Consider the following 176,939-nt stretch of genomic DNA (forward strand, 5'->3'; position numbering starts at 1 on the left):
GCTCGATGATCTCCCACTCGGCGTCGGTCAGGTCAGAGGGGTACCGCCGCACTCGATCCATACCCGTCTACCGACCGAATCACCCTCATCGATCGGACCGGCTGTGCGACACACCCGCCCAACCCACAAACCAAACGCGCTCTCAGAGTCATCACGCTCAAAGTGAACAGTGTCGTGGCGGTCTGCTGGCCCAGTTGGCGTCGCTGGCTGGGCAAACACGGCGAGAGGATGCCGACAGGCGACATCCCCTCAATAAGTCGGCGTCAGTTGCCGAACGTCTCCCGCTTGACGTTGGCGACGAAGGTCGACCACACGCTCGGGTCGAACGTCAGCACCGGGCCGGTTGGGTCCTTGCTGTCGCGGAGCCCGACGACGCCGGGGATGTTGTCGGCGACCTCGACGCAGTCACCGCCGTTGTTGCTGCGGGTCGACTTGCGCCATACAGCGCCGGTCAGGTCAGGCACGGGAGTACTCCTCTGCGACTTGCTGGATCAGATCCTTCGATTGGGGCTCGTTGAGCGCGCGGCCCGCCATGTCGGCCCAAATGGCATCGTAGGCGGCGATCTCGTGCGGCTTGTCGAGGTAGATCGCCCCGGTCGCAGCCTCCAGGTAGGCCACCGGCGGTTCCACCTCCTTGCCGCTGCTGTCCCGCGGGAACTCCATGATCGAGAAGGCTCCGGCCATTGCCCCGGCGTGCAGTCCGGCAGAAAAAGTCAGCACCTGGACGGTTACGTTGGGTAGTTCGGCGGCCTTCAGGATCTGGTGTAGCTGTTCCGCCATGATCGTGGCGCTGCCGACCGGCCGGCGCAACACCGCCTCGTTGAGGATCACGCTCAGTTGCGGAGCCGAGAACCGGGTGAGCAGCGCCTGTCGTTCGATCCGGAGTTGGACTGCGCGCTGCCGCTCATCGTTGTCTCCGGCGTCGACCGAGCCACCGGGCATGTTGAAGACCTGCTCAGCGTACGCGCGGGTCTGGAACAGGCCGGGGACCAGTTCGGGCTGGTACTTGCGGATTTCGGAGGCGGCGGCTTCGAGCCCTATGTAGAGCTGGAACCAGCGGGGCAGGCCGGAGCCGATGTAGTCGTGCCACCAGTTCTTGTTCTCGCGGGTGGCCGCCGCCATCGCGAGGGCCAACTCAACGTCGTCGTCCGAAGCGCCGTAGAGCTTGAGCATCTCCTTGACGTCCGCCGCACGGAAGCGGACGTTCTCGGCACCGCTCTCGATCCGGTAGAGGGTCGCTCGCGCTCGGTCCAGCTCCTCGGCGGCCTTCTCCATCGTCAGGCCGGCGGCCTTGCGAAGTGCTTCGAGCTTCCTGCCGAGCTGCCGCCGAAGCATGGTCGATCCCGTTACGGCCTGTGACACCCCTGCCTCCATGGTCAGGTCGCGGTTGACACGCGTTTGCCCAATTAGACGCTCTCGATGTATCAGAAACAATAGACACGTCACACTCCGCTGTCCTATCAATATCCGAGCACATAAGACAGCGATTGTTAGACGTTGCATCTGACCCGAGGCGGTGCTTGACCGCCCAGGCGGCCACTGTGGAGATATTGCTGCTCAGCCGCTATGTGTGCCCTGCTGTCGTACTGCTGATTGAAGGCTGCGGTGGCAGGTGCCGGGGTGGGTCCGCCGGTGCGGGGCGGGCCGGTGGGCCCGCCCATCCACAGGTCAATCTCGACGGTGAGAGGCAGGTCCTGTCATGCGCGTCTTCTGCCGGCGTGCCCGGAGTCGCCAACGGTCGGTCAGCGGGCCGACCTGCTACCGCTCGGCGGCCTACCATCCGCTGCGGCCCTGGCAGGTGCGCGAGCGGGGTTTCCGGCCGACCCCGCTCGGCCGTCGCGGGCTCGATCCGCAGGAGGTGCGGGAATTCCTCGACCGGGTCGCCGGTGACCTGGCCGTTGTCTACAACGCGCTGGCGCAGAGCCGTCGGGAGACCGACCGGGTCAAAGACGCGCTGCGCCGCTGGCAATCCCAGCAGGCCCGCGCCCGCAACGAGCGGGGGTACGACCGGTGACCGAGCGTTGGGTCATCCACCTGCCGGTGGTCGTGAACGACCTGGTCTCCGCCCAGCGTCTCGCCCGGGTGGTCGCGCACTGGACGCACGTCCTGCCGCAGACCGACCCGGGCGGCACCACCGTGTCGGCCGAGGACGCGCAAAACGTACGCCACTGGGTCTTCTGCGACCGGCTGCTGCCCGGCGGCCGGCGCTGCCTGCTCCGGCCCGACCACGACGGCGGGTGTTCCCGGCGGTTCCGGCGGCGGTGAGCGCGGCCGAACGGATCTCCTTGATCGTCCGGCCGGCGGCTGGGACCTGCGGCGATGACACCTTAGGATCGGCGGGTTGCCGGTGACACCGGCGTCACGGGGCGCAAGTGCGAGGAGCGGCGATGACCCTGTTACGGGACGTGATCGAGATTCCGACCTCGGTCGGTGACGGCGACTTCGTCGTCCGCGCCGCCGAGGGCGCCGACCTGCGCCGCTACGTGGTCACCGACCAGCTCCGGGACAACTTCGCCGACGCGCTGCGCCGTATCGGCCACGCCGTCACCACCGGGCGTTCCCAGGCGATGTTCCTGCACGGTTCGTTCGGCTCCGGCAAGTCGCACTTCATGGCGGTGCTACGGGAGATCCTTCAGCACAACCCGGCAGCGCGGGAGGTGCGTGGCCTGGCCGAGCCGGTGCTCGCCGCCGACCCCTGGCTGCGCGACCGGAAGCTGCTCACCCTCACCTTTCACATGCTCGACGCGCGCTCGGTCGAGCAGGCGGTCCTGGAGGGCTACCTCAACCAGATCACCGCGCTGCACCCGGAGGCGCCCGTCCCCGCCGTACACCGATCGGACGCGATGCTCGACGACGCCGCACGGCTGCGCGAGCGGATGGGCGACGACGCCTTCTTCGCGGCGCTGCGCGACGGTGGCGGCGCACCCGCGGCCGGCGGCGGCCTCTCACTCGCGGCGCTGCGCGCCCAGGCCGACGGCTGGACCCCGCAGAGCTACGCCACCGCTGCCGCGGCGGCGCCCGGCACCGAGCAGCGGGACCGCCTGGTCAGCGCGCTGACCAGCACGTTCTTCACCGGTGCGGTCCGCAGCGGGGAGTACCTCGACCTGGACACCGGCCTCGCCGTGATCACCCGGCACGCCAAGGCCCTCGGGTACGACGCGCTGGTGCTCTTCCTCGACGAACTGATCCTCTGGCTCTCCACGAAGATCAGCGATCACACCTTCGTCAACACTGAGGGCGCGAAGCTCAACAAGCTCGTCGAGTCAGCCGACGCCACCCGGCCGCTGCCGCTGATCTCGTTCGTCGCCCGGCAGCGCAACCTGGAGGACTTCCTCGGCCCCCAGGTCGGCGGCACCGAGCGGGAAGCCCTCGCGCACGTCATGCGCAGCGTCCAGGGCCGCTTCGGTGAGATCGTCCTCGCCGACACCAACCTGCCCGAGATCACCGAGAAGCGGCTGCTCAAGCCCCTCACCGACGAGGGCCGGGCGGTCATCGACAACGCCTTCGCCGCCGTGAAGGGCAACCGGGAGGTCTGGGACGCCCTGCTGCTCGGCGCCCAGTACGGCGACGCCGGCATCGGCTCCGACGCCGCTGCCTTTCGCAAGCTCTACCCGTTCTCGCCCGCGCTGGTCGCCACCCTGGTCGCCCTCTCCCAGGCGTTGCAGCGGGAACGCACCGCGTTGAAGGTGATGACCGAGCTGCTCGTCGACCGCCGGGACACCCTGCGAGTAAACGACCTGATCGGGGTGGCCGCCCTCTTCGACCCCCTGGTGCTGCACGGCGAGCTGCCCGACCGGCCCAAGCTCAAGCAGCTCTTCCAGGCCGCTCGCACCCTCTACACCCAGAAGCTGCGCCCCATCCTGCTCAACCTCAACGGCATCACCGAGGAGCAGGCGGCCGGGCACCAGCAGTTCCAGCTCGACGACAAGCTGGTCAAGACGGTGCTGCTCGGCGCGCTGGTCCCCGAGGTGCCGGCCCTGCACAACCTCACCGCCGCCAAGCTGCACGCGCTGAACTTCGGCTCGATCACCTCGCCCATCCCCGGTTACGAGCGGCAGATCGTGCTCAACCGGCTCAACCGGGTCGCCGACGGCGCCGGCGAGCTGCACCTCACCAAGACCCCCGACCCGGTGGTCAGCCTCAAGCTGCACACCGTCGACTACGACAAGCTGCTCGACCTGGTTCCCGAGGACGAGGCCACCACCACCGGCGTCCGGCAGCAGCTCATCCGGGAACTGGTCACCGCCGAGATGGGCATCGCCGGCGCCGAGGGGCAGCTCGGTGAGCTGCTGCACTCCCGGGACTGGCGAGGTCGGAAGCACACCGTCCAGGTCAAGTTCGGCAACGTCCGCGACCCCGACACCATGCCGGTCTCCGCGCTTATCGCCACCGGCGAGGCGTGGCGCGTCATCATCGACTATCCGTTCGACCCCCAGGGCTACGAGCGCAGCGCGGACCGCGCCCGGATCGAGCGCCTGGAACGGGGCTCCCGGACGGTCTTCTGGCTGCCCTACTTCCTGACCGACGAGCTGATGGGCAAGGTCGGCCAGCTTGCCAGGATCAACTACCTGTTGGGCAACGGCACCGGCGACCGGCTCAACTCGCTGGCCGCCGACTGGCCCCTCGCCGACCGGCAGCAGGGCCGGGTCTACCTCCAGCAGCGCCAGACCCAGCTGCGCGGCACGCTGATCAGCGCCATGATGCAGGCGTATGGGTCGGCCACGTCGCGCGGCTCCGACGTGCAGGACGACACCATCGGGGTGTTCCACACCCTCGCCGAGGGCCTGCACATTGGCGACCCGCGGGGTGGCACTCTCACCGAGGCCTTCCACAACCTCACCGGAGAACTCCTCGCCTGGTCCTACCCGGGCCGCCCGGCCATGCCGGACGACGAGAAGCCCGTCACCCGTAGCGAAATGACCAAGATCCTGGAGTACGCCCGGCTGGCCGCCGCCGACCCCGCCCGCGGTGTCAGCGTGCCCAATCCGGTCGACCAGCGCATCCTCCGGCGCGTCTGCAACAACCTGCGCCTCGGCGAGCTGATCGAAGGCCGCTACGTGCTCAACACGAGCACCTGCCGGTGGAGCCAACACCTGCTTCAGGCCGCCGCCAACGAGGGCTACACCGACCACTTCCCGGTGCACGTGCTGCGCCGGCTCATCGACGAGCCCGCCGCGTTCGGCTTCGACCGGGAGCTGCAAAACCTGATGATCGTCGTCTTCGGGCTGGAGCAGCAGCTCGCCTGGTACCAGCACGGCGGCAAGGTCGACGTGGGCAACCTCGCCCTCGTGCGCGACGAGCTGGAGCTGCGCCACCCACCGATGCCCGACGAGCATGCCTGGGCAGATGCGGTCCGCCGGGGCTCGGCGATCTTCGGCGGCGTGCTGCCCGTCTGGCGGACGCCGGCCAACCTCGGTGAACTCGCCGGAACGCTGCGCACGGCGGCGAGTACGCGCACGAAAGCGGCGGGCGACCTCGTCCAGGCGCTCGAAGCCCACGCCGACGTGCTGGGCCTGGACACCTCGGCCCCGACGGGCCGGCTCGCCACCGCACGCCGCGCCGCCCGACTCGTCACCGACCTGGCCACCGAGCGCGATGACGTGGTGCTGGTCGAAACGGTTGCCCGTGCCGACCTGGGCGACGTCGACGACCAGGCCGTCGGTGAGCTGATCAGCCAGGCGGGAACCATCCTCGCCGCCATGGCCCGAGGCCACCAGTGGTCCCTGCTCCAGGCGATCTCGGCTCGGGCCGCCCACGACGAGCAGGCGCAGGCAATCATCGGGCAGCTCCGCGAGGTCGCCCGACACCAGCAGCACGGGCAGGATCTGGTGGATGCCCTTCAGACGGCAGTCGACGCGTCGGCGGCGCTGCTCGCCACCAACCCGCCGCAAGACCGCATCGTCACCCCCCACGACACCACGCCGAACGGCGGGGACACGATCCCCACCGTCACGGTGCCGGGGCAGCAGCCGCCCCGCGAGTCCGGCCCTGCCGAGGTGCCCGCGAATGGTGGCGGTGGAGGACCGGACCGTGTGGCTGAGATCGAGGGGACCAGTGGGGCTGGGCCGGTCGCGGTCGCCCAACAGCGTCGCCAGGTCGCCGATGCGGCCACCTGGGAGAAGGTCGCGGCCGAGATCGCGGCCGAGGTCACCGCCGGGCGGCGGGTCGTGGTCACCTGGGAGATCCAGTGACCGGCTCGGCGGTCGGCCGCGTCGCACACCGGCGAGCCGGCGCGGCGGGATCCGCGGCCGGTCGTAATGAGGTGGCATCGTGAGCGTGCCGGTCGGTGTGGCCCCGCCCGACGCGATCCGCCGCAAGGTCGAGGCGTGGCTGGCCGAGGACGATTCGGCGGACGCCATCGCGCTGACGGCCCGCCCCGACGGGCCGGCCGAAACGGTGCTCAGCATCAACGGCTGTCAGGTCCGGGTCGTCCCGTGTCCCACTCCGCTGGCCGCCCGTGCCGCCCTGCACGACCGGGCCGACGGCGAACGGCTGGTCCTGTTGACCGAGCTGACCGACGCCGAACTGGGCGACGGGGTCCTCGCCCACCTCAGCAAGCAGACCGTCCGCAAGATCGATCCGTGGGATCTGGTCCGGCAGATGTTCGGTGGGGTGGCCGCTCTCGACCCGACCCTGGTCCGGGTCGGGCGCTGGGTCGCCAACGCCCTCACCGATCATGCCCCGGCCGACGGTTGGCCCGCCCCGCCCGGCGCGATCCTCACCCGCGACCACGCGCTGCGCAGCCTCACCTCCGAACTGCTCGACCTGCCACCTGCCGAACTCGACGACAGCGGCTTGGTGCAGTGGAGCACCGACGCCCGGCGGCAACTGGGTTTCACCCAGCTGCCGGACGTCGTCGCCGACGGCATCACCGCGTACCTGACCGGGACCGCCGGCCATGCCGCCGTCCCGATGATGGCCGCCGTACGCGCCGGACACGGCGTCGACGTCATCCCGCTGGGGCTGCTGGCCGGGCTGCTCTGGAGCGTCGGCAGCGGTGGCGCCGTCCAGGTGGAGGCCGCCGTCGGTCGTACCCGACTGGAGCCTCGATTCGGTGGGCTCCGGCTCAGCCCGCAGCAGGCCGAATCGCTGCACCAGGCGGCCGAGTCGTGGGTTTACCGGACCGTGGAGTCGGGTGACAACGGCCGGGACGAGGCTATGCGGATGCTGCGCCGGGCCGAGGCGATCGCCGCCGAGGTCGGCATCACGGCCATGCTCGGTGCCTCGACCGTCTTGCCCAGCGGATTCGTTCAGCGGCTGCGGGCCTTCGCCGACGCCGTACGACACGCCGTGCCGGCCGGTGGGTCGGCCCACCCGGCCGCGGTGGCGCGGGCACAGTCGGCCCTCGCCACCGTGGAGGCGCACCGGGCCGCCGAGCCGCGCCGGGTCGAGACCGCCCGGATGGCCGTCCGCCTGCTGCGCTGGCTGCACACCACCGACGGCCCGCCACCGGCCACCCTGCTCGACGCACTGCACCGGCAGGTCCGGCAGGACGGCTGGGTCGATAGAGCCCGGCTTGACGTCTTCGCCGGAGATCCCGACCAACAGGTCGCCGAGGCGTACCGACTGCTGCACCGGGCTGTCGAAGCCCGCCGCTCTCGGCACGACCAGCAGTTCGCCACGCTGCTCGCCGCCGCCACCAGCGCCGAGGCGGAGCCCGGTGCGCTACTGCGCGTCGAAGACGTGCTAGACCGGGTGGTCCAGCCAATCCTCGACACCGGTCGCCGGGTGCTGCTGCTCGTCATGGACGGCATGGGCGTCGCCGCTGCGACCGAGCTAGCCGAGTCCGTCACCCGGAGCGGCGCCTGGGTGGAACTCACCCCCGATGGCGGCCCGCGCACGGGTGCGCTGGCAGCGCTGCCGAGCGTCACCGAGGCCAGTCGATGCAGCCTGCTCAGCGGGCGGATTACGGCCGGGGGCCAGCAGGCCGAGCGCAAGGCATTCAAGGACCGCTTTCCCACCGGGAGGCTGCTGCACAAGTCAGCCTTGCGGGCCGGAGCCGGAGCAGCCCTCGACCCGGACGTGCTCGCCGCCCTCGACGACAAGTCGATCCGCCTGGTCGCCGCCGTCGTCAACACGATCGACGACGCGCTGGACCGCAGCGACCCGGGTACCACCGTCTGGGGCGACGACACCATCACCGCCGTCGGCGACCTGCTGACCTCCGCGGGCGAGCCAGATCGGGTGGTCGTCATCGTCTCCGACCACGGCCACGTCGTCGACCGAGGCCCCGAGTCGGTCACCCTGCCCAGCGCCAGCAGTGAGAACCGGTGGCGACCACCTACCGAACCCCCCGGCGACGCCGAGGTAGCCGTCGCCGGCAGCCGGGTGGCGCTCGGCGGCGGATCCGTCGTCCTGCCCTGGCGGGAAGAGGTGCGGTACGGGCCGCGCAAGGCGGGCTACCACGGCGGTGCGGCGCCGGCGGAAGCCGTCATCCCACTGCTCGTCCTGACCGCTGGTGACGACCTCGCCGTGCCCGGCTGGGCCGGTGCGCCGGTGGCCAGCCCCGACTGGTGGCGCGAACCGCTGACGGAGAGCACGCCCCCGCCGGCCGACCCGGCGCCGGCAACCCGGCGTCGCCCGCGCAAATCCGTTGAGCAGCAGACCGACGGTCTCTTCGACCTGGCGCCGGCCGTCGTCGCGCCGGCCGCCGCACCGCAGCCCGTACCCACCCCGCCCGACCTGGTGACGGCCCTGCTCTCCAGCGAGCGCTATGCCCAACGGCGCGACCCCCGACTCCCTCTGGCCGACGAACGGGTCGCCGCTCTGCTGAACACGCTGATCGCTGGCGGTGACCGGGCAACCCTCGACACCCTCGCCGCCCGGTCCGGCGTACCTGCACACAGGATCAACGGCACCGTCACCGTGTTGCGTCGGCTCCTTCAGGTCGAGGGCTATCCTGTGATCACCGTCGACGCGGACGGTCGCACCGTCCACCTCGACCGGAAATTGCTGATTGAGCAGTTCGGGCTGGAGCAGCGGTGACCGGAGAGATCTCGGCTCGACGGCGCCGGGACATCATCGACGCGCTGCGCCGGGGTGTCGTCCCGAGCAATGGACTCGACGCGCTCGCGGTGGGGCTCGACAGGTTCACCGCCGCTCTTGACGACGACCTCGAACGGGTCGCCGGCGGCGGCAGCGTCTTCAAGGCCGTCCGGGGCGAGTACGGCGCCGGCAAGACCTTCTTTACGCGCTGGCTGGCCGAACGCGCCAAGCGCCGCGGCTTCGCCGCTGCGGAGGTGCAGATCTCCGAGCTGGAAACACCCCTGCATCGGATGGAGACCGTCTACCGGCGGTTGGTGGAGCACCTCAGCACGGAGCAGTTCGCCCCGAGCGCGTTCCGACCCGTACTCGACGGTTGGATCTTCGCGTTGGAGGAGGACGTGCTCGCCGGGGGTACGGTCGCCGAGGACGATGCGCCAGGGCTCGATCGGGCCGTCGATGACTTGCTGGAGCGCCGGCTGGGCGACATCTCCCGGAGCACGCCGGGCTTCGCCGCAGCTCTGCGCGGTTACCGAGCCGCCAGCGCCAGCGGTGACCACCTCACCGCCGACGGACTGGCAGCCTGGCTCGGCGGTCAGCCACACGTCGCGGCATCCGCCCGGCGGACGGCCGGAGTGAAGGGCGACCTCGACCACTACGGCGCGCTGAGCTTCCTCCAGGGGCTGCTCACCGTCCTGCGCGACAGCGGCCACCAGGGGCTGCTACTGGTGCTGGACGAGGTCGAGACGCTGCAACGGGTGCGCTCCGACGCGCGGGACACGGCACTGAACGCTCTCCGGCAGCTCATCGACGAGGTTCACGCGGACCGGTTTCCGGGACTCATGCTCGTGATCACCGGGACGCCCGCGTTCTTCGACGGCCCCCAGGGCGTCCAGCGGCTCGCGCCGCTCGCGCAACGTCTCGCCACCGACCTCGGCCCCGACCCGCGTTGGGACAACCCCCGCGCCACCCAACTGCGGCTATCCGGGTTCACTGTCGACGCCCTGGTGGAACTCGGCAGCCGGGTCCGAGACATCTACGGCAGCGCACAGGTCGACGCTCGGGTGGATGACGACTACCTCGCCACACTGGCCCGTGCCGTCACCGGCGCGCTCGGCGGTCAGGTCGGGGTGGCACCCCGCGTCTACCTCAAGAAGCTCGTGGCGGACGTCTTTGACCGGGTGGACCAGTTCGCCGACTGGGAGCCGCGGCGACACTACGCACTCACCCTGCGGGCCGACGAACTGACCGAGGTCGAACGCAACGCCGCCGCTCGCGCCGACGACATCGAACTGACGCTCTGACGTGTTGCCAGACCTCGACCCGGTCGTGGTGCACCACGTGGTCAACACCCTGGGTTGGCGAGACCTGCGTCCATTGCAGCGCGCTGCGATCGCCCCGGTGCAGGGCGGTCTGGATGCCCTCCTGCTCGCCCCGACGGCGGGCGGCAAGACGGAGGCCGCGCTGTTCCCGCTGCTGTCCCGGATGGCCGCGCACCACTGGACCGGTACGTCAGTGCTTTACCTCGCCCCGCTGAAGGCGCTGCTCAACAACCTGGAGCCTCGGCTGGAGCAGTACGCCGGTTGGCTCGGGCGGCGGGTGGCCCTCTGGCACGGGGACATCGGCGCCTCGCGGCGGCGGGCCGTGCTCTTCGAGCGGCCGGACATCCTGCTGACCACACCTGAGTCACTGGAAGCCATGCTGGTCAGCGCCAACGTCGACCACCGCCAGTTCTTCGCCGGTCTGCAAGCGGTGGTCGTTGATGAGGTGCACGCCTTTGCGGGAGATGACCGAGGTTGGCACCTGCTTGCCGTCTTGGAACGGTTGACCCGGGTGGCTGGTCGGCCGCTGCAGCGGATCGGCCTATCCGCCACCGTCGGGAACCCCGACCATCTGCTCACCTGGCTCCAGGGCTCCGGCGCGGGTAGCCGGCCGGCCCAGGTCGTCGCACCCGAGGCGGTCCATATCGCGGGTGGCGTACCAGCGGGCGAGATCGAGCTGGACTATGTCGGCTCGCTCACCAACGCCGCGGCCGTGATCGCCGCCCTGCATCCGGGCGAAAAGCGGCTGGTCTTCTGCGAATCCCGGCAGACAGTCGAGGAGCTCGGACAACTGCTACGGGAGCAGGGCGTTACCACCTTCCTGTCGCATGCGTCGCTGTCCGTGGACGAGCGGCGCCGCGCGGAACAGGCGTTTGGTGAGTCACGAGACTGCGTCATCGTTTCCACCAGCACACTCGAACTCGGCATCGACGTTGGCGACCTGGACCGCGTGATCCAGATCGACGCGCCAGCCACCGTGGCGTCCTTCCTGCAGCGGCTCGGGCGCACCGGTCGCCGTCCGGGAAGCAGCCGGAACTGCCTGTTCCTGACGCTCGGTGGCCAGCCGCTCGTGGAGGCGGCCGCGCTGCTCCTGCTCTGGTCACGAGGTTGGGTGGAGCCGGTCACCGCACCGCCGGAACCTCGGCACATCGTCGCCCAACAGGTGCTCGCGCTCTGCCTTCAGGAGCATCGGATAGGTGCGGAGACCTGGATCCAGGCATGGAATGAGCTGCCGCCCTTTGAGAAGAACGCCCGACCGATCGTTCGACACCTCGTCGAGCACGGCTATCTGGAGCAGGACGAGGGCATGCTCTTCATCGGTCCCACCGCCGAGGAGCGGTTCGGCCGTCGCCACTTCATGGAGATGACGGCCGTATTCACCGGGCCGCCCGAGTTCACCGTCCTGCTGGGCCGTAGCGAGCTGGGTCGAATCGATCCCAGCCTGCTCACCGAGGAGGTCCGGGGCGAACGCCGCCTGCTGTTGAGCGGCCGGAGTTGGCGCGTTACCTACATCGACTGGCGCCGTCGGCGGTGTTTCGTCGAACCTGCCGACGGCGGCGGACGTGCCCGTTGGACGGGCACCGGGTGGGCGTACCGCAGTCACGAGATCACCTGGGCGATGCGTGAGGTGCTGCTGGGAGCGGAGCCTCCGGTCACCCTCACCCGTCGTGCGGTGACTCGCCTGGCGCGGGAGCGCGAGGAGAAACTGCACCTGGTGCATCCCGGTGGCACTGTCATTGTCCGCGAGAGCGGCGGTGACCTGCGCTGGTGGACCTGGGCGGGTTTCCGGACGAACGCCACGTTGACCGCCACGCTGGGCGAAGTCGTCGATCCGGTGGAGCGGTTCGACGGCAACAGCATCCGACTGCGGGAAGACGTCACACCTGCGAGCTGGCGGGCACTCACCGCGGACGCCGCCACCCGACTGTGCCTGCCAGAGGTCAACGACAAGGCCGTAGACGGTCTCAAGTTCGGCGCGGCCCTGCCGAAGCGGTTGGCCGCGGCCACGCTGGCTGCGCGCCTGGCCGACCTGGACGGGGCTGCCGTGGTGCTGGACGAGCCCGTGCGGTTCGTCATCGTCTAGCAGTGGCTGCACTGGTTCCTCAGTGAGTGTCGGCAATGGGCGGGGTCAGCGGCGGGGGGTCTCGCTGGCGATCGTCGCCTCCCGGGGCAGCGCCGCCGCCCGCACCGCCCAGTCCAGCGCGTAGTCGGCGATCTCCTCCCAGCCGGGCGCCCCGACCGTGAAGTGCGACCGGTCGGGGAACTCCTCGTACGCGGTGAGCGCCCGGGACTTCTGGTAGAGACCCGCGTTGGCGCGGACCACCGACGCCGGCACCACGTGGTCCTGCCCGCCGGCCATCAGCAGCAGCGGCGCGCGGTCGACGCGCCCGGTGTCGACGCGGGCGGGTGAGCGCGGGTCGACGTTGGCGAACGCGCCCTCGAAGAACACCCGTCCCGCGCCGGGTACGGCGTAGCGCTGCCAGGCCCGGTCGGACTCCTCCCGGCTGAGCGTGTTGCCGAAGGTGTAGGCGAAGTCGTCCGGGGTGAACGGGACGGCCTTGCCACGGTTGGCGGGGTTGCGCAGGATCGGGAAGCCGGAGCGCAACTGGCTCAGCGGCACCTTGAGTACTCCCTTGATCGCCGCCGGGTGCACCCCCACCACCGCCGCGCCGAGCCCCCGGTCGGCGAGGACCTGGGCGAACAACCCACCGAATGAGTGACCCATGATGATCGGTGGTCGTGGGAGCGCCCGGATGATCCGGTCGTAGTGGGCGACGATCGTGGCCATGCTCTGCTCGGCGATCGGGCTCGGATCGTCGCGCAACTGCTCCACGGACCGGTCCATGCCGGGCCAGGCTGGCGCGATCACGTGCATCCCGCGCTCGGTGAAGCGGTCGGCCCACCCGTCCCAGCTGCGCGGGGTCATCCAGAGCCCGTGGATCAGCACGACCGTGTCGACCTGGCCCTGCGGTGTGGCACCCATCGCGTCCTCCCGGTGTCGCGGCGTCCGGCGGCGCGCTTACCCGCTGCCGCCCCCGGAATGCCTGCCTCGGGGGCGGATGTGGCGGTGAGCGTGATGACTCAGGGGCATCTTGATGACTCACAGGCATCATGCTCGTCGCGGTCCGCGCTCGCCGGCGCGTCACGCTGCGTGCCCGCCGGGCTCTGAGCCGTGCCGTCCGGCCCCTGACAAATGTCACGGCCGGAACGTGACGGCCGCTCCGGGAGTCCAGGTCCGCGACACCCCAGCATTTATGGCATGACGAGTACGGATCCGGCCGTCGAGCTGAACGGCCTCACCAAGACCTTCGGTACGGTCACCGCGGTCGACGGGCTGAGCCTGCGGGTGCAGCCCGGCGAGGTGGTGGCGTTCCTCGGCCCCAACGGGGCGGGCAAGACCACCACCATCGACATGCTGCTCGGCCTGGCCCGCCCGGACGCGGGCACGGTGCGCGTTCTCGGCGGAACCGCCGACGACGCGGTGGCCCGGGGGAGGGTCGCCGCCGTACTCCAGACCGGCGGCCTGCTCAAGGACCTCACCGTGGGCGAGACGGTACGGATGACCGCGCACTTCTACCGGCACACCCGCCCGGCCGCCGAGGTGCTGGAGCGCGCCGGGATCGCCGACATCGCCGACCGGGTCGTCGGGCGGTGCTCCGGCGGTCAGCAGCAGCGGCTGCGCTTCGCGTTGGCGCTGCTGCCGGACCCGGACCTGATGGTCCTCGACGAGCCGACCACGGGGATGGACGTCGAGGGCCGCCGGGACTTCTGGCAGGCCCTGCGCCGCGACGCCCGCGACGGCAGGACCGTCATCTTCGCCACCCACTACCTCGACGAGGCGGACGCGTACGCCGACCGGATCGTGCTGGTCCGGCAGGGACGGATCGTCGCCGACGGCACCACCGCGGAGATCAAGAACCTGGCCGCCGGTCGTACCGTGCGGGCCACCCTGCCCGGCGCGGACCAGGCCGCGCTCGCCGCGCTACCCGGCGTGGACGCCGTGGAGGTGCGCGGCGACAGCGTGCTGGTGCGTACCGGCGACTCCGACGCGATCGCCCGTCACCTGCTCACCCGGACCGCTGCCCGGGACGTGGAGATCACCTCCCGCAACCTCGAGGACGCCTTCCTCGCCCTGACCACCGAGCGCATCGGAGCCTGAGATGTCCACCCTGCCGGCCACCCCCGCCGCCACCCGCGCCGACCGCCCCGCTCCGCCCGACCGCCGGCTGCCCGCCCTCGGTGGTTTCGCCCCGGCCGTCCTCGGCATCGAGCTGCGCCGGGTGCTGCGCAACCGTCGTACCCTCGCCTTCACGCTGATCATGCCCGGCGTCTTCTTCCTCATCTTCGGCCTGCCACAGCGGGGGCAGACCCTGGACAACGGCCGACCCGTGACGGCGTACGTCATGATCAGCCTCGCCGTGTACGCGGCGATGGTGGCGACGACAAGCGCGGGCGGCGCGGTCGCCACCGAGCGGGCGTTGGGTTGGAGCCGCCAGCTACGGCTCACCCCGCTGCGGCCGACCGCGTACGTGGCGACGAAGGTGGCCACCGCGATGACCCTCGGCCTGATCGCGGTCGTCATCGAGTTCGTGGTGGGCGCGGCGGCCGGCGTCCGCCTTCCGCTGGACGTCTGGCTGCTGGCCGGGCTGGCCGCGTGGATCGGCTCGCTGGTCTTCGCCGCGTTCGGCCTGTTCATCGGCTACCTGGTGCCGGCCGAGAACGTCATGCAGTTCATCGGGCCGATCCTGGCCGTGCTCGCCATGTTCGGCGGGCTGTTCGTACCGGTGGAGGTGCTGCCGCACGTGCTCCAGCAGGTCGCGAAGTTCACCCCGGTGTACGGCATGGGTGAGCTGGCCCGCGCTCCGCTGACCGGCGCCGGCGTGAGCATGGCCGGTGTGGCCAACATGGTCCTGTGGACCGTGGCCTTCGGTGTCGGCGCGACCCGGCTGTTCCGCCGGGACACCGCGCGGGTCTGACCGGTCCGACCGCTAGCGTGAACCCGATGGACCTTCCGACGGGGCAGCCCCGGCCGATGCACCGCCACTGGCGGTACATCGGCTGGCTGCTGGCCGCCGTGTGGCTGTTCTTCCTCAACGTGCCGATCTCCACCGCGTTGCACCAGCCGGAGTTGTGGCGGCGGGTCGTCGGAGTGGCCGCGTTGGTCGTCTTCGGCCTGGGCTACGTGCTGCTGTTCCAGTGGGCCCGTCAGCTGCGCCAGCTGCTGCTGCCGATCCCGGCGGGGCGCGCGCGGGTGGGCCTGCTGCTGCTGCTCGCGGCGGGCCTGGCCAGCATCCCGGGCACTGACGGAGACTGGCTGGCGACCCTGGTCTACGTGGCCGCGGCCGGGGTGTTCCTGCTGCCGGCGTGGGAGGCGGCGGCCACCGTGGCGCTCTGCGCCGTGACGCCGGCGTTGGCGTCGTGGCTGGTGCCGGGCTGGGAGTCGGAGAACGGCATCGTCTTCGCGGTGCTGCTCGCCTCGTTCGCCATGTTCGGTGTGTCGAGGCTGGCCCAGCGCAACAGCGAGCTTCAGGCCGCCCAGCAGGAGATCGGCCGGCTCGCGGTCGCCGAGGAGCGGGCCCGGGCGGCACGCGACCTGCACGACATCCTGGGGCACTCGCTGACCGTGGTGGCGATCAAGGCCGAACTGGCCGGACGGCTCATCGAGGTCGACCCCGGCCGGGCCGCCCACGAGATCGCCGAGGTGGAGCAGTTGGCGCGGGCGGCGTTGGCGGACGTGCGGCAGACCGTCGGGGCGTACCGGGAGGTCACCCTCGCCGGTGAGCTGGCCGGCGCCCGGTCCGCGCTCGCCGCGGCGGGCATCGCGGCGGAGGTGCCGGCCGAGACGCCGGAGCTGCCGCCCGAGTGGGACCGGCTGTTCGGCTGGACGGTGCGTGAAGGGGTGACCAATGTGGTCCGACACAGCGGGGCACGGTGCTGCACCATCCGGGTGCACCCGGACGGGGTCGAGGTCGACGACGACGGTCGGGGGCCGTCCACTCCCGAATCCGCCGGATACGGGCTGGTCGGTCTGCGTGAGCGGGCCCGCCGGTTGGATGCCGTGGTGAGCGTGGGTCGGCGGCGGGGCGGCACCGGTTTCCTGCTGCGGGTGCACGCTCCGGCGGAGGTCCGGTGAGCGGCTCCGCCACGCCGATCCGGTTGCTGCTCGCCGACGACCAGGCGCTGGTGCGTGGCGCGCTGGCCGCGCTGCTGTCGCTGGAGCCGGACCTGACCGTGGTGGCCGAGGTGGGCCGGGGCGACGAGGTGGTGCCCGAGGCCCTGCGGCACACGCCCGACGTGGCCCTGCTGGACGTCGAGATGCCCGGCCTGGACGGGATCGCCGCCACCGCCGCGCTGCGGGCCGCCCTGCCGGCGTGCCGGGTGCTGGTGGTGACCACGTTCGGTCGGCCCGGTTATCTGCGTCGCGCGATGGAGGCCGGTGCGAACGGCTTCGTGGTCAAGGACACCCCGGCCCGGCAGCTCGCCGACGCCGTCCGTCGGGTGCATGCCGGCCTGCGGGTGGTCGACCCGACGCTGGCTGCGGAGACCCTGGCGACCGGGGCGAGCCCGCTGACCGAGCGGGAGACCGAGGTGCTGCGTGCGGCGCGGGGTGGCGGCACGGTCGCCGAGCTGGCGAGGGCGCTGCACCTGTCCGAGGGGACCGTGCGTAACCACCTGTCCGCGGCGATCGGCAAGACCGGCGCCCGCAACCGGGCCGCGGCCGTCCGCATCGCCGAGCAGAACGGGTGGCTGCTCGGCGACTGAACCGCCCGATCAGGCGGTCGGCGGTGGCGTGGCGAGCTGGTCGACGACCACCAGGGTGCTGCCGGGCCGGACCTCGGCGAGCAGTTCGCGTTGACCGCTGCGGGTCACCCGGATGCAGCCGTTGGTGGTGTTCTCACCCAGGTCGTCGTCGTTGTACCAGGTGTGCAGACCGATGTGCGCGCCCTTGAGGCCCGTCGGCACCGCCTCCGGGTCGTCCGGCACCGAGCCCAGGGCGTAGATGTCCACCCCGCCGTAGACCTCCTCGGGCGGCGGGGTGCGCCCCAGGATGAAGGTCCGCCCGAGCGGCGTCTCCTGCCCCGACTGGCCGAGGCTCGTCTCCCAGGAACGCACCGCCTTACCGGCCCGGTACCAGGTGAGCCGATGCGTCCTGCGCTCCACCACGATCTGGTCGCGCAGGGCGACGGTGTCGAACCCACCCGGTGGCAGCCAGGCGAGCCGCCGGTTCGCCGACGGCAGCAGGACGGCCGTCCAGCTGGCCTGCCGTTGGGCGATCGGCACGGTCAACTCGACACCGGCGAGCGTCGGCTCGACGAACGCCAACGGCCGGCCGCCCGGGGCGTCGTACGCGGCGATCCGGCGGGTCGGGTGCACGCCCTCGGTCAGCGGGGTGGTGTCCATGGTGGCCGGATCGGCGGGAAAGCCCTTGGGCGCGGGGTCGTAGTCGAGCACCGGCAGCCCGGCCGGGGCGGGCGCGGCCGGGGGGACCGACTCCTCCGGACTCTGCTCGACGCTGCTCGGCGTCGGATCGGCGGCCGCCTGCTGGCCCTCGGGGGCCGTCGAGCGTGGCGTGAGAGCCTGCCCCACCAGCAACGCGACGACCAGCAGCACGGGTACGGCGACCGCGCCAGCGATCCAGCCGGCACGGCGACGGGACGGGGACATTCGGTCAAACGGCACCAAACCACTCTATGGCGGTGGACGCCCCGGGACCCCCGGTTCGGCGATACCCGCCAACCGGAGGTCCCGAGGTCGGTCAGACCCGTGCGCCGATGTGGATGGCCACCGCGTCGTGCGCCGGCACGTTCGCGGCGAACCAGCCGCTACCGTCCACGGTGATCACCGGCCCGCTGCACGAGCCGCCCGCGTACGTGCCGTGGACGACGTCGCAGTACCGGCCGGCGGGCAGCCCGGTGGAGTACGAGCGGCCGTTCACCGCGGAGTCCTCGTCGTTGACTGTGAGGTAGCCCTTGCCGCTGCGACTGAACGCGATGTGGTTGTTGCCGTTGTCGTACCAGTTGGCCACGCCGGCGCCCTCGGTGGCGTTGCGGAAGCCGACCATGTTGGCGATCACCGGCCAGCGGTGCTCGCATTCCCAGCCCGAGTAGCAGGTGGTGTTCAGCGTCCTGTTGCTGCCGTCCGAGGGCGGCCCGGCGTCGCGGTTGCTGAAGGTGTAGCTGGACATGACCGTCGGCGACCCGTACGGCCAGGCCAGCATGAAGGCGTTCGCGAGCGCGTAGATGCCTCGGTCGGCGTAGGTGAGCACGCCGCCTCCGTCGCGCTGGGTGTCGTGGTTGTCGACGAACACCGACGCCGAGCCGCTGGGCAGGTGACCCCAGCCCTCGCCGAAGTTCTTCAGGTAGGCCAGGCGCTCGGAGCGGAACACCCGGGCCAGGTCCTTGCCGTAGCGGAACTCGTGCACGTCACCGTTGCCGGTGTACTCGGTCGGCTGGATCGGTTCCCCGGCGCCGTAGATGACCTCCTGCACGATGTACGCCGGGCGGGAGAGCTTGCCCCTGATGGCGGCGATGTCGGCGGCCGGCATGTGCTTGCTGGCGTCGAGCCGGAAGCCGTCCACACCGAGGGACAGCAGGTCGTTGAGGTACGACGCGATCTTGGTACGGACGTAGTCCGACTCGGTCTTCAGGTCGGACAGGTTGACCAGCTCGCAGTTCTGCACCTCGTACCGGTCGTTGTAGTTGGCGATGTCGTCGCCGCCGTTGCGCCCGCAGTGGTGGAAGTCCTGGGTCTGGTAGATGCCCGGGTAGTCGTAGTGCCCGTACGACGAGCCGGCCCAGCCGGTGCCGCCGTTGGCCTGGCCGGACATGTGGTTGACGACGGCGTCGACGATCACCTTGACCCCGGCCGCGTGGCAGGTGTCGACCATCGACTGGAACTGGGCCCGGGTGCCCTTGCGGGACTCGATCCGGTAGCTGACCGGCTGGTACGCCATGTACCACTGGTTGCCCCGCACGTGCTCCTGCGGAGGCGAGACCTGCACGTAGCCGTAGCCCTTCGGGCCGAGGGTGCTCTGGCACTCGCTGGCCACCGACGGCCAGTTCCACTCGAAGAGCTGGACGATGACCTTCTTCGCGCCGGACGGGCTGGCAGCGGCCGGGGTCGCCGTTGCGGTGAGGGGGACGAGCAGGCTGGCGACCAGGCCGAGGGCGAGGATCGCCGAGCCGCGTCGACGTCGGGGCATCGGGACTCCTGACGGGAGCGGGGGTGGGGGGTGGCGGTGCGGTGGGGGAACGCATCGGCTGCTCGAATCTTGCAACCCATGCTGAAATTTGCCGAAAGATTACAAGCGTGTTGCAAGGACTGTCAATCCATGGACATTCGCCACTGTGCGTCACCTGAAGGGGGTGTGCACAACGCACCGCGGTGCCACTCGGTTCGATCGCGGCCGAGAATTTTTCGCCCACCGATGATCCGCCGGCCCCGCCGTTCCGTACTGGATGGGGGAGCAGGGGTCGGCCGGTGGTGCGCCGCCGCGAGACGATCGAGGAGCAGATGGCCCGGGCAAAGCAGAACCAGAAGGCCACCGAGGTCCGGACCAGCACCAGCAGTCGGGGGGTGCGGACCCGGTCCCGCTCAGCGACCATGTTGCTGATCGCGTCGATGCTCGCCGCGTTCTGGGCGGCGACCATGCTGACCGGCGCCGGGCAGATGGCGTACGCGTACGGCTTCTTCTTCACCGAGTTCTTCGCCGGGGTGATCGCCCTGGTGTCGCTGAGTCTCACCGTGATGCTGGGTCTCGTCGCCACCGACCGGCTGGTGCTGAACATCTCGCACCGCGTGCTGATGCAGTCCGCGCACCGCGCCACCGGCGTCCTGGGCGTGGCCGGGCTGTTCTTCCACGTCCTCACGAAGATCGCCACGGGTCGGGCGGCGGCGACCGACTCGCTCGTGCCGTTCATCGGTGGCCGGGGGCTCTACGTCGGCCTCGGCACGGTGGCCGCCCTGCTGATGGTCAGCGTGATCTGGACCGGCATCATCCGGGCCCGCTTCGCCGGCGTCGGTCCCAAGTGGCTCTGGCGGGCCCTGCACTCCGCCGCGTACCTCGCCTGGCCCTTCGCGATCATGCACGGCCTCAACGCCGGTCGGGCCGCCGCGTCCTGGGTGGTCCTCAGCTATTTCGCGTGCGTCGTGTTGGTCGTGCTGGCGCTGCTGGTCCGACTCTCGGTCACCATCGGTCGGCGCAGCCGTGAGCAGCACCAGGCCGCCGTGCGCAATGCGGCGCTGGCCGGGCGGGGCACCGAGGAGGGCCGCGGGCGTTCGCTGCTGGCCGGCCTGGGCCGCCGTCGCGAGACCAGCGAGGACAAGCGCCCGGCCTGGGCGGAGGCCACCACCGCCACCTGGACGGCCCCGGCCGGCCCACGGCGGCGCGACCCCGAGCGGTTCACCGTTCCGGTGGTGCCCGAGCCCGGCTCGCTGGTCGAGCCGACCCGGCCCAGCCGGCGTCGCCGGGACGAGGAAGCCGCCCGGCAGGACCGTCGCGAAGAGATGGAGACGACGGCGACCCGCCGCTCCGCGCGCCGCACGGCCGAGGAAGAGATGGAGACGACGGCGACCCGCCGGCGCGCCTCGCGCAGCCGCGACCGGGACGAGGAGACCGCCCCGACCCGTCGCCGTCGCGCCGAGGAGCCGGCGGCCGAGCGGAGCAGCCGTCGGTCCCGTTCCGAGGACGAGGACGCCCGGTACTCGGCACCGCCCCAACGGACCCTCGCCGAGCCCGAGGAGCCGTGGGACAGCCCGCGCCGCTGGCAGGCCGCCGAGCCGATCTCGGCCGGTCCGGTCTCCGCCGAGCCGATCTCCGCCGGCCCGGTCTCCGCCGGCCCGATCTCCGGTGGTCCCATCTCGGCGGCGCCGCGCAGCGGCAGCGGCCGGCACAGCGCCGAGGACGACCTCCCGGAGGAGCCCGACTACTGGCGCCCGCCGGCCCGGTACGTCCCCGAGGAGGTGCCGCCGCCCGTCGACGACACCCCGACCCTCGTCGACCTGGCGTCGCGGCGGGCCCGGCGGGCCGCCGGCGAGGGCCGTTCCGCCAAGCGCCGCAAGGCCAGCGCGGACGCCGTGGACGGGGCGTACTGGGCCGGGCTGCGGGGTGAGGCGAAGTGATGCGGACGACCGTGCCTCCGGTGGCCTGCGTCGGTGAGCCTCGGCTGACCGCCGGCTTCGCCGAGTTCGGTCGACTCGACCTGGCCGCACACGAGGAGGTGCACGGCCCGATCGGCCCGATGGAGCCGGCGCAGCTCCTCCAGCTCGCCGAGGGTATGCAGCTCAAGGGCAAGGGTGGCGCGGGCTTCCCGTTCGCCCGCAAGCTGCGCGCGGTGCTCGAGTCCTGCGAGCGACAGGACCTCGCCGCGGTGGTGGTGGTCAACGCCACCGAGGGAGAACCGGCGAGTTGGAAGGACAAGGTGCTGCTGACCCGCGCTCCGCACCTGATCCTCGACGGCGCGGCGCTGGCCGCGTACGCGCTGGACGCCGACGAGATCGTCATCGGCGTGGCGGATGACGGGGTCGGCCGGGACTCGCTGATGGAGGCGCTCGACGAGCGCCGGATGCCGGTGCCGACCACCATCGTCACCGTGCCGCACCGGTTCATCTCCGGCGAGGGCGGTGCCCTGGTCAACGGGATCAACGGGTTGCCGCACATCCCGCCCGGCACCAAGAAGCGTTCCAGCGACTCCGGGGTCAGCGGGCTGCCGACCCTGCTGTCCAACGCCGAGACGTTCGCCCAGCTCGCCGTCGGTGCGCGGCTCGGCCCGTACGAGTACGCGGCGCTCGGCACCGACGACGAACCGGGCACCGTGCTGCTCACCGTGACCGGCGCGGCGGCCCGTCCGGCCGTGGTGGAGTGCACCGCCGGCATGCCGCTGCGTGACGTCCTCGACCTGTGCGAGGTGCCGGACGTCCAGGGCATCCTGATGGGCGGCTACCACGGCAAGTGGATCACCGCCGAGGCGGCGGAGAAGGCCGAGGTCTCCCGCAAGGGCCTGGCAGCGGTAGGCGGCACCCTCGGCGCGGGCATCATCATCCCGGTCGGGGTCGACACCTGCCCGCTCGGTGAGGCCGCGCAGGTGGTGCGTTACCTGGCCGGGGAATCCGCCGGCCAGTGCGGCCCGTGCAAGATGGGCCTGCCGGACCTGGCCCGCGCGGTCGACCTGGCCGTCGCCGGCAGCCAACCGGCCGACGTCGTCCGGGCCGCCGCTGGCGAGGTCAAGGGCCGGGGCGCGTGCAGCCACCCGGACGGTACGGCCCGGTTCGCACTCTCCGCGATCGAGGTCTTCGCCGACGAGTTGCGGCTGCACAGCACCGGCGACGGCTGCGGCCGGCGGGTCAAGGGCGTCATGGGGCTGCCCGGCGCACCCGACCCCGACCCGCAGAGGCTCACCCTGGACTGGTCCCGTTGCGACGGGCACGGGCTCTGCGCGCACGTGGTGCCGGACTTCATCCGGCTCGACGGCAACGGCTATCCGGCGTTCCCGGCCACGCCCGTGCCGACCTGGCTGCGCGAGGGCGCCCTCAAGGCCGTCAAGGTCTGCCCGGAACTCGCCCTGCGCCTCGCGAAGGCCGAGTAGCGAAAGGCACCGACCACCACACCCGTCGAACGGAGCAGCGGATGCGCAAGCGGATCGGGCGGACAGCCATCGTGGGGGCGCTCGTGGCCACCCTGCTCGCCACGGCATCCTGCACCGGCACGGTGCCGCCCGACGCCGCCGCCGCGGGGACCACGCCGACTCCGACCAGCTCCCCGACCCTCTCGACCACCCCCTCGGCCGGGGCGTCGTCGGCCGCGCCGGCCCCGGTTCCGGACGCTCTGCGCTTCACCGGCACGACCCTCGCCGGCAGCGCGTTCGACGCGACGCGACTGGCCGGCCGGCCGGTGGTGCTCTGGTTCTGGGCGCCTTGGTGCGCCACCTGCGCCAGCCAGGCCTGGACGGTGGCCGAGATCGCGCCGAAGTACCGGGACACCGTGCCGATCGTCGGTGTCGCCGGACTCGGCGAGCAGCGCGACATGAAGAACTTCGTCACCGAGTTCGAGCTCGGCGACATGCCCCAGATCGACGATCGCAAGGGCGCGCTCTGGAAGCGGTTCAAGGTGACCGAACAGAGCGTCTTCGTGATCCTCGACCGGGACGGCACGGTCGTCCACCAGGGCTTCCTGGACGGTGAGTCGCTCACCGCCCGCGTCGCCGCCCTGGCCGGGGCGTGACCGGCCCGCTGCTGCTCGCGCTGACCGCCGGCATGCTCGGGGCGGTCAACCCGTGCGGCTTCGCGTTGCTGCCCGCGTACCTCTCGCTGCTTGTCGCCGGGGCGACGGACGCCCGCGGCGCGGTCGGTCGCGCGCTCACGGCGGCGGCCGGGCTGACCCTGGGGTACGTGGTGGTCTTCGGCGCCTTCGGTCTGGCGCTCGCGCCGCTGGCCGGCTGGCTGCGGCCCCGGCTGCCGTGGCTGACCGTGGTGCTCGGGCTGCTGCTGGTGACGGCCGGTTGCTGGCTGCTCGCCGGCCGGCGACTGCCCGCACCGGGCTGGACGGCGCGCGCGCCCCGGTTGACCAGGTCGTGGCCGTCGATGGCGCTGTTCGGTGCGGCGTACGCGCTGGCCTCGCTCGGCTGCGCCATCGCACCGTTCCTGGCCATCGTGGTGACCAGCCTCCAGGCCGGCTCGACCGGGCGTGGGCTGGCCCTGTTCGGCGCGTACGCCCTCGGGATGGGCCTGGTGGTCGCGGTCGCCGCGCTCGGCGTGGCGCTGCTGCGCGACTCGCTGGTGGCCCGGTTGCGCGTCGCCGGTGCGCTGGTGCCCCGGCTCAGCGGCCTGGTGCTGCTGCTGGCCGGCGGCTACGTCGCCTGGTACGGCCGGTACGAGCTCCGGCTGGCCGCCGGCCGGCGCGAAGCCCTCGAAGACCCGGTCATCCAGGCAGCTTCGCAGGTGCAGCATGCCCTGGCCGACACCGTCGACAAGTTGGGTCCAACAGTGCTCCTGGCCACCCTGGCGGCGCTGCTGCTCCTGGCAGCCCGCACCGCACGCTCCCGCCGTCCCGCCCGCGATCTTGCACTTTCTGTCGCCGCAAAAGACGCGGATCGGGGCATCGAGACGACAGAAAGTGCAAGATCGGCGGGGTGAGGTGGGGTGGGGGGTGGGGTGGGGTGGGGTGGGGGTTAGCGGGGGGTTAGGCGGTTGGTGCCTAGGCGGTCTTGCAGGACCTTGGGGATCAGGACGCTGCCGTCGGACTGCTGGTTCTGCTCCAGGATGGCCGGGAAGAGGCGGCTCGTGGCCAGGGCGGAGCCGTTGAGGGTGTGCACGAAGCGGGTCTGCTTGCCGCCCGGCTCGCGGTAGCGGATCGCCGCCCGGCGGGCCTGGTAGTCGCCGGCCCAGGAGACCGACGAGACCTCCTTGTACTTGCCGGTGCTCGGCATCCACACCTCGATGTCGAGGGTCTTCTTCATCGACGCGCTGGCGTCACCTGCCGACAGCAGCGTGCGCTGGTAGTGCAGGCCCAGCCCCTCGACCAGGCTCTCGGCGTGGGCGAGCATCTCCTCCAACGCCGCGTCCGCCTGCTCCGGCAGGGTGAACTGGAAGATCTCCACCTTGTTGAACTGGTGCCCGCGTACGGTGCCGCGCTCGTCCGAGTGCGACCCGGCCGACTCCCGGCGGTAGCACGGCGTGTACGCGAACGCCTTCAACGGCAGCTTCGCGGTCTCCAGGATCTCGTCCTGGTACGCGCCCAGGATCGCCGTCTCGGACGTGGGCAGCAGGAACTGCCCGCGCGGGGCGGAGGCGGCGTCCAGGTGGTAGACGTCGTCGTAGAACTTGGGGAACTGACCGGCGGCGAAACCGGCCGAGTCCAGCAGGAGGTGCGGCGGGAGCAGGAACTCGTACCCGGCCTTGATGTGCTGGTCGACGAAGTAGTTGAGCAGCGCCCACTCCAGCCGCGCGCCGACGCCCGTGTAGATCCAGAAGCCGGAGCCGCCGAGCTTGACGCCGCGCTCGTAGTCGACGAGACCGAGCGCGCGGGACAGCTCCACGTGGTCGCGGACCTTCTCGATCGCCGGGGGCGAACCGAAGGTCTTGACGACCCGGTTGGCCTCCTTGCCGCCGGGGAGGATGTCGTCGGCGGGCAGGTTCGGCAGCTCGCTCATCGCGTCGCGCAGCCGGGCCTGCACCTCGTCCAACTGGGACTCCAGCTCGGCGAGCTGCTTGCGCTCCGCCTCGGGGGCGGTGACCTGCGGCTCGGTGCCCGCGCGCTTCGCCTGCGCGTACGCCCGGGCCTCGGCCTTGCGGCGCTGCCGCTCATTGTCGATCTCCGTGATCAGGGAGCGGCGTTCCTGATCGAATCGCTGGATCTCGTCCAGGGAACGGGTGACCTCGGCGGGATCCAGTCGCTTCGCCAGCGCGGTCGCCACCGCCTCGCGATCCTTCCGGATCAACTCCATGTCGAGCATGCTGCTCCGTACGCCTCCGTCCGGGGTTCACTGGTGAACCATCAGATGTTACCGTCGCGCACGTTTCCACCCGACTACGGGGAGCGCGACCGGTTTCTACAGCCGGATCGGCATCAGCACGGAGTAGGTGTCCGCGTCGTCCGGGCGTCGGACGGCCAGCGGGGCGATCGGCCCGTCCAGCTCCAGGACCAGTTGCGGGCCGCCGGCCGCGTCCAGGGCGTCGAGCAGGTACTCGCCGTTCACCCCGAACCGCAGCCCGGCTTCCGGCCCAGTCACCAGGCCGGTCAGCTCAGCGGGGTGCAGCAGTCGCAGGTCACCCGAGTCGTCGAGGCCCAGCACGGAGATCGCCAGCGGCGTGCCGGCGTACTCGCGGGCCAGCGTGGGGGCGGCCGGGTCGCGCAGCGCGGCGCGCAGGGCCGCCACGTCCACCGGGATGCGGTACGCGGCCGGCCGCGCGCCGACGGCCTCGCGCAGCAGCCGCCGGTAGTCCGGAAAGTCGTACGGCAGGGCGGTGCCCGTGAGCGTCCGGCCGGCCACCGTCACCCGCAGCTCTGTGCCGGCCACGGTCAGCCGTACCGGCCGGTCGTCGGTGTCCAGCAGCCGGCGCAGCCGGTCGACGAGGTCCACCGGCGCCAGTACCCGCGCGGGCGGCCCGTCGACGGCCGCTCCCGCCCGGGCCAGCGCGAGGCGGTGCCGGTCGGTGGCGACCAGCCGCACGCCCTCCGGCTCGATGTCGAGCAGCATCCCGGACAGGGCCGGGATCTCCGGGTCGACGCCGACGGCGAAGCGCACCGCGTCGAGCGCGGCGGCCAGCTCGGCGGGGGAGAGGAGCAGCGTGGTGACCACGCCTCGGACCGGGTCGACCAGGGTCCGCAGCCGCGTGATCTCGCGGCGGGCGTCGGCGAGCCCGTCGGCCAGTCGGCGCAGGTGCGCGTCGAGCAGCCGGTGCACCTCGGCCGGCTCGGCGCGTACGGCGGCGGCGATGTCCGGTACCGGCACCCCGACCCGGCGCAGCCCCGCGACCAGCCGGGCCGGGGCGATCTGCTCGTCGGTGTACCAGCGGTAGCCGGTCACCGGGTCGACCAGGGCCGGCGTCAGCACGCCCGCCGAGTCGTAGAAGCGCAGCGCGCTGACGGTCAGGCCGCTGGCCCGGGCCAACTCGCCGATGCTGTGCAGGTCGCTCACCACGTCGGGCATCCTGCCCCCTCGACCTGGTCGAGGGTCAAGCGGCCGGGTGCGCCGGGGCCGTCCCGTCCCGCTTGAGCACCCGGAAGGTGAGCCCGGCGCGGACCAGCCGGTCGAGCAGGGCGTCCCCCATCGCGCTGACCGGGGTGAGCTGGCCGGCGGTCGGCGGCAGGTCGTCGAGCGCCAGGCACAGGGCCGACTCGGCGAGCATCTTCGCCGTCTCGTCGTAGCCCGGGTCGCCGCCCGCGACCTCGGTGACCACGCGCTGCCCGCCGCCGACGCCGACGAACCGGACCCGGAACCAGGACGACGCCCGTTGCTGCGCGGTGGGCCCCTGCCCGGAGGTGAGCCGCCCGAGCAGCCACCGCCGGGTCGGCGGCACCTTCACCAGGCCGATCAGCGCGCCGAGCCCCACCGCGCCGACGAGCACCGTCGGCAGCCGCTTCAGCGCGGCGAAGTGCCGGTAGCGGAAGTCCGGGCCGTACTCCGGGCGGGCCGCAGCCGACCGGCGGACGACCTGGGGGTCGATGGTCGGCAGCGGCACGGTCCAGATGCCCAGCTCCGCGCTGCGGGCCAGCCGGCCGGGCACCGCGCGCACCCGGCGGTCGGTGGGGCGCGGCTCGACCGCCCGACGGGCTCGGGCGGCCCGGCTGGCCTCCCCGGTCCGGGCGAATGCCGTGAGCGCGGAGTGGTAGGTGCCACCGGAGAAGCGGGCGCCGGCTCGCACGTAACCGTCCACGGTGATCGGTTCGCCGGCCGGCAGGTGCTTGACGGTGAACCAGACGCCCAGGTCGTGCGGGACGGAGTCGAACCCGCAGGCGTGCACCAGCCGAGCACCCGTGCGGGTCGCCTCGGCGTGGTGGCGGACGTACATCAGGTCGACGAACTCCGGCTCGCCGGTGATGTCCAGGTAGTCGGTGCCGGCCCGGGCGCAGGCCCCGACCAGCGGCTCCCCGTGGTGGACGTACGGCCCGACGGTGCTGGCGACCACCCGCGCGCTCTGCGCCACCACGCGCAGCGAGTCGGCGTCGGTCACGTCGGCGTGCAGCAGCGGCAGGTCGACAAGCGTGGGGTCGATCGCGGCGAGCCGGTCGCGCACGCCGGCGAGGCGGCCGGGGTCACGGCCGGCCAGCGCCCAGCGCAGACCGGGCGGCGCGTGCCGGGCCAGGTATTCCGCCGTCAGCCCGCCGGTGAAGCCGGTCGCGCCGAACAGCACCACGTCGTACGTACGCTCGCCCGTCATCGCCCGAGTCTGCCACCCGTCATCGCCCAGCGCCGATCCCGCTGAGGCCGGTCATGGCGTGAACACGGCCCGCACGCATCCGTCGGCGCGGTCGGCGAACAGCGCGTACCCCCGTGGGCCGTCCGCAAGGGGGAGCCGGTGGGTGGCCAGGTGTTCGGTCCGCAGCTCGTCGCGGGCCATCCGGTGCAGCAGCGTCGGTACGTCCCGCAGGTCCGGCCGGCGCGCCCCGCGCACCGTGAGCCGCCGGTCGGTGACCGCGCCCAGGTCGAACGCGTCGACGAACCCGCCGGTCCCACCGAGCACCACCACCACGCCGTCCTTGCGGCAGGCGTGCACCGCCTCGCGCACCGCGTGCGGACGGTCGGCACCGGTGAACCGATCGGCGACCGAGCGGGGCCGTGGCGGGCCGACCGCGACCACGCACACGTCCGGGCCCCGTCCACCGCTGCGTTCGCACAGCTCCGCCGCCACGTCGGTGCGGCGGTAGTCCAGCGGCTCCGCCCCGGCGTGCCGCTCGGCCATCCGCAGCCGTTCCTCGTGCCTGTCGACGACGAGCACCCGGGCCGCGCCGCGCAGCACGGCGGCTTGGGCGGTCAACTGGCCGACCGCCCCGGCGCCCCAGACCGCCACCACGTCGCCGGGCCTTACCTCGCCCAGCTCGGCCGCCAGCCAGCCGGTCGGCGCGGCGTCGGCGGCGAACAGCGCCCGGTCGTCGTCGACCGCGTCCGGCACCCGGAACGCGCCCACGTCGGCGTACGGCACCCGCACGTACTCCGCGTGCCCGCCGGCGAAGCCGCCCGCCGCCCGGGGCCGTCCGAAGCAGCCGGCGTCCGAACGGCCCCAGCCCGGATCGACGCTCGCCACGTCGACGCCGGCGTTGTCGCAGCACGAGTGCCGGCCTCGGCGGCACTGCCAGCAGCCGCCGCACGCGACGCTCGCGCCGACCACCACCCGGTCGCCGACCCGGTGCCCCCGGATCGCCGGCCCGACCTCGACCACCTCGCCCACGAACTCCGCCCCCAGCACGTCACCGGCGCTCAGCAGCGGGTCCCGTCCCGCCAGCAGCGGCAGGTCGCCGCCACAGGTGGCGCTGCGACGGACGCGCACGATGACGTCCCGCTCGTTGCGCAACTCCGGGTCGGGCACCTCGCGTACCGCCAGCTCGTCGGCGGCCACCCAGCACAGCGCCCTCATCCGCGGACCCTCGGGCGGTCCACCGCCGAGCGGTCCGCGCGCAGCACCTCACCGGCCTCCACGCGCTGCTTGACCTGGCGCAGGGTCCGTCGGACCAGCATTCGCGGATCGTCGCCGACCAGGTGGGCGGCGAGCCCGGCCGCCGCGGTGGCACGGGGCAGTGGACGGGCGGCGAGCTCGGTGCCCCGGTCACCCGGGGCCTGCCGCACCCGCACCTCCACCACGCCGTCCAGGTGGCGCAGCGGCTCCGGCCACCGGCCGCCGGGAAGCACCTGCTCCGGAGGCCGATCCACGGTCACCACCTCCCACCCGGCCGTGGTGGGGTCCTGGTCCGCGCCGGTCCGGCCACCCCGTCGGGGTACGCGCAGAAGCCGTGCCGCCCCGGCCCGCGCGCCGCCGCCGAGCGCCGAGCCCGCCCGCATCAGCCGTCTCCTGCGTCCCATCCGTCCTCCCGGTCCACGTCTTCCGATCGTCGCGCGGGTCCGGGTGAAGCGGGCTCGCCCGGAAGGGGTGAACCGGTCCGCTCCGGGTAACCGCTCGCCGACCGGGGGTGGAACGCGGCGGCGGGGGTGGGGCCGGGTGCCGGAACAGCAGGATCACGCGCGGGTCGGCACGGCGGTGGGGCGACGGGGCGAGCAGCCCCTGCTCTCGTCCCGGCTGACGCCGACGGTGCCGCCCGAACCGGTGGTGGCCCGACCCCGCCTGCTGCGCCGCCTCGACGAGGGCGGCGCGGGGCCGGTCACCCTGGTCGCCGCACCCGCCGGGTGGGGCAAGACCACGCTGCTCGCCTCCTGGGTGCGGCTGACCGAACCCGAGTACGCGTCCGCGCCGGCGTGGGTCTCGGTGGAGGCCGGCGACGACGGCGACCGGCTCTGGGCGTACCTGGCGGCGGCGCTGCGCACGGCCACCGGCGCGGCGGACGACGACCTGGTCACGCCGCTGCCCACCGGCCCGCCGCGCCCCGACCAGCTGGAACTGCTGGCGGCCGGGCTCGCCGCAGCGCCGCGGCCCGTGCTGCTGGTCCTGGACGACCTGCACCGGATCACCGACCCGGCCGCACTGAGCGGGCTGGAGTTCCTGCTGCGGCACTCCGAGCAGCGGCTGCGGCTGGTGGTCGGTGCTCGGGCCGGCCTGCCGCTGGCCCTGCACCGGCTTCGCCTCGCCGGTGAACTCACCGAGATCGGCCCGGACGACCTGGCCTTCACCGACGACGAGGTGGCCGACCTGCTCACCGCGCACGGCGCGCCGCTGCCGACCGAGGCGGTACGCCGGCTGCGCGACCGCACCGGAGGCTGGCCGGCCGCGCTGCGGATCGCGGCGCTGGCCTTGCGGGGGCAGCCCGACCCGGAGCGCTGGGTGGGGCAGTTCGGCGGCGACCAACCGGAGATCGCCGGCTATCTGCACGAGGAGGTGCTGGCCGCGATGGACCCGGCCGACCGGGACCTGCTGCGCCGCACCGCCCTCGCCGAGACCGTCTGCGCCGACCTGGCCGAGGCGTTGACCGGCCGCGCCGATGCCGGGCAGGCGCTTGCCGACCTGGCCGGGGCCGGTGGCCTGCTGCGCCGGGAGGACAGCCGCCCGCCCTGGTACCGCTGCGACCCCCTGCTCGCCGACCTGCTCCGCGCCGAGCTGGCCCGATTGCCCGACGACGAGGTGCGGGAGCTGCACGCGCGGGCGTCCGACTGGTACGCCGACGCGGAGCGACCGGCCGACGGGCTGCGGCACGCCCTCGCCGCCGGGCGCTGGGACCTGGCCGCCGACCTGTTCGTCGCGCACTGGCCGGAGCTGACCCGCTACGACCACGATCCGGTCGACGGTCCGCCGCCGCCGTCCCCGCCTCCGGACGCGGTCGCCGCCGATCCGGAGGTGGCGTTGGCCAGTGCCGCCGAGCGGGCCTACGCCGGTGACCTGGGCGCCGCCGCCGCCCACCTGCGCACCGCCGCCGGGTACGCGGACGCGCTGCCGGTGCCGCGACGGGACCGGTTCCTGCGGTTGGCCACCGCGTTGGAGCTGACCCTCGCCCGGCTCGTCGGCGACCTGCCGCAGGCCCGGGCCGCCGCCGCCCGGCTGCTGCGTACCCGCGCAACCGCCGCGCCGCCGTCCGGCTCACCGGTCGGCCCGTCGGTCGACCCGGCGGGCGGGTCGCCGACTGGCGCGTCGACTGGGGCGTCGACGGTCGAGGACGCCGACCTGCGGGCGTTCACCGGGACCGCGCTGGGTCTGGTCGAGATGTCCGGCGGTGGGCTGCCCGACACACGGTTCGTCCGGGTCCGGGCGGCCGCCCGGGAGGCGGGCCGACCGCGTACCGAGCTGGTCGCCGCCAGCCGCGCCGCGCTGCTGCTCGCCGTCCGCGGCGACCTCCGCTCCGCCGAGCAGGCGGCCCGCGACGCGCTGGGCATGCCGCCCTGGCGGGGCTGGTCCTGCCGCCTCGACTGCGGCTACGCGTACCTCGCGCTGGCGGTGGTGGCCCTGCACCGCGACCAGCCCGAGGAGGCCGCCGCGAACCTCGCGCTCGCCGGCCCGGCATTCGGCGTGCCCGACCTGCCGGAGGCGGTCGGCGAGCCGGTGGCCGTGGCCGTCTTCGCGCTCTGCCGTGCCGCTCTCGACCGGGACTCGGGCGACCCGGCGGCCGCCCAGCGGCTGCTCGTCCGCGCCCGGGAGGCCCTACCCCACGAGCCGGCCGCCACCGAACTGTCGAGCCTGCTCCGGGCGGCCGAGGCCGAGACCCGGGCCGAGCGGGGCGACCTGGACGGCGCCCGGGCCCTGCTGGCCGGTGCGACCGGCGACGCCGGCACCCCGGCGCTCGACGTGGCCCTGTCCCGGCTGTCGCTGCGGGCCGGCGACCTCGGCGCCGCCGGGCGGGCCCTGCCGGACTGGCAGGCGTCGCCGGCCACCGCCTGGCCCCTGCCGGTACGCCTGGACGCCGGCCTGCTGGAGGCGGTGCTCGCCGAGCGGGCCGGAGACGTACGCCGGGCCGGCCGCGTCCTGGAGCAGGTGCTGGACCTGGCCGGCCCGCAGGGCTGCCGTCGGGCGTTCACCCGGGCCGAACCGTCGGTGCGGGACCTGCTGGCCGCCCGTCTCGACGCGGGCACCGCGCACTTCCCACTGGTCAGCGACCTGGTCCGGGGCGTCGAGGAGAGCACGCCCCGCCCGGCGGTCGTGCCGGTCGGCCTGCTCGACGAGCCGCTCACCGAGCGCGAGCTGACCATCCTGCGCTACCTGCAGAGCATCCTGTCCAACGTGGAGATCGCCAGTGAGCTGTCGCTGTCGGTCAACACGGTCAAGACGCACGTGCGCAACATCTACCGCAAACTCGGCGCGACCCGCCGGCGTGAGGCGGTCCGGCGGGCGCGCGAGCTGCGGCTGATCTGAACGGCGGGACCGCCGCCCGGACCAGCCGACGCGGATCAGGCGTTCGCCGCCGCGTCCACGGCGGCCAGCAGGTCGGGCAGGTCGTACCCGCCGTCGTGCCGGACGTCGTTGACGAAGAGGGTCGGCGTGCCGTTGACCCCGCTGCGGATTCCGCCGACGAAGTCGCGGCGCACCCGGTCGGCGTACGTCCGGCGCTCCACCTCGCCGTTCACCTCGTCCGTCGGCAGCCCGAGCTGCTCGACGCCGAGCGAGAGGTGCACGGGGTCCAACTGGTCCTGGTGCTCGTACAGCCAGTCGTGCATCTCCCAGAACTTCCCCCGCGCCGCGGCCGCCTCCGCCGTCTCCGCGGCCCGCTCGGCGTACGGGTGGACGTTGGCGATGGGGAAGTAGCGGTAGACCAGGCGTACCGTGTCGGCGCGCTGGCGCAGCAACTCGTGCAGGTTCGGGTAGGCGGCACCGCAGAACCGGCACTGGAAGTCGCCGTACTCGATGATCGTCACCGGCGCGTTGGACGGCCCGCGGACATGGTCCTCGACGGTCACCGGTTCCCGCAGCCGGGCGGTGACCTGAAGTGGGGTGGTCATCGGGCCATCACCTTCCGCTCTCGATCGAGGTTGTCGAGCGCGTCGAAGATCCCGTCCGCGCCCGGGTTGACGTCCATCGGGGAGAGGTAGCTCCACGCCACCGTTCCGGCCTGGTCGAGCACCACAAGCGCGCGGGCCGCCTCGCCCTGCGGGGCGTACGCGCCGTACCGGCGCGCCACCTCGCCCTTGGGCTCGAAGTCGGACAGCAGCGGGAAGGTGATGCCCTGGTTCTCGGCGAACGCCCGGTGCGACCAGATGCTGTCCACCGAGATGCCGAGCACCATCGCCTGGTACTGCTCGAACACCGGTGCCGCCGCCTGGTAGAGCGACATCTGGTCCCCGCAGACGGGGCTCCAGTCGGCGGGGTAGAAGACGAGGACGACCGGGCGACCCCGGAACTGCTCGGGCCCGGTCCGGCGCCCGTCCGGAGTGCTCGCCAGGGTGAAGTCGGGCGCGGGACGCCCGGGTTGGATCAGCCCGTTCGGATCACTCATGCCCCCAGCCTGTCCCCGGGGCGGGTGAGGCCGGCTCACCCGTCCCGGGTGGTACCGCGCTCAGCGCAGGACCGGCGCGACCGCGATGTGGTTCTGGACCTCCCGGATGCCCGGCGCGGACCAGGCCACCTGCTCGACCTCGGCCCGTTCGGGCATGGAGTGCACCAGTCCGGCGAGCACCGCGGTGTCGCCGTGCACCCGGACGGTGACCCGCTCCGCCTCGGTTGCCCCGGCCCGGGCCAGCGCGTCCACGATCTTCTCGGCCAGGTTCACCCCGTCCGGCGTCGCGTTCGGCTGGACGGTGATGCCGTTGCTGACACCACGGACGCCGGTCAGCCGGCAGACCGCCCGTTCGGCGGCCCGCCGCTGGTACTCCCACTCGACCTCACCGTGCAGCGTCACCCACCCGGCAGAGACGGTGACGTCGAGCTTCTCGATGGGCACGAACGCGTCCCACTCCAGGGCGTTGCCGGCCGCGGCGGCCAGGTCCGGGTCGGCACGCTCGTCGCTGCCGGTCAACTGCACGGTCAGGTCGTTGGCGACCGCCCGGACCCCGGTGACGCGGTGCGTGGCGCGTTCCCCGGCCCACTTCTTGGCGTAGCTGTCCACCCGTCCGGTCAGCGTGACGACGCCCTCGGCGACGGTCACGCCGATCTCGTGCGGCTGCACCCGGGGTTCCCAGGTCAACTCGTCGAGGACGGCGGACTGGATGTCCTGGTCGGTACGTGCGATCGTCGCGATGGCCATCTGTCCCTCCCTTGCGCTCGCGTGCCCTTCCTGGCGACCCGGGATGAGGGCCGTGGCCAGTGGGCCCGCCGAGGTCCGATCCTGCCGGTCGTGCGGGTGACCCGCCCTCACCCGGTGCGGGCGACGGGCCCGCGCGGACCTGCCCGAGGCGGGTGTCGGCGGGCAGCGATGGGAGCGCTTCCATAGCGGCGTCGAATCGGTTAGGGTGAGTGCGTTCCTCGATCGCGGGAGCCTCGCGTCGGGTGGTTGGAGCCAGGGCAAGCTCCGATCCGTTCCCTGCGTCGTCGTCCGTCCCCCGGGCCACGACGCGTCACCTTCCGATCGACCCGTCCCCGCGTCGCCGTGCTCGTCCCCCGGGCCGCGACGCCATCCCCGGTCGATCCCGACTCCCGGGTCCCCACCCCCGAGAGGAACGCAGATGCCCAGATCACTGGCCGGTGCGGTCGTGTCGGCGTTGGCCGTCGCCACGGCCGTCGTGGCGGTCCCGATCACCGCCGCGGGCTCGGTGCCGGCTCCGGCAGCCGCCGAGGCGTACACCTGGCGCAACGTCCCGGTCGGCGGCGGTGGCTTCGTGCCCGGCATCGTCTTCAACCCCACCGAGAAGAACCTGATCTACGCCCGCACCGACATCGGCGGGGCCTACCGCTGGGAGCAGTCCAGCCAGTCCTGGACGCCCCTGCTCGACTGGGTCGGCGCGGACCGCTGGGGTTACAACGGCGTGGTCAGCATCGCCACCGACCCGGTGCAGACCAACCGGGTGTACGCGGCGGTCGGCATGTACACCAACGGCTGGGACCCGAACAACGGCGCGATCCTGCGCTCGACCGACAAGGGCGCCACCTGGCAGGTCACCGAGTTGCCGTTCAAGAACGGCGGCAACATGCCGGGCCGGGGCATGGGCGAGCGGTTGGCCGTCGACCCCAATCGGAACAGCACCCTCTACTACGGTGCCGAGGGCGGCAACGGGCTGTGGCGCAGCACCGACTACGGGGCGACCTGGGCCCGGGTCACGGCCTTCCCCAACGCCGGCAACTACCGGGCCGACCCCAGCGACCCGAACGGCTACAACGGGCAGAACCAGGGCCTCACCTGGGTCAGCTTCGACAAGAGCACCGGCACCGCCGGCGCCACCACGCAGACGATCTACGTGGGTGTGGCCGACAAGGACAACCCGGTCTACCGCAGCACCGACGGCGGTGTCACCTGGTCGCGCATACCCGGGCAACCCACCGGCTACCTGGCGCACAAGGGCGTCGTCGACCCGGTCGGCGGCCACCTCTACATCGCCACCAGCGACACCGGCGGCCCGTACGACGGCGGCAAGGGCGACGTCTGGAAGTTCACCCGGTCGACCGGGGCCTGGACGCGGATCAGCCCGATCCCCTCCACCAGCGGCGACGACTACTTCGGCTACAGCGGCCTGACCATCGACCGGCAGCACCCCAACACGCTGATGGTGGCCACCCAGGTCTCCTGGTGGCCGGACGCGATCTTCTTCCGCAGCACCGACGGTGGCGCGAGCTGGACCCGTATCTGGGACTTCACCAGCTACCCGCAGCGGTCCAAGCGCTACACGATGGACATCAGCTCGGTGCCCTGGCTGACCTTCGGCACCAACCCGGCGCCACCGGAGGAGACGCCCAAGCTGGGCTGGATGAACGAGTCGGTGGAGATCGACCCGCACGACTCCAACCGGATGATGTACGGCACCGGCGCCACCATCTACGGCACCACCGACCTCACCAAGTGGGACACCGGTGGTCAGTTCACGATCCGGCCGATGGTCCGCGGCCTGGAGGAGACCGCCGTCCTCGACCTCGTCAGCCCGCCCAGCGGCGCGCCGCTGATCAGCGCGCTCGGCGACGTCGGCGGCTTCCGGCACGTCGATCTGGACACCATCCCGTCGATGCTGTTCACCCAGCCGGTCTTTACCAGCACCACGAGCCTGGACTACGCCGAGAGCAAGCCGGCCACACTGGTCCGCGCCGGTAGCTTCACCGACTCCGACCGGCCCAACGACAGCCACGTCGCGTTCTCCACCGACGGCGGGGCCACCTGGTTCCAGGGCACCGAGCCGTCCGGTGTCAACGCCGGCGGCACGGTCGCCGCGGCCGCCGACGGCGGCCGTTTCGTCTGGTCGCCCGGCGACGTGGGCCAGCGGGTGGTCTACTCGGTCGGCTTCGGCAACTCGTGGGCGGCGTCCAGCGGCATCCCGGCGAACGCGACAATCGAGTCCGATCGCGTCGACCCCAACCGGTTCTACGGCTTCAGCGGCGGGCGGTTCTACCTGAGCACCAACGGCGGTGCGACCTTCACCGCGACGGCGGCGACCGGCCTGCCCACCTCCGACGTGCGGTTCAAGGCGCTGCCCGGTCGCTCGGGCGAGTTGTGGCTGGCCGGCCCGGGTGGACTCTGGCGGTCCACCGACTCCGGTGCCAGCTTCACCAAGCTGGGCGGCGTCAGCGCCTCCGGCAACGTCGGCTTCGGCAAGGCGGCCCCCGGGCGGACGAACCCCGCCGTCTTCCTCTACGGCACCGTGGACGGCCAACCCGGCGTGCACCGCTCCGACGACGGCGGCACGACGTGGGTACGCATCAACGACGACCGCCACCAGTACGGCAACCCGACCGAGGCGCTCACCGGCGACCCCCGGGTCTACGGCCGTGTCTACCTGGGCACCAACGGTCGCGGCATCCTGGTCGCCGACCGCACCGGCGGCACACCGACGACCCCGCCCCCCACCACGCCGCCCCCCACCACGCCGCCCCCCACCACGCCGCCTCCGACCACGCCGCCTCCGACCACGCCGCCCCCCACTACGCCGCCCCCGACGACCACGCCGCCCCCGGTCGGTGGCTGCGCGGCGACCTACCGGGTCACCGGCTCCTGGTCGGGTGGATTCCAGGCCGAAGTGGTGGTCAGCAACCCCGGCACCAGGCCCATCGCCGGCTGGACGCTTGCCTGGACCTTCCCCAACGGCCAGCGCATCAGCCAACTGTGGGGCGGCACCCACACCCAGAACGGGGCGGTCGTCTCGGTCGTGGACAGCGGCTGGAACGGCGCGCTCGGCGCCGGGGCCAGCACCACCATCGGCTTCCTCGCCTCCTGGACCGGCACCAACTCGCCGCCGACGGCGGTGACCTGCACGAGTCGCTGACCCGGTGGCCCGGCGTCGTCCGGGCCACCCGAGAACACCGGTCCGCCGGGGCTGCCTGAGGGGTCCGGCACCCCGGCGGACCGGGCACAAGCCACCGGCCCAGCACCGCCACCCGATGCGAGCGGGCCCCGCCGACGCGATGTCGACGGGGCCCGCTCGCTCACCGTGTGCCAGGGCGTGTGTCAGAGCCCTTGGCCGGTCTCGGCTCGACCGAGGACTTCGACAAACGCCCTAGTCGTCCAGGCCGACGGGGGAGTTGGGGCGGTCGACGTCGACGAACTCGACGTCGTCCACCGCGCGGTCGTCTCGACTGCCGGCTGCGCGGGCGGCGGAGCCGACGGCCCAGCCGACCGCCGCGCCGACCAGCGCGGCGCCGATCAGCAGCGTCCACGGCAGCGCCGGCTGGCGGCCGGCAAGCGCGTCGAAGGCGCGCGAGGCGCGACGCCGTGCCTCCTCCGCCGCCGAGCCCACCAGGTCACCGGCGCCGTCGGCGAGGTCGCCGCTGCTGCGACGGGCCGACCGCGCGGTGTCCAGGACACTGTCTCCCGCGGAGCTGACGGCGGAGAGCAGTTGCTCCCACGCCTGGTCCGCAATCCGCTCCGGCTTGCTGCGCCGGTCCAGCAGGTTCGTTCCGAACATCGTGGTTACCTCCTCAGGTGCCGAAGCCGCCGGCCACTTCGGACCTCGGCGTCCGTCCAGCGCGACACGGTTCGCTGATTGCGCAGTGCCCCAGGCCGGTCCGGCGCAAACCCGGTCCGGCGTACCCTGCGGCCGGGTCAGCGCACCGCCACTGCGGCCACGCCACGTGCAAAATCGTCGTCATCGTCGTCGTCATCGTCGTCTCCGCCGCCGAAACCGCAGGCCAGTACGAGGGCGAGCAGGAGACCGACGCCGGCCAGCCCGGCCAGTCGCTTGATCATCGAAGGTCCTCTCCGTCACGGTGGGTGCCCCGGCCGATGCTAGACAGCGCCGGCAAGCACCTGGCCGGGTCGCACCGCGCTGGGCTGTGCGACACGCCGAGCCCAGGCCGGGACGGGCGTGCGGGGCGGGACGGATGTCGGGCTCGCCGCGCCGCGACCGCTACCCTGGTCCGGCGACGCGTCGGTTCCGACCGATGGTCGACTGATCAGATAACGAAAAGTATTGAATGATCAGATGCCGAAAAGTGGGGATATGGGCGACTTTGTGCGCCCGGATCCGTGAATTGCTCATCCCGAGGGGTGGCGACCGAGGCCGTTGGAGGAATACTCTCGGTCGCGGCCCGCGTACTGATGAGGCGCCCGGGGGACGGGCGGGTGGAGGTGCTCGCGTGAGCCTGTCGATCGTGAAGTCGGTCCTGTCCGGTGGTGTCGTCGAGATCGCCCCACGGGGTGAGATCGACGTCGACACAGCGTACGAGGTTCGTGAGGCGATTGCGGAGGTGCTGGCCAAGAGCCGGCCGCTCCGCATCGAGCTGAACATGAGGCTGGTCACCTTCATCGACTCCGTGGGCATCAGCGCCATGGTCGCCGGCTTCCAGACCGCCGAGGTCAGCGGCGTCAAGCTGGTCGTCACCGAGCCGAGTCGGTTCGTGCACCGTCAGCTCTGGGTGACCGGCCTGCTCGGTCTCTTCGGCGCGCCGGAGCCCTACTTCGCCGGAGCCGCCACCCGCGAGGTGCTTCCCGGCGCCTGAGTGCGGCCACCACCGTCAGGACTGCTCGTCCAGACCGGTGAGGTCCACGTCGGTCACCTCGGTCACCGCCCCGAGCGCCAGGTTGTACACCTCGTCCAGCTCGTGGCGACTCAGGCGCTCATCGGGCACGTCCACGACCTCCTGCCGGGAGTCGTCCCGCCCGTCGTGCACGTACCCGCCGCTGCCGGAATCGCGGACCACGGCGTCCCCATCAGCCGGCCGTGGTGGGAACGCTGCGCGGATACCGGGACAACGCACGGTGTCCGTCCGGCCGATGCCAGCCGGGCGGGGGTACGGGACCATCGTGCGACCAGCGACGTCGGGAGACGGTGTGCTCAGCAGCGATACCTTCAGCTACACCGTCCAGGCCCGCTGCACACGTGCCGAGGCGGCGGCGTTGTTGAGCGACCTGACGCTTCAGGGTGAGCTGCATCCCCTGATCATCCGGGTCCGCGAGGTGGCGCCTCGTCCGGGCGCCCGCGCCAGCTACACGATCAACGACAGGCTGGCGGCCGGCCCGCTGCGCTTTCGCACCACCTACCAGGCGGACGTGCTGGTCAGTGAACTCGACGAGATCGTCACCGTGGCCCGCCAGTGGCCGGCCACCACCGTGCGCAACCACACCCGGCTGCGTGCCGACTCGGACGGGCTGATCCGCATCGACGTCGACATCACCCTGAGGGCGCCGACACCCCTGTTCCGGTACGCCTTCCGCCAGGCCCGGGCCGCCCACCTCGCCCTGGCGGCACGCCTCGCCACGGTCCTGGACACGCACGCGGCATGATCGCGCTCGATCCAGGAAGGAGTGGCGTCGACGCGGCTCGTGGCCACTACTTCCTGGTTGTCGCCTGACCCAACGCCGCGCCCCGTGCGGGCCGCACCTGCGCCGTGCCGCGCCGGGGTAGGCGTCCCCAGGGCTTGTACGTGGAGAGCACCGTCGCGATGATCATGAGGGTGGTCGACACCGCCGGCGCGATCACCAGGTCGGCGCGGCCCCGGGCGGGTAGCGCGGCGCCCAGCGCGCCAGCCTCCCGCAGGTTCGGGGTGAGCAGGAACAGCACCAGCCCGACCATCACCGTCGTGATGACGAGCTTGATGAGCACCCACCGGTAGCGCAGCAGGCCCCAGGGAGTGAGCAGGGCGCTGGCGACGCCGACGAGCCAGACGAGCACGCTCAGCGGCGCGAAGAGCACGGTGCCGACGAGCCTGGCGACCGGGTAGACCACGTTCGGATCGGCGCCGCGTTGTGCCGCGATGCCGAGAGTGAGCAGCACCAGGTCGGTCCCCAGCCAGCCGAGGGACGTGACCAGGTGCAGGGTGAGCAGTGCCTTGCGGGTGGCGGGCGCGATTCTCGGCATACCGGAATGCTCCCGGCCCGGCCCGCGGTCGTCGTCCGACCGCCGACGACGTCCGGGGTACGCCCGCTGACGTACCCCGGACGGTCCCGGTCAGTACACCGACAGGTGTACGTGGTTGGTGTGGTCGCTGGAGGGGTCGCCACCCGCCCCGCTGTACGACTTCCAACCGCTGCTGGGCAGCCAGATCTGGCGGTACCAGATCACGTACAGCACCGCGAGCCGGTCGGCGTTGCGGATGAAGTACGCGGCCAGGTTGTTGCCGTACGTCTTGTCGGCACCGCTGGCGTCCCCGCCGAACCCGCCCTTCGCCGCGGCGAAGTCGCAGGCCCGGCCCTTGGGGTGCTCGCCGGAGCCGCCGGAGCGGTGACAGGAGACGTAGTGGGTGAAGCCGGCGGCCTTGGCCTGGTTGAGCGCGTGCAGGGTGCGGGGGGTGATGCAGCCGCTGGCCGGGGTGGGGTCGTCGATGCTGCACGACTCGGACGGCCAGGAGCCGTTGGAGTTGCGCGGGGCGGGCTGGGCGTTGGCGGTGGAGGTGCCGCGGTTGGAGCTGGTGTCGGCGGCGGTGGTGCGCGCCTTCGTGGTGGCGACGGTCAGGGCCCGCTCGGCCTGCTCCTTGCGCTTGGCCATCACCTCGACCTGCTTGCGCTGTTCACGGATCTCGCCGTCGAGGGCGACGCGGGTGCGGTTCGCCTCGGCCCTGATGGTGTGCAGGTCCCGCAGCACCCGGTCCTCGTTGGCGGCCACCACGTCCAGCGCGGCCGCCCGGTCCATGAAGCCCTCGGGAGTGTTGCTGTTCAGCAGGGCCGAGACGGTGCCGAGGCGGCCGGTCCGGTACGCGACGCCGGCGATCTCGCCGACCTTGCCGGTGCGGACGGTCATCTCGGCCTCGGTGGTCTTCAGCTTGACCGCGAGTTGCTGTTGCCGCTGGACTGAGGTGTCCAGGGCGCGCTTCGCGTCCAGGTAGCCCTTGCTGGCCGCATCGAGCTGGGCCCGCAGCGCGGGTGTGCCGCCCTCCTCGTCGCTGTCGGGCGCTGCGGCGGCCCGCAGGCCGCCGGGGGGAGCGGCGGTGGCGGCGCCCACCGGGAGCGCGATGCCGAGAGTGACCATCATGACGATCAGGGCCGCGAGTCGGGCGGCGGGTGGTCGTGCTGGTGCCACTACGCATGTCCTTCCGTCAGCCGCCGACCGGGTTAGCTGACGGGTTCGGGACGGAAGATCCCTACCGCTGACGCGGATGCACCCCAGGAACATGGTTCCCCGGTTCGCCCTGTCGGGCGATTAGGCGGCGGCCACCACCGGCGCCGGGAGGCGCCGCCGGGTGGAGGCCGGGACCGAGCTTACCGGTATCCCTGGGGCTGGTTGTAGTCAATGTGACGGAAGGTGTCTCCGCCGCCACCATCGGTCGATGGTCTGCCCTGAGGTCCCTCTCGCGGCTCATGGGTGCTGGAGCGTGCGTCCCGTTTCGGGGACCTCCTGTACTGCTCACGCTGCCGGTAGGGTTTTTTTGTTTGGGCCGAGTGGCCAATCGACTTATCAGGATGGATCTAGTAGTGAAGCTTCGCAGATCGTTGGTTGTCTCGACGGTTGCCGTGCTCGTCGCGGCCGCCGTCATTCAGCCCGGTACGGGCGGCGCGGCGGCGTCCGCCACGACCACGGCAACAACCGCAACCGCAACCGCAGCCGACGGGTGGACCGGTACCTGGTCGACGGCGTACGAGAATGCCGGTGGGGTCTTCCCGGCGCAGACCACGACCCGCCAGATCGTGCGCACGAGCATCGGTGGCACACAGGCCCGACTTCGGCTGTCCAACGTGTTCAACACCAAGGCGCTGACGCTGCAGGACTTCCACGTGGCGCGTCGGTCCTCCGGCTCGTCGATCGTTTTGTCCACCGACAAGGCGGTGACCTTCGGTGGGAAGTCGTCGGTGACCATCCCGGCCGGCGGCGAGGCGGTCAGCGACCCGGTGTCCTTCCAGGTGCTCGCCGAGTCCGACGTGGCGATCAGCTTCTACGCGCCCACCAGGGCCGAGAACGTCTCCAGCAAGCAGTTCGCCTTCTCCGACCAGTACATGGCCAACGGCAACGTCGTCGGCGCCCAGTCGCTGTCGGTGATCCAGCAGTTCTCCAGCTACTTCATCGTCTCCGACCTGGAGGTGATCAACAGTGCCGCGACGGGCGCGGTGGTCACCCTGGGCGCGTCGATCACCGAGGGGCACAGCTCGTCCTACAACACCAACCACCGGTACCCGAACCTGCTGGCGGCCCGCCTCAACGCGTCCGGCCGCACGGTGGGGGTGCTCAACGAGGGCATCGCGGGCAACCAGCTCCTGGGTGTCGGGACCGGGCCGAGCGCGCTGGACCGCTTCGACCGGGACGTTCTCGGCCGGTCCGGGGTACGGTCCGTGATCTTCGCGGACAACCCGATCAATGACCTGGCCAGCGGCCGGGAGCCGACCGGCACGCAACTGATCAACGGACTCCGGCAGCTCATCGCCAAGGCCCACGGCGCCGGCATCGCCTTCTACTGCGCCACCCTCACCCCGTTCAACGGGCACTGGGCCTGGTCCGCGTCCCACGAGACCGCACGCAGCGAATACAACACCTTCGTCCGTAGCTCGGGTTCCGGTTGCGACGCGTACGTCGACTTCGACGCCGCCACCCACGACCCGTCCGCACCGACGAAGTTCCGGTCGGACATGGACTCGGGCGACCACCTGCACCCCAACGACCTGGGTATGGAGGCGATGGCGAACGCCATCCCGCTCACCCTGTTCGGTGCCGGCGCACCGGTTCCGACGCCGCTCACCCTGGCCCAGGCGGTCAACAACGTGGCGGTCTCCGCCGACGCCAACACCAATCCGGCGGACTTCGACGGCGGGGGCGCGAGCTTCTCCGCCGAGGCTCTGGCGACTGCCAAGCTGGTCCGCGGTGCGACTGTCACCCTCAACGGTGTCAAGCTCACGTGGCCGTCGAGCGCCGGTACCGGCCAGCTGGACAACGTCATCGCCACCGGCCAGACCGTCACGGTGTCCGGTTCCGGTAACACCCTCGCGTTCCTCTTCTCGGCGGCTCACGGCCAGGGCACCGGCACCGGCACGATCACGTACACCGACGGCACGACGCAGGCGTTCACCCTGACGTCGCCGGACTGGTTCGTGACCGCGACGCCCGCCGCGCCCACCACGTTGGTGGCCGTTGCCGCCTACCAGAACCGGCAGGGCAACACGCGGTACGACAGCCCGAGCGCGGTGTTCGGTGTCACCGTGCCGTTGGCTTCGGGCAAGACCGTCGCCCGGGTGACGTTGCCGGTCGCGGGCGTCGCTCCCGTGCAGGCGGGGACCCCCACCCTGCACATCTTCGCCGCCGCTGTCGGTACGCGTTCCTGACCGTGCCACCGCCTCCTTGGTGGGGCGGCATCGCCGGGGTCACCGTCCCTGCCTCGCGCGGGGCGGTGACCCCGGCGCTGCCCTGTCGTGGCTGACCGTGGACGACCTCACCACTCGACGGAGCCGCAGACGCCCGGGGCGGCCCCGGGCTCGATCTGCAACGTGGCGTGCTCGATGCGGAAGTCGTCCCGCAGGGCGGTACGCGCCGCGGTGAGCACCGCGCCGACCTCCGCGCCGGGTGCCATGGTCAGGTGCGCGGAGGCCACCTCCATGCCGGAGGTGAGCGTCCAGACGTGCAGGTCGTGCACCTCGACCACACCGGGCACCGCGGCCAGTCGGTCGTGCACGGCGGTGACCTGGAGGTGTTCCGGGGCGGCCTGCACCAGGATGCGGACGGCGGCGCGCCCGAGCCGCCAGGTGCGCGGCAGGATGAACACCCCGATGGCGACCGCGACCAGCGGATCGGCCCACCACCAGTCGGTGACCGCGATGAGCAGGGCCGCACCGATCACGCCGATGGAGCCGAGCAGGTCGCCCAGCACCTCCAGATAGGCGCCCTGCAGGTTGATGCTCTCCCGCGCGCCGGTGCGCAGCAGCGCGAACGCGATCACGTTCGCGAGCAGTCCGAGGACGGCCACCACGAGCATCGGGCCGCTCAGCACCTCGTGCGGGTTCCCGAACCGGCCGATCGCCTCGATCACCACGTAGACCGCAACGCCGGAGAGCAGGGCGGCGTTGGCCAGGGCGGCGAGCACTTCGAGGCGGTAGAGCCCGAACGTGCGTTGCGGATCGCCGGTGGCCCGTCGGGTGGCGGTGATGGCGGCGAGCGCCATCCCGATGCCGAGCACGTCGGTGAACATGTGCCCGGCGTCGGAGAGCAGGGCCAGTGAGCCGGTGTGGAAGGCGGCGACCGCCTCGACCACCATCAGGGCGGCGAGCAGTCCGAAGGCGGCCCAGAGCCGTCCCCGATGCTGGTGGGCGGCGTTGGCGACCGACCCGTGGTGGTGGTCATGACCTGCTCCCACGAAACCCACCCTCCGACGCCGCCCGGGACCGGGTCAAATGTATGCTCACATCGCTATGTGTGCAAGTGTAAGGACGGGCCCGCCCACGGACACCGCCAACGCGACACTCAGGCGGTCGGGTCGACGGTGGTGAGCCGCTGGGTGGCACGGGAGAGCGCCACGTAGAGCGTGCGCACGCCGGAGCCCGGATCGGCCCGGATCTCGCTCGGGGCGACCAGCACGACTCCGTCGTACTCCATGCCCTTGGCCTCCAGGCTGGTCACCACCTGGAGGCGCGTCGCGGCGAGCGCGCCGAGCCAACCGGCGACCTCGTCGCGGCGGGTGACCGGCGTGATCACGCCGACCGTGCCGTCGACCTCGGCCAGCAGGCCGGTGGCCGCCTCCACCACCGCGGCCTCGAGCCCGGCGGGCGGCACCACCAGCTCGACCGGGTCGACCCCGGTGGAGCGGACGGCGTTCGGCAGGGACAGGTCCGGATAGAGCCGACGGATCTCCGCCGCGGCCACCGCGAAGATCTCCGCCGAGTTGCGGTAGTTGGTGGTGAGCGTGAACTCGTGGCGCGGGCGCCGGCCCAGCGCCTGGTCGCGGGCCCGGGTCAACTCCTCGGGGTCGCCGGTCCACGCGGTCTGCGCCGGATCGCCCACCACCGTCCACGAGGCCAGGCGTCCCCGCCGGCCGATCATCCGCCACTGCATGGGCGAGACGTCCTGCGCCTCGTCGACCACCACGTGTGCGTACTCGCGGTAGTCCTCCGGCCGCTCCCGGGCCGCCGCCCGCGCCGCCTGCTGGCGGTCGGCGGCGGTGCTCAGCTCACGGACGCCGCCCGCGAGCAGGAACGGGTCGCGCCGGGCCCGCGCCGGCTTCGCCGGCTTACCGAGCAGCGCGTCCAGTTCGTCGAGCAGCGCCACGTCCGCGATGGTCAGGCCCGCGGTCTCCAGACTCTGGTACGCCGTGCCGAGCAGCCGGATCTCCGCGCCGGAGAGGATCCCGCCGGCGTACCGGCGCAGCCGATCCGGTCGGGCCAGCCAGCCGAGAACGTGTCGGGGGTGCAGGCGGGGCCACCACGCCTTGAGGAACTCCCGGAACTCCGGCCGCTCGGCGATCTCGCCCTCGAAGGCCCGCTGCTCGGGTAGCCGGCCGATGTTCAGCCGACGTGCCTGCGCCCACAGCGCGGCGAAGACGCCGTCGAAGCCGGCGCGACGGGCCTCGTTGCGCCGGGCGCCCCGGTGCAGCGCACGGTCCCGGATGGCGTCCAGCTCCCGGCGGTCCAGCCGCAGCAGTCCTCCCCGGTAGAGCAGCCGCAGCTCGGCCGGCGCTCCCGGCGCGGCGTCGCGGGCCGCCCGCTCCAGGACCCGGCGCATCCGCAGCGAGCCCTTCACGGCCGCCACCTCGGGCGGATCGGTGCGGGTGGCCGTCATCTCCGGGAACAGGGTGCCCAGCGAGTGCAGGGTCGCCGTTTCCTCGCCGAGCGACGGCAGCACCGAGGCGATGTACTCGACGAAGACGGTCGACGGCCCGACCACCAGGATGCCGCCGCCGGCGTACCGGCTGCGGTCGGAGTAGAGCAGGAAGGCCGCCCGGTGCAGGGCGACCGCCGTCTTGCCGGTGCCCGGGCCGCCCGCGACGATCGTCACACCGGAGCCGGGCGACCGGATCGCCTCGTCCTGCTCACGCTGGATGGTCGCCACGATGTCACGCATGCCCCGGCCGGTGGCCCGGGAGAGGGTGGCCAGCAGCGCGCCGTCACCCACCACCGTCATCCCCTCTTCGGCGGCGTCCGGGTCCAGCAGGTCGTCCTCGATGCGGGTGACCCGCTCACGCTGGGACCCGATGGTGCGGCGGCGCACCACGCCCAGCGGCTGCGCGGGAGTGGCCTGGTAGAACGCGGAGGCGGCCGGCGCCCGCCAGTCGACGACGAGCGTGGTGGCATCGTCGTCGCGGATGCCGAGCCGCCCGACGTGCAGCACCTGCCGGTCGCGCAGGTCCAGGCGGCCGAAGACCAGCCCCTCGTGCTCGGCGTCCAGGGTGTGCCGCCGCCGCGCCGCGTGGAAGACCATCGCGTCGCGCTCGACCAGCGCGCCGAATGTGCCCACCCGCGCCATCCGGTAGCCGTCCCGCTCGGCGCGCACCGCCGACTGCCGCAGCTCGGCCAGTCGGGCGTACACCCGGTCGAGGTGCCGTTGCTCGACGGCGATCTCCTGCTCCAGGGCGGTCTGGTCGGTCAACGCACGCTCCTTAGATGTCGCCGGCAAGCGGCGAGAACCGCGCGGGCCAACCGCAGAAGGGTACGGCCCCCGGCCCGGCCCGCCGCGCCCGAGGTGCGCAGACGTGCTCAGCGACCCGCAGCGACGGCGCCCGCGTCGAGCCCGCGCGGGGACGGCGTGGCACTCGCGTCGCGCCCGTGGGGCCCCGACCGGGCCACCACCTGACCCAGCACCCCGGTCAGCGCGGCGTTCACCTCGTCCGGACGCTCCAACATCAGCATGTGCCCCGCGCCCGGGCAGACGGTCAGCTCGGTCGCCGGCAGGGCGGCGGCGATCGACTCGGCGCACGGCGGCGGGGTCAGCCGGTCCCGGTCACCCACCAGGGCGGCAGCCGGCAGGTGGCCGAGGGCGGTGAGCGTGTCCAGCCGGTGCTGGGCGCCGATCGAGGCCCGGAAACCGCCGATCGACCGCAGCGAGGCGCGGGCCACCGCCGAGGTGACCAGGCGGATGTCGGACGGGTCGCAACGGTCGCCGAAGAGCATCCACCGGATGCTCGGTTGCAGCGCGTTCAGCAGCGCCCGGGGCGCCCGCCACGAACCGCACCGGGCCAGTACGCCGGCGCCTGTCGTCTCGGCGAGCCGGATCAGCCGGGCGATGCGCGGCGAGAGCCCGTACACGGTGTGCGTGTGCCCCTCGGCGGTGGTGGAGACGAAGACCAGGCCCGCCGTACGGGCGGCGAAGTGCGCCCGGTGGCGGTGCGCGTATTCCATGATCGTCATGCCACCCATCGAGTGCCCCACCAGGACCACCCGGCCGCTCGGCGCGACCGCGTCGAGGACGGCGGCCAGGTCGTCACCGAGCTGGGCCAGGGTGGCCGTGGGCAGCGGCATGCAGCTCGACCGGCCGTGGCCCCGCGCGTCGTAGGTGACCGCCCGCACCGCGTCGCCGAACGACGACGTGAGCGCGTCGAGCTGCCGGTGCCAGCTCCGCCCGTCCAGCGTCCAGCCGTGCAGCAGGACGGCCGTGACCGGGGCGTCCGCCGGCCCGGTGGTCTCGACGTGCAGTCGTACGCCGTCGGACATACCGACCTCGAACCGCTCCGGCATCGCCACCTCCCAGGGCCGCCCAGGCATCAACAGCACCGGGATACCCGGCGGTAACACGGGCTACCCGCCACGACGCCACGCCAATCGCGCCGGAGCGAAATTCCCGACGCCACCCGCGGCCGTCGGCGGCGCGCCAAGCTGAACGGCATGAGGGTGGCGGGGCAGGAGCGGCAGGCCGGCGGCACGCCCCGCGCCGCGCTCGCCGAACTGCTCTCCGGCAACCGGCGGTTCGTCAGCGGCCAACCCGTGCACGGCCACGACGTCACCGCCGCGGCCGCCGCCTCCGGCGACCAACAGCCGTACGCGGTGGTCCTCGGCTGCATCGACTCGCGCGTGCCGCTGGAAGCGATCTTCGACCAGACCTTCGGCGCGATCTGCGTGATCCGCACCGGTGGGCACGTGCTCGACCGCGCGGTGTGCGGCTCCATCGAGTACGTGGTCGGCCAGCTGGGCGTACCGCTGGTGCTGGTGCTCGGCCACGAGCGCTGCGGGGCGGTGGGCGCGGCGGTGGACGCGCTGCGTACGGGGGAGCGGCCCGGCGGCTCGCTGGCCCACCTGGTCGACGAGATCGCCCCGGCGGTCACCGAGGTGGGGCTCGACGATCCGGCGGTGCACCAGCTGTCGATCCGCCGGCACGTCCGCCGTACGGTCCACACGCTGCGCGAGGACGACCTGCTGGCCGGGCCGGTGGCCGCCGGCCGGGTGGCCGTGGTCGGCGGCCTGTACGACCTGAGCACCGGCGAGGTCGCCCTGCTCGACCCGGCCTAGGTGTTCTGCCCTGGGACCCGGACGCTGGGACCCAAACGCGAAACCGCCCGCCGGGAACTCCCGGCGGGCGGTTTGCTGGTGCTGTGGTGGGGGAGGGGCTCAGCCCTCGAAGACGCCGGCCGCGACCAGACGCTTCTCGGTGGCCTCCCAGCCGTCGTTCGGGTGAACGCTGGCCAGGTTGTTGATCTCCGCCCGGATCTTGGCGGCGTGGCCGGCGGCGGCCAGCACCCGGATCTCCTCGACGAAGGCGTCGGAGTCGGTGCGCAGGTGCGCGGTCTTGCCGTTGGTCAGGTTCCGCACGTAGGCGTGCTTGCCGCCGTTGAGCGGGATGAGGTACTTGAACTCGCCCAGCACGCTGAGGGCGCCACCCTGGCCAGCCTGGCCGGCCCGGACGGACGCGCGCGCGGTCTTAGAGGTGTTGCTCGCCACGGAGGTACTCCTTGCAAGACGTACGGGAGGACTGGACGTCCGGGGGCTGTGTGCGGGTGACACGGGGTCGGCCCGCAGAGGTGTAACGCGGCAGAAGCCGCCGATGGAACTGTACAGGACCACGACATCAGGCTGGTCGTCGCGGTGTCCTGAGAGGCAACGGAGACCACCCGTCCGGCTATTCCGGGAGGCGTTTTTTCCGATTCCCTGGCGCACCATCCGTCACAGCAGTCATCATGTGTTGCAGCAGCCACTCGGGTGAACGAGGTCGTAGGGGAAGACGCACCTCGCTCTCCGGGAGGTCACCGTGCCAACGCGTGGCGTCGTATACGTCCACTCGACCCCGCTCGCCGTGTGCTCGCACGTCGAGTGGGCGATCGCGCGCGTCCTAGCCGCGCCGGTCAACCTGCAGTGGACGGCTCAGCCCGTCGACCCCGGCGCCCGCCGGGCCGAGTGCGGGTGGACCGGCCGTCCGGGGACGGGCGCCGAGCTGGCTGCTTCCCTCCGGCAGTGGCCCATGATCCGTTTCGAGGTCACCGAGGAGCCGAGTCCCGGCGCCGACGGTGAGCGCTTCATGTACGTGCCTGCCCGTGGTCTGTTCCGGGCCACCGTCGGCGCGGCCGGTGACATCCAGCTCGGCGAGGACCGGCTGCGGGCCCTGATGGCCTCCGCCCGGGCCCCGGAGGCGTTGTCGCACGCCCTCGACAAGGCGCTCGGCACGGCATGGGACGCTGACCTGGAGCCCTACCGGTACGCCGGGGACGGCGCGCCGGTGACGTTGCTCACCCGGGTCGGCTGAGGTGGGTGCTCCCACGCTGCCCACCTCGGTGTCGCGGCACCCCCACGGCGGCGACCGGTAAGGTCAAGTTGCCCCGATAAGGGGGAACTGGTGGGATGGACGACGTGCCGATTCGCCCGCGACACGCCGCCGTCGCCGTCGCCGCCCTGACCGCCCTGCTCGTGTCCGGCTGTTCGGGCACCCCGGATCCCGACCCGACGCCCGGCCCGACCGGCGTCTCGGCGGCCCCGAGTGCCCCCGCCTCGCCTCCCACCGACGATCCGGCCGCCCGGGCCGCCGCGCTGGTCGCGACGCTCTCCGACGAGGACCTGGCCGGGCAGGTGCTGATGCCGTACGCGTACGGCGACTCGGCCACGAAGGTCTCGACCGGCTCGGCGGCCGGCAACCAGGCGCTCGCCGGTGTCGACACCCCCGCGGAGATGATCGCCAAGTACCGCCTCGGCGGGTTGATCCTGGTCGGCTTCAGCGCCGACGACCCCACCAAGGGCAACCAGGAGACCACGAATGTTGAGAACCCGAAGCAGGTCCACGACCTGACCACCGGGCTGCGCGGTGCCGCCGGGCGGCTGGCCGCCGGCCCGGCGCCCTTCCTGATCGGCACCGACCAGGAGTACGGCGTGGTCACCCGCGTCACCGACGGGGTCACCATCCTGCCCAGCGCCCTCGCCGCTGGCGCGGCCGGTGACCCGAAGCTGACCGAGGCCGCCTGGCGGGCCGCCGGCGCCGAACTCGCCGCGATGGGCATCAACATCGACTTCGCCCCGGTGGCCGACGTGCTGGCCACCCGCAGCACGGTCATCGGCTCTCGATCGTTCGGCGCCGACCCGAAGATCGCCGCCGCGCAGGTGGGCGGCGCGGTCCGGGGTCTACAGGCCAGCGGCGTCGCGGCGACCCTGAAGCACTTTCCCGGGCACGGCCACAGCGCGGACGACTCGCACAAGGACCTGCCGGTGCTCACCCAGCCCGCAGCGGCATTGCAGAGTGGCGCGTGGCCGCCGTTCAGCGCCGGGTTCGAGGCCGGCGCGATGGCCGTGATGTCCGGCCACCTCGACGCGCGGGCCATCGACCCGGGCACCCCGGCGACCTTCTCGCACAAGCTGCTCACCGACGTCCTGCGCGGTCAGCTCGGCTTCAAGGGCGTGGTGATCACCGACGGGATGAACATGCCGCCGGCGAAGCGGTGGGCGCCCGGCGAGGCCGCCGTCCGGGCGTTGAAGGCCGGCAACGACCTGATCCTCATGACCCCGAACGTCGGCCAGGCGTACGACGGGCTGCTCGCTGCCCTGCGTGACGGGTCGCTGCCCCGGGCCCGGCTCGTCGACGCGGTCACCCGGGTGTTGACCATGAAGTTCCGGCTGGCGGCGGCCCCGGCCGAGCCGATGTCCACGCTCAACACCCCGGCCCACCGGGCGGCGGCGGACGCGCTGGCCGCCGGAGCGGTCACCGTGCTGCGTGGGGCCTGCGGCGGCGCGGTACGCGGGCCCGTCACCGTCACCTCCTCCGGAGGGCGGGACGGCACCCGGGCCGCGCTCACCGCCGCGCTGAAGGCGGCCGGCGTGACCGTGAAGCCGAGCGGCGGGACGGTGGTGCACCTGGTCGGCTACGGGGACGGCGAGAAGGACCTGAGCGCCGACGCGGCGGTCACCGTCGCCATGGACACCCCGTACGTGCTGGCCAAAGCCAAGTCGCCGACGTTGCTGGCGACGTACTCCTCCAGTCGGGCGTCGATGACCGCGCTCGCCGCCGTGCTGGCCGGCAAGGCCCGCCCGGGCGGCCGGTCACCGGTGGCCGTGTCCGGCCTGCCCGCCACCACCTGCACGAGCTGACACACCGGCACGCCGGACGTCGGTCAGTCGCTGCCCTCGACGATGCGGAAGTCGCGCTCGACGCCGTCGGAGAGGACGGCCAGCGCCTCCTGGTAGGCCGCACTGTCGTGCGCCGCGACGGCCTGCTCGAAGCTGTCGAACTCGATCAGTACGGTGCGCTCGGCGATCCCGGCGTCGTACGCGGCGACCCGACCGCCACGGACGAGGACCCGCCCGCCACCGGCTGCGACGGCCGCAGCGGCCAGCTCGTTGTAGGCGGCCAGCTTGTCGGGGTCGGAGATGGTGCGGTAGGCGCTGACCCAGTAGCCCTTGGGCATGGAATCTCCAGTGTGGGATGCGTGCATCTGACTCACGGGTTGGTCTCGGACGAGCGTCGGCGCGCGAGAGCGAGGCTGGTCAGCGTCGTGATCGCCATGGCGCCGACGCCGACCAGCGCCGCCGTGGTGTAGGCGCTGTCGGCGGGAAAGAGCCGGCCGGGGTCGGTGCCCGCAGCCAGGATCAGACCGCCGATGGCGCTGCCCAGCGAGTAGCCGACGCTGCGGACGACGTAGTTGAAGCTCATGGCGCTCGACGTCTCGCTCCTGGGAGTGACGGCCAGGATGACGCCGGGCATCGCGGCCGAGAAGCCGCCGACGCCGAAGCCGAGCACGCCCATCGCCGCGAACAGTTCGGCCAGGTCCGACCGGGCCGCCGCGAACAGGGCGAAGCCGCCGCCGACCACCACGGCGCTGCCGGCCAGCAGCAGGGGGTCGGCGACCCGCGTCCGGACCCACGGGGTGAGCTTGCCGGCGACGAACCCCAGCAGTGAGAACGGGATGAGGACCAGCCCGGCGACGAAGGTCGTCAGCCCGAAGCCGTACCCGACACCGCGTGGCGTCTGCGCGTACCGGGTGATGAGCGTGAGCAGGAGGTACATGCCGATCCCGCCGACGAACATGGCGAGGTTCGCCCCTGCGACCGCCGGGTGCCGCACCGCCCGCAGATCCACCAGGGGCGTCGTGCTGCGCAGCTCGATGACGGCCCAGACGCAGAGCAGCACCGCCGCGCCGACGGCGAGGCCCGCCGCCACGGCGAGGTGCCGACTCCACAGATTCCGTTCGCCGGCGAGGAACAGCACCAGGAGCAGCGCAGCGGCCAGGACGACCGCGCCTGCCACGTCGACGTGGGCGGAGCGGCCTTCTGGCGCCTCGGGCACGGAACGCCACGCGGTCAGGAGGGCGGCGGCGGTGACGACCAGGCCGAGGCCGTAGGCGGCCCGTACTCCACCGAGCTCGGCGAGCAGTGCGGCCAGTGGGTAGCCGACCCCGGCTCCGATGATCGAGACCACCGAGATCAACGCGATCACGGCCGCGCCGCGCTCCTCGGGGAGGTGGTCCCGGGCCACCCCCATCATCAGTGCCGTGAGCCCGAGCCCGACGCCCTGGGCCGCCCTGCCGGCCAGGAGCCACGCGAACGGCAGTGGCAGCACGGTGAGCGCGCTGCCGGCGACGACGACAGCCAGCGTGGCGAGGATCGTGGCCCGCCGGTGCGGGCCGGCACCGAGCCGGCCCAGGACCGGCGTGGCGACGGCACCGCTGAGCAGCGCGACGGTCAGCGTCCACTGCGCGCTGCCGAGCGAGACGTGCAACGACGTCGCCACGCTGGTGATGAGTGGCGTCCCGAGGCTGGCGACCGCCGCCACGACCAGAGCGATGAACAGCAGAGCGGGGACCAGCAGCCGCGCCTCGGAACGCGTCTGCGGAAACGCCTCCACCGCGACCCCGTCGGCCGGCTGCCCGGTCACTGCTGCGGCCCCTCGCGGTCCTGGTTGTCGAGCTCGGCCAGATGCGTCAGCGCCGGAAGGGCCGCCACCAGCGCCTCGACCTCGTCGCCGGTCAGCTCGTCGATCAACCGCTCGAACGCGTGGACGCCCGCCTGGCGTCGCGTCCGGACATAGGCGGCGCCGGCCTCGGTCAGACACACCAACGTGACCCGCCTGTCGGACGCGTCGCCCCGCCGCTCGACCAGGCCGGACACCTCCATCACCCGGACCAGGGTCGTCATCGCCGGCTGGGTGATGCCCTCGACCGCGGCCAGATCGGTGATGCGCCGTGGGCCGGTCCGGTCCAGGGTGGCCAGGGTGGCGGCGGACGTCAGGCTCATGTCCCGGGGCAGGCGTCTCGCGGCCCTGGTGGCCAGGGCGTAGAGGGCTGCCCCGATGGCGGCGGACGCGCCAGGAGGAGTGTCTGGACGACTCACACCAGAAGCATAGCCCTTTTATATTCATCGTCTATGCACATGAGCTCGGCACGGGAATCCGGTCGCGCTGGCAGTGCCATCCTGGCAGCGTGTCGGCCATGGGTCAGGCGCAGGGCTTCCGGTACGACCAGCGGGCCGACGGCACGGTGGTGATCACCCATCACGGCCGGGTGGCGGGCACGCTGCGCGGCGCCCGAGCGGCGGAGTTCCTCGCCGAGGTCGACGACGACCCGCAGCTCGTGATGGCCCGCTGGACGGGCAACTACCGCCACGGCAACGAGCGCACCGCCCGGCAGCACCCCCGCAACCGGGGTTGAGCACACGAAAAGGGCCCCCTCGCGTGCGGGGGCCCTTTCGCTGACCTGCGGATCGGCCGTCTCACGGCCGCTGCCTCACGGCCGGGCGAAGACCAGAGCCACGTTGTGGCCGCCGAAACCGAACGCGTTGTTCAGCGCGGCGGGGATCTCCATGTGGCGTGGCTTGTGCGCGGCGACCTCCAGGCTCAGCCCGGGTTCCGGGTCGTCCAGGTTGATCGTCGGAGGCACGACGCCGTCACGGATGGCCAGGATCGTGGCGATCGACTCCAACGCGCCGGCCGCGCCGAGCAGGTGGCCGGTCATCGACTTCGTCGCCGCCAGCACCGGGTGGTCGCCGAGCGCCTTGTGCAGCGCGCCGATCTCCAGCATGTCGCCGACCGGGGTCGACGTGGCGTGCGCGTTGACGTGCACGATGTCCTGCTTCGCGATGTCCGCGTCCGCGATGGCCCTGGCGATGGCCCGGATGGCGCCCTCACCCTCGGCGTGCGGCTGCACGATGTCGTACGCGTCGGAGGTGATGCCGGCGCCCGCGAGGCGTGCGTACACCCGGGCGCCCCGTGCCGCGGCGTGGTCGGCCCGCTCCAGCACCACGATGCCCGCGCCCTCACCGAGGACGAAGCCGTCGCGGCCGGTGTCCCACGGACGGGAGGCGCGTTCCGGGTCGTCGTTACGGGTCGACATGGCCCGCATCGAGCTGAACCCGGCGATCGGCAGCGGGTGGATGACCGCCTCGGTGCCGCCGGCCACCACCACGTCGGCCCGGCCGGCGCGGATGATGTCCAGGCCGAGCGCGATCGCCTCCGCGCCGGTCGCGCAGGCACTGGCCACCGTGTGCACGCCGGCCTTGGCGCCCAGCTCCAACCCGACCCAGGCAGCCGGACCGTTGGGCATCAGCATCGGGATCGTGTGCGGGGAGACCCGCCGCGGCCCGGACGCCTCCAGGATGTCGTCCTGGGCGAGCAGGGTGGTTGCGCCGCCGATACCGGAGCCGACGCTGACCGCCAGGCGTTCGGAGTCCAGACCGGCATCCGCCAGACCGGAGTCCGCCCAGGCCTGCTGCGCCGCGATGAGCGCGATCGCCTCGGAGCGGTCCAGCCGGCGCAGGCGAACCCGGTCCAGCACCTCGGACGGCTCCACGGCCAGTTGGGCGGCGATCCGGACCGGCAGTTGCGCGGCCCACTCCTGGGTGAGAGCACTCACCCCGGAGCGGCCGGCGAGCATGGCGTCCCAGGTCGACGCGACGTCCCCGCCAAGCGGGGTCGTCGCGCCGAGCCCGGTGACGACGACGTCAGGACGACTCATGATCAGGACTGCGCCTCGATGAAGCTGACGGCGTCCCCGACGGTCTTGAGGTTCTGGACCTCGTTGTCCGGGATCTTGACGCCGAACTTCTCCTCGGCGGCCACCACGACCTCCACCATGGAGAGCGAGTCGACATCGAGGTCGTCGGTGAAGGACTTCCCCTCGGCCACGTCGTCCGGGTTCACCCCGGCAACCTCTTCGAGGATCTCGGCGAGGCCGGTGGTGATCTCGTCACGGGTCATTGCGGTTGGTTCCTCTCATAGGGGGTTCTCCGGCGGCCGGCCTCGCCGACCGCCGCTCCTGGAGCGCGTACGCGCCTCAAGGGGGCTTCAGGGGCAGCGGACGACCTGACCGGCGTAGGTCAGACCACCGCCGAAGCCGAACAGCAGGACCGGTGCGCCCGAGGGCACCTCCCGCCGCTCGACGAGCTTGGACAGGGCCAGCGGCACGCTCGCCGCCGAGGTGTTGCCCGACTCGACGATGTCCTTCGCGATGATCGCGTTGGGGATGTTGAGCCGCTTGGCGATGCCGTCGATGATCCGCGAATTGGCCTGGTGCGGCACGAACGCGGCCAGCTCCGACGGGTCGACCCCGGCCCGCTCGCACGCCTGGAGCGCGAGCGGCGCCAGCGCGGTGGTGGCCCAGCGGAAGACCGCCTGCCCCTCCTGCTGGATGTACGGGCGCCAGCCCTCGATGCGTACCGCGTCGCTCTTGTCCGGCACCGAGCCCCAGACCACCGGGCCGATTCCGGCCGGCTCGTCGTCGGCGGTGGCGGAGACCACCGCGGCGCCGGCCCCGTCCGCGAAGATGATGCAGGTGGAGCGGTCGGTCCAGTCGGTGAAGTCGGACAGCTTCTCCGCACCGATGACGATCGCGTTGCGCGACGCACCGGCCCGGATGGCGTGGTCGACGGTGCCCAGCGCGTACGCGAAGCCCGAGCAGGCGGTGTTGACGTCGAACGCGCCCGGGGCGCCGATGCCCAGCTTGGCGGCGACCCGGCAGGCCACGTTGGGGCTCCGGTCGATGGAGGAGCACGTGGCGACCACGACCAGGTCGATGTCGGCGGCGCTGAGCCCGGAGTTGGCCAGGGCCTTGCCGGCGGCAGCGGCGGCCATGTCGGCCACCGTCTCGCTGTCGGCGATCCGCCGGGTCGCGATGCCCACCCGGTCGCGGATCCACTCGTCGTTGGTGTCCACGAGCTGGGCGATGTCGTCGTTGGTCACCACCCGGGATGGCTGGTAGTGCCCCATCGAGACGATGCGACTGCCGGTCATGAGTGTCCTCCGATGGGGGCGAGCGGTTGGCCCGCCGTGCCGTGGCGGGCGATCAGGTCCCGTGCGGCCGGCAGGTCGTCCGGGGTGTTGAGGGTGACGATCTCCGGCGCGCCGTCGCCCCTGAGCTCGCGCTTGACCAGACCGGCGAGGGTGCCGGCCGGCGGCAGCTCGATCACGCCGGTCACTCCGTGCTCGGCCAGGGCCCGCATGCACAGGTCCCAGCGCACCGGGGCGGTGACCTGGCGGACCAGCCGCCGCACCAGCTCGTCGCCGTCGGTGACGGCGGTGCCGTCGAGGTTCGACAGCAGGACCCGGGCCGGGTCGACGGGGGCGATCCCGGCGGCGACGGTGCCCAGCGCGGTCTCGGCCGGAGCCATGTACGGGGTGTGGAAGGCACCGGCCACCTGGAGTCGGATGACGCGGGTCTTCGCCGGTGGCGCGGCGGCGAACGCGTCCAGCCCGTCCAGCGCGCCGGCGGCGACGATCTGGCCCGCGCCGTTGCGGTTGGCCGGGTGCAGTCCGTTGGCGTCGATCGCGGCCAGCACCTCGTCCGGGTCGCCGCCGAGCACGGCTGCCATCCCGGTCGGCTCCAACGCGCACGCGGCGGCCATCTCCCGGCCACGAATCCCGGCGAGGGTGATCGCGGCCTCGGCCGACAGCACACCGGCGACCGCGGCGGCTCCCAGTTCGCCGACGCTGTGCCCGACGGTGAGCGCCACGTCGTCCAGCGGCAGGTGCTCGGCGGCGAGCAGCGCCGCCGCGACCAGCAGCGGCTGGGTACGGGCAGTGTCCTTGATCTCGTCGGCGTCGGCGGCGGTGCCCAGGTGCACCAGATCCACGCCCGCCAGCGCCGACCACCAGCGCAGTCGCGCTTCGGTGCCGGTCAGGTCGAGCCAGGGAGTGAGAAAGCCGGGTTTCTGCGAACCCTGGCCGGGACTAAGTACGGCGAGCACGCCTATGACTCTCCCGGATACGCGTGGGTAGCGCTGTGCCGAGGCCGACCAAACCGCACTAGAACCTTTGGAGGTTTCTTACAAAGATCGGCGGGGATCATCACTGGTTTGGGTGGATTTCCGGGTGGCCGGGGTCAATGTCTGGGTCGGGACCGACGAGGCCACCGGGACCACCGGATCCAGCCGACCCACTGTCAACGCCACCTGAAGGGCGAACGCGTCCCGCGGCGACAGCGGCGAGAAACCGGTCACCTCGGCGATGCGGCGCAACCGGTACCGCACCGTGTTCGGGTGGACGAACAGCGCCCGAGCCGCGCTCTCCAGGGTGCCACCGGCGGCCAGGAAGGCGTCCAGGGTCTCCAACAGCTCGCCACCGGCGCGTACCAGTGTGGCGTACACGTCGTGGCGCAGCCGGCGACGGGCCTCCGCGTCGCCCGCGAGGGCCCGCTCCGGCAACAGGTCGGCCGCCGCCACCGGGCGGGGGGCGGCCGGCCACGCCGGCGCTGCCCGGAAGCCGGACAGCGCGGACCGCGCCGACTCCGTCGCCTCGTCCAGACTGGGTACGGCCGGACCGACCACCACCGGGCCGTCACCGAACGCGTCCAGCAGCTTGCCGGTGGCGCTCAACGGGTCCGCCGCGCCGCCCAGCACGATCACCAACCGGTCGCCGTGCACCCCGCCGATCACCTCGACACCGATCCGCCGCGCCAGCCGGTACACCACGTGCAGCACGGCGGAGACCTCCCCGCCGGGGGAGTGCCCGACCGCCACCGCGACCGGCGGCGCGTCCGCCCAACCCAGCGCAGCGGCCCGGCTCGCCAGGACGTCCGGCGAGTCGCCCCGCAGCAACGCGTCGACCAGCAGGGCCTGCAACCGGGCGTCCCACGCGCCGCGCGACTCGGCGGCCCGCGCGTACACCCGGGCGGCGGCGAACGCGATCTCCCGGGAGAAGCGCAGCACCGCCTCGCGCAGCAACTGCTCCTCGCCCTCGGCGGCGAGCTGCGACACCTGCTCCTCGACGACGTCGATGGTCACCTTGATCAGTGCCACGGTCTGCTGAAGGGTGATCGACCGGGCCAGCGCCTGCGGCGCCGCGTCGAACACGTCGTCGGAGACCTCCTGCGTGCTGTCCGCCGTGCCGCCGCCCTCGCGCAGCCACTGCACCAGCGACCGGGCGCCCGCCTGGGCCACCAGCATCACCCAGGAGCGCTGGTCGGCCGGCAGGGCACGGAACCACGGCAGCGTCTCGTCCATCCGGGCCACGCTGGCGGTGGCCAGCGCTCCCGCCGAACGCTCGATCCGACGCAGCGTGGCCGCCAGCTCCCCACCCTCGGCCGTGCTCACCGCTCTAGCCTGACATGCCGTGAGCAGGCCACGAACGGCGGCACCGGTCGGCGGGCCGCCACAGCTCAGGGCTGCGGCGGCGCGGGCAGGCCCAGCTCCTGGGCCAGGATCGCGGCCTGCACCCGGCTGCGCAGGTCCAGCTTCGCCAGAATCCGGCTCACGTGGGTCTTGGTGGTGCTCTCCGCCAGCACCAGCCGGTCGGCGATCTGCTGGTTGGACAGGCCGAGCCCGAGACAGGCCAGGACGTCGCGTTCGCGTGGGGTCAACGTGTCCAGCGCGGCCCGGGTGGCGGCCGACGCGCCCGGGGCCGTCGCCGCGAACGCGGCGATCAACCGACGGGTCACCGCGGGGGCGATGAACCCCTCGCCGCGCGCCACGGTGTGCACCGCCGCGACCAGCCCCGCCGCGTCGGTGTCCTTGAGCAGGAACCCGGACGCGCCGGCGCGCAGCGCGCCGAAGACGTACTCGTCCCTGTCGAAGGTCGTCAGCACCAGCACGTCGGCGAGCCGGTCGGCGACGATCGCCCTGGTCGCGGCGATGCCGTCGAGGCGTGGCATCCGCACGTCCAGCACCGCCACGTCGGGGCGTACCTCCCGGCACAGCCGGACCGCCACGTCGCCGTCGGCTGCCTCGCCGACCACCTCGATGCCCGGCGAGCCGGCCAGGATCAGGATCAGCCCCGCCCGCACCGCCGGCTGGTCGTCCGCGAGCACCACCCGTACCGGTGTCGTGCCGGCCTCGCCCGACCCGCGAGCCGGCGCGGTCATCCGCCCTCCCCGGTGGGCAGCGCGGCGCTGACCTGCCAGCGACCGTCCCGCGGCCCGGCGGCGAACCGGCCGGCCAGCAGTGCCACCCGCTCCCGCATCCCGACCAGTCCGGCCCCGGCACCCGGCAGTTCCGAACCGTCCGGCCGCACCGGGTTCTCCACCGTCAGCACCACCTCCGCCAGCCGGTACGCGATCGTCAGGTCCGCCTCGCCGGTGCCATGCTTGAGGGCGTTGGTCAGCGACTCCTGCACGATCCGGTACGCGGCGAGATCCACCCCCACCGGCAGCGGGCCGGGCGTGCCGTCGGTGCGGAACCGCACCGCGAGGCCGGCCGCACGGATCTGCTCGACCAACCCGTCGGCCTCGGCCAGTCGCGCCGTGACCGCCTCCGGCACCGTGCCCGCCACGCCGTGTCCGCCACCATCCGGCTCCCGCAGCAGTTCGATCATCTGCCGCATCTCGGCCAGACCCTGCACGCTGCTCTCCCGGATCACCCGCAACGCGGACTCCACCTGGCCACGTTCCAGGCCTCGCACGGAGAGCACGGCGGTGGCGTGGATGGCCACCGCGCTCAGATGATTGGCGACCACGTCGTGCAGTTCCCGGGCCATCCGGGCCCGTTCGGCGCTGACCGCCTGCCGACGGTCCAACTCGACCAGCCGGGCGGTCTGCTCGGCCCGTGTCCGCTCGGCGGCGGCCTGGTCACGGTACTGCCGCACGCTGATCCCGGTCAGCACCGGCAGCAGCCCGGCGAGCACCACCGGCACCCCGACGGCGGCCCCGCGCCACTGCCCGAAGCCGAGCACGCCGGCCACCGCCCCGACCACGCTCAGCGTCACCGTGATCCCCAACAGCCACCGCCACAGCCGGGGCGGGCCGTACACGCAGGCGTCGTAGAGCACCTGGGTGTAGACGACGACCGTGCCCAGCGAATTGCCCAGCGCCGTGTCCACCACGAGCGCCCCGGTCCCCACCGCCAGGCTCGCGCGGGGCGCGACCCGGCGCAGGCCGACGGCCCCGCACACCGCCAGCAGCGGCACCAGGAACAGGGCCGGCGGCACATCCGGGTGCGGGACGATCTGCGGCTGCATGCCCAGGCCGTACAGCACCAGGCCGCCGACCAGCGACGCGCCGGCCAGCGTGAGGTCGCGGCCGGGCGTACCGGAGCCGAGCCACGGTGGCGGTCGCATGCCCCGATCCCATCACAACCGCCGGCCCTCCGACTCCGACCGGAGGAGGAGCCCGGTCGCTCCGACATGCGCCGAAAGGGGTACGTCGAGCGCGGCCCCGGATGGCTGGTCCGTCGAAGGGAGGACCCCGATCTCGTCTCCGGTGTCGAGGTCCGCGCCTCGCCGGTAGACGACGCTGGTGGCGACGACGGGGGAGGCCGCCATGGTGGTAGCGGTGATCATCGCTTGTGAGATCGCGTTCTGGGTGCTGCTCGGTGCCGGGCTGGTCGCCCGTTATCCGCTGCGCCGGCCACGGCTCGGCGGGGTGCTGCTGCTCTGCGTACCGTTTGTCGATCTGGCGCTGCTCGCCGCGTCGGTGATCGACCTGCGGCGCGGCGCCACCGCCGACTTCGGCCACGGCCTCGCCGCCGTCTACCTCGGCTTCTCGGTGGCCTTCGGGCACTCGATGGTGCGGTGGGCGGACCAGCGCTTCGCCCACCGGTTCGCCGGCGGGCCGCCGCCCGTCAGGCCTCCCCGCGACGGCTGGGCCCGTGCTCGTCACGAGTGGCGGGAGTGGGCCAAGGGGCTCCTCGGCTGGGCCGTCGCGTGCGGCCTGCTCGGTGCGGCCATCCTCTGGGTGAACGACGTGGAAAGGACCCGTGAACTGGGCAACTGGATCCGCAGCCTGACCACCGTGATCCTCATCTGGCTGGTCGCCTTCCCGGTCTGGGCGACCCTGTTCCCCGGCCGCCCGAAGCGCTGACCCCGGGGTACGCCGTGCACACCCGTCGGTCCCGGCCAGTACGGTGACAGGGCACGTACGGGGGAAGCACCTGCGCGTGAGTGCGAGCGTGAGGAGACCGGGGATGGCGCACGGGGAGGCCGAGCACGGCTGCGCCCAGGGCGAGCCCTGTCGGCTGGGCCACCACGACCCGCAGGTGGCTGGCAAGCCTCGCCGGGCGGTCGGCCCGGCGGCGGCGCACCCGACCGAGGCGCCCACCGGGCGACCGGACGAGGAGATCCCGCGCCAGCGGGCCGGTGAGCTGGCCGCTCTGGGTGAGCCGGAGTCCGACGTCGTCGCTGGTTGCCTCAGTGAACTGCCGGGCTGGGCCGGTGCCCATCGACACGGCCCGGTGCGGCCCCGCCAACGGGCCACCCGACGGGAGCGCCCGCCGCGCCGCTGGTGCTGACCCTCGGGTCAGCGGGTCCGGCGGCGGATCAGCAGGGCGATCCCGGCGAGGCCGACCGTGATGGTCAACATCACCCCGACGTTGAGCAGCAGCAGCCGCTGCAACTCGCCCAGCGCCTCGTCGATGTCCCGGACCGGGTCCATGGTGTCCTCCGGCAGCACCCGTTCGCCGCCGCCCACACCGCCGCTGACCGTGTCGAACTGCCGCTCCAGCGGCACCCCGGCGGTGCGCAGCGTCTCGGACATGCTGAGCCGACCGAGGAACCAGCCGCTGTTCGTCCTGCGGCCGTCCGGCTGCTTGGCCGGGCGGTAGACACGCGGGCCGCCAGCCGCCTTCGGGTAGAGATCGTAAGCCTGTTTCGGGGTCTCCCCGGCCAGCACCACGACCGTGTACTTCGGACCGAGGTCGGCTGCCTTGGGCCCCGTCGGCATGCCGGTACGACCGAAGAAGTTGACCTGGTCGATGACCGCGAGGACGTGCGCGGGCTGGGTCTCGGCCCGTAACCGCAGCGGCTCGGTGAGCCCTTCGCCGCTGATGTCCACGCCGGCTGGCGCCGGTTTGGGCGCCGCGCTGGCCGGGCCGGTGGCACCCAGCGTCAGCAGTGCCGCCGCCAGCGTGGCCGCCAGCACGGCGACCCGGCGCCTCAATTGTCGGACCATCCCGCCTCCTCGCCCCGTTCGATGGATGGCTTCGCCGTGACGTCCGGGTCGGTCGGCCGTTGACGGCACCGACGTGGTCGGTCCCACTCCTACAGACTCCGCAGAACGTCGATGGATTGCAGCTTGTGGAACAGTATTTGGAACTATCTGCGATCTCTGCTCGACTAATGAGGAGCTGTTTGATCAGCGGGCGGATCGTACCCTTACGGAGGGGTTCATGGGGGGCAGGGTTACACGGATGGCACGCGTCGTGCCAGTGGTGCTCGGCGTGGCGTTCGGTGTGTCGTTACTGGTCCCGGCGACACCGGCCGCCGCGCACAACTCGCTGACCGGCAGCAATCCGCGCGACGGCGCACGGGTGGCCACCGCACCGGCCCGGATCGAACTGCGTTTCCTGGCCAAGCCGTCACCCACTACGACGAAGATCACAATAACCGGACCGGACAATGTGGTCGCCGGAGGGCGGCCCACCTTCGACGGCACCCGCGTGCGTGTGCCGTTCGAGCCCGGTGCGGCGGGGCTCTACATTGTCGGTTACCAGCTCCCGTCGAGCGACGGCCACCCGATCAAGGGCGAGGTGCGGTTCACCCTCACCACCGGCACGGCCGCCGACCCGACAGCCAGTCCCTCGGCCGTCGGCACCGGTTCGTCGGGACCCCCGGCCGGCTCGCCCACGGCGTCCCCCGCCGGGCCCCTGTCGCCGTCAGCCGGCACGCTGTCCGCCGTACCGGTCGCCGGCGAGCAGTCCGACACCAACGGCAACTGGTGGCTCTGGACGCTGGGCGCCCTGGCACTACTGGCCGCCCTGACCGGTGCCCTGCTGCTGCTCCGCCGACGCAGAAGCAACACCCCCTAGGCGAACCCGCCATAACCCGCCATAACCCGCCCGCGCCCCTCGCCCCACCCTCGCTCCGCCGATTGCCCCGCTCTGGCCCCGCCCTGGCCCCCGCCCTCGCTCCGCCGATCTTGCACTTTCGGTGGCGACATAGTGCGCATTCCACTGCATGTCGACAACCGAAACTGCAAGATCGGCGCGGGGGCGCGGGGGCGCGGGGGCGCGGGGGCGCGGGGGCGCGGGGGCGCGGGGCGCGGGGCGCGAGGTTAGACCAGCCCTCGCTCCGTCGATCTTGCACTTTCTGTGGCGACTTAGCGCGCATTCCACTGCATGTCGACAACCGAAACTGCAAGATCGGCGCGGGCGGGGCGCGGGGCGCGGGCGGGGCGCGGGGCGCGGGGCGCGGGGCGGGGTTTAGACCAGGCGGAGGCGGGCTGCGCGCATTCGGGTCAGGGTGCGGTCGCGGCCCAGCACCTCGAGGGACTCGAAGAGCGGCAGGCCCACGGTGCGGCCGGTTACCGCGACGCGGACCGGCGCCTGTGTCTTGCCGAGCTTGAGGCCGCGCTCGGCGCCGACCGCCTCCAGCGTCGACTTCAGCGACTCGGCGTCCCAGGACTCGAGCGCCTCGAAAGCCGCGACGGCGGCGTCGAGCAACTCGCCCGAGCCGTCCTTCATCGTCTTGGTCCAGGCGGCCTCGTCGATCGTGGGCGAGGCCAGGAAGAGGAAGTCGACGTTCGGCACGATCTCGCTGAGCACCGCGATCCTGGTCTGGGCCAGCGGCGCCACGGCGGCGAACGCGTCGGCGTCGAACTCCTCCGGCTGCCACGGCGGCGGCGTGATCGTCCCGGTGCCGGTCAGCCACGGCTGGCAGGCGTCGACGAACTCGGCGACGGGCAGCGCGCGGATGTACTCGCCGTTGAAGGCGCGCAGCTTCTTCTCGTCGAAGAACGCGGGGGAGGGGTTGACCTCCTCCAGCCGGAACTCGTCCTCGACGACCGACCAGGGGACGATCTCCCGGTCGCCCGACGGCGCCCAGCCGAGCAGCATGAGGTAGTTGCGCATCGCGCCCGCGAGGTAGCCCTCGTCGCGGTACGCCTCCAGGGCGACCTTGTCGCGGCGCTTGGAGAGCTTCTGCCGCTTCTCGTTGACCACCACGGGCACGTGCGCCCAGATCGGCGGCTTGACGCCGAGGGCATCCCAGAGCAGCTGCTGCTTGGGCGTGTTGGGCAGGTGCTCCTCGGCGCGGATCACGTGGGTGATGCCCATCGTCATGTCGTCCACGACGTTGGCCAGCAGGAACACCGGCGAGCCGTCGCCGCGGGCGATGACGAAGTCCTCGATGAGCTTGTTCTCGAAGGTGGGCTCGCCGCGGATCAGGTCGACGACCACCGTGGTGCCCTCGTCCGGCGTACGGAAGCGCAGCGCGTGCCCCGGCCCCGGGCCGAGGCCGAGGTCGCGGTGGTAGCCGTCGTAGCCCTGGTACTGCGAGCCGGTGCGGGCCTGCACGTCCTCGCGGGTGCAGTCGCAGTAGTAGGCGCGGCCCGACTCGTAGAGGCGGGTGGCGGCGGCGCGGTGCTCGCCGGCGTTCGCCGACTGGAAGTACGGCCCCTCGTAGCTGCCCCGGGAGATGCCGATCCAGTCCAGCGCGGAGAGGATGCCCTCGGTCCATTCGGGCTTGTTGCGGGCCGCGTCGGTGTCCTCGATGCGCAGCACGAACACCCCGCCCTGCTGCTTGGCGTAGATCCAGTTCTGCAGCGCCGAGCGGGCGCCGCCGACGTGGAACATACCGGTCGGGGATGGGGCGAAGCGCACACGTACCGTCACGTCCTCCAGCCTACGGCGGCACGTGAACGCTTCCGGCCACGGCCCCCCGACTAGGACGTGTGTCAGAGCCTCTGGCCGGCCTGCGGCGGGCCCAGCCGACGGCCGGCCGCGTTGGAGATCGGCCCCGATGCAACACCGGTATCCGAGCCGATCTCCGCCCTGCCGGACCGCCGGCTGGACTCCACCTCGGCTCGACCGAGGGCTCTGACACACGCCCTAAGCGACTGAGCGGATCTTGACCACCAGGGCGCTGCCCACCACGGTGACCACGGCGGTGACCGCGTACAGCGTCGGGTAGCCGCCCAGGTGGACGACGAGCGGCGCGGAGAGGGCCGGCCCGAGCACCTGTGGCGCCGAGTTGGCGATGTTGATCACGCCGAGGTCCTTGGCCCGGTCGGTGGCCCGGGGCAGCACCTGGGTGATCAACGCGGCGTCGACCGAGAGGTAGACGCCGTAGCCCGCCCCGAGCAGCAGCGCGGCGACGATCGCCATCTGCCACACCGGCGCGACGGCGAGCAGCAGCGCCGCCACCGCCATGATCAGGCCGGAGACGATCACGTAGACCTTGCGTCTCCCGGAGCGGTCCGACAACCGGCCGGAGACCACGGCGGTCAGCATCATGCCCAGCGTGTAGAGCAGGATCAGCACCAGCAGGCCGCCCTCGGGGTCGGGATAGTGGACCCCGTCGGTGAGGAAGTACAGCAGGTAGAGGGTGCCCAGCGCGTTGCCGAGCTGGACCAGGAACCGGGTGATCCACGCCCAGGCGAAGTCCGGGTGCCGGCGCGGGCTGATCCACATCGAGGCGAGCAGTGTCCGGAAGCGCAGTGCCGGCCGGTGTGCGCGGGGCAGCGGTTCGTCGGGAGTGAGCAGCGCGAACGGCAGCGACAGCAGCAGGATCGCCACCGCGATCGCCAGGTAGCCGGCGGCGTTCCCGGTGACGACGGCGGTGACCAGGACCGCGCCGAGGACCAGCCCGAGCGCCTGCGGGATGCCCACCCAGCCCGAGACGCTGCCGCGCTGCGTCACCGGCACCCGGTCCGGGATGGCGGCGGTGAGGCTGGCCAGCATCGCGTTGAAGCACACCTGCGCGGCGACCCAGCCGACAGCGACCCCCAGGATGGTGCGCTGCTGGGCCAGCAGCACCAGCGCCGCAGCGCCGAGCACCGCGCCGCCCGCGGTCCAGACGTGCCGTCGACCGAACTCCCGGCCCGCGATCCGCAGGCAGGTCCGGTCGGAGAGCGCGCCCGCCAGAGGGTTCGCCAGCACCGCCGCCAACGCGCCCAGGCCGGTGACCACGGCCAGCATGGTCTCCTTGTCGCCGGGCGCGATCCGCTCGATCTGCTGCGGCAGCAGCACCTGGATCGGGGTGAAGAACGCCATCCACACGCCCAGGTTGGCCGCGAAGACCAGACCGATCCAGCCGCGCCGCACCGGCACTGTCGGCTCGGCGAGCGCCGCCGGCAGCGGGTCGAGGGTGGTCACCGCGCCGACCCCGGCGCGCTGCCCGCGATCACGTCCCGCAGCCAGGTGTACGACGATTTCGGCGTACGCCTCTGGGTGGCGTAGTCGACGTGCACCAGCCCGAAGCGCTTGGTGAACCCCTCGGCCCACTCCCAGTTGTCCAGCAGCGACCAGACGAAGTACCCGCGTACGTCCACCCCGTCGTCGATGGCGGCCCGGACCGCCCGCAGGTGCCCGTCGAGGTACGCGATCCGCTCCGGGTCCGCCACCTGCCCGTGCGCGTCCGGCTCGTCGTCGTACGCGCAGCCGCCCTCGGTGATCTCGATGGGTGGCAGTGCGTCGCCGTACGTGTCGCGTAGCCAGCCGAGCAGCTCGTGCAGCCCGTCGGGGGCGACCGGCCAGTCGAAGGCGGTACGCGGGTAGCCGTCCAGCGGCACCAGGTCGAACGGTAGGGGCGAGCCCTCCTCGGCCGCCCGTACACCGGTGGGGTTGTAGTAGTTGACCCCGAGCACGTCGATGGGCGCGGCGATCGTGGCGAGGTCGCCGGGGCGGACGACGCCCTGGTCGAGGCCGGGCAGGTCCGGGTAGCCGCGCCCGAGCAGCGGGTCGGTGAAGAGGCGGTTGTGCAGCGCCTCGTACGCGGCCCCGGCGGCCCGGTCGGCGTCGCTGTCACCGACCACCCGCACCGGCGAGTAGTTGTTGGCGATCGCGACCGGGCTGGTGGTGTTCGCCCGCAGCGCCTGCACCGCGAGTCCGTGGCCGAGCAGCTGGTGGTGAGCGACGGGAAAGGCGTCGAAGAGCAGCGCCCGGCCGGGGGCGTGTTGGCCCATTCCGTAGCCGAGGCTCATGTGGATGAACGGCTCGTTGAGTGTGATCCACAGCCGGACGCGGTCACCGAGGCGGGCGGCGGTCAGTTCGGCGTACTCGGCGAAGCGGGCGGCGGTGTCGCGGTGCAGCCAGCCGCCGGCGTCCTCCAGGGGTTGCGGCAGGTCCCAGTGGTACAGGGTGGCCACCGGGTCGATGCCGGCGGCCAGCAGGGCGTCGACCAGTCGGTCGTAGAAGTCCAGACCGGCGGCGTTCGTCGCACCGCTGCCGTCGGGTCGCACCCGGGGCCAGGCGATCGAGAACCGGTACGCCCTGACGCCCAGACCGTCCAGCAGCGCCACGTCCTCGGCGTACCGGTGGTAGTGGTCGCAGGCGACCGCGCCGCTGCTGCCGTCGCTGATCCGGCCGGGGGAGAGCGCGAAGGTGTCCCAGATGGACGGGCCGCGTCCGTCGGCCGTGGCGGCGCCCTCGATCTGGTGGGCCGAGGTGGAGACGCCCCAGCGGAAGCCGTCGGGGAACTCGGGCATCGGTGCGGTCGACATGCGCCCTCCCGGTCAACGTGAAACGTGTTCGGGACTCTAGGGCGCTGTCGATGAATGCGCCATAGGCCCGCCTGGCCTAATCCGCAATGGTTGATCGGCGTGTCTTTTTCTGAACCCGTCCAGGTAAGTCCGATTTGACGCATAGAGTGCCGATATCGTGGGATGTCCTCACTGGAGGAAAGACGGAAATGATCCTCGTGGAACGTAGTGCGCACGTGGCGGCGCCGATGGAAGTGGTCTGGGACGTCGTGCAGCGGGCGGAGCAGTTGCCGGCCTGGCTGGCGGGGGTTCGCGCGGCCGAGGTGCTCTCGGGAGAGGGCTTCGGGCGGCGACAACTGGTCCAGGCGGGGCGCGGTTCGGCGCATGAGGCCGAGGTGATCGCCTATCAGGAGCCGACACTGATCGGCTGGCGGGAGCGGGCCAGGGGCGCCGGTGCTCGTGCGGAGGCGCGCACCGAGATCTACGTCCAGCTCACCCCGGATGAGGAGGAGGGCGGGACCGTCGTGCGGCTCATCGTGGTCCGCTGGCCCGCGGGGCCCGTCAAGGCGGCCCTGCTGCGCCTGGGCCTACGCCGGGTCGGCGCCGACCTGGAGGACTCGCTGGCCCGGCTCACCGACCTGGCCGCCGTCGGTTGACCCGCAGCGTCCTCCCGGCGTCACCCGCGACGGCGGTGGTCCGGATCCCCGCCAGGGACCCCGGACCCCCGCCGCCGCCGCGCCCACCCCCCAGTGGGGGGTCGATCATGGACTTATGGTGCCTGGTACGAGGTGATACAGCCGCTTCGTCCCCCAGCACAACTTCATGATCGACGTCGGTGGGGTGGGACGTACCAGAAGGAGGGCCCGGCGCGGGTGCGCCGGGCCCTCCTTCTGTCGTGCGGTTTAGCTGTCGCCGCCGGTCTCGCCCACCGGGGCGGCGTTGACGTCGTCGATCGCGTACTTCTTGGCGGCCTCGGCCGGCACGGTGGCCTCGACCGCGCCACTGCGGGCGAGCTGCCGCAGCGTGGCGACCACGATCGACTCGGCGTCGACGTGGAAGTGCCGGCGCAGCGCGTGCCGGGTGTCCGACATCCCGAAGCCGTCGGTGCCGAGCGACGTGTAGTCGCCGGGGACCCAGCGGGCGATCAGGTCCGGTACGGCACGCATCCAGTCGCTGACCGCGACCTTCGGACCGTCCGCGTCGGCGAGCTTCTGCGCGATGTACGGCACCTTGGCCTCGGCGCCCGGGTTGAGCAGGTTGTACTCCTCGGTCTCCACCGCGTCGCGGCGCAGCTCGGTCCAGGAGGTCACCGACCAGACGTCGGCGGCCACCCCCCAGTCCTGGGCGAGCAACTGCTGGGCCTTGAGCGCCCACTGCATGCCCGTGCCAGAGGCGAGGACGTTGGCCTTCGGACCGTCGACCTGCGGTGCGGGCGAGTAGCGGTAGATGCCCTTGAGCAGGCCATCGACGTCCACGCCCTCCGGCTCCGCCGGCTGCAGGATCGGCTCGTTGTAGACCGTCAGGTAGTAGAAGACGTTCTCCTGCGCATCCCCGTACATGCGGTGCAGGCCGTGCTCCATGATCTGCGCGATCTCGAAGGAGAACGCCGGGTCGTACGCGACCACCGCCGGGTTGGTGGCGGCGATCAGCATGGAGTGGCCGTCCTCGTGCTGGAGACCCTCACCGTTCAGCGTGGTCCGACCGGCGGTCGCGCCGAGCAGGAAGCCCCGCGCCATCTGGTCGGCCGCGGCCCACAGCCCGTCGGCGGTCCGCTGGAACCCGAACATCGAGTAGAAGATGTACATCGGGATCATCGGCTCGTCGTGGGTGGCGTACGCCGAGCCCGCGGCCGTGAACGAGGCGACCGAACCCGCCTCGTTGATGCCCTCGTGCAGGATCTGCCCCGAGGTCGACTCCTTGTACGACAGGAACAGCTCCCGGTCGACCGAGGTGTACCGCTGGCCGTGCGGCGAGTAGATCTTCGCGGTCGGGAAGATCGAGTCGAGACCGAACGTACGCGCCTCGTCCGGGATGATCGGCACCCAGCGCTTGCCGAACTCCTTGTCCTTCATGATGTCCTTGAGCAGGCGGACGAAGGCCATCGTGGTGGCCACCTTCTGCTTGCCCGAGCCGCGCTTGACGTCGGCGAACCGCTCCGGACCGGGGATGGTCAGCCGCTTGGTGCTCGTTCGCCGCGACGGCAGGTATCCGCCGAGCTGCTCGCGACGCTCCTTCAGGTACGCCAGCTCGTCGGACTTCTCACCCGGGTGGTAGTACGGCGGCAGGTAGGGGTTGTCCTCCAGCGCCTTGTCCGGGATGTCCAGGTAGAGGCGGTCGCGGAAGGTCTTCAGGTCCTCCAGCGTCAGCTTCTTCATCTGGTGGGTCGCGTTACGGCCCTCGAAGTGCGAGCCGAGCGTCCAGCCCTTGATCGTCTTCGCCAGGATGACCGTCGGCTGACCCGTGTGCTCGGTGGCCGCCTTGTAGGCCGCGTAGAGCTTGCGGTAGTCGTGCCCACCCCGCTTGAGGTTCCAGATCTCGTCGTCGCTCAGCGGCTCGACCATCTTGCGGGTGCGGGCGTCCCGGCCGAAGAAGTGCTCCCGCACGTACGCGCCGGACTCCGCCTTGTACGTCTGGTAGTCACCGTCGGTCGTGGTGTTCATGAGGTTGACCAGCGCGCCGTCGGTGTCCGCGGCGAGCAGCGGGTCCCACTCACGGCCCCAGACCACCTTGATGACGTTCCAGCCGGCGCCCCGGAAGAACGACTCCAGCTCCTGCATGACCTTGCCGTTGCCCCGGACGGGGCCGTCCAGCCGCTGCAGGTTGCAGTTGATCACGAAGGTGAGGTTGTCCAGTTCCTCGCGGGCGGCCACGCCGATCGCGCCGAGCGTCTCCGGCTCGTCCATCTCGCCGTCGCCGAGGAACGCCCACACGTGCTGCTGCGAGGTGTCCTTGATGCCGCGGTGCTGCAGGTACCGGTTGAACCGGGCCTGGTAGATCGCGTTCAGACCGCCGAGACCCATCGAGACGGTGGGGAACTCCCAGAAGTCCGGCATCAGCCGCGGGTGCGGGTACGACGGGAGGCCGCCACCCGGATGTGACAGCTCCTGGCGGAACCCGTCGAGCTCGTGCTCGTTGAGCCGCCCCTCCAGGAACGCCCGCGCGTACATGCCGGGCGAGGCGTGGCCCTGGTAGAAGATCTGGTCGCCGCCGCCCGGGTGGTTCTTGCCCCGGAAGAAGTGGTTGAAGCCCACCTCGTAGAGCGACGCCGAGCTGGCGAAGGTGGAGATGTGCCCACCGACGCCGATCTCCGGGCGCTGCGCCCGGTGCACCAGCATCGCGGCGTTCCACCGCACGTACGCCCGGATGCGCCGCTCGACGTGCTCGTCGCCCGGGAACCACGGCTCGCGTTCGGGGGTGATGGTGTTGATGTAGTCGGTGGTGGTCAGGGGCGGAACCCCGACCTGGCGCTCACGGGCCCGCTCCAGCAGGCGCAGCATGACGTAGCGGGCGCGTTTTGCTCCCCGCTCGTCAATGACACCGTCAAGCGACTCGACCCATTCGCTGGTCTCTTCAGGGTCGATGTCCGGAAGCTGGCTCGGTAGGCCGTCGCTGATCACCGGGCGCTTGCGTTCCGTAGCCACAGGCGTTCCCTCGGTTGTGTGTGGGATAGGTCTCTAGCGCCATCCTGCCCCCTGGTGGCACCCGTCGTCACGTCTAGGTCCCCCGGACGCGATGCTGAACACAGGTACCCGTCGGTAACTTAGCGCTACGGCGGCCCCGCTGCCCGCTTGCCCGGGCTCGCTACGGTGCCGAATATGAACCGGCTGCGGGTGGTGAGCGGCGGCGTGATCCTCTCGGTTGGCGCACTCGGGGCGCTTCTCTCCTTGCCGGTGCTCCTTGCCGGGGACACCGCCGTGCTGCCGATCACGATTCTCGGCGCCGGAGCGATGGCGCTCGGCGCGATGCAGCTACGCGCTGGACTGCGCGCATCCGCGCCCCGACGGGGGCCTCGTCGTGTGCCCGGTCCGCGCCGACGGCACGCCGACACCAGCGTGCCCCTGATGTACTACGGCGACCCGGGCGGCGGGGACCGCTCCGATGGCGGGAGCGGCTCCGATGGCGGGGACCGCTCCGATGGCGGGAGCGGCGACTCCGGCGGCGGCTTCTTCGGCGGTGACTCCGGGGGCGGCGGCTTCTTCGGCGGCGGCGGCGACTCCGGTGGTGGCTTCTCCGGCGGCGGTGGGGACTCCGGTGGCGGTGGCGGCGGCTCCTGATCGCGCGTTGCGGCAGAATGCGACGTATGCGCAGTGACGTGATCACCGTCCAGACCGGGTCCAGGCCGACCGTCCGGGACATCACCGCCGAGGCCCAGAGCTTCGTCTCCGGCGAGGGCGACGGCCTGCTGCACGTCTTCGTGCCGCACGCCACGGCCGGGCTGGCGATCATCGAAACCGGGTCGGGCTCCGACGACGACCTGCTCACCGCCATCGACGCGCTGCTGCCGACCGACAACCGCTGGCGACACCGGCACGGCTCACCCGGGCACGGCCGGGACCACGTCCTGCCGGCCTTCGTTCCGCCGTACGCCACGCTGCCGGTGCTCTCCGGTCGACTGGCCCTGGGCACCTGGCAGTCCGTCTGCCTGGTCGACACCAACGGCGACAACCCCACCCGCCAGGTCCGCTTCTCGTTCCTGCCCGCCTGACGCCCGCGCCCCGTCCCCGTCCCGTCCCGTCCCGCCCCAAGATCCGCGCAACTAACCCGAAACTGCTGCCTCCGGGCGCGCCGAGGCAGCACTTTCACCGAAGTTGTGCGGATCTTGACCGCCCGGCGGCCGTTGCGGCTGCGCCCGACGCGAGTCCTCATCCGACGCCGCCCGACCGAGCCCGGCGGGCAGGGCCCGGCAGGCTGGGGCGGCCTCATCGCTGAGCTGGGCGGTCCGCGTGACGCGTACGATGTGGCCGTGGCACCGCAGGGGGGCTCCGCGGCGGGCCGACAGGGGGATCGGGCCGGGCTGGCCGCCGACGCGATGGGTCGGATGGCCCAGCTGACGGCCTCCCTGCGGCATCGGCAGGGCAGCGCGTTCGTCGAGTTGGGGCTCACCCCGGCGGCGGCCCGGGCGTTGCACGAGCTGGACCCAGACCGTCCGATGCCGGCACGGGACCTCGCCGACCGGCTGAGCTGTGACCGGTCGAACGTGACGGCGCTCGTCGACAAGCTGGAGCAGGCCGGCCTGGTCGAACGCCGGACCGACCCGGCCGACCGCCGACAGAAGACGCTCGTGGTGACCGGTGACGGGCGCGTCGTGCGGGACCGGGTGTCCGAGGTGATGTCCGACTCCCGACTCCTCGCCGCGTTGAGCGACGAGGAGCTGTCCACCCTGCGTGACCTGGTGTGGAAGGCGTCCGACGGCGGTTTTCCGGAGCCCTGCGACCCGCAGTGAGTCGACCCGCGGCGGCCGTGTCCCACTGGGCGACGGTGGCCTGCGTCGGTAATGCTGTCGGACGTGACCACCCCGCAAGATCTCGACGACCGGTTCCGGGAGACGCTGGCGGCGCTGCCCGCTCCAGCGCAACGGCGTGACCTCGCCGATCCGGTCACCGACGACGCCCCGCTGACCGGTGCCCAACTGCTCGATCTGTTCGACGCGCAGGTGACCAGCCGGCAACTCGACCTGGCCGGGCGCTGGCTGCGCAGCTTCGGGGAGGGTTTCTACACCATCGGCTCGTCCGGGCACGAGGGCAACGCCGCCGTCGCGGCTGCGCTGCGCCCCACCGACCCGGCGCTGCTGCACTACCGCTCCGGTGCCTTCTACTGCGTCCGCGCCGCCCAGGTCGCCGCCGACGCCCCGACACCCCCCGCCGCCGACGCCCCGACACCCCCCGCCGACGCCCCGACGTCCCCGGCCGCCGACGCTCCGGACCCGGACTCCGAACCCGAGCCGGCCGGGTCCGAGGCACCCGTCGGTGGCTTCGTGCCGTACGCGGAGGCGGCCCGGGACGTGTTGCGGGGGATGGTTGCGTCCAGCGAGGAGCCGATCGCCGGCGGCCGGCACAAGGTGTTCGGCCGTGCCGATCTGGCCGTCGTGCCGACCACCTCCACCATCGCCTCGCACCTGCCCCGCGCGGTCGGGATGGGGCTGGCCGTGGAGCGGCTGCGCCGGCTGGACACCGCCGGACGGCGCACCGGGACCGGAGTGCGTGTCGGCAGCGGCGCCGGCGCGGCGCACGTCCCCTGGCCGCCGGACGCCATCGTGGTCTGCTCGTTCGGCGACGCGTCGGTCAACCACGCCAGCGCCACCGCCGCCTTCAACACCGCGGGCTGGTACGACCATGCCGGCCTGCGCATCCCGGTGCTCTTCGTCTGCGAGGACAACGGGCTGGGCATCAGCGTCCGCTCGCCGGAGGGCTGGGTGGAGGCGACGCTGCGCGCCAAGCCGGGCATCCGCTACTTCAGCGCGGACGGCGCCGACCCCGCGGGGACGTACGCGGTAACGCAGGAGGCTGCCGCCTGGGTACGTCGGTACCGGCGGCCCGCCGTGCTGCACCTGCGCACGATCCGGCTCATGGGCCACGCCGGGGCCGACGCGGAGTCGGCGTACCGCAGCCCGGCCGAGCTGGCCGAGGACCTGGACCGGGACCCGGTGGCCGCCACCGCGCGGCTGCTCGTCGACGCCGGTGTGGCGACCGCCGAGGAGCTGCTGGCCCGGTACGACGAGACGGGCTGGCAGGTACGCCGGCTCGCCGAGGAGGTGCTGGGCGAGCCGAAACTGGCCTCCGCCGCCGACGTGGTGTCGGCGCTGGCCCCCCGCCGCCCGGTACGCGTGGCGCGGGCCGTGGCCGACGCGGCGGCCCGGGCCAGCGGGCCGGGCGCGGCGGCCCGCGAGGAGGCGTTCGGGGGCAAGCCGCCGGAGCTGAGTGGGCCGATGACCCTGGCACAGAGCATCAACGCGGCGCTCGCCGACGGGCTGCTCGACCACCCGCAGATGGCCGTCTTCGGCGAGGACGTGGCCGTCAAGGGCGGCGTGTACGGCGTGACGAAGGGCCTGCGCGACCGGTTCGGGGCGGCCCGGGTCTTCGACACACTGCTCGACGAGACGTCGGTGCTGGGGCTGGGCCTGGGCGCCGGGCTGGCCGGGATGCTGCCGGTGCCGGAGATCCAGTACCTGGCGTACCTGCACAACGCCGAGGACCAGCTCCGCGGCGAGGCCGCCACCATGCAGTTCTTCTCGCGGGGCGCCTTCCGCAACCCCATGGTGGTGCGGGTTGCCGGGTTGGCGTACCAGCAGGGGTTCGGCGGGCACTTCCACAACGACAACTCGGTGGCCGTACTCCGGGATGTGCCCGGTCTGGTGATCGCGGTGCCGGCGCGGCCGGACGACGCCGCGCCCATGCTGCGGACCTGTCTGGCGAGCGCGGCGGTGGACGGCAGCGTCTGCGTGTTCCTGGAGCCGATCGCGCTGTACCACACCCGCGACCTGTACGCCGATGGCGACGGAGAGTGGCTGGCCGGCTATCCCGAGCCGGGCTCGTGGGTGGCCGGGCACGTGCCGATCGGCCGGGCCCGGGTCTACCGGATCGGCTCGGCGGACGACCTGACCATCATCACCTTCGGTAACGGGGTGCGGATGTCGCTGCGGGCCGCGGCCGCGCTCGCCGAGGAGGGCGTGGGCACCCGTGTGGTGGACCTGCGCTGGCTGGCGCCCCTGCCGGTGGCCGACATCATCCGCGAGTCCTCGGCGACCGGCCGGGTGCTGGTGGTGGACGAGACACGCCGGTCGGGCGGGGTCGGCGAGGGAGTGATCGCCGCGCTGGTCGACGCCGGATATGTCGGTGCAGCGCGGCGGGTGGCCGGAGTTGACTCGTTTGTACCATTAGGTCCGGCGGCACGTCATGTTCTGGTCTCCCCGGAAGCCATTACCGACGGTGCCCGTACGCTGCTGGCACGGTAAATTCCGTTCCACCCGGTGCGCCACTTGCGCGCAGACGCACAACTGTGTGGACTTTGCCTGACGGCGTCGGTCCGACGCCGCGAGCAGGGACGAGATGAGGAGGCACGCGACAGTGAGCGCGACCGCTGGTCAGGCCGCCGACGGGGTACGCAGCCTGGCGGACCGGTTCGGCATCGAACCGGGGATGGTCGTCATGGAGATGGGGTACGACGACGACGTCGACCAGGATCTCCGGGACGCCCTGACCGACCGCTGTGGAGATCTGGTCGACGAGGACACCGACGAGGTGGTCGACGCGGTGCTCGTGTGGTACCGCGACGGTGACGGTGACCTCTTCGAGCTGCTCGTCGACGCCCTCGGCCCGCTGGCCGACAACGGGGTCGTGTGGCTCCTCACCCCCAAGGCGGGGCGCGAGGGGCACGTCGAGCCGAGCGAGGTCGCGGAGTCCGCGCCCACCGCCGGCCTCCAGCAGACCTCGACCGTCAACGCCGGCCGGGACTGGAGCGGTGCCCGCCTGGTGCTCCGCCGAGGGGCCAAGGCCAAGAAGTAACCCGTTCTCGTCCCCTCGCGTCCCGACGGTCCGCCGTCGGGCGCGCCGGGCTGACCCCGTCCCCCGAGTCGACCCGAGGAGAGCCGCATGCCCATCGAGGTGGGCGCCCAGGCGCCGGACTTCGTGCTCAAGGACCAGAACAACCAGGAGGTCCGGCTCTCGGACTTCCGCGGCAGGCGCGCCGTGCTGCTGGTCTTCTACCCGCTGGCGTTCACCGGCACCTGCCAGGGTGAGCTGGCCGAGGTGCGGGACAACCTCGGGGAGTACGCCAACGACGACGTCCAGGTTCTGACGGTCAGCGTCGACTCGGTCTACAGCCACAAGATCTGGGCCGACCGGGAGGGCTACCAGTTCCCGATGCTTGCCGATTTCTGGCCGCACGGTGGCGTCGCTGCGGCGTACGGGGTCTTCAACGACGTGGCCGGCATCGCCAACCGGGGCACGTTCGTCATCGACAAGGCCGGCGTGGTCCGCTTCGCCGAGATGACCGGCCCCGGCGAGGCCCGCGACCAGCAGGGCTGGCGCAAGGCGATCGCCGACGCGACCATCTGAGGGGTATGCGTGCGGTCGGGGCGGCGGCGAGCAGGTAGGCTTGCCAGCCACCGGCCCGCCGCACACGGGGCGTTCCGGGGCGCGTAGCTCAGCGGGAGAGCACTCGCCTTACAAGCGAGGGGTCGCAGGTTCGAAACCTGCCGCGCCCACCAGTCACCACCGGCTGTAGCCGGCGAAGTGGACGCTCCTGTTTCTGTCAAGCCTGCGGCCGGGGCACCCGGGTCGTAGTCTCGACCCACTGCCGAAACAGGTGTAGCGCCTCGCCGAGGTTGAGTGGCCCACACGCTGCCCTGAACTGGTCTTCGGCGACCCAGGTCATGACCCACTCGTGCTCGCTCCTACGGAGCTCCTGCCGCTCGTAGGCCGTCCCCGACAGTGCCGTATCGCCCAGGTCGATGCGGACCGACCAGCCGGGGTTGTCGAGCGTTTCGATCTGAATGCCGTATTCGTGTTCCCACTCGCCATCGCACTGAGTCGCGTACCAGGCTTGCAGCCAGGACCAGACCCCCGGCGCTAGCTCGTCGTGATCATGCATTCCGTAGTCCTGATCTCGCTGTGGTTCGTCGGCGTCGAGTAAGGGTAGGTCTCGCGGGCGATGTAGCGCTTGAGGCAGAGTCGCCCGGCATGCAGCTGGGTGCCTGACCCGCAAGCCAGGTTGTTCGTCGTCGGTATCACGGAGCTGGATGGAGCCTGGCTCTGGCAGTCACGGGCCTACCCGGGTACGACCCCCAGCTGGAGCTGTCGTTGTCCGATGCCCTCGCGCGGCCGGAGCTTGCCGTCGCCGTCTTCGACGGGGTCGCGGGGTCCTTCGCGGAGCGAGGGATTTCCAGTCCCCGCCACGGCTGAGTGACTATCTGGGTGACGACGGGTACGAGCGGCGGTGGGCGTGCGCGAACGATCGTGGACGGTTGCCGCAGGTGCATGCTCATGACAGCGCAGGTCGGCGAGCCGTGTTGGTTGCCTGGGGGCCAAAGGGGTCGACGGTTCTTGCGTTACGTCGAGCGCTGTCACGCTAAAGGCCGCAGCCGGCTGTCCAGCCCGCCATCCGTCGCTCAGCGCCTTGCGGATAACTGCGGCGACCATCGATGGACGGACAGGGACCGGCGGCCCGCCGATCCAATTGCTCGGATGGTTCTGGGGCATGTCGACTAGCAGTACGCTGCCCTTGCAGTCGGCTTGCTCAACGGCGAGGGTGAGTGGTCGCTCACCGAGCGCTTGGGCGTAGGTTGGCCTTCGGCGCACCCGCCACCTGTAGACCACGCTGTCGACGGTGATGAGCCGAGAGCCCTTCTTGGTCAACGCCACCGTCGATCCTCTCGCCGTCGGATGCTAGGACGACAGCTAATCACTCCGTATCGGCAGGTGGGGCACACAGGGGATCACAAGACATCGTCAAACGCCGTCAACCAGCCACCAACGATGGCAGCCCAAGACGCCGCATGAGCAGGTGTGGGGCGGCATTGCCGCTGGTAACGCGGCAGCGGCACTGAGTCCCTCTTCAACGTCTGAATGCTCCTCCTCTACGCGCCAGGAGCGTGGCTCGGGCTGAGCGGGCCGTTCCTCGCTGGCCTACTCTCGGGTATGACCGACGACAGACGATGGCAGCTACTCGAAGACGTGATCGAGGCGGTCGTCCACGGAGAGGTGGCCGGCAACGCCGACACCTTCTCGATCCGCCGAATGAGCGAAGAGCCCGAGATCGAGGTCACCGTCGGCGATCACGCGACGGTGTATCGGATCACCGTCTCCCGGTCTACCCGTCCTGCTGACGGCTGACTCGACGAGGCGGGCCAGCGGGCAAGGCAGCAGCCCAGAGACCAACAGGTTCGAACGGGGCTAGTTAGGAAGGGCCGGCTGGACGGTTTGCCGTCCGACTCGCCCGTGGTCTCGCCGACGGCCGCGGCGATCAGATGCTGCCCTGCGGGCAGGAGGGCGACCCGTCGTCGGACACGCTTCGCGTGCAAGATCCGGTACTTCAGGCTCTCGATCTCCACCACCGCGCACTCGTCGCCTGGTTCGTCGACGGAGGACAACTCCACTGTCACCGGCCAGCCTTCCTTGCCAGCCTTGTAGAGCCAGACCTCGAAGGCGCGTTGCTTGCCGTCATCCTCGGATACCCGGGCGATGATCTCGATCGGGTCTGTCCGGCTCTCCATCGTCGTCCTTCGCTTTGGACTGAGGTCGGTGGGCAACAGGGGGTGCAAGCCCCGGCCGAGATGCCGCTCACTCGACAACTATCGGCGGCCCGGCCGAGCCTCGGCATTCGCATTGCGAAGCGGGGGTGCAAACCTGGCCCGGACCTTCAGGCGGCACCATCAAGAAGATGATCAGTAGGGCTGTAGTTGATCTTCCAGTCGGCATAGACGCCCATCGTGCCATCCTGAACGCACCGTAGTCCGACGCTGATCCAGCGAACCTCACCCTCCGCGTACAGGGCGAAGCCGACGGCGACCTGGAAAACTTCGCCGCCGCATGGGCACGCGCAGTCGCCCGGCTCGGCGTCCATCCAGTAGTCCGCGCTGTCCGCGACGAAGGCACTTTCGCCACAGGCCACGCAGCTCACCTCGGCGCAGCCCTCCTCGTCGTCGACGAGGACGGCGAAGGTCGTGCCCGCACACCGGGGGCAGATCACCTCCTTGACCCGCGCTACCGGGTAACCGCCGGGCTTGAACTCGCGGAGATAGTCGGCAAGGTCCGTGAAGTCCTCGCCCCGCCAGAACTCGCCTTTTCTGTCGATCGCCACCGGCGCAGCTTGCCGTGTGCGCCCAACGGTGTCGAGAGGAGGCGGCGGTGCGTGTAACGGCCAGGGAGCCGGTTCCGCGATGTCAGGACTGGGTGCGGGTCCACTGCTGGTTGGTACCGCTGCCGCAGGTGTACTGGGTGATGTCGGTGCCGTCTGCCGTGCCGCTGCTCACCACGTCCAGGCATTTGCCGCTGTGTCGGGCGCGCAGTTGGTAGTAGCTGCCGGTGGCGACCCACTGCCACTGCTGGTTGGCGCCCGCGCCACAGGTGTACTGGACGACGTTGGCGTTGTTGGCGGTGGCGGCGTTGGCGACGTCGAGGCATTTGCCGCTGTTCTGGTTGACGATCCGGAAGTAGCCGTCGCCGGTGTCGCGGAATTCCCACTTCTGGTTCGCGCCACCGTTCCAGGACCATTGTCTGACTTCGGCGTTGTCGGTGACGGCATGGTCCAGCACGTCGACCACCTTGCCGCTGTTGCGGTTGGTGATGCGGTAGGAGAGCGGCGCCTCCCCGGTGACGGTGCCCGCGGCGGCGTCGATGGTGATGGTGGGATACCAGGTCAGGCTCATGGTCGTGGCGGAGGGGAAGGCGATCGGCAACCACACGTACTGGGAGTCGTTGACCGGCCCGCCCCAGGCGCCGGCCCAGCGGTCGCCGAGGTAGAGGTAGCTCGTCGTCGACGTGCCCTGGATGGGGAGCACGAAGGCCGACTGGGAGCGGAAGGTGGTCGAGTCCCCGACGTTGGTCATGCCGGTCCACGGACCGGAAATGCTGGACGCTGTGGCGTACCTGGCCTGGTTCGGGCTCCAACCGGTCAGGCCCGAGGTGAGCAGGAAGTAGGTGCTACCGCGCTTGAACAGAGCCGGCGCCTCGCGGTTGCCGTCGTTCCAGAAGTTGCCGACCAGCGTGGCCGCAGTGAGGTAGTCGACGCTGAGGCGGTAGATGAGCAGGTCGCGGTTCTCGTCGCCAGCCGAGATCATGTAGGCGGTGCCGCCGTCGTTGTAGAGCGTGATGTCCCTCGACATGTTGCCCAGCGGCCGGAAGCTGCCGTGGTAGGTGTAGGTGCCGTCGATGGTGGCCGAGGAGGCGACGGCGGCCCTGGCCTCGCCGTAGTCGCTGCCGTTCTCCTTGTGCATCCACATCACGTACCGGTTGGTGCTGGCGTTGTAGATGACCTTCGGCCGCTCGATGTTGGCCGACTGCAGTTCCGCCGCCGACGACTGGGTCAGCACGTTGTTGCGAAACTCCCAGTCGCGCAGGTTGGTCGAGCGGTAGACGGAGACCGCCCGGAACGTGTTGTTGGCGTTGCGGTTCTCGCCGAACCAGTAGTAGTAGTCGCCGACCTTGAGCACCCCACCGCCGTGCGCGTGCAGCAGGTTGCCGGTGGTGTCGGTGAACTGCGTGCCGTTCTGGATCGTGACCGGCGCCGCCTGGGCCGGGGCGGCGGCCATGGTGGTGACCGCCACGATCGCCGTTCCGACCAGGGTGAGCGCTGCCACCAGGGATGAAAGCAGTCTGTTGCGTCTCACGACGTTCGTCCTTCCGTGGGCGGGCGGCGACCGCCGCCGGCAGCGGAGCGACCCCTGGACTCCGGCGCGATCGTCCGGACCAATTCATGCATCAATGTACATCGATTGTTTCGACCGCATCACCCGCCGGCTGGCGCCGTCGTGGCAGACCAGTGGGGGAGGCGGACGGAGCTGGTCGACTGACCTGGGTCGCGGCGTCAGGCGCGTTCGGCGACCAGCACCCGGCTGTGGGCGAGTGACGTGGCACGCCGGATCGGCAGGCCGAGTGCTCGCGCCGTGTCGAGCAGGTCGTGGTCGCCGGTGACGGTGAAGCCGTGTCGGGTGAGCAACGCGGTCATGGCGGCCGGTGTCCAGGTCGAGCGCCACGGCTCGGTCGCCCAGAAGCTGCGCCGCCCGGTGGACGCCATCAGCAACCGTGCGACGAGCCGACCCAGCGTCAGTGACGTCCCGGGAAGCTGGAAGTTGACGACGAGGCGGCTCGTCGGCGCCGAGCAGGCGGCGAGCGCGGCGACCGTCGTGGACACCTCGGCAGCCGTCAGGTACGGCACGACGCCCTCCCAGATCCACGTTGTCGGTTCGTCGGGGCGATGCCCCGCGGCTGCCAACGTTTCGACGAGCCGGTCCTGGCCGAAGTCCACCGCCACGAACGTCGGTGGCGTGCCGGGCAGCCCCTCGGCGCGTTCGCGCTTGTCCCGCTGGCTGTTCGGCTGGTCGACCTCGAAGACCGTCCGGTCCGCGAGTTCGGGCATCCGCCAGGCGCGACCATCCAGCCCGGCCCCCAGGATCACCATCTGCGAGCTGCGGTGGTCACATATGGCGTCGTCGATCGCGACCGTGCGGGGCACCATCATCTCGGCGCAGGCCCTGGCAGACGAGCACCGCCGTGCGGCTCGCAGACGGCGTCTCCGGCATCGCTCGCGCTCCTGTCCGAGCCGCGGCATCGGCGGCTCGGTCCGACGTTACCGTCGGACCGAGCCGCCCGGACTGCTGCCTCGGTCCGCGATCAGCAGTTGACCGCGCCGGATAGCCTTCGCGGCTATGGGAGCGATCAAACCGTGGCACCTTGCGGTCTTGAGTATCTGTTGTCTGCTGCCGCTGGCGGTGGCTGTCGCCGGTGGAGTCTGGGCCGTACGCCGGAATCGCACCCGGCGCTGAGTCGAGGGGACGCACAGCTCAGCAACCCTGTTGACGTCCCCAACCATGGCCACCGTCGACGAGCACGGTCAGGAGTACGCGCGGCACGTCGGGCAGACGACGCGGCGTCTGGGCTCAGACGACCACCGAAGAGCCGAAGGCGAATTCGATCCAGTCTTCGGCGCAGTAGGCGAAGCTGCTCTTGCCGCCCGACTTCCACGGCCCGAGGACCGTCCGCCAATTGCCGTTGTTGTCCTCGCAGTAGACCTTGGCGCGGTACTGCCGGCTGCCGCCACCGGTGCAGCCCGCCCATGCGCCCCAACGGCCGATGCTGGAGTCGTGGAAGTAGCCAGAGTTGCAGTCCATCGCCGCCACGGTCGACGCGCTGGCCATCGCTGGTGCGGCGGCGGTGGCGGTGAGCATGGCCGGTACCGCGGTCAGCAGCGCGACTGCCGTGGCGGCACGACGAAGCCTGGTCCGTTGTCCCATCAGAACCCCCGTGAATCGAAAATAATCGACAAGCCTAAATTCGATATCGGATGTTGTCCAGGATGGGTCACCGGTCACCTCCCGCCGAGGACCGATGCGTCACCCACCGCCAGACTGGGCGCGTGCAGGACACCGTCGCCATCGCGCTGATCACCTCACTGTCCACGTTGGCCGCCGCCGCCCTGACCGGGCTGATTGCCGCCCGCAGCACCCGCCGGCAGCTGGCCCACCAGCTCACCATCGCCCGCGAGGAGAGCGCCGAGGTGTCCGCGGCGCGGCGCGAGGAGCTGCGGCGCGACGCGTACGTCGGGTTCCTGAGCGCCTGCGACGCGGCGTACCGGCGGTTGGACCGGCGGTGGGTCGAGCCGGGCGCGGACGGGGTCACGAGCGGCTACGACGAGACGTACGTGGCGATGCGCGCCGTGGACGAGGCGTACAACCTGGTGTTGCTCCAGGGCCCGGCGGACGTCGCGGCGGCGGGCCGGTCGGTGGTGGCCAGCCTGACGACGGAGTACGCCGAGCAGCGCCGGCTCGCCGACGAGCCGGGCGACGCGGCGGCGTCGCTGCGCGACCGGCAGCGTGAGCGCTGGCTCGCCGCCATCGAGGTACGGACCAACCGCCGCGTCGCGTTCGTCGACGCCGCGCGTCCCGCCGTCGACCGCGAGGGCTGACGGGACGCCCCCTATGCTCGGGCGGGAACAGGGGGTGGTCACGTGGATCTGTCCGGCATCGGCGCGGTGCTCTTCGACATGGACGGCACCCTGGTCGACTCCGACGCCGCCGTCGAGCGGGCCTGGGAGCGCTGGGCGTCCGAGTACGCCGTCGAGCCGGCGGCGGCACTCGCGATCGCCCACGGCAGACCCGCCGACCAGACGATCAGGCGGCTCCTTCCCGCGCTCGACGACGCCGCGGTCGCCGTGGCGGCGGCACGGCAGTTGGCGTTGCAGTACGACGACCTGTCCGACGTGACGGCCACCCCGGGCGCGCTGGAGCTGCTGTCGACGTTGGCCCGGTTGGGGTTGCCCTGGGCGGTGGTGACCAGTGCCGACGTCCGGCTGGCCGAGGCCCGGCTCGGTGCTGCCGGCATCACCGCGCCCGTCCTGGTCACCGTCGAGGACGTGCGCGCGGGCAAGCCGGCCCCCGAGGGCTACCTGCGCGCCGCCGCGCTGCTCGACGTGCCACCGGTGCGCTGCCTGGTCGTCGAGGACGCCGAGGTCGGGTTGCAGGCCGGGCGCGCGGCCGGCGCGATGACCGCTGCCCTGAAGGGGCTCGACGCCGACCTGCGCCTCGACGACCTGGGGCAGTTGGCGCGCCACCTGGAGTCGGCGCCCACCGCACCCTGACCGACCCGGCGTCAGCCGAGGCGGGCAGCCAGCCAGGGGAGCAGGGCGTCGGCCTGGGCCTGCTGGAACGCCCGTATGGCGGGGATGCCGGGCGGCGGCGGACGGCGGGCGCTGTCGGCGAAGAAGGCGGCCAGCCCGGCGTAGAACCCGGTGAGCGCGGCCGGGTCGACGTCGGCGGTGAGCGGCAGCCGTCGCAGCATCGCCTCGGTGTCGTGCCCGCCGTGCAGCCGTACGTTGACCAGCAGCAACGCGGTGTCCAGCCAGGCCGGCCCCCGGCACGCCCACGGCCAGTCGACGACGGTCACCGCGCCGGACGCGTCGAGCAGCAGGTTGTCGGCCCGTACGTCCACGTGGCAGAGCGTGTCCCCGCCCAGCGCGGCGACGCCCTCGTCGGCGGCGGCCCGCAGCTCGTCGAGGTGCGCCCGCGCCCACGGGTCGAGTCGTGGCGGCGGGTCGGCGGCGATCCGGTGCCAACCCGCGAAGTCTCCGGCCAGCAGTTCGGCGGCGGAAGGGACGTGTGCGACGGGGCTCGGGGTGAGCGCGGCGGCCATCGCCTCCAGCGTCGTCAGCACACTGCTCAGCTCGTCGGCCCGCCACGGGACCGTCGGGTGTCGCCCGTCCACGTCGGAGAAGACCAGCGCCACCCACTCGCCGTCGTCGTGGCAGCCCAGCAGGCGGGGCGTCGGCGCGGTCGCCGGAAGCGCGCCGGCGGTGCGGGCCTCGGCGCGGTGCATGACCGGGCTGTCGGGGTTCTGTGCCGGGCTGACCGCCTTCACGAACGCCCGCCGGCCGGTCGCGGTGCGGACCCGGTCGGCGGTGCCCGGCGAGTAGCCGCCCGACTGGGACACCGCCTCGACCACCCGATCACCGATGATGCCCTCCACGGCGGATCTGACCGCCGCCGGTAGATCACCCCAGCCGATCCGCGTCGCTGTCCCCTGCATCCGGCCACGGTGCGCCCGGTCCGGCCCGGCGAACAACCCATTTCCCGGGACTTCCCGGCGGATCGGGCGGGTCGAGGCCCCGCCGCGGGTATCCCGCTGGCGACGTCTCGCGTGGCTCTGCTGCACTACGTGCCGGATCGGAGATCGAAGGGGAGGCCCTGGTGGAGTTGACAGTGACGCCGATGACCGAGCAGGAACTGGCCCGGCTGTGGGAACCGCTGGAGGTGGGGTACGCCGAGGACCTGGTCGCGCACCGGGGCATGACCCCGGAGGCGGCCCGGGAGCGGTCGGCGCAGCAACTGCGGGAAGGACTGCCCGCCGGCGCGGCCAGCGAGGGGGTCCTGCTGCGGATGGCGCGGGTCGACGACACCGAGGTCGGATGGATCTGGGTGACCCTGCCCGGCGCGACGGGCGTGGTCGGCTCGACGCAGGCGTGGATCCACAACATCGAGGTGGATCCGGCGCACCGGGGGCGTGGGTACGCGCGCCGGATGATCCAGCTCATCGAGGCGGAACTGGCCAATCTGGGCGTACCCGAGCTGGGGTTGAACGTCTTCGGCACGAACACCGTCGCGATCGGGCTCTACCGGAGCCTGGGTTTCGAGGTCACGTCGCAGCAGATGGCGAAGCGGATCGACCCACCGAGCTGAACCGGGACTGTTCGCCTGCCCAGCGGGAAACCCGCGCGGACCGCACCTGGGGAGGAGCGACGGATGACGCACGGCGCCGGACTGACCATCGGTGTGCTCGGCTCGTACGGCGGCCGGAACCTCGGCGACGAGGCGATCCTCACCGGCCTGCTCACCGATCTACGCACGCAGGAACCGAACGCCCGGATCATCGTCTTCTCCCGCCACCCGGAACACACCCGGGCCGCCCACCCGGACGTGGAGGCGGTGCCGTGGGAGGGCGTCAGCCGCACCGACTCGGCGTTGGTGCTGGCTCAGCTCGACCTGCTCATCCTGGGCGGCGGCGGCATCCTCTACGACCGGGAGGCCCGCCGCTACCTGCGGGTCGTCCGGGTCGCCCAGGAACGCGGCCTACCCCTCATCACCTACGCGGTGGGGGTCGGGCCGCTCAGCGACGCGGTCGACACGGGCATGGTCCGCGAGACCCTCGCCGGCGCGACCCAGGTGACCGTCCGGGACCAGGAGTCCCGGATGGTCCTGGAGGAAGCCGGACTGCTCAACCCGATCACGGTCACCGCCGACCCGGCGTTCCTCCTGGAGCCGGCCGACTTCCCGGCGCACCTGCTCAGCGAGGAGGGGGTGCCGGCCGGCAAGAGGCTGGTCGGGATCAGCGTGCGGGAGCCGGGACGGGCCGCGGAACGCCTCGACGTCGACGGCTACCACCGGCTGCTCGCCCAGATCGGTGACTTCCTGGTGCACCGCATCGACGCGTACGTCCTGTTCGTGCCGATGGAACGCGACGACATCCGGCACGCGCACGGGGTGCTGTCGCACATGGTCGCCGCCGAGCGGGGGCGAATCCTGCACGGCACCTACTCGCCGGAGCAGGTGCTCGGGCTGATGCGCCACTTCGACCTCGCCGTCGGCATGCGCCTGCACTTCCTGATCTTCGCGGCGATGGTGGGTACGCCGTTCCTGCCGCTGCCGTACGCCGGAAAGGTCTTCGACCTGGCCCAACGGCTCGGCGTACCGGCGCTGCGCGGTGTGGAACGGGAGGTGGAGGGGCCGCTGCTGGCCGAGGTCGACCGCCTCTGGGACGAACGTGCGGAGCGCGCCGAGGCCACGGCCCGCCGGGTCGCCGAGGTCTGCGAGCAGGCCCGCGGCACCTCCGAGGTCACCCGCGGCGTGTTGGACCGGCTGCGCAACCGGACCCTCACCCGCGCCTGACCCGCGGTCACACCGCCGGGCCGGTCCACCGGTAGAGCCACTCGCGGGCCTCCTCGCGGGCGGACTCCAACTCGTAGATCTGCGCCTCGGCCAGTCCACCGGGTCCGAGGTGGTGGTGGGTGAGCGGCGGGCGGCCGTTGGTGTCCAGTTCGACGGTGACGGTCTGCCCGTCCGCCGTGCCGCCGACGAGGGGAATCTGCACGGAGGAAGCCATGCGCCCATCCTGCCCGCCGTGCAGCCGGCTCGCAGCGGGATGGGGGCAGCGCGAGGGTTCGCCGCGGCTAGGGTCGGCGACGTGACCGAGCAGACCATCGATCCGACGCTCGGACCCGTGCTCGCCCGCGTCGGCGACGAGCGCGCCATCCTGGAGTCGTTTCGTGGTGTCGTGCTGCGCAAGCTGCGCGGCCTGTCCGACGCCGAGGCGGCCCGCCGGCTGGTGCCCTCCGCGACGACACTCGCCGGGCGCGCTCTGAGCCTGGCGGTAACCCTCGACTCGTCGATCTTGCACTTTCTGTCCCGACGTAACGGGCATTACCACGCAGGTCGACGACAGAAACCGCAAGATCGGCGCGGGCTTGTCGCGCGGGGCCGCCTATCCTGGGCCGGGGCGGCGACGAGGGGGAGTACGTGCTGGTCATCCACGGGCTGTGGCTGCCCGGCTCCGGGCTCGCCGTGTGGGGCGAGGACAGCACCGCGCCGGTGCCCGTCGCGCGCTCCGGCCGGCCGCCCCGGGAGCGCCCGCACCCCTTCGCCGCCGGGCACGCCAACCTGGTCGCGGCCCTCGCCGACGCCGCCGAGCCAGCTCGCCCGGCCACCGCGCTGCTCACCCTGCCCACCCGGGCGGGCGCGCCGACCGACTCGCCCGAGCTGATCCGGACCACCGTCGCACCGCCGGCCCGCGGCCGGCTCACCCTCGCCGCGTGGCGGGTGCCCACCCTGGTGTACGCCCCAGACGACGCCCTGCCCCTGCTCCGCTCCCTGGACGAACTCCCGGTGGTGCCCGGGGCGACCCTGCGGCACCTCGCCGAACTGGCCGACTTCGCCGCCGACCTGGTGGCCCGGGGCCGCGTCCTGCCGGGCGTCCACGCGCCGACCGACACGAACGCCCTGACCGCCGCCGACCCAGCTGGTGCCGCCCCGGCCGGTGTCGATCGGGCCGACCCGGCCGCTGCCGACCCGGCCGCCGCCGCCTTGGTCGCTGCCGCCCCGGCCGCTGCCGTCCCGGCCGGTGTCGATCGGGCTGGTGCCGGCGTGGCCCGCTCCGTCGACGAGCGGGGCCAGATAGTGGCGCGGGCGGTGTGGCGTCCGCTGCTCACCGGCACCGACGCCGCCTGGGCGCGCTCGCTGGCGTTGGCCCTGCCGCCGGCCGCCCGCGCCGCTGCGGTCGCTCCTGCGCCCCCTGCCGCCACACCGCAGGCCTCCGCCGCCGCGGTCGCTCCTGCGCCTGCGCCGCTGGCCCCTGCCGCCAAGCCGCCGGCGGTCGCCGCTGCCGCCAAGCCGCCGGCGGTCGCCGCTGCCGCCACGCCGCCGGCGGTCGCCGCTGCCGAGGCCGCCGCCGGAGCGGTGGTTGCCCGAGCGGTTGACGATGCCGCCGACGGTGAGCTGACCGTCGCCGCGCTCGTGGCGGACGCGCTCGACGCGCTCACCGACGCCGCCGCGCGGGCCGCCCTCTCGAGCACCACCCTGGCCCGGGGACTGCGTCCGGGTGGACCCGCGCCGGCCTGGCTGGCCGCGCTGGCCGGGCCCCGCCGCGACTTCACCCTCGACCGGGCGGCGCTGGATCTCCTGCGTAGCGAGCTGGACGACTGGCAGCGTGACGCGGCCGGTGGGGCCGTGCGGGCCAGTTTCCGGCTGGTCGAGCCGGCCCCCGACGAGGTCACCGAACCGATCCTGGCCACTCGTCCAATGCCGGGCGACGTGTCGCCTCCGTTCGTCCGCAGGGACGGCCCTGAACTGGCCGAGGGTGGCGCGCGGTGGCGGTTGGAGTTCGGGTTGCAGGCCGCCGACGAGCCGGGCCTGCACGTCGACGCCGCCGAGGTCTGGCGGGCGCTAACGCTCGATGGTCCCGCCGGCCGTACCGGTAGCCCGCAGGAGACCCTGCTCGCCGAGCTGGGTCGGGCCAGCCGACTCTGGCCCGACCTGGACACCGCGCTGCGCACCGCCGCGCCCGAGGCGATGGAGTTGGACGTCGAGGGCGCGCACCGGTTCCTCAGCGAGGGCGCCCCGGTGCTGCACGCGGCCGGCTTCGGAGTGCTGCTGCCCTCCTGGTGGCAGCGCCCGTCGGCGCGGCTCGGCGCTCGGCTGCGCGCCCGCAGCCGTACCGCGCCCGGCACGGTGGCCGGCACCGAGGCCGGTGTCGGGTTGGACGCGCTCGTCGACTACCGCTGGGAGATCGCGCTCGGCGACCAGCCACTGTCGGCCGAGGAGTTGGCGGCGTTGGCCGAGCTGAAGACCCCACTGGTACGGCTGCGTGGCCGGTGGGTGGAGCTGGACCCGGGGCGGCTCGCCGCCGGTCTGCGCCTGCTCCGCTCGGCCGGCGAGCTGACCGTCGCCGACCTGCTGCGCCTGGGGCTCACCGACGGCGACGACACCAATGCGCTCCCGGTGCTGGAGGTGAGCGCCGACGGGGCGTTGGGCGACCTGCTCGCCGGGGCGGTCGAGCACCGGCTCACCCCGCTCGACCCGCCGCCGGGCTTCGCCGGGACGCTGCGGCCGTACCAGCGGCGGGGGTTGGCCTGGCTGGCCTTCCTGCGGTCGCTGGGGCTCGGCGGCGTACTGGCCGACGACATGGGGCTGGGCAAGACCGTGCAGCTGCTCGCGCTGCTCGCCGGAGATCCGCCGGACACCGGGCCGACGCTGCTCGTCTGTCCGATGTCGCTGGTGGGCAACTGGCAACGGGAGGCGGCGAAGTTCACGCCGGGGCTGCGGGTGCACGTACACCATGGGGCGGAGCGGGCGCGGGGGGCGGAGTTCACGACGGCCGCGCACGGCGCGGACGTGGTCCTCACCACCTACTCGGTGGCTGCCCGGGACGCCGTCGACCTGGCCGGCATCGACTGGCACCGGGTGGTGGTGGACGAGGCGCAGGCGATCAAGAACGCCTCCACCCGGCAGGCCGAGGCGGTCCGCGCGTTGCCGGCCCGGCAGCGGGTGGCGGTGACGGGTACGCCGGTGGAGAACCGCCTCGCCGACCTCTGGTCGATCATGCAGTTCGCCAATCCGGGGCTGCTCGGCCCGGCCGCGACGTTCCGCAAGCGGTTCGCCGAGCCGATCGAGCGGCACGGCGACGCGGAGGCCGCCGAGCGGCTGCGCCGGATCACCGGCCCGTTCGTGCTGCGCCGGCTCAAGACCGACTCGTCGATCATCTCGGACCTGCCGGAGAAGTTGGAGATGGAGGTGGTCTGCAACCTCACGGCCGAGCAGGCGGCCCTCTACCGGGTGGTGGTCGACGACATGCTCGCCCGGATCGAGACCAGCGACGGCATCGAGCGCCGCGGACTGGTGCTGGCCACCATGACCCGGCTCAAACAGGTCTGCAACCACCCGGCCCAACTGCTGCGCGACGGCTCCCCGCTGGACGGACGCTCGGGCAAGCTGGCCCGGCTCACCGAGATCCTGGAGGAGGTCCTGGCGGCGGGGGAGCGGGCGCTGCTGTTCACCCAGTACGCGGAGTTCGGCGCGATGTTGCGCGGGCACCTGTCCGCGCGCTTCGGCCGGGAGGTGCTGTTCCTGCACGGTGGGCTCGGCAAGGCCGAGCGGGACGCCATGGTGCAGCGCTTCCAGTCCGCCGAGGGGCCGCCGCTGTTCGTGCTGTCCCTCAAGGCCGGCGGCACCGGCCTCACCCTGACCGCCGCCAACCATGTGGTGCACGTCGACAGGTGGTGGAACCCGGCGGTGGAGGACCAGGCCACCGACCGGGCGTTCCGGATCGGGCAGCGGCGACGGGTGCAGGTCCGCAAGTTCGTCTGCGCGGGCACGGTCGAGGAGAAGGTGGCCGCGCTGATCGCCGACAAGCGCAGCCTCGCCGAGCGGGTCGTCGGCACCGGCGAACAGTGGATCACCGAGCTGTCCACCGGTCAGCTCCGGGACCTGTTCGCCCTGGAGGCCGGGGCGGTGGTGGAGTGAGCGACCGGTTCGCCGACTACGGTCGCCCCCGCAAGGTCGACGGAGGGCTGAAGGCACGCAGCACCCGGGGTGCCATCGGGCGGTCCTGGTGGTCCCGGCGGTTCCTGGAGGTGCTGGAGTCGTTCGCCCTCGGTACCCGGCTGACCCGCGGCCGGTCGTACGCGCGGGCCGGTCAGGTCCTCCGGCTCGACGTCGCACCCGGTCGGGTCACCGCCCAGGTGCAGGGCTCCCGACCGCGGCCGTACGAGGTCTCCATCGCGCTGGAGGTGTTCCCGGAGGCGCTCTGGTCCCGCATCGAGGACGAGCTGGCCGGGCAGGCGTTCTTCAGCGCCCGCCTGCTCGCCGGGGACCTTCCCGACGAGCTGGAGGAGCTGTTCGCGGCGGCGGGCGCTCCGCTGTTCCCAGCCGGCGTCGACGAGCTGACCCAGCGCTGCAACTGCCCCGACTTCGCCGTGCCGTGCAAACACCTCGCGGCCACGTTCTACCTGCTCGCCGAGGCGTTCGACGCGGACCCGTTCGAGCTGCTGCACTGGCGTGGCCGATCCCGCGCCGACCTGCTCGGCCGGCTACGCGCCCGCCGAGCCGAGGCGGCCGGCACGCCTACATCGCCCACGCAGATCTCCATCGTGGACATACGCCCCTCGGCGGTCGACGTCCTGCCAGCGGCCGGCGCGTCCCGGGCGCTCGCCGGGCTGGCCGCCACCGGTGTCGCGGAGGCGGTGGACCGCTTCTGGGCGTCACCCGTGCCGTTGCCCGACCGGCCACCCCGACTGGCGACCGGGCCGGATCTCCTGCTGCGCCAGCTCGGTCCGCCGGCACCGGCCATCGGCGGGCCCGGCCTACTGGAACGGCTGCGTCGCGCGTACCGTGCCTTCGGACCGGGGTGAACCGTCACGTCCAGCGGCGGCGGAACCGCCACATGATCGCCGCGTTGGCCACCAGCACCACCGCGCAGATCGCGCCGGCCAGCCGCCCGGCGAACACGGCCATCGCCGGCAGCGACGCCCACAGCACGATGGTCAACAACATCAGATATCGGCCCCGACGGGCCCGGACCCGATGGTCGAGTCGGGCGAAGAATGCCGGGTCGCTCTCCCGGAGCTGACGGGTGATCTGGTCGAACCTGCGCTGATCCTCTTTGCTGAGCATGGCGCTGCCTTCCCCTCACGCGTTCAGCGGTTCGGCGGCATACCCGCTGCGGCGGCGGCTCACGCTCGCTCGCTCCTCCTACTTTTCCTAGGTGAGGCAACCTCACGTCCGGCTTATCCGAACCTTAAGTTTGCCTGTGGTGGTGAACAGCGAAGATCGTGACGCGTACGGCGGCGCGGTCCGATCCGTACCCGGCTGCCGCGCGTCCGCCCTGCTGGGAAGGTCGGAGCCCGGACCGAACGGGCCGCCGGCCACGAATGCCGTGGTGAGGGCTGTCTTAAGTGCCGTCACGGGCGTGTTCGGCCCGCCTTGAAGGCACCTGAGCGCTTGGTTACCTTGCCGTAGCAACCCCCTCAGGCAACAGTCGCCGCACCTGCCGCACCCGCTCGGTCGCAGCTTCCGGCGCTCATCAGAAATCGGGATTGGTACATGGCCGACCAGAATGTGCCACCACGTCGACCGCGGGACGACCGCGGCTGGGACGGACGCCAGCACCACACCTCGGACACGTACGGCGACCCCACCGCGTCCGGGTCGTACGGATACGACTCGCCCCACCCCTACCAGGGCGGCTACCCGGCGCAGGGCGACCCGCGCGAGCAGTACGCCGACGGGTACGCGTACGACGCCCAGCCCGCTCCCGCCCCGCGTGGGCCGCAGTGGGTCGGCCCGGAGGGCCTCGGCCGTCCCGTCCCGTCCGGCCCGGCCGGCGCCGGTCTGCCCACTCTGGACGACGACGACCAGCCGGGTCGCAAGGTCGGCCGGCGCAAGGCCATGGCGGCCCTCGGTGGCACCGCCGCCGTCGTGGCCGGTGGCGCGGCGCTCGCCATGACCCCGCAGTTCCGCGACCTCTTCGGTGACGAGGCGTCGGCGGACGCGACCGGCAGCACGGTGACCGACGGGACCGCGGCGCGACCCAGCGGCCAGCAGCCCAGCACGGTGCGTACCTACACCGAGCAGAACGAGAGCTACATGGGCTCGCGCGCCGGTGAGGCGCTGAAGAAGAACGCGCCCGCCGGTGGTCGTACCTTCTCCGGCCCGGCGGCGGCCGCCGCGGCGACCACGGTGACCGTCAAGACCGTGCTCGCCAAGGACCCGATCCTGCACCTCGCCCGGCGGGCCACCTTCGGGGCGACGCCCGCCGTGGTCGCCGACATCAAGCAGCAGGGCATCGACGCGTGGCTCCGGGGGCAGCTCGCCCCGGACAAGATCGAGCCGAGCAAGGCCGAGCTGAAGCTCGCCGAGCTGCCCACCCAGACGCTCTCCGTGCAGCAGTTGCGCGACCAGCGGGACAAGCTCAACGACCAGGGCGCCCAGCCGGAGCGGGAGGTCGTCGACGCGACCCTGGCCCGGCAGATCTGGTCGAAGCGTCAGCTCTTCGAGGTGATGGTCGACTTCTGGAACGACTACCTGCACGTCGCCGCCGACTTCGACGGCGGGGAGGTCTACCGGACCTCGTTCGACAAGGACGTCGTGCGCAAGCACGCGCTCGGCAGCTACCCGGAGATGCTGGTCGCGGCGAACAAGCACCCCGCGCTGCTGATCTACCTGAACCAGAAGGACTCCCGCAAGGACGCCATCAACGAGAACCTCGCCCGCGAGAACCTCGAGCTGTACTCGGTCGGCGTCGACGGCGGCTACAAGGAGGGTGACGTCCGGCAGGCCGCCATGCTCCAGACCGGCCGTGGCGTCGACGACAAGGGCCAGTACGTCCTGCGCGTCAACCAGCACTACATGGGCAAGGTGAAGATCCTCGGCTTCACCCACCCCAACACGTTCAGCATCAAGGACATCAACAACCCGACGGCCAAGGAGATCGCCGCCGTCGACGCGGCGATCGACAAGTACATCACCTACATCGCGCTGCACCCCTCGACCGCGAAGTACGTGGCGCAGAGCCTGGCGACCCGGTTCGTCTCGGACACCCCGCCGAAGTCCCTCGTGGACCGGCTGGCCAAGACGTACAGCAGCAACAACGGCATGATCAAGCCGGTGCTGATGACGCTGTTCAGCTCGTCCGAGTTCTGGGCCGCGGTGGGCCAGAAGGTGCGCCGCCCGATGGAGTACCTGGTCGCCACGTACCGCACCCTGGGCGTCTCGCCCGAGGCGTCGGCCAAGAACGACAACGGCGACAACAAGCGCACCCCGTTCGCCCGGGGCCTGCGGCAGATCCACGACAAGCTGCGCGAGCTGGGCCAGTACCCGATGGGTCAGCCCACCCCGGATGGCTACCCCGACGTCTACATCGCGTGGACCTCGGCCGGCACGATGGTCAACGGCTGGAACGAGGCCGGCGAGATCGTGGCGGGCTACCGCACCGTCTTCACGTACACCGCGCCGGAGAAGCTGGTCAAGCCGCCGGCGACCGCCGGGGCGTACGTGGACGCGCTGTCCCTGCGGCTCGTGGGCCAGAAGCTGAGCACCCGGGAGAAGAACCTCATCCTCGGCGTGGCCGGTGTGTCGGCGACCGCCAAGGTCGACGCCACGTTCAACGGGGCCATCACCGCCGTCGCGCGGGCGATCCTCGCTTCCCCCCAGCACCACCTCCGGTGAGGCACCCGATGGAGAAGACTGTGTACAACTCTTTCCCCCTGCACCCCGAATGCCCCGACGTGCGACGGCTGGCCGACAACCCGGCCGAGGCGCTGCTGCGCGCGGAGGCCGACCTCGTGGCCGCCGAGAACGCGGCCGAGGCCGACCGCTACCGCCGGCTGGAGGACCTGGAGGAGGCCCAGCAGGACGGGCGCGGCGTCACCCGACGGACCTTCGTCGCCGGTGCCGCGGCCACCGCCACCGCCCTGGCCACCGCCCAGTTCGTCACCACCTCGGCGTCGTTCGCGGCGACCAAGACCGGCACGCTGATCCACGTCTTCCTGTACGGCGGCCTCGACGGGCTGAGCCTCGTCGCGCCGGACGGCGACGCGGTGCTCGCCAAGGCCCGGCCCGACCTGCTGCTCGGCAACGACTCGCTGGCCCTGAGCCGCGGCTTCAAGCTGACCAGCGCGTTCAAGCCGCTGGAGAGCTTCCTGAAGGCCGGTCAGTTGGGCTTCATCCCCGCGGTCTCCGACGAGCGGCTGTCCCGCAGCCACTTCCAGGCCGCCGACGCCTGCAACCTGGGTGGGCTGCCCAACGAGACGGGCGGCCGGGGCTGGCTCGACGGCCTGGTCGACAACCTGGGCAAGGGCACCGCGTTCCGCAGCGTCGGCATCGGCAGCACCCTGCCGCGCTCGCTGGTCGGCAACAACGGCGCGCTCTCGCTGAACAGCGTCGGCTCGCTGCGCCTCAACGGCGACGACAAGTTCCGCGCCGCCACCGAGAAGGCGATCAAGGGACTCTTCACCGGGATCAACCACCCGGTCGAGGAGGCCGTGCAGGAGGGCATGGGCGCGCTCGCCACCGCGCAGAAGCTCGCCGCCAAGCCGTACCAGCCCGCCACGGGCGTCAAGTACGAGGGCATCGGCAACGCGTTCCAGCAGCTCGCGCAGCTCATCAAGGGTGGTGCGAACGTCCGGGTCGCCACCGTCGGCATGGGCGGCTACGACACCCACGAGAACCAGGGCACCCAGAGCGGTGGTCAGCTGCACCGCCGGCTGAACGAGCTGGCCAGCGCGATGGCGGCGTTCTTCACCGACCTCGGTCCGCAGGCCGCCGACGTCACCGTCATGGTGTCCAGCGAGTTCGGCCGCCGGGTCGGCTCGAACACCGGCGGCACCGACCACGGCCACGGCGGCGTGGTCACCGTCCTGTCCGGCAAGAAGCTGGCCGGGTCGCTGCTCGGCACGTGGAACGGCCTCAGCAAGTTGGACTCCGGCGACGTGCCGGAATACAACAACATGTTCAATGTCTACGGTTCCCTGGCGCAGGGTCGCTTCGGGCTCACCAACGCCGAGGTGCAGAAGGTGTTCCCGCGCATGAAGTTCGCCCCGATGAAGCTGTACGCGTGACGCATTCGCACACCCACGCCGCCGGCCGCCGCACCGGGACCTCGTCCCGGCACGGCGGCCGGTCGGCTGCTCCCGTACCCCCGCAGATCCCGGAGCGGCGCGGACCCGGCGGCCGACGGCTGCTCGCCGCGCTGCTGGTGATCGGGCTGCTGGCCAGCGTGCTGCCGTGGTGGCTGGGCACCCCGGCCGGATCGCTGCGCAGCAGCGCGGCGACCCTCACCGCGGCCGGCCGGATCACCGGCCTGATCGCCGGCTACCTGCTGCTCGTGCAGGTGCTGATGATGAGTCGCCTGCCGGTGCTGGAGCGGTGGATCGGCGGCGAGCAGATCGGCCGCTGGCACCGCGACATCGGCGCGACGCTGCTGGTCGCCGTGCTGGCGCACCTGTCGCTGATCGTCGTCGGGTACGCCGACCTGCGCAACCACTCGGTGCTCGCCGAGGTGGGCACGCTGCTCGGCGACTACGAGGACATGCTCTCGGCGTTCGTCGCCGCGGGCATCATGATCGTTATCGGGTTCAGCAGCATCCGGGCCATCCGTCGGGCGCTGCCCTACGAACTGTGGCACCTGCTGCACCGGTCGAGCTACCTGGTGCTGCTGCTCGGCTACGGGCACCAGTTCACCCACGGCGCGCAGCTCTACAAGCCGGGCCCGGTACGCACCGGCTGGATCGCGCTCTACCTGCTGGTTGTCGCCGCGGTGCTCTGGGGTCGGGTGATCACGCCGCTGGCGTTCAACCTGCGCTACCGGCTGCGCGTCGCCGACGTGGTCGCGGAGAGCCCGGACACCATCTCCATCTACCTCACGGGTGAGCGGCTGGGCCGGCTCGCCATGCTCGGCGGGCAGTACTTCCGCTGGCGCTTCCTCACCCCCGGCTCCTGGTGGCAGTCGCATCCGTTCTCCGTCTCGGCCGCCGCGAACGGCCGTTGGCTGCGGCTCACCGTCAAGGTCGTCGGTCGCCACACCGCCGACCTGCGCGACCTCGAACCGGGGACCCGGGTGTTCGCCCAGGGCCCGTCGGGGACCTTCACCGCCGCACACCGGCTGCGCGAACGCGCGCTGCTGATCGCCGGCGGCAGCGGCATCACGCCCATCCGGGCCATGCTGGAGGAACTGCCACCGGGCGCCGCCCTGATCTACCGGGCCCGCACCCCGGCCGACGTGCTGCTCAGCCGGGAGCTGGACTGGCTGGCCCAGGAACGCGACGCGTCGATCTGGTACGTCATCGGCTCCCGCGACGACCCCGGCCCCCGCCAGCTCATGAGCCCCGACGGGCTGCGTCAACTGGTGCCCGACGTCGCCCGGCGCGACGTCTACCTCTGCGGGCCGTCCGGGCTCGTCGAGCTGTCGGTGCGCGCGCTGCGCGGCGCCGGTGTGCCCCGCCGGCAGATCCACCTGGCAACCTTCGAACTGTAGGAAGGCATCGCATGCGTCGCGCGTTGCTCGCGATCACCGGTCTGGCCGCCACCACCACCGCCCTGGTGGTGTTCAAGGGCTCGCCGGGCACCACCCAGGTCGCCCAGAACCTGCCGTCGGCGCAGCCGGTCAACCCCAGCGGACCGGCCGCCGACCCGAGCGTCGCCCCGGACGCCCCCGGTGGCGACCCGGCGGACGGGCCGCCGACGCCGTCGGCGACCGCCGACGCGCCCGCGTCGCCGAAGCCCGGCCGGACGACCGCCCGGCCGTCCGGCACGAAGACCACCGCGAAGACACCGACCGCGCCGAAGACCACCAAGGCCCCGCAGCAGCCCACCACCCGCCGGATCACCGGGCCGACCGTGGACACCGCCGCCGACTACGGGTACGTGCAGGTGCAGATCGTGGTCTCCGGCAACAAGATCGTCGACGCGGTGACGCTGTCGCTGCCCAGCGGCGGCGAGTCCGACATCCACAGCGGTGACGTCAGCAGCGCCTACAACGGCAGCGGTGGTGAGGTGGTCAAGAAGCAGAGCGCCAACCTCAACACCGTCTCCGGTGCCACCGCGACCAGCAACGCGTACAAGACGTCGCTGCGAGCCGCCATCGAGCAGGCGTTCTGAGGTGTCGGCGGCGACGACGCGTCCCGGACTGTGCCGGGTCGAACAGATCATGGGTACGACGATCACCGTGGACCTCGCCGACGACCTGCCCTCCGCGCGCCTGCGTGAGCTGGCCGACGACGTCGTCGCCTGGATGCACGAGGTAGACGACCGGTTCACCACGTACCGGGCGGAGAGCGAGGTGTGCCGGTTCGACCGGGGCGAGGTGCTGCTCTCCGAGGCGTCGGCCGACCTGCGCTTCGTCCTGGAGGCCTGCGCCGACCTGTGGGGCGTCACCGACGGGTTCTTCGACGCGTACGCCACCGGCGGGCTCGACCCGTCCGGGTTCGTGAAGGGCTGGGCGGCCCAGGTCGCCTCGGACCGGCTCCTCGCCGCCGGCGCGGCGAACCACTACGTCAACGCCGGCGGGGACGTCCGCGCACGGGGCTTCTCGCCGACGGGGGAGCCGTGGCGCATCGGCATCCGGCACCCCTTCGACGAGATGGCGACCTGCCTGGTGCTCGCCGGCACCGACCTGGCGGTGGCCACCTCCGGCGTCTACGAGCGGGGACGGCACGTGCTGGACCCTCGTCGGGGCGCGCCGGCCAGCGGGCTGCGCTCGGTGACGGTGGTCGGCAGCGACCTGGGCGTCGCCGACGCCTACGCCACCGCCGCCCTGGCCATGGGGACGGCGGGGATCGGCTGGCTGGACCGGCTGACCGACCACACCTACGCGGTCATCACCGACGACGCCCGCCAGTTCCACTCCGCCGCCCTCCCACTAACGCCCTAACCACCCCACCCCACCCCATCCCGCACCCCGCACCCCGCACCCCGCACCTCTCTCCGCGATCTTGCACTTTCGGTTGCCGATCTGCCCCTTTTGACAGGGAATGCCGCGACACAAAGTGCAAGATCGACGAGGCGGGGGCGGGAGGCGCAGGGGCGGGGTGGGGGTGGGGGTGGGGCGGGGGTGGGGGTGGGGGTTAGCGGAGGGGGCGGTGGGTGGTGGCGGGACGGGTGCCGGTGGGGCGGGGCCGCCCGGGGCGCGAGCCGGTCGGTCGGGTGCCGGCCCAGCGGTGCCGTGGTTGGCCGCGACGGGGCGGCTCGGTGCCGCCGGGATACGGCGACCGGTCGTACGTGGACATCGTTCCCCCGTTCGTGACGCGCGTTCGCGCGGTCACCTGCTCAACGAGGACCGGCCGCCTGGCGACGCTGTCGGTCACCGGATCGAATCGTCGACCGGCTCCCGGCTCACCTTCCCCGGCGGGGCAGCGGCAGGTGACCGGGGAGCAGGTCGTGGGTGAGCGTCACCCCGCTGGCGCGCAGCGCCTCGATCAGGGTGTTCTGCACCAGGTACGAGTCGGGGAGCTGCCAACGGGCCTGCTCCGGGGCGACCGCCCAGCGGACGGTGCCCTCCGGCAGTCGGGTCGGCGGCGCGGGAATCCACGACCCCGGCCCGTGCCGGACCACGTGGAAGCAGTGCTCCAACTCCGGCCGCAGGGGGTCGCCGGGCCGTACCAGGAACATCCACCGACCGGTGGGGGTGACGAGCACGGGCCCGCGTACGCCGGTGCCGGCCGGGTGGGTCTGCACGGCGTCGAGCACGTGCCGGCCGAGGTGTGCCGGTACCTCCAGAACGTCGAAGGTCCGCCCGGTGGGCAGCAGGACACCGTGCGGGCGCGTCCGCCACCAGGTGGCTACCCGGGCCGGATCGGTGGTGGCGGCCAGCTCCCAGTTCTCCAGCGCGGGGTGGCAGCCCACCGTGGGACAGCCGGCCCGACCGCACACGAACCGGCTGCGGGCGAGGCAGGCGCCGGGCGTCACCTCCCAACCGTGTACGGCGTACCGGATGGCGACCCGGCGCAGCCGGACGCGTTCCAGCGGCGACAGTTCGGCGACGCGCGGTCCGACGTTCCCCCACATGTGTGCCATCTCCTCTCGGTCGGGCCCGGCGGACGCCAGGTCGCAGTTCGAACGCCGTCACTGCCGTAACCCACGATCGTTGAGGTTGACGAACGGCTCGTGCAACTTGCACGAAAAGTACGAGGACTGGCTTTCCGGCTGACGTACACGCTGTGCGACCAGCGAAAACTGCAAGACGAACGACTGATCGCCGCACCCGCGGACATCGCCCCGCCCCGGGCGGCGGTGGCAGGGGAGGGATGGGGAGATGGACGAGCTACCCATTGGACGGCGAGTGGCCTACTGGCGGGGGCGGCGCAAGATGTCGCAGCAGGTCTTCGCGGACCGCCTGGGCAAGTCGAAGAGCTGGGTGGACAAGGTCGAGCGGGGCGTCCGCCGGCTGGACAAGTTCTCGGTCCTCTACGAGATCGCCGACATCCTGCAGATGGACGTACAGCTGCTGCTGGGCCGCGATCCGGAGCGACGCACGGACGCGCTGAACTGCATCGACCAGATCGAGGTGCAGGAGATCCGGGCCGCCCTGGAACGGTACGACTCGATGAGCGCCTACTTCGACGCTGTGCCGTACCCGCCTCCGCTGGACGACATGCGCAAGGCCGTCAACCACGCCTGGCTCACCTACCAGTACGGCCGCTACGGGATGCTCACCCGCGCGCTGCCCAAGCTGCTGCGCGACGCCCAGGCGGCCGACGCCGCCTACAGCGGGGCGCAGGCGCCGGAGGCGGCCCACCTGCTCGGGCAGGTCTACCAGATCGCGTCCTCGGTGCTGCGCAAGCTCGGTGAGTTCGAACTGGCCTGGCTGGCGGCCGACCGGTCGATGGCGGTGGCCCAGCGCGCCGACGACCCGCTGCTGGCCGGCATCGCCACCACCCGGGTGTGCAACGCCCTGGTCGCCATGGGCCGGGCCCGGCCGGCGCTGGAGCTGAACGTCCAGATCGCCAACCGGCTCGCGCCCGGCGGCAGCAACGAGGTCTCGCCGGCCCGGCTGTCCGTCTACGGGATGCTGCTGTTGCAGGGCGCGATGGCCGCGTCCCGGATCGGCGACTCGGCAAGCGTCGACGACCTGATCAACTGTGCGCAGGAGGCCGCCACCCTGCTCGGCGGCGACCACAACCACTACTGGACCTCGTTCGGCCCGACGAACGTGGAGCTGCACCGGGCCGCAGCCGCCGTGGAGCTGGGCGACGGGGGCCGCGCGGTGGAGGTCCACCAGTTGCGCATCGCGGAGCCCGACTTCAACGCCTTGCTGCCCGAGCGCCGGGCCCACCACCTGCTCGACATCGCCCGCGGGTACGCCCAGATCGGCGACGTGGCGAACGCCGGCGAGATGCTGCTGCTCGGTGACCGGCTCGCGCCGTCGGAGATCCGCTGCCGGCCGATCGCCCACGAGGTGATGTCGGATGTCCTTCGTCGCACACGGGGTGCGCCGCCTTCTCCGGTAGCGGAGTTGGCTGAGCAGATGGGAGTAGGGGTATGAGCGCGGAGCCGGTGTGACGACCGGCGCACCACACACCAGCGAGCACCGTCCGGTGCTCTATGTCATCGCCTGCGGTTCGCCGCTGGCCCGTCACGTCGGTCGTCTGGTCGAGCTGGCCCAGGCCGACGATTGGGACGTCTGCGTGATCACCACGCCGGACGGCGCGAAGTTCGTCGACCAGGCGGCCCTTCACCGGCAGACCGGCCACCCGGTGCGGACGCACTACAAGAATCCCGGTGATCCCGACGTGCTGCCGCCGGCCGACGCCATGGTTGTCTGCCCGGCAACCGTGAACACGGTCAACAAGTGGGCGGCGGGTATCGCCGACACGCTCGCCCTCGGGCTGCTGGTCGAGGCGCAGGGCAAGGGCATCCCGATCGTCGCGGTGCCGTACACCAACGTCGCGATGGCCGCCCACCCGGCGTTCCGGGCCGGCGTGGCCCGGCTGGCCGAGTGGGGGATAACGGTGCTCTTCGGTGACCACGTGGTCGCCCTGCACCCACCCGGGACGGGCGAACAGCACATGCACGCCTTCCCCTGGCAGATGCCGCTGGCCGCGCTGCGGACCGTCGCGTACCGCGCCGCCTGAGCCCGCCCGTCGTACGCGGCTGGGCCGGGTGTCACCGTCCGGCGGCCTCCGCGCCGGTAAGCTGGCCCGCCGTGAGCACAAGCCGATCCGCGCCCTCGGTGAGCGACGTGGTGGTCGAGTTGGAGCGCCGCTATCCGCCGGTCTGGGCCGAGGACTGGGACCGCGTCGGCCTGGTGCTGGGCGAGCCGACCGCCCCGGTACGCCGGGTGCTCTGCGTGGTCGACGTGGTGCCCGAGACGGTCGCCGAGGCGCTGGCCGCCGAGGCCGACATGATCGTCGCGCATCATCCGCTGCTGCTGCGGGGGGTCTCCTCGGTCGCGGCGACGACCGTCAAGGGCCGGATCGTCCACCAGTTGATCCGGGCCGGCGTGGCGCTGTACGTGGCGCACACCAACGCCGACGTGGCGTCCCCGGGCGTCTCCGACGCTCTCGCCGCCCGGTTCGGCCTGACCAACCTGCGCCCGCTGCAACGGCCCGCGTCCGGCTCCCCGGCACACGGCGACGACCGGGGCATCGGCCGGATCGGCGAGCTGCCCCGCCCCATGACCCTCGCCGAGCTGACCCGGCACGCCGCCGCCGTGCTCCCCGTCACGTCCTGGGGAGTTCGCGCCGCGGGGGATCCCGGGCGTATGGTTCGTACCCTCGCCGTGAGCGGTGGGTCGGGGGACAGCTTCCTCGGCACCGCGACCGCCGCCGGGGTGGACGCGTTTCTCACCTCCGACCTGCGGCACCACCCGGCCAGCGAGCATGTCGCCGCCGATGGTCCCGCCCTGATCGACGCCGCCCACTGGGCGACCGAACGACCGTGGCTGGACGACCTGGCCGCCCTCCTCAGGGAGGCGCCGGGCGTCGAGACGCTGGTGTCCGACCTGGACACCGATCCGTGGACCGTGCACGCCGCCGCACCCGTTGTGGACGACAAGGAGCCCGACCGTGAAGGCTGACCCCCAGGTCCAGCGCCGCCTGCTCGACCTTCAGGCGATCGACACCAACCTCGCCCAGCTCGCGCACCGCCGCCGGTCGTTGCCGGAGCGGGCCGAACTGGAGGCGCTGGCCCGGGAGCTGTCGTCGCTGGAGGACGAGCGGGTACGCGCCCAGGTGGCGGTCGACGACCTGGACCGGGACATCGCCCGCCTGGAGAAGGACGTCGAGCAGGTCCGCGCCCGCAAGGAGAAGGACCAGAACCGGCTCGCCGCCGGCACCGGTCCGGCCCGGGAGCTGGAGGCCCTCCAACACGAGCTGACCTCGCTCAACCGGCGTCAGGGTGACCTGGAGGACGCCGAGCTGGAGTTGATGGAGCAGCGGGAGACCGCCCAGAGCGTCCTCGACGGCGTGGAGCAGCGGCTGGCCGACACCCGGGAGAAGCGGGCCGCCACCGAGCAGCGCCGCGACGACGCGCTGGCCGAGATCGCCAAGGACGAAGAGTTCAAGCGGGGTGCCCGGCAGCCGCTCGCGGCCGACCTCCCCGCCGAGCTGGTCACCCTCTACGACAAGATCCGCGAGGACACCGGGCTGGGCGCCGCGCTGCTGACCGCCGGCCGCTGCGGCGGCTGCCGGCTGGACATCTCCGGCGCCGACCTGGCCCGCATCCGCAAGGCGGCCCCGGACGACGTGGTCCGCTGCGAGGACTGCCGCCGGATCATGGTCCGTACCAACGAGTCGGGCCTGTAGGTCGTGGCACCGCGCGTGGTCGTCGTCGAGGCCGACGGCGGGTCCCGGGGCAACCCGGGGCCGGCCGGCTACGGCGCGGTGGTGCGCGACCCGGAGACCGGCGAGGTGCTCGCCGAGCGCTCCGAGTCGTTGGGTACGGCGACCAACAACGTCGCCGAGTACCAGGGGCTGATCGCCGGGCTGCGCGCTGCCGCCGAACTGGACGCCGCCGAGGTGGACGTCCGGATGGACTCCAAGCTGGTCGTCGAGCAGATGAGCGGCCGGTGGCAGATCAAGCACCCCGGCCTGCGTCCGCTCGCCGCCCAGGCGGCCGCGCTGGTGGGCCGCTTCGGCGCGGTCCGCTTCACCTGGATCCCGCGCGAGGAGAACCGGCACGCCGACGCGCTCGCCAACGCCGCGATGGACGCCGCCGCCGGCCGACCCACGCCGCTGGCGGCCAGCGCGCCGGCCTCGGCCAGCGCCCCGACGGGCGGCGCCTCGACCGGCAGCGACCCGGCCACCGCCCCGGCCTCCTGGGAGCCGCGTCCGAGCTTCACGGCCACCCGGCTGATCCTCGTGCGGCACGGCGAGACCGCGTACACCGAACAGGGTCGCTACTCCGGTCGCGGCGACGTGCCGCTCTCCGAGCGCGGCCGCGCCCAGGCCGCCGCCACCGGCGCGCGCGTGGCCGCGCTGGCCCCGTCCGTCGCGGCCGTGCTCAGCTCACCCCTGTCCCGGTGTACGGCCACCGCGGCGGCGATCGCCGAGGCGATAGGTGACGTACCGGTCCGCACCGAGGCCGACCTGATCGAGTGCGACTTCGGGCAGTGGGAGGGGCGCACCTTCGCCGAGGTACGCCAGCAGTGGCCGGGCGAGATGGACGCCTGGCTCGCGTCGGCGCGGATCGCCCCGCCGGGCGGTGAGTCGTTCACCCAGGTCGCCGAACGCGTCCACCGGGTCGTCGACGCGCTGCCGAAGGCGTACCCCGGGGAGACCGTGGTGGTCGTCTCGCACGTCTCGCCGATCAAGCTGGCGCTGCGCGACGCCCTCGCCGCCAGCGACGCCTTCCTGCACCGGCTCTTCCTGGACGCGGCGGGCATCTCGGTGCTCGACCTGTGGCCCGACGGCGGCATCGCGGTCCGCACGGTCAACGACACCGCGCACCTCCCCACTACCTGAGCAGCGCGTCCGCGCCGTTCGGCGCAGCCGATGCGCCGTTCGGCGCAGAGCCGTCCGCGCGCTGATCGTGACGGCGGTCACAGAGTCGTAGCCTCCGGCCGTTACATCGCGTGCCACGACTCCCCGGAGGTGTGTCAGATGCCTGCACCGGAACCGGAGGCGCCCACCACGGCGCCGTCCCGGGCGAAGGACCACAGTCCCTGGAACTGGTTGCTCTTTCTCCCCATCGTGGTGCCGCTGATCCCGGCGTTCTTCAACAGTGACGCGCCCCGGATCTTCGGGTTCCCGCGCTACTACTGGCTGCAACTGGCCTGGATCCTGCTCGGCGTCTCCACCACGACGTTCGTCTACCAGCTGACGAAGAAGCGGGGTGTGCGGTGAGCGCGAGGAGTGAGCCGGTTTTGCGAGCCCCGCAGTCGCGAACGAAGGGGTGCGCGGTGAGCGCGAGGAGTGAGCCGGTTTTGCGAGCCCCGCAGTCGCGAACGAAGGGGGTCTGCTGATGTGGCGCAACCATCTCACCGAGATCATCGTCTTCTCGCTGCTGTTCCTGCTGGTCAGCGCGATGGGCTTCGTGGCCGCGCGGTGGCGTGCGCCGAAGGACATGGCGCACCTCGACGAGTGGGGCTTGGGCGGGCGCAGCTTCGGCGGCTGGATCACCTGGTTCCTCGTCGGCGGTGACCTCTACACCGCGTACACGTTCGTGGCGGTGCCGGCGCTGATGTTCGGGGCCGGGGCGGCCGGGTTCTTCGCGGTGCCGTACACGATCGTCGTCTACCCGCTGGTCTTCCTGGTGCTGATCCGGCTCTGGTCGGTCTCGCACCGGCACGGCTTCGTCACCCCGGCCGACTTCGTCCGTACGCGGTTCGACTCGCCCGTGCTGGCGCTGCTGATCGCGATCACCGGGATCGTCGCCACCATGCCGTACATCGCGCTGCAACTGGTCGGCATCGAGGCGGTCCTCAAGACGATGGGCGTGACCGGGGACAGCACCGTTGCCCGGCACCTGCCGATCATCATCGCGTTCGCCATCCTCGCCGCGTACACCTACCAGTCGGGGCTGCGCGCGCCGGCGCTTATCGCGTTCGTCAAGGACAGCCTGATCTACATCGTGATCCTCGTGGCGGTGATCTACCTGCCCTACAAGCTGGGCGGTTGGGGCGAGATCTTCGACGCGGCGGACGCGAAGTTCCAGGCGTCACCGAACCCGAACGACGGCATCCTGCTCAACGGCAACAACCAGCTCCAGTACGTCACGCTGGCGTTCGGCTCGGCGTTGGCCCTGTTCCTCTACCCGCACAGCATCACCGGCGTCCTGGCCAGCCGGAACCGGGACGTGATCAAGCGGAACATGTCGGCGCTGCCCGCGTACAGCCTGCTGCTCGGCTTGATCGCGCTGCTCGGCTACATGGCCATCGCGGCCGGCGTGAAGCCGCTGCCCGGGGCTTCGGCCGGCAGCGTGGACAACAACACGATCGTGCCGCTGCTGTTCGACCAGCAGTTCCCGGACTGGTTCGCCGGAGTCGCGTACGCGGCGATCGGCATCGGCGCGCTGGTTCCGGCGGCGATCATGTCGATCGCGGCGGCGAACCTGTTCACCCGCAACATCTACAAGGAGTACCTGAAGAAGGACGCCAGCGCCGCGCAGGAGGCGAACGTCTCGAAGATCACCTCACTGGTGGTCAAGGTCGGCGCGGTGGCCTGCATCGTCTTCCTCGACCCGCAGTTCTCCATCGACCTCCAGCTCATCGGCGGCGTGATCATCCTCCAGACGCTGCCGGCGGTGGCGCTGGGCCTCTACACCCGCTGGTTCCACCGCACCGCCCTGATCGCCGGCTGGGTCGCCGGCATGGGCCTCGGCATGTGGATGCTCTACCAGGTGGCGAGCCCGACGAAGAAGCACTTCGGGGGCTCGGCCTTCCCGCTGGAGAAGTTCGGCTTCGACACGCCCAAGACGATCTACGTGGGCATCGTGGCGGTACTGGTCAACCTGGCGGTCGCCGCCCTGTTGACGCTGATCCTGCGGGCCGCGAAGGCGCCCGAGGGAGTCGACGGCACCACGCCGGAGGACTACTTCGCCGACGAGGGTGACCCCCGCGTCACCCCCGGCGTCGAACGCGACGCCGACCCGGCCCGCGAACCGGTCGCCTGACACCCATCCCCTGTTGCTGTACCCGTTGCCCGGGCGCCCGCCGCGAGGCTGGCGCCCGGGCTGCTTGGCGGTCCCGTCGCGCGCCTGTCGCCTGTCGCCTGTCGCCCCTTGCGCGTTGTAGTGGTGTCGGGCGGCGGGGATGCCACTACATCCAGGATGTTGCGCGATCTTGGCGGCGGTCGGGCCGAAGGCCAGGTGGGGTGTGCGCAACTTCAGGGATGTTGCTGCTTCGGCTGCGGTGGAGGCAGCAACATCGGTGAAGTTGCGCGGATCTTGGGGGTCGGCGGAGGTCGGCGGGGGTCAGTGGGGGTCGGTGGGGGTCAGCGGGGGCGGTTGCGGTTTACCAGGGCCTGGTTGAGGCGGCCCAGGAGCCGCGCCAGGATTTCCCGGTCTTCGGGGGTCCAGTCGGACAGCATGTCGCCGTAGAGCCGGGTGCGGGCGGCCTGCACGGCGGCCATCCGCTGGAGGCCGGCCGTGGTGGGGGAGATGACCGTGCCGCGTCCGTCGGTGGGGTCGGGGGCGCGGACGATGAGGCCGTCGCGTTGCAGGGCGGAGACCTGCCGGGTCACCGTCGAGCCGTCCAGGTTGAGGCGCGCGGCGAGCGCGGAGACGTTCTGCGGGCCGGCCGCGTCGAGGTGCCGCAGGATCACGTACGCCGCGCGGTCGAGCACCCGGTGCTCGGCGGACCCGCTGGCCCGCCGGGTGGCCTCGCCGAAGCGCATCAGCAGGGCGACCTCGGTCTCGATCAGTCCGAGGGTGCTCTCGTCGTCGTCGCTCATAGCTGTAGGATACAGGGTAAGTACCTGTACGATACAGCTAATTGGGGAGTCGGAGTGGATCGGTCATCCGAACCAAACCGCAGTGCCATCTACGCCACCACGCTGGTGGCCTTCCTCGCCATCGCGGGCATCGCGGTCGTCGACCCGATCCTGCCCGCCATCGGGGAGGCGATCGGCGTCACCGCCTGGCAGGTCGAGTTGCTGTTCACCGCGTACATCGCGGTCATGGCCCTGGGCATGATCCCGGCGACGCTCGCCAGCGGCCGGTTCGGTTTCAAGCCGGTGCTGGTCGCCGGCGTCTCGGTGGTCGGCCTGGCCGCCATCCTCGCCTCGTTCAGCGGCAACATCGTGCAGCTCTCGGTGCTGCGCGGCGTCTGGGGTCTGGGCAACGCCATGTTCTTCGCCACCGCCATGGTGGTGCTGGTCAACCTGGCCATCGACCGGGAGTGGGTGGTCGGCCTGTTCGAGACCGCCCTCGGCCTCGGCTTCGCCGTCGGTCCGCTGATCGGCGGCCTGCTCGGCCAGGTCTCCTGGCGGCTGCCGTTCTTCGTCTGCGGCGTGTTCATGGTCCTCGCCCTCGGTGTGGCCGCCGGCAAGCTGCGTGAGCCCACCAACCGCCAGGCCCCGGTACGCGTCGGCCAGATCTTCGCCACCTACCGCCGGCCGGCCTTCATCGCCCTCTGCGTGGTGACCGCCGCGTACAACTTCGTGTTCTTCGTCGTACTCGGCTACACGCCGCTGTTCCTCGGCCTGGACGTCGTCCCGCTGGGGCTCGCGTTCACCGGCTGGGGGCTCGGCCTGGCCACCGGCATCCTGGTGATCGGCCACCGGCTCGCGCACCGGATCGGCGCGGTGCAGACCGTGGGCGTGGCCATCGGCGGGCTGCTGATCTGCATGGTTCTCTTCGCCACGTCCACCAGCACCGCCGAGGCGCTCGTCGTGCTCGTGCTCGCCGGCCTCTGCATGGGCATGGCCAACGCCAACCTCACCGACCTGGCGCTCGGCCTCGGCTCCAGCGACCGCAGGCTCGCCACCGGCGCGTTCAACCTGGTCCGCTGGGGTGCCGCCGCGCCCGCGCCGATCATCTCCGGCAAGCTCGCCGAGCAGTCCCTGGCGCTGCCGTTCTGGGTCGGGTTCGGGGTGCTCACCGTCGGAGTGCTGGTCTACCTGGCGTTCGCGCACATGATGGCCGCCGGCTACGGCGAGCGCGTCCTGTGGTCCCGTTGGAACCGCGCTGCCGCGAACACCGAGCACGCGTCCGAGGAGCCGGTGGGCGAGGCGTACTGAGGGACCTGCTCCAACATCCGCGCACTTTCACGGATACTGCTGCCTCGACGCGCGCTGAGGCAGCAGTATCCCGGAAGTTGCGCGGATCTTGGGCGTCCGGCTCGTCAGCGCAGGGCGCGGTAGAGCAGGTAGAGGCCGATCGCCGTACCGAACACCACGATCAGCCCCTTGAGCAGCACCGGCGGCAGCCGGCGGACCAGCCGCGCGCCCGCGTACCCCCCGATGAGGGTGGCGGGCGCGACCACCGCGACCGCCGCCCAGTTCACCGGGCCGAACAGGGCGAACACCACGAGCGTGGTCAGCCCCACCACGGCGGAGAGCAGATTCTTGATAGCGCTCACCCGCGCCAGGGTCGCGTCGAGCACCAGCGCCAGGCCGGCGACCAGCATCACCCCGAGCGCCGCGCCGAAGTACCCGCCGTACACCGCACCGAGCGCGACCATCGTCTGAACCGCGACCGTCCGCCGGCGTGGCGACAGATCCCGGGGGTGACCGACCAGTCGGCGCAGCGGGTCCTGGAAGGCCAGGACCGCGGTCGCGCCGAGAACCAGAAAGGGTACGACCAGCTCGAACGCGCGAGCCGGGGTCGCCAGCAACAACAGCGCCCCGACGATCGTGCCCACGATCGTGGTGGGCACCAGCGTGGCGAGCGCGCGGGGGCGCGGCAGGTCCTGGCGGCTGCCCGCCACACTGGCGACGTACCCGGGGAACACGGCGACGGAGTTGCTGACGTTCGCCGGCACCGGCGGCAACCCGACCGCGATCATCGCCGGGAACGTGATCAGCGAACCACCACCGGCCACCGCGTTGACAGTGCCCGCAGCGAGACCGGCGGCGAGCAGCAGCGCGGCGTGGGAGAGATCCATAGCCCCACGAGGCTAGCCCGGCCCACTGAAGCCCCGCACAATCGGCCGGCTAATCGCCCGGGTGGCCGGGGTGACTCGGTCAGCTCGGGGACGTCTATTCGGTGTCCACCGCCACCGGCGTCGACCTTCGGGCGGAACTGCTCACCGGGTACCGCTGATGGTCTCCTCCTGATCCGCGATCTGACCCGTGCCGCTGCTGTGGCACGCTTCAGCGATGATCGAGCTCGCGGACATCGAGGCGGCCGCCGGCCGGATCGCCAGCCATGTGGTCCACACACCCACCGTGCCCAGCCCTGGCCTGTCCGAGCTGCTCGGCGTGCCCGTCACCGCCAAGCTGGAGCTGCTGCAACGTACCGGGTCGTTCAAGGCGCGTGGCGCGGCGGCGAAGCTGCTCGTCCTGGACGACGCCGAGCGGGCGGCGGGCGTGGTGGCGGTCAGTGGCGGCAACCACGGCATCGCGGTCGCGGTGATGGCCGGCGCCCTGGGCGTGGCGGCGACCGTGGTGATGCCCCGGACGGCGCCGGCGCGTGCCGTCGAGGTGGCCCTTGCGGCGGGTGCCGACGTCCAGTTGACCGACGGCATGCCCGCCGCGTTCGCGCTCGTGTCCCGGTTACGGGAGGACGGCCTGACCCTGGTGCACCCGTTCGACGATCCGGTGGTGCTCGCCGGGCAGGGCACGGTTGGACTGGAGTTCGCCGACGACGCCGGTGAGTTGACCGACGTGTTGGTCAGCGTCGGCGGCGGGGCACTGATCTCCGGGGTGGCCGCGGCGCTGCGGGCACGCCGGCCGGGGGTACGGGTCTGGGGCGTGGAGACCGAGGGCGCGCAGGCGATGTCGCAGGCCCTGGCCAAGGGCGGGCCGGTCGAGGTACCGCTGTCGTCGATCGTCACCACGCTCAGCGCGCCGACCGTCTCGCCGCTCACCTACGACCACGTGACCGCCCTGGTGAGCGACGTGCTCGTGGTCTCCGACGCCGAGGCGGTACGGGGGACGGTGGAGTTGGCCGAGCATGCGAAGGTCTGGGCCGAACCGGCCGCCGGATGCCTGCTGCCGGCCGCCCGCCAGGTACGGGAGCGGGTGGGTGATGACGCCCGGTTGGGTCTCGTGCTCTGCGGCGGCAACTCCACGGTCGCCGACGTGGCGTCGTGGACGGCGCGTCTGGGGGCCTGAGCGCCCTCGGGCGTGTGTCGGCCGCGCCGGTCCGTCATCGTCATCGGCCGAGCCGAGGTGGGCGGAAAGGGGCGTCCCCGCGGCGTCGTTAGGATGGAGGCGCGACGGACGAGTCGACCGGGCGGTCGCGTCGGCGGGCTTCGGCCCGCCGCCGAGGAACGTCCGGACTCCACAGGGCAGGGTGGTTGTTAACGGCAACCCGGGGCGACCCGCGGGACAGTGCCACAGAAAACAGACCGCCGACCCCCAACGGGGACGGTAAGGGTGAAACGGTGGGGTAAGAGCCCACCAGCACCCCGGGTGACCGGGGTGGCTCGGTAAACCCCACCCGGAGCAAGGCCAAGCAAGGGCCGTCACCGCAAGATGACGACCCGGCGCAGACGCTCGAGGGCTGCCCGCCCGATGTCTGCGGGTAGGCCGCTAGAGCCTGTCGGCAACGGCAGGCCGAGATGGATGGCCGCCGCCGGCGCGGAACCCCTCGGGGTACGCGCCGCGCACAGAATCCGGCGTACAGGTCGACTCGTCCGTCGTCCACCAGCTCGGAGACCGGGATTCGATGGCTCGACTAGTGGGCCAGGCGGTCCAACAGCTCGCCGAGCAGCGCGTGTTCTCCAGGGGTGAGGTCGCCCTGGTCATCGCCGACCAGCGCACGCAGTGTCAGTGCGGCGCTCGCGCGAGTCGCGCGGTCGTCGGTGGGAGGCATGCGCAGGACTCCGGCCAGCGCTGCCTCGCGGACGCGTCCGGACAGCCCGAAATCCGGCTCCGGCTGGCTGATCAAGGTCAGCGTGATGCCGACGTTGGCGGCCAACACCTGTTCGGCGGCATCGGCCGCCGGCACCTTGAGCAGGCCCCGGGCGGCGGTTAACCGTTCGCGCAACGCGGCGTGCGCGGGAGCGGTGACGGCGCACGGCTTTCCCGGTTGGGCGCGGCCGTAGAGCAGCCCGTAGAACGACGGGTGCTCCAGCCCGAACTGCACGTGCCTGTCCCAGCCCTCGCGCAGGTCGTCCAGCGGGTCGCCAGAGCTCTCGATCGCCGTGTACTGGGTGAAGCCGTGGCTCGCCACGGCGTCGATCAGGCCCTGCTTGCTGCCGAAGTGGTGGTACAGCGTCGGGGCCTGCACCCCGGCGCGATCGCACACCGCCCTCGTGGACACCGTGCCGCCGCTCTCCAGCAACTCCGCTGCGGCGAGCAGGAGCCGATCCCGTGCGTTCTGCATGCTTGCTACATTACCTCATGTAGCGCTACATTGCTTTCTATAGCGATAGGAGAAGTCATGAAGACTTGGTTCATCACGGGTGGGACTCCCGGCGGGTTCGGCCTGGTCTATGCCGAGGCTGCCCTGGCGCAGGGCGATCAGGTGGTGGTGACCGCGCGTCGGCCCTCTGAACTCCAGGAGTGGGCTGAACCGCACGGCGACCGTGTGCTGGTTCTCCAGCTCGACGTCACCGACGCCGACCAGGTGCGTGCGGCGGTCAAGGCGGCCGAGGAGCGATTCGGCGGGATCGACGTGCTCGTGAACAGCGCGGGCCGTGGCTGGTACGGCTCGATCGAGGGTGCCCCTCACGAGACGATTCGCCGCACGTTCGACCTCAACCTGTTCGCCGTGGTCGAGGTGGTGCGCGCGGTCCTGCCCGGTATGCGGGCACGCGGCGACGGCTGGATCGTGAACATGTCGTCGGTGGCAGGCCTCGTCGGCGCACAGGGGTTCGGCTACTACGCGGCGGCGAAGTTCGCGGTCGAAGGACTGTCGGAGACACTGCGCCAGGAAGTTGAGCCGTTCGGTGTGCGCGTGCTCGTCGTGGAGCCGGGAGCGTTCCGCACCAAGGCCTTCACCTACTTCCAGGACGAGGACGTCAACGAAATCGTCGACGCCTACGTGCCGATGGTCGAGGGCATCAAGGCGGCGTTCGTGGACCACAACGGCAAGCAGGCAGGAGACCCTGTTCGTGGAGTGCAGGCCGTGATCACCGCGATGAACGCACCCGTTCCACCGAAACGAATCGTGCTCGGCAACTCCGGCTACGACGTCGTTGTCGCGATGCACGAGGACGCACTCGCGGAGCTGCGCGCGAACGAGAAGCTCTCCCGCGGAGCGGACTTCTGAGCCTGTTTCCAGACGATGTGTCTGCCAGCGCGCGCCCGCGTCCTGGCACCTAAGAAGAATCGGAGAGCAGAAATGAGCGACATCACTCTGCCCAAGGCCGTCGACACCTTCATCGCGGCCACTAACGCGCACGACGCGAACGTGCTGGCTGCGGTCTTCGGCGACGGGGCCACCGTGCGGGATGACGGGAAGGCCTGGGTCGGCGAGGCCGAGATCCGCGAGTGGATCCAGGGGCACCTGATCAACCCGAAGGTAGTGCTCACCCCGACCTCGTTCGCGGACGACCGGCTGGTTGCTTCCGGGGACGGTGACTTTCCCGGCGGGCCTCTGTCGTTCGCATTTGTGTTCGACATCAAGGACGACCTGATCACCGACCTCGCGATCGAGCCCGTCTGAGGGCTGCTCCGGCCAGATGCTGCGTCGGGCGGATGCGGTACGTGCCCGTATACCTCAGAGGTATGAATATGACTCTGAGGTATACCGTTCAACAGCACATCGGCATGCCGGGCCAGCCGACGCACACATCGAGGTCAGGGTCTCCAGCGAAACGAACCGGCCGGGCGGGGTTGCCCCCACCCGGCCGTTCGGATTCCTGGAACGTCAGTGCTTCTTGAACACCGGCATGGTGTCCAGCGTGGTGGTGATGTTCTGCGTGGTGCCGCCCCGGTACGTCTTCCCGGTGAAGATGTCCGTCCAGTTGTCGCCCGGCGGGAACCACACCGACGTGGTGGCGGTGTCGCCGGGCGTCGTCACCGGTGCCACCAGGTAGTCCGGGCCGTAGAGGTACTCCGAGCCGGCGGTGGCGTACGCGGCCTGCTCGTTCGGGTACGCCAGGTACATCGAGCGGACGATGGGCGTACCCGTGCGGGTCGCCTCCTTGGCGGCGGCGTAGGTGTACGGCTGTAGTTCCTTACGCAGGTTGAGGAACTTCTTGGCCGACGCGTTGGCTGCCGGGCCGTACTGCCAGGGCAGCCGGTCGCTGTGGTTGGAGTGCAGCCGGTCGATGGGCTGGAACGTGCCGAACTGCACCCACCGGGCGTACAGGTCGTCGGGGAGCTTGGTGCTGCCCGGTTCGCTGCCCGGCTCCCGCAGGCCGCCGGTGTGCCCGCCGATGTCGTGGCTGACGGCGGCGAGCCCGGTCGCGGCCGACTCGCCCGGCGTGTAGCCGACCTCCATCTGCAGCGTCGCCCAGTCACTGGTGGTGTCGCCGGTGAAGTGCAGGGTGGTGCGCTTGTCGGCCCACGGGCCGGTCGACACCGGGGTCGGGCTGCTGTAGCCGCCGGCCTGCAACGACCCGTAGGCCCGGGAGAAGGCGAAGCCGGTCTTGTCGGCGTACTGCTGGTTGATCCACGCGTCGGCGGTCACCCCGGCGAGCGAGGACTTCGTGTTGTCGCAGCACCAGTCCAGCCACCACAGGTCCGGGCCCTTGCTGCCCTTCGGGATCATCGCGTCGTGGAGCTGTAGGTACGCCTTGAGCTGGTCCGGGTCGCCGAAGTCGAAGGCGTAGCAGTCGGGACCGCCGTTGCAGCCGACGCGCTGGAGCTTGCCCTTCGCGGTGGCCTGCGCCTGGGCGAACTTCGGGTCCGAGCCGAGGATGCTCGGGTGGATGTTGATGCCGGTGTGCAGGCCCTGCTTCTTCGCCCAGTCGAAGAACGCCTTCGGGTCGGGAATGCGGGTGGGGTCGATGCTCCAGCCGTTCCACTTGTCCGGCGCCTTGATGTCGGTGTCAAGGACAAGAACATCCAGGGGTACGCCTTCGGCCTTCGCCCGGGCCACCAGGTTCTGGAACTCGGTGGCGGTTCGGTCGTAGTACTCGGAGTACCACACCCCGTACGCCCACTTGGGCAGCAGCTTCGTGGGGCCGGTCAGGGTCGACAGGTCCGCCAGGCCGCGGGTGAAATCCTGCCCGTAGGGGCTGCGGCGGGGAGGTGGCCGGCGCGGACGGCACATCGCCCCTGACCGGTTTGCCGCAGCCGGCGCGCGGGGATGGTCTGACGCATGTCTTTCTGGAGTCGGTTGAAGCAGAGGCGTCACGAGCAGATCGAGCAGCGGCGTCAGGAGGCCATGGCCAAGGCGATGGCCCGTGGCGCCACCCCGGAAGAGGTGGTGGCCGCCGGAGAACGCGCCGCTCGCGGAAACAACGCCGCCGTGCTGGGGGCGATCAGCACCTGATTCGCCGCCGGCCCACGCCCAGGCCGCCTGGCGCGGGTCAGCAGCGTGCGACCAGCGCTGGCGCGGGTCAGCAGCGTGCGACCAGCGGGGCCGCGCCGGCCAGGGCCTCGACAGTCGCCGTCGGAGCGGCTGCCTCGGCCGGCGTCGGCGAGAGCGAAGGCGAGGGCGACGGCGGGAGCGACGGCGGGAGCGACGGCGACGGCGTGGCGGCCGCGCTGGGCTCAGGGGCGACGAGGGAGGCCGTGGTGCGCTGGACCTGCTTCGGCGTCATGCGGATGCCCGTGGCGGTGCTCCGGTGGCCGTACACGTCGGTGACCCTGATGGTGTACGGGCCGGGGCCGATCCCGTCCTCGACGGTCCAGTAGTTGTCGACCTGGCGGGCAGTCGTGCGGAAACCGCCGGTCGGTCCCTTCGCCTCGACCGAGCGCAGCGGGTTGCCGTGGTTGCCGACCTGCACCGCGAACCAGTATTGCGACGCACCGCCCTTGATCCGGAAGGTGAGGCCGCCGTCGAGTGACGGGTCGACCACCGCCCGGTACGTCACGCGGGCGATGCCCTGCGACCGGTCGGCGATCCGGGTGAACGCCTCGTCGGAGAGGTCGATCTTGCTGCTGCCGCACCCGCCGCACTGGTCCATGACCATCACCCGGACCGTGCCCTTCGAGCCGGTGACGTCCAGGTAGCTGCCGCAGGCGGCAGCGTTGCCGTACTGGGAGGAGCCGAGGGCCACGTAGAGCCGGTCCGCGGGCGGACCCGGGAATGAGCAGGTGCCACCCGAGCGGCCCGCGTCGTAGAAGCTCGCCATTGCCCTGTGGACCGTGTTGCCGCTCGGTGGCGCGGCGCAGGCCGGTGCGGCACCGCCACGGACGGCGAGGGTGACGCCGAGGACGGCGGCCAGGGCGGCAACCCCGACACCGGCGAACCAGTGCTGGCCGCGCCGAGTCAGCCGAAATCTTCTGTTCGTCCCGTCGGGGGCGTTCTGTTCGATTCCGGTGCCGCTTACCCTCACGGCGGCTGATGCTGCCGTACCCGGATGCCGCAGCGCAAAGCGGTGCGGGCGGTAGTTGACGGACGCTTTACGTACTTGCGCTGGTCACCAGCGAAAGTCGTCAGAGCGTCAAGAGGTCGGCCCTACAGTCGGTGTCGTGACTGACCTTGTGCCGGACCCGGCTGTTCTGGTGGTAGGGGCGGGGCCGACAGGCCTCACTCTGGCGTGCGAGCTGGCTCGGCGCGACATACCGGTTCGGATCATCGAGGCGGCTGCCGAGCCCCGCGCTGGTTCTCGGGGCAAAGGTATGCAACCACGAACCCTGGAGGTACTCGACGATCTCGGCCTTGCTGCTGCGGCTGTCGCCAATGGGCGTTTTCGAATGCTGTTGCGCAAGTACCTGCCGAACGGCGAGACGATCACCCACGAGGTGCTCGCCAACGCCGCCGAGCCCAGCGCGGCGACGCCGTACACGAGGCCCTTGATGATCGCGCAGTACCGCACCGAGGCGCTGTTGCGAACCCGGCTGGCCGAGTTCGGGGTGCAGGTGGAGCAGAACACCCGACTGCTGCGGTTCAGTCAGGACGAGGCGGGCGTGTCCGCCTGGCTCGACGCGGACGGTGCAGAAGCCGAGGTCCGCGTCGCCTACCTGGTCGGCTGCGACGGTGGCTCCAGCCTCGTCCGCAAGCAGAGTGGCATCGCCTTCGTCGGTGAGACGGACGAGGACTCCCGGTGGCTGGTGGCCGACGTCGAGCTCGCCGGGTTGGACCGTGACTTCTGGTACCAGTGGATACACGCGTCGGGCGCCGGTCTCGCCCTGTGCCCGCTGCCCGGCATCAATGCGTTCCAGCTGCAGACCGGTGTGCCGGCGGACAGTGCCACCACGCTGTCCACCGACGCGATGCAGGCGTTGATCAGCGACATCAGCGGCCGCGCCGACATCCTGATCCAGCACGTACGGTGGCAGTCGATCTGGCGGGCCAACGCGCGGTTGGCCGAGCGTTACCGGGTGGGGCGGATCTTCCTGGCCGGCGATGCCGCCCACGTGCACACTCCGGCCGGTGCACAGGGGATGAACACCGGCATCCAGGACGCGTACAACCTTGGCTGGAAACTGGCCCACGCCGTGTCCGGCGCACCCGACGCGCTGCTCGACACGTATCAGGAGGAACGCCAGCCGGTCGCCCTCGACGTGCTGGGTCTCTCCGCGAAGATGTTCGGCGGTGGGCTCGCCACCGTGCTACCGAAGGACGGTCAGCAGCAGTCGGTCACTCAGCTCGGCGTCCGGTACCCGGCGAGCTCGCTCAGCGAACTCCACGGCCAGGTGGCGGCCGGCGTGCTCACCGCCGGGGATCGGGCACCCGGCGGCATGCTCGTGGCGGCGAACGGTGACGCGGTGCGGTTGTTCGACCTCTTCCGCGGCACGCACGTCACCGCCCTGGCCTTCGGGGCCGGGAGCGCCGAGGTCGCCAGCAGGTTGGCCGAGCGCTTCCCGGAGCACGTGCGCGCGTACCGCGTTCTTGGCGCAGGGCAGGCCGCCGACGGTCGGTACACCGATCCCACCGGTGACGTCTTCGCCAACTACGACGCCACCGACGGCACCCTCGTTCTCGTCCGACCCGACGGTTACGTCGGCCTCCGCGCCACCGACCCGGACGAGGACCGGATCGTCAGCTACCTGCGCCGGCTCGTTCCCGCACACCGCTGAGATGGCTCCGGAGCAGGAGGGCACCGCCCCGACCGTCGACACCGTCATCTTCGACCTCGACGGTGTACTGCTGCGCGGGGACGCGTTCGGGCTCTTTATGCGGCGCGTCGCCTTCGCGGGCGCCCGACTGCCGCTGGCCGTCCTCCTCCTCGTCCTCCTCGCGCCCATGATGATCATCCCCGCCTCCCGCGTGCGGGCGGCGCGGTGGATGAGTCGGATCGGCCTGTGGGGTCGTGGCGCGGAGCAGTTGCGGGCCGAGCTCGGGCGGTTCGGCACCGACCTCGGTGCAGAGCCAGGGCGCGTCATCGCGCCCGCCCTGGCGATGATCCGTACCCACCTCGCGGCGGGGGACCGCGTCGTCGTGGCGACCGCCTGCGAGCACACCCTCGCGCGTGCGGTGCTCGACGTGATCGGTCTCGCCGAGGTCGAACTCGTGGCCTCGCACATCAACGGCCCGAGGTTGATCGTGCACAACCACGGGGCGACGAAGATGGTGCAACTGGCCGCCCACCAGGTGACGCCGCCCTGGCGGGTGGCCTACAGCGACTCGCTGTCCGATCTGCCCATTCTCGCCGCAGCGGAGCAGGCGGTGCTGGTCAACGCGAACGCGCGTCAGGTGGCCCGGGCGCGGCGGGTGCTCGGCGCCCGACTGACCGCCGTGACCTGGACGGCTGGCTAGGAACCGACCCATGGCCCGCGCCGGTTGGGGACACGTTGATCGCGGCGGCGACGACCGCACGCGACTGCTCGTATCGCCACGGACCCGGTCGACGGCGCTCTAGGCTCCGAGATATGGCGGCGGCGTGCCCTTTTCCACGGTGGCGCGCAGGTCCGGGCAGTGCCCGCACCGCATGATTCCCCTCGCGAGGCGCGAACTCAGACAGGGAGGAAGCACGTATGGCGGTCAAGACGAAGACACGGCCGGGCACCACGGAGATCCGTCCGTTCACGGTGGAAATTCCCCAGGCGGACCTCGACGACCTGAAGCGGCGGATCGCGGCCACCCGGTGGCCGGACAAGGAGATCGTGGACGACCAGTCGCAGGGTGTGCCGCTCGCGACCATCCAGGCCGTCGCGCGTTACTGGGAGAACGAGTACGACTGGCGCAAGGTCGAAGCGCGGCTGAACGGCGTACCGCAGTTCATGACCACCATCGACGGGGTGGACATCCACTTCATCCACGTGCGTTCCCAGCACGAGGACGCGATGCCGCTGATCGTCACGCACGGGTGGCCCGGTTCGGTGATCGAACAGATGAAGATCATCGAGCCGCTCACCGACCCGACCGCGCACGGCGCGAGCGCGTCGGACGCCTTCCACCTGGTGATCCCGTCGCTGCCCGGGCACGGCTTCTCCGGCAAGCCCACCTCGACGGGCTGGAACCCGCAGAAGATCGCCACTGCCTGGACCGAGCTGATGACGCGTCTCGGCTACGACCGGTTCGTCGCCCAGGGCGGTGACTGGGGAGCGGTGGTCGTGGACCAGATGGGCGTGCAGGCCCCGCCGCAGTTGCTCGGCATCCACACCAACATGCCCGGCGCGGTCCCGCCCGAGATCGACCTGCTGTTCCAGGGCGACACCACCGGCGCGAACAACGCCATGGGATCGCTGCCCTCGGGCCTGTCCGACGACGGGATGCGCGCGGCCACCGAGCTGGACTACGTCTGGAAGCACGTCGCGTACGCCCTGATGATGGCGACGCGTCCGCAGACGCTCACCGCGTTGGCGGACTCTCCGGTCGGCCTGGCGTCGTTCCTGCTCGACCACGACGCGAAGAGCCTCGCCCTGATCGCGCAGGTCTTCGAGGGTGCCCAGGCGGGCCTGACCCGCGACGACATCCTGGACAACATCTCGCTCTACTGGCTGACGAACACCGCGGTCTCCGCGTCCCGCCTCTACGCGGAGAACAAGCTCTCGTTCTTCGCCACCAAGGGCGTCAACGTTCCGGTCGCCGTGAGCGTCTTCCCCGACGAGCTGTACGAGGCGCCGCAGAGTTGGGCGGAGCAGGCGTACCCGAACCTCATCTACTACAACAAGCTCGACGTCGGCGGGCACTTCGCGGCCTGGGAGCAGCCGAAGCTGTTCTCCGAGGAACTGCGGACCGCCTTCCGGTCGCTGCGCTAGATGGCCGTGCATGTGCCGCCGCTCGGCGGGGCGGTCGAGTGGCTCAACTCCGAGCCGCTCGGCCCCGCCGAGCTGCGCGGTCGCGTCGTACTCGTAAACTTCTGGACGCTGACCTGCATCAACTGGCTGCGCCAGGAGCCGTACGTCCGGGCCTGGTCGCGGGCCTACCGCGACGACGGCCTGGTCGTCGTCGGGGTGCACACCCCGGAGTTCGGTTTCGAGCACCGGATCGACTGGGTACGCGCCGCCGTCGCGGCGCGCGACATCGACTACCCGGTCGCCGTCGACAGCGACTACGTCATCTGGCGGGCCTTCGCCAACCAGTACTGGCCGGCGCTCTACGTCGTCGACGCCGACGGCGTGATCCGCGACGAGCATTTCGGTGAGGGCCGCTACGAGGAGTCCGAGCGGACCATCCAGCGTCTGCTCGGCATCGAGCGGGACCTAGTACCCGTGCGCGGGGTCGGTGTGGAGGCGGAGGCCGACTGGGACAACCTGCGGACGCCCGAGACGTACCTCGGCTTCGACCGTGGCGAACACTTCGCGTCGCCGAACGGCCCCGCGCTCGACGAACGCCGCGCCTACCAGGTGCCGCAGAGCCTCGGCCTCAACCAGTGGGCCCTCGCGGGGGAGTGGACGATCGGGTCGGAGAACGTCGTGCTGGACCGGGCCGGCGGCGGCATCGCCTTCCGGTTCCACGCCCGCGACGCGCACCTCGTGCTGGCCCCCGGGGCGGGACAGCCGATCCCGTTCCGGGTCCTGCTCGACGGTGACGCTCCCGGCCCGTCGCACGGTGTCGACGTCGACGAGGGCGGCGTCGGCGTCCTGGCCGACGGGCGCCTGTACCAGCTCGTCCGCCAGGACGGCGCGGTGCGTGAGCGGACCCTGGAGATCGTGTTCGACGAGCCGGGCGCCGAGGCGTACGCCTTCACCTTCGGGTAGGCCGGGGATGCCCCACCGGCGATAGTCTCGACCGCTGTGACCGACGTGCTGGCCCGGGTCCAGGGCTACGACGACGCCGTACACGCGGCCCTGCCGACGTACCCCTTCTGGTATCTCGGCGTCCTGGGCACCCACCCGGACAGCGCCGGACGCGGCTGGGGTCGCGCGGTCATGCGGGCCGGGTTGGCGCGTGCGGCGGCCGACGGCCTGCCGGCCATCCTGGAGACCAGCAAGCCGGCGAACGTCGAGCTGTACCGCCGCGTCGGCTGGGAGGTGGTCGGCTCGCTGGCGGAGCCGGTACCCACCTGGATCATGCAGCGACCGCGCCGCTGACGTACCCGACCGATGCGGGCACCGGATGTCGGGTGGGCCTCCTGCCCTGCCGCCTAGCGTTGCTGCTCGTAAGGGAAGGAGGTCCGGGTGCTGGAGCGGCTCAACGAGGCCATGGCGCACATCGAGCGGCACCTCGATCAGCAGATCGAGGTGACCGACCTGGCACGGATCGCGCTCACGTCGGAGTACCACTTCCGGCGGCTGTTCTCCGCGCTGGCCGGTATGCCGCTGTCGGAGTACATCCGCCGACGTCGGCTCACCGTCGCGGGCGCGGACGTACTGGCGGGGGAGCGGACGCTGCTCGACGTCGCGGTGCGCTACGGCTACGGATCGGCCGAGGCGTTCGCCCGGGCGTTCCACGCCGTACACGGCGTGGGGCCCGGAGAGGCCCGGCGTACGGGGGCGGCGCTGCGCGCCCAGCCCCGGATGTCCTTCCGACTCACCGTGCAAGGGAGCGGCAGCATGGAGTACCGGATCGTCAGCAAGGACGCGTTCGCGCTGGTGGGGCGCAAGGCTCGTGTCCCGCTGGTGCACGAGGGGATGAACCCGGCGATCGTCGCGTTCATCCGGAGCATCGACAAGGAGACGACAGCTCGGATCGAGGCGCTCTCCGACCAGGAGCCGGCCGGGATCGTCAACGTCAGCGACAACCTCGCCGACAGCCGCGCCGAGGGCAGCGAACTGGACTACTGGCACGGGGTGGTCACCGGTACGACGCCACCGGACGACCTGGACGCGCTGCCCGTGCAGGCCGGAACGTGGGCGGTGTTCACCACCTCGGGCGCGTTCCCGCAGGCGGTGCAGTTCCTCTGGCGGGACGTGTTCACCCAGTGGTTTCCGTCGAACCCGTACCGCAGCCGGCCCGGACCGGAGATCTCCCGGGTGCGGGTGTCCGCGGACGGGACCACGGCGGACGCCGAGTTGTGGATCCCCGTCGAGCGGGTCGCGGCCTGAAAGTCAGTCGGGTACGTCGTCCCAGCCGGTGCCCGGTGGCAGGTGACCGGCCGACGGGTTGTCGCGCAGCGCGTAGGCGATGACCAGCAGCGCGTGCCGGTCCAACGCGGGCAGCCGGTCCAGCGGGAACCACCGCACGTCCAGCGACTCGTCGTCGTTGACCCGCGCGGTGCCGGACACCACCCGGCAGACGAAGCCCAGGTTCAGGTACTCGCAACGGTCACCGTTGGGATAGGTGTGCGGGTGGGAGACGGCACTGGTCAGGCGCAGCGGCGTCACGTCCAGGCCGGTCTCCTCCCGCACCTCCCGGACCAGCGCGGTGGCCGGCTGCTCGCCCGGCTCGACGAAGCCGCTGATCACCGACCAGCGTCCGTCGTCCGAGCGTTGGCCGAGCAGCAGCTCGCCGTCGTCGTTGCGGATGACCGCGCTGACGCTGGGCAGCCACAGCAGGTCGTGGCCGACGTGCCTGCGCATCCGCACGATGTAGTCCGGTACCGCCATCGGGCGATCATAGGCCGCGCGTCCCGCCTCGCCCGACCCCGGGCTTCCGCGCGTCCAGTGCCCCCACCTGCACTTCTTTCGGCGTTTTCGCCCGCGCCGCGGCAAGCGTCTCTACTGTGGAGAGGGTTCGGCGACTTGCGTGATCCGGTGGCGGTCGGCCGGTTCGCGGTGCACAGTGTTTCCCATGAGCGACAGCGGACGTAGTGGGCAGTTCTACTGGTGCACCCGACACCACCGGGTCGAGACGGACGCCGACGTGTGCCCGGCGAAGCACGTCCTCGGCCCGTACGACTCGGCGGCCGACGCGGAGAACGCCCTGCAGCGAGTGCAGGAGCGGAACGAGGCGTGGGAGGCCGAGGACGCGCGTTGGACCGGGGAGGACAGGTAGACGGCGCGGGACGGCCCGCGTCGCGGTAGTTCGTGCTCCGCGAGGACGCACGCGAGAGCACGTCCCCAAGGAGGGAACGACGATGGCCGTTACCCAGCAGGCCACCACACGCCCGGCTGCCCGTAAGACCACCGCGAAGAAGACCGCCGCGGCGGAGCGCGGCACGTCGGCGAGCCGGACCACCCCCGTGCGCAAGTCCACCGCCGCCGCCACGGCCCCGGCCCGCAAGGCGGCCGGCGGCGCGGGGCGTGCCCCGGCGAAGAAGACCACCACGACGGCCAAGAAGGCCCCGGCGAAGAAGACCACGACCACGACCAGCGCGGCGGCGAAGAAGGCCCCGGCCAGGACCTCGACCGCCGCCCGCAGCACGACCGCCGCCACGAAGCGGACCCCGGCCGCCGCGACGCGCAAGAGCGCCACCGCCGCGACCAGGACGACGGGTACGGCCAAGAAGACGACAGGCGCTGCCAGGAAGACCACCAGCGCGGCGAAGAAGACCACGGCGTCGGCCGCGAAGAGGGCCACCGCCGCCGCGAAGGCGCCCGCCCGCAAGGTGGCGACCAAGGCGTCCACCGTGAAGAAGACGGCCGCCAAGAAGGCCCCGGCGAAGAAGACGACGGCCAAGAAGGCCCCCGCCAAGAAGGCCCCGGCGAAGAAGGCCACGTCCACCCGTCCGAGCGGCGGCGTCCGCACGGCGGCGGCGAAGAAGGCACCGGCCGCGAAGGTGACCGCCACCTCGTCGACCACCGCGCGCAAGGCCGCGGCGAAGAAGACGACTGCCAAGAAGACCACCGCGGCCAAGGCGCCGGCCCGCAAGGTGACCGCGCGGGCCACCACCACACGGGGTACGGGCACCGCCCGCAAGGCGACCGGCTGAACGGGCCGACCCACCGGCCGGTCACGGGAAGCGGATCACCGGCGGCGCTGTCAGGATTGATCCGTGGTCATCCGACGCGTACTCGCTCCCCGCATCGACTTCGGCGCGCTGCGCCGCGAGCTCGGCCTGCCCGAGGGTTTTCCGGCCGCCGCCCAGCTGGAGGCCGACGCGGCGGCGGCCGCGCCGCCGCGGCCGTCCGTCGACCGCACCGACATACCGTTCGTCACTGTCGACCCGGCCACCTCCCGTGACCTGGATCAGGCGATGCACCTGGCCCGCCGGCCGGGCGGGGGTTACCGCGTGCGGTACGCCATCGCGGACGTCGCCGCCCACGTCCCGCCGGGCGGCGCGCTCGAGGAGGAGACCTGGCGGCGCGGGCAGACGGTCTACCTGCCCGACGGCAACGTGCCTCTGCACCCGGTGACGCTCAGCGAGGGCGCGGCCAGCCTGCTGCCCGACGACGACCGCGCCGCCGTGGTGTGGACCATCGACCTGGACGCCGACGGCGGCACGGTGGCCGTCGAGCTGGAGCGCGCTCTGGTACGCAGTCGGGCCAAGCTCGACTACGTCGGGGTGCAGGCGGCCGCCGACGCCGGTCGGCTGCCCGAGCCGATCGCGCTGCTGCCCGAGATCGGCGACCGGCTGACCGCCCGCGGACTGCGCCGGGGGGCGATCAACCTGCCACTGCCCGAGCAGGACGTGGAGCCCGACGGCGACGGGTGGCGGCTGGTGCTGCGCGGGCCGGCTCCGATGGAGGAGCACAACGCCCAGATCTCGCTGCTGACCGGAATGGCGGCCGCCGACCTCATGCTGGCTGGCGGGATCGGCCTGCTGCGGACGATGCCTCCGCCGAAGCCGGACGCGGTGCAACGCCTGCGGGCCGCCGCCGCGCCGCTGGGCGTGCGCTGGCCGGACGGCATGAGCCCCGGCGAGGTGATCGCCGCCCTGGACGCCGCGCAGCCGCGTTCCGCCGCGTTCATCGACCAGGCGGCCGAGCTGATGCGCGGCGCCGCGTACACCGCCTTCGACGGCAGTCGACCGGAGCAGCCGGAGCACGGCGGGGTGGCGGCCGCGTACGCCCACGTCACGGCCCCGCTGCGACGCCTCGCCGACCGGTACGCCACCGAGGTCTGCCTGGCCCTGCACACGGGCCGGGAGGTGCCCGACTGGGCGCGCTCGGCGCTGCCCCGGCTGCCCGAGGTGATGGCCAGCACCGACCGCGTCGCCTCGGCGGCCAGCCGGGGTGCTGTCGAGCTGACCGAGGCGGTACTCCTGGAACACCGTGTGGGGGAGACCTTCGACGCGGCGGTGCTCGACGTCGACGCCCCTCCCAACGGCAAGTCCCGGCCGCGCCCGCCAGGTGGAACGGTGGCGCTGGACGCCCCGCCGGTCCGCAGTCGCTGCCTCGGAGAACTGCCCCTCGGCGAACGGGTCCGGGTCCGTCTGGTCACCGCCGACCCGGCCGCACGGACGGTGCTGTTCGAGCTGGCCTGAGTCGCCGCCGAGCGGTTTGCGAGGATGAGCCCATGGCATACGACGCGAGCACGCTGCCCGACGTGTCCGGGCTGACGATCGGCATCATCGGAGGCACCGGCGACCAGGGACGCGGCCTCGCCTACCGCCTCGCCCGGGAGGGGCAGACGGTGCTGATCGGCTCCCGGTCCGCGGAGCGGGCCGCCGAGTCCGCCGCCGAGATCGCCGCGCTGCCCCGGATGCCGGCCGACGTCCGCATCACCGGCGCCGCCAACGACGAGGTGGCCCGCCGGAGCGACGTGGTAATCATCGCGGTGCCGTGGGACGGTCACGCCGCCACCGTCGCCGCTCTCGCCGAGCCGCTGGCCGGGACGATCGTCGTCGACTGCGTCAACCCACTGGGCTTCGACAAGCAGGGCCCGTACGCGCTCACCGTCGCCGAGGGCAGCGCCGTCCAGCAGGCCGCCGCGCTGCTGCCCGAGTCGCGTGTGTGTGCCGCGTTCAACCACGTCAGCGCCCCACTGCTGGCCGACCCCGAGGTCGACCGGATCGACCTCGACGTGCTGATCTGCACCGAGGACCGGGAACTCGTCGACATCGTCGGAGCGCTCGCCGCGCGAATCCCCGGGATGCGCGGCATCTACGCCGGGCGGCTGCGCAACGCCCACCAGATCGAGGCGTTCACCGCGAACCTGATCGCCATCAACAAGCGCTACAAGGCCCACGCCGGCATCCGCGTCACCGACCTCTGACAGTGCCCTGAGGGATCATGAGGCATGACCGATGCTGACGCGGTGTTGAGGATCGCGGATCTGCGCCGAGCGTGCTCCATGTTGTTGGATGCGGCGGAGAGCCGATTCGGTCCGGAGATCCAGCTGTCACAGCTCGACGTCGACCACTACTGGAACATGGACCTGGGCGCGGCATTTCGGATGGTCAAGCAGCCCGAGCTGGACATCGACTGCGGGCAGAGCAGCGACGATGTCGCCGAGCTGACGAGCCTCCTGCGGCGGGGTGGTCCAGAGGGCATCGTGTCGCTGTGGCACGACCTTTCGCACGTGAGCGGGCTGTTGCGGCTGCTGGCGTACCTCGATCTGCCCGACACCCGCGAGGTGCGCGAAAACTAGCCGTCGTCATGACTGCCTCCATCGCCGGCAGTCTGACCACACTCATTGATCATGGTGATCGAATCTGTCGTACTCCTGTTCTAATCTTGGACTGTGATTGACGAGTTGGCGCAGGCGCGGGGTGCAGTGGCGGCATCCGCCGCCGCGCCCGTCTGGGCCCTCGCGGAGCATGACCTGGTGGCTGCGCTCGACGCCGCGCACCGGCTCGAGCAGCAGCTCGCGGCGGTCAAGCTGGCCCTGGTTCGCGAGCTGGATGGCCGGGGCACGGCACAGGCGCAGGGCGCGTCGTCGACGGCGGTCTGGTTACGCGACCGGCTCCGGCTGAGCGTCCCCGCCGCCCGCCGACTGGTCGAGTTCGCCAGCACCCTCGACACGGGCGCTCCCGAGGTCCGCCAGGCGCTGGCCGACGGGGACGTCACCCTGGAGCAGGCCCGGGTCATCGCCGACACCGTCGACAACGTTCGGGCCACCGCCGGCACCGAGGTCGCCGGCAGGGCCGTCGGCGTCCTCGTCGACTGGGCCGGCCAGTTCGATCCCACCCTGCTGCGCAAGCTCGCGACCCGCATCCTCGACCACGTCGCCCCCGAGATCGCCGACGCCGCCGCCAAGGCCGCCCTCGACGCCGAAGCCCGTCGAGCCACCCGGGACCGTCATCTCACCCTGTCCGAGCTGACCGACGGCCGGCTTCGATTGAGCGGCACCCTCGACGCGGAGACCGCCGGCCTGCTCCGCACCGCCATCGACCCGCTGACCGCGCCCTCCGGGCAGGACGACCAGCGGTCACCCGGGCAACGACGTCACGATGCGCTCGCCGACCTCTGCCGACTGGCCCTGCGTACGGGTGAACTGCCCGAACACGGGGGCGACCCCGCGCAGCTCGTCGTCACCACCAGCTTCGACGGCCTGGTCCGGCAGCTCGGCGCGGGCACCCTCGACACCGGTCTCGCGCTCACCGCCGAGACCGTGCGGCGGCTGGCCTGCGACGCCGCCATCCTGCCCACCGTCCTCGGCGGCACCAGCCAGACCCTCGACGTCGGCCGGCAACGCCGACTCGTCACCGGCCCTCTGCGCCGAGCCCTCGTGCTCCGCGACCGAGGCTGCGCGTTTCCCGGCTGCGACCGCCCGCCGCGCTGGTGCGATGCCCACCACATCCGCCACTGGGCCGACGGCGGCGACACCAGCCTCCACAACGCAGTGCTCCTCTGCGGCCACCACCACCGGCACATCCATCAAGGCGAGTGGGCCATCCGTCTCAGTGCCGACAGTCACCCCGAATTCGTCCCTCCGGCCTGGCTCGACCCGGAACAGGTCCCCCGCCGCAACCACTACCACCGGCGAACGTGACCGCGGCCGGACATGCCAGCGGGGACAGCCCTGGCTCGATGCCCATCTTCGCTGGAAAGTCGGCTCGTCCACCGCGGCCTCTGCAACGGGGAGTGCCCGCCGACCTTGGCTTCCGCCGGTGGAGGCGGCGCCCTGTGACTGCCGGCGGGGCAGTGCCGCCGGCAGTCGCCTGCTCCCAGCGTGCCCCCTAGCCGGCAGTCCCAGTCGGCGCAGCCTGGCCGTGCCGGACGGTCAGCCGTGTTCGGCCCTAGAAGGTGTGCTCGGCGGCCGGGAAATCGCCGCCGCGGACCTCGTCTGCGAAGCGGCGGGTGGCGTCGGTGAGGACGTCCGCGAGGTCGGCGTACCGCTTCACGAAGCGCGGCGCCTTGCCGGTGCGCAGGCCGGCCATGTCCTGCCAGACCAGCACCTGGGCGTCGGTGTCCGGGCCGGCGCCGATGCCGACCGTGGGGATCGGCAGCTCGTGGGTGATCTGCTTGGCCACCACGCCCGGCACCATCTCCAGCACCACCGCGAACGCGCCGGCCTCGGTCACCGCCCGCGCGTCGGCCAGCACCTCGTCGGCCGTGTCGCCCCGCCCCTGCACCCGGTAGCCGCCCAGCGTGTGCTCGCTCTGCGGAGTGAAACCGATGTGCGCCATCACCGGGATGCCGGCGCCGACGATCGCGGCGATCTGCGCGGCGCACCGTCGGCCGCCCTCCAGCTTCACCGCGTGGCAGCCGCCCTCCTTCATGAACCGTACGGCGGTGCGCAGCGCCTGGGCCGGGCCCTCCTCGTACGAGCCGAACGGCAGGTCACCGACGACGAGGGCCTGCCGGGTCGAGCGCACCACGGCCCGTACCAGCGGCAACAGGTCGTCGGCGGTGACCGGCAGGGTCGTCTCGTAGCCGAACACGTTGTTCGCCGCCGAATCGCCGACCAGCAGCACCGGTACGCCGGCCCGGTCGAAGATGCCCGCCGTGTACTGGTCGTACGAGGTGAGCATCGGCCACCGTTCGCCGCGCTCCTTGGCGGCGATCAGGTCGCGGGTGCGGACCCGTCGGGTGACCGGGCCGCCGTACAGCGCGGTCACCTCGTGCGGAGTGGACTCGATCATGACTGTCTCCCTTCCTCGAGGCCGCCTGCGCGGTCCCCGGGCTCCGCCGATCGTCGCACCGCGCGACAGCCTGGCGGCAGGGCCCAGTGGAAGATGTCACTCGGGAGCCGTGCGACGTCAGCCGTGCTCGCGCCACCGGTTCGTGATCGGCAGTCGACGGTCTCGGCCGAACGCCTTCATGGAGATCTTCGTGCCCGGCGCGGACTGGCGTCGCTTGTACTCGGCGGTATCCACCAGTCGCAGCACCTTGTCGACGACGGCCGGGTCGTGGCCCGACTCGACCAGCCCGTCGCGGCCCAGGTCGCCGTCGACGTACCCGATGAGGATCGGGTCGAGTACGTCGTAGTCGGGCAGGGAGTCGCTGTCGAGCTGGCCGGGGCTCAGCTCGGCGCTCGGCGGCTTGCCGATCGAGTTCTCCGGGATCGGGGCGGTCTCGCCGCGGCGGGCCGCGTCCGCGTTGCGCCACTTCGCCAGACGCCACACGAGCGTCTTCCAGACGTCCTTGATCGGGTTGAAGCCGCCCACCGAGTCGCCGTACAGGGTGGAGTAGCCGACCGCCAGCTCGCTCTTGTTGCCGGTGGTCAGGACCAGGTGGCCCTCCTGGTTCGACAGCGCCATCAGGATGACACCGCGTACCCGGGCCTGGAGGTTCTCCACGGCGATCCCGGACAGCGACAGGTTGGCCAGGAAGGCGTCCACCATCGGCTGGATCGGCTCGACGCGGTAGTCGAGCCCGGTGCGCTTGGCCAGGTCGGCGGCGTCCTCACGGGAGTGCTCGGAGGAGTGCTGACTGGGCAGCGACACACCGACCACCCGGTCCGGGCCGAGCGCGTCGACGGCGAGGGCGGCCACCACCGCCGAGTCGATGCCACCGGAGAGGCCGAGCACCACCGAGGCGAACCGGTTCTTGTTGACGTAGTCGCGCAGGCCCAGCACCAACGCGTGCCAGACCTCGGCCTCGTCGGCGACCGGCTCGATCAGCCCGCCGGTGACGGCCGGGCCGGACGGCGCGGGCGGGATCGCCTCCACCGTGTGGTGACTGATCCGCATGCCGTCCGCGACGCTGTCGCTGCCGGGGGTCGTGGTCGCGGCCGGCAGCTCGACGTCGTGCACGAGCAGGTGTTCGACGAACTGCGGGGCACGGGTGAGCAGTTGGCCGTCGGGGGTGACGATCATCGAGTCGCCCTCGAAGACCAGCTCGTCCTGGCCGCCGATCATGTTGACGTACGCGATGGTGGCGTTCGCCTCGGCGGCCCGGCGGCGGACCAGCGGCAGGCGGATGTCGTCCTTGTTCAACTCGTACGGCGAGCCGTTGATGTTGACCACGAGGCCGACGCCGGCCTGCCGGGCGGCGGTGAACGGCCCACCGGCCTGCCACAGGTCCTCGCAGATGGTCAGCGCGACGTCCACCCCGCCGATCCGCACGACGGTCAGCTCCTCGCCGGAGACGAAGTAGCGGTCCTCGTCGAAGACGCCGTAGTTGGGCAGGTGGTGCTTGAAGTAGCGGGCGACCACCTCGCCCCGGTGCAGCAGCGCGGCGGCGTTGCGGGCGCCCCGCCCCGGCTCGGCGTCCCCGCTGACCTGCGGCGGGCCGTCGGCGTCCAGGTAGCCGACGACGACCGGCAGGTCACCGAGGCCGTCGTCGGCGAGGTCGGCCGCGAGCTGCCGCACGGCGGCCTGGGACGCGGCGACGAAGGAGCGTCGGAAGACCAGGTCCTCGACCGGGTAGCCGGTCAGCATCATCTCCGGGAAGAGCACCAGCTGGGCGCCGGCGTCGGCGGCCTGGCGGGTCCAGCTGCGGACCAGGTCGGCGTTGCCGACGAGATCGCCGACGCTCGGGTTGACCTGGGACAGGGCGAGACGCAGGGTGGGCATGTCCTCATCTTGCCTCAGCTTCGCCGGAGCAATCCGTACCCTCGGACGAGACGGCGGCCACGCGCGGACACCGCGCGGCCGTCGTGCCGCATCGGTACCGCTCGGCGGGCGGGACACGAGGGGACGGGCGGCGGCGGTTCGCGTAACGTCTGCGTAACCAGGCCCGGGAACACTGGGCGGTCAGGTCGGGCGCAGCCCGGCCAAGGCGGACAAAGAGTGTCGCGAGGGGTTGGGGAAGTGGACCGTCAGCAGGAGTTCGTCCTCCGTACGCTGGAAGAGCGGGACATCCGGTTCGTCCGGCTGTGGTTCACGGACGTGCTGGGCACGCTCAAGAGCGTCTCGGTGGCGCCCGCGGAGTTGGAAGCGGCCTTTGAGGAGGGCATCGGCTTCGACGGCTCGGCGATCGAGGGCTTCGCACGCGTCTTCGAATCGGACATGGTGGCGATGCCCGACCCCACCACCTTCCAGGTCTTCCCGTTCGAGGGCGGGGTCAGCGGCGAGAGCGCCCGGATGTTCTGCGACATCCTGCTGCCCGACGGCGGCCCCTCCTGGGCCGACCCGCGGCACGTGCTGCGCCGCGCGCTGTCCAAGGCGGCCGAGAAGGGCTTCACCTTCTACACCCACCCCGAGATCGAGTTCTTCCTGCTGGAGAACGGTCCGCAGGACGGCTCGGTGCCCACGCCCGTCGACACCGGCGGCTACTTCGAGCACACCACCCACGCCGTGGCCCGCGACTTCCGCCGCCAGGGCGTGCTGGCGCTGGAGCGGATCGGCATCTCGGTGGAGTTCAGCCACCACGAGGTCGCGCCCGGCCAGCAGGAAATCGACCTGCGGTACGCCGACGCGCTGACCACCGCCGACAACATCATGACCTTCCGCCACGTGGTCAAGGAGGTCGCCCTCTCCACCGGCGTGCAGGCCAGCTTCATGCCGAAGCCGTTCACCGACCAGCCCGGCAGCGGCATGCACACCCACCTGTCGCTGTTCGAGGGCGAGCGCAACGCCTTCCACGACGGTGGCGACCCGATGAAGCTCTCCAAGGTGGCGAAGTCCTTCATCGCCGGCCTGCTGGTGCACGCCCGGGAGTACACGGCGGTCACCAACCAGTGGGTCAACTCGTACAAGCGGCTCTTTCCGCAGCACCTGCCCGACCGGATCACCGAGAGCCCGGCGTACGTCTGCTGGGGTCACCTGAACCGGTCCGCGCTGGTGCGGGTCCCGGCGTACGGCAAGCCGAACTCGGCCCGGGTCGAGGTCCGCTCGCTGGACTCGGCGACCAACCCGTACCTCGCCTTCGCGGTCCTGCTCGGCGCGGGCCTCAAGGGCATCGAGGAGGGCTACGAGCTGCCGCCGGGGGCCGAGGACGACGTCTGGTCGCTCAGCAGCGCCGAGCGCCGCGCCATGGGGTACGAGGCGCTGCCGGAGAACCTCGCCGAGGCGATCGACGTGATGGCCGAATCCGAACTGGTCGCCGAGGTGTTGGGCGAGCACGTCTTCGACTTCTTCCTGCGCAACAAGCGGGCCGAGTGGGAGCAGTACCGCCGCGAGGTCACCCCGTACGAGCGGCAGCGTTACCTGGCGCTGTAGGCGCGGGGCTGACGCGGTTGCCCGCTGCCGCTATCGTCTCGATCACCGCGCCGGTACCCCTTCCGGGCGGAGATTCGGGAGGCAGTCGGTGCTGGAGGACCTGCTCAGCGGTGCCTGGCAGAGCGTCGTGTTCGGGGTCGTGGGCGTCGGGCTCATGGCGGCCGGGTTCGGGCTCGTCGACCTGCTGACACCGGGGCGGTTGCGGGAGCTGATCTGGGTCGAGCGCAACGCCAACGCGGGGCTGCTGCTCGCCGCCAACCAGCTCGGCATCGCTGGCATCGTCTTCACGGCGATCCTGACCAGCTACAGCGACTTCGCCAGGGGGCTCGCCTCCACCGTGGTGTTCGGGCTGCTCGGGCTGGCCATCATGGCGCTGGCGTTCTTCGTCCTGGACCTGCTCACCCCGGGCAAGCTCGGTGAGGTCATCTGCTCGTCCGAGCCGCACCCGGCGGCCCGGGTCAGCGCCGCCACGCACTTCGGCGCCGCGCTGATCGTCTGCGCCTGCATCGCCTGAGCCTGCTTCGCCTGAGCCTGCGTTGCCTGAGCGCAGTCGTACCCCGGTCGTAGCGTGCCGGGCATGAACCGTACGGACCGGCTCTACGCCCTGGTCGAGGAGCTGCGGGCCGTGTCGCCACGGCCGCGCAGCGCCCGCTGGCTCGCCGTGCGCTTCGAGGTGAGCAGCCGGACCATCGAACGGGACATCGGCGCGCTCCAGCAGGCCGGCGTACCGATCTGGGCCGAGCCCGGCCGTACCGGCGGCTACGTCCTGGACCGCGCCCACACGCTGCCGCCGGTCAACCTGACCGCCGCCGAGGCGGTCGCGATGGCCGTGGCGCTGCACCGGCTCGCCGGCTCGCCGTTCGCCGCACCGGGCGCCACCGCGCTGCGCAAACTGCTGGCGGTGCTGCCGGCCGCCGACGCCGCCGAGGCGCACCGGCTCGCCGGCCGGGTGCACCTGGTCGGTGACGGGCCGGCCACGCCCGTCCCGGCCACCGTCGCCCACGCGGTCGCCGCGCGGCGGGTGCTGCGCATCCGGTACGCCGACCGCGCCGGCACCGACTCGCTCCGCGACGTCGAACCGCTGGGCTACCTCGGCAACACCCACCACTGGTACCTGGTGGCCTGGTGCCGCCTCCGGGCCGAGCTGCGATGCTTCCGCACCGACCGCATCCGGTCGGTCGAGGCCCGGCCAGAGGTGGTGGTCCGGGACCTCCGCCTGGAGGACCTGGACATCCCGCACGGGCGTGTCCGTGCGCTGAGCCTGGTCTGAGCGCGCGGTGTGAGCGCGCGTCCGGCGGTCACCCGGCCAGGTGATCGGGAAACACCGACAGGACGGTGTCGCGAGCGGCTTCGAGACTGCACCGGAAGCCGGCCGAACGGCCGGCAACGCGAAGACCTGGAGGCAGCATGTCCGCGACGCCCATCACGTGGTTCGAGATCGGCACCGACCGGCCGGAGGAGGCGGAGCGCTTTTACGGCGACCTGTTCGGCTGGGCCTTCACGGAGGAGGGCGGGGCCGCCGGCTCCTACCGGACGACCGGGGCTGGTGGCGACACCGGGATCGGTGGAGCGATCCGGGCGACCGACGGCTCGGCGCCGAACTACACGATCTTCTATGCCGAGGTCACCGACGTGGCGGAAACCTGCCGGCGGGCCGAGGCGGCCGGTGGTCAGGTGCTCATGCCGCCCCGGACCACGCCGACCGGGCTCACGCTGGCCCGGCTGACCGACCCGACCGGCAACCACCTGGGCGTGTTCGCGTCCCCACCCGCGCAGGGCTGACGCCGGTGGGCGGGTGCCCGGCGGCCCGCCAGGCGCAAGGTCGACTCCAGGTAGCCGATGTGGCGGTGTCCGAGTGCGATGGACACCGCCACATCGGCGAACCGGAGTCGCTGATCACCTCAACATCGTGGAAGTCGGGGTATCCGGGAGCGCCGGACACCCCGAATTCACGGAAGTCGAGTGGATCAGGCCGGGCCGCCCTGTCCGGCCGGGCCGCCCTGTCCGGCCGGGCCGCCCTGTCCGGCCGGGCCGCCCTGTCCGGCCGGGCCGCCCTGTCCGGCCGGGCCGCCGTGGCCGAACGGGCCGGGGCGGCCGGCCGGGCCGGGGAAGACGCCGGCCTCGACGGCCTTGGTGATGGCGTCGGCCTGCTCCTGGGTGAGCTTGCCGTCCTTGACGGCCTGGTCCAGCCGCTCCTTGAGCGCGGCCTTGCGCTCCTCGGGGGAGTGGCGCTGCGGCCGGTCGGCCGGCCGGTGCTGCTCGCGGATCTTCTCCAGCGCGGCGGTCACCTTGTCGGTGGGCACGCCCAGCTCCTTGGCCAACTCCTCGGCGAACTGGCCCTGCCGGTCGGCCTTGGCCCCGGGCGCCGGGGCGGTGCTGGCGCTCGGCGTCGGGGTGTCGGCGGCGAAGGCGATCGTCGGGGCCGCGATCCCGACGCCGAGGACGCCGGCGGCGGCCAGACCGGCCAGCATGTGCTTCCTACTGATGGTGCGGGACATGCTCTCCTCCAGAAGGCTAGGTGATACGCGATGTCGTCACCGACAGTGACGGGTAAGCCTGGGTGCGAGCCGTGGCGAACCTGTCAGCGGGCTGACAATCGAAGGCGGAAATCGGTTGTGTTGTCGCTTGTCGGGCGGTCAGGGTCAGTCCACCGCCAACGAAGGGACGTACGCCCAGATGAGAGTCGAGATCCGGGAGATCGCACTCGTCGAGCCGGACGCCGGCCCGTACGGCATCACGGTCGGGCCCGACGGCGCGCTGTGGCTGACGTTGGTCCACGGCGGCGGCATCGCCCGCCTGGACCCCGACGGCTCGGTCCGAACCCACCCGCTGGAGCCGGCCGGCGGCCGCCCGTTGATCATCACGACGGGTCCGGACGGTGCGCTCTGGTTCACCCGCTCCGGTGATGACCGGATCGGTCGGATCACCGTCGACGGCGCGCAGCGCACGGTCGCCCTGCCGCCCGGTACCGGGCCGGGTGGCATCGCGGTCGGACCCGACGGGGCACTCTGGTACGCGGGGATGACCTCCGACACGATCGGCCGGGTAACCACCGACGGCACGGTGACAGCCTTTCCGCTGCCGGTCACCGGCGGTCTCCCCTCGATGATCACTGCCGGCGCGGACCACGCCCTCTGGTTCACCCTCAACCGCGCGAACGCGATCGGCCGGATCGCCCTCGACGGCACGGTGACGCTGTACCCGTTGCCCACCGCGGACGCCGGGCCGGTCGGCATCGCCCTCGGCCCCGACGGCGTCATCTGGTTCGTCGAGATCACCGCCGGCCAGGCCGGCCGGATCGACGTTGATGGCGTGATCGTCGAGTTCCCGCTGCCGGACCGGGCCGCGCGCCCGCACGCGATCGTGGCCGACCCGGCCGGGGGAGCCTGGTTCACCGAGTGGGGCGCCAACCGGATCGGTCACTTCGATGCGACCGGACGATTCGAGAGCTACGCCCTACCCAGCCCGCAGTCGGAACCACACGGCATCGTCCACACCCCCGACGGAGTATGGGCAGCCCTAGAAACCGGCGCACTAGCCCACCTGACCCGCACCAGCCCACCTGACCCGCACGAGCCCACCTGACCCGCACGAGCCCACCTGACCCGCACGAGCCCACCTGACCCGCACGAGCCCACCTGACCCGCACGAGCCCACCTGACCCGCGCTGATCATGAAGTTATTGCCGCGACACGCCGTAGCGAGTGACAACAACTTCATGATCGCTGGGGCTGGGGCTGGGGCTGGGGCTGGGGCTGGGGCTGGGGCTGGGGCTGGGGCTGGGGCTGGGGCTGGGGCTGGGGCTGGGGCTGGGGCTGGGGGTGGGGCTGGGGCTGGGGCTGGGGGTGGGGGTGGGGGTTACTGGACTGCGGGGGTGACTTTCAGGGTTTGGGTTTCGGTGTCCAGTTGTGCTTCGGTGCCTACCGGGACGGTCAGTTGGTCGGGGCCGTGGCCGATGGGGAGGCCGCCGAGGACCGGTACGCCCAGGTCGCCGAGGCGTTCGGTGAGCACGTCGACGATCGTGGTGTCCCAGCCGTCGCCGCAGCCGGTGAACTGCCCGACCGCAACGCCGGCCAGGCCGTCCAGCGCGCCGGCCCGGCGCAGGTGGGTGAGCATCCGGTCGACCTTGTACGGGGGCTCCTGCACGTCCTCGATCAACAGCACCGCGCCGGTCAGGTCGGGCAGGTCCGGTGTGCCGATCGACGCGGCGATCAGGCAGAGGTTGCCGCCGAGCAGGGTGCCGGTGGCGCGGCCCGGGACGCGTACGCCGAAGGTCTCCTCGGTGGGCACGGCCTCGACGGTCACCGGCTCGGTGGTCATCAGCGCCGCGTGCAGGGACTCGGCGGAGCGCAACGGCGTCCGCTCGTCCCGCCAGGCCGCCCCGGGGCCGTGCACCCCGGCCAGTCGGGCGCCCCGCCACAGGGCGAGCTGCAACGCGGTGATGTCCGAGAAGCCGGCCACCACCTTCGGGTCACGGCGGACGGCGGCCATGTCGATGGCGTCGACGATCCGCTGGGCGCCGTAGCCGCCCCGGGTGCAGATGACCCCACGGATCTCCGGGTCGGCGAACGCCGCGTTCAGGTCGGCGGCCCGCAGGTCGTCGGTGCCGGCGAGGTAGCCGTGGCGGGCGTACACGTTCGGGGCCGGTATGGGGCGCAGACCCCAGCCGGTGAGCAGCTCGACGCCCCGGGCCACCCGCTCCGGCGAGGTCGGCCCGGACGGCGAGACGAGCAGCACCGCGTCACCCGGGCGCAGCACGGGAGGGCGGACGGCGGCGGTGTCCTCGTTGATCACAACCGCAGAGCCTAACCACCGTCGCGGCACGGAGGCCGCCAGCCGGTGGCACGGACCGTGCCGGGACGTGGCGGAGCGCTCGGCACCCGCTAGCCTCGACGGGTGGCAACCGCGCTGGTGATCGAGAACGACCCGACGGACGACGCACGCCGGTTGGGTGAGTGGCTGACCGAGGCAGGGCTGGAGCTGCGGGTGCTCCGCCCGCACGCCGGTGACGAACTCCCCGCGGACCTTGAGGGGTACGTGGCGCTGGTGGTGCTGGGTGGCGACCAGCAGGCGTACCCGCTGTCGGACGGCGCGCCCGGCGCGCCCTGGTTTCCGGCCGTGGAGGGCCTGCTGCGCAAGGCGGTCCGGTACCGCGTGCCCACCCTGGCCGTCTGTCTGGGCGCGCAGTTGCTCGCCACCGCGCACGCCGGGCTGGTCGAGCGGAGTCCGTCCGGGCCGGAGATCGGCCCCGGCGTGGTCGGCCGGCGGGACGCCGCCGAGCAGGACCCCCTGTTCCGGTACGTGCCGCTGATCCCGGACGTGCTCCAGTGGCACTCCGACGAGATCACCGAGCTGCCCCGGGGCGCGACCCTGCTGGCGGCCTCCACCCGCTATCCGCACCAGGCGTTCCGGCTCGGTGACCGGGCGTGGGGTGTGCAGTTCCACATCGAGTGCGACACCGCGATGATCGCCGACTGGGCCACCGACTCGACCCTGCTCGCCGAGCTGGGCTACGACCCGGAGCTGGTGGTCGCGGCCTGCGACTCGGTGATGGTGGACGTCGAGGAGGTCTGGCAGCCGTTCGCCGCCCGATTCGCCGCGCTGGCCCTGGGCGAGTTGGACGACAGCACGATCCGGCGCGGCCTGCCTCTGCTCGGGCACTGATGAGCCGGCCGACGAGGGCGCCGGGCCGGCTCGCCCGCTACGGCTTCGGCACCGCCGAGGACGACGGTGGCGCCCGCGCCGCCGACCTGCTCGGCCCGGACGGGCTGGGCCTCTGGCAGCTCCAGGAGCAGGAGCCGGTCGACGACACGGCCGGGGAGTTGCTCGCCTCGCTGTCCCGCGCCGCCGACCCGGACCTCGCGCTGCGCCAACTGCACCGCATCGTCGAGGCCGAGAGCCGTATCAGCGCCGCCGGCACCAGCGCCGCCGGCACCAGCGCCGCCGGCACCAGCGCCGCCGGCACCAGCGCCGCCGGCAGCGGCACCGGCTCGCCACTGCTCGCGGAACTGCACGCCGATCCCGGGCTGCGGCGTCGACTGATCGCCGTCCTCGGCGCGTCGTCGGCGCTCGGCGACCATCTGGTGGCGAACCCCGAGCACTGCCTGGCGCTGCGCACCGCGTCGGACGGGCTCGCGCCGATCGCCGAGGGTCGACTGGAACTGGTCGGTGACGGCAATCCGGTGGCGGTGCTGCGCAGCGCGTACCGGCTGGCCCTGCTGCGGATCGCGGCGGCCGACCTCACCGGCGGCCGTGCCCTGGAGCAGACCATGGCGGCGCTGTCCGCGCTGGCCGACGCGACCCTGGCCGCCGCGTACGAGATCGCCGTCGACGAGTTGGCGGCCGGCACCGAGCGGCCCCGGCTGGCCGTGGTGGCCATGGGTAAGTGCGGCGGCGGCGAGCTGAACTACGTCTCCGACGTGGACGTGATCTTCGTGGCCGCCGAGGACGCGGACCTGCCCGCCGCGACCCAGGTGGCGACCCGACTGATCTCCGTCTGCGGAATGGTCGCCTGGCCGGTGGACGCCGCCCTGCGACCCGAGGGCAGCCGTGGCCCGCTGGTGCGTACCCTCGCCAGCCACCTCGCCTACTACCGCCGGTGGGCGCGTACCTGGGAGTTCCAGGCGCTGCTCAAGGCCCGCCCGGCCGCCGGTGACCTGCCACTGGCGAAGGAGTGGGTCGACCAGCTCGCGCCGCTGGTGTGGCGGGCCGCCGAACGACCCGAGGCGGTCGAGGACGTCCGCGCGATGCGCCGGCGGATCATCGACAACGTCCCGCCGAAGGAGCTGGAACGCGAGATCAAGCGTGGTCCCGGCGGGCTGCGCGACATCGAGTTCGCCGTCCAGCTCCTGCAACTCGTACACGGCCGTGGCGACGAGACGCTGCGCGCGCCCGGCACCATCCCGGCGCTGCGCGCGCTCGTCGCCGGCGGCTACGTCGGCCGCGCCGACGGCGAGTCGCTGCTGCGCGGCTATCGCTTCCTGCGCGCCGTCGAGCACCGGCTCCAACTCCAGGCCCTGCGCCGCACGCACACCGTGCCCACCGAGCCGGGCGCGCTGCGCTGGTTGGCCGCCGCGCTGGGCTTCACGGCCGTGCCGGGCCGCAGCGCCGTCGAAAGCTTCCGGGCCGACTGGGTCACCCACGCCACCGAGGTACGCCGACTGCACGCCAAACTGCTCTACCGGCCGCTGCTGGAGTCGGTGGCCCGGGTGCCCGCCGACGGGCTCCGGCTCACCCCGGAGGCGGCCCGGCACCGGCTGGAGATCCTCGGTTTCGCCGACCCGGCCGGGGCGCTGCGTCACCTCCAGGCGCTGACCGGCGGGGTGAGTCGCACGGCAGCCATCCAGCGGACCCTGCTGCCGGTGCTGCTGAGCGAGTTCGCCGACGCGCCGGAGCCGGACCGGGGGCTGCTCAACTACCGCAAGGTGTCCGACAAGCTGGGCAGCACCCCCTGGTACCTGCGGCTGCTGCGGGACGGCGGTCCCGTCGCCCGTCGGCTGGCCCGGGTCCTGGCCCTGTCGCGGTACGTCGCCGACCTGCTCGCCCGCGATCCGGAGGCGCTGCGTCTGCTGGCCGAGGAGAACGAGTTGGCACCGCGTCCGCGTCCGGTGCTGCGGGAGGGCTTCCTGGCGGCGGCGGCCCGGCACACCGATCCGGTCGAGGCGACCCGCGCCGTGCGCGCGTCGCGCCGCCGGGAGCTGGTCCGGGTGGCCTGTGCCGACGTGCTCTGCCGGGCCGGCGCACTGGCACCCACCCCGACGCGGGCGGACGGCGGCACGCGGCCGTCGTCGGGGCTGGCCGACATCACCGAGGTCGGTACGGCCCTCGCCGACGTCACCGACGCCACCCTCGCCGCCGCGCTGCGCGCCGCCCGGGCCAGCCAACCGGCCCCGGAAGGACTGCGGTTCGCGGTGATCGGGATGGGCCGGCTCGGCGGGTACGAGTCGAACTACCTCTCCGACGCCGACGTGCTCTTCGTCTACGACCCGCCCGCCGGCAGCAGCGAGAGCGCGGCCAGCGCCGCCGCGCACGCCGTCGCGGAGGAACTGCGTCGACTGCTCGGCATGCCCGCCCCCGACCCGCCCCTCGGTGTCGACGCCGACCTGCGCCCCGAGGGCCGCCAGGGTCCGCTGGTCCGCAGCCTCGCCGCGTACGCCCAGTACTACGCCCGCTGGTCGCGGGTGTGGGAGGCCCAGGCGCTGCTGCGCGCCCGGTTCGTCTGCGGCGACGCCGACCTGGGCACCGAGTTCGAGGCGATGATCGAGCCGGTGCGGTACCCGGCCGACGGGCTGACCCGCGAGCAGGTCGTCGAGATCCGCCGGATCAAGGCCCGGGTGGAGACCGAACGGCTGCCGCGCGGCGCCGACCCGGCCACCCACACGAAGCTGGGCCGGGGCGGGCTGGCCGACGTGGAGTGGGCGGTCCAGCTCGTCCAGCTCCGGCACGCGGGCGCGGTCCCGGAACTGCGTGGCACGCGTACCCTCGATGCCCTCGCGGCGGCCGAGCGGGCCGGCCTGGTCGACCCGGCGGACGCCGCGGAGATGGCCGCCGGCTGGTCCCTGGCCGCGCACGTCCGCAACGCGTTGATGCTGGTCCGGGGCCGGGCCGGCGACCAGTTGCCCCGGCACGGGGTGGAGTTGGCCGGGGTGGTGCGGCTGCTCGGCCGCGACGACCCGGGGGAGTTCCTCGACGAGTACCTGCGCACCGGCCGTCGCTCCCGCGCCGCCGCCCAGCGTGTGCTGGAGGCGTAGCGCGCTCAGCCGCCGAGGGTGTATTCGCCGGCGCGGGGGACGGTGACGGTGGTCCAGTCGCCGTCGGCGGCGACGGTGGCACCGCCGGAGGCGGCCAGCCAGCGGCTGTGCCGGACGCGGACGGCCACCGGGCCGGCGGTCGGGGCCCGGAAGGTCACCGCCGCGCCGTCGGCGCGGACCAGCTCGGCGGGCGCGGCGACCAGCGGCGTCGGGTCGGTCACCGCCCAGACCCGCCAGTGCGGGCCGGACCACGCCGGCGTCAGATACGGCAGGCCGCCCTCGACCAGTTCCGCCTCGGCGCGACCCACCCAGGACAGCGGGGCGTCCGGCACCGCCACGTACTGCACGGCGTTCTCGGTCAGCCAGGCCCGGTAGCTGGCCGGCGTCAGCGGAACGCCGGTGCCGGTCGCGCCGGGCACCGTGGTGAAGAACAGCGGGTTGCGGTCGATGTCGGCCTGCCGCAGCCAGCCCCGGGCCAGCGGCACCTCGCCGAGGCGGGCCGCCTCCCAGTAGTTGCGCGTCGGCGGCACCTCCACCCGGCCGGTGAGCCGTTGCCCGGCCAGGAACGCGCGCAGCGGCGCGTGGTAGCCGGGCGCGCTTGTCGGGTCGCCGATGCCCCGCAGGTCAGCGGGGACCACCGGCGGCTGCCAGAAGCAGACGGCCGCCAACAGGACGGCCAGGCCGATCCCACCCAGCAGCCGGGGCGTCGCGCTGCCAGCCGGGGCGTCAGCGGGCCGATCGGTGTGCCGGCGGGCCAGCCGGGCCGACAGCCAGGCCGGCGGACGGGCGGCGGCGGCCAGCACCGGCAGCGCGAACATCGTCGCCAGCCGGGTCGCGTTCAACCCCACCGGCGTGTGCACCGCAGCGGCGGCCAGCACCCCGGCGGCGGCCAGCAGCGCGCCGAACCGCACCGGCCGGTAGGCCACCAGCGCCGCCACCACCAGGCTCGTCACCACCGCGCGCAGGGTGTCGGTCCGGCTGATGTTCATCCAGCCGCCGTCGCCGAAGAGGAGAGCGGTCGCGGCCAGCGGCACGGCCGCCGCGACGCCGAGCGCCAGACCGTCGGCGTACCGGCGGGCGAGCAGCAGCGCCACGCCCGCCAGGCCGACGAACAGACCGGCAACCGGGCTCGTCGCCGAGGCCAGCAGCGCGCCGGCCGCAGGCAGCGCGAGACGCCGACCCGGGGGTACGCGCCGAGTCAGCGCTACCAGTGCCGCCAGCCCGAACGCGACACCCAGGGCGTACGTCACCCGTCCCGACACCAGGTTGCCGGCCAGCGTGACCACGCCGATCAGGCTGCCCAGCAGCGGTCGGGGCACCGGGCTGCGGACCAGCAGCGCGGCCAGCGCCGTGGCCGACGCCACCAGCGCCAGCGCACCGGTCACCCGTACGCCGAGCACCGCCATCACCGGCTGCGACACGAGGCTGTAGCCAAACTGCTGCACCCCGGCGTACCAGCGCAGATCCACCGGAGTGAGACCGTGGGCGGCGAAGAAGTCAGCGCGGGCGACCTGCGCGGACAGGTCCGAGCCCATCAGCGGCAGCGCCAACCAGAGCGCGGCGAGCACGACGGAGCAACCGGCGGCCACCGCCACCACCCGACTGTGCCGCATGCCCACCTCCGTACCGCGACAACCGTACTGGCAGCATGTCCGGCGTGCCCCACCACCTCGCGCGCTGGACCGGACTGGCGGGATCGGCCTTGCTCGCCGTCGCCGCGTTCCTCGGCGGCGCCCTGCCCGACTCACCCCTGCGCAGCAACCCGGTCAGCATCTGGCAGGCGCCGAACGGGCCGCTGGTGCTCGCCGCCTGGCTGGTCGGCACCGCGCTTCTCGCGTACGCCTGGTGGTCGCTGCGCGACAGTGTGCCGTCGACCCGCTGGGCGTTGGTCACCATCGGGCTCTGGCTGCTGCCGCTGCTGATCGCGCCGCCGCTGGCCAGCCGGGACGTCTACGCGTACGCCTGCCAGGGGGCCAGCTACGCCGCCGGGATCAACCCCTACGAGCAGGGTGTCTCCGCGCTGCCCTGCCCCTGGCTGGACACCATCTCGTACATCTGGCGGGACACCCCCGCGCCGTACGGGCCGCTGTTCGTCGTGCTGTCCGGCGCGGTGGTCAAGGCCACCGGCTCGCTGACCGGCGCGATCGTGGTGTTCCGGCTGATCGCCGTGGCGGGGGTCGCGCTGATGGCGGTCAGCCTGCCGGTGCTGGCCCGACGGGTGGGCGTACCGGCCTCCCGGGCGGTCTGGCTGACCCTCGCCTGCCCGCTGGTCGCCGTGCACCTGGTCTCCGGCGCGCACAACGACGCCCTGATGGTCGGTCTGCTGGTCGCCGGGCTGGCCGTCGTCGCCTCCCGGCCCGGTCGCCCCGGTCCGCTGCTCGCCGGTGGCGCGCTGCTCGGTCTCGCCGCCGGCATCAAGGTGACGGCGCTGGTCGTGGTGCCGTTCGCCGCGCTGGCAGCGATCGTCGGCGGGTACTCGATCCGCGCGTTGATCCGCCACGGCGGTTGGGTGGTCGGCGGCGCGGTCGCCGTCGTGGTCGGGGTGACCTTCGCAGCCGGACTGGACTTCGGCTGGGTCGGCGGGCTGGCCCGGGGCGGTGACGTGATCGCCTGGACGTCACCGTCCACGGCGTTCGGGCAGACCATCGGCTACCTGGCGGTGCCCTTCGGCGGGCACGTCGACGCGCTCGCAGTCACCCGGGGGATCGGCGTCGCGGTGCTGGCGGTGCTGCTGGTGTGGCTGTGGTGGCGGGCCCGAACGCGGGAGCCGCTGTGGTACGCCGCCGTGGCGTTGACCGCCACGGTCGCCCTCGCGCCACTCTTTCACCCCTGGTACTGGGTCTGGCCCCTCGCCGTTCTGGCGGCCACCGCCCGGCGTACCGGATGGTTCGTCGTCGTCGCGCTGGTCGCGTCGTTCCTGGTGCTGCCGGACGGCACCGGACTGCCCCGGTACACCAAGACGGTCGGGGCGCCGCTGATGACGCTGTTGGTGATCGTGCTGGTCATCCGGTTGGTACGGTCGGCTCGGGCGGCCCGCCAACCGGTCGCCGCCGACTGAGGGACGGTGTGCCGGTGACCACTCCCGGCGCACCGCCGCCGATCCCCGGCCCGTCGACCGCCCGGTCTGCCCGGTACGCCGGCCTGGTCGGCGCGATCCTGCTCGCCGTCGCCGGGTATTTCGGCGGGGCGCTGCCCGACGCCCCGCTCGGCGCGACGCCGCAGTCGATTTGGCAGGCACCGGGCGGGCCGGCGACGCTGACCTGCTGGTTCGTCGGCAGCGCGCTGCTCGTCGGCGCCTGGTGGTCGTTGCGTGCCGGTGCGCCGACGGGCCGCTGGGCGTACGTCACCGCCGTGCTCTGGGTCCTGCCGCTGCTGATCGCGCCGCCCCTGGGCAGCCGGGACGTCTACTCGTACGCCTGCCAGGGCTGGACGTACGCGCACGGTGCCGACCCGTACGCCGTGGGGGTGGCCGCAGCAGGTTGCCCGTGGGTGGAGACGGTGGCGCCGATCTGGCGGGACACACCCGCACCGTACGGGCCGGTGTTCGTCCTGCTCGCCGCGCTCGCGGTGGGCGTCGGCGGCGGGCTCACGGGCACGGTCGTGGCGCTGCGGGTGATCGCGGTGGCCGGGCTGGTGCTGGCGGCGTCCTGCCTGCCTTCCCTGGCGCGGGCGGCCGGCGTGGCGACCCGACGGGCGGCCTGGTTGGCGCTGGCCGCGCCGCTGGTCGGCGTGCACCTGGTGGCCGGGGCGCACAACGACGCCGTGATGCTCGGGCTGCTGCTGTGCGGGCTGCTGGTGGTGGTCCGTCGGCCGGGCCGGGCCGTCGCCCTGCTGCTGGCCGGGGTGCTACTCGGGCTGGCGGTGACCGTGAAGGCCAGCGCCGTCGTGGTGGTGCCGTTCGCCGTGCTGGCGGGAGCGTCGGGCCGCACGGTGTTTCGGAGCGGCGTGTGGCTGGGCGGCGGCCTCGTCGCCGCGCTGCTGGTCACCTCGGCGCTGTCCGGACTCGGGTTCGGGTGGGTGGGCGGACTGACCCGCAGCGGGGACTCCGAGCAGTGGACGTCGCCGCCCACCGCCGTCGGCATGGTGGTGGACTACGCCGGTGCGCTGGCCGGGCGCGACCCGCAGGCGGTTCCGGTGGCCCGGACGGTGGCGTTGCTGCTGCTCGCGGTCCTGCTGGTGGCGCTCTGGTGGCGGACCTGGAGGGGGCTGCGAGCCTCGGGTGGACCGGTCTCGGACCGCTGCCGGGTGGCGCTGCGCGGTGCGGGCCTGGCACTTGTCGCCACGGTCGTCCTGTCCCCGGTCTTCCACCCCTGGTACGCGACCTGGCCACTGGCGCTGCTCGCGTTGACCGCAGCCCGGACGGCGTGGTTCGCGCTGCCGGCGGCGCTGGCGGCCTTCCTGGCGCTGCCCGACGGCACCAACCTGGCCCGCTTCACCAAGGCCCCCGGCGCGGTGGTCATGACCGTGTTGGTCCTGGCCCTGTTGGTCCTAGCCCTGCCGCGGGCCCTGCTGCTGCGCCGCAGCGACGTCGACACCCCTGGAAGATGGGTGCCGAGGCTGCGGCGTTAGGGCGGGCCGGGCGGGCCGGGCGGGCCGGGCGTGTCGATGCCCGGGTGCTGTCCCCGCACCCGTTGGGGTGGAGGAGGCACCTGTCGAGGCACATCCTTTGCTCTGCTTCAGCGGAGGCAACACCAGGTGCCCGATTATCGGACGTCCAGGTGTTTCCTCAGCTGAAGCAGAGCAAAGGACGACTGGGACACAGGCCGACCCTCCTCGGAGGAGGCAGCCCGGGGCACTCCGCTCGCTGGTCGCGCCGAGCGCGACCCGACCCAACCTGGCGAAGCGGGAGCGTGCCAATGCGTCTGGGCCGGCCCCGCGAATCGCGGAGCCGGCCCAGACGGTGGTGCGGTGTGACTGCTCAGCAGTCGTAGTACATGGCGAACTCGTGCGGGGTCGGGCGCAGACGCACCGGGTCGACCTCGTTGGCGCGCTTCCAGTCGACCCAGGTGGAGATCAGGTCGGGGGTGAAGACGCCGCCCTCGAGCAGGTAGTCGTGGTCGGCCTCGAGCGAGTCGAGCACGGCCGGCAGCGAGCCCGGGACCTGCTTGACGTCGCCCCACTCCTCCGGCGGGAGGTCGTAGAGGTCCTTGTCGATCGGCGTCGGCGGCTCGATCTTGCTCTTGATGCCGTCCAGGCCGGCCATCATCATGGCCGAGAAGGCCAGGTAGACGTTCGCCGACGGGTCCGGCACGCGGAACTCGACGCGCTTGGCCTTCGGGTTGCTGCCGGTCACCGGGATGCGGGTGCAGGCGGAGCGGTTGCGCTGCGAGTAGACCAGGTTGACCGGGGCCTCGTAGCCGGGGACCAGGCGACGGTACGAGTTGACCGTCGGGTTGGTGAACGCCAGCAGCGACGGCGCGTGGTGCAGCAGACCGCCGATGTACCAGCGAGCCATGTCGGACAGGCCGGCGTAGCCGGTCTCGTCGTAGAACAGCGGCTCACCGTTGAGCCAGAGGCTCTGGTGGGTGTGCATGCCGGAGCCGTTGTCACCGAAGAGCGGCTTGGGCATGAACGTGGCGGTCTTGCCGTTGGCCCAGGCCTCGTTCTTCACGATGTACTTGAAGAGCTGGAGCTGGTCACCGGCGTGCAGCAGCGTCGAGAACTTGTAGTTGATCTCGGACTGGCCGGCGGTGCCCACCTCGTGGTGCGAGCGCTCCACGGTGAAGCCGGTGTCGACCAGGCGACGCACGATCGAGTCACGCAGGTCGGCGTAGTGGTCGACCGGCGGCACCGGGAAGTAGCCGCCCTTGTAGGCGGTCTTGTAGCCGAGGTTGCCGCCCGACTCTTCGCGGCCGGTGTTCCAGGCGCCCTCGATCGAGTCGATGTAGTAGAACGACTGGTGCGCCGAGGTCTCGTGGCGGATCGAGTCGAAGATGTAGAACTCCGCCTCGGCGCCGAAGTAGGCGGTGTCGGCGATGCCGCTCGCCGCCAGGTACGCCTCGGCCTTCTTCGCGACGTTGCGCGGGTCGCGGCTGTAGGCCTCGCGGGTGAACGGGTCGTGGATGAAGAAGTTCAGCGCGAGCGTCTTCTGCGCGCGGAACGGGTCGATGAACGCGGTCGCGACGTCCGGGAGCAGGAGCATGTCCGACTCGTGGATCGCCTGGAAACCGCGGATCGACGAGCCGTCGAACGCGAGGCCGTCGGTGAAGAGGTCGTCGTTGACGGACTCGACCGGCAGGTTGAAGTGCTGCATCACACCGGGCAGGTCACAGAAACGAACGTCGACGAACTTCACGTCCTCGTTCTTGAGGTATCGCAGGAGTTCCTCGGGATTGGCGAACACACATCCTCCTGGCACGTCCACGGGGTGGCTAGGCTTCTGGCGACGCTAGGGCCGGGGAGTTGCCCGGCCATGTCTTCAGTGTTTCTGCCGTGTTACGTCCCTCGCGGAGCGTCAGGATGCTCCTGTCCGGGCGCTCAACCTGCGGGAACGGCGTACCGGCTGGGTCAGTGTAGTGACACTTGAGGTCATTGGCCCGAATCGGCACGCAGTGGTGACGGCACTCCGAGGGGCCGATCGGGTCGCGGATACCCTTGATCGCTGTGACCAACCCGCACGTCCCGGCAGCGCCGGCCAGCGACCCCACCTTCACCCCGCCGAGCCTGGGGCAGCGCTTCGGAGCGCTGATCATCGACTGGGTGCTCTGCCTGCTGGTGGCCAACATCTTCGCCGACCCGGTACGCGACGGCTGGGCGCCGGTGCTCGTGCTGATCCTGGAGTACGGCATCTTCCTCGGCCTGTTCGCGCAGACCCCGGGCATGTACATCACCAAGGTCCGCTGCGTGAACTGGCACGACGGGGGCCGGATCGGCCTGCTCCGCGCGCTGGCCCGGGGCGTGCTGCTGGCGCTCGTCGTACCTGCGCTGATCATGGACGAGCACCGCCGTGGGGTGCACGACCGCCTCGTCGACTCGGTCGTCGTCGACGCCCCCCGCGCCTGAAGCCAGGCTGCACCGAAAAGAACCGGACCCGCGGGGGTCCGGCTCCTCTGCGGTGTACGCGTCAGCGTCGCGGCTGACGGGCGCCGCCCGGCGGCCGCATGTTCTTCGGGATCGCGCCCTTGGGCATCTGCGGACGGGCGGTGAGCGCCTTGAGGCGCTTGTCCAGCGAGTTGACGTCCTTGCCGCTGAGCGCGCGGGGCAGCCGCAGCAGCGTCGTGCGCAGCTTGCGGATCGGCAGCTCGCCCTCCTGCTGGCCGATCACGTAGTCGTGCAGCGGGGCGGAGCCGATGACCTTGGCGAGTCGGCGCTTCTCCTGCCCGAGCAGACCGCGTACGCGCTGGGGGTTGCCCTCGGCCAGCAGGATCACGCCCGGCCGGCCGATCACCAGGTGGACCATGTCCATCTGGGTGGTGGAGCTGACGGCCGGGGTGACCCGCCAGTCGCCGCGCATGTTGTCCATGATCTGCGCCGCCGCCCCGGGCTGCCCCTCGGCGGCGTTCATCATCGCCGCATTGGACCGCAGGTTGAGCACGATCAGGACCGCGAGCAGGGCGAACAGGATGCCCAGCGGCAGCCAGATCCAGCTCCAGAGGATCACCGCGACCACGGTGAGCGCGAGCGGGATGAGCACCGCCGCGGCGACCAGCGGCGCGAACCACCGGTCCTGCTTGGCGGTGAACTGGAACACCATCCCGATCTGCTTCAGCCGTTGGCCGAACGAGACCTTCTCCTGGGGCTTTGCCATGCCGGAGAGTCTAGTGGTCGCCGTCGCCCGGGTTGATCCGCGTCCGGGTGCCGCCGAGCTGAGTACCTTACGTCGGCCCGGGTGCCCCGACCGGGCGGGTAAGGAGGGTGCGGCTGGGGAAGATGAGGCGTCGTGCCCATGCCGGGGCGGGGCCTTCGCGCGAAGAGTTGTCGGCAGAGGACGACGACGCGACGAAGGAGCCTGACATGTTCGGCAACGACGTGGACTTTCTGCTCTCCCTGCACCGTACGCATGCCGCTGAGCTGCGGGCCGACGCCGCGGCCGAGCGCCTGGCCCGGTCGGTGCCACGCTGCGGCGGCCGTACCTGGATGGGCCGCCGCCAGCCGGCCCGCCGCGGCGGACGACCGCCGGTGACCGCGACGGTCCCACCCGCCACTGCCGACCGGCCCGTCCCGTCGCCCATTCACGGCGGCGGGACGGGGCCGCACCCGTCGGCCGGCCCGCCGTGGCACGGGTCGGTCGGTGGGGACGGCGTGTCGTCCGGTCATGGCATGCTCGGTGCCGTGACCGTACGTGCCGCCAGTTCCGTGCTCGTCGGCCGTCAACGCGAGCTCGCGGCGCTGCACGACGCGCTGAGTCGGGCCGGCAGGGGCGAGCCGGCCACCGTGCTGGTCGGTGGCGAGGCCGGGGTGGGCAAGACCCGGCTGCTGGAGGATTTCGCGGCCGGGGCCACCGCCGCCGGCGCCCGGGTACTGGTCGGCCAGTGCCTGGAGCTGGGCGAGGCGGGTCTGCCGTTCGCCCCGTTCGCCGCGGCCCTGCGCGCGGTGCTGCGTGCCGACGGCCCGGAGGTCTTCGCCGGGTACGAGGCGGAGTTCGCCCGTCTGCTGCCGGAGCTGGGCCGGGTGCCGGCGGCGTCGATCGCGTCGAGCGCGGGACCCTTGACGGACGCCCCGCGTGGCTACCTGTTCGACCTGGTCGCGGAGCTGTTCCAGCGGCTCGCCGACGCCCGGCCGCTGCTGCTGGTGATCGAGGATCTGCACTGGGCGGACCGGTCCACCAGGGATCTGATCGGCTTCCTGGTCCGGGCCGCGCGGCCCGGCCGGCTGCTGCTGGTCTGCACCTACCGCACCGACGAGTTGCAGCGCGGGCACCCGCTGCGCCCGTTCCTCGCCGAGCTGGACCGGGCCCGTGGGGTCGAGCGGGTCGAGCTGGGCCGGCTGGACCGCGACGGCACCGGCGCGGTCCTCGCCGACCTGCTCGGCGGCGAGCCGTCGCCGCGCGCTGTCGACGACATCCACAACCGTACGCAGGGCAACCCCTTCTTCATCGAGGAGTTGGCTGTCGCCGGCGACCCGCTCGGCTGCGCGGCGCTGCCCGAGACGCTGCGCGACCTGCTGCTGGCGCGGGTGGACCGGTTGCCCGAGCCGGCCCAGCGGGTGTTGCGGATCGCCGCCGCCGGTGGCACCCGCTTCGCCCACGACCTGCTCGCCGAGGTCGCCGGGCTGCCCGAGGCCGAGTTGGAGGACGCGTTGCGCGCCGCCGTCGCGGCCCAACTGGTGGTGGCCGACCCGGACGGCGACTACGAGTTCCGGCACGCCCTGGTACGCGAGGCCGTGCACGACGAGTTGCTGCCCGGTGAGCACGCCCGGCTGCACGCGCGGTTCGCCGCCGCGATCGAGGCCCAACCCCACCTGGTCGTCGCCGGCCGCGCTCCGGCCGAGATCGCCCACCACTGGTACGCCGCGCACGACCACCCCCGCGCCCTGGTCGCCGCGCGGGTCGCGGCCTGCGCCGCCGCCGACCGGTACGCCTACGCCGAGCAGCGTCGACTGCTGGAGCGGGCGTTGGAGCTGTGGGAGCTGGTGCCGGACGCGGCCGACCTGCTCGGCATGGACCATCTGGCGTTGCTGGAGCAGACCCTGGACGCGGCGGTGACGGCCGGCGACTTCAGCCGTGCCATCACGTTGACCCGTGCCGGACTGGCCGAGGTGGACGCCGACGCCGCGCCGCTGCGCGCCGCCCGCCTGCTGGACCAGCGCGGCCGACTGATGGCCCTTCTGGGCAAGAGCGACGGCCGTCGGGAGTTGGACGAGGCGTACCGCCTGGCGGCCGGCGGCCCGTCCGGCGTCGAGCGGGTCCGGCTGCTCGCCGACATCGCCACCCACCTGGTCAAGATCGATGCGGCGCAGGCCGCCCGGGTGGCCGCCGAGGCTGCCACGGACGCCAAGGCGCTGGGCGCGGAACCGGCCCTGCTCGCGACCCGGATCGCGCTGCTCTGTCAGGGCGAACGGGACGGGGAACGAGGGCTCGCGGAACTGGATCACGCGGAGGCGGTGGCCCGGGCGTCCGGTGACGTGCCGGCCCTGGTGCTCGCCAAGGTGTTCCAGTCGGACATGCTCTGCGAGGCGGGTCGCTACGCCGAGTCGGCCGAGGCGGCCGAGGCCGGCGTGGCCGAGGCGCGACGGGTGGGGATCAGCCGCTCGACCGGGGCGTACCTGCTGTCCAACCGAGCCGAGGCGCTGATCGCGCTGGGCCGTTGGGACGAGGCGGAGACGGTCTGCGCCGAGGCGGCCCGGATCGACCTGTCCGGCGTGACCGGTCTGCACTGGCTTCAGGTGGGCGCGGGTCTGCGGCTGGCGCGGGCGCACCCGTCGGCCGATGAGATGGTCGCCCGCGCGTTGGCCTTCCTCGGCCGGCCCTACCTGTGGCCGAACCACCGACTGCCCCTGCACGAGCTGGGGATAGAGGCGGCGCTGGCCGCCGACGACACGACCGAGGCGGTACGCGCCGCACGCGTCGCGGTGGCCGATGAGAGCCTGCCGCAGCTTGCCCGCGAGGGCTGGCCGGTGTTGAGCGCTGCCGCGCGTACCGCCGCCCGGACGGGTGATCGGGAGCTGGCCGCCGCCGTGGCCGCGCTCGCGGCCGACCTGCCGGCACGGCACCCGGCCCCACGGGCGCACTGCGCCCAGGTCAGCGCCCTGCTGGCGACCGATGACGAGGCGTTGCCGGCGTGGCGGGCGGCGGTGCGGGCGTGGCGCGCCGACGGGCAGCCGTACCCGCTCGGCCGGGCGTTGTTGGCCCTTGCCGAGGCCGCGGCCGTGGCCGGCGAGCGCGACGAGGTGTCATCGGCGATCACCGAGGCCACCGAGATCGCGCGGCGGCTCGGCGCGACGCCGCTGGCCGAGACCGCCTCCACCCTCGCACGGCGGGTCGGTCTACGCGGCGCCGGCCCGGGTACCACCGGCCCCGATCTGTTGACGTCCCGGGAACGGGAGGTGCTACGGCTGGTCGCCGAGGGGCACAGCAACAGCCGCATCGCCGAGCGGCTGTTCATCTCCCCGAAGACGGCCAGCGTGCATGTCTCGCGCATCATCGCCAAGCTGGACGTGACCAACCGCGGGGAGGCCGCCGCGCTGGCCCACCGCCTCGGCCTGCTCGCCGAGCCCGCCGTCCAGGCGTGACGGTGGGCCGTGCTCAGGCGCGCGGCAGGTAGATCCGCCAGCCGTCGACGGCGACCAGGTCGAGGGCGTCCGGTCCCGCGCCGAGTCGCCCGTCGAGCCGAGCAGCCAGCGGCGAGCCGGCCGGCGCGACCCAGGCCGGCGCAGCGGCGGCCGCCACCTCGCGGCGGTACGCGGGGTAGCGGTCGAAGCCGGGGCGCAGGTCGTCGTCCACGACCGCGCAGACCACCTCCTCCGCGGTGGCGAAGGTGAGGCGGTTGCAGGTCCAGTAGCCGGCGCGCACCTGTCGTACCCCGAGGTGACGCAGCGCGGCCACCAGCTCGGCGTGCCGGGCCTCGTCGGACCGGTTCGCCGACGTCGTCCGCGCCGCCTGTGCCGTCGCGTAGGCGGCGGTGAGCAACGCGGCGGCCAGGACGACCAGCGCGATCGGCCGGGCCGCGGTTGCCCCCGGCCGGGACCGGGCCAGCGCCCAGACCGGCCAGAGCAGCGCCGGCACGGCGATGAGCAGCGTCGACAGGTACCGCGAACTCTCCGCCGGGGTCAGGCCGGAGGAACTGCTCACGGTGTACGCGACGAGGGTCGCCACCGCGGCCAGCACGAGGGCCAGCCGCACCGCACCCGTGACCCGGGGTGACACCTCGTCCGAGCCGGCCGGGGCGGGTGGGCGGCGCAGGGTCCGCCAGGCGGTGCCGGCCGCGACGACCAGCAACACCGGCAGCGCGTACGCCCACCACAGTTGCCAGGTGGCGCAGGAACCGGGGCCGCAGAACCCCATGCCCAGCGGCGGCCCGACCAGCAGCCCGCCGTGCAGCCGGTCCGTCCAGCCGGCGGAGTCGTCGGCACCGCCGGCGGCGAGCACCGCGCTCACCGGGTTGCGGCCGGTCAACAGGCTGTGCGCCAGCAGCGGGGCGGCGCCCAGCAGGACTGCCGCCCCGACGAACGCGCCGGTCCGCCCGCGCAGCTCCCGGTGGCGGAACCCGACAAGCACCGCCCCGGTCGCCACGACGTACGGCAGCACCAGCGGGTCCACCCAGAGCAGCAGGCCGGCCAGGAACCCCCAGGCGGCCCAGCGTGCGAGTCGCCATCCGGGTCGGCCGGCGGCCAGGTCGACGGCGAGCAGGGCGAGCGCTACCCCGACGGCGTTCATCTCGGGGTAGCCCCCGCCGGCGATGAGCTGGTTCTTGACGACCCGGTCGGCGCCGAGGGCGAGCAGGACGACCACCAGCAGGCCGAACCAGCGGTCCCCGGTCAGCCGCAGCGTCAGCCGCCAGGCCAGCAGCAGGAACAGCGCGTACAGCGCCAGCGTCGGCAGTCGCAGTCCGACCAGGGACGGGCCGGCGACCGCGAACACCGGCGCGGCCAGGTACGCCTCCAGGGTGCCCATGTACTGCTGGCCGTAGAACCAGACCGGGAACCCCTCGCCCCGGGCGATGTGCAGCGCGGCCAGGCCCATGGTGGCCTCGTCGCTGTTCGTCGGGGGAGTCGCGTGTGCCACCAGCCAGAGCCGGTAGCCGATGCCGGCGAGCAGGGCCAGGGCGGTCAGCCAGCCGACCAGCCCGAGGTGGGCGCCGGGCCGCGGACGCGGTCGATCCGCGCCGCGCGGCTGGTCGCGTACCCCGGCGGTCATCGCACGATCATGACACCCGGGCGCCGCACGGTCCGTGCGGCGCTGTCGGCGGGTCAGCCGGCGGTGGTCACCGTGGTGGCGGCGCGGGCGTCGAGCGCCTGCTGGTAGAGCCGGCCGGCACGGTACGACGAGCGCACCAACGGACCGCTCATCACCCCGGCGAAGCCGATCTCCTCGGCCTCCTCGCGCAGCTCCACGAACTCCTCCGGCTTGACCCAGCGGGTCACCGGGTGGTGCCGGGGGGAGGGGCGCAGGTACTGCGTGATGGTGATCAGCTCGCAGCCCGCCTCGTGCAGGTCGCGCAGCGCCTGCGAGATCTCGGCCCGCTCCTCGCCCATGCCCAGGATGAGGTTGCTCTTGGTGACCAGGCTGTCGGCGCGGGCCTGGCGGATCACGTCCAGCGAGCGGTCGTAGCGGAACGCTGGCCGGATGCGCTTGAAGATGCGCGGCACGGTCTCCACGTTGTGCGCCAGCACCTCGGGACGGGAGCCGAAGACCTCGGCCAACTGCTCGGGGACCGCGTTGAAGTCGGGAATCAGCAGCTCGACGCCGCAGCCGGGCTGCAGGGCGTGGATCTGCCGGACCGTCTCGGCGTACAGCCAGGCCCCACCGTCGGGCAGGTCGTCGCGGGCGACGCCGGTGATGGTGGCGTACCGCAGACCCATCGAGACCACCGACTCGGCGACGCGACGCGGCTCGTCGGCGTCGAATTCGGCCGGCTTGCCGGTGTCGATCTGGCAGAAGTCGCAACGCCGGGTGCACTGGTCGCCGCCGATGAGGAAGGTGGCCTCCCGGTCCTCCCAACACTCGTAGATGTTGGGGCAGCCGGCCTCCTGGCAGACGGTGTGCAGCCCCTCGCGCGACACGAGCCCGCGCAGCTGGGTGTACTCCGGGCCCATCTTGGCCTTGACCTTGATCCACGGGGGTTTGCGCTCGATCGGCGTCTCGGCGTTGCGCGCCTCGATACGCAGCAGGCGACGCCCCTCGGGGGCGGCCGTCGCGGTGCGCGCTGCCTGGCCGGTCGTCGGCGCGGAGTGCTCGATCGTCACGAAAACGAGCCTACGCCGGATGGTGGCCGTCTATGTACGTCAGGCGACCGGCGTCACGCCGCTGATGTTGTGACGCCGAACACCGGTGAGCCGAAAAATGGCGTCACACGCCGGCGGTGGGGGTGTTAGCGTCGCCGGCAACAGCGACGACGGAGCCGAGTAGCACCCCGACCCCGCCAGTGCAGAGAGCCGCCGGTGCTGAGAGGCGGTCTGGCGCCGGGGCGTGAAGACCCTCCCGAGCTGCGGGCAGAACGGCGGCGACGCCTAGTAGAGCCCGCCCGGCTGGCCCCGGTCACCAGGTGACGAACGAGGCCCCCGCTCCGGCGGGGGTGAAGGTGTGGTGGCACCGCGAGGTTCCCGCTCGCCCACACCTCCCTGGGGCTGACGCGACGCTTCGCCACCCAGGGCGGTGAAGCGTGGCGATTGACCGAGGAGCAGCACGCCATGCGACGAACCCTGTCCCACCACCTGGCCGCCCAGATCGGCTCGACCGTGCGTATCGCCGGCTGGGTGCACCGACGCCGACTGCTCAAGTCGGTGGCCTTCCTGATCGTGCGCGACGCGGCCGGCCTGGCCCAGGTGGTCGTCACCGACCCGGCCGTCCGCGCCGAGTTGGAGAGACTGACCGAGGAGACGGTCGTCGAGGTCGTCGGCACGGCCACGTCGAACACCACGGCACCCGCCGGGGTCGAGCTGACCGACCCGACGGTACGTCCACTCGGGCCGCCCGCCGTGCCGCCACCGTTCGACCTGTACCGGCCGGCGCTCACCGCGAGCCTGCCCACCCAGCTGGACAACGCACCGACCGCGCTGCGGCACCCCACCCGGTCGGCCGCGTTGCGGATCTCGGCGGCGGCGGTGGCCGGGTTCCGGGCCGCGCTCGACGCGCGCGACTTCGTGGAGATCCACACTCCGAAGGTGGTCAGCGCCAGCACGGAGAGCGGGGCGAACGTGTTCGCGCTGGACTGGTTCGGCCGGCCCGCGTACCTGGCCCAGTCGCCGCAGTTCTACAAGCAACTGATGGTCGGCGTCTTCGAACGTGTCTACGAGGTGGGGCCGGTCTTCCGGGCCGAACCGCACGACACCGTCCGGCACCTCGCGCAGTACACGTCGCTCGACGCGGAGCTGGGCTTCGTGACCGACCACCGGGACGTGATGCGCGTACTGCGTGACACCGTGGCGCAGATGCTGGGCACGACGGGCGAGCGGGCCGGCGGCGCGCTGGCCGCGCTCGGCGTCACGCCGCCGCAGGTGCCGGCGGAGATTCCGGCCGTGCACTTCACCGAGGCGTTGACGATCGCCGGCGCGCCCGCCGACGAGCCGGATCTCGCGCCCGCCCACGAACGGGCACTCGGCGAGTGGGCGCTGCGCGAACACGGGTCCGACTTCCTCTTCGTCACCGGCTACCCGATGGCGAAACGGCCCTTCTACACCCACCCGGACCCGGCGCAGCCCGCGTACTCGAACGGTTTCGACCTGCTCTTTCGCGGCGTGGAGCTGGTCACCGGGGGACAGCGGCTGCACCGGCACGCCGACTACCTGGCGGCGCTGGCAGCCCGGGGTGAGCCGGTCGAGCCCTACGCCGGCTACCTGGACGCGTTCCGGCACGGCATGCCGCCGCACGGCGGGTTCGCCATCGGTCTGGAACGGTTCGTGGCCCGGCTGGTCGGCGCGGCCAACGTCCGGGAGGTCACCGCGTTCCCACGGGACCTGCACCGCCTGACGCCGTGAGCGGGGGCACGGGTCGGCGTCCGGTGACGCCGGCCCGTGCGGGCTCAGACCTCGACGAGGGTGGCGAGGCGGCGCTCGACCACGGGGAGCACGTCGGCGACGGTGATCGGGCGGCCCAGTTCGGCGGTGAGCGACGTGACGCCGGCGTCGCGGATGCCGCAGGGCACGATCCGGTCGAAGTACGCCAGGTCGCAGTCGCAGTTGATCGAGAAGCCGTGCAGGGTGACGCCCCGGGCGACGCGGATGCCGATGGCGGCGACCTTGCGGGCCGGCCCCCGGTCGTCCTCGGGCACCCAGACGCCGCTGCGCCCCTCGACCCGGCCGGCGGTCAGCCCGAACTCGTCGCACACGCCGATGAGCAGGTCTTCCGTCCGGCGGACGTAGGCGACGACGTCCACCGGGTCGGGCAGCCGCAGGATCGGATAGCCGACGAGCTGACCCGGGCCGTGCCAAGTGATCTTGCCGCCACGGTCGACGTCGACGACGGGGGTGCCGTCCATGGGACGGTCCCACGGCTCGGTGCGCTTTCCGGCGGTGTAGACGCTCGGGTGCTCCAGGAGCAGCACGGTGTCGCCGCGCTCGCCGGCCACCACCGACTCGTGCAGGCGCCGCTGCTCGTCCCAGGCAGCCTGGTAGTCGAGCAGGCCGGCGCGGACGGCCGTCAGGCCGGGGGTCGTCGTCGTCACGGCATCCAGCCTAGTCCCGCGCACGGTTCGAATCCCTGGTGAGACGTCTCACCAGGGCCCACGCTGGACCACTCGGGAGGTCGTTGTCACGCCGAAGCGGGACCGCTCGCAGTGCGGCGACGACGCATGCGCCGCATGACGAGGACGAACGCCAACAGCGTCGGCGCGGCCAGTGTCAGGTACACCCAGAGCGAGGCGGCGAACGGTGACGGCCGTGGCTCCGGCCCGCCGAACGCGGCTCTTATCAGCAGGTCGCCCGGCACCATCAGGTCGGTCGACCCGACCGGCGTGGTCACCAGCACCTCGCGACGACCGTCGAGCGACAGCGCGGCGAGGGTGGCACGCCGCTCGGTGTCCTGCTCCGTGTCGCTGTCGTAGCGCACGACGGGGTCGGCACCACGCCAGCCGAGGATGCCGCTCAGCGAGGTGCCCGCCGGCAGGGCCGTTCCGACAGCTTGGCCGGTGGCCGCGTCCAGAAACTCGACTCGCCAGGTGCGCGCGGCGATCTGCTCGGACGTGCACCTGGGCCCGGCGCAGCCGTCGAAGGCGAGCAGCGCGAGCCGCCGGCCGTCGGGATGCCAGGCGGCCGGCCCGGCAAGTATCCGCCTGTCGCCCAGGTCGACCTGCCAACGAGGGGCGCCGCCGGTCGGCTCGACGACCACCAGTCGTTGGCGTTCGGCGAATCGGGCTGGCACGTCCGGCCAGCCGGTGGCCGCGATCAGATCGCCACCGGGTGACCAGGCCGCCGCGGTGTGCTGGGCGAAGGTGCCGATGTCGACCACCCGCTCGGTGCCCTGGAACGGGTCGACGACGAGCAGGTCGTCGGGCTTTTCCGGATCGTTGAGCTGCTGGTTCTCCGGCCCGTAGGTGATCACGCCGTCGTCATTGTCGCGGGTGCCCAACACCTGCCGCCCGTCCGGCGACCAGGCCAGCGGGTCCAGCCCGGCCGTCATGGGGCGGCTCTGCCGGCCGGTGGTGAGGTCGAGCAACTCGCCGGACTGTGGCCGCAGATAGTGTCGTCCGTCCGGGGAGAGCAGCCCGTGCCCTTCGCCGATGCCGATCGGGATCAGCCGGTACGCGCCGTCCCGGGCCACCACCACCCCGGTCGATTCGAAGTAGCGGGTGCGGTCGGTGAAGAACACCAGCGCCGCCGGACCGGCGGGCCGTTGCCCCACGGTGGCCTGCCACAGCCAGGGGTTGTGCACCCGGGTCGGCACCACGTTGGCTGTGGGGTCGGCGGCGGCGCTGGCCGTGGGCGTAACGCCTGGCGCGCTGAGAGCCACGAGGGCCAGCGCGCCAGCCGCCGCGACCCCGCGCCCCAGTTGGCGGCCCATCATTCCCATGGGGCCATTAGACGCGATGAAGGTCTGTGTGGCTGTCCCGTCCGCTTGCGCCGTTCCTACCGATCGGCCGGGGGAATGCGCCAGAGCCAGACGTCGTCGACCCGTTGCGGCTCGCCGAACAGGGCGGTGGCGGTACGGCGGACCGCCGCCTCGTCGACCTCGAACTTCGCGCCGTGCACCGCGTCGGCGAGGACGACCGTCTCGATCCGCCAGTGCCGCAGGTCGGAGCGGACCTCCGTCCGGGTGCCGTCGGTGATGATCGGCACCAGCCCGGTGCGGCCTGCCTGGTCCATCAGCGCGCTCAGGGTGCGGGGCACCGGACCGATCCGGCCCCGACCGTCGGGGCCGCCCGGGCCGAGGAAGAAGCCGCCGGGGATGGCGAACTCGCCCTGCCGGTGCGACAGGGCGTACGCCTGCCAGCGCTGACCGTCGGGGTAGATGTCGACGGTCAGCGGCGCCGGGGTCAACGTGTTGCCGTCGGAGACGTAGTCGCGCCAGGTGCCGGAGGTGATGAAGCGGGGGATCGGCTCCCGCTCGTCGGTCAGCAGCGGGGTGGGCAGCAGCGGCAGCAGGGCCACCGCGAACCCGATCGCCCAGGCCAGCTCCGTCGAGCGGTGCCGGGGTGGGGAGGTGCGCAACTGCTCGACGGTGTACGCCAGCAGCACCCCGATCACCGGCGCCACCACCAGGGCCAGCCGGGCGGGCAGCGCGGCGTTCACCACCGGCAACTGGCCGAGGACGTCGAACGGCATGAGCAGGTCGGTGCGCCGTCCGTCGACCTTCGCCACCGGCCCGAAGGACAGCACCGTGAAGATCACCGCGACGATGCCCAGCGCCCAGAGCGCGGCCCGGCGGCCGGGGTCGGCGCGTCGCCAGAGCGCGACGAAGCATACGACGGTGAGCACGAGCAGGGGGACGCCGAAGAACGAGTTCTCCTCGGTGGGGTTCGGCGCCAGCGCGGTGCCGAGCCCGGCCTCCCCGGCCAGCGAGCGGCGCGGGAACGCGGCGAAGGCGGCGATGTCCTCGGAGTGGATGACCGGGTCGAAGCCGGTGCCGTGGAACCGTTGCGGTCCCGCGAAGTGCAACCACAGCGGGTACGACAGCAGCACGCCGGCCACCACGGCGGTCACGCCGAGCCCGCGCAGGAAGGTGGGCAGCGCGGCGCGTGCCTCGGCACGGTGGGCGGGGTGCAGCGCCCAGACGGCGACGAACACGCCGAGCGCGAGGGCGGCGAAGAACAGCCCCTCGGCGGCGATCGAGAAGGCCACCGCGACGAGCACGCCGAGGATCACCCCGTCGCGCAGCCAGTGCCCGGGGCGGCGCAGCGCGAACAGCCGCCAGATCAGCAGCGGCACCAACCACCCTGCGGTCCAGTTCAGGTGGGCGTTGGCGTGCGAGACCATGCCGGGGGAGTAGGCGATGAAGAGGCCACCCACGCCGGCGGCAAGGCGGCTGCGCACCAGGTGCCGCGAGAGCAGCCAGTACCAGGCCAGCGCGGTGGCGAACAGGTTCAGGGTGAGGATCACGAGAAACGTCGCCGGCGGTCCGACGAGGTACGTGAGCGGGGCGAAGACCACCGCGTACACGGTGATCGAGGTGTTGACCGCGAGGTTCACGCCGTCCGGGACGTTGATCAGATAGGTGAAGAAGGGGTTCTCGCCGTGGGTGACCGCGTGCCCGCCGAAGGCCAGCAGCCACTCGAAGAGCGCCTGGTCGCTGGAGTTGACGGTGATCGTGCGGACGTTCGGGTCCCGCCACAGCCCACTGGTCACCCAGACGGCGAGCGCGAGCGCCACCAGCGCGACGATCAGGTCGGCCCGGCGGCCCCGGAGGGTACGCGGCGACGACGCTGGTGCGGGCCCGGTGGCCAGCGACGGGGAGGACGGCACGCAGCGGACGTTACCAATCGGACCTGGACGAGCCGGTCAGACCGGCGGTAGTCGTCGGTTCCCGTGCCGCGATGGCGGGGGTAGTTCGGCGTACACAACGGCTGTCGTGAATGTGTTGGTGTGCCCTATGTCGAGGCGGTGACACATCGTCGTAACGTCTCGGCAACTTGACCGTGACCCAGTTCACAGTCTGCCCCGTCAGGAGGCCACCGTGCGCCGCTCCTCGTCCACCCTCAACCGGCTGATCGGCGCGGTCGCCGGGCTCGTCCTCGCCGTGGCGGGCGCGATCACCCTCGCCACGCCCGCCCAGGCCGCCAGCCTCACCCAGGTCACCGGGTTCGGTTCCAACCCGGGCAACCTCGCCATGTACGCCTATCGGCCGGACAACCTGCCGGCCAACTCCCCGGCCGTGGTGCTGCTGCACGGGTGCGTCCAGAACGCCTCCGGCTACTTCACCAACTCGGGTTGGCAAAAGTACGCCGACCTGTGGAAGTTCACCCTGATCGTCGCCCAGCAGCCCTCCGGCAACAACGCCAACTCCTGCTTCAACTTCTTCGAGGCCGGCGACACCGCCCGAGGTCAGGGCGAGGCGCTGTCGATCAAGCAGATGGTCGACCACGCCAAGGCGAACTACGCGGTCGACGGCTCCCGGGTCTACGTCAGCGGCCTGTCGGCGGGCGGGGCGATGAGCGCGGTCATGCTGGCCACCTACCCGGACGTCTTCGCCGCCGGATCGATCATCGCGGGCATCCCGTACCGCTGCGCCACCAGCATGGTCAACGCGTTCAGCTGCATGAACCCGGGTACGGACAAGACGCCGGCGGCCTGGGGAGACCTGGTCCGTGGGGCCTACTCCGGCTACACCGGCCCGCGCCCCCGCGTCGCCATCTGGCACGGCACGTCGGACACCACTGTGACGCCGCTCAACGGCACCGAGTCCCGCGACCAGTGGACCAACGTGCGGGGGATCTCGCAGACGCCGACCAGCACGTCGTCGCTGCCGGGCAACACCAGCCTCGAGGTGTACGGCAACGACGAGGTACGCCTGTACCGGGTCTCCGGGATGGGCCACGGGACGCCTGTCGACCCGGGTTCCGGTGCGGACCAGTGCGGCACCGCCGCCGCGTACTTCCTGGACACCATCTGCTCGACGTACCGTGACGCGCTCTTCTTCGGCCTGAACAACGGCGGCACCACGCCGACCCCCACCCCGACCGCGACCCCGCCGGCGAGCCCGACCCCCACCCCCGCCCCCACCGCGACGCCGACGGCGAGCCCGACCCCGAGCACGCCGGCGACCTGCGTGACGGCGACCAACTACGCCCACGTGACGGCCGGCCGGGCGTACCAGTCCGGCGGCTACGCCTACGCGAACGGCTCGAACCAGCGCATGGGCCTCTACAACACCTTCTACACGAGCACCCTCAAGCAGACCGCCCCCAACCACTGGGTAATCGGCTGCTAACCCCCTACCGCTAACCCCCTACCGCTGACCCCCTACCGCTGACCCCCTGCCGCCGACCCCCTAGCGCTGACCCCCTACCGCTGACCCCCGTTGATCATGAAGTTATTGCCGCGACACGCCGACGAGGCGGGCAATGGCTTCATGATCAGCGCGGCGTGGTCGCGCTGGCCGGCACGGCCTCCGCGCCGTTTCAGTCCTGGAGGGCTGCCTTCAGGGCCTCGGGGAGGGTGGGGTGGTGGTAGGGGTAGCCGGCGTTCGACAGCACGCCGGGGAGCACTCGGGTACTGGTCAGGGCCTCGTGGGAGAAGCCGCCGAGCGCTACTTTGAGGGCCAGGGCGGGGATCGGGATGATCGCCGGTCGGTGCAACTGCCGGGCCAACTCGCGGGTGAAGTCGGCGTTCGTCACCGGGTTCGGGCTCACCACGTTGACCGGGCCGGCGATCTCGTCGTGGGTCAGCAGGAAGTCGACGGCGTCCAGCCAGTCCCGCATCGAGATCCACGGCAGCCACTGCCGGCCACTGCCCAGGCGCCCGGCGATGCCCAGCTTGAACGGCAGCAGCTGCGGCTTGAGCAGTCCACCGTCGCGGTGCAGGGGCAGGCCGGTGCGCAGCCGCACCACGCGTACCCCGGCGTCCTCCGCCGGCCGGGTCGCGGCCTCCCACACCCGGCAGACGTCGGCCAGGAAGCCCTCGCCGGCGGGCGCGTCCTCCTCGACCACCCGGTCGCCCGTGTTGCCGTACCAGCCGACGGCCGACGAGTTGAGCAGCGCCCGGGGTCGGTCGTCGGCCGGGAGACCGGCGATCGTCGTCGCGAGCGTGGTCGTGCTGTCCACCCGGCTGGTGCGGATCAACCGTCGGTAGTCGTCGTTCCAGCGCTTGTCGCCGACGCCCGCGCCGGCCAGGTTGATCACCGTGTCCGCCTCGGCGACCACGGTCGGGTCGAGCTGGCTGGCCGTCGGGTCCCACTGCCGCTCCCGGGGGTCGCGCGGCGCGCGGCGTACGAGCCGGGTGACCTGGTGCCCGTCGGCGGTGAGCCGGTCGCCCAGCCGGGTGCCGAGGAAGCCGGACGCGCCGGCCATGAGGATCCGCATGCCCTCATCTTCGCCGAAAACCCCACCCGTGGACGCGCCCCGGCTCCACTCCTCGCCGATCTTGCACTTTGTGTCGCCGTTATGCCGGGCATGGCCCGTTTCGCCGCGACAGTAAGTGCAAGATCGGCGAGGTCAGGGGCGTAGGTCCGGCGCGGTCAGGGGCGTAGGTCCTTGAGGAAGCGCTCCACCTCGGCGTACGCGTCGGCGGGGAGGGGGCCTTGCTCCAGGGTGGTTAGGTTCTCCTCGGCCTGGGCCACGGTGCGTAGGCCGGGGATCGGCACCGTACGCGGACTGCGGGCGAGCAGCCAGCCCAGCGCGCCCTGCGCCAGGGTTCGGCCGTCGGAGGTCAGCGCCGCCCGGACCTGCTCGACCCGCGCCGCCCACTCCGGCGTCGGACGGCCGTCGGTGTACCACCGCAACCACTCGGGTGCCCGGCCGCGGACGTCGTCCGCGCCGAGGGAGCGTGTCGAACCGGTGAGCAGCCCCATCGCCAGCGGCCCCCGGTTGAGGCTCGCCAGGTCGTGCCGGTCGCAGACGTCGAGGACCGCCGCGTTGTCGTTCAGCACCGACTCGTCGTGCTGGATGGCGGCACAGCTCCGGCCGGCCGCCGCGAACGCGTCCGCCGAGGCAGGGTCGTCGGTGCTCCAGCCGTACGCCCGGATCTTGCCCTGGTCGACGAGGCCCTCCAGGGTGTCGATCAGGTCGAGCGCGGCGGGCGCCGGCAGTTCGTTGATGTGCAGTTGGTAGAGGTCGACGTGGTCGGTGTCGAGCCGGCGCAGCGAGTCCTCCAGGCTGCGGACGGCGGCGGCCGGGCTGGCGTCGGTGCCGAGCCACCGCCGGGTGGCCTCGTCGCTGACGTTGCCGAACTTGGTGGCGATCACCGCCGCGGACCGTCGGCCCGCGAGGGCCCGGCCGAGGACGCGCTCGCTGTGCCCGGCGCCATAGTTGCTGGCCGTGTCGAACAGGGTCACCCCGAGATCGAGAGCCCGGTGGATCGTCCGGATCGACTCGTCGTCGTCGACCTCGCCCCAACCGAACGGCTGTCCGCCGTCACCCCAGAGCGGACCGCCGATCGCCCAGCATCCCATCCCGATCGCGCTCACCTCGATGCCGCTGCGTCCCAGCGTGCGTGTCGTCGTCATGCGGACCAGCCTCCAATCTGGAGTGCGCTCCAGGTCAAGGGCTGGCTAGCATCCGGGGCATGACCGGTTACGCCCCCGCCGAGGCCGCCCGGCGCAGCGGCTTCAGTCTGGACACGCTGCGGTACTACGAGAAGATCGGCCTGCTGGCCGACGTGGGTCGCACGTCGGGCGGCCGGCGGGTCTTCACCGACGACGACCTGAGCTGGCTGTTGCTGTTCCGCTGCCTGCGGGACACCGGCATGCCGATCGCCCAGATGTGCCGGTACGCGTCGCTGGCCCGCGCCGGTGAGCACACCGTCGACGAGCGGCGCGAGTTGCTGCAACTGCACGCGGCGCAGGTCGAGGAGCAGATGCGCCTGCTCCAGCGCCAGTACGACCATCTGCGGGAGAAGATCCGCTTCTACGAGCGGTTGCCGGGCGCGCCCGCTCCCGACGAGGGCCGGTGATCGCGAGCCGACCCGGCGCGGGATCCGCTCCGTTGCGCCGATGTGGGGGTCTCCCCGGCGGGCGACGCCGCCACATCGGCGACCGGGAGGCATCCCGGCTCAGTCGGCCGGCGCGGTCAGGCCGAGCAGCTGCTCGGCTGTCCCGGGCCGGCCGGCGAGCGCGTTCAACGCGCTGACCAGCCGCTTCTCCTCGTAGCGGAAGTGTGTTTCCAGCAGGGCGGCCAACCCGTCCAGCTCGGCGCGTACCTGAGCGGTCGGCAGCGGCCGGTCGTCGCCGAGCAACTCCTCGACCCGCGCGAGGATCCCCGCCACCACCTCGTGGTCGACGATCAGGTTGGCCAGGACCGGGCGTAGCTCGGGCACCTCGTCGGCGAGGACCCGGAACGCGCCCGCGTCCTCACCGGTGTGGTGGCGGCCGAGCGCGGCGCAGAAGCTCAGGCAGTGGGCCCGTAGGTCCCGCGAGGGGGTGTCGAGGTCGGCCCGGAGGCGGGTCAGTTCCGCGCGGAGCCAGAGGTGGATCTCGATCATCTGATTGCCGACGGCGGCGAGCCGGTCGGCAGGTGAATTCGTCGGGTGCACGTACATCCCATGCTGTCCCGCGCCTCCATGCCCTCGGCGGCCATCGTGCCGGGTACACCGCGACGCTGTCCGCAGTCTAGATCGACGTCGTCAGGGCGTGGTCGGCTCGTCGGGCTCCCGGACGTCGTGCCAGCGGGCACGCCACGCCGCCTCGTGCGCCTCGTGCGTCGTCCGTTCGTGGAAGACCGCGGCCCGCAACGCGTGCCGGGAGCCCGACATCGTCAGCACCTCGACGGCCACCAGCCCGACGCAGATCACGGTGGCCAGGGTGAGAACTCCCAGCGCCGGCAGGTGCAGGCCGATCGGCAGGGCCGCCGTGAGCGTCAGGATGACGCCCACGCGGGTCCAGGTGACGGTGTGCAGGGTCCGCAACTGGAACAGCATGTTGACGGCGAAGTAGGTGATCAGACCCCCGAAGAGCATCGGCACCGCCGGCCCTTCGATCTTCTCCGCGATACCGCCGGCCGGGTCGGTGATCTTGTGCAGGATCTCCTCGTTGCCGATGGAGAAGAGGATCACCCCGGCGATCATCGGCAGGTAGAGGTACGCGTACGCGTCGCGGGCCATCGCCACCCGGGGAGCGCCCTCCGCCGCGTGCAGGGCGATCCGGGCGGCCGGCCCGACGAAGTCGAAGTGCGCCCACCAGAGAGCGGCGGTGATCACGATGCCGAGCGCGGCGGCGGCCACCGCCGGCCAGGTGACAGGCTTGCCGAGCAGGTTGCCGCCCACTCCGGTGGAGATGATCGACTCGCCGAGCGCGATGATCAGGATGAGGTCGTAGCGCTCGGTCCAGTGCTCCGCGCTGGTCACCCCCCAGCCCCAGGTGCCGACGATGAAGCCGGTGGCGTACTGCACCACCACCACGGCGATCCACAGCCCGTCGCGGACCAGGGCGGCTCGGTCGGGATCGGTGATCTGCGGCGGGATCAGCGCGGCGGCCAGCAGCAGCACGATGCTCACCGCCAGCTCCGGGGCGAACCGTCGGAGCTGGCGTCGCTCCTGCGGGCTGTCCCGCACCACGTGCTGGTACAGGAACATGTGCACGGCCCGGACCACGACGTAGCTGATGGCCACCAGCATCGGGCCGGCGGCGCTGCCCTTCGGGTCGCTGAACGCCTGCGGCAGCCCCAGCGCGAACGCGAACAGCGCGACCATCGAGACGACCATCAGCGCCGGTACGTAGCCCTCGCCGAGCCGTACCCGGGTGGCGACCAGGCTGTGCACCACCCAGATCCACCAGAGCACGGCGAGCACCAGGGCGGCGTGCAGCAGTTGGCGGCCGGAGATGTTCGCGGCGGTCGCGCGGGTGATGATGAAGAAGGAGAAGACGAAGACCAGGTCGAAGAAGACCTCGAACTTGTCCACCCGGGCACCGGGCGCGATGGGGACGGCCGGTCCCAGTTGTCCACGCCCCCGGTAGCCGCCCACGGTCCCACTCTGGCAGCGTGTGGCCTGGTGGGAGGACGGAACGGGTCAGCCCGCGTCCGGTGGCCGCAGGCCGTCCATCAGCAGGTCGAGCAGCCGGTCGGCCTGGGCGCGCTCTCCGGCGGCCAGGGAGATCCCGCTGAGGCCGGCCAGGACGTCACCGGCGGCGACGTCGCCCCGGACGCTGCCCGCCGCCGCGCCCGCGCCCAGCAACCGGCCGAGCGCGGCCAGTAGCAGGTCCCGGCTCTGGGCGTACGGGTTGGCGCCGGTTGCGATGACGAGGCGCAGCGCGTCCGCCATGCCCCGCTTGGTGGCGAGGTAGTCCGTGAAACGCGACATCCACTCCCGTAGCGCCCGCTCGGGCGGCAACCGGTCCAGCAGTTGCGGCGCGGCGTCGCAGAGCCGAGCCAACTCGTTGCGGTACGCCGCCTCGACCAGCGCCTCGCGGGTGGGGAAGTGCCGGTAGAGGGTGCCGATACCCACCCCTGCCGCGCGGGCGATGGCGTCGAGCGTTACCTCCGGCCCGGGGCGGGAAAACGCCTGCACCGCGGTCTGCAGCAGCCGTTCGCGGTTGCGCAGCGCGTCCGCCCGCAGCGGGCGGGGGTTGGTCTCCGGCAACGTCTCCTCCTCGCCGGGCAGGTGCCACGGACAGGACATGGCAAGCGGAGGGAACTCCGGTTAGTCTCGACCGCAGCGGAGGATCCTCCGCTTCCATCGTACCGGCGGGCCGACCGGCCCGCCCCAGCCTGGACAAGGATGGATCATGACGACGAGCAACCCGATCACCACGTCGTTCGCCCACGACTCCACCGCGATGGACGTGATCCGGGGCGTGGACCTGGTCGGCCGGCGGGCGATCGTCACCGGCGGGTCGTCCGGCATCGGCGTGGAGACCGCCCGTGCCCTGGCCAGCGCCGGCGCGGAGGTCACCCTGGCCGTCCGCAACCCGGACGCCGGCCAGAAGGCCGCCGACGACATCACCGGCACCACCGGCAACGACCACGTCCTGGTCGCCCCGCTCGACCTCGCCGACCAGGGTTCGGTCGCCGACTTCGTCGCCAACTGGGACGGCCCACTGCACATCCTGGTCAACAACGCCGGCATCATGGCCGCGCCCCTGAGCCGCACCCCGCAGGGCTGGGAGATGCAGTTCGCCACCAACCACCTCGGGCACTTCGCGCTCGCCACCGGGCTGCGCCCGGCGCTCGCCGCCGCCGACGGGGCCCGGATCGTCTCGGTCAGCTCCGCCGCCCACCTGCGCTCGCCGGTGGTCTTCGAGGACATCCAGTACGACCGCCGCGAGTACGAGCCGTGGCAGGCGTACGGGCAGTCGAAGACGGCCAACGTGCTCTTCGCCGTGGAGGCGAGCCGCCGCTGGGCCGACGACGGCATCTTCACCAACTCGCTGATGCCCGGCGCGATCCGTACCAACCTCCAGCGCTACGTCAGCGAGGAGGAGCTGAACCGCCTGCGTTCCGGCAATGCGGCGGCGTGGAAGACCGTCGAGCAGGGCGCCGCCACGTCGGTGCTGGTGGCCGCGTCCCCGTTGCTCGACGGTGTCGGCGGACGTTACTTCGAGGACTGCCAGCAGGCCGCGCCCGCCCGGCCCGGCACGCGGACTGGCGTCGCGGACTACGCGCTGGACCCGGAGGCGGCCGAGCGGCTCTGGAAGGTCTCGACCGACCTGGTCAAGGGCTGACCCGTCACAAACGCGAAGGGCGCCCCGGTCATCTCGACCGGGGCGCCCTTTCGTGTTGCGAGGTGGATCAGGCCAGGCCCAGCTCCGACTCGAAGTTGCCGGCCTCCAGCCGCTCCTTGACCGCGCTCAGGAAGCGGGCCGCGTCGGCGCCGTCGATCAGCCGGTGGTCGTACGACATGGCCAGGTAGACCATCGACCGGACCGCGACGACCTCGCCCAGGTCCGGGTCGTTGACCACGACCGGCCGCTTGACCACGGCACCCGTGCCGAGCATCGCCGACTGCGGCTTTGGCACGATCGGGGTGTCGAAGAGCGCGCCCCGGCTGCCCGTGTTGGTGAGCGTGAAGGTCGCCCCGGCCAGCTCGTCCGGGCTGACCTTGTTGGTCCGGGTCCGCTCGGCCAGGTCGGCCACCCGCTTCGCGATGCCACCGAGGTTGAGGTCACCGGCGTTGTGGATGACCGGCACCAGCAGACCCCGCTCGGTGTCCACGGCGATGCCGAGGTGCTCCGCCGCCGGGTAGGTGATCGTGCCGCCGTCCAGATCCAACTGGGCGTTGACGATCGGGTACGTCTGCAACGCCTCGATGGCGGCGAGGGCGAAGAACGGCAGGAAGGACAGCTTGACGCCGTGCCGCTGCACGAACGAGTCCTTCGCCTGCGCCCGCAACTTCGCGACCCGGGTGACGTCCACCTCGACCACCGTGGTGAGCTGCGCCATCTCGTGCAGCGACTCCTGCATCCGGTTGGCGATCGCCTTGCGGATACGGGGGAGCTTCTCGGTGGTGCCCCGCTTGCCGCTCGGCTGCGGCTTCGCGGCCGGCTTGGCCGGGGTCGCCGCGCTGGCGGCCGGCTGTGCCGCCGGAGCCGGCGCAGTCTTGGCGGCCTTGGCCTTCTCGGCCGCGTCGAGGACGTCCTGCTTGCGGATCCGGCCACCCACACCGGTGCCGTTGAGCGCGGCCAGGTCCACGCCGTGCTCGCTGGCCAGCTTGCGCACCAGCGGCGTGACGTACCCGGCTGCCTCCTCGCCGCCGCCCTGCGCGGGGGCGGACGGGCGCTGCGGCGCGGCCGTCGGCGCGGACGGCTGGGCCGCCTGCTCGGCCTTCGCCGGTTGCGCCGAGGTCTCCGCCTCGGCGGACGGCTCGTTGTACGACATGCCCGGGGTCGGCTCCTCGACCTTGGGCGCCGGCTTCGGCTCGGCCTTGGGCGCCGGCGCGGCCTCCGCCTTGGGCTCGGGCTTCGGCTCGGGCTTGGCCTGGGCGGGGGCACCGCCGGCCACGCCGATGACCACGAGGTCGGCGCCGACCGCGGCGGTCTCGTCCTCGGCGACCTTGATCTCCAGCACGGTACCGGCGACCGGCGACGGGATCTCGGTGTCGACCTTGTCGGTGGAGACCTCCAGCAGCGCCTCGTCCACCTCGACGGTGTCGCCGACCTGCTTGAGCCAGCGGGTGACCGTACCCTCGGTGACGCTCTCGCCCAGGGCCGGCATCTTGACCGCGGTGCCCTCGCCCGACGGCGCGGCGGCCGGAGCCGGCGTCTCGGCCGGGGCCTCGTCCTGCGCCACCTCGTCGGCGGTGCCCTCGGCGGCGGCGGTCGGCTCGGCGGCCGGCTCGACCGACTCGGCCGGGGCCTGCTGCTCCTGCGGCGCGGCCTCGCCGCCGCCGGTCGACTCGCCCTCACCGGCGATGACGGCCAACTCGCTGCCGACCTCGGCGGTCTCGTCCTCGCCGACCACGATGCGGCTCAGCACGCCCGCCGCAGGCGACGGGATCTCGGTGTCGACCTTGTCGGTCGAGACCTCGAGCAGGGGCTCGTCGACCTCGACCGTGTCGCCCTCCTGCTTGAGCCAGCGCGTGACGGTGCCCTCGGTGACGCTCTCACCGAGCCGGGGCATGGTGACCGATACCGGCATGTTCTCCAGACTCCTTCATTCCCCTGGGGGATCTTCGCCCGTCGCCGGACGCCGCGATGTGGGTGATCAGGCGTGTACGTGCAGCGGCTTACCGGCGAGGGCCAGGTGCGCCTCGCCCAATGCCTCGTTCTGGGTCGGGTGGGCGTGCACGAGCTGGGCGACCTCGGCCGGGTAGGCCTCCCAGTTGTAGATGAGCTGCGCCTCACCGATCAGCTCACCCACCCGGGCGCCGATCATGTGGACACCGACGACCGGGCCGTCCTCCACCCGGACCAGCTTCACGAAGCCGGTCGTCTTGAGGATCTGGCTCTTGCCGTTGCCGCCCAGGTTGAAGTTGAAGGTCTTGACCTTGTCGGCGCCGTACTGCTCCTTGGCCTTCGCCTCGGTCAGGCCCACCGACGCCAACTCCGGGTCGCAGTAGGTGACGCGCGGGATGCCGACCTCGTCGATCACGGCCGGGGTCTGCCCGGCGATCTCCTCGGCGACGAAGATGCCCTGCTGGAAGCCGCGGTGCGCGAGCTGGAGGCCGGGCACGATGTCGCCGACCGCGTAGATGTTCGGCACGCTGGTGCGCAGCCGCTCGTCGGTCACCACGTAGCCGCGGTCCAACGTGACGCCCTGCTCCTCGTACCCGAGGTTGGCGGTGCTCGGGCCGCGACCGACGGCGACCAGCAGCAGCTCGGCCTCGACGGTCTCGCCGCCCTGAATGGTCAGCTTGACGCCGTTGTCGGTCTTCTCGACCTTCTCGAACGGCTTGCCGACCTTGAAGTTGATCTTCCGCTTACGGAACGCCCGCTCCAGCGCCTTCGACGACTCCTCGTCCTCGGCGGCGACCAGCCGGGGCAGCGCCTCGACGATCGTCACGTCCGCGCCGAAGGACTTCCACACGCTGGCGAACTCGACGCCGATCACGCCGCCACCGAGCACGATCACCGACGACGGAACCCGGTCCAGGGTCAGCGCGTGGTCGCTCGTGATGATCCGCTCACCGTCGACCTCCAGGCCGGGCAGGCTCTTCGCATACGAGCCGGAGGCCAGGACGATGTTGCGGCCGGTGTAGCGCTTACCGTCCACCTCGACGACGTTCTTGTCGACCAGCTTGCCGGTGCCCGCGACGAAGGTGATGTTCTTCGAGCCGCCCACCAGGCCCTGGAGGCCCTTGTACAGGCGGGAGATGACCCCGTCCTTGTACGAGTTGACCCCGGCCATGTCGACGCCGACCAGCTCGGCCTTCACGCCGAACTGCTCCGACTCGCGGGTCTGGTCGGCGACCTCGGCCGCGTGCAGCAGCGCCTTCGTCGGGATGCAGCCGTTGTGCAGGCAGGTGCCGCCGAGCTTGCCCTTTTCGATCAGCGCGACGGAGAGGTCGAGCTGGGCGGCGCGCAGCGCCGCCGCGTAGCCGCCGCTGCCACCTCCGAGGATGACAATGTCGAAGGTTGCGTCGTTCGGCTCGCTCACGCTCAACTCCCAGGTCGCGTCACTGCATCGGGGGTCACGGAGGGGTCAGACGGGCACACCCCACCTCGGTCATCTTGTCACCACCGGGCACGGGGTGCGTAGTGAGGTGCCCAACGACACGTCATCGACACGTACCCTTGGCACCGTTGTCGATGACGTCAGGTGGGGGAGAGGTTCGGTGGGGTTGTTCCGGCGCCGGAAGCAGGCGCGTGTGCTGAGCCACGACCGAGCGGCGGATCGTGGCGATCTGACCCATCTGGAGAACTTCATCCGGAGCCGGCGAGGCGTCGAGGCGTTCATCGAGCCCCGGACGACGGTCACCGAGACCACCGTCATCCTGATCGCCGACGACGGGGAGTGGACCCGCCGCCGGATCGACGGCCCGGACGGCGCGCGCCGCTTCGCGTACCGGATGGGCATCCCGGTGTACGACGTCCGGCTGATGGGATACCCGCAGCGGATGCGCGACTTCAACGAGCGTCGCAAGCGCCGCCCCGACCAGTACTGAAAGGAGGGGCTCCCGGTAGCCGGGAGCCCCTCTCTTCGCACGCTGTCAGCCGTTGGCCGCGACGTCCTCGACCAGCTGCACGAGGGTACGGACCGGCACGCCGGTGCCCCCCTTGGTCCAGTAGCCGGTCGGCTCGCCCGAGTGGTAGCCCGGGCCGGCGATGTCGATGTGCGCCCACGACACGTCGTCCGCCACGAACTCACGCAGGAACACGCCGCCCTGGAGCATGTGCCCGGCCCGGTCCATGCCGGCGTTGACCTGCGAGATGTCCGCCACGTCGGAGTCCATGCCCTTGCGCACGTCGTCCGGCAGCGGCATCGGCCAGGCCGGCTCGCCGACCGTGTCACCGGCCACCTTGACCCGGTCGCACAGCTCGGGCGTACCCATCACACCGGCGACCCGCTTGCCCAGCGCGATCACCTGACCGCCGGTCAGGGTGGACGTCTCGAACAGGTAGTCCGTGCCGTCGGCGCAGGCCCGGGCAATCGCGTCGGCCAGGACCATCCGGCCCTCGGCGTCGGTGTTGAGCACCTCCACCTTCTTGCCGCTGAACATGCTGATCACGTCGCCCGGCCGGTAGCTGGTGCCCGACGGCATGTTCTCGGCCATCGGCAGGTACGCGCTGACCGCCACGGCCGGCTTCAGCGCGGCGATCGCCAGCATCGCCGCGCCCACCGCCGCGGCGCCCGCCATGTCGGACTTCATCTCCCACATGCCCTGCGCCGGCTTGATCGAGATGCCGCCGGTGTCGAAGGTGATGCCCTTGCCGACCAGCGCGACCCGCTTGCCGTTGCCGGCGTCCTGCGGGGTGTAGGTGAGCTTCACCAACCGCGGCGGGGCCTCCGAACCCTGCCCGACCGCGATGATGCCGCCGTACCCGTCGGCGGCCAGCTCCGCCTCGTCCAGCACCTCGACGCCGAGGCCGGCGTTCCGGGCGGCGGCGGCCACGGCGTCGGCGAACGACGGCGGACGCAGCTCGTTCGGGGCGGTGTTCACCCAGTCCCGGCTGAGCCGGACCGCGCCGGCGACGGCCTGCGCGCGGGTGATCTCCGCCTGGGCACCCGCGTCGGCGGCGTCCGGCACGGCGATCAGCACCTCGGCCACCGGCTCCCGGCGAGTCGGCTGCGGCCGGGTCTTGTAGCCGGCGAAGCGGTAGCCGCCGAGCAGCGCGCCCTCGGCGACCGCCCGCAGCGCGGCCGGCGCGTCGGCGTCGTCGGGCAGTGGCAGGTTGAGCGCCACCTTCGGCGCGCCCGCCAGGGCTCGCACGGCCGCGCCAGCCGCGCGACGCAGCGTCTCCGGCGCCGGAGCGGCACCCGTCGGCTCCGGGCCGAGCCCGACCGCGACGACCAGCGGAGCCGTGACGGTACCCAGCGTGGCCAGCTTGATCACCTCGCCGGGGCCACCGGTCGCGCCGAGCAGCGCCAGCGTCTCGGTCAGCTTGCCGTCGAACGCCACGGCGATGCTCTCCGCACCGCTGCCGAGCAGCAGGGTGCCGGCGAGGCCGCTGGTGGCGTCCTGCTCTCCGGTCTGGCTGTGCACGCCGATCACGATCGCGTCGACGGCGAGCTCCGCCGGGTCGGTGTCGACCAGGCTCAGGGTGGTTGTGCGGGGGGATGTCACTGAAGCTACTCCGGGCGGGCCGGGCCGGTCGCGTCGTCGCGTACCAGCGGTGAAGGTCTCCGGCGGAACCTACCCGCCGGACGTCAGGGCTGTCCCGTCGATCACACCAACGGGGTCCCGCCGATGCTAACCAGCGGCGTAACCCCCGGTAAGTTGCCACCCATGACCGACGTGACCTCCGCCGCCGCCGCGACCCGGCTGCGCCGTTCCCCGCTGCACGAGCGGCACACCGCCGCCGGCGCCAAGTTCGCCCCCTTCGGGGGCTGGGAAATGCCGCTGGAGTACGCCGGCGGCGGGGTGCTCAAGGAGCACACGGCGGTGCGTACGGCGGTGGGCGTCTTCGACGTGTCGCACCTGGGCAAGGTCCGGGTGACCGGCCCCGGCGCGGCCGACTTCGTCAACTCCTGCCTCAGCAACGACCTGGGCCGGATCGGGCCCGGCCGCGCGCAGTACACGCTGTGCTGCGACGACGCCACCGGCGGTGTGGTGGACGACATCATCGCCTACCTGTACGCCGAGGACCACGTCTTCCTCATCCCGAACGCGGCGAACACCGCCGAGGTCGTACGCCGGTTGCGCGCCGCCGCACCGGAGCGGATCACGGTCACCGACGAGCACGAGGCGTACGCGGTCCTGGCCGTGCAGGGCCCCCGCTCGGGCGACCTGCTCGCCGCCCTCGCCCTGCCCACCGAGCACGGCTACATGAGCTTCGATGCCGCCGGCCTCACCGACGGCCTCGCCGAGGTGGAGTTGACGGTCTGCCGTACCGGCTACACCGGCGAGCTGGGCTACGAGCTGGTGGTGCCGGCGGAGCACGCGGTGACCGTGTGGGACGCGCTCTTCGCCGCCGGTGCGGCGTTCGAGCTGCGCGCCTGCGGCCTGGCCGCCCGGGACACGCTGCGCACCGAGATGGGCTACCCGCTGCACGGGCAGGATCTCTCGCTGGACATCACCCCGGTGCAGGCCCGTTCCGGCTGGGCGGTCGGCTGGGACAAGTCGGCGTTCTGGGGCCGCGACGCGCTGCTCGCGGAGAAGGCCGCCGGCCCCCGTCGTACGCTGCGCGGCCTGGTGGCCGTCGACCGCGCCATCCCGCGCCCCGGCATGACCGTGCACGTGGGTGACGAGCAGGTAGGCGTGGTGACGAGCGGCACCTTCAGCCCCACGAGGAAGCAGGGCATCGCCCTGGCCCTGGTGGACACGGACGCCAACCTGACCGACGGCACCGAGGTCGAGCTCGACATCCGAGGCCGCCGAGCCCCGGTAACCCTGACAAAACCCCCCTTCGTAACCCCCTCAACCCACTAACCCCCCGCCCCCCGGCCCGGCCCCCCGCCCCCCCGCCCCCCCGCCCCCCCCCCCCCCCCCCCGCGGGGAAGGAGTAAATT

General features: G+C 72.2%; 159 protein-coding genes, 1 tRNA gene, 1 other RNA gene, 1 pseudogene and 1 riboswitch. Of the genes and pseudogenes, 89 read left to right on the forward strand and 73 right to left on the reverse strand.

Annotation, left to right across the window (positions count from 1 at the left end):
- Positions 1 to 263: 263 nt before the first annotated feature.
- Positions 264 to 464: a DUF397 domain-containing protein gene (locus ABZU91_RS17725; RefSeq protein WP_355241121.1), complete on the reverse strand. Its 201-nt coding sequence runs from the start codon at positions 462 to 464 to the stop codon at positions 264 to 266.
- A complete protein-coding gene (locus ABZU91_RS17730; protein ID WP_355241539.1) occupies positions 457 to 1,335 on the reverse strand; it encodes a helix-turn-helix transcriptional regulator in 879 nt (292 codons plus the stop codon). The genes ABZU91_RS17725 and ABZU91_RS17730 overlap by 8 nt, the downstream gene beginning before the upstream one ends.
- Positions 1,336 to 1,699: 364 nt before the next feature.
- Between ABZU91_RS17730 and ABZU91_RS17735 the strand changes: the two genes are divergently transcribed.
- From ABZU91_RS17735 to ABZU91_RS17760, 6 genes are all read left to right on the forward strand, one after another.
- Positions 1,700 to 2,014 carry a DivIVA domain-containing protein gene (locus ABZU91_RS17735; RefSeq protein WP_355241124.1) on the forward strand — a complete coding sequence of 105 codons (315 nt, stop codon included), beginning with the start codon at positions 1,700 to 1,702 and terminating at the stop codon, positions 2,012 to 2,014.
- The gene (locus tag ABZU91_RS17740; protein ID WP_355008779.1) at positions 2,011 to 2,265 is read left to right on the forward strand and encodes a hypothetical protein; all 255 of its coding nucleotides are present in this window, start codon (positions 2,011 to 2,013) and stop codon (positions 2,263 to 2,265) included. The genes ABZU91_RS17735 and ABZU91_RS17740 overlap by 4 nt, the downstream gene beginning before the upstream one ends.
- A 122-nt stretch (positions 2,266 to 2,387) precedes the next feature.
- Entirely contained in the window at positions 2,388 to 6,191 is a 3,804-nt protein-coding gene (locus tag ABZU91_RS17745) for a phage resistance protein (protein ID WP_355241127.1), read from the forward strand.
- A gap of 79 nt (positions 6,192 to 6,270) precedes the next feature.
- Positions 6,271 to 8,985 (forward strand): BREX-2 system phosphatase PglZ, encoded by a 2,715-nt coding sequence (pglZ, locus tag ABZU91_RS17750; RefSeq protein ID WP_355241129.1) that lies wholly within the window; start codon positions 6,271 to 6,273, stop codon positions 8,983 to 8,985.
- Complete coding sequence (gene brxD, locus ABZU91_RS17755) at positions 8,982 to 10,286, forward strand: BREX system ATP-binding protein BrxD (RefSeq protein ID WP_355241132.1); 1,305 nt, start codon at positions 8,982 to 8,984, stop codon at positions 10,284 to 10,286. Before pglZ ends, brxD begins: the two co-directional genes overlap by 4 nt.
- Position 10,287: 1 nt before the next feature.
- A complete protein-coding gene (locus ABZU91_RS17760) occupies positions 10,288 to 12,387 on the forward strand; it encodes a DEAD/DEAH box helicase (protein WP_355241135.1) in 2,100 nt (699 codons plus the stop codon).
- Between the two features lie 45 nt (positions 12,388 to 12,432).
- On the opposite strand, the gene ABZU91_RS17765 is transcribed toward ABZU91_RS17760, so the two are convergent.
- On the reverse strand, positions 12,433 to 13,287 hold the full coding sequence (locus ABZU91_RS17765; RefSeq protein ID WP_355241137.1) for an alpha/beta fold hydrolase: 855 nt from the start codon (positions 13,285 to 13,287) through the stop codon (positions 12,433 to 12,435).
- A gap of 276 nt (positions 13,288 to 13,563) precedes the next feature.
- On the opposite strand from ABZU91_RS17765, the gene ABZU91_RS17770 reads away from it, so the two are divergent.
- From ABZU91_RS17770 to ABZU91_RS17785, 4 genes are read left to right on the forward strand one after another with little or no spacing between them, the layout of a single operon-like run.
- The gene (locus ABZU91_RS17770) at positions 13,564 to 14,463 is read left to right on the forward strand and encodes an ABC transporter ATP-binding protein (RefSeq protein WP_355241140.1); all 900 of its coding nucleotides are present in this window, start codon (positions 13,564 to 13,566) and stop codon (positions 14,461 to 14,463) included.
- 1 nt (position 14,464) lies between these two features.
- A complete protein-coding gene (locus ABZU91_RS17775) occupies positions 14,465 to 15,280 on the forward strand; it encodes an ABC transporter permease (protein WP_355241142.1) in 816 nt (271 codons plus the stop codon).
- Between the two features lie 26 nt (positions 15,281 to 15,306).
- Complete coding sequence (locus ABZU91_RS17780) at positions 15,307 to 16,437, forward strand: histidine kinase (protein WP_355241145.1); 1,131 nt, start codon at positions 15,307 to 15,309, stop codon at positions 16,435 to 16,437.
- On the forward strand, positions 16,434 to 17,066 hold the full coding sequence (locus ABZU91_RS17785) for a response regulator transcription factor (protein ID WP_355241148.1): 633 nt from the start codon (positions 16,434 to 16,436) through the stop codon (positions 17,064 to 17,066). Before ABZU91_RS17780 ends, ABZU91_RS17785 begins: the two co-directional genes overlap by 4 nt.
- A gap of 9 nt (positions 17,067 to 17,075) precedes the next feature.
- Here ABZU91_RS17785 and ABZU91_RS17790 read toward each other — a convergent pair whose 3' ends face one another.
- Positions 17,076 to 17,984, reverse strand: a complete 909-nt coding sequence (locus tag ABZU91_RS17790) for a L,D-transpeptidase (RefSeq protein WP_355241151.1) — start codon at positions 17,982 to 17,984, stop codon at positions 17,076 to 17,078.
- A gap of 76 nt (positions 17,985 to 18,060) precedes the next feature.
- The gene (locus tag ABZU91_RS17795) at positions 18,061 to 19,506 is read right to left on the reverse strand and encodes an alpha-amylase family protein (protein WP_355241154.1); all 1,446 of its coding nucleotides are present in this window, start codon (positions 19,504 to 19,506) and stop codon (positions 18,061 to 18,063) included.
- Positions 19,507 to 19,784: 278 nt separating this feature from the next.
- Here ABZU91_RS17795 and ABZU91_RS17800 point away from each other — a divergent pair, with 278 nt between their 5' ends.
- Genes ABZU91_RS17800 through ABZU91_RS17815 form a run of 4 tightly spaced genes read left to right on the forward strand, consistent with a single transcriptional unit; the run spans position 19,785 to position 24,434 of the window.
- On the forward strand, positions 19,785 to 21,425 hold the full coding sequence (locus ABZU91_RS17800) for a hypothetical protein (RefSeq protein ID WP_355241157.1): 1,641 nt from the start codon (positions 19,785 to 19,787) through the stop codon (positions 21,423 to 21,425).
- The gene (locus ABZU91_RS17805; protein ID WP_355241160.1) at positions 21,425 to 22,888 is read left to right on the forward strand and encodes an NADH-ubiquinone oxidoreductase-F iron-sulfur binding region domain-containing protein; all 1,464 of its coding nucleotides are present in this window, start codon (positions 21,425 to 21,427) and stop codon (positions 22,886 to 22,888) included. The genes ABZU91_RS17800 and ABZU91_RS17805 overlap by 1 nt, the downstream gene beginning before the upstream one ends.
- Positions 22,889 to 22,929: 41 nt before the next feature.
- Positions 22,930 to 23,523 carry a thioredoxin-like domain-containing protein gene (locus tag ABZU91_RS17810; protein WP_355241162.1) on the forward strand — a complete coding sequence of 198 codons (594 nt, stop codon included), beginning with the start codon at positions 22,930 to 22,932 and terminating at the stop codon, positions 23,521 to 23,523.
- On the forward strand, positions 23,520 to 24,434 hold the full coding sequence (locus tag ABZU91_RS17815; protein WP_355241165.1) for a cytochrome c biogenesis protein CcdA: 915 nt from the start codon (positions 23,520 to 23,522) through the stop codon (positions 24,432 to 24,434). Before ABZU91_RS17810 ends, ABZU91_RS17815 begins: the two co-directional genes overlap by 4 nt.
- A 35-nt stretch (positions 24,435 to 24,469) precedes the next feature.
- On the opposite strand, the gene serS is transcribed toward ABZU91_RS17815, so the two are convergent.
- The 5 genes from serS to ABZU91_RS17840 all read right to left on the reverse strand — a co-directional run bounded on the left by serS (position 24,470) and on the right by ABZU91_RS17840 (position 29,818).
- A complete protein-coding gene (gene serS, locus ABZU91_RS17820) occupies positions 24,470 to 25,753 on the reverse strand; it encodes a serine--tRNA ligase (RefSeq protein ID WP_355241168.1) in 1,284 nt (427 codons plus the stop codon).
- A 96-nt stretch (positions 25,754 to 25,849) separates the two neighbouring features.
- On the reverse strand, positions 25,850 to 26,950 hold the full coding sequence (locus ABZU91_RS17825) for a MerR family transcriptional regulator (RefSeq protein WP_355241171.1): 1,101 nt from the start codon (positions 26,948 to 26,950) through the stop codon (positions 25,850 to 25,852).
- Positions 26,951 to 26,975: 25 nt separating this feature from the next.
- Positions 26,976 to 28,181 (reverse strand): saccharopine dehydrogenase NADP-binding domain-containing protein, encoded by a 1,206-nt coding sequence (locus ABZU91_RS17830; protein ID WP_355241174.1) that lies wholly within the window; start codon positions 28,179 to 28,181, stop codon positions 26,976 to 26,978.
- 51 nt (positions 28,182 to 28,232) lie between these two features.
- Complete coding sequence (locus ABZU91_RS17835; protein WP_355241176.1) at positions 28,233 to 29,375, reverse strand: alcohol dehydrogenase catalytic domain-containing protein; 1,143 nt, start codon at positions 29,373 to 29,375, stop codon at positions 28,233 to 28,235.
- On the reverse strand, positions 29,372 to 29,818 hold the full coding sequence (locus ABZU91_RS17840) for a hypothetical protein (RefSeq protein ID WP_355241178.1): 447 nt from the start codon (positions 29,816 to 29,818) through the stop codon (positions 29,372 to 29,374). Before ABZU91_RS17840 ends, ABZU91_RS17835 begins: the two co-directional genes overlap by 4 nt.
- A 136-nt stretch (positions 29,819 to 29,954) precedes the next feature.
- On the opposite strand from ABZU91_RS17840, the gene ABZU91_RS17845 reads away from it, so the two are divergent.
- Positions 29,955 to 32,747: a LuxR C-terminal-related transcriptional regulator gene (locus ABZU91_RS17845; RefSeq protein ID WP_355241181.1), complete on the forward strand. Its 2,793-nt coding sequence runs from the start codon at positions 29,955 to 29,957 to the stop codon at positions 32,745 to 32,747.
- A 35-nt stretch (positions 32,748 to 32,782) separates the two neighbouring features.
- Here ABZU91_RS17845 and ABZU91_RS17850 read toward each other — a convergent pair whose 3' ends face one another.
- The 3 genes from ABZU91_RS17850 to ABZU91_RS17860 are packed head-to-tail and all read right to left on the reverse strand — an operon-like array spanning position 32,783 to position 34,572.
- Entirely contained in the window at positions 32,783 to 33,331 is a 549-nt protein-coding gene (locus ABZU91_RS17850) for a thioredoxin domain-containing protein (protein WP_355241184.1), read from the reverse strand.
- Positions 33,328 to 33,825: a redoxin domain-containing protein gene (locus tag ABZU91_RS17855; protein ID WP_355241187.1), complete on the reverse strand. Its 498-nt coding sequence runs from the start codon at positions 33,823 to 33,825 to the stop codon at positions 33,328 to 33,330. Before ABZU91_RS17855 ends, ABZU91_RS17850 begins: the two co-directional genes overlap by 4 nt.
- Before the next feature lie 60 nt (positions 33,826 to 33,885).
- Complete coding sequence (locus tag ABZU91_RS17860; protein ID WP_355241190.1) at positions 33,886 to 34,572, reverse strand: BON domain-containing protein; 687 nt, start codon at positions 34,570 to 34,572, stop codon at positions 33,886 to 33,888.
- Between the two features lie 418 nt (positions 34,573 to 34,990).
- Between ABZU91_RS17860 and ABZU91_RS17865 the strand changes: the two genes are divergently transcribed.
- Positions 34,991 to 37,729 carry a cellulose binding domain-containing protein gene (locus ABZU91_RS17865; protein ID WP_355241193.1) on the forward strand — a complete coding sequence of 913 codons (2,739 nt, stop codon included), beginning with the start codon at positions 34,991 to 34,993 and terminating at the stop codon, positions 37,727 to 37,729.
- 231 nt (positions 37,730 to 37,960) lie between these two features.
- Here ABZU91_RS17865 and ABZU91_RS17870 read toward each other — a convergent pair whose 3' ends face one another.
- Both ABZU91_RS17870 and ABZU91_RS17875 read right to left on the reverse strand, forming a co-directional pair.
- Positions 37,961 to 38,368 carry a hypothetical protein gene (locus ABZU91_RS17870; RefSeq protein ID WP_355241196.1) on the reverse strand — a complete coding sequence of 136 codons (408 nt, stop codon included), beginning with the start codon at positions 38,366 to 38,368 and terminating at the stop codon, positions 37,961 to 37,963.
- 137 nt (positions 38,369 to 38,505) lie between these two features.
- Positions 38,506 to 38,649, reverse strand: a complete 144-nt coding sequence (locus ABZU91_RS17875; RefSeq protein ID WP_355241199.1) for a hypothetical protein — start codon at positions 38,647 to 38,649, stop codon at positions 38,506 to 38,508.
- Positions 38,650 to 39,038: 389 nt separating this feature from the next.
- Here ABZU91_RS17875 and ABZU91_RS17880 point away from each other — a divergent pair, with 389 nt between their 5' ends.
- A complete protein-coding gene (locus tag ABZU91_RS17880) occupies positions 39,039 to 39,401 on the forward strand; it encodes an STAS domain-containing protein (RefSeq protein WP_355241202.1) in 363 nt (120 codons plus the stop codon).
- Between the two features lie 15 nt (positions 39,402 to 39,416).
- On the opposite strand, the gene ABZU91_RS17885 is transcribed toward ABZU91_RS17880, so the two are convergent.
- A complete protein-coding gene (locus tag ABZU91_RS17885) occupies positions 39,417 to 39,602 on the reverse strand; it encodes a hypothetical protein (protein WP_355241205.1) in 186 nt (61 codons plus the stop codon).
- A 130-nt stretch (positions 39,603 to 39,732) separates the two neighbouring features.
- Between ABZU91_RS17885 and ABZU91_RS17890 the strand changes: the two genes are divergently transcribed.
- Positions 39,733 to 40,185, forward strand: coding sequence for an SRPBCC family protein (locus ABZU91_RS17890; protein WP_355241208.1), 453 nt, complete (start codon positions 39,733 to 39,735; stop codon positions 40,183 to 40,185).
- A gap of 46 nt (positions 40,186 to 40,231) precedes the next feature.
- On the opposite strand, the gene ABZU91_RS17895 is transcribed toward ABZU91_RS17890, so the two are convergent.
- Positions 40,232 to 40,759, reverse strand: coding sequence for a hypothetical protein (locus ABZU91_RS17895; protein ID WP_355241211.1), 528 nt, complete (start codon positions 40,757 to 40,759; stop codon positions 40,232 to 40,234).
- Between the two features lie 90 nt (positions 40,760 to 40,849).
- Positions 40,850 to 41,869 (reverse strand): hypothetical protein, encoded by a 1,020-nt coding sequence (locus ABZU91_RS17900; protein ID WP_355241542.1) that lies wholly within the window; start codon positions 41,867 to 41,869, stop codon positions 40,850 to 40,852.
- Positions 41,870 to 41,922: 53 nt separating this feature from the next.
- A riboswitch (cyclic di-AMP (ydaO/yuaA leader) is annotated at positions 41,923 to 42,054 on the reverse strand.
- 255 nt (positions 42,055 to 42,309) lie between these two features.
- On the opposite strand from ABZU91_RS17900, the gene ABZU91_RS17905 reads away from it, so the two are divergent.
- Positions 42,310 to 44,145, forward strand: a complete 1,836-nt coding sequence (locus ABZU91_RS17905; protein ID WP_355241214.1) for an SGNH/GDSL hydrolase family protein — start codon at positions 42,310 to 42,312, stop codon at positions 44,143 to 44,145.
- A 107-nt stretch (positions 44,146 to 44,252) separates the two neighbouring features.
- Here the strand turns inward: ABZU91_RS17905 and ABZU91_RS17910 are convergent, their stop codons facing one another.
- From ABZU91_RS17910 to ABZU91_RS17920, 3 genes are all read right to left on the reverse strand, one after another.
- Entirely contained in the window at positions 44,253 to 45,170 is a 918-nt protein-coding gene (locus tag ABZU91_RS17910; protein ID WP_355241217.1) for a cation diffusion facilitator family transporter, read from the reverse strand.
- Between the two features lie 107 nt (positions 45,171 to 45,277).
- Entirely contained in the window at positions 45,278 to 47,395 is a 2,118-nt protein-coding gene (locus tag ABZU91_RS17915; protein WP_355241220.1) for an AAA family ATPase, read from the reverse strand.
- Positions 47,396 to 47,502: 107 nt separating this feature from the next.
- Entirely contained in the window at positions 47,503 to 48,480 is a 978-nt protein-coding gene (locus ABZU91_RS17920) for an alpha/beta hydrolase (protein WP_355241544.1), read from the reverse strand.
- Between the two features lie 147 nt (positions 48,481 to 48,627).
- Between ABZU91_RS17920 and ABZU91_RS17925 the strand changes: the two genes are divergently transcribed.
- Complete coding sequence (locus ABZU91_RS17925; RefSeq protein ID WP_355241223.1) at positions 48,628 to 49,248, forward strand: carbonic anhydrase; 621 nt, start codon at positions 48,628 to 48,630, stop codon at positions 49,246 to 49,248.
- Between the two features lie 99 nt (positions 49,249 to 49,347).
- Here ABZU91_RS17925 and ABZU91_RS17930 read toward each other — a convergent pair whose 3' ends face one another.
- The gene (locus ABZU91_RS17930; protein ID WP_355241226.1) at positions 49,348 to 49,677 is read right to left on the reverse strand and encodes a hypothetical protein; all 330 of its coding nucleotides are present in this window, start codon (positions 49,675 to 49,677) and stop codon (positions 49,348 to 49,350) included.
- A 307-nt stretch (positions 49,678 to 49,984) separates the two neighbouring features.
- Between ABZU91_RS17930 and ABZU91_RS17935 the strand changes: the two genes are divergently transcribed.
- Both ABZU91_RS17935 and ABZU91_RS17940 read left to right on the forward strand, forming a co-directional pair.
- Entirely contained in the window at positions 49,985 to 50,476 is a 492-nt protein-coding gene (locus ABZU91_RS17935) for a DUF3145 domain-containing protein (protein WP_355241229.1), read from the forward strand.
- A 95-nt stretch (positions 50,477 to 50,571) separates the two neighbouring features.
- On the forward strand, positions 50,572 to 52,302 hold the full coding sequence (locus ABZU91_RS17940; protein ID WP_355241232.1) for a glycoside hydrolase family 3 N-terminal domain-containing protein: 1,731 nt from the start codon (positions 50,572 to 50,574) through the stop codon (positions 52,300 to 52,302).
- A gap of 23 nt (positions 52,303 to 52,325) precedes the next feature.
- On the opposite strand, the gene ABZU91_RS17945 is transcribed toward ABZU91_RS17940, so the two are convergent.
- Genes ABZU91_RS17945 through ABZU91_RS17955 form a run of 3 tightly spaced genes read right to left on the reverse strand, consistent with a single transcriptional unit; the run spans position 52,326 to position 54,540 of the window.
- Positions 52,326 to 52,619: a DUF1330 domain-containing protein gene (locus ABZU91_RS17945; RefSeq protein WP_355241234.1), complete on the reverse strand. Its 294-nt coding sequence runs from the start codon at positions 52,617 to 52,619 to the stop codon at positions 52,326 to 52,328.
- 32 nt (positions 52,620 to 52,651) lie between these two features.
- Entirely contained in the window at positions 52,652 to 54,085 is a 1,434-nt protein-coding gene (locus tag ABZU91_RS17950; protein ID WP_355241237.1) for an MFS transporter, read from the reverse strand.
- Positions 54,082 to 54,540 (reverse strand): MarR family transcriptional regulator, encoded by a 459-nt coding sequence (locus ABZU91_RS17955; protein WP_355241239.1) that lies wholly within the window; start codon positions 54,538 to 54,540, stop codon positions 54,082 to 54,084. Before ABZU91_RS17955 ends, ABZU91_RS17950 begins: the two co-directional genes overlap by 4 nt.
- A gap of 98 nt (positions 54,541 to 54,638) precedes the next feature.
- On the opposite strand from ABZU91_RS17955, the gene ABZU91_RS17960 reads away from it, so the two are divergent.
- Positions 54,639 to 54,857 (forward strand): hypothetical protein, encoded by a 219-nt coding sequence (locus ABZU91_RS17960; RefSeq protein WP_355241242.1) that lies wholly within the window; start codon positions 54,639 to 54,641, stop codon positions 54,855 to 54,857.
- A 75-nt stretch (positions 54,858 to 54,932) separates the two neighbouring features.
- Here the strand turns inward: ABZU91_RS17960 and fabF are convergent, their stop codons facing one another.
- The 7 genes from fabF to ABZU91_RS17995 all read right to left on the reverse strand — a co-directional run bounded on the left by fabF (position 54,933) and on the right by ABZU91_RS17995 (position 61,687).
- Positions 54,933 to 56,159: a beta-ketoacyl-ACP synthase II gene (gene fabF / locus ABZU91_RS17965; protein WP_355241245.1), complete on the reverse strand. Its 1,227-nt coding sequence runs from the start codon at positions 56,157 to 56,159 to the stop codon at positions 54,933 to 54,935.
- 2 nt (positions 56,160 to 56,161) lie between these two features.
- Positions 56,162 to 56,401 (reverse strand): acyl carrier protein, encoded by a 240-nt coding sequence (locus ABZU91_RS17970; protein ID WP_007463517.1) that lies wholly within the window; start codon positions 56,399 to 56,401, stop codon positions 56,162 to 56,164.
- Positions 56,402 to 56,488: 87 nt separating this feature from the next.
- The gene (locus ABZU91_RS17975; protein WP_355241248.1) at positions 56,489 to 57,433 is read right to left on the reverse strand and encodes a beta-ketoacyl-ACP synthase III; all 945 of its coding nucleotides are present in this window, start codon (positions 57,431 to 57,433) and stop codon (positions 56,489 to 56,491) included.
- A complete protein-coding gene (locus ABZU91_RS17980; protein WP_355241251.1) occupies positions 57,430 to 58,386 on the reverse strand; it encodes an ACP S-malonyltransferase in 957 nt (318 codons plus the stop codon). The genes ABZU91_RS17975 and ABZU91_RS17980 overlap by 4 nt, the downstream gene beginning before the upstream one ends.
- A 78-nt stretch (positions 58,387 to 58,464) precedes the next feature.
- Positions 58,465 to 59,799, reverse strand: coding sequence for a helix-turn-helix domain-containing protein (locus ABZU91_RS17985; protein ID WP_355241547.1), 1,335 nt, complete (start codon positions 59,797 to 59,799; stop codon positions 58,465 to 58,467).
- Positions 59,796 to 60,497, reverse strand: a complete 702-nt coding sequence (locus ABZU91_RS17990; RefSeq protein WP_355241254.1) for a response regulator transcription factor — start codon at positions 60,495 to 60,497, stop codon at positions 59,796 to 59,798. The genes ABZU91_RS17985 and ABZU91_RS17990 overlap by 4 nt, the downstream gene beginning before the upstream one ends.
- A complete protein-coding gene (locus ABZU91_RS17995) occupies positions 60,494 to 61,687 on the reverse strand; it encodes a histidine kinase (RefSeq protein ID WP_355241257.1) in 1,194 nt (397 codons plus the stop codon). Before ABZU91_RS17995 ends, ABZU91_RS17990 begins: the two co-directional genes overlap by 4 nt.
- A gap of 202 nt (positions 61,688 to 61,889) precedes the next feature.
- On the opposite strand from ABZU91_RS17995, the gene ABZU91_RS18000 reads away from it, so the two are divergent.
- Both ABZU91_RS18000 and ABZU91_RS18005 read left to right on the forward strand, forming a co-directional pair.
- Positions 61,890 to 62,429 (forward strand): hypothetical protein, encoded by a 540-nt coding sequence (locus ABZU91_RS18000; RefSeq protein WP_355241260.1) that lies wholly within the window; start codon positions 61,890 to 61,892, stop codon positions 62,427 to 62,429.
- Between the two features lie 103 nt (positions 62,430 to 62,532).
- Entirely contained in the window at positions 62,533 to 62,856 is a 324-nt protein-coding gene (locus ABZU91_RS18005) for a hypothetical protein (protein ID WP_355241262.1), read from the forward strand.
- Between the two features lie 8 nt (positions 62,857 to 62,864).
- Here ABZU91_RS18005 and ABZU91_RS18010 read toward each other — a convergent pair whose 3' ends face one another.
- Complete coding sequence (locus tag ABZU91_RS18010) at positions 62,865 to 63,515, reverse strand: hypothetical protein (RefSeq protein ID WP_355241265.1); 651 nt, start codon at positions 63,513 to 63,515, stop codon at positions 62,865 to 62,867.
- A gap of 238 nt (positions 63,516 to 63,753) precedes the next feature.
- On the opposite strand from ABZU91_RS18010, the gene ABZU91_RS18015 reads away from it, so the two are divergent.
- Positions 63,754 to 64,371: a copper resistance CopC family protein gene (locus ABZU91_RS18015; RefSeq protein WP_355241268.1), complete on the forward strand. Its 618-nt coding sequence runs from the start codon at positions 63,754 to 63,756 to the stop codon at positions 64,369 to 64,371.
- 393 nt (positions 64,372 to 64,764) lie between these two features.
- Here ABZU91_RS18015 and gltX read toward each other — a convergent pair whose 3' ends face one another.
- The 3 genes from gltX to ABZU91_RS18030 form a co-directional block, all read right to left on the reverse strand.
- Positions 64,765 to 66,174, reverse strand: a complete 1,410-nt coding sequence (gltX, locus tag ABZU91_RS18020) for a glutamate--tRNA ligase (protein WP_355241271.1) — start codon at positions 66,172 to 66,174, stop codon at positions 64,765 to 64,767.
- Between the two features lie 216 nt (positions 66,175 to 66,390).
- A complete protein-coding gene (locus ABZU91_RS18025) occupies positions 66,391 to 67,656 on the reverse strand; it encodes an MFS transporter (protein ID WP_355241273.1) in 1,266 nt (421 codons plus the stop codon).
- Positions 67,653 to 69,002: a GH1 family beta-glucosidase gene (locus tag ABZU91_RS18030; RefSeq protein ID WP_355241276.1), complete on the reverse strand. Its 1,350-nt coding sequence runs from the start codon at positions 69,000 to 69,002 to the stop codon at positions 67,653 to 67,655. Before ABZU91_RS18030 ends, ABZU91_RS18025 begins: the two co-directional genes overlap by 4 nt.
- Positions 69,003 to 69,190: 188 nt before the next feature.
- Between ABZU91_RS18030 and ABZU91_RS18035 the strand changes: the two genes are divergently transcribed.
- Entirely contained in the window at positions 69,191 to 69,637 is a 447-nt protein-coding gene (locus tag ABZU91_RS18035) for an SRPBCC family protein (RefSeq protein WP_355241279.1), read from the forward strand.
- Positions 69,638 to 69,883: 246 nt separating this feature from the next.
- Here ABZU91_RS18035 and aceE read toward each other — a convergent pair whose 3' ends face one another.
- Positions 69,884 to 72,622: a pyruvate dehydrogenase (acetyl-transferring), homodimeric type gene (gene aceE / locus ABZU91_RS18040; RefSeq protein WP_355241282.1), complete on the reverse strand. Its 2,739-nt coding sequence runs from the start codon at positions 72,620 to 72,622 to the stop codon at positions 69,884 to 69,886.
- Positions 72,623 to 72,796: 174 nt separating this feature from the next.
- On the opposite strand from aceE, the gene ABZU91_RS18045 reads away from it, so the two are divergent.
- From ABZU91_RS18045 to ABZU91_RS18075, 7 genes are all read left to right on the forward strand, one after another.
- Positions 72,797 to 73,255: a hypothetical protein gene (locus ABZU91_RS18045; RefSeq protein ID WP_355241285.1), complete on the forward strand. Its 459-nt coding sequence runs from the start codon at positions 72,797 to 72,799 to the stop codon at positions 73,253 to 73,255.
- A 26-nt stretch (positions 73,256 to 73,281) separates the two neighbouring features.
- Positions 73,282 to 73,686, forward strand: coding sequence for a YjbQ family protein (locus ABZU91_RS18050; RefSeq protein ID WP_355241288.1), 405 nt, complete (start codon positions 73,282 to 73,284; stop codon positions 73,684 to 73,686).
- Between the two features lie 324 nt (positions 73,687 to 74,010).
- Entirely contained in the window at positions 74,011 to 74,424 is a 414-nt protein-coding gene (locus ABZU91_RS18055) for a MarR family transcriptional regulator (protein WP_355241550.1), read from the forward strand.
- Between the two features lie 51 nt (positions 74,425 to 74,475).
- Positions 74,476 to 76,932 (forward strand): thiamine pyrophosphate-dependent enzyme, encoded by a 2,457-nt coding sequence (locus tag ABZU91_RS18060; RefSeq protein WP_355241290.1) that lies wholly within the window; start codon positions 74,476 to 74,478, stop codon positions 76,930 to 76,932.
- 112 nt (positions 76,933 to 77,044) lie between these two features.
- The gene (locus tag ABZU91_RS18065; protein WP_030330240.1) at positions 77,045 to 77,482 is read left to right on the forward strand and encodes a DUF3052 domain-containing protein; all 438 of its coding nucleotides are present in this window, start codon (positions 77,045 to 77,047) and stop codon (positions 77,480 to 77,482) included.
- An 87-nt stretch (positions 77,483 to 77,569) separates the two neighbouring features.
- The gene (locus ABZU91_RS18070; RefSeq protein ID WP_355241293.1) at positions 77,570 to 78,034 is read left to right on the forward strand and encodes a peroxiredoxin; all 465 of its coding nucleotides are present in this window, start codon (positions 77,570 to 77,572) and stop codon (positions 78,032 to 78,034) included.
- A gap of 77 nt (positions 78,035 to 78,111) precedes the next feature.
- Positions 78,112 to 78,186: transfer RNA gene (locus ABZU91_RS18075), tRNA-Val, on the forward strand.
- 44 nt (positions 78,187 to 78,230) lie between these two features.
- Here ABZU91_RS18075 and ABZU91_RS18080 read toward each other — a convergent pair.
- On the reverse strand, positions 78,231 to 78,569 hold the full coding sequence (locus tag ABZU91_RS18080; protein ID WP_355241296.1) for an immunity 53 family protein: 339 nt from the start codon (positions 78,567 to 78,569) through the stop codon (positions 78,231 to 78,233).
- 974 nt (positions 78,570 to 79,543) lie between these two features.
- Here ABZU91_RS18080 and ABZU91_RS18085 point away from each other — a divergent pair.
- Entirely contained in the window at positions 79,544 to 79,810 is a 267-nt protein-coding gene (locus ABZU91_RS18085) for a hypothetical protein (RefSeq protein WP_355241298.1), read from the forward strand.
- Here ABZU91_RS18085 and ABZU91_RS18090 read toward each other — a convergent pair.
- From ABZU91_RS18090 to ABZU91_RS18110, 5 genes are all read right to left on the reverse strand, one after another.
- The gene (locus ABZU91_RS18090; RefSeq protein ID WP_355241301.1) at positions 79,753 to 80,190 is read right to left on the reverse strand and encodes a hypothetical protein; all 438 of its coding nucleotides are present in this window, start codon (positions 80,188 to 80,190) and stop codon (positions 79,753 to 79,755) included. The genes ABZU91_RS18085 and ABZU91_RS18090 overlap by 58 nt on opposite strands.
- 146 nt (positions 80,191 to 80,336) lie before the next feature.
- Positions 80,337 to 80,777 (reverse strand): hypothetical protein, encoded by a 441-nt coding sequence (locus ABZU91_RS18095; protein ID WP_355241304.1) that lies wholly within the window; start codon positions 80,775 to 80,777, stop codon positions 80,337 to 80,339.
- 82 nt (positions 80,778 to 80,859) lie between these two features.
- The gene (locus tag ABZU91_RS18100) at positions 80,860 to 82,305 is read right to left on the reverse strand and encodes an RICIN domain-containing protein (RefSeq protein WP_355241307.1); all 1,446 of its coding nucleotides are present in this window, start codon (positions 82,303 to 82,305) and stop codon (positions 80,860 to 80,862) included.
- A gap of 197 nt (positions 82,306 to 82,502) precedes the next feature.
- On the reverse strand, positions 82,503 to 83,246 hold the full coding sequence (locus ABZU91_RS18105) for a class I SAM-dependent methyltransferase (RefSeq protein WP_355241310.1): 744 nt from the start codon (positions 83,244 to 83,246) through the stop codon (positions 82,503 to 82,505).
- A gap of 328 nt (positions 83,247 to 83,574) precedes the next feature.
- Positions 83,575 to 83,928 (reverse strand): hypothetical protein, encoded by a 354-nt coding sequence (locus ABZU91_RS18110; RefSeq protein ID WP_355241313.1) that lies wholly within the window; start codon positions 83,926 to 83,928, stop codon positions 83,575 to 83,577.
- 122 nt (positions 83,929 to 84,050) lie between these two features.
- On the opposite strand from ABZU91_RS18110, the gene ABZU91_RS18115 reads away from it, so the two are divergent.
- Together ABZU91_RS18115 and ABZU91_RS18120 are read left to right on the forward strand one after the other, a co-directional pair.
- On the forward strand, positions 84,051 to 84,599 hold the full coding sequence (locus ABZU91_RS18115) for a hypothetical protein (RefSeq protein WP_355241316.1): 549 nt from the start codon (positions 84,051 to 84,053) through the stop codon (positions 84,597 to 84,599).
- A gap of 42 nt (positions 84,600 to 84,641) precedes the next feature.
- Positions 84,642 to 85,271, forward strand: coding sequence for an HAD-IA family hydrolase (locus ABZU91_RS18120; RefSeq protein WP_355241318.1), 630 nt, complete (start codon positions 84,642 to 84,644; stop codon positions 85,269 to 85,271).
- A gap of 11 nt (positions 85,272 to 85,282) precedes the next feature.
- Here ABZU91_RS18120 and ABZU91_RS18125 read toward each other — a convergent pair whose 3' ends face one another.
- Positions 85,283 to 86,215 carry a phosphotransferase gene (locus ABZU91_RS18125; RefSeq protein ID WP_355241320.1) on the reverse strand — a complete coding sequence of 311 codons (933 nt, stop codon included), beginning with the start codon at positions 86,213 to 86,215 and terminating at the stop codon, positions 85,283 to 85,285.
- 161 nt (positions 86,216 to 86,376) lie between these two features.
- On the opposite strand from ABZU91_RS18125, the gene ABZU91_RS18130 reads away from it, so the two are divergent.
- Positions 86,377 to 86,865: a GNAT family N-acetyltransferase gene (locus ABZU91_RS18130; protein WP_355241323.1), complete on the forward strand. Its 489-nt coding sequence runs from the start codon at positions 86,377 to 86,379 to the stop codon at positions 86,863 to 86,865.
- A gap of 63 nt (positions 86,866 to 86,928) precedes the next feature.
- Positions 86,929 to 88,071, forward strand: coding sequence for a polysaccharide pyruvyl transferase family protein (locus ABZU91_RS18135; RefSeq protein WP_355241326.1), 1,143 nt, complete (start codon positions 86,929 to 86,931; stop codon positions 88,069 to 88,071).
- Positions 88,072 to 88,078: 7 nt separating this feature from the next.
- Here the strand turns inward: ABZU91_RS18135 and ABZU91_RS18140 are convergent, their stop codons facing one another.
- Positions 88,079 to 88,285, reverse strand: coding sequence for a hypothetical protein (locus tag ABZU91_RS18140; protein WP_355241329.1), 207 nt, complete (start codon positions 88,283 to 88,285; stop codon positions 88,079 to 88,081).
- 117 nt (positions 88,286 to 88,402) lie between these two features.
- Between ABZU91_RS18140 and ABZU91_RS18145 the strand changes: the two are divergent.
- From ABZU91_RS18145 to ABZU91_RS18155, 3 genes and pseudogenes are all read left to right on the forward strand, one after another.
- A pseudogene (locus tag ABZU91_RS18145) lies at positions 88,403 to 88,534 on the forward strand (DUF664 domain-containing protein); the annotation flags it as partial.
- Between the two features lie 164 nt (positions 88,535 to 88,698).
- On the forward strand, positions 88,699 to 92,196 hold the full coding sequence (locus tag ABZU91_RS18150; protein WP_355241332.1) for a DEAD/DEAH box helicase: 3,498 nt from the start codon (positions 88,699 to 88,701) through the stop codon (positions 92,194 to 92,196).
- Positions 92,193 to 93,083: an SWIM zinc finger family protein gene (locus tag ABZU91_RS18155; protein WP_355241335.1), complete on the forward strand. Its 891-nt coding sequence runs from the start codon at positions 92,193 to 92,195 to the stop codon at positions 93,081 to 93,083. The genes ABZU91_RS18150 and ABZU91_RS18155 overlap by 4 nt, the downstream gene beginning before the upstream one ends.
- A 4-nt stretch (positions 93,084 to 93,087) precedes the next feature.
- On the opposite strand, the gene ABZU91_RS18160 is transcribed toward ABZU91_RS18155, so the two are convergent.
- The gene (locus tag ABZU91_RS18160) at positions 93,088 to 93,345 is read right to left on the reverse strand and encodes a DUF3040 domain-containing protein (protein WP_234586377.1); all 258 of its coding nucleotides are present in this window, start codon (positions 93,343 to 93,345) and stop codon (positions 93,088 to 93,090) included.
- Positions 93,346 to 93,774: 429 nt separating this feature from the next.
- Here ABZU91_RS18160 and ABZU91_RS18165 point away from each other — a divergent pair, with 429 nt between their 5' ends.
- From ABZU91_RS18165 to ABZU91_RS18185, 5 genes are read left to right on the forward strand one after another with little or no spacing between them, the layout of a single operon-like run.
- Positions 93,775 to 95,898, forward strand: coding sequence for a DUF1800 family protein (locus tag ABZU91_RS18165; protein ID WP_355241338.1), 2,124 nt, complete (start codon positions 93,775 to 93,777; stop codon positions 95,896 to 95,898).
- Positions 95,899 to 95,906: 8 nt separating this feature from the next.
- Positions 95,907 to 97,289 carry a DUF1501 domain-containing protein gene (locus tag ABZU91_RS18170; protein WP_355241341.1) on the forward strand — a complete coding sequence of 461 codons (1,383 nt, stop codon included), beginning with the start codon at positions 95,907 to 95,909 and terminating at the stop codon, positions 97,287 to 97,289.
- A complete protein-coding gene (locus ABZU91_RS18175) occupies positions 97,286 to 98,704 on the forward strand; it encodes a ferric reductase-like transmembrane domain-containing protein (protein ID WP_355241344.1) in 1,419 nt (472 codons plus the stop codon). The genes ABZU91_RS18170 and ABZU91_RS18175 overlap by 4 nt, the downstream gene beginning before the upstream one ends.
- Positions 98,705 to 98,715: 11 nt before the next feature.
- On the forward strand, positions 98,716 to 99,327 hold the full coding sequence (locus ABZU91_RS18180; protein WP_355241347.1) for an FMN-binding protein: 612 nt from the start codon (positions 98,716 to 98,718) through the stop codon (positions 99,325 to 99,327).
- Between the two features lie 49 nt (positions 99,328 to 99,376).
- On the forward strand, positions 99,377 to 100,099 hold the full coding sequence (locus tag ABZU91_RS18185; RefSeq protein ID WP_355241350.1) for an FAD:protein FMN transferase: 723 nt from the start codon (positions 99,377 to 99,379) through the stop codon (positions 100,097 to 100,099).
- 461 nt (positions 100,100 to 100,560) lie between these two features.
- On the opposite strand, the gene ABZU91_RS18190 is transcribed toward ABZU91_RS18185, so the two are convergent.
- Positions 100,561 to 101,232, reverse strand: coding sequence for a bifunctional DNA primase/polymerase (locus tag ABZU91_RS18190; RefSeq protein WP_355051440.1), 672 nt, complete (start codon positions 101,230 to 101,232; stop codon positions 100,561 to 100,563).
- A 247-nt stretch (positions 101,233 to 101,479) separates the two neighbouring features.
- Between ABZU91_RS18190 and ABZU91_RS18195 the strand changes: the two genes are divergently transcribed.
- The 7 genes from ABZU91_RS18195 (at position 101,480) to mctP (ending at position 108,276) form a co-directional block, all read left to right on the forward strand.
- Positions 101,480 to 102,709 (forward strand): helix-turn-helix domain-containing protein, encoded by a 1,230-nt coding sequence (locus tag ABZU91_RS18195; RefSeq protein ID WP_355241353.1) that lies wholly within the window; start codon positions 101,480 to 101,482, stop codon positions 102,707 to 102,709.
- A 13-nt stretch (positions 102,710 to 102,722) separates the two neighbouring features.
- A complete protein-coding gene (locus tag ABZU91_RS18200; RefSeq protein WP_355241356.1) occupies positions 102,723 to 103,298 on the forward strand; it encodes a flavoprotein in 576 nt (191 codons plus the stop codon).
- Between the two features lie 71 nt (positions 103,299 to 103,369).
- On the forward strand, positions 103,370 to 104,242 hold the full coding sequence (locus ABZU91_RS18205; RefSeq protein WP_355241359.1) for a Nif3-like dinuclear metal center hexameric protein: 873 nt from the start codon (positions 103,370 to 103,372) through the stop codon (positions 104,240 to 104,242).
- Entirely contained in the window at positions 104,232 to 104,969 is a 738-nt protein-coding gene (locus ABZU91_RS18210; protein WP_355241362.1) for a C4-type zinc ribbon domain-containing protein, read from the forward strand. The genes ABZU91_RS18205 and ABZU91_RS18210 overlap by 11 nt, the downstream gene beginning before the upstream one ends.
- Before the next feature lie 3 nt (positions 104,970 to 104,972).
- Positions 104,973 to 106,127 carry a bifunctional RNase H/acid phosphatase gene (locus ABZU91_RS18215; RefSeq protein WP_355241365.1) on the forward strand — a complete coding sequence of 385 codons (1,155 nt, stop codon included), beginning with the start codon at positions 104,973 to 104,975 and terminating at the stop codon, positions 106,125 to 106,127.
- 138 nt (positions 106,128 to 106,265) lie between these two features.
- A complete protein-coding gene (locus ABZU91_RS18220; RefSeq protein ID WP_355241368.1) occupies positions 106,266 to 106,508 on the forward strand; it encodes a DUF3311 domain-containing protein in 243 nt (80 codons plus the stop codon).
- A gap of 118 nt (positions 106,509 to 106,626) precedes the next feature.
- Positions 106,627 to 108,276: a monocarboxylate uptake permease MctP gene (gene mctP, locus ABZU91_RS18225; RefSeq protein ID WP_355241371.1), complete on the forward strand. Its 1,650-nt coding sequence runs from the start codon at positions 106,627 to 106,629 to the stop codon at positions 108,274 to 108,276.
- A gap of 320 nt (positions 108,277 to 108,596) precedes the next feature.
- Here the strand turns inward: mctP and ABZU91_RS18230 are convergent, their stop codons facing one another.
- A complete protein-coding gene (locus ABZU91_RS18230) occupies positions 108,597 to 109,055 on the reverse strand; it encodes a MarR family transcriptional regulator (RefSeq protein WP_355241374.1) in 459 nt (152 codons plus the stop codon).
- A 54-nt stretch (positions 109,056 to 109,109) separates the two neighbouring features.
- On the opposite strand from ABZU91_RS18230, the gene ABZU91_RS18235 reads away from it, so the two are divergent.
- Entirely contained in the window at positions 109,110 to 110,342 is a 1,233-nt protein-coding gene (locus tag ABZU91_RS18235; protein WP_355241376.1) for an MFS transporter, read from the forward strand.
- 104 nt (positions 110,343 to 110,446) lie between these two features.
- Here the strand turns inward: ABZU91_RS18235 and ABZU91_RS18240 are convergent, their stop codons facing one another.
- Positions 110,447 to 111,208: a sulfite exporter TauE/SafE family protein gene (locus ABZU91_RS18240; RefSeq protein WP_355241379.1), complete on the reverse strand. Its 762-nt coding sequence runs from the start codon at positions 111,206 to 111,208 to the stop codon at positions 110,447 to 110,449.
- Between the two features lie 214 nt (positions 111,209 to 111,422).
- Here ABZU91_RS18240 and ABZU91_RS18245 point away from each other — a divergent pair, with 214 nt between their 5' ends.
- Both ABZU91_RS18245 and rnpB read left to right on the forward strand, forming a co-directional pair.
- Positions 111,423 to 112,379, forward strand: a complete 957-nt coding sequence (locus ABZU91_RS18245; RefSeq protein ID WP_355241382.1) for a threonine/serine dehydratase — start codon at positions 111,423 to 111,425, stop codon at positions 112,377 to 112,379.
- Positions 112,380 to 112,488: 109 nt separating this feature from the next.
- Positions 112,489 to 112,906, forward strand: an RNA gene (gene rnpB, locus ABZU91_RS18250) — RNase P RNA component class A.
- A gap of 38 nt (positions 112,907 to 112,944) precedes the next feature.
- Here rnpB and ABZU91_RS18255 read toward each other — a convergent pair.
- Positions 112,945 to 113,595 carry a TetR/AcrR family transcriptional regulator gene (locus ABZU91_RS18255; protein ID WP_355241385.1) on the reverse strand — a complete coding sequence of 217 codons (651 nt, stop codon included), beginning with the start codon at positions 113,593 to 113,595 and terminating at the stop codon, positions 112,945 to 112,947.
- Between the two features lie 57 nt (positions 113,596 to 113,652).
- Here ABZU91_RS18255 and ABZU91_RS18260 point away from each other — a divergent pair, with 57 nt between their 5' ends.
- Together ABZU91_RS18260 and ABZU91_RS18265 are read left to right on the forward strand one after the other, a co-directional pair.
- A complete protein-coding gene (locus ABZU91_RS18260) occupies positions 113,653 to 114,483 on the forward strand; it encodes an SDR family NAD(P)-dependent oxidoreductase (RefSeq protein WP_355241388.1) in 831 nt (276 codons plus the stop codon).
- Between the two features lie 72 nt (positions 114,484 to 114,555).
- Complete coding sequence (locus ABZU91_RS18265; RefSeq protein WP_355241391.1) at positions 114,556 to 114,879, forward strand: nuclear transport factor 2 family protein; 324 nt, start codon at positions 114,556 to 114,558, stop codon at positions 114,877 to 114,879.
- A 204-nt stretch (positions 114,880 to 115,083) separates the two neighbouring features.
- On the opposite strand, the gene ABZU91_RS18270 is transcribed toward ABZU91_RS18265, so the two are convergent.
- The gene (locus tag ABZU91_RS18270; RefSeq protein WP_355241394.1) at positions 115,084 to 116,433 is read right to left on the reverse strand and encodes a TIM-barrel domain-containing protein; all 1,350 of its coding nucleotides are present in this window, start codon (positions 116,431 to 116,433) and stop codon (positions 115,084 to 115,086) included.
- A gap of 48 nt (positions 116,434 to 116,481) precedes the next feature.
- Between ABZU91_RS18270 and ABZU91_RS18275 the strand changes: the two genes are divergently transcribed.
- Entirely contained in the window at positions 116,482 to 116,655 is a 174-nt protein-coding gene (locus ABZU91_RS18275) for a hypothetical protein (RefSeq protein WP_355241397.1), read from the forward strand.
- Positions 116,656 to 116,722: 67 nt separating this feature from the next.
- On the opposite strand, the gene ABZU91_RS18280 is transcribed toward ABZU91_RS18275, so the two are convergent.
- Complete coding sequence (locus ABZU91_RS18280) at positions 116,723 to 117,664, reverse strand: expansin EXLX1 family cellulose-binding protein (RefSeq protein ID WP_355241400.1); 942 nt, start codon at positions 117,662 to 117,664, stop codon at positions 116,723 to 116,725.
- A gap of 169 nt (positions 117,665 to 117,833) precedes the next feature.
- Here ABZU91_RS18280 and ABZU91_RS18285 point away from each other — a divergent pair, with 169 nt between their 5' ends.
- The 6 genes from ABZU91_RS18285 (at position 117,834) to ABZU91_RS18310 (ending at position 123,704) form a co-directional block, all read left to right on the forward strand.
- Entirely contained in the window at positions 117,834 to 119,351 is a 1,518-nt protein-coding gene (locus ABZU91_RS18285; protein ID WP_355241552.1) for an FAD-dependent monooxygenase, read from the forward strand.
- 1 nt (position 119,352) lies between these two features.
- Positions 119,353 to 120,030 (forward strand): haloacid dehalogenase-like hydrolase, encoded by a 678-nt coding sequence (locus tag ABZU91_RS18290; protein WP_355241403.1) that lies wholly within the window; start codon positions 119,353 to 119,355, stop codon positions 120,028 to 120,030.
- 218 nt (positions 120,031 to 120,248) lie between these two features.
- Positions 120,249 to 121,475, forward strand: a complete 1,227-nt coding sequence (locus tag ABZU91_RS18295; protein ID WP_355241406.1) for an epoxide hydrolase family protein — start codon at positions 120,249 to 120,251, stop codon at positions 121,473 to 121,475.
- Positions 121,476 to 122,417 carry a redoxin family protein gene (locus ABZU91_RS18300; protein ID WP_355241409.1) on the forward strand — a complete coding sequence of 314 codons (942 nt, stop codon included), beginning with the start codon at positions 121,476 to 121,478 and terminating at the stop codon, positions 122,415 to 122,417.
- Positions 122,418 to 122,453: 36 nt separating this feature from the next.
- Positions 122,454 to 122,750, forward strand: coding sequence for a GNAT family N-acetyltransferase (locus ABZU91_RS18305; protein WP_355241411.1), 297 nt, complete (start codon positions 122,454 to 122,456; stop codon positions 122,748 to 122,750).
- 87 nt (positions 122,751 to 122,837) lie between these two features.
- A complete protein-coding gene (locus tag ABZU91_RS18310) occupies positions 122,838 to 123,704 on the forward strand; it encodes an AraC family transcriptional regulator (RefSeq protein ID WP_355241414.1) in 867 nt (288 codons plus the stop codon).
- Positions 123,705 to 123,707: 3 nt separating this feature from the next.
- On the opposite strand, the gene ABZU91_RS18315 is transcribed toward ABZU91_RS18310, so the two are convergent.
- Positions 123,708 to 124,205: an NUDIX domain-containing protein gene (locus tag ABZU91_RS18315; RefSeq protein WP_355241417.1), complete on the reverse strand. Its 498-nt coding sequence runs from the start codon at positions 124,203 to 124,205 to the stop codon at positions 123,708 to 123,710.
- A gap of 184 nt (positions 124,206 to 124,389) precedes the next feature.
- On the opposite strand from ABZU91_RS18315, the gene ABZU91_RS18320 reads away from it, so the two are divergent.
- The 6 genes from ABZU91_RS18320 to ABZU91_RS18345 all read left to right on the forward strand — a co-directional run bounded on the left by ABZU91_RS18320 (position 124,390) and on the right by ABZU91_RS18345 (position 129,414).
- A complete protein-coding gene (locus ABZU91_RS18320; RefSeq protein ID WP_355241419.1) occupies positions 124,390 to 124,593 on the forward strand; it encodes a hypothetical protein in 204 nt (67 codons plus the stop codon).
- Positions 124,594 to 124,675: 82 nt separating this feature from the next.
- Positions 124,676 to 125,470 (forward strand): histone, encoded by a 795-nt coding sequence (locus ABZU91_RS18325; protein WP_355241422.1) that lies wholly within the window; start codon positions 124,676 to 124,678, stop codon positions 125,468 to 125,470.
- Positions 125,471 to 125,533: 63 nt separating this feature from the next.
- Positions 125,534 to 126,964 carry an RNB domain-containing ribonuclease gene (locus ABZU91_RS18330; RefSeq protein WP_355241424.1) on the forward strand — a complete coding sequence of 477 codons (1,431 nt, stop codon included), beginning with the start codon at positions 125,534 to 125,536 and terminating at the stop codon, positions 126,962 to 126,964.
- A 32-nt stretch (positions 126,965 to 126,996) separates the two neighbouring features.
- Positions 126,997 to 127,695 carry an NADPH-dependent F420 reductase gene (gene npdG / locus ABZU91_RS18335; protein WP_355241427.1) on the forward strand — a complete coding sequence of 233 codons (699 nt, stop codon included), beginning with the start codon at positions 126,997 to 126,999 and terminating at the stop codon, positions 127,693 to 127,695.
- Positions 127,696 to 127,719: 24 nt separating this feature from the next.
- Positions 127,720 to 128,070: a hypothetical protein gene (locus ABZU91_RS18340; protein WP_355241429.1), complete on the forward strand. Its 351-nt coding sequence runs from the start codon at positions 127,720 to 127,722 to the stop codon at positions 128,068 to 128,070.
- 93 nt (positions 128,071 to 128,163) lie between these two features.
- A complete protein-coding gene (locus tag ABZU91_RS18345; protein WP_355241432.1) occupies positions 128,164 to 129,414 on the forward strand; it encodes a DUF222 domain-containing protein in 1,251 nt (416 codons plus the stop codon).
- Positions 129,415 to 129,661: 247 nt separating this feature from the next.
- Here ABZU91_RS18345 and panB read toward each other — a convergent pair whose 3' ends face one another.
- Positions 129,662 to 130,507, reverse strand: a complete 846-nt coding sequence (gene panB, locus ABZU91_RS18350) for a 3-methyl-2-oxobutanoate hydroxymethyltransferase (RefSeq protein ID WP_355241435.1) — start codon at positions 130,505 to 130,507, stop codon at positions 129,662 to 129,664.
- Between the two features lie 117 nt (positions 130,508 to 130,624).
- Positions 130,625 to 132,382 (reverse strand): NAD+ synthase, encoded by a 1,758-nt coding sequence (locus tag ABZU91_RS18355; protein ID WP_355241437.1) that lies wholly within the window; start codon positions 132,380 to 132,382, stop codon positions 130,625 to 130,627.
- Between the two features lie 237 nt (positions 132,383 to 132,619).
- Between ABZU91_RS18355 and glnA (ABZU91_RS18360) the strand changes: the two genes are divergently transcribed.
- The 4 genes from glnA (ABZU91_RS18360) (at position 132,620) to ABZU91_RS18375 (ending at position 135,751) form a co-directional block, all read left to right on the forward strand.
- On the forward strand, positions 132,620 to 133,969 hold the full coding sequence (gene glnA, locus ABZU91_RS18360) for a type I glutamate--ammonia ligase (RefSeq protein WP_355241440.1): 1,350 nt from the start codon (positions 132,620 to 132,622) through the stop codon (positions 133,967 to 133,969).
- Positions 133,970 to 134,057: 88 nt separating this feature from the next.
- Positions 134,058 to 134,483: a DUF350 domain-containing protein gene (locus tag ABZU91_RS18365; protein ID WP_355241443.1), complete on the forward strand. Its 426-nt coding sequence runs from the start codon at positions 134,058 to 134,060 to the stop codon at positions 134,481 to 134,483.
- A 63-nt stretch (positions 134,484 to 134,546) separates the two neighbouring features.
- Positions 134,547 to 135,239, forward strand: coding sequence for a WYL domain-containing protein (locus ABZU91_RS18370; RefSeq protein WP_355241446.1), 693 nt, complete (start codon positions 134,547 to 134,549; stop codon positions 135,237 to 135,239).
- A gap of 137 nt (positions 135,240 to 135,376) precedes the next feature.
- Positions 135,377 to 135,751, forward strand: coding sequence for a VOC family protein (locus ABZU91_RS18375; protein WP_355241449.1), 375 nt, complete (start codon positions 135,377 to 135,379; stop codon positions 135,749 to 135,751).
- A 185-nt stretch (positions 135,752 to 135,936) separates the two neighbouring features.
- Here the strand turns inward: ABZU91_RS18375 and ABZU91_RS18380 are convergent, their stop codons facing one another.
- Positions 135,937 to 136,467, reverse strand: coding sequence for a hypothetical protein (locus ABZU91_RS18380; protein ID WP_355241452.1), 531 nt, complete (start codon positions 136,465 to 136,467; stop codon positions 135,937 to 135,939).
- A gap of 178 nt (positions 136,468 to 136,645) precedes the next feature.
- Between ABZU91_RS18380 and ABZU91_RS18385 the strand changes: the two genes are divergently transcribed.
- A complete protein-coding gene (locus tag ABZU91_RS18385) occupies positions 136,646 to 137,554 on the forward strand; it encodes a virginiamycin B lyase (RefSeq protein WP_355241455.1) in 909 nt (302 codons plus the stop codon).
- Positions 137,555 to 137,827: 273 nt separating this feature from the next.
- Here the strand turns inward: ABZU91_RS18385 and ABZU91_RS18390 are convergent, their stop codons facing one another.
- Positions 137,828 to 138,763 carry an LD-carboxypeptidase gene (locus tag ABZU91_RS18390; protein ID WP_355241458.1) on the reverse strand — a complete coding sequence of 312 codons (936 nt, stop codon included), beginning with the start codon at positions 138,761 to 138,763 and terminating at the stop codon, positions 137,828 to 137,830.
- A gap of 102 nt (positions 138,764 to 138,865) precedes the next feature.
- On the opposite strand from ABZU91_RS18390, the gene ABZU91_RS18395 reads away from it, so the two are divergent.
- Both ABZU91_RS18395 and ABZU91_RS18400 read left to right on the forward strand, forming a co-directional pair.
- Entirely contained in the window at positions 138,866 to 139,633 is a 768-nt protein-coding gene (locus tag ABZU91_RS18395; RefSeq protein ID WP_355241461.1) for a type 1 glutamine amidotransferase, read from the forward strand.
- Positions 139,633 to 142,719, forward strand: coding sequence for a bifunctional [glutamine synthetase] adenylyltransferase/[glutamine synthetase]-adenylyl-L-tyrosine phosphorylase (locus ABZU91_RS18400; protein WP_355241464.1), 3,087 nt, complete (start codon positions 139,633 to 139,635; stop codon positions 142,717 to 142,719). The genes ABZU91_RS18395 and ABZU91_RS18400 overlap by 1 nt, the downstream gene beginning before the upstream one ends.
- Positions 142,720 to 142,724: 5 nt before the next feature.
- On the opposite strand, the gene ABZU91_RS18405 is transcribed toward ABZU91_RS18400, so the two are convergent.
- Positions 142,725 to 144,332: a hypothetical protein gene (locus ABZU91_RS18405; RefSeq protein ID WP_355241467.1), complete on the reverse strand. Its 1,608-nt coding sequence runs from the start codon at positions 144,330 to 144,332 to the stop codon at positions 142,725 to 142,727.
- 44 nt (positions 144,333 to 144,376) lie between these two features.
- On the opposite strand from ABZU91_RS18405, the gene mptB (ABZU91_RS18410) reads away from it, so the two are divergent.
- Positions 144,377 to 145,777 carry a polyprenol phosphomannose-dependent alpha 1,6 mannosyltransferase MptB gene (gene mptB, locus ABZU91_RS18410; RefSeq protein WP_355241470.1) on the forward strand — a complete coding sequence of 467 codons (1,401 nt, stop codon included), beginning with the start codon at positions 144,377 to 144,379 and terminating at the stop codon, positions 145,775 to 145,777.
- A 14-nt stretch (positions 145,778 to 145,791) separates the two neighbouring features.
- The gene (gene mptB / locus ABZU91_RS18415; RefSeq protein ID WP_355241473.1) at positions 145,792 to 147,288 is read left to right on the forward strand and encodes a polyprenol phosphomannose-dependent alpha 1,6 mannosyltransferase MptB; all 1,497 of its coding nucleotides are present in this window, start codon (positions 145,792 to 145,794) and stop codon (positions 147,286 to 147,288) included.
- A 349-nt stretch (positions 147,289 to 147,637) separates the two neighbouring features.
- Here mptB (ABZU91_RS18415) and glnA (ABZU91_RS18420) read toward each other — a convergent pair whose 3' ends face one another.
- Entirely contained in the window at positions 147,638 to 149,062 is a 1,425-nt protein-coding gene (glnA, locus tag ABZU91_RS18420) for a type I glutamate--ammonia ligase (protein ID WP_355241476.1), read from the reverse strand.
- Between the two features lie 260 nt (positions 149,063 to 149,322).
- Here glnA (ABZU91_RS18420) and ABZU91_RS18425 point away from each other — a divergent pair, with 260 nt between their 5' ends.
- Positions 149,323 to 149,721 (forward strand): RDD family protein, encoded by a 399-nt coding sequence (locus ABZU91_RS18425; protein ID WP_355241479.1) that lies wholly within the window; start codon positions 149,323 to 149,325, stop codon positions 149,719 to 149,721.
- Positions 149,722 to 149,782: 61 nt separating this feature from the next.
- Here ABZU91_RS18425 and ABZU91_RS18430 read toward each other — a convergent pair whose 3' ends face one another.
- Positions 149,783 to 150,466 (reverse strand): DUF4191 domain-containing protein, encoded by a 684-nt coding sequence (locus ABZU91_RS18430; protein WP_355241481.1) that lies wholly within the window; start codon positions 150,464 to 150,466, stop codon positions 149,783 to 149,785.
- A gap of 206 nt (positions 150,467 to 150,672) precedes the next feature.
- On the opposite strand from ABZU91_RS18430, the gene ABZU91_RS18435 reads away from it, so the two are divergent.
- On the forward strand, positions 150,673 to 153,888 hold the full coding sequence (locus ABZU91_RS18435; RefSeq protein ID WP_355241483.1) for an AAA family ATPase: 3,216 nt from the start codon (positions 150,673 to 150,675) through the stop codon (positions 153,886 to 153,888).
- Positions 153,889 to 153,901: 13 nt separating this feature from the next.
- On the opposite strand, the gene ABZU91_RS18440 is transcribed toward ABZU91_RS18435, so the two are convergent.
- Positions 153,902 to 155,512, reverse strand: a complete 1,611-nt coding sequence (locus ABZU91_RS18440; RefSeq protein ID WP_355241486.1) for a hypothetical protein — start codon at positions 155,510 to 155,512, stop codon at positions 153,902 to 153,904.
- A 53-nt stretch (positions 155,513 to 155,565) separates the two neighbouring features.
- Positions 155,566 to 156,561, reverse strand: a complete 996-nt coding sequence (gene lipA, locus ABZU91_RS18445) for a lipoyl synthase (protein ID WP_355241488.1) — start codon at positions 156,559 to 156,561, stop codon at positions 155,566 to 155,568.
- A gap of 444 nt (positions 156,562 to 157,005) precedes the next feature.
- Here lipA and aspS point away from each other — a divergent pair, with 444 nt between their 5' ends.
- On the forward strand, positions 157,006 to 158,292 hold the full coding sequence (gene aspS, locus ABZU91_RS18450; protein ID WP_355241491.1) for an aspartate--tRNA(Asn) ligase: 1,287 nt from the start codon (positions 157,006 to 157,008) through the stop codon (positions 158,290 to 158,292).
- Between the two features lie 44 nt (positions 158,293 to 158,336).
- On the opposite strand, the gene lipB is transcribed toward aspS, so the two are convergent.
- From lipB to ABZU91_RS18465, 3 genes are all read right to left on the reverse strand, one after another.
- The gene (gene lipB, locus ABZU91_RS18455; RefSeq protein WP_355241494.1) at positions 158,337 to 158,978 is read right to left on the reverse strand and encodes a lipoyl(octanoyl) transferase LipB; all 642 of its coding nucleotides are present in this window, start codon (positions 158,976 to 158,978) and stop codon (positions 158,337 to 158,339) included.
- 86 nt (positions 158,979 to 159,064) lie between these two features.
- On the reverse strand, positions 159,065 to 160,321 hold the full coding sequence (locus tag ABZU91_RS18460) for a hypothetical protein (protein ID WP_355241497.1): 1,257 nt from the start codon (positions 160,319 to 160,321) through the stop codon (positions 159,065 to 159,067).
- A gap of 56 nt (positions 160,322 to 160,377) precedes the next feature.
- Entirely contained in the window at positions 160,378 to 162,210 is a 1,833-nt protein-coding gene (locus ABZU91_RS18465; RefSeq protein WP_355241500.1) for a DUF2079 domain-containing protein, read from the reverse strand.
- Between the two features lie 211 nt (positions 162,211 to 162,421).
- Between ABZU91_RS18465 and ABZU91_RS18470 the strand changes: the two genes are divergently transcribed.
- Positions 162,422 to 163,675 (forward strand): PHB depolymerase family esterase, encoded by a 1,254-nt coding sequence (locus ABZU91_RS18470; protein ID WP_355241503.1) that lies wholly within the window; start codon positions 162,422 to 162,424, stop codon positions 163,673 to 163,675.
- Between the two features lie 190 nt (positions 163,676 to 163,865).
- On the opposite strand, the gene ABZU91_RS18475 is transcribed toward ABZU91_RS18470, so the two are convergent.
- Together ABZU91_RS18475 and ABZU91_RS18480 are read right to left on the reverse strand one after the other, a co-directional pair.
- Positions 163,866 to 164,765: a TIGR01777 family oxidoreductase gene (locus ABZU91_RS18475; protein WP_355241506.1), complete on the reverse strand. Its 900-nt coding sequence runs from the start codon at positions 164,763 to 164,765 to the stop codon at positions 163,866 to 163,868.
- 155 nt (positions 164,766 to 164,920) lie between these two features.
- Positions 164,921 to 165,907, reverse strand: coding sequence for an aldo/keto reductase (locus tag ABZU91_RS18480; RefSeq protein ID WP_355241509.1), 987 nt, complete (start codon positions 165,905 to 165,907; stop codon positions 164,921 to 164,923).
- A 59-nt stretch (positions 165,908 to 165,966) separates the two neighbouring features.
- Here ABZU91_RS18480 and ABZU91_RS18485 point away from each other — a divergent pair, with 59 nt between their 5' ends.
- Positions 165,967 to 166,353, forward strand: coding sequence for a MerR family transcriptional regulator (locus tag ABZU91_RS18485; RefSeq protein WP_355241512.1), 387 nt, complete (start codon positions 165,967 to 165,969; stop codon positions 166,351 to 166,353).
- Positions 166,354 to 166,452: 99 nt separating this feature from the next.
- On the opposite strand, the gene ABZU91_RS18490 is transcribed toward ABZU91_RS18485, so the two are convergent.
- The 3 genes from ABZU91_RS18490 to ABZU91_RS18500 form a co-directional block, all read right to left on the reverse strand.
- A complete protein-coding gene (locus ABZU91_RS18490) occupies positions 166,453 to 166,938 on the reverse strand; it encodes a hemerythrin domain-containing protein (protein ID WP_355241514.1) in 486 nt (161 codons plus the stop codon).
- Between the two features lie 84 nt (positions 166,939 to 167,022).
- Positions 167,023 to 168,360: a low temperature requirement protein A gene (locus ABZU91_RS18495; RefSeq protein WP_355241518.1), complete on the reverse strand. Its 1,338-nt coding sequence runs from the start codon at positions 168,358 to 168,360 to the stop codon at positions 167,023 to 167,025.
- A 45-nt stretch (positions 168,361 to 168,405) separates the two neighbouring features.
- The gene (locus tag ABZU91_RS18500; RefSeq protein WP_355241521.1) at positions 168,406 to 169,014 is read right to left on the reverse strand and encodes a helix-turn-helix domain-containing protein; all 609 of its coding nucleotides are present in this window, start codon (positions 169,012 to 169,014) and stop codon (positions 168,406 to 168,408) included.
- Between the two features lie 106 nt (positions 169,015 to 169,120).
- Here ABZU91_RS18500 and ABZU91_RS18505 point away from each other — a divergent pair, with 106 nt between their 5' ends.
- The gene (locus ABZU91_RS18505; protein WP_355241524.1) at positions 169,121 to 170,056 is read left to right on the forward strand and encodes an SDR family NAD(P)-dependent oxidoreductase; all 936 of its coding nucleotides are present in this window, start codon (positions 169,121 to 169,123) and stop codon (positions 170,054 to 170,056) included.
- Positions 170,057 to 170,123: 67 nt separating this feature from the next.
- Here ABZU91_RS18505 and sucB read toward each other — a convergent pair whose 3' ends face one another.
- On the reverse strand, positions 170,124 to 171,968 hold the full coding sequence (gene sucB, locus ABZU91_RS18510) for a 2-oxoglutarate dehydrogenase, E2 component, dihydrolipoamide succinyltransferase (protein WP_355241526.1): 1,845 nt from the start codon (positions 171,966 to 171,968) through the stop codon (positions 170,124 to 170,126).
- A gap of 66 nt (positions 171,969 to 172,034) precedes the next feature.
- Positions 172,035 to 173,426 (reverse strand): dihydrolipoyl dehydrogenase, encoded by a 1,392-nt coding sequence (gene lpdA, locus ABZU91_RS18515; RefSeq protein ID WP_355241528.1) that lies wholly within the window; start codon positions 173,424 to 173,426, stop codon positions 172,035 to 172,037.
- Between the two features lie 178 nt (positions 173,427 to 173,604).
- On the opposite strand from lpdA, the gene ABZU91_RS18520 reads away from it, so the two are divergent.
- A complete protein-coding gene (locus ABZU91_RS18520; protein WP_355241531.1) occupies positions 173,605 to 173,934 on the forward strand; it encodes a hypothetical protein in 330 nt (109 codons plus the stop codon).
- A 45-nt stretch (positions 173,935 to 173,979) separates the two neighbouring features.
- On the opposite strand, the gene ABZU91_RS18525 is transcribed toward ABZU91_RS18520, so the two are convergent.
- Positions 173,980 to 175,554, reverse strand: a complete 1,575-nt coding sequence (locus ABZU91_RS18525) for a leucyl aminopeptidase (protein ID WP_355241534.1) — start codon at positions 175,552 to 175,554, stop codon at positions 173,980 to 173,982.
- A 162-nt stretch (positions 175,555 to 175,716) separates the two neighbouring features.
- On the opposite strand from ABZU91_RS18525, the gene gcvT reads away from it, so the two are divergent.
- Entirely contained in the window at positions 175,717 to 176,859 is a 1,143-nt protein-coding gene (gene gcvT / locus ABZU91_RS18530; RefSeq protein WP_355241536.1) for a glycine cleavage system aminomethyltransferase GcvT, read from the forward strand.
- Positions 176,860 to 176,939 lie beyond the last annotated feature (80 nt).

Source organism: Micromonospora sp. NPDC005174, from assembly GCF_040608495.1.
Taxonomy (GTDB): domain Bacteria; phylum Actinomycetota; class Actinomycetes; order Mycobacteriales; family Micromonosporaceae; genus Micromonospora.

Excerpts from the sequence above, each read along its gene's own strand:
- ABZU91_RS18370 (WP_355241446.1), top strand. The coding sequence starts at position 134,547 with ATGAACCGTACGGACCGGCTCTACGCCCTGGTCGAGGAGCTGCGGGCC.
- ABZU91_RS18380 (WP_355241452.1), bottom strand. The coding sequence starts at position 136,467 with ATGTCCCGCACCATCAGTAGGAAGCACATGCTGGCCGGTCTGGCCGCC.
- ABZU91_RS18050 (WP_355241288.1), top strand. The coding sequence starts at position 73,282 with ATGCGCAGTGACGTGATCACCGTCCAGACCGGGTCCAGGCCGACCGTC.
- ABZU91_RS18125 (WP_355241320.1), bottom strand. The coding sequence starts at position 86,215 with ATGCAGGGGACAGCGACGCGGATCGGCTGGGGTGATCTACCGGCGGCG.
- ABZU91_RS17945 (WP_355241234.1), bottom strand. The coding sequence starts at position 52,619 with ATGCCCAAGGGCTACTGGGTCAGCGCCTACCGCACCATCTCCGACCCC.
- ABZU91_RS18260 (WP_355241388.1), top strand. The coding sequence starts at position 113,653 with ATGAAGACTTGGTTCATCACGGGTGGGACTCCCGGCGGGTTCGGCCTG.
- serS (WP_355241168.1), bottom strand. The coding sequence starts at position 25,753 with ATGCTCGACATGGAGTTGATCCGGAAGGATCGCGAGGCGGTGGCGACC.
- ABZU91_RS18440 (WP_355241486.1), bottom strand. The coding sequence starts at position 155,512 with ATGACCGCCGGGGTACGCGACCAGCCGCGCGGCGCGGATCGACCGCGT.
- ABZU91_RS18060 (WP_355241290.1), top strand. The coding sequence starts at position 74,476 with ATGCTGTCGGACGTGACCACCCCGCAAGATCTCGACGACCGGTTCCGG.
- ABZU91_RS18180 (WP_355241347.1), top strand. The coding sequence starts at position 98,716 with ATGCGTCGCGCGTTGCTCGCGATCACCGGTCTGGCCGCCACCACCACC.
- ABZU91_RS18055 (WP_355241550.1), top strand. The coding sequence starts at position 74,011 with ATGGGTCGGATGGCCCAGCTGACGGCCTCCCTGCGGCATCGGCAGGGC.
- ABZU91_RS18320 (WP_355241419.1), top strand. The coding sequence starts at position 124,390 with ATGAGCGACAGCGGACGTAGTGGGCAGTTCTACTGGTGCACCCGACAC.
- npdG (WP_355241427.1), top strand. The coding sequence starts at position 126,997 with ATGGCATACGACGCGAGCACGCTGCCCGACGTGTCCGGGCTGACGATC.
- ABZU91_RS18355 (WP_355241437.1), bottom strand. The coding sequence starts at position 132,382 with ATGCCCACCCTGCGTCTCGCCCTGTCCCAGGTCAACCCGAGCGTCGGC.
- ABZU91_RS18505 (WP_355241524.1), top strand. The coding sequence starts at position 169,121 with ATGACGACGAGCAACCCGATCACCACGTCGTTCGCCCACGACTCCACC.
- ABZU91_RS18080 (WP_355241296.1), bottom strand. The coding sequence starts at position 78,569 with ATGCATGATCACGACGAGCTAGCGCCGGGGGTCTGGTCCTGGCTGCAA.
- ABZU91_RS18300 (WP_355241409.1), top strand. The coding sequence starts at position 121,476 with ATGGCCGTGCATGTGCCGCCGCTCGGCGGGGCGGTCGAGTGGCTCAAC.
- panB (WP_355241435.1), bottom strand. The coding sequence starts at position 130,507 with ATGATCGAGTCCACTCCGCACGAGGTGACCGCGCTGTACGGCGGCCCG.
- aspS (WP_355241491.1), top strand. The coding sequence starts at position 157,006 with ATGCGACGAACCCTGTCCCACCACCTGGCCGCCCAGATCGGCTCGACC.
- ABZU91_RS17810 (WP_355241162.1), top strand. The coding sequence starts at position 22,930 with ATGCGCAAGCGGATCGGGCGGACAGCCATCGTGGGGGCGCTCGTGGCC.
- ABZU91_RS17995 (WP_355241257.1), bottom strand. The coding sequence starts at position 61,687 with ATGCGACCGCCACCGTGGCTCGGCTCCGGTACGCCCGGCCGCGACCTC.
- ABZU91_RS17850 (WP_355241184.1), bottom strand. The coding sequence starts at position 33,331 with ATGACCACCCCACTTCAGGTCACCGCCCGGCTGCGGGAACCGGTGACC.
- ABZU91_RS17840 (WP_355241178.1), bottom strand. The coding sequence starts at position 29,818 with ATGGGACGCAGGAGACGGCTGATGCGGGCGGGCTCGGCGCTCGGCGGC.
- ABZU91_RS18195 (WP_355241353.1), top strand. The coding sequence starts at position 101,480 with ATGGACGAGCTACCCATTGGACGGCGAGTGGCCTACTGGCGGGGGCGG.
- ABZU91_RS17975 (WP_355241248.1), bottom strand. The coding sequence starts at position 57,433 with ATGACCGGCAGTCGCATCGTCTCGATGGGGCACTACCAGCCATCCCGG.
- ABZU91_RS18135 (WP_355241326.1), top strand. The coding sequence starts at position 86,929 with ATGACGCACGGCGCCGGACTGACCATCGGTGTGCTCGGCTCGTACGGC.
- gcvT (WP_355241536.1), top strand. The coding sequence starts at position 175,717 with ATGACCGACGTGACCTCCGCCGCCGCCGCGACCCGGCTGCGCCGTTCC.
- ABZU91_RS18295 (WP_355241406.1), top strand. The coding sequence starts at position 120,249 with ATGGCGGTCAAGACGAAGACACGGCCGGGCACCACGGAGATCCGTCCG.
- ABZU91_RS17775 (WP_355241142.1), top strand. The coding sequence starts at position 14,465 with ATGTCCACCCTGCCGGCCACCCCCGCCGCCACCCGCGCCGACCGCCCC.
- ABZU91_RS18105 (WP_355241310.1), bottom strand. The coding sequence starts at position 83,246 with ATGCCGCGGCTCGGACAGGAGCGCGAGCGATGCCGGAGACGCCGTCTG.
- sucB (WP_355241526.1), bottom strand. The coding sequence starts at position 171,968 with ATGCCGGTATCGGTCACCATGCCCCGGCTCGGTGAGAGCGTCACCGAG.
- ABZU91_RS17960 (WP_355241242.1), top strand. The coding sequence starts at position 54,639 with ATGGGTCAGGCGCAGGGCTTCCGGTACGACCAGCGGGCCGACGGCACG.
- ABZU91_RS17860 (WP_355241190.1), bottom strand. The coding sequence starts at position 34,572 with ATGGCCATCGCGACGATCGCACGTACCGACCAGGACATCCAGTCCGCC.
- ABZU91_RS18265 (WP_355241391.1), top strand. The coding sequence starts at position 114,556 with ATGAGCGACATCACTCTGCCCAAGGCCGTCGACACCTTCATCGCGGCC.
- ABZU91_RS18190 (WP_355051440.1), bottom strand. The coding sequence starts at position 101,232 with ATGTGGGGGAACGTCGGACCGCGCGTCGCCGAACTGTCGCCGCTGGAA.
- ABZU91_RS18460 (WP_355241497.1), bottom strand. The coding sequence starts at position 160,321 with ATGGGAATGATGGGCCGCCAACTGGGGCGCGGGGTCGCGGCGGCTGGC.
- ABZU91_RS17825 (WP_355241171.1), bottom strand. The coding sequence starts at position 26,950 with ATGCCCGACGTGGTGAGCGACCTGCACAGCATCGGCGAGTTGGCCCGG.
- ABZU91_RS17970 (WP_007463517.1), bottom strand. The coding sequence starts at position 56,401 with ATGACCCGTGACGAGATCACCACCGGCCTCGCCGAGATCCTCGAAGAG.
- ABZU91_RS18480 (WP_355241509.1), bottom strand. The coding sequence starts at position 165,907 with ATGACGACGACACGCACGCTGGGACGCAGCGGCATCGAGGTGAGCGCG.
- ABZU91_RS17835 (WP_355241176.1), bottom strand. The coding sequence starts at position 29,375 with ATGAGGGCGCTGTGCTGGGTGGCCGCCGACGAGCTGGCGGTACGCGAG.
- ABZU91_RS17795 (WP_355241154.1), bottom strand. The coding sequence starts at position 19,506 with ATGCCCCGACGTCGACGCGGCTCGGCGATCCTCGCCCTCGGCCTGGTC.
- ABZU91_RS18000 (WP_355241260.1), top strand. The coding sequence starts at position 61,890 with ATGGTGGTAGCGGTGATCATCGCTTGTGAGATCGCGTTCTGGGTGCTG.
- ABZU91_RS17735 (WP_355241124.1), top strand. The coding sequence starts at position 1,700 with ATGCGCGTCTTCTGCCGGCGTGCCCGGAGTCGCCAACGGTCGGTCAGC.
- ABZU91_RS18070 (WP_355241293.1), top strand. The coding sequence starts at position 77,570 with ATGCCCATCGAGGTGGGCGCCCAGGCGCCGGACTTCGTGCTCAAGGAC.
- ABZU91_RS18005 (WP_355241262.1), top strand. The coding sequence starts at position 62,533 with ATGGCGCACGGGGAGGCCGAGCACGGCTGCGCCCAGGGCGAGCCCTGT.
- ABZU91_RS17925 (WP_355241223.1), top strand. The coding sequence starts at position 48,628 with ATGAGGGTGGCGGGGCAGGAGCGGCAGGCCGGCGGCACGCCCCGCGCC.
- ABZU91_RS17940 (WP_355241232.1), top strand. The coding sequence starts at position 50,572 with ATGGACGACGTGCCGATTCGCCCGCGACACGCCGCCGTCGCCGTCGCC.
- ABZU91_RS18240 (WP_355241379.1), bottom strand. The coding sequence starts at position 111,208 with ATGGATCTCTCCCACGCCGCGCTGCTGCTCGCCGCCGGTCTCGCTGCG.
- ABZU91_RS18405 (WP_355241467.1), bottom strand. The coding sequence starts at position 144,332 with ATGCGGCACAGTCGGGTGGTGGCGGTGGCCGCCGGTTGCTCCGTCGTG.
- ABZU91_RS18290 (WP_355241403.1), top strand. The coding sequence starts at position 119,353 with ATGGCTCCGGAGCAGGAGGGCACCGCCCCGACCGTCGACACCGTCATC.
- ABZU91_RS17865 (WP_355241193.1), top strand. The coding sequence starts at position 34,991 with ATGCCCAGATCACTGGCCGGTGCGGTCGTGTCGGCGTTGGCCGTCGCC.
- ABZU91_RS18170 (WP_355241341.1), top strand. The coding sequence starts at position 95,907 with ATGGAGAAGACTGTGTACAACTCTTTCCCCCTGCACCCCGAATGCCCC.
- ABZU91_RS18230 (WP_355241374.1), bottom strand. The coding sequence starts at position 109,055 with ATGAGCGACGACGACGAGAGCACCCTCGGACTGATCGAGACCGAGGTC.
- ABZU91_RS18490 (WP_355241514.1), bottom strand. The coding sequence starts at position 166,938 with ATGTACGTGCACCCGACGAATTCACCTGCCGACCGGCTCGCCGCCGTC.
- ABZU91_RS17805 (WP_355241160.1), top strand. The coding sequence starts at position 21,425 with ATGCGGACGACCGTGCCTCCGGTGGCCTGCGTCGGTGAGCCTCGGCTG.
- ABZU91_RS18475 (WP_355241506.1), bottom strand. The coding sequence starts at position 164,765 with ATGCGGATCCTCATGGCCGGCGCGTCCGGCTTCCTCGGCACCCGGCTG.
- ABZU91_RS18110 (WP_355241313.1), bottom strand. The coding sequence starts at position 83,928 with ATGGGACAACGGACCAGGCTTCGTCGTGCCGCCACGGCAGTCGCGCTG.
- ABZU91_RS18375 (WP_355241449.1), top strand. The coding sequence starts at position 135,377 with ATGTCCGCGACGCCCATCACGTGGTTCGAGATCGGCACCGACCGGCCG.
- ABZU91_RS17870 (WP_355241196.1), bottom strand. The coding sequence starts at position 38,368 with ATGTTCGGAACGAACCTGCTGGACCGGCGCAGCAAGCCGGAGCGGATT.
- ABZU91_RS18010 (WP_355241265.1), bottom strand. The coding sequence starts at position 63,515 with ATGGTCCGACAATTGAGGCGCCGGGTCGCCGTGCTGGCGGCCACGCTG.
- ABZU91_RS18315 (WP_355241417.1), bottom strand. The coding sequence starts at position 124,205 with ATGGCGGTACCGGACTACATCGTGCGGATGCGCAGGCACGTCGGCCAC.
- ABZU91_RS18255 (WP_355241385.1), bottom strand. The coding sequence starts at position 113,595 with ATGCAGAACGCACGGGATCGGCTCCTGCTCGCCGCAGCGGAGTTGCTG.
- ABZU91_RS17990 (WP_355241254.1), bottom strand. The coding sequence starts at position 60,497 with ATGACCGCGCCGGCTCGCGGGTCGGGCGAGGCCGGCACGACACCGGTA.
- ABZU91_RS17830 (WP_355241174.1), bottom strand. The coding sequence starts at position 28,181 with ATGACGGGCGAGCGTACGTACGACGTGGTGCTGTTCGGCGCGACCGGC.
- ABZU91_RS17745 (WP_355241127.1), top strand. The coding sequence starts at position 2,388 with ATGACCCTGTTACGGGACGTGATCGAGATTCCGACCTCGGTCGGTGAC.
- ABZU91_RS18045 (WP_355241285.1), top strand. The coding sequence starts at position 72,797 with ATGAACCGGCTGCGGGTGGTGAGCGGCGGCGTGATCCTCTCGGTTGGC.
- ABZU91_RS18030 (WP_355241276.1), bottom strand. The coding sequence starts at position 69,002 with ATGTCGACCGCACCGATGCCCGAGTTCCCCGACGGCTTCCGCTGGGGC.
- ABZU91_RS18340 (WP_355241429.1), top strand. The coding sequence starts at position 127,720 with ATGACCGATGCTGACGCGGTGTTGAGGATCGCGGATCTGCGCCGAGCG.
- mctP (WP_355241371.1), top strand. The coding sequence starts at position 106,627 with ATGTGGCGCAACCATCTCACCGAGATCATCGTCTTCTCGCTGCTGTTC.
- ABZU91_RS17730 (WP_355241539.1), bottom strand. The coding sequence starts at position 1,335 with ATGCTTCGGCGGCAGCTCGGCAGGAAGCTCGAAGCACTTCGCAAGGCC.
- ABZU91_RS18485 (WP_355241512.1), top strand. The coding sequence starts at position 165,967 with ATGACCGGTTACGCCCCCGCCGAGGCCGCCCGGCGCAGCGGCTTCAGT.
- ABZU91_RS18140 (WP_355241329.1), bottom strand. The coding sequence starts at position 88,285 with ATGGCTTCCTCCGTGCAGATTCCCCTCGTCGGCGGCACGGCGGACGGG.
- ABZU91_RS18185 (WP_355241350.1), top strand. The coding sequence starts at position 99,377 with ATGGGTACGACGATCACCGTGGACCTCGCCGACGACCTGCCCTCCGCG.
- ABZU91_RS17920 (WP_355241544.1), bottom strand. The coding sequence starts at position 48,480 with ATGCCGGAGCGGTTCGAGGTCGGTATGTCCGACGGCGTACGACTGCAC.
- ABZU91_RS17900 (WP_355241542.1), bottom strand. The coding sequence starts at position 41,869 with ATGATGGTCACTCTCGGCATCGCGCTCCCGGTGGGCGCCGCCACCGCC.
- ABZU91_RS18500 (WP_355241521.1), bottom strand. The coding sequence starts at position 169,014 with ATGTCCTGTCCGTGGCACCTGCCCGGCGAGGAGGAGACGTTGCCGGAG.
- ABZU91_RS18270 (WP_355241394.1), bottom strand. The coding sequence starts at position 116,433 with ATGTGCCGTCCGCGCCGGCCACCTCCCCGCCGCAGCCCCTACGGGCAG.
- fabF (WP_355241245.1), bottom strand. The coding sequence starts at position 56,159 with ATGAGTCGTCCTGACGTCGTCGTCACCGGGCTCGGCGCGACGACCCCG.
- ABZU91_RS18085 (WP_355241298.1), top strand. The coding sequence starts at position 79,544 with ATGCTCCTCCTCTACGCGCCAGGAGCGTGGCTCGGGCTGAGCGGGCCG.
- ABZU91_RS17765 (WP_355241137.1), bottom strand. The coding sequence starts at position 13,287 with ATGGGTGCCACACCGCAGGGCCAGGTCGACACGGTCGTGCTGATCCAC.
- ABZU91_RS18430 (WP_355241481.1), bottom strand. The coding sequence starts at position 150,466 with ATGGCAAAGCCCCAGGAGAAGGTCTCGTTCGGCCAACGGCTGAAGCAG.
- ABZU91_RS18385 (WP_355241455.1), top strand. The coding sequence starts at position 136,646 with ATGAGAGTCGAGATCCGGGAGATCGCACTCGTCGAGCCGGACGCCGGC.
- ABZU91_RS17780 (WP_355241145.1), top strand. The coding sequence starts at position 15,307 with ATGGACCTTCCGACGGGGCAGCCCCGGCCGATGCACCGCCACTGGCGG.
- ABZU91_RS18245 (WP_355241382.1), top strand. The coding sequence starts at position 111,423 with ATGATCGAGCTCGCGGACATCGAGGCGGCCGCCGGCCGGATCGCCAGC.
- ABZU91_RS18160 (WP_234586377.1), bottom strand. The coding sequence starts at position 93,345 with ATGCTCAGCAAAGAGGATCAGCGCAGGTTCGACCAGATCACCCGTCAG.
- ABZU91_RS18035 (WP_355241279.1), top strand. The coding sequence starts at position 69,191 with ATGATCCTCGTGGAACGTAGTGCGCACGTGGCGGCGCCGATGGAAGTG.
- ABZU91_RS18435 (WP_355241483.1), top strand. The coding sequence starts at position 150,673 with ATGTTCGGCAACGACGTGGACTTTCTGCTCTCCCTGCACCGTACGCAT.
- ABZU91_RS17895 (WP_355241211.1), bottom strand. The coding sequence starts at position 40,759 with ATGCCGAGAATCGCGCCCGCCACCCGCAAGGCACTGCTCACCCTGCAC.
- ABZU91_RS18275 (WP_355241397.1), top strand. The coding sequence starts at position 116,482 with ATGTCTTTCTGGAGTCGGTTGAAGCAGAGGCGTCACGAGCAGATCGAG.
- ABZU91_RS18165 (WP_355241338.1), top strand. The coding sequence starts at position 93,775 with ATGGCCGACCAGAATGTGCCACCACGTCGACCGCGGGACGACCGCGGC.
- ABZU91_RS18325 (WP_355241422.1), top strand. The coding sequence starts at position 124,676 with ATGGCCGTTACCCAGCAGGCCACCACACGCCCGGCTGCCCGTAAGACC.
- ABZU91_RS17875 (WP_355241199.1), bottom strand. The coding sequence starts at position 38,649 with ATGATCAAGCGACTGGCCGGGCTGGCCGGCGTCGGTCTCCTGCTCGCC.
- ABZU91_RS18220 (WP_355241368.1), top strand. The coding sequence starts at position 106,266 with ATGCCTGCACCGGAACCGGAGGCGCCCACCACGGCGCCGTCCCGGGCG.
- ABZU91_RS18015 (WP_355241268.1), top strand. The coding sequence starts at position 63,754 with ATGGCACGCGTCGTGCCAGTGGTGCTCGGCGTGGCGTTCGGTGTGTCG.
- ABZU91_RS18400 (WP_355241464.1), top strand. The coding sequence starts at position 139,633 with ATGAGCCGGCCGACGAGGGCGCCGGGCCGGCTCGCCCGCTACGGCTTC.
- ABZU91_RS17855 (WP_355241187.1), bottom strand. The coding sequence starts at position 33,825 with ATGAGTGATCCGAACGGGCTGATCCAACCCGGGCGTCCCGCGCCCGAC.
- ABZU91_RS18090 (WP_355241301.1), bottom strand. The coding sequence starts at position 80,190 with ATGGAGAGCCGGACAGACCCGATCGAGATCATCGCCCGGGTATCCGAG.
- ABZU91_RS17770 (WP_355241140.1), top strand. The coding sequence starts at position 13,564 with ATGACGAGTACGGATCCGGCCGTCGAGCTGAACGGCCTCACCAAGACC.